Below are 230686 nucleotides of genomic sequence, written 5' to 3'. Positions count from 1 at the left end.
GCGCTGCGGAAGACGCTTCTCGGCTGACCGAGCGGCGGGCCGGCATGGTGTCGCTGTGCCCGCCTATGCGCGACAAAATCGCTGTAATCGTCACTCCCGACCCATCAACAGCGCCAGCCTCAAAAGTCCCCGTCGCAAGCGGCCCATCGGTCGCTCCATGCTCACGACATAGCAACTTTCACACGCCCGCCTGGCAGCGACGATGTCGCTGATAATCGGGCGCGGCGAAATTCGTTGCAGGTGGGGCCGGCGATGCCGGAGTTGTCGATGTGGTTGCACAGCGGCGCGTGCGTGCTCCCAGAGTGGTCAATGTGTCCAACGAGGCGACTTCCGCGACTTTGTCGCGCATAGGCGGGCGCGACGGCAACGCGCCGGGGCGCCGCCAAAACGATGCCCGGTCACGCATCTTCGAGCGCCTCACCCACCTCTTGCGCGATGCGACTGTGTTCGTTCTGCATGAGTACGTGCCCGGCCCCGAGCACCAGCGCGACGGGCCATTCGATGATCTCCGTCGCAGCGAGCAAACCCAATGCGCCGTAGTAGGCGAGCTGTTCGGGGCGTGGAACTCGGACTTTGCCCACCACGGGCAGCGTCACCGCGAAGCCCCGAGCGTCACGCACCCGCTGCACCGCAGCGCGGTGCCCGGTTGCATTCTGTGAGTCTTCGGCCATTCGTTGCCTTTCCGTCATGTCGTCTTCGACTTTTCGACGTTTGACCTTCGCACCGTGTGAAGCGTGAGTGCGGATCCATTGACCGACGTCGTGACGCGCGCATTGGCCATCCCGTTGCGGGAGCTGTATGCGGTGTTGTGGCGTTGCGGCGTCGTCGAAATCGACGACTGAAATCTTGAGACCAACCGCGGCGCCACGGCGGCCGCCGCGGTGGCCACGCCTGCTGCCGCGAGCGCGTTCGTCCACCCGACCGGACCGAGCGGTGTGCAGCCGAGCAATTGGCTGACACCCGGTGTGCTGATCAACGCACCCAACAAAACCAACGAGCCCGCCGCGGTGGTGATCACCAACGGGCTGTGGGAGTCGATCAGCGTCTGGGCGAGCTGGGTGGAGACCAGCGCGACGAGCGCCACGGTCGACGCGCGACGCGGCGCAAGCGTGAATCCGGCCATCAGCCAGGCGCCCGTCGCCGCACCCGCCGTCGTCGCACCGCGAATCGCGACCGTCCGCCACAACGCGGCCTGGTCGGGACCGTGCCCCCCACCGTCGACTGAGCGGGTGGCCGGGCTCACCGCAAGTGCCGCGGCAGGCAGCGCGTCCGTCATCATGTTGACCAGCAGGAGCTGGCGGGTGTTCAACGGCGACCGCCCGGTCAGAGCGCTGCCGATGATCGAGAACACCACCTCGCCGGCATTACCGCCGAGCAACACCGACACCGCGGCCTGGACCCGCCGCCACAGGTGGCGGCCCTCGTCGAGCGCATCGATCAGCGCGCCGATCCGGCCGTCGAGCAGCAGGACATCGGCCGAACTGCGCGCCGGATCGCTGCCGCGCGAGGCGACGCCAATGCCGACGGTGGCCGCTCTGATGGCCGCGGCGTCGTTGGCGCCGTCGCCGACCATCGCGCACACCTGTCCCGTGCGTTCCAGGGTTTGGACGATCTGCACTTTGTGCTCCGGCGACATCCGGGCGAACACGCGCTTCTCGGCGACCGCACGCTCTTGGCTGCGCCGCGGCATCGCGACCCATTCCTCGCCGCTCATGACCTGGTCGGCGGTGACGGGCATGCCCAGCTCCGCGGCGATCGCTTTGGCGGTCACCGGGTGGTCACCCGTGATGAGTCGGATGCCGATGCGCTGACGCTGCAACGACTTCAGCAATGCGGCCGACTCGGCGCGTGGCGTATCGGACAACCCCAACAGTCCCACGAGTTCCAGTTCCGCACCGCACATTTCGGCGAACTCGTCGGCATCGGCCCGTGCGCGCTCGGCTTGCGTGGGTGTCAGTACGCGCCGGGCGACCGCGATCACCCGCAGCCCACTGCGCGCCATCTTGTCGACCTTGCCGGAAACGTCGTCGGCGCCGCACGCGGCGAGCACGACCTCGGGCGCGCCCTTGATCGACAGCACCTCACCGATCACCGACGCAGAGAATTTGCGGCCCGATCGGAACGGCAGGTACCCGGTATCACCGTTGATCGTGCCGAAGTCGAAGTTGCCCGCCTCCGCCACCGCGGCGTCCGTCGCATGCTCATGGTGGTCGCCGTTCTTAGGCGGGGTGGCGCGGGCAGCGCAGTCGAGCACCTGCTCACGCGACAGCTTGCCCGCCGGCTGCACCTCTGACACGCGCAGGCGGTTCTCGCTGAGAGTGCCGGTCTTGTCGAAGCACACGACGTCGACGCGGCCGAGCGCCTCTACCGATCGGGGACTTCGTACGAGCGCGCCTGCGCCGGTCAGCCGTCGGGCCGACGCTTGCTGCGCCAGGGTGGCCACGAGCGGCAGGCCCTCGGGAACGGCAGCGACGGCGACGGCCACGCCGCTGGCCACCGCGCTGCGCAACGGCAGCTTCCGCAGCAAGCCCAGGCCGCTCACCAGGCCGCCGCCCGCCAGGCTGTACGGCAGTGCACGGTTGGTCAGCTCCCGTAGCTGAGTTTGGAGTCCGACCGCCTGTCCTTCGCGGCGACCGATGTCGGCCGCACGACGGGCCTGGGTCTGCGCGCCGACCTCGGTCACCACGGCTACCGCGGTGCCAGTCACGAGCGTCGTGCCGGCGTGAATCATGCAGTGCCGCTCGGCAAGAACGGCACCGGGTGTGGCGGCGACCTGTTTGGCCACCGGCAGTGACTCGCCGGTGAGCGCCGCCTCGTCGGCTTCGACGTCGACCGCGTCGATGATCCGCGCGTCGGCGGGTACCACTTCACCGGGCCGCACTTCGATCACGTCACCGGGCCGTAGCTGCGCTGCCGGGACGTTCTGATACTCCTCGCCGACCACCCGGCGGGCCGGCGGATCCTGGACCGCCAGTAGCCGCCGCAGCAGCCGCTCGGCCCGAACCTGCTGGGTGGCAGCGAGTACGGCGTTTCCGGTCAGCACCGACCCGACCAGAACCGCGTCGACCGGCGAGCCCAGCAATGCGCTCGCGGCAGAGCCGACCGCCAGCACCGGGGTCAACGGATCCGAGAGTTCACCGCGCAGCGCGGTGGCGAGTTCGGCGGCCTGCTGCCGGACGGAACTCCCGATTCGCCACACAACGGACGCACCCTTCGGTGAATCAGACTGGGGTTCAACCGGTTCCGACACTTCGAGATGCCGCCGGACCTGGTCGGGCGTCATGGCGTGCCAGTCCTCGACCGGGGCAGGCGCAGGAGCCGGATCCAGCAGAACCCCGCGGGCAAGCAGGAACCCGGTCGCCAGACCGGCAGCGGCGCCGGCCGTGACCGGACCGGGACCCATGCCGCGAACACCCGGAATCATCAAGAGCGCGCCGAGCAACGAGCCGCTTGTGGCGAGTTCCACGCCACGTTCACTGGCCCGGCGCGCCGCGGGCATCGCGTGCAGGATCCGCCACACCGCTTCCAGATCGCCCGCGAGAAGATCGGCGTGCCACGGTATTCCGCCGTGCGGGCTGAGCAGCCCGACCGCGAGATCGGCGGCGCGGAGCGCACGCGCTGAATCCACCGACAGCACTGCCACCGTTCGGTCGTTGCGCTGCAGTGCGTCGACGGCCGCGGCGAGCGCGGCATCGATACCGCCGTCCGCCGGGTACAGATCGTCGAACGACGAACGCAGATCGCCGAGCTGGTCGAGATCCAGCGAGACGGCAAGCGCACCGGCTCGGCGGATCTCTCCGAGCAGGCCCTGGGCGAGGGGATGATGCGCATGACGCACGAGCACTTTGCCGCGAGCCCGGCCGTTACGCGCCGCCCCGCCCAGATCCGCGGTGTGCCAGCCGGCAGAAAGCACGCCCTCGTCGAGCTTGTCCTGCGCCCACTGCCAGACCGCTGCGCGGTCCCGCTCCGCGACGTCACGGAATTGACCGACACGCAGTTCATCCGTCACGAGCACCCGCGGATCGACGACCACGGCATCGATGCGGTCGAGCATCCGCAATGCGCGCGGCCGCATCGGCACGACGTCGAAGCGCTCGGCCAGTCCGCGGCCCAGCGAACTGGCGAACGCCTCCCGTGCGTTGCGGCCGGCTTTCGGCGCGGTGACGACGGCTGCGGTGGCCGCGGAGTTGGGATCGCGAGCGAGCACGCCGGCCGACGCGGCGGCGAGAGCTTGTGCCCGCGCGAACTTCTCGGCGTGCCGTTCCACCGCACCTGTCGGCAGCGGATGCGGGCGGGACGGTGCCGGGGTCGAATCGGCACACTCCGCTTCGGCGGCCAAAACCGGTTCGTGAATCTGCCAGGCATTCGACGCCGCGACGGCTTCGGCGACTTGCGAGAGGTGGCGGACGAACTCGACGGCGACCGCGGCCGGAGCCTGCGTCAGGGCATAGACGGTGGCGGCGGCGACGGCCAGCGTCGCGTCGGCCGCTTGCGGCCCCAGCCGTGATTCGAGCAGCGACCGCACCCGCGGCTGATAGTCGACAAGCGTCACGGCAGCGGTCAGACCGGCAGGCAGCCGCGGCAGCATCAGTATCCGGGCGAAAGTCGCCGCACAGACACCGGCACCGTTCGCCGCGGCGGCGATTGCCTTTCCGGCCAACGCGATGCCGTCGCCGGGAAGTTCGGTGGCCGAAGCCGCATGCCTGTCCGCGCCGTCCGTTTCGGCGGCCGCGATGACCTCACTGAGTTGTCGCACATCCGGCGCTTCGGAGGAGTCGTCGAATTCGACCACGATGCGCGACAGCGGGTAGTTGACTTTCGCCGAGCGGATCCCTGGTTGTGCGGCGACCGCGCGGGTTACCGCAGTACCGATCTCGCCATCCCGGTCCGATTGCAGCCCACGAACTTCGATCCAGCAGCGCTCGTCGCCACGCCAGTAGCGGCGCCCGGGGGTGCCGCCGATGAGCTCGGTCGCAGCCGTGAGCGCTGACTGGAACGTCTCAGGTGAGGTGAGCCGGGTAGCCAATCCCACGGAACCGGACGCGACGCGCATGCCGGTTCCGACTGTCAGCACGACGGGTGTCGCGGCCACCGTCGTTGCCACGGTGGCCGCCCGCTGGACTACCCGTCCTATGCCGGCGATCACTTAGCGGTGCGCCGGGGGGCTGCCCGGCGGGCCGATGCCTTCGAAGCCTTGGCAGGCGACGAACGCTTGGACGGCGATCGCGACGACGTCGACCTCGATGTCGACCTCGATGTGGACCTAGACGTTGATCCGGTCGACGACGCTGACGACGCACGCGGCGTACTCGACTCGTCGGTGCGCCCGTCACGCGCACGCTCGTTGAGTTGGTGCACCAGAAGCGCCGTACCGCCCACCGTGAGCAACACCGGCCATTCGATGAGGCCCGCGGTGCCGACCGCGGCCATCGTGACGGCCGCTGCCGCCGTCGAGCGACTGCCTCGGCTCAACCCGTCGCGGATTCCCGCTCCGGTACCTTTGATCCCACCTACGACGCCGTTGATGGCCGCGCCGCCGACTGCTCCCGCTGCGGCGGTGGCGACGTCCGCGGTCCGGCCGACGGTTTGAACGACACCTGAGACGATGTTCATGATCGGACTCCTCACGTTCATCCTGTGGTCGATACCCGTTAACGCCGCGTTCTACACGTACGTAAACGAGATTCTCAGATGTCGTAAGGATCCGTTGTGGCGCAACGTTATTCGATCATTTGGCGTGACTTGCCGCGCACGTAACGCGCACCTCGTCGGCCACTTTCATCGCGCCCATCATCATCGAGTACTGCTTGACGCCGTAGTCGGTGTGCGCGACGACCGTCGCACCGGATATTCGCCATGAATCCCCGGCATCCTCGACCCGGACGTCCACGGTCTGTTCGCCGACGCGGCCGTTGAGCTCGAGGGTGCCGATCAGGCGGATGACGTCGGTATCGCGTTCGATAGTCGTCGACTGGAAACGAGCCTGCGGGAACCGGCCGGCCCGCAGCGACTTCGTCGCGTTGGCACGCACCAGTTTCTTCTCGGCACCGGACAACGGCGTCACTCCACCTTCGCCGCGGATGACGTCCAGCGATTCGAGGTCGACCGTCACCGTGATCTCGGCGGGATCATCACCCATCCACTGCACCGTCGCCCGCCACGACGTCAACGCGATCGTGAGCCGATGTCCCATGCGTGCCGCGGTCCCGGTGACGCCGGTGTGCAGCAACAACTCGCCGTCCGACGCGTTCAGCGTCCACTGCCCGTTGGCGGTCAATTTGTCGCGAACACCCCCGCAACCCAGGCCATCGTCGCCAACAACGCTCCGACCAGCTCGACCCCGACCGACAGCGCAACGCCCTTGAGTGCGTGCACGGTCGATGCCCATGCGCGCCGATAGTCGCGGCGCGCGGCCAACTCGGCAAGGTAAACGCCGGCCACGAAACCGATCACCAATCCGATCACCGGAATCACGAAGAAGCCGACGATGCCGAGTACGGCGCCCGCGACGAGACTGAGTGTTCGGACTTCGGCTGCGCGCATACGGCGCACGGGCCACAGATATTTGATGACCTCCGCGGCGACGAACAGCACGGTCGCCACGCCGAGCGTGATCCACGACGCGGTGTTGTGCTCGACGACGGCCCACACCGCGATCGCGGCGAAGACGAGGAGCCCGCCGGGCAGGATGGGCACCACGATGCCGATCAAGCCGATCGCGATCGCCAGTGCGACGAGAACGATCCCGAGCGTGCTCACGGCTTGGCTCCGCGGACCGACTGGATGAACCCATGGGTCTTGGTTCGCACGCCGACGAGGCCGAGATCCTCGAACACATCCCCGAGCTCGTCCTCGGCGAACAGGCGTGCGCCGCCCCTCGACAGGAACCGCAACGCCGCGCCATGGCCGGCCGTGGGCACCATGACGGCCATGCGCCGGCCGGGTCGCAGCACACGCACCATTTCCGACAGCGCCGCGACTGGGTCGGGTATCAGCTGCAGCACCGCGAGTGAGACCACGGCGTCGAAGCTCTCGTCACGAAACGGCAGCCGCTGGGCGTCGGCCCGCAGGAAGCCGACCTGGCGTCCCGCCTCAGCCTCGACGGCCCGCGCCAACATCGGCTCGGAGATGTCCACGCCGAGCGCCACGCCGTCCAGACCGGCCGCCTTTGCCAACGCCGCGGTGATGTTGCCGGGCCCGCTGCCGACATCGAGCGCGGTGCCGCCGCTGGGGATGTTCAGCCAGTCGATGGGCGGGCGCGATGCCGCGACCAGCCGGCGGTTCAGTAGCTGAGCCTGGTCGTAAAGCATCGAACCGAGGGGTGATGCCCAGGCTTTCTGGATGAAGCCCGTGTTCTTCGGGGCGTCACTGCCCGCGCCGAGAAGGTCGAGATAACCGCGGCTGAGGTCGGGTTCGGACGGCGGATCGATCAGCAGATCGAGCGCCTTACGCAAGGCTTGGCTCGAAGCGGTGTCCATGGTTCTACGCTACGCACCGAGCTGGTCGGCGAGGTCGACAAAATCCGTCGCGACCACATCGAACTCACCCGGCTCGACCGCAGGCGTCGGATGAGCGGGTCCGAATTCGAGTGGCCGCGCCACATAGGCGGTGCCGAGGCCCGACGCGCGTGCCGCACGGAGATCGGTTGGGTGCGCCGCGACCAACGTCAGTTCGTGCGGGGCGACGTCGAGCAGCTCGGCACAACCCAGATATGCCTCGGGATCGGGCTTGTAGTGCCGGAACAATTCCGCCGAGATCACGCAATCCCAGGGCAGCCCAGCATGTTTGGCCATGTTGGTCAGCAGCGACACGTTGCCGTTGGACAGCGTGGTGATGACGAAGCGAGCTTTGAGCCGGGCCAGCCCCGCCACCGAGTCCGGCCATGGGTTGAGCCGGTGCCACGCCCGGTTGAGGTGGTCGATCTCGTCGTCGGCAACTCGGATGCCTGCACCGTCGAGCAGGTCGACCAGGATCGCGCGGTGCAGATCGTCGATCCTGGTCCACGGCAGCTCACCACGGCGCACCCGGTCCATCGCCGGGGCGTAGCCGGCGCGCCAGTTTTCGGCGAACGCGGGCCAATCCCGTTGCAGCCCTTGAATTTTACCGAAAGCTTCGAGTTCGGCGATGATCGATGACCGCCAGTCGACAACGGTCCCGAACACGTCGAACGCGAGCGCTTTCACCATCAGGGCACGAGCACCAACTTGCCACGCACCTGCCCGCCGGCCAGGGCGTCGAGCGCGGCCACCCCGTCGGACAGTGGGTAACGCACCGGGGGCGGGGGCCGCAGGCCGTCGGCCACCAACTTGCCGAGCTGGGCTCCGACCGCGGCCTGTGCGCCCGGTGTGCGGTTGACGAACTCGCCCCAGCCGACGCCGACCACGCTGACGTTGCGCAGCAACAGCCGGTTCACCTTGACCGTCGGAATACCTCCGGCGGCGAACCCGATGACCAGCAACCGGCCTTCGGTGGCCAAGACTCGAATCGCGTCGTCGAACGCCTCGCCGCCGATCGGGTCGACCACCATGTCCACACCGCGGCCGTCGGTGGCGTCGAGCACCGCCTGGCGCCAGCCGTCGGTCAGCGGGAGCACCACGTCGGCACCGAGCTCCGATACGAATTCCTCGGCACCCGGTCGGTGCACCATCGCGATCACGCGCGCCCCCAGCGCCTTGGCGAGCTGGATCGAGGCCGTGCCGATGCCGCCTGCCGAGCCGAGCACAAGCACGGTTTCACCGGGCTGCAGCGCGCCGCGGCGAGCCAGCGCGAACTGCATCGTGTAGTAGTTGCCGAGCAGTGCGGCCGCGGCCCCGTCGTCGAGGCCGTCGGGCGTGGGGATCACACTGGCGGGGTTGACCGCGACCTGCTCGGCGTAGCCGCCGAGCATCGTGAACGCCGACACCCGCTGACCCGGCGCGAAGCCGGACCCCTCGGGCGCCGACCGCACCGTCCCGGCTACTTCCATGCCCGGGATGAACGGCGGCTCGAGCCGAAGCTGATACTCACCGCGCAACAACAGCAGGTCGGGGAAGCAGACACCGGCGGCGCCGACGTCCACGATCACTGCGTCGCGCGACTCGGGATCGGGAACGTCGGCGTACGCCAACCCGGACGTGCCGGTAAGCGCCTGCGCTACAAGCGCTTTCATCCCAGCTTGAAGCTTGCCTGCTGAGCCGCGGACAGGTCGGTGATCTCGCCCCACTTCCCGGCGACATCTTCGACCGACGGCACGCCGTCGGAGAAGGTGACGCCCTCGTTCTGGAACAGTGCCGTGCGCTGAACCTTGCCGCCGCCGACGATGAAGACCGAATCGGTGTCCTGCAGTTCCTCGGTCATCAGGTACGCGACGACCGGCGCGACGTACTCGGGCGTGAGCTTCTCGAACACCTCGGGCGGCAGGATGTCCTGCGTCATGCGCGTGGCCGCGATCGGCGCGACCGCGTTGGTCTTGATGTTGTACTTGGCGCCTTCCTGGGCCAGCGTGTTGATCAGGCCGACCAGGCCGAGCTTGGCTGCGCCGTAGTTGGCCTGACCGAAGTTGCCGAACAGACCGCTGGTCGAGGTGGCGACGACGACGCGGCCGAAGCTCTGCTCCCGGAAGTGCGGCCAGGCCGCGCGGATGACGTTGTAGCCGCCGTACAGATGCACCTTGAGCACGGCGTCCCAATTCTCGAACGTCATCTTGTGGAAGGTGCCGTCGCGCAGGATGCCCGCGTTGCTCACGACGCCGTCGACCTTGCCGAACTCGTCGATCGCGGTCTTGATGATGTTCTCGGCGCCCTCGGGCTCGGCCACGCTGTCGTAGTTGGCGACCGCCCGGCCGCCGGCCTCCTTGATCTCGTCGACCACCTGGTCGGCCATGTTGTGCCCGGCACCGGTGCCGTCGCGGGCGCCGCCGAGATCGTTGACGACGACGCTCGCGCCCTCACGGGCCAACGTCAGCGCGTATTCGCGTCCGAGACCACCACCGGCTCCGGTGACGACGACGACGCGGTCCTGCACTCCTGGCATGGGATTCCTCTCCTCCGACGGGCCGTAATGGCTGTCACAGCTGCGTGGCTTTCCTTCTCTGTATACGGCGGGCCCATCAGCGGCGTTGCACCGGGTCGGCTCCGTAAGCGACATCACACGTCACGTGGAATTAACACGATGCTTCTTAAGTTGAATGAGTCAAGAAAAGCTCATAGGAAGGGTCACTGAAATGAAGAAGGTCGGATTCACCGCAATGATCGCCAGCGGACTGGCAGCCGCCGTGTTGGGCCTGGCCGGTCCTGCGTCGGCCGACGTCGGCCATCACGACTGGGTGAAGGACATCCAGCAGCGCGCCACCGTCAGCCATACCGCCCCGGTTTTCGGCAACGGCCGCTGACACGCCATACCGTCAAAAAGGGCGCCCCATCAATCCGGGGCGCCCTTTTTGTTGTGGTTCAGCGCTTTTCGGCTGTGACGAACGTGGAGAACGCGTCGCGGTCGTGCTCGTGAGTCATCTCGACGACGCGGTCGAGCCTGCTCATCTCGTCAAGCGAGTGCAGACCCTGCGCCTGCCAGCCATGTGCGTTCAGCCAGTCCGCGACATCGGCGCGGTCGGGGTCTTCGTAGATGAGTTCCTGGATGTCGAGCGCCGAACCCAGGTTGAACTGATCGGCGAACTTCTGGAAGCGTTCCCGCATCTCCTCGCGTCGCTCACTCGAGGTGACGCCTGCGGTCTCCGCGGCAATGCGGCTGCCCGGCGCCGACAACTCGGTCACGAGCTCGAACAGCCGGTCCTGCGCGTCGGCAGGCAGGTACATCAGCAGGCCCTCGGCCAGCCACGCGGTGGGCTTGCTGTCGTCAAAACCCGCCTCGCGCAGTGCCTTCGGCCAATCGAACCGCAGATCGACCGGGACCTCCCTGCGCTGTGCGGCCGGCTGCACGCCATGCTCGGCAAGCGTGGCCGCCTTGTACTCCAGCACCTTCGGTTGGTCGATCTCGTACACCGTGGTGCCGGCCGGCCAGTCCAGCCGGTAGGCGCGCGAATCCAGACCCGAGGCGAGGATCACGATCTGGCGGATCCCGGCGTCGGCCGCCTTGGCGAAAAAGTCGTCGAAGAAGTGGGTGCGCACTGCCTGGTAGTTGCCCATGTGCTCGAAGATCGCCGCAGCCTCCGGGTCGGCGTTCTCGATCTTGCTGGCAAATTCGGTGTCCAGCAACGACTCCCACACACCGGTCCCGGCACCGGCGACCAGGATCTTCGCGTACGGGTCGTTGATCAGTGCGTCTTCGCGCTCGGTTTCGCCGGCCCGCGCGGCCGCGACCATGACGGCCGTCGCGCCAACGCTGGTGGCGATGTCCCAGGTGTCGTCATGCGTCCGCAGTGAGCTCATTCGGTTTCTCCGTCCAGTCGGGCGCGCAGCAGCACGCTGTCCATGCCGAGTTCGGCCAAATCGGTGTCTCGGGCGGGGCGGCCCAGCCGGGCCATCTCCTCACTGCTCGCAACCGCGTCGACGTCCCAGCCGTGCGCGGCCAGCCACTCGCCTGCGTCGGCGCGGTCGGCATCGGCGTACATCAGGGAGTCGACGTCGATATCCAGATCGAGTTGGGTGCGCATGTGGGCGGCGCGGGCCCGGCGCTCGGCGCGCCGCTCCTCGGTGTAGCGCTCGGGATCGATGTTGAACGCTTCGACGGCGATGCGGCTTCCGGGCGCGCTGTTCGCGCCAACCAACTCGAACAGCCGGTCCTGGGCGTCGGCCGGCAGGTACGGCAGCAGTCCTTCCGCCAGCCATGCGGTCGGCTGTGCCGGGTCGAATCCGTTGCCGATCAGGGCCGCGGGCCAGTCGTCACGCAGATCGACCGGAACCGGAACGTAACGCGACCGGGCAACGGCGCCGTGCGCATCGAGCGTCGCGGTCTTGTACTGCAACACCTTGGGCTGGTCGATCTCGAACACCGTCGTGCCCGCGGGCCAGTCGAGTCGGTAGGCGCGCGAATCAAGACCGGCGGCCAGGATCACGACCTGCCGGATACCCGCGTGCGCGACCTCGGCGAAGTAGTCGTCGAAATAGTGTGTCCGCACGGCCTGGTAATCGCGTGCCATCTCATGGATGCGACGGGCATCCTCATCGTCGCCGATCCAGTACGGGTCACTGCTCGCGAGCTGGGCCCAGGCCGGGCCTGCCGCCGACACCAGTAGGAATGCGAACTCGTCGCGGATCAGTGGATCGGGCTGCGCGGTCTCAGCGGCCCGCGATGCCGCCACGCCCAGCGCGGTTGCTCCAACACTCTCGGTGATGTCCCAGCTGTCCCCTGCAGTCCGAACGGACTGCGCTTCGCTCAGATCAGTCATTTAGTAGCAATGCTACTAAAACTTAGCCAGGCTATTGGGTGGCGTGCGTCACGCCACCGGTCAATCGCGAAGTTGCCAGAGCTTGTTGGCCATGAGCATCTCGAACTTGTCGACGATGACGCCGAGTTCGCCCTGCCTGCCGACATACCCAGCGTAGAAGCCCATGCCCCACATCACCGCGACGAGCATTTCCACGATCGCCGGGATGTCGGTGTCGGTGTTGAGCTCGCCGCGCTCGATCGCGTCGTTGACGGCCCACTCCACGAACTCACGCGAATTCTTGAGCGCATCGTGCTCTTCGGAGACCAGCTCGGGATGACGCTGTGACTCCAGCACCGAGGTGACCAGGAACGCGGCCGCCGACCGATCCGCCGATTCGGCATCCATCGCGGCAGCGAAGAATGCCGAGAGCCGGCCGAGAAGTGTGGTGGCTTCGCGCGCTCGGGCGATGCCCGCGGCAATCACGGTCGCATTCGTCTGTTCGACCACCTCGCGGTACAACACGCGTTTGCTACCGAAATAGTGATTGATGGCCGGCCTGGTGAGATCGGCTCTGACCGCTATCGCCTGAAAGGTGGCTGCGTCATAGCCGAGTTCGCTGAACACCTCGCGTGCGGCATGCAAGATGCGCTCGCGTGTCTCCGCTGCCTTAGCTGCCGGAGGACGACCCGGTCCTCGGCTCGCAATGTGCGCCACGGTCAAATTGTGCCACACGTCACCTCGGCACTCGCACGGAGTATCTATTCCGACTTTCGCGGACGCATTTGCCAGCAAATACCCCTGGAAATCGGGCCTTGACCGACGAACTAGGGTGACCCGAATGGCGGGCGTCGTTTCACGGGAGTCGTACTTCGACACCGGTCTGGACGTGTTGTCCGACCTTGGCTACGGCGGTCTGAAACTCGCCGAGGTGTGCAACCGGCTCGGCGTCACCACGGGGTCCTTCTACCACTACTTCCCCAACTGGTCCGCGTATACCAAAGAACTCATCGCACACTGGCGGCAGGCACGGACCCTTCGCGTCATCGAGGCCGTGCGCACCGACCCGGACCCGCATCGCCGCATCGAAACCCTCATCGAAGAAGCGCTCGCACTGCCACACGGCGCCGAGGCTGCCATCCGGGTGTGGAGTTCGCTCGACCCCGAGGTGTACACCGTTCAGGCCGTCGTCGACCAACTGCGGTTCGACATCATCTATGAGTCGGCGCGCGAGATCATCGGCGACGACCTCAACGCACGCTATTTCGCGGCGTGGGGTGTCTATCTGATCGTCGGATACGAACAGAGCACACTGCCGCGCGACACCGAGGCACTGAAGTGGATCTCGTTTCAGATGCGCGACGCGCTGGAGTCGGGCCGGTTCACACCGACACCTGAAACCAGCTAGAGACGCCTACGATCGGGACTCATGCTGACCCCGGCCGATCTGTGGCACCGGGCAGCAGACCGGCTGCGTGATCGCGACCCCGAGTACGACGCGCTGCGGCGTGCGACCCGCGCGGGAATCGTGTTGCCCATCGCCGCCGCGATCGGCTTCGCCGTCGGCGCCGGCTCCCAAACACCACTGTTCAGCATCTTCGGCGCGGTTTCCCTCCTCATCACCGCGGACTTCCCGGGTAACCGCCCGGCTCGTGCGCTTGCCTACTGCGGCTTGGCGTTCAACGGGGCAGTGCTGATCGTGTTGGGCACGCTGATCGCCCCGCATGTCTGGTTGAGCGTGCTGGCGATGTTCGTGATCGGCGTGGTCGTGGCGTTCTCCGGGGTGCTCAGCGAGATCGTCGCCGCCGGTCAGCGCGCAACGCTCCTCTTGTTCGTGCTGCCGCTGTGCACACCCGTCGGGCCGATTCCCGAACGGCTGCTCGGCTGGCTCATAGCGCTCGTGGTCTGCGTGCCCGCGGCGCTGTTCCTCTTTCCTCCGCGTCACCACGACGAACTACGCCGGTACGCGGCACGCGTGTGCCGCAAGCTGGCCGACCGGCTCGAAGGCAAGGCGTCCGCGCGCGACGTCACCCGCGCGATGAACGAGTTGTACGCGAGCTTCCTCGGCGCCGACTACCGGCCCGTCGCATTGACCGCAGGAAGCCGGGCACTGGTCCGGGTCGTCGACGACCTCGGCTGGATATCCGACCGGATCACCGACGAGACGGGCGAATTGCTCGGGGCCATGCGCGATCCCGCGGTGCGTGTCCTGCGCGACAGTGCCGCGGTGCTGCGCATTCATGACGCCGCTGAACGTGCGGCACGCGGCGCGGACCTGCGGGCCGCACTCGATGAGCAACGCACCGTCGCGCAAGGCACCTACCGCGACGACATCGCCGCGATCCTCGGCAGCGCCGACGACGCGGCCGCCGTCGAGGTCGGCCGCAAACTGCTCATCCGCCGCACCATCTCGGCGACCGTCGCGGTGACCGGGCGCATCATCGGCAATGCGGCGCTCGCCGACGCCAGGCCCGTCTGGGCCCGCGTGCTGGGCCGGCGCCTGCCCGAGACCGGAGCCGCCGAATGGGTCATGCCCGAGACCGTGGCGGTCGCCGCGATCGCCAAGGGGTTCCTGGCGACCCGGGCGGTCGTGTTGCGCAACAGTCTGCGCACCGGCCTGGGGCTTGCCCTGGCCGTCGCGGTCACCCATGTCTTTCCGGTCGAGCACGGGTTCTGGGTGGTGCTCGGTGCGATGTCGGTGTTGCGCAGCAGCGCGCTGACGACGGGGACGCGGGTGTTGCGTGCCGTGGCCGGGACGGCGCTGGGTTTCGTGCTGGGCGCGGTGCTCATCGAACTGGTCGGGGTGGATCCGATGGTGCTGTGGATCCTGTTGCCGATCGTCGCATTCGGTTCGGCCTACGTGCCTGAAGTGGCATCGTTCATCGCCGGGCAGGCCGCATTCACGATGATGGTGCTCATCAACTTCAACCTGATCGTCCCGACCGGCTGGCGGGTGGGATTGATCCGCGTGGAGGACGTCGTGGTCGGTGCGCTCGTCGGCATCGTGGTGTCGGTGCTGCTGTGGCCGCGTGGGGCCAAGGCGTCGGTGTCCAAGGCGATCGACCAGGCCCGCGCGGTCGGGGCGGAGTTCCTCAAGGCCGCCGTGCTGCGCGTCACCCGGGGCGCCTCGGAGGAGGCCACCGACCGCGTGATCGCGCTCAGCCACGCCGGCCTGGAGGCCTCACGGACCTTGGATGACGCAGTGCGTCAGTATCTTTCGGAGAACGGCGGACCCACCGATCAGCGCGCTCCGGTGGTCCGGGCAGCCAACCGGGCCACCCGGGTGCGGGCGGCCGCCGAGCTCATCGCCGACGTCGTACCGCCCCCGCTCGGCGTCTATCAGACCACGCGCGAGTCGATCGAGACCCACGCGAAAGCGATCTGCGACCGGCTCACCGGCGCGGACACGACCTCACCGCTCGTGCCCATCGGCGACACGTTCGTGCTGGCGTTGCGCGCCGAGGCCAATGACGGTGACGGCCTTGCGGTGTCGGCGGCACTGCCGCTCGTGACCGTGGCCGCCAACCTCGGCGAGCTGGAGTTGCTCTACCCACAGCCCGCCGAATCGGTGAGTTAGCTCGGTATCAGCGCAAGGGGCGGTGCGGCATCAACGCGTTCGGCGGGATCTGGCCGAACTTGCCTGCGTTGTAGTCCTCCAGCGCCTGGATCAACTCCAACTTCGAGTTCATCACGAACGGGCCGTAGTGGAAGACGGGCTCGCGAATCGGCTTGCCGCCCAGGATCAGAACCTCCAGCGCGGGCCGGTTCGAATCCTGTGTCTCCTCGGCGGCCACGGTGATCCGGTCGCCGGGGCCGAATACCGCGAGCTGGCCCTGGTGGATGGGGTGTGCGACCGGCCCGACGCTGCCGCGCCCGGACAGTACGTACACCAGCGCGTTGAAGTCGCGGTTCCACGGCAGGTTGAGCTGCGCACCCGGTTCGATCGTGGCATGCGCCATGTTGATCGGCGTGTGCGTGCTCCCCGGCCCCTGGTTCCCGTCGACCTCGCCCGCGATGATGCGGACCAGCGCGCCACCGTCGTCCGACGACAGCAGCTTGACCTCGTTGCCCTCGATCGCCTGGTAGCGCGGGCTGGCGAACTTGTCCTTGCGGGGCAGGTTGACCCACAACTGGATGCCGTGGAACGTCCCGCCGCTCTCGACGAGCTCGGCCGGCGGCGTCTCGATGTGCAGGATGCCCGAACCCGCGGTCATCCATTGCGTGGCGCCGTCGGTGATCAAGCCGCCGCCACCATGCGAATCCTGGTGCGCGAAGCGGCCGTCGATCATGTAGGTGACGGTCTCGAATCCGCGGTGGGGGTGCCAGTCGGTGCCCCGGGGTTCGCCGGGCTCGTATTCGACCTCACCCATCTGGTCCATGTGGACGAACGGATCGAGGTCGGCCGCACTCACTCCGGCGAATGCACGCACGACGGGGAAACCCTCGCCCTCATAACCGCGCGGGCCGGTCGTGATGGACCGCACCAGACGTTCGGTGTCGGCCGCCTGAGCTGCCGCGATGCGGGGCAAGGTCAAGGTGTCCGCAGTGATGGCTGGCATCGGTACCTCCTGGGGTATCTGAGCTGATACTCCTATAACCGGACCACGGTCCGATTATTCCGCGGCCAGGCTCCGCTGCGCTGCGGTGCGCGCGCCGGCCGCCGTGGCCGTGGCCAGCACCGCGTCGGCAGCGTCGCGACACTGCTGCGCTGTCACCTGCGCGAGCTTGGCCCCGACGCCGGGGATCGCGGCCGAGGCAGCCGACAACGACGTCACCCCGAGTCCGACGAGCACGCACGCCAGCAGCGGGTCGGCGGCGGCCTCACCACACACCCCGACCGGCTTGCCCACCGCCGCACCGGCCCGCACGGCCATGGCCACCAGCGCGAGCACCGCGGGCTGCCACGGATCGGTGAGGCCGGCGAGCTCGGCCGACATACGATCGGCGGCCATCGTGTACTGCGCGAGGTCGTTGGTGCCGATCGACAGGAAGTCCACATGCTCGAGGATCTTGTCGGCGAGCAGCGCCGCGGCCGGCACCTCGATCATCACGCCCGGTGTGAGGCCGTGGGAACGCACCTGCGCGGCAAAGGATTTCGCCTCTTCGGCGGTGGCGATCATCGGGGCCATCACCCACGGCCGGTTGCCCGTCGCTTCTGCTGCCGCCGCGATCGCCTCGAGTTGGCGGTCAAGCAGACCGGGGTTGCCCTCGGCGATGCGGATACCGCGCACACCCAGCGCCGGATTGGCCTCGTCGGGATGGCCCACGAATTTCAAAGGCTTGTCCGAACCCGCATCCAGGGTGCGGATCACTACTTTGTGGTCGGCGAACGCCTGCAGCACCTCACCGTAGATCTGCGCCTGCTCGTCGACGGTCGGTTCCTTGTCGCGGTTGAGGAAGCACAGCTCCGTGCGGAAGAGTCCAATGCCTTCGGCCGGGGTCTCGCGGGCCGCCCTGGCCGCCGCGCCGTCCTGCACGTTGGCCAGGATCGCGACCACATGACCGTCGGACGTGGCGCCAGGGCCGGCCCACTGCCGGGCCGCGGCCGCCGCGCGCTGTGCGGTGGCGAGTGCTGCGGCCGCTTCGGACGGGTCGGGATCGGCGGTCACCGTGCCAGAGGTTCCGTCGAGCAACACCATGGTGCCCGCGGCGATCGCGTCGAGACCGGTGACCGCGACCACGCACGGGATTCCCAGCTGCCGCGCGATGATCGCGGTATGGCTCGTCGGCCCCCCGAGAGTTGTGGCCAGACCGACGACGAGCTGTGGATCCAGACCGGCGGTGTCGGCGGGCGCCAGATCCTCGGCACACAGGATCGACGGAACGTCGGGCAGCGGCACACCCGGCTCCGGCAGGCCGGACAGCTCGGCGATGACCCGGTCCCGGATGTCGCGCAGGTCGGTGACGCGTTCTGCCATCAGACCGCCGAGCTGGGTGAACAACTCCACGAATTGATCGACGGCCTCCGACACCGCACGCACTGCCGGAGCCCCGGCGGCGATGCGTTTCTCGGCGGCGCCCAGCCACGCCCGGTCCTGGGCAAGCGTGGCGGTCGCGGCAAGCACTTCCGACGCGGCGCCCGTCGCGTGGGCCGCGCGGTCCCGCAGCCGGGTTGCGACGGCCGTCGTGGCGGCGTTGAAGCGGCCGGCTTCAGCAGCCCGGTCCGCCTCCTCGATGTCGGCGCCGGGAGCCTCGACCTCCGGAAGACGTCCCGGCCGGATCACCGGTGCGTACTGAACGCCCGACACCACCGGGACCCCTCGGAGAAGCTTCAGTGACGCAGCCGGAGAGGAAGTGCTCATGTGAGACAGATTACAAGAAACCATTGACAAGTCAACACAGCCAAGCGTAAAACAACACATATCAACATTCATACGCGGTACGAGCCACACAAACGGAGACCCATGTACGCCGAAGAGCGCCAGCAGGCCATCGCCGAACTGGTGATGAGCCGGGGCCGCGCCTCGGTTGCGGAGCTGGCGCAAACCTACGACGTGACCACCGAGACCGTCCGCCGCGATCTCGCGGTCCTCGACAAAGCCGGGGTGCTGCGGCGTGTGCACGGCGGCGCGGTGCCCGTTCGCAGCCTGCATCTCGTGGAGCCCGGCGTCGGGGAACGCGATACCACCCGCGCTGAGCAGAAGGATGCCATCGCCGCCGCGGCCGTCGACTTCTTTCCCTTGAGCGGCGCCACGGTGCTGATGGATGCCGGAACGACGACCGCGCGCGTCGCCGCCGAGATCCCGGTGGACCGTGAGCTGACCGTCGTCACCAACTCCGTGCCGATCGCCGGTCGCCTGGCCGCCATGCCGACGGTCACGCTGCAGCTGCTCGGCGGACGGGTTCGCGGCCTCACCCAAGCGGCGGTGGGCGAGCAGGCGCTGCGGGCACTCGACACCATGCGCGTGGACATCGCGTTCATCGGCACCAACGCGATCAGTGTGCGCCACGGTCTGTCGACCCCCGACACCGAGGAGGCCGCCGTCAAGCGGGCGATGGTGCGCGCCGCGAATTACGTAGTGGTGGTGGCCGATTCGTCGAAGGTGGGTCAGGAGGACTTCGTCAGCTTCGCCCCACTCGACAGCGTCGACACGCTCATCACCGATGCGGAGATCGACGAAACCGACCGCGAGCAGCTCGTCGGGCAAGGCGTCGAGGTCGTGATCGCATGATCGTCACCGTCACGCCCAATCCGAGCCTGGACCGCACGGTCACGCTCGCTACGGCACTCACCCGCGGTGCGGTGCAACGAGTCGACTCGGTCACTATCGAACCCGGCGGCAAGGGCATCAACGTTGCGCGTGCCCTCACCCTGGCCGGGGTCGACGCCCGGGCCGTGTTGCCCGCGGCCGACGACGATCCACTGCTCGCCGCGCTGCGCACACATGCCGTTCCGTTCACCGGAGTTCCGATCACCGAACCCGTGCGCACGAACCTTGCGATCACCGAATCAGACGGCACCACAACAAAACTCAACGAGCGCGGCGCCCGTCTGGACCCGGCAGCACTCGATGCGCTGACCCGCTGCGTGGTCACCGAGGCGCAGCAGGCCTCGTGGGTCGTGTTGTCCGGTTCACTGCCGCCGGGGGTTCCGCACGACTGGTACGCACACGTGGTGCGACTGCTCGCGCCCATGCCGTGCCGCGTAGCCGTCGACACGTCCGAGAAGCCGCTCGCGGAACTGGCGGCTGCCTTCGATGTCGCCGCACCCGACCTCATCAAGCCGAACGCCGAGGAGCTGGCCAGCATTGTCGGCGCGTCGTCCACCGCCCTGGAAACCGCTGCCGCACAGGGTGATCTGTCTCCCGTCGTGAGCGCTGCCGAACGCCTGGTGTCCCGCGGCGTCGGCGCGGTGCTCGCCACGCTCGGCGCCGCGGGCGCAGTGCTGGTGAACGCCACCGGAGCCTGGCTGGCCACCCCACCGCCGATCGTGCCGCGCAGTACGGTCGGCGCAGGCGATGCGTCCCTGGCCGGCTACCTGCGTGCCGCGGTCGGCGGCGCGGAACCGCCTCGGCGGCTCAAGATGGCCGTCGCCTACGGTAGTGCCGCTGCCGCGCTCCCCGGCTCCGCATTGCCCGCCCCCGCGCAACTCGATCTGGACGCCGTTCGTGTCACCCCGCTCGTCACCACCAACCCGGAAGTACTGCAATGACTCAATCGATCATCACCACCGATCTGGTCCTGCTCGACGTCGACGCGGGCGGTGACAAGGAGGCGGTCATCACGCACCTGGTCGGTGCGCTCGCCGAGGCCGGGCGAACCAGCGACACCGACGGCCTGGTCGGTGCTGCGATGGCGCGCGAGGCGCAGTCGGCCACGGGCCTGCCGGGTGGCATCGCGATTCCACACTGCCGCTCGCCCTACGTCGACACTCCGACCATCGGCTTCGCTCGCCTGTCCCCCAAGGTGGACTTCGGCGCGCCCGACGGTCCGGCCGATCTGGCCTTCTTGATCGCCGCCCCGGAATCCGGTGGAGCCGAACACATGAAGCTGTTGTCGAGCCTGGCCCGCGCCTTGGTCCGCAAGGATTTCGTCGAGTCGCTGCGTGCCGCGTCGAGCACCGATGAGGTGGTGACGCTCGTCGACGGTGTCGTGAACCCGACCCCGGCGCCCGCTGCTGCTCCTGCTCCTGCAGCTCAGCCGGAACCGGCCAAGCCCGTGTCGATCGTCGCAATCACCGCATGCCCCACCGGAATCGCCCATACCTACATGGCCGCCGATTCCCTCAAGCAGGCGGCCGAGAAGGCCGGGGTCGACTTCACCGTCGAAACCCAGGGGTCGTCGGGCAGCACCCCACTCTCGGCGGCAACCATCGCCGCGGCCGACGCGGTCATCTTCGCCACCGATGTCGGTGTCAAGGACCGCCAGCGCTTCGCAGGCAAGCCCGTCATCGCATCCGGCGTCAAACGCGCCATCAACGAACCCGACGTGATGATGGCCGAAGCCATAAGCGCCGCAGGCGATCCCGATGCGCCACGGGTCGCCGGCTCGGCGGAACCCGCCGGGTCATCGGGGCCTGCGGGCGACGTCGGCTGGGGCACCCGCACCCGGCAGATACTGCTCACCGGTGTCAGCTACATGATCCCGTTCGTGGCCGCCGGTGGTCTGCTGATCGCACTCGGATTCCTGTTCGCCGGCTACGAGATCGGCAATCCGCCGGACGGCGCGCAACCGCTCGCCTACGGGATGAACTCACTCGGCCACCACATCGCCGTCACCAATACCCTTGCCGACCTCCCACCGGGCGGCCTGGTGCAATATCTCGGGGCGGTGCTCTTCACGCTCGGCGGGCTGGCCTTCATGTTCCTCGTTCCCGCGTTGGCCGGCTACATCTCATTCGCGATCGCCGACCGTCCAGGTATCGCACCGGGTTTCACCGCCGGAGCCGTCGCAGTCTTCGTCGGCGGCGGGTTCATCGGCGGCATCGTGGGCGGTCTCATCGCCGGCTTCGCGGCGCTGTGGATCAGCCGGATCAGCGTCCCGCAGTGGTTCCGCGGCCTCATGCCCGTGGTGATCATCCCGCTGTTCGCATCGTTGATCGTCGGCCTGTTGATGTTCATGCTCCTCGGCCGCCCGCTGGCCTGGTTGACCACCAGCCTGACCGACTGGCTCAGCGGAATGACCGGAACCTCGGTGATCATTCTCGGGGTCATCCTCGGCCTGATGATGTGCTTCGACCTTGGCGGCCCGGTCAACAAGGCCGCCTACGCATTCGCCACGGCCGGTCTCAACATCGCCGACCCGGCCACGCTGCGGATCATGGCCGCGGTGATGGCCGCCGGGATGGTGCCGCCGCTGGCGATGGCGCTCGCATCGACCATCCGGCCGGGGCTGTTCACCGAGCCGGAGCGGGAGAACGGCCGCGCCGCGTGGCTTCTCGGGGCGTCATTCATCACCGAGGGCGCCATCCCGTTCGCTGCTGCCGACCCGCTACGGGTGATCCCGTCGATGATGTTCGGCGGAGCCGTCACCGGCGCACTGGTCATGACGTTCAACGTGACGCTCAAAGCACCACACGGCGGCATTTTCGTGTTCTTCGCAATCGGCAACCTGCTGTGGTTCCTGGTCGCGCTCGCAGTCGGCACCGTCGTCAGCGCCCTGGCCGTCGTCACGGCCAAACAATTCGCCAAACCATCCGTCACCACGCCGGAAGCACCGGCGCTGGCCACCACCTAAGGAGAACTCATGCCCACCAAGACCGTTACTGTAGGCTCCGCGATCGGACTCCACGCCCGCCCGGCAGCCATCATCGCCGAAGCCGTGGTCAACGCCGGGGTTCCCGTGACGTTGTCCGTCGACGGCGGTGAACCCGTCGACGCCGGCTCGGCCCTCATGATCATGACGCTCGGTGCGGGCAACGGCGCCCAGGTGACCGTTGAGTCCGACGATGCCGAGGCGCTGAAGAAGATCGCCGGACTCGTCGAGCAGGATCTCGACGCTTAACTGGTCTTCGGCTGCGCGCAATCAGGGAGCGGCCTTTCCGTCGCCCTCGTTGGGAATGCAAGACGGACGCGAGCCCATGCTCAGGAATCTGATCGCTTGGAAGCCCATAGTCGACGCCGGATCAGATTCTGAGCGACCATTTCTAAGAATTCGCGAACATCCTCTTCGGAGTGCCGGAGGTCTTCGCGGCCGTAAGGAGGGTCGTCCCACTCCTCTGTCATGATGACTGCGTCAGTGGCTAGTGCAGATTGGATTGCGTTCAAGAAGAATTGAGGCCCCTGCTCGAAGCTACGGTACTCAATTATGGCGTCGGCTGTGATAGCCGCTTCGTTGTCGCCAAGTTTCGGGGTGAATTGCAGGCCGTACAGAATCATATTGACCCCACCGCGCCACGCTTCTGGCGGCAATTTTTGCTCCTTCCAGTGATCGTCTAATGCCGTTCTTAAACATGATGGTCATCATGTTGCATCAAGAGGGGGCGTTTTCATTAGGCTCGCTTGCGGGAGAGCCTATGGTGAGTCGAGCGGTCGATGGCTGCAGATGTTCAGGCATTCCTGTCGCGACTCGAGCGCCTCGCCGGTTATCCATTCGATGTGCCGAATGAAGGTTTCGTCCGTACTACCGCCTCATAACCCGCAGCCGCAATTCCTTCGACCAACTCCGCACGCAGTCGCGAGAGCTCTTCAGGGCCGATATCGGCTGCGCTGGTAGAGGCATCAAGGACCCAAGATCCGTCGAACTGTCGGAACAAACCAACGTTGATGCGTTGTCCCACGCTGGTTTCGATTACTCGATATCCAAACTCTTGATCATAATCGTCGCTCAAGCGCCCTTGTTTCTTGAGGCGAAGATGACTTCGTAAGCGTTCGAGTCCAGATTGGTCAACGGTGCCGTGTATATCAATCACTAGGACCAGGTTCGTCGCCATCGTCCACTGCCCTTCAACAATGTATACGCTCCACAATGTTTAACGCTCAACTTTCGTGCGATCGGTCGGGGTATCGCTCTGGTTCATCTGAACAAATGATGCCGCAGTGCTGCCGGAAGGCGACCATCCAGGAAGGCGCACTTAGATTTCGTCGCGACCGAGGAGTATCCAGTCATCGGCGTCATTGACCACTCGGACTCCAGGCATATCCTCACTATTCTTGATCATCTTCACCAATTCCTCCCACATAATTCCTCCATACCGAATTCCAGGCCGTCTGCGTGTTGTGTAAGTGAGAATCCAGCCGTGACGGCCGGCAGCTGATGAAGTTGAGATGGACGGTTGTCCATCAGGAGACACATCGTCTGTCAGATGGAGATAGAGCTCCCGTCCGTGCAGCCGAAGCAGCGCAGGCTCGTACCAATCCTCTGACGGGGTATGCGCCGCATCAGAAATCACCTTCTCGAGGTCGTCAGCCATGGACTGCACCTTCATATGCTTAAGTTTCGGATCCTTTAGATACGCGGCGATGCTAAGTAATTGATCTTGTGGGATCCCGACCGTGTCGTTGTTGCGATTTACTATCACTAGCCAGTCTGGGCGCACCGCTTCGTGCGCGACCCTGAGCAGTTCGCCCCACTCAGCGCCGGCGAATCGTTCGGGTAGATCAGGATGCCGCCTGGATGTGTAGGCCACCATCGCGGACGCCCCGTTGTCGAGTCTCCGTAGCGGAGTTGACAGCATCCGCCGACCGTTGATTTCACGTTCGGTGGCCACATAGAACAGGGTGAAGCCGTCTAGTGCACGAAACAGCTCGACTCGCGGGCCCCAGCTCGGATTTTGAGCAGCGACTGTCACCAGATGTTCTATCTCTTTAAGAGTGGTCATTTTGAGATTCCTCGATGTTCGGAATTACGGTCAATCATACGATCCGCGCTCCACAGCAAATCGTAGTCCGTGGACAGCATTTCTCACCAATCATCGTCCTCGTCGTACACTGTCTCTGGCTTCTTGTATTCGCGAAGAATCGCAAACGTCGTCCCGTCGTATATGACGTCAACGTCGAACACCTTGTTTGATGTATATCCGAGGCATGCGGCAAAGTCGACGTTTCCCATATTCGGACGGAGGAGGTCACTTAATAGCGTCGGCCTATCGACGGTGTGAGGTGATCCCTTTATATCGAGGCCATCCGGTGGCTCAAGTGTGTAGTTCGGAATTTCTTCGCCTGGATAGTACGTCCGGGAATAAACCCGCGACGTATCTCCACCGGTTTCGATCAGATTGCCGAGGGATCCCGTGATCGGGGAACCATGTTCCGCGTACACCGTGAAGGTCGTACCTGGCGGAACTCGTGTGGTTCCGTCGATCGAATAGTAGTTGCCATGGCCACTCAGTTTGTACCGTCCGTCCGGACCAATGGCCTGCTCCGACGGGTCGTCCGGGATTCTCGTGCTATGTCCGGGTTCCGGAGGAGGCTGGCGACCGTCACTGGGCGCTTGACGCTCGTCTACCCAATGACCACCCGGGTCAGACCAATCATGGCGGCCATCGGCCCGAGAGCGCGTCTCCGGAGGCTCAACCCCATAATCGGAGTCAGACCGCATTTCATCAGAAGGAGTTGGCTGACCGGCCACTCCTGCCTTTGGTTCAGGCGAGGTTCCGTCATGGCGAATATGCCAATCCGACTCTCGGAAGTGAGAGGTTACCCCCACCGACGAAGTGTCTGGAGGACCCGAGCCAGGGAACAGGGCTGGCACCACTGGTCGACCGGTTCGCTCGGTCCAGTCGGTCGCCCACTCCCAGAGAGCCGGGAAGAGAGCCTTAAACACTTGTTTGTCAACAAACCCATATTTAGGGTGAACCAGACTGCCCGTCGGCCCATCTGCCTCCCATCGTTGACGGCACGCGTCGACCATAGAGTCGGAAGAGATCTGGATGTCGTAGTCGCTGGGTTCTTCGTCAAGGCCGAGGCGGTGCATGGAGTCGAAAGGCCTTCGCAACGGCCGGTTTTCATTTTCACCGAACCATGCATTCATTCGCCACTGCGCGTCAGGGTTGTCATGAATGTCGGCATCGAGCGGCAGTGCTTTGTGCTCGCCGGAGAAGAACCGCGCTGACGACCCCTGCAGCCGGATGTCCAGATCGTCCGCGGTGAAGCCCTCCCGCGCCAGCGCGTCGTAAAGCTCGCTCCTGAACTCCCTGAATTCGGCCGGCGTCATACCGAGTGGCGCCTCACGGTTGGCCCAAGCTTCTACTTGCTCGGGGGAGATTCCCAAAAACTCGCAGTCTCTGGGTCGAATGCGGTATCCGGAGTCATCGGCCGGCAGCAACGAAGCTGCGTGCAGCCCAGTCGGTCCATCCCACGGCGATGCTGCATGCTGATCGGTTGCGGCTGCATCCACTGAATCGTGGTCGCGACCGGATTCATCTCGCGTTGTCCAATCCGCCTCCGGGACTGCTGGGTGGTGCTCGTCCCCACTGCCGATCTGGTTGGCGCCCTCCGGCTCTTGGTTGCACGTGCTCTCCACAGACGAAGGAGGCGAGGCGTCATGAGAATGGTCGTGAGTTACACCTGGGTGGTGTCCGTCTCCGGCCACACGCCCTGGTTCTGACGGCTCACCCACCTCGCGTGGACTGCCGCCGTCGCCGACAGTGGATCCCGCGGATCCCAAGTGTGCGTGTGCTTCTCTATCGTCAACGGATGTTCTTGGGTCGGTTGCGGCGGGCCGGTCAGCGACTCCGCCCTCAGCTGATACACGATCGTCTGGTCGTTCTCCCGCAGCCGCCGGACCGTGACCCTCCATTGATACGGATAGATCTGGCGCCCCGCTCGGTTCACGCCCGTCTGCTTGAACGTCGTGTGTGCGTCCGCCACCATGGTCTCCGACCAACTCGGGTATAGATACACGATCCCCGTCTCCGAATCGATCACCAGGCGAGCCAATCCCACCGCCGCTCCGGAATTCATCTGCTCCGGCGTCAGGACTTTCGTCGCCACCCACCCGTGATCGAACGGAGCCACGTGGTAATTCTCGGTCGGCGACATCTGCGCCAGGTATGCCAGGGCTTCTTTCGTCGTTTCCAGTTGTGCCATCACGCGCTCCTTGACCAGGTTCGATCGGTGTGGATTGCCGCAACGTCGACTTGTCGACGATTGGAGACGGCGGCCGCTCCGAAGTCGACCCGTCCCGGGGGGCCCGCCATGCCGGTCCACCAGCAGAGCGGATCGACCGGTCCACCGTCGCCGGAGCATGCTGTGCTGCAACGGTTTTTGCCTCTGGCGAATGCACCGCAGCAGCCCCGGTCGTGGCAGATGGTTGGGTGCGTGTGTTCTCCGGTGAACTACCTTGCGGCGCTTTGGATTCAGCGGGACGTGCGGTGGTCTCCGGGGTCTGTGCTCTACCGGCCGCAGTCTGTCCGTCGCCCGGACTGTGCACGGGGCCCGGACCGTGCGGCCCCATCGGTCCACCGACCATTGGCATCATGCCCGGGGCAACACCCCCAGAATCCTGACGGAAGCCGTTCCCATCACCGAGTGTCTGTGACTGTTCTCGGTTAGTACCGTTGTCCGGGTTCGCGCGCTCGTCGCTGCCATGTGAAGCTGGCTCCGCCACATGGGCAGCGTGCTGATCAGCCAGGGGTTGCTCATCGGGACGCTCGCTGTACTCACTGGAGTCCGTGCTGTGACTGTCGCCGAGCGTGTCGTTGTCGGTGCCTCGGTGCCCCGCATTGTCGACAGCTCCATCCCCGGCGGCGCCGCCGCGCTGCTCAGGCGTGCTCGGGCTGTGGCTGGCCGACCGATCACCGTCGGGCCGTGACCCGGCATCGTATTCGTTGGTGGGACTGGGAGTATCGGGTACCTCGTGCGAACCGGATGGTGTCTGACCGCTGGAGGACGCGGGCTCACCCATTGATGGCGCAGGCGGCCCGGCCGAAGGCGACGAGTCACTGGGTTGACCCGGACCAGAGGTAGCCGGTGGCTGCGCAGACGGTTCCTCCGCACGGCCCGGTCCACCCTCCGAAGGACCGACTGGCCGGCCTGGCGGATCAGGCGGTGGACCGTCGCCGCCGTAGTCCCGGCCTGGCGTACCTGCCGGGCCCGGCGGGTCAGGTGGCCCGACCGAACCCTCGAAGCCACGAGGCGCTGTCGGCCCATCAAAACCGTTCGGACGGTTCGGATTTATGACCGACTCGGGAATTGCCGGAGCGAACTCCTGGACATCGGGCACCCTGGAACCTCGGCCAGCCAGATCGTCCAGTCCATCCAAATCGTGGTTACGGGACTTCAATCCCGGCAGATCCGAAAGACTGGGGAGCTTCCCGCCTTTCAATGCACCATGGGCGGCCTTGACTCCCTTGACCACGGTGCCCGACTTCGAGAACGGGCCGCCCGGGGTGAACAGCATCGTGACGTTGAACACCGCCTCCCCTGCCCCTCTGCCCGGGTGGTCGCCGGTCCACTGGTCGTAGGCAATGAACTCCTTGCCCATGGTCACCAGTACGTCGTCCAACGTTGATGGATCCTTCGCCACCGACATCGCCAACTCCGCCATGCCCTTCCAGGTGTCGATGTCGGCCATCGCCACTGTTCCGGACACCATGTTGATCAGGCCAGACCACACGCCGACCGAGAAGTCGGTGTAGGTAGTCACCAGGGCAGCGAGGTGGCCGCCCACTTCCTCACCGAAGGTGGCGACCAGGATGGGTGTGATCCATTTCTGGAAAGCCGTTGCGGCGTCACCAATTGCGGTTTTGAGCGCCTCCAAGAGGCCCACGACGCCTTTGACCTGGCTCTGGAAGTTGTCCAGGATTTCACCGACGTCGCGGGCGATCTCTCGCAGGATGTCGTCGGCTTCGCCAGTGAAGATGCCCTTCAATGTGTCTGCGACACCGTCGATGGACGTCAGTCTGTCCAACAGACGGCGGATGGCGTCCTGCGCCTGCTGCACGTTGCCGGCGAATGTGTCGGCCTTCTCCGCGATGTCCGCAGCCGTATCCGCCAGCGCAGAGATGCCCTCGCCGAGGTCGAAAAGAGCCGTGTTGATCTGGCCGATCTCCGGAATGTTCTGAACGGACACAGCGGTTTTCACTGCGGCCAACTCGCCCTCGAAGACCGCCATGCCTTGGGCGAGATTGCGCCATTGCGCGGCCGTCAACCTCATCATCGCCGGATCACCCGATGGCCACATCGCCGCCCCGGGACCAATGGCAACTACGAGGAAAGGCAGTATCAAAGGCCACCGGAGCGGCGGGAGCACCACACTCGTGCTCGGACCTAATGCCGCGTCAGCTGCCGTTGTCGTGCTCGGCACCTCGCCGAGGCCACCCGTGGGGCCGGTCCCACCGATCGTCGACGCCGCATCAGCGCTCTTGTAGTTGTGACCCGTTGCTTCCAACTTGTAGCCCACGGATTTGAACGAATTTGCGCCATTCGCCAAGCCATCGGCGAACTCCTGGGCCCGTCGGCCGTACTCCAACGCGAAACTGAGCCCCGCCGGGTCCAGACCAGAGGCAATCCCGCTCGATACGACCGCACCCAGTGCGTCCGACAGCATGCCCAGCTGCGCCCCTAGCGATCCCATGTGCTGACCCGCTCGGATCAGCACCTCCGGATCAACCTCGATGCGGTCGCCGGAAGTGCCCGATCCGGCGCCGCTGGCGCCGGCTACGACGCCGACATCTCGCCGTTCTTCTTCTTTGCCTCGGTGTAGTTCTTATGCGCCGCCTCAGCGGCCTTCTGTAACTGCGACAACGCCGCTCGCATCTGTTCGGCGCCGTCCTCCCATTGCTGCTGCGCCTGCTCTTGCGCATCCGACCCTGAACCATGCCAATGCTGACGCAACGCAGCCATCGCCTGATCGATGTCCTCCAGGCAGGCTCCGACCTCGCGCTGGAACGCCAGCATGTGGGTGATGGCTGACTGCAGCTGAGGAAAATCCACAATCAACATCAACGGTTCCTAACCGTCCGACCGGCCCACGGCACGCGTCGTGGGGCGAGGTTCGACCGGCGGAGCATGTACCGGAGCCGTGGATGCGGAGTCATCCGAGGCCGCAGCGCCGCCGTGGCCGTCGGCGTCGTAATCTCGTTCGTCGGACTCATCGACGCGTTCCTGGCCGTCGTGGTCTCGTTTCTCGGCGTCAGGCTGCTCGCCTGTCTCATCACGGTCTGATTGAGTCTGTGCAGCTTGCTGCGCCAAACCGACGACGCCCTGCGCGACCCCGGTGGCGACCTGAGCAAGACCCACAGCAGCCTGCGCCAGCCCACCGGCCATCTGGCCGGCCGTTTGCGCAAGCCCTTGCGCTACCTGGCCTCCCGTCTCCGCCACAGGTTGTGCCAGGTTCATCGACGCAGCTGTATCGGCGACACCGCGATCACTCATGGCGTCAACTGCGGTCTGGCCAGTCGGACTCGGACCAGCCGGGCTGCTGCCCGGCCCGGCCGCATTGCCGGGCTGGAAAGACGACCTGACCGCATCAGCGGCCTGGTGATCGGTCCGGGCGTACTCGTCGGCCGCTCTTCTCAACAACTCCGACATCGTCTGCAAGCCGCGGACGACCTGCCCCGCGCCCGTATGCCATTTGTCCCATTCGGTCTGGTAGGCCGACGCCGCGCCGCCCTGCCAACCCGAGCCCAACAGCTGCCCGACTTCCAAGTCGACACTCGATAACCCGTCTTGAAGACGCTGCCCAGCGTCTGCCAGACGCGCCGCAGCCGAATGCAGCTCCGACGTAACAACTTCGACCGGTTGCCCCACCCGACCCCCTCCGCTAGCAGCGTGGCCCATCCAGTACCGCTCGGGCTGTCGACCCGCCTGATGGCCGACGGTTGCATCGACGTCAGCCAATCCCGTCGGGCGTCGGCAACTTCGCCGACACAGTACGCACCGCTTCCTTCTTTGCTGAGTGAATGCTAACCCGCACGAACTGCCCTTCAGCACGCAAAATCGACAGGCGATCGGTGGTGAAGTACTCCCGCTTTCGGTGACGCATGTTCGCGTGTTGATGTCCGCGAGGACCGGTCAAAGACAAGAAGCGTCATCGCAGTTCTCTACCTCCCCTTATGATTGCCCCCGTGCAATTAGCCAGTCGGCTTGACGTGAGAAGATTCATTTCAGAGCGGACATTGGTTTGTTTGCCAGATGTGCGTCAGCACACTGCAGGCGGGTCGAATTTCATCGGGGGAGTGTGAGGGCGTGCGCCGCATAGCCGTAATGCTGCTGGCTTTGTTGCTGGCTTTCTTCAGTGCTCCTCCGGCATGGGCGATCGACCCGCCCACGATCGATGCCGCAGCCGTTCCGCCTGATGAAACGGGCCCGGACCAGCCGATGGAGCAGCGCAAAATCTGCGCAGCGCCGACGGTTCTGCCCAACTCGAATTTCGCCGACAAACCGTGGGCCAATGACTACCTCCGTATTGCCGAGGCGCAGAAGTTCGCAACCGGCGCGGGAGTAACTGTTGCCGTGATCGACACGGGCGTGCAAGGGTCACCGCGGGTCCCTGCCGAGCCGGGCGGCGACTTTGTCGACGCAGCGGGCAACGGTATGTCCGACTGTGACGCCCACGGGACGATGACGGCCGCGATCATTGCCGGGCGGCCCGCGCCAACAGACGGGTTCGTCGGTGTCGCGCCCGATGCCCGCCTACTTTCGCTGCGGCAGACCTCCGTCGCGTTTCAGCCCAAGGGTTCGCGGCAGGATCCCAACGACCCGAATACCACCCAGACGGCGGGCTCGATCCGCAGCCTGGCCCGCGCCGTCGTGCACGCGGCCAACCTCGGCGCGCAGGTCATCAACATCAGTGAGGCGGCCTGCTACAAAGTGACCCGCCGGATCGACGAGGCCAGCCTTGGCGCGGCGATCAACTATGCCGTGAACGTCAAGAACGCGGTCATCGTCGTCGCGGCCGGTAACACCGGCCAGGACTGCACACAGAACCCGCCGCCGGATCCGTCCATCCCTGCCGATCCGCGGGGCTGGAAGCAGGTGCAGACGATCGTCAGCCCCGCCTGGTACGACCCGCTGGTGTTGACCGTCGGCAGCATCGGGCAGAACGGGCAGCCCAGCAACTTCTCGATGTCCGGACCGTGGGTGGGCGCGGCCGCACCGGGCGAGAACCTCATCTCGCTCGGCTACGACGGTCAGCCCGTCAACGCCACACCCGGTGAGGACGGGCCGGTTCCGCTCAACGGCACGTCGTTCTCGGCGGCCTACGTCTCCGGCCTGGCCGCGCTGCTCAAGCAGCGCTTCCCGGATCTGAGTCCGGCGCAGATCATCAACCGCATCACCGCGACCGCGCGCCATCCTGGCGGCGGCGTCGACAACTATGTCGGTGCCGGCGTGGTGGATCCCGTCGCCGCGCTCACGTGGGAAGTGCCCGACGGGCCGGAGAAGGCTCCGTTCCGCGTGAAGGAAGTTCCGCCGCCGGTGTACATCCCGCCGCCAGACCGCGGCCCGATCACCGCTGTTGTGATCGCCGGGGTATCACTTGCACTCATTCTGGGAATCGGTGCCATGGCCCGCCGAGCGTTGAGGCGTCGGCGATGAATTTCCTGCGGCAGTTCGGCTTTCGGTTCACCACCGGCCACGCCATCTGGACGGCGGCGCTCATCCCCGCGTGCATCGCCGTGTGCATGCACTTCAATCTGATGTGGCTGGGGATCACGCTGTCGGTGCTCATCGCGATCTTCTCGGTGCTCACCATCCGTGGCCGCCGGCTGACCGGCTGGGTGGTTGCGATCTTCTCGTGGCGGCGCCGCCACCGCAGCACCCCCGATGTGGCGTCCGAGCCGGCGGTCGGCTCCACGGTCATGCCCGGCGATCACGTCGCTGTCCGTTGGCAGGGCGACTACCTGATCGCCGTGATCGAGCTTGTGCCAAGGCCGTTCACTCCCACCGTCATCGTCAACGGCAACGCCGTCTCCGATGACATCGTGAGCACCAAGCTCGTCGAAGAACTGCTCGAAGCTCATTGCCCTGACCTGGAAGCCGACGTCGTGTCGGCGGGATACCGCGTCGGTAAGACCGCCCCGGCCAGCCTCGTGGCGCTCTACGAACAGGTGGTCGGGCCCTATCCCGCGCCGGCGAACCGCCGCACGTGGATTGTGCTTCGGGCCGACCCGGAGAAGACCCGCCGGTCGGCGCTGCGCCGCGATTCCGGGGTCTCGGGTCTGGCGCGCTATCTCGTAGCGTCGACGACACGTATCGCAGACCAGTTGGCCAGCAATGGTATCGACGCTCGGTGCTCACGTAGCTTCGACGACTACGATAAGGCCACCGAGATCAGCTTCGAGCGTGAAACGTGGTCGGCCATCAAGGGCCGCAGCACGTTCACCGCGGCCTACAACGCTCCGGGAGGTCCCGATGTGTGGTGGTCGGCGCGGGCCGATCACACCACGACTCGGGTGCGGGTGCGGCCCGGTGCGGCACCGACCAGCACCGTGTTGCTGACGACGTTGGCGAATCCCACGACACCGCGCGGCTTTTCATGCCTCTTCGGCGGTCAGCGCGCGGCACTGCAGGGCCTCACCCCGGTGACCGACAAGCATTACGATCTGCCGATCGGATCGGCGGGCGTCCTTGTCGGCGAGACATCCGACCGCTACCCGGTGTACATGCCATTCGACAACGTTGATGTCAGCATCAACCTCGGCGACGCAAGACTGTTCACGCAGTTCGTCATTCGAGCAGCCGCGTCCGGCGCGGTGATCACCCTTGGGCCGCAGTTCCGCGAGTTCGCCACGATGATCAACGGACGCGTCGGCCGGACGCCACGAGTCGCGTGGCCGAATGCGACGACCTATCTCGGGCCCCATCAGGGTGTGGGCCGCGTGATCTTGCGGCCCAACTTCATCGATACGCCACGGCACCGGCAATTGCCGATCCGGCTGATCAATCCGCGTGAAGAGAGCCGCTATCAGATGGCGTTGGAGCAGTAGGGGGACTGAAGTGACCGACGACGTGCATCCACAGGTCGCTGCCGTATTGCGCCAGGCGCAGCGGCTGCAATCGCTCATGGACGACCAGCTCCACAAGATGAACAACGAGGCGTTCATCGGCACCGACGAAACCGATACGGTCGAGGTGACGTTGAACGGTCACCATCACCTGACATCGGTCTTCATCGAGGACGGGCTGCTGCGGCTCGGCGCGGCAACAGTGGAGCAGCGGCTGAACGAAGCCTTGCAGAAGGCGGCGGCAGCGGCGACCGCATCGATTGAAGCCGACCGGGAACGGCTCGACGCGATCGTCGCGGACATCACCGCTGAGGACGGCTGAGCCGTACCTCAATCGTCGCGTGGCGCGAGAGCAGGCGGCGGGTCCGGTTTGCGGTGGACTGGTTGAAACGCATAGATCGTTCCGCCGATCTTGATCATCGGGCTATAGGCGAACGCGATGACGACCAAGATGGCAGTCATTCCGCCGGCGACGAAGAGCCCACTCTGCCAATTTGGTAGTGCGGCAGAGAAAATCAGTACCGCGGCAACGGCGCAGCTGGTCCAATAGACACGTCGCTGCACGGACGCCGGAGAGAGGGTTCGCGATTTCCAGAATGGAAACCAGCTCGCCGCAATGGCGATGAAGATTGCAGCAATCGCGGCCTTGCCGAGCCAGCTACCGGTAAGCATCGATCTTCACATTATCTGCTGGGGGTCGCCGGTGGTGGATCGAACTGCCTACCTACTTCAGCACCAAAGTCACCACCCCAGATTCCGCCCACGAACCCTCCGATTATGGCTGCGCCCGCTGCCGTGAACGGCCCACCGACCGATCCAACTGCCGCACCGGTGGCCATGCCACCGAGAACGCTACCCAATAGGGATCCCGCGCTCCGCCCGAACTCCTCGTTAGATCCACCGTCCATCCACTTGTCAAACGCCATCACAGCCTGAACGGCATTGGCAGCCATCGAAACTCGGCCACCTGCCTTCGCTAGTTGGTCCAGGTCGCTTCGTGACAAACCGGCGAACATATCCCCTGCCGCCGACTTTCCATACTGACCAGCGCCGGTACCCGCCGCGTCGGCGGCTGTTGCAAGATTTGATATCACCTGTGACACACCGGCATCGGATACTCCGGCGGTCCCAAGTTGTTGTTCGAGCGTTTTCAAGACGATGTCCCGCGCCATTGCCTCGGACGTATCTAGCATCTGTGTCGCAACATCCGGACTCTGCGGAGGCATCCCGTGCAGGCCAGCCTCAAGTTGACGTTGCAGCTCCAACCGAGCGCGAGCGCGTGCGCGTGCATCATTGCCGAGGACCGGGTCGATAGGCAGCGGTCCAACGTACTGTGCCATGAAGTAATCATCGAGCCGACGACTGGCACATTTGATTGCCGTCTCATCGGCGTTCGGGTTGTTCAGCGTGTCGTAATCACGCAGTCGACCTGCCGCATCCTGCTTCTCCTGTGTCCACGGGCCAGGTGAATCAAAGAGCTCCTTATCGGCTGCACGTTGACCGTCGGCATACTTCTCTGCGGACTCGGACTTCTTTGGATCGGTGTCGCCGAATGCCAATTGCACATCCTCGCCCGACTTGGTCCCATCAGAACGGGAGCCAACCGACTCCCTAACCGCGTCGTAGTCGCCCTTGAGTTTGTCGACGTCGCCTTTGATGGTCGTCATGTCGTCGGTCGCCGACGTGACGATGTTGTTGACCTTGGTGATGCCCTCTCTGGCAATAGGAATCAGCTTGTTCTCGCGGTCGGCGGCGGACAGATCGGAGGGAAGTGAGTTGACCATGCTCTCGACCCATCCCTTGGCGGTGTCGAGATTCGTGCGCCCATTCTTTACAACATCAGCAGCCTTCTTGACCTCGCCCGCCATCTTCCTGTCTAGCTCGGCGAGCTTCTCGTACACCGCGGCGTGCTCTTTGTTGACTGCCGCATACGCCTGTGATCCGGACCCTTGCCAGCGGTCATCGGGTGCAGCGGCTTCGACGCCAGCCTTCATCTGCATTAACCGGGAGCTACCGTCGAACTGAGAGCCGTCGTCAGGAGTACCTTGCCCGAAGGTTTTGCGTGCCTTGTTCCACGTCGAGTAGAACCCATCAAGCGCACTCACCCCGAAGCCTCTCGCCAGGACGTTTACCTAATTATGGCCGACGGCAAACGAACTCAACGACAGTAATGTGCTCGGTTGAAGCGGTTAGCTGGGATCCTTGCGCGCCTGCATCTCTCGCTTGCGACGTTCTTGGAGACCAATGATGGCCTCGGTGTACGCACGGTCCTCGGTATAGAGGTCTTCGTCCGGGGTCAGGTTTGGGTCCCGCCGCTTGTCCTTGCCCTGGTTGCCGCCGCCGGCGCCGTGGCCCATTCCGCCCATACCGCCCATTCCGGCGCCCGCCATGCCGCCGCCTGCCGGCCCAGCGCCCGCTGGCAAACCGGCCCCGCCTCGAGCGGCCGCGCCGCCGGGCGGAGCGACTGTCTCGGCACCGACCGCGGGACCGAGCGGCGCCGCGGGCATGCCGCCACCGCCCCCGCCGGCTCCACCGCCCGACCCGCCGCCGCCACCCGCACTTGCCGGTTTGAGACTTGGCTCGGCCAGGCCTGGGATTTCTCCAGAGCCAGAAGGTAGTTCAGCACCTGTGGGCGATCCCGCACCGGAGGGCGCACCACCGCCACTGCCTTGGCCTTGCCCGCCGCCGGACGGCGAGCCACCCCCTGACGGCGAGCCGCCTGCGCCCGCCGATTCAGGTTTGCCGGCACCAGCGTTCGCGCTCGCCGGGGACATCGCGGGTTGCCCGGGCGGCATACCTCCCGGTGGCTGGCCGCCGGGTGTGCCGCCGCCTCCGCCACCACCGCCTCCGGAACCGGTGGGCTGGCCGACATTGTTTGTCGGGCCTGTTCCAGCGGCCGTTCCGAACGGCGGGGTAGGCACCTTGGCCATCTCGGGATCCGAACTACTGGCGTAAGTCTCGCGTACCATTCGGGACTTCTCCTGCTCAGCCTCCATCTTTGCAACCAGTGCGTCGATGTCAGCCTGGTTCGGATTTGTCCCTTCCAGCGCGTCGTCCAAGGTGTCCTGCAGTGCTTTATACGCCTTGGCGATCGGCGTGTGGTCGGCGACGGCCTTGTCGTGAGCGTTCTTGATCGCTACGGCGGCGCCGGCGTAACTCTCCCACGCGTCCGACAGGTCTTGAAGCCAGTCCCGGAACTTGTTGAATTTCGCGAAGGCTGCGTCGGCGGCATCGCCTTCCCAGTCGGCGAAGCTTGGTTCTGGCGCGAGGCTGGTGACGGCGATCATGCCCTTGAAGCCCGCCTCGATGGCGTCGTTTAGGGAGCCAGCGTCGCCGGAGTTGAGGCGTTCTTCGGTGTCTTCAACGCTGAGATACCCGTCGGCACTGACCATTGCAGGTTTCGGTGGCTCCGGGGGCAAGGGGAGTTCTGGCTCCGGCGCAGGTACTGGAATCGCCTCTGCCATGGTACCGCGCTCTATCGGATCTACCCAGTTCGCGTCGACATCGGAGTACGCTTTGGCAACTTTCTCCAATGTCCTTGCTAGGCGGAGGCTTTCCTCTTTCGAGACGTCGGTGAACTTCTGCAGCGATTCTCCGTACGCGTTGAGGTTGTCGACCGCGGTCTTGGTCGAGCTCAACCCGTCCGGTGGAGACGCCTTCGGCGCCTCTGTCGGCCAGCGCCCAGCCTGTTCGCTGATCCATGTCGCCCGCTTGCTCAATTCCTCAGCAGCGACCTTAATCTGATCTGCCATAGGTCCCCCTACGCCTCGGTCCCGAGCTCAAAGCGTGTCGGCACGACCAACGATCGGCCGACGTGCACAGCGCGGTTATGCCTGTTCATCACTGATTGCGTCGGTAGTGAGCACACTCAGGTGCTGCCAATAGATTCCGTCGGCGATCGCAGCCCGCTGGGCGTCGGGCCCGACAGCGGTGTGCGCGCGGTGTAACGCCAACTCCTGCATATGGTTTGCGTAGGCGATCATCGCGTTCAAGTGCACGACCACCCGGCCGGGGTCCTTGCTCAGCAGGGGCTGGAAGACCTCCCTGAGCAATTTCGCCCGACGGTCTGCTGGTCCATCCGGATCAGCTGGTGCGGGTGGCAGAAGTTCACCAAGCGCAGGGTCACTGACCTTCGCCAACTTCGCCATCGCATCGGGTGCGATCACTTCGAGTCGGGAGCGACCTTGCATCTGACCGTTCGTCGGAAGGTCATCCGGTTGCAGCACCACCTGTGCGACGCCGGAATCGAACCCCTTGAATTGCTCTTCGGTGGCGATCACCGCGCGCAGCGACGTGTCGTGAGCCTGCGCCCACCCGTGTAGAGCCACGATCGGGTACGTCGCCCACTTCCCGCGTTCCACCGGCGGTATGGATTCGTCGGCGCTGACGAACTTCACCCGCTCGGGCAGGTTCACGCCGTCCGGGATAAACCCGATCCCGTAGTTATTGGCCACCACGATTGACCCATCGGTGGTCAGCCCGGTCAGCCAGAAGAGCCGCGGCTGCTTCACATCGACGTTCAACGCGGCGCCTATGCGACGAGCCAAATCCACCAAGTCCGAACCCAACGCCCGGCGGGATAGCCCAGCGGCCGCGTCGCGTTGAGCGCGCGCAGCCGATACGGGCACTGGCGCCGCACCAATGGCCGCCGCACTCGCCGCGCTGGGCGCAGCCGGCGGAGGCGGTGGCGCACTCGCGGGTGCGACGGGAGCTGCCGGCGGGGCCGTCGGAGGCGGACCTAATGGCATCGGTGGCGGCATTCCACCACCGCCTGAGCCCATTCCCATGCCCGTGCCCCCGCCGGTTGCGGGCGGAGGCGGCGGGGCGACAGGCGCCTGTGCACTGCTTTGGGCCGTCGGGGCTGGAGCAGTGTTCGTCGGCGCAGTTGAATCGAGCGGTTCCAGCGGGGGCGGAGCCATGCCTGCCGAAGCCGGTTGCATCTGCGGTCCCGCCGCATTCGCAAACGATTGCGCGAACTGCTGCATCGGATTGGGGGGCGGCTGAGCTCCAGCCTGTGCCGCCGATGCTGCCTGCGACGCGTCTGCCGCCGGTTCGAAACTGCTTGCCGCTGACGACGGTCCGCCACCACCGCTCAGCGGGCTCACTGGTGCGGTGGGTGCGGAAGGTGCGGTGCCCCCGCCGCCACTGAGGCTTGGTACGCCAGGTGGCCCTGTGAGTCCTTCTGGGGCGGGCGCTGGAGCTACTCGAGGCGTTCTATTACCAGGAGCGGACGGCTGTTGCTTAGGGCCACCAGCAGGGGGCTGCGCCGAAGCTCCCGGGGTCGTGCCAGCTTGCCCTGACTTTTCAACATCTGCTTTATTGGGCGCGTTGACTTGCGGAGGCGCCTGTTCAGCCACTTCCGCTCCCGCGCCGGCTTTCACCGCGTTCGGAGGCGCCGGATCGGCGCCTGCAGCTCCGGGTAACTTCGCCCCAATCCCACCCTTACCATTTTGAGACCATAAAGCGGCCAGATCGTTAGATACGGGTGCATTCGTCTCGTCAGTTCCTTCGTGCGGCACCGCAGAATCATCATCGTCAGTAGATTGAGGCGATTCCGGAATTTCATTCCCGCTGAAGAAACCAGCCAATAGTTGGATCGTGTCCCTATTTTTACCGAACCCGCGATTGACTATATCCTGTACAGCTTGCGTCGGATCTATCTTTTCATCCTTCGCGGCTTCTTGAAGGACGGCGTATATATTCCGCAGTTCCGTGTCTACATTTCGTACTATTGCCTCCTTTGCCATTCCAATACCAAGTGAGGCTTTATCGCAAGCATTTATAGCGTCGTCCAGAGAATTCTCGATCTCTGCCATCGCTTTACTACGTTTTTCGGCTATTCCTGCAGCCGCTGTAGCGCCTTCTCCGGTCCAGACGTAGAGACCATTGAAAATATTAGCGCGGAGGTTATCCCAGGTAAGGCGGGCGTTGTTAACTTTGGCTTTAACCCCAGCCAGTAACTCTTTGCGCTTCTCAAACTCTGCCTCATCCGATTCCGGCCATGCTCCTGCAGCTGTCATCGCATCCACGTACTCACCGGCTGGTTTCTCCCGGCTTGGCACGCCTCGCAGCGTCCCGGCCGCAACGCTCGCAATTGCCCCACCAATCGCACCACCGCTACCAAGCGGTCCTGCCGAGGAGGCGGGCGCTGACCCACCCGTCGCGCCGCCAGCCTTACCTTTTGCAACCAAGTCTAGGACACCGCCTTACACGCCCAGTGAACGGTGCCGACGAGGTATCGCGCAGAATCGGACAAAAAGTTGTCGTTCGACGTGTACTTCGGAATGGTGAGCACATAAGCGCGGAGGTACTGCGCCGCAAGAACTGCAAAATCCTCAAACACTGTGTTGTTACTCTCGCGGCCCATTCTCTCGATAGCGTCCGCGCGTGTAGTCATTATCGACGCAACCGAGTTGTATACGGCTTTCTGCTCAGGCGTCCACTCGGATGCTGGAATATTTGCGTCGATTGCCAACCAGGCTTGGGTGTCTTTATCGTATTGGTCGGTTGACGAGATCCATTCCTCGCATACCGTACTCGAGTTATCAATAAACTGCTTCGGCTCAGCTGAAGGAGAAGATATCTGGGTGGGAGAAGCCGGTGCGTCGATCTGAAGGGCCACAGGTTGTGCAGATTTGTAATCGATGGCAGAGCAGATTGCTGACAACGCCGACAACGCCCCGCCTGGCACATTTGCCAAACTGTCGCCATTTTCGAATGTGTATGTAGGGATTGCATCAGCAAAAGCTTCCGCGTATGCCGTGAACTGCCCATACAATTCCCTCATTACACGATGAGGCGTCTGTTTCCGCAGGTTGACCGCGAAGCCCGCAGCATCTGTCATTGCTCTACCGACAGTTTCGTACATGGTGCGTTGTTCTTCTGTCCAGTCGGATGCTGGGATTTGGGGATCGCGGTCGGCCCAGTTCACTGACTGCACTTCGGATACGTAATCTCGCGCTATTCCTCCCCACGCATCACAAGTCGGATCCTCAGTGATGATGTTCGCGGGTCCCGTATCGTTCGCGCTCGCGAATTCTGAGTCCCCGTTGGCGGTCGGAGTTCCGTTGCCATCGCCACCCGAATCAGGCCGCAGGACAAGGACAGTCGCAACGACGCTGACCGCAATAACCGCGACCAGGGCGAGGCCGACAAGAATCCACTTGCCCTTGCCACCCTTGTTCGGTGGAGGCGGCGGGCCACCGGCCCACTGTTGCTGTGGTCCCCACTGTTGCGGCCCGCCGGGCTGTCCTTGATAGGGCTGGCCGTATGGCTGGCCTTGCGGTGCACCGGGATATGGCGGTTGGCCGCCCGGCCCCTGCGGAGGCTGCCCACCCCACGGCGGTACCCCACCGCCATTCGGCGGCTGGGAACCATATGAATCCGGCGGGGGAGGCATTGTCATCGGCGCACCTTCACATCAAACACACGTGGTCACAAGGCAATTGACGGATCGGATGGAACCCGGTTCGGGTTGGGTTGTACGGGTGCGGTTTCAGGCGCGGCGCTGGTGTCGGAACTCTCTGGCGCTCCACCGGAAGTAGGTGGTCCCACCGGCGCATTCTGCGTGTTGGCACCCGTGTCGTCCGCACCCGCGGGCACTGGTGGAGCGGTTTCGTCGCGCTTCTCGGCTTCCGCCGGCTCTGGTTGGCCAGGCTCGGCCTTCTCGTCCGGATCCTTCTTGCCCGCCTCGCCAGCCAACTTGTTGATCTGCTCGATGCCGCCCTGGACTCCCTGCACGATGCCCTGGGGGAGTTGGCCGGCCTGCTGCATCATCTGCATTGGCACCTGCATCATTTGCATTGGAATCTGGCCCAGTTGCTGGGCGATCTGGCTTGCCGATTGGGCCCCCTGTTGACCAGCTTCGACCGGCCCCTGCCCTCCGACCGCAGCGGCGGGCGCCTCACCCTGGCCGCCGGGCATGTCACCGTGGACCAACTGCCCGAACTGACCGCCGCTGGAGGCGGGCGCCCCTCCCCCGCCGACGGTGTCGGGCGGGCCGAAGATCGCGTCGAATTCGGCCACCCGCTTCATGATGGCGTCGTGTATTTCTTGGTCCGTTTTCTCGTACCAATCGGCAGCCACGCCCATATCGCTGGCCGTCTTCACCGAATCCGACTTGGTACCGGGCAGCGCTTCGATGAATGACGCTTCTTTGTCCTGCGTCAACTTGGTGAGCGCCTGCGACAACGGATCAGTCCCCGCCGACGTGAACTGCTGAGGCGGCTCCGGAAGACTGTTTGCCGCATCTTCTAACCCAGAGCTCTTCGCTCGGAGTTCGGGCACGTTGACCCTCAGCTCACTCATCGCAATCCCCAATCCCCGCGCAGGCCAACCAGATACTCAGCCCGCCCGGCTCGTGCGGACGTCGGCCCCGGCGCTCATCGGCAGTCCCCTCTACCAGTAGTTCAGCAAAATGCTACCCGAGCTAAATGCACCTCGATCGCACAACTTTGACCAGCACCAGCCGCCTCCGACTAGTGCAGCCGCAGGTTGCGAAGCAGGTCGTACACACCGGCGATCCACAGCAGCAGTGGAATCACCGCAGCGATGGACGCGCCGTCGAGCAGTTCCAGAATGCGCTTGGTGACGGGCGAGACGCGTCGGACGCTGTCGGTGGCACCGACGACGATCAACGCGACCAAGCCCAGCCCCATGTAGATCGCCATGATCAGCCATGCGCTGTCCGGCCACCACAGGCACAGCCGGATCATCACTCCGGTCGGCACGGTGATCGCCGCTGCGAGTAGCGCCCAGGCGCACCATCTTTCGGCGTAGAGCCGCGACCGGAAACCGCAGATTACGGCGACGAGCGCAGCGACGATCATGCTGTGCACGAAGAAGTGTCCTTGCACCACAACCGCGATCGCGCCAACTGCCAGGATCACCGCACCGGCGGACAGGAAGCCGATCAACAACTGGCGGGTCAATTGGCTGCGCTCCTGCAGCCGCGCCGCGGATTCGGGCACCGACGCGATGATCGCCTGCCAGGTGGGCGATTCCTCGTCGACCATGTCCGGTGTGACCACCGGGTCGAGCAGTTCGTCGTTGGACACCGTCTCGCCAGGCGCCGGGATGGGCGGAAGGGCGATACGGGCAACGGCCACAGTCAGTTTGGCGGCGTTGGTGACCACGATGAGGCCGAACGCGATGGCGCCGGCCGGCACCCAGGCATTCCAGCCGTAGCCGTAGGCCACGCCGGCAGCGGTCACCGCGATCGCGAGGATCGCCATGAACGACGACACTTCGGCGCGCCCGCGCGGCCCGCCGCGGGTGGCAAGCGTCAGGAGCAGCAACACGGCCGCGGCACCGGCGACCTGCGGTGCGCCAGGCCCGTCGAAGCCGCGGGGCAACGGCACCGCAAGCGCTGCCGCACCGGCCAACACCGGTGCGGATGCGATCAGCAGGCTCTCCGACATGTCGACGTTGTCGTAACGGCTCTTGGCGAGCATGCTGCCGCCGAGCAGAGCAAGACCGAACACCGCCAGCGCTACCGGCCACCACCAGCCGTGGCCGGTGCGGTTCCAGTTGATCACCGCCATGACGGTGACAAACGTCGCCACCACTGGAATAGCCAGCCCGACAAAGCGATTCAGTGCACTGCGATCGAATATCGGCGACTCGTCGAGTACCGCGATCGCGTCGATCACGTCCTCGACCAACGGCCGGTAGCGTTCGGTGCGGCTGACCGACACCAGCGTCAGCAGTGACCCGTCGACAACACCTGCGTCGTCAAGTGATTCGCTGGCCTTCAACGGCGGCGCGCCCGGGCGCGCGAACGCCCACACCCCCTGCTGCGAGAAATCGAACCCCGCCAGAACATCCTTGGGAGTGTCTTCGAGCAGCTCGCCGAGAACGTTCACCGTCTCGTCGATGTAGGACTCGATCGGGGCCGCTGCCGGCAGGACCAGATCCGTCAACCGCTTACCGGTGAGAACAGTGACCCTCGTCGTCGACGGCCTGCCGGGCGTCGCGCTCGACGCATCGGCAGCTGCAGTGGCGGTGGAGGTCAACGCCGTTCAAGCCTGTCGAAATCGTCGGACAGCGCCGCCGCCAACTCGGTGATCCGACGCTCGAACGTGTCGCTGAGCAGGTCCAGCTGGATTTCGGTACCTGCGGCAATGTGCTTGTCCCACGGCAGGACGATGACGCGACCGGGCGGCACATGGCGCTCGAACTGCTGCACCAGATCCTCGACGTCGACGTTCGGCTTGCCCGGGGTCACGTGGTTGATCACCACGCAGGACCGGCCGAGCAGGTCCTGGTATCCGTTCTGCCGCAACCAGTCCATCGTGATCGCGGCCTGCCGGGCTCCGTCGATCGAGGCGCTTGCCACGATCACCATGCCCGAAATGCTCGACAGCACACCGCGGGACGCCTTCTGGAACAACCCGGCACCGCAGTCGGCCAGCACGAGGTTGTAGTAGCGCGACACCACGGCGGTCGCGCCCTTCCAGTCGTCGTCGTTGAATTCTCGCTGCGCACCGCTGTAATCCTCCGAGGACAGCACCTCGAGGTTCGACGAGTTCATGCTCGTGTAGGCGCGAATGTCGTTGTAGCGCGACAATTCTTGGTCGGCGAGCAGATCCGAGATGGTCGCGGCGGACTGCCGTCCGGCGCGGTCGGCAAGGTTGCCGCCGTCGGGGTCGGCGTCGATCGCCAGAATCCGGTCGCCGCGGATCTTGGCCATCGCCGATCCGAGTGCCACCGTGACCGCCGTCTTACCGACGCCGCCCTTCAGACCGAATACGCCGATCTGGTAGGAATCACGGGCATTGCGACGGATGCGGTTGTGCAGATCGAGTTCATAGACCTCATCCGGCGACAGCCCCAGGTTGATGCGCGTCATCATGTAAAGCCAATGGCGCCAACCGCGTTGCGACGGCATCTTGACGGCCGTCTTCACACCGACATGCGACAGCGCGTCGATCGCGCGGTGGTTGCCCATCGACGCGGCCGACGTCGGACCGGGCTGGGCGGGCGCTGGAATCGCCTGACCGGCGCGCCATGCCCCGCTGATCTCGGGATCGATGTCGGTGAATTGCGATGGGGCAGGCCCCGGCGCGACGCGCTGCGGGGGACCGGGCAAGGTACGGGGCTGCTCGTGGCGCGCACCAGTCCCGAACTGCTGCTGCGGCGCACGCAGCATCGAATTCTGCGGCCACTGCGGTGCGATCGCCGGCGGCGGCGGCATCGGTGGCGGCACCTGCGGCGCGGTCTCGGCGTGACGCGACGGCGCGGCAGCAGACTGCGACTGGGTCGGCGCGACCGGCATCGAGCCGGACGGTGCGTCGGCGGTGGGTTTCTCCCCCGTCGGCATCGGCGGCGGTGCCGCGGCGGTGGCCTTCAGAATGGCATCTCTGTCCACGGTGATCGTGGCGTCATCAACCGGCTTACCCGGTTCGGACGAATGAAAGAGCCGGTCATAGTCGGCCGACATGGGGACCCCTCAATACTCAAAGCAGATAAACAGATCTTTACACCCATGCGCACGTGATGGGCGGGTTCGGCCACGTAGCTTGTCGGCCGACCCGCCCATCATCGTGCACGCGTCGATCAGGCAAACATCCCCGTGACGCCGTTCTCGGTCTGCAGCATGTTGGCGCCCGACTGGCTGATGGTCTGGGCGAGGTTCTGCAGCGCCAGGTTCAGCTCGTTGGAGGTCTGGTCCCAACGCATCTGAACGGACTGGTAGGCCTCCGAACCCTGGCCGCCCCATGCCGCGGCGAGCGCAGCCAGCGAACCCTTGCCCTCGTCGAGCAGACCGTTGGTGGTGCCAACGGCGCCGACGACATCGCTCGAGCCGGCCTCGATACCGGCGAAATTCCATACCTGTTCAGTCATGTCTGTTCTCCGTTTTCTCGCGGTCTGGTGGTCAGAGGTTCATCGCCGAGGACAGCGTGCCGGCCTCGTCGTCGTCGGTCGAGGTGTACTGCGTGCCCGAGGTGTGGATGTTCGCCGAGATCTCGTCGAGCATCTGAACCTGCTTGGTGGCGGCCTCCTGGTAACGGAGGAACGCAGCCTGGGCGGCGGTGCCGGCCTGGCCCTGCCACTGCGAGACGAGGCCGCCCGCGGTGGACTCGATCTGACCGATGACGCTCTTCAGCTCGCCCGAGATGCGCTCGAAATTAGCAGCCTCCTTGGCGAGGACGGCGGCATCTGTATTCATTGCCATGTTGGATTCCCCTTATTTTCCTTTGTCCTCACCAACATTGATGGCGAGTCCTCCGGCCGGGTGGCCGGAAAGTCTTTGTGTTGTGACGACTTACCAGTCGTCGTCTTCATCTTCTGAAAGGTCGTACGTCAGCGGTGTCGGAGCGACGAGCCCGTCCTTGGACCCGCCCTCCTTCTTTCTCTGGCCGGCCTGAGTCATCGGTCCACCGCCGCCCGCACCGCTGCCCACCGGTGCCAACGGACCGCCCGCACCTGACCCGGCTCCGGCCAGTCCAGGCGTCTTGATCTCGCCGCTGATGCCGAGCAGGTTGGAAAGGATCGGCGTGCGCGGTGCCGTCCCGCCTGCCCCCGGCAGCGACGCCGCGCGCACCAGGCCGGCACCCGTACTCGGACCGGACCCCCCGAGCATCGGATGGTTCGAGAACGGACTGGCGCCCATCAAACCGACCTGCATACTGCGCTCGGCGCCCATGCTGCTGAACTGGCTGACCATCTGGGTGGCGACCTGCTGCAGCGGCTGCGTGAACTGCTGCACCTGGCTCTGGAACAGCTGCCCGAGCTGCGCCGGGATCTGCGCGGCCTGCCCACCCATCTGCATGGCCATCTGCATGCCCTGCTGCAGGAGCTGTTGGCCGGGCTGCTGCTCCTGCTGCTGCCCTTGCTGAGCGGCGTTGTCACCCTTGTTCGCCGCGCCAACGGCCCGCTGCTCGGCGTGGTTGACCTGCGCCGCGGCGTTGCCCATCAGCAAGGCCGAGTTTTCGATCATCGCCTGGGCGCCGACCTTCTGGATGACCAGGTTGCGGGCCGCGCCCTGGGCGGCGCGTGGCGCGGCCTCGGCGAGAGCGGATGCCGCAGTCGCCGCGCCAACGCCGGGCAGCACGATCGGCTTCAGCGGCATGATGGGCTCGAACAGCAGATTGACGGTGGTTTCGGCGTGATAGGCATCCATCGCACCGGCCGCCTGGTTCCACATCCGGACGAAGTAGTCCATCTCGTTCAGCCCGATCGGCACTGTGTTGATGCCGAGGAAATTGGTCGCGTTCAGGACTGCGTTCGTGATGTGGTTCTGTTCGATCTCCGGCAATGGAGGCGTGGTTGCCATGGCGAGGCTGTACGAGCTCGCCTGTGCCGTGGCCTGCAGCGCCCGCTTCTGCGCCTGGGCCGCCGTTGTCTGCAGCCACATGATCATCGGCATCGTGGCGGCAATGGCACGTTCACTGGCCGTGCCGCTCCACAGCCCCGTCAGATTGCTGAGCGCCCCGGCCAATTCCGCAGCCTGGGTTTCCAGCAGAACCACGAGGCCCTCCCACCCCGCGGCGGCCTGGAGCATCGGTGCCGGGCCGGCACCGCACATCAAACGTGCGGTGTTGATCTCCGGAGGAAATGCGATCCAAACCGGCGGAATGGGCGGCGCCGCGACCATCGGTGGGTGACCCTATCTGCTCGAAAATTGACTGCGATCTGCTACAGCGTGCTGGCGTTGGCCGCGTCGACGGCGTTGTAGATGCCCGCGATCTCGGCGAACGCGGCGCCCGCCCGGGTGAGCTCTTCCTGGGCGAACGCGTTCGCCGCAAGTGCCTCAACGCCCTCGCTGGCGAACGCGACGGCCGCCATGGCCGACACCTCGTCAGCGCCGGCCGGGACCAGTGCGGAGACGGCGGCGGATGCGGTGGTGCCACCGGCCAGACCACGGGCGGCATTTGCGATCACCTGTGCCGCAATACCTTCGGCACCCGGATTGTGCATCATCGGTTGCATTTGCGAAATCCCCTTTCCGATTCGAATTAGTCAAGGACAAGCACTCATGGGCGGCATGGCAGCAATTTGCCAAGTCGTCAAGGAATCTGTCCCCCGATCCCTTTGCTGGCGGGCCGCCGCCAGCGTTGCTGAGTGCGTTGGAATAAATACTAACTGCCCTGTAGTGGTGGTGCTAACACTTCTTCTTCGGGCGGATCGACGTACGCGGCCTGGATGACTTCCTTGCCATCCGGCGCAACCAGAAACGCCTGGCCAGGGGGCCTCTTCTTAACTGTGATCTCACGTGACGGGAAATCGTTCTTCTCGCCGGACAGGAACAAAGTCGGCGAACCGGCCCCGTATGCGGCCCCGACGAACTTGTCCATCGTCGCGCGATGCGCCTGGCTCATCTGGCAGGTAACCACCAGATGCAGTCCGATGTCGGCGGCGGCAGGCAACAGCGGAGCCAGCGGGGCCATCGGCGACATCATGCCGGAGGCGGCCACGATCATGTGCCAGTCGTCGACCAGCAGTACCACGTCCGGACCACTCCACCAGGACCGCGCCCGCAGCTGTGCCGTGGTCAGGTCGGGCGGCGGCAGCCGCTTCTTGAGGTTGACCGCGAGCGCCTTGATCGCCTCTTCCAGAGTCGCGCTGTTGCGGTTGATCGCGCCGGCGTCGAGCAGATGGCTCTGAGGTACCGCGTCGAGCAGGCCCGACCGGTAGTCGGCGAGCATGAACCGAACCTGCTGCGGGCTGTTGCGCTTGCAGATGGCTTGCGCGATCGCATGCGCGATGCGCGTCTTGCCCGACTTCGGGGCGCCGAAGATCAGCAGGTGCGGTGTCATGTGCATCTGGTTGTAGGCGACCGTGAGGTCCGACTCGCGCACGCCCATCGGCACCGTCCACCGCGTGCGGTAATCGGCATCGGGTCCCGGCGGGTTCGGATCCAGCTGATGCAGGTAGATCCGGTCCGGCAGCACGCGCACCTGCGGCGCCTCGTCGGTATGCCGTGCGGAAATCTGCGCCACGGCCGACGAGATGGCCTCCACGATGTCGTCGGCGCTGTGCACGCCGTCGAGCCGCGGGACACCCATCATCAGGTGATGCTTCTCCAGCGAGATCGCCCGCCCCGGGCGGTTCGACGGGATCTCCCTGGTGATGCGGTCGATCTGGGTCTCGTTGACATCGCCCAGCCGGAATTCGACCTTGGTGCCGAGATAGTCACGCACGCGTGACTTCAGCTCGGTCCACCGCGGGGTGGAGATGATGACGTGCACGCCGAACGCCAGACCCTGTCCGGCCAGATCCTGTACGGCCGGCTCGAGGTCGGGGAACTCCGCGACGAACGCCGGCCAGCCGTCGATCACCAGGAACACGTCACCGAACGGGTCTTGTGCGGCAGGGTTGTTGGGATCCTGGCGCATCTGACGATAGGCCGCGATCGAGCCGACGCGGTACTGCTTGAACACCTGCTCGCGTGCTCGCAGCACGGCCTTGACCTCGGCCACGACTCGGTTGACCCGATCCGGCTCGGCGCGGGTGGCCACGCCGCCGACGTGCGGCAGGTCTTCCATGTACATCAGGCCGCCGCCGCCGAGGTCGACGCAGTAGAACTGCACGTCGCGCGGCGTGTGCGTGGCAGCGGCCGAAAGTATCAGCGTCTGCAGGAACATCGACTTGCCGGTCTGCGGCGCTCCGCCGACCGCGATGTTGCCGCCGGCCGCCGAAACGTCGACACCCCAAACCTCCTGGCGGTGCCTGCGCGGTTCGTCCATGATGCCGAGACCGAAGCGCAGCGGCTGCCGTTGGTAGTCGCGCTCGACGAGCTCGTTGACGGGCGTCGGGTCGGTCAGCGGCGGCAGCCACATCTTGTAGGCGCGCGATTCACCGGTGCCCAGTTGCTCGAGCACCACCTCACGCAGGACCCTGGGTTCAGCTTCTGTGCTCATCAGTTCACCGCCGTATCGAAGATCGGGGCCGTGGTGAACTGATGAATCCGCACCCGGGCCTGCCGTTGCGCCCGCGGCTTGGCCTCACCGTCCACCTCGTCGTCCTCGGCAGGCACGTAGTTGTTGCCGGTGTAGACGCTGCGGAACTTCACCGGATCCTCCATGCCGACCCGCAGGAACCCGACGCCGCTTTCCTTGTTGGTGATGTACTGCGCCTCTGGCGTACCGATGACGGCCTTGGATTCCGCGGAACTGGTGGTGCGCAACGCGATTCGATAGGTCAGGTTCGGCTCGAGCTTGTCGATGCGGACGCCGCCGGTGTTCAGTGACTGCGTGGCCAGCAGCAGGTGCACGCGCAGTGAGCGGCCGACGCGGCAGATGCGGTCGAACAGGTTGATGAAGTCCGGATGGTTCTGCAACAGCTCGGCGAACTCGTCGACGACGACGAAAAGCGTTGGCAGCGGCGGTAAGTCAGCTCCGCGTTCACGGTGCTTCTCGTATTCGGCCACACCGGACAGCGCGCCGGCCGCACCGACCTGCATACCGGCCTGACGCAGGATCGACTGCCGCCGGTCGAGCTCGCCGGTGAGCACCTCGCCCATGCGGCTGACGAGCTCGGCTTCCTCTTCCATGTTGGTGACGACGGCCGCGGTGTGCGGCAGCTTCTCCATCCCGAGGAACGTCGAACCGCCCTTGAAGTCGGTGAGCAGCAGGTTGATCTGATCGGGATGGTGCGTCGCGACCAGCGACAGGATCAATGTCCGCAGGAACTCGGACTTACCCGAACCGGTGGTGCCGATCAGCATGCCGTGCGGACCGGCGCCGAACTCGGCGCCTTCCTTGATGTCGAGATACATGATCTCGCCGGTTTTGAGTTCGTGGCCGAACGGGATCTTGAGCCGGTCCCGGTCGGTGTCGGTGTACATCCGCCACCGCGCCGGAGTGACTTCCGCGACCGACTGTGCGCCGACGAGGTGGTGCCACTCGTTGGACACCTTCTTCTGTACGCGCACGTTCTTGTCGATGATGGTGCCGGTGATCGACCATCCGGCCAGCTTGCGGGCGACGCGGTTCGCCTGTCCGGGCGTCATCCGGTCCGAGACCCGGGTGACCTCACGCCAATTCTGGTTCGGCAGCCGGTCGTCGGCGGAGCCGTCGCGGTCGACGCGCAGCCGGTAGGCCGAACCGCGGTGGTTTCCGAGGGTGAGAACGGTGACGCCGGCGCGCCCGTCGACCGGGAATCCGGCCTTGCCACCGGTCAGATCGACGACGACGACATACGGGCCGCCCGGCGCGGCGTCGGCGGTGTGCGGACCGCGTGCGGTCAGATCGCTGAGCCCGTCGGGCCGCGTGTAGACGAGGCGGGTGGCGCCCGCGGCGTCGGTGTCGGTCTGGTGCTGGGTGTGCGGCAGCCACTTCAGCCACGACCAGTTCGGGTCTTCGGGATTGTCGGTCAGCACCCGGATCTGCAGCAGGTCCGGCGGATGGAACACCGCGAGATGGCACACCATCGCGGTCAGCAACCCTGCCGCACCGTCCGGGTCGCCGCCGACCGCGATGGTCGGGAACGTGCGCAGCTGAACAAGTTTCGGGCAGTCGTGGATCAGGCCGTGCGTCCGCAGGAACTTCGTCACCCACATGTGGCTGACCGGCTCCAGATGCGGCGCAGGCGCACCCTGCGGGCCGGCAAGTTCACCGCTCGTGTTCGGCTTGAGCAACCGGTCGACGGCGATTTCGGCACCGATCCCGATGCGGGCCGCGGCGAAGAACTCGGAGCTGCCCTGGCGGGCCCACTGACGGTGGGTGCCGATGATCGACAGCAGATCCTCGGGATGCGGTGCGTGATAACTGAAGAACGACACCTGCGCCGACGCCGAGGATGTCACGCGGGTGCGCAGTCCCGCGAGGTACCGCAGGTACTCCTTGCGGTCGGCGTTGATCTCGGGAACCTTCTTGCCGCCAGGGCCGCCGCCTGCCATGAAACCGACCGTCGCCATGACCATCATCAGCGGCATCATCAGCATGTACGGCGACAGCTGCCGGATACCGGTGAAGATCATGATCGCGATCATGCCGAGCATGCCGCCGCCCATGACCCACGGCAGCGCTTTCTGGATGCCCGACGGCGGGATCTCGACCCCGAGGTCGTCGGGCGGGGTCACGTTGATCTCGCCCGGGGTCAGCCGTGGGCCGCGCTTGACGGTCGGCGTGAACTTCTTCGTCGTCATGAGCCTTGCCCGCCTTCGACTTTGCGCGGATTCGGATCGGCAGGCAGCGTATCGTGCTCGAGCAGCGCGGCCTCCTTCGACAGCACGGGCCCCTCGACGAGCAGGCCCACCACCTGCCACGGCGCGTTCACCGCACCCGACAGTCCGAGCGTCTTGGCGGCATCGTCGTTGGCGATGCCGTACCGCACGCCCTGCGGATCGATGTAGTAGAGGCTCTCGCCCACCCGCGGATCGGGCGACTGCAGCCGGACGAACTGGCCGCCTTCGATGTAAACGATTGCGTCACCGTCGATCTGATCGATGCCCGAGCCGATCGCCGTGGACGGGATGGGCAACCGGCGGCCGGCGATGACGGTGGTCTTGGGTGCCTGGTCGCCGGGTTCGCGCTGCCAGGACCAGCACAGCACCGGTGAATCCTGGCGCAACATCACCTCGAGCGGCTTGTCCGGCAACGGCGAGACGTACACCTGCTCGGCGATCTTGGCGACCACGCTGGCCTCCACCGAAGGCGGCTCGAGCAGACCGTAGGAGTTGGTGGCCCGCAGTGCGGCCGCCGTGGTGTCGTTGACCCGTGCGACCCCGTCAGGCAGCACCACATAGTGCTGCGGATCGGATTCCGTTGCCGTCTGGAACACCGATCCGATGACCAGATTCGCGGGCAGCCCAACGGTATTCGGCGCACCAGCCGCGGGGATCTGCGGCAGCTGCCACGGACCCATGTTCGGCAGCGCGTTGAACAAGCCCTCGGAGATGGGTGTCGCCTTGGCCGTCACCGGGATACCGACGGCCGACGTCACCGCGCGGTCGGCCAGGTTGATGGAGTGCCTGCCGCCCTCGGTGACCAGCCAGTTGGCCCCTTCGAACGCGACCAGCATGCCCTGATCGGCGCGCATCGGGCCCACCGACATGTCGGTGGCCAGCGACCGGATGAGGATCGACGGTTCGACTTCCGGTGCGGCACTGTCGGGTTTGGCGACGGTGTCGCACAGCGACCAGCGCGACGCGAGCGGCCCCGTCGGCGTCGCGTACGGCGCACCGGGTATACCGATCGACTGACCCTTGGGAAGCCGGTTGAGCTCCTCGGACTTCACCGCGACGGGTTCGGTGGCGTTGCCCAGCGCCAGCCGCGCCGAGGTCAGGTTGTACACCGGGCGCAATTGCGAGCTGCCCGGCAGCATGACGTAGAGCTGGTTGGTGTTGCGATCCACCAGCAGCGTGTCAGTGCCCTGCTTACCGAGCGGCTTGAAGTAGGCCATGAGCGCCGCCCCGAGGCAGATCAGCACCGAGATGACGATTCCGGCGAACACCGCACGGCTGTAGAACTGCAGCGGATCGTCGAACATCCGGGTGTCCCGGCGCACGATCGCATGCTCGACGCGGCGCAGCAGGAAACGCCAGCCGCTGACCTGGACCTTGGTGGTGAGCCGGAAGCCTGCCATCGCTTATTCGCCGATGTTCAGGCGGTTGTGCACCGCCGCGATCGCCGCCGCCATGTCTTCGCCGTTGACCTCACTGAGCTGCTCGACGCCAAGGCTGTCGAAGTCCAGCGAGCGGGCCAGCCGCATATCGCGGTTCTGCTCACCGGCTTCGACCAGCTGCCGCGCGTAGCGCCCGTTGCCTGCGATGTCGAGGGCGGGCTTGCCGTTGAGCCTGCGCTGGCTGAGCAGGGTCGCCGCCTCGTGCACGCGTTTGGCCGCCGTGTCGTCGAGCTGTGAGTCATTGGCTTTCGCAATGACTTTCGCGATCTCGACGATGTCGTCGGGCGCATACGAGTCGAACTCGATGCGGGTCGCGAAGCGCGAGCGCAGGCCGTCGTTGGCCTCAAGCAACCGGTCGATGTCGTTGCTGTAGCCCGCGATGATCACCACGAGCCGGTCGCGGTCGTTCTCCATTCGCGCAAGCAGCGTGTCCAGCGCCTCGGTGCCGAACGGATCGGCACGGCCGTCACGCTCCTGCACCAGGGTGTATGCCTCGTCGATGAACAACACGCCGCCGAGCGCGCGGTCGATCGTCTTGGCCGTCTTCACCGCGGACTGGCCTTCGTACTCGGCGACGAAGTCTTTACGCGAGGTCTCGATGAGCTTGGGTTCGCCGATGACGCCGAGGCCGGCCAGGATGTTGGCCACAACGCGCGCGATCGTGGTCTTACCCGTGCCGGGAGGCCCGGCGAAGATCATGTGCTTGGACGCCTGGGCCACCTTCATGCCGCGCGCCGCGCGGATCCTGGCCATCTGTGTGGCCGCGCGGTATGCCTCGATCTGTTCCTTGACCCGGCTCAGCCCGATCTGCCGGTCAAGTTCAGCCTGGGCTTCCGACAGCAGCTTGTCGCGCGCTGAGGTGTCGGCGACGACGCTGTTCGGATCCCACGGATCCTTGCGGGCCGCGATCTTCTCGGCCGTGGTGGTCTCCAGCCGGTAAGCCGGATCACGAAGGGCCGCAGTGACTTTCGGCTCCGGGAAATTCGCCTGCAGCCACTCCAACAGGACCTGCGCCGATTCCTCGTTGCCCTGGCTGCGCCGTGCCATCGCCAGGAACCACGCGATCGCGGGCGCACACGCCTGACCGGCCGGAGTGTCGTTGGCCTCGGTGAGACGCCGGTCGGCCTCGGTGAACAACCCGAGATTGGCCGCTGCGACGCCGTGGGCGACGCCTGCTGCCGCGGCGAGGAACTTGTCCGGCCAGCGGTCGGCACCGCGCACCTCGTCGATGACGTCCGTCCAGCGTTGCGCCGCACCGTAGATCACGGCCTTGACCCACGACACCAGATGGTCGGCTCCGCCAGATGGGGCGTCTTCCAATGCCTCCATCGCATCGGCGTAATTGCCTTCGGCGGCTTCGTGCACCGCGAAGCCCATGGTGATGGCCAACGGCGAGTTGATGGGATAGGTGATGTCCTTGCCGTAGATGCCGCCGATCGGGATACGGGCGTTGAGCCCGTTCATCGAGATCTCCGCGGCACCGGCCAACTGGCCGAAATTCGACCGGGAGTACCAGGCCCGGAAGAGCGTCACCCGGTCGGTGTCGCCGCACCGGATGCGGCCGACCCACGCGTCACACGCCGACTCGTCGTAATTTGTTATCTCGGTGAAGATCTCGAGCGAACGGGCCGGCGAGCTGGGAAGCATGCCGACCGCGCTGCCGAACATCCCGGCGAGGTGGTCAACCATGGTCACCTCCATATCGGGTCGAGAAGACCTGGGCCCGGGCCGTATCGGCCTGTTCGGGTGTCGGCAGGTTCAGGTCACGGGTCAGGAAATCGCGCGTCGCGACGTCGTCATGGCCGTGCTCGCGCATGCCTTCGAGCATGAACGAGTACTGAGCGGACCTGGCCTGCTGGCCGGCCAGGTCCGCGATGACGAGGATCTCGTCCGCGAGATCGGATTCGGTCATATTGGTGACTTTCGGCGATAGATCGATCTGATGAACTCGGCCGTCCAGGTACGCACTGACCGTCACGGTCCCCGGCGGATTGGTGACGGTGAAAAGCGGCACCGGAAGATCGGTGTCGTCATCCCGAGCCTCGACCGGTGCTTCGTCGCCGTCCCAGTAATCGCCGTCGCCGGCCCGACCACCGGCGTCGTACGTGTCCAACGCGGCAAGGCCCAGATCGTCCGAATCGTCGTCAGGGTAGGAGAAATCCAGAGCCGCGAGGCTGTCGTAATCACCGTCGTCATCCGGATCGTGTGGCGGAAAGTCACCCACCGTGGCGGCCTCTCTCAGTGCAGATTGGAGCTGTCCGAGTCGGTCTTGTCGAACCATGCCTTCGATGGCAGGAACTCCACCAGACCGTCCAGAGCACGCTGCAGGTTGTCTTTCGTGCCGGACAGGAAGCTGCCGTACAGCTCACCGTTGACGCGACGCGGTATCGAGACGATGCGGCCCTGCTTGGAATCCAGCACGCCGGCCGCGACATCGACCTGGGAAGTGGTGCCGCCCGGATGCCGCTCGGTGGCCACGATCTCCACCCAGCTGTCGGGCTCGGAGATGATTCCGGCATAGGCCCGTGCCGAGGTCGGCGGTATCCCGTACCCGGTCAGTTCCTCGGCGGTGCGGCAATTCGCGAGCGTTTCGGCGACGCCGGTCAGCGGTTCCACGTTGGCGGGCGTTCCCTCGCCGAGCACCGTCATCACCATGCCTGCCGTGCCGATCTGCGGGGCGACCCGCTGCAGGACAAGCATGTCGTTGTCACGTGCGGCAACGACATGCCGAGCCCCCTTACGACACACCACGAACCGGATCATCTTCCCACCGACATCACGGCGCCACCACCGGCCCTCAAGCGTGCGGTCGGGCCGGCTCAGGGTGTCGAGCATCGCGGCGACCTCGGGGTGCGGCGTGCCGAAGACGTCGAGCACACCCTGCGCGGTGAGATCGCGCTCCACCTGCTCCCACACGATCTTGCGAAGATCGGGCTGCGGGATGTTCAGCCGGATCCCCATCGACGGCGGAAAGTCGGTGAGTTCGAGTTTGTCGGCGATCACCAGCATCCCGTCGATGGTGACTTCGACGCCGACGACGTCATCGATGTGCGTTGCGCCCGCATCGGCGCCGTAGGGGGAAGTCATGGCCTACCTCGCTCCGACGGTTCCGTCGAGGGCTTCGCCCATGCTGGTGTCGGTGTTGTCATACCGGCCGGCTGCGCTCGTCAACTTGTCGCCGAGATCCTGCGAGACGTCGGCCATCCCGGTACCGGCGATGCGTCGCGCGTTCTGGGCCGCCTCGACGGCCGCAGCCGTCGACCACGAAATCGGTCCGTGCGTCCAGCGCACCGCGGAGTCGACGCCGTCGACCGCGGCAATTGCCGACGTCAGAACCGCAGCGGCCTCCCCTTGTTTGGCCGATAGCTCGCGCAAATGTGCGGTGGTAACCCGCAAATCACCCGACATGAATCCCCTCGATCCCTGATATTTCCTGAATGATTACGTGTTGATCGCGGACGCAGATCCAGGAATACCGCGCTCTAATGTAGCTGCCGCCGGCATACGTAGCTGGCTCTGCTCGAAATCCGCACCGATATGCACAGGCGCGGGCCCGGCGCCGGTCGATTCGGCCGAGGCTTCTGCGAGGTCAGGCGGCAACGTCTTGGCGGCGCCTTCCTCGCTTTCTCCAGCGGTGTTGCCGCCCTGGCCGGCTTCATCGGGCTTTTCGGCTTCGGCCTCAGCGTCGGTCCGAACAGGCTCGCGGCGCTGATCCTCGCCGTCGGACGTCTCCTCTTTGCCCTCGCGGTCACCCTCGGACTTCTTGTCGCGTTTGTCGTCCGTTTCGGCGAGGGCGGCAGGATCCTGCGCTTGTCCAGCCGCCTGGCTCGCGACCTGAGCTGCCTGGGTCGCCGCCTGAGTGGCGACCTGTGCGGCCTGACCCGCCGCCTGCATGACGCCACCGAGCAACCCGCCGAGGGGACCCATCACCGAGCCGAGCACTGCGCCGAACAGCCCTGCGACGTCACCGCCCGTGGCGCCCGGTGCCGGGACCGCTCCCGCACCGGCCGGCATGCCCGCCGGCATCGACGGCGTCGCCCGCATGGACGCCTGCTGCGGCGCGGGGCCGCCCCCGCCACCCGCGGACGTGCCACCACCGCCGCCGGTGGGCGACCCGGCGCGTGGCACGCCCGACCACTCGGCAGCCTCCACTTCGGTGTCAGCCTCTGGTCTCGTCTCGTCCTCGGTGGGTTCGAACTCTCCATCGCCACCGGTCGGCTTGGCCGCATCGGCAATCGCCTCGTACTGGCTCACCGCGCTGCGGACCTCCGCGGCGTTCGCGCTCGCGTTGTCCTGCATCGACATGAGCTGGTTCGTCGACTCCCCCACGGCCTTGCTCACCATCGCGACCTCGGCCGCGATCTGCGCCGCTTTACCGACATACGGGATGCAGCCGGTGGCCATCGTGATCAGGCTCATGTCGCCCAGCCAGTCGGACTGGCTGTCGAGATTGTCACGCGTGATGGCGATCTGCTGGGCCTCCCGCGACAGCACCGCGGCCACCAACTGGTCGGCGCCGATCATCGTCTGGGTTCGGCTCACCTGTTCGTTGTTCCTTCCGGTGTAGGTGTCCGAACCGCTGCTGTCCCAGTCGGCGCTGGGAAAGGCCGCGGTGAGCTTTTGGCCGGCATCGCCCAGCCGTTCGGCCCCCTGGCCGAACCGGCCGCCGTTTTCCGGGTCACCCAAACCGGTGGTCAACTTCATGCCGTCGATGACGTGCTGGCCCGCCGCCAGGATCGGTGACTTCGCGGCCTTGACCAGCCGCTTTCCCAGGCGGGATTCGAAGAAATCGGTGAACTTCCTGCTGAAGTCGGCGAGCTTTCGGCCGGCCGTCGCCACCCGTTCGAGCTTGTCGCCCTTTGCGTTGCGTTCGATGAAGTCGCCGACCTTCTTGAATCGGTCTGCCCACTTTTCCCGGTCATCGACGACATCTTTGCCGAAATCCGCCACATCGCTCAGCAATCCCATGCCTGCCATCCCCTCCGCCGGATCAGAGATTACCAGCGCACCGGCTACCTCCCCCGCACCAATTTCGGCCCGCAGACGACCCCTGGATGGGTGGCCGGGCGAGGGTCGTACGGCTCGATACACACAGTTCAACGCGCCTATCCACCCCACCTCGGATGGCTCGCGCCCCGCCGGGCGTGCCGCGACCCCCGGTGGCCCGCCTGCCGCACGCCCCGGTTCCCCGCTGACCCGGATCAGCCTTGATCCCGAGGCCGTGAAATGTCCGCGGCAGCGTCAAAATCTGTTTGCTGGCAGCTAATCCAGCATGGCTAACGCAGCCAAAAGGAGTTGTAGTCGATACTTGAGAGCGGTCGAGCTTCTCGTCGTCTACTTCCGGAGGAGATTTTTTCGTGACCGACCCCGACGACACCCTGCGTAGAGAGCTTGGCTGGACGGGGCCGGAGGAAACCGATTTCGAACCGGATACGAGCCCGACAAAACGGCCGCGTAAAGCCCCCGAGCCGCCGTCCATACCGGGGCGCCCCCCGGTCGATCCGCAAGCGCCGAAGTCGCCGAACAACGCCGAACCGGACGATCCGCGGGGAGTGCCCACCGATCCCGATGCCGAACGCGCCCGCACGTCGTTCCGTGACTCGGCGCAGCCGGCCCAACCACCGCAAACCCCGCCGCCCCCGCCACCGCAGCCGCCTTCACCCCAACCACCGCAGCAGCCTCCTCAACCGCCGCATGACACTCGCCAGGCCGCGCCCCGGCCCGACCCGTGGGACCAGCATCCGCCCGGGTGGAAGGTGCCGCCCCAGCGGCCACCCGGCCCGCCCGGAGCTCCGCCACAGCAGCCATACGGCCCGCCACCGGGCCAACCTTGGCCGGCCGAAGGCGGTTTCGCACCGGACGCAAATGCGCCGGGCCAGCCGCCTCCCCTCCCGCCGGGGTCCTACGCCGACCGGATCAGGGTCAACGACTTGGTGCCGCAGCGCCGGCAACCGCCCGGCAGTGGCTGGCGTCTGCTGGTGTACCGGGCCAGTTTCGGCTTGATCAACCCGGGACCGTCCCCCGAGGACATCCGCCAGGCCGAACTCGAGGCCAAGATCAAAGGCGTCCTACGCGGCCACTACAAGGTCGGCGTGATGGGCAAGGGCGGCGTCGGCAAGACCACGGTCTCCGCGAGCATCGGGTCGATGTTCGCGCACCTGCGCCAGGACGACCGCGTGGTCGCGATCGACGCCGACACCTCGTTCGGAAAACTCGGCAGCCGAGTCGATCCCCGCGCGCACAGCTCCTATTGGGAGCTGGCTTCCGACAAGCACCTGGAAACCTTCGCCGACGTGCGCAGCCGGGTCGGCAACAACTCGGCGGGCCTGTTCGTCCTGGCCGGTGAAGGCAGCCCGGCTCGCCGGCGCGTCCTGGACGCGGCGATCTACCGCGAGGCCACGACCCGGCTGGACCGGCATTTCTCGATATCGGTGGTCGACTGCAGTTCGACGATGGATTCGCCGGTCACACAAGAGGTTCTGCGTGATCTCGACGCGCTGGTCGTGGTGTCGTCGCCGTGGGTCGACGGCGCGGCGACGGCGGGCCAGACGCTGGACTGGCTGGCCGCCCGGGGAATGACAAGCCTGCTGCAGCGCACCGTCGTAGTGCTCAACGACTCCGACGGCCACGCCGACAAACGCACCCGCTCGATCCTGGCCAACCAGTTCTCCGGCCAGGGTCAGGCGGTGGTCGAGGTGCCGTTCGACGGACACCTGCGGCCCGGCGGTGTCGTCGACATCCATGAGATGTCACCGGCGGTGCGCAAGAAGTTCCTCGAGATCGCCGCGGCCCTTGCGGAGCATTTCCCGACGCACGACGACCGGTCGCGCGAGCGGTCCTGAACCTGCTCAGCGCAAGGTGGTGATGACGGCTTCGATCGCGTGCACCGCTGCCGCATCCACCGGATACTCGGCTTCGGCACGGGCGATGGCGTCCTCGGAAACCCCTGCGGCTTGGGCGGTTTCGCCGACAGTGAGGTTGGCGTGGCGCCGCGCGGCGTATAACCGCTGCCCCAGGGTGGCACCGGGGGCCGCGGCCGCGCGCGTCGTCAACTCGTCGATCTGGCGGCGCACCGCGCTCAGCGCCTTGATCAACGCGGGCGTCACCATGCTGATCCTTGCCGCACGCGAGGCGACTGCCTCGAGCTGACGCAGATCGGCGAGCATCGCCGTCACCCGCGGCGTGAAGTCGGGATCGTCCTCGGCAGGCAACGTGGGCACGGTCGACTCCAGCGTGTTGACGGCGGTGAGCACCGCCTGCGCGATCAGCGGCACCTCGTCGGTTCCGGGCACTGAGATCGCGGGCTCGGTTGCCGCCGCGGGCGGCGGCGATGGCGGGGCGACCGGTGCCGTCGGGGCAGGCACCGACCCGCCCTGCCGAAGGCGTGCGATGGTTCCGGGCGGCCAGCGCAACACTTCTTCGAGCTTCAGCCGAGTGCGCTCGCGCGGCCAGCTGCGGCCTTTCTCGAAGGCGATCAGCGCGCCGGCGTTGATGATTCCATCCGCGGCCAGACTGCGCTGGCTGATGTCGAGTTCACGACGCCGCGCGGCCGCCGCAGCACCCGCGCGAACCAATCCGATGTCGAATTCACCGGTAGCGAGATCGAACTCCGCATCGGTCATCTCGGGACGGTTCCTCGCTGGTGTTTCTGCAGAGCCGGGCGGCTGAAAGTGGGATCGGGACGAATCAATCCTAACCCCCTACCGCAGCACCGCTACGCCTCGGATTACGTGCGGTTTCAGCAAATTACATAGGTGCTACACCTTTGTCACACCACAAACCGCACCGATGCTACGGATTGGATCCAGTGGCCCAAACCGCCCGCTGACGTGCAGTTTTGGATGCAACCCGTCTTTACCCTGGTGGCCTACGGTCGTTACCGATGCAAACTTCCGTAGCGGCCGCCTGATTCAGTTTCAATCAAACTGTTGCATCGCTACGGTTGTTGCTATAGCGTTCTGCTCAACGCGGTGACCACCGCAACAGAGTCCCTAACAGGAGCAGCAGCATGAACGCACTCATGGCCAACGGAATCCCGCTCGGCGTGTGCACCAGCGACCCCGAACGGTGGACCTCCACTCCCGACGACGAGGCCAAGGTCATCTGCCGCGAGTGCCCGCGGCGCTGGCTGTGCGCCCGCGAAGCCTGCGAACTGCCCCGGGCCGAAGGCCTGTGGGCCGGCATCATGGTCCCCGAGGGCGGCCGCGGCCGGACGTTCGCGCTCAAGCAACTCCGCTCACTGGCGGAGCGCCACGGTTATCCGGTGCGCAAGACCCGGCTGATCTTCCCGGACGCGGCCTGACACCGACCTGACTCATTGCCCTCTCGCCGCCGCATTCGAGGGGACGGCGGCGGGAGGGCGACATTTCGATCGGGGGGAATAGGGGCCCGGGGTGTGCCGTTACATCATTCGACGGTGCCGGGCATGCCCCGGGCCCCATCCAAAACCGTCGCTGCGAGCGACCACTCGCCGTGAGGCGCACTGACGGCACCGTCCCCCAAACTTCTTGCGGCTACTGCTCGAGCGTCGCGACCACCGCGTCGAGCAGCGCGTCTACCTCGTCCTCGTCATAACCCCGCTGAAACATCGGCGGCTTCGGGAACGCAATGTTCCGAACATCGTCGGCGCCGAGGTGTCCCAGCCCGTCAAGACGGCGTGCGACGAGTTGCAGGAAGTCGTCGACCGACTTCTTGTCATACCCCCGCTTACCGAGTGGCGGCTTCGAAAATTCAGCGCTGCGAACATCGTCGGCGGTCATCACCCGGCTCATGGCGCTCATGCTAACCGCGCCGAGCCGAGCAGCCGGTCGCATTACCGTGGGCTCCATGAGCAATACCGACACCGCGCCGGCCGAGGTCACATGTGCCACATCGGCGTTCACCGGCGTCCTGCACGCGCGCCAGGTACCGCTTGGCGGTCCGCGGGCGCTGCTCGTCCGGCGCACCCTTCCGCAGCGGGAGCGATCGCTCATCGGCGCGTGGTGTTTCGCCGACCACTACGGTCCCCACGACGTACGGGCCAGTGGCCGCGGCATGGATGTGCCACCTCATCCGCACACCGGACTGCAGACCGTGAGTTGGCTTTTCGCGGGCGAGATCGAACACCGCGACAGCGCGGGCGTCCACACCATGGTGCGGCCCGGTGAGCTCAACCTGATGACAGCGGGCGCCGGGATCTGTCACTCCGAGGTCTCCACCGCCAACACGGCGGTTCTGCACGGCGTGCAACTGTGGGTCGCGCTGCCCGATTCGGACCGCGACACCGCCCGCGACTTCGCGCACTACGCACCGCCGCCGCGGGCGGTCGACGGCGCCACCCTGCGGGTGTTCCTCGGCGAGCTGGCCGATTCCCGGTCGCCGGTGCACACTTTCACGCCCCTGCTGGGCGCGCAGATCGACCTCGAAGCGGGCGCGGTGTTGAATCTCGATGTCGACCCGGCGTTCGAACACGGCGTGCTGCTGGACCAAGGCGTGGTTCACGTCGGCGGAACCCCGCTCGACGTGGCCGACCTGGCCTACCAGGCGCCCGGTCACCCGGTGTTGCACATCGCCAATCCCGCGGACAGCCCGGCGCGCGTGGTCCTGCTCGGCGGCCCGCCGTTTCCCGAGGAACTCGTGATGTGGTGGAACTTCGTCGGCCGCAACCACGACGACATCGCGGCCTATCGCGAACTCTGGCAGGACAACGACGCACGCTTCGGCGACGTCGCCGGCTACCGCGGCAACATCGCGCGGTTGCCCGCCCCGCCGCTGCCGAACGGCAGACTCAAGCCGCGCCCGGCGGGCTAAGTGTTGAGGTACTGCGCCGTGCTGCCGCCAACGGGCATCTCTGGCAAGCCCAATTTGCGGTGATCCCAGCTGCGCAGCCGGCCGGGCACGACACGGACCGCGATGCGGTTGTTCATCATCTGGTCGACGAACGGACGCATCTCATCGGTGTAAGGCCCGGTGTAGCGCTCCCACACGCTGATGCCAACGCGCAGAATGGTTTCCGGGTCGTCGACGATCTCGGCCCGCCCGTCGATGGACACCCCGCGCAGGGTGTTGTAGGTCAAGCCGTCCTCGATCATCACGGTGACCGTCGGGTCCCGGCGCAGGTTCACGGCCTTCTGCGACTTGGCCTTGGTCTCGAACCAGACCTCGCCGTCGAGCACCGCGTACCACATCGCCACCAGATGTGGCCGGCCATTCGGCAGCACGGTGGCCATGGTTGCGGTCCTGCTGCGTTCGACGAATTCGGCGATCTCGTCGTCGGTCATGACGATCTTTGCCCGCTCGTTCCTGCCCACGCATCGCCCTCTCTGCTCGGTGTGCTCACCATAGGCGGCGGCTCGGCGGCGTCACACGGGGGTGCGGCGGGGTACCTATAATCCGGTCAACGAACACTGCAGAGGAGAGCGCGGCTTTGACCGATCCCTCGAGGTATCCACCCCAGTGGAATCCGCCGCCCCACGGCCCCTACAGCGGTCAGCCACCGGCCAACCCCTATTACGGCGGCTATCCACCGGGCTACACCTGGCCGGGTTACGGCGAGGCCCCACCAATCCACGGGCGGCCACCCAAACGCAGCAAGACACCGTGGATCGTCGCCGCGGTCGCGGCAGTTCTCGTCATCGCGATCGTCGCCGGAGGGCTGTTGTGGAGGTTCAACTCGGCTGGCGAGGACACCGATGCAGCCACCACGACCACGTCGGCGACCACGTCGACCACCGCGGCCCCGGAATGTGAAGGACGGGTCGCAAGCCCCACCCCGCAGACACCCCCCGACTGGATCGCCGTCGAGAGCCCCCGCAGACTCGGCTACGACGTGCCGCCGGACTGGACCGTCAACAGCTGCACGGCCATGATCGGCTGGGAAGTTCCCTGCCCGGACGGCCCGTTCGGCTTCTGCCCCGTCCGGACGATGACAGGCTCGGCGGTGTTACCCAACAAGCAGTGCCCGGACCTGCACCGCGCCGCTACCGGCGTTCCCGGGGCGAACAGCACTGACGACATCGACGAGGCCCTGCAGCGGGAGACCCAACTGGTCGAAGACATCTATACGTCGAAAAGCGGTGTGGTGCCCAGGGTTTCACTGGGCGAGCGACGCGAGCTGACCGTAAGCGGAGAACCGGCCGTCCAGATCATCGCGACCGTCACCGGCATCGAAGCCGACGAATGCACCGGCCCGTCGGCGCTGCATTCGATGGTGGCCACCAAGGTGGACGGCCAGCCGGGTTCGGTGATGTTCATCGTTTCGCTCGAACAGGGCTATCCCGGCGCGCCTGACCCGAAGCTGATCGACGAGATCGTCGCGACCCTGCGCCGAGACGACTAGAGCACCCCGAAGCTCGACGTGACCCACCGGACCGGATCGACACACCGGAACGGTGCGATACCCCTGGCATGCAACCGGTTTCCGTTCGGTGGATGACCGAGCGCCGACACGACGAAGTTGCGGCTCGGCAGCCGGATGCCCGTGGCCGGGTTCTCCACCGCTGCGACGATCGAACCGCCGTGCAGCCGGATCAGCAGGCTGCGCACCTCCTCATGCAGCAGCTGACCGTCGACGTCGTCGTACTGGCGGCCGTCGGAGGTGTCGCGCAGGTATGCCGCGCCACCGTTGGACATGATGAGGCCCCACTCGGAGCCCTCGACCTCACGCAACGCGCGCAGCACGTCGAACTTCGACAGGATCACGGCCAGTTTGGGCTGCCCCGGGCGTACCGCCGTCAACAGGTTGGTGAGCACCGTGCGCGGATCACCGCCGCTGACCACCTGCGCCGGCAACAGATCGTGCAGTTGATCGCGGATCGTCTTGACCCGCAACGGGTCGAACATGAAGAACACCGCATCGGCGTGGGCGAAGAACTGGAACGGCGGCGCATGCAGATCGCCGGATTCCATGTCTTCACCGGCGACGTCGCGCAGCACGAGGTAGCGGCGAACGCCGTGCCATGTCCCGATCGAAAACATCAAGGGCTCACGGTGATCAGAGGTCTGGGTGTGCACGGTCGGCGTCGGCGGGATCAGCCCCCGCTGCACATAGAGTGGTGCCTCGTAGTTCGTGGCGTAGGCGTGCGCCGTGCCGCGTGTGACGGGCTGCATCGAGAAACCGAACCGCTCACACAACAGCTCGAGCTGCTTGACGAGCACCGCGATGTAGAGGCTCTTGCCGGTCGCGCGCGCACCGGCGAGTGCGATGCAGATGGCATGCCCGTCTCGCCACCCGTCGGGCAGCGTGAAATGGCAGACGGGGCAGATCTCGACCGCGGGGCCCTGCAGGGCACGGCTGGCCTCCGACGTCGGGGGCGGCGGTCCGTTGTAGCCGGGGCTGCGCGACCAGGTGTAGAGCGGGCCGCAGTCCGCGGGTGCCCCCGTATACGCCGAGGCGACCTCGTCGCGGTAACGCATGCCACCTGCTTGCGCAGGCAGTGTCCACAGATGCTGGTTGGGACTCAGCGTCGCGAAGCACCGCGGGCATTTACTCATGCCGGCCACTCCCCCGTAGTCGCGCCGAAAGCGACGTGTGCGCGTCGCCGCGCTGTGCAAACAACCTGCTCACCATCTTGCGGTACCCCCGGACCGCGGCCTCCGACGAGTCGCCCGACAACTGCGCCAGCAGCGTGGTCACGGCGTCGGCATCGTTGTCGTCACCGGGCAGGGTCGCGGCCACCCGCTCGGCGAGCTGGTTGACGAGTTCGTCGACCGAGTCGAGCGGCACTTCGACAGCTTCGGCGGCCGCTGACCGCAGCAGACTGATCGCGAGCAGCGAATGCGGTGCGATCAGGCGGTCGTCGACCAGTGGCAGCACGCGGTCCACCGCGTCGGGGCCATGGGCTGCGACGAGCCCGTTGCACGCCTGCGGATATGGTTGCCCCGCAAGCACTCCCAGCAGGGCAAAACCCAATAGGCGCACGGCGAAATCGGCATGCACACCGCTCGGTTCGACGCGGGCGAGCACCTCATCCCACAACTGCGCATACGCGTGCTGATGCGTTTCGACGTACCGCTGCTGCAGCCACTCCCGCGGACCGATATGGCGGACCGCGGCACAAGCCACCGCGAAGCTGTCGCCGTTCGCGTCGATCACCTTGCCGGCCAGTTCGTCGAGCGCCGCGGAATCGGGCGCGCCGACCAGCGTCCGAAGGGTGGCCGCTCCGGGCAGCGGCTCGGTCCCGGCGGCCAGCAGCAGGTCGGCCGGGTCCCACACCTGCGCGGCTGCCGTCTGCTCGAACTGGCCCGATCCGCTCACCCGCAGCCACCACAGGTGGGCACCCGGGTCGCCCGCCTCGGCGGGGCCCCGGCGGCGCGTGCGCAGCCCGCGCAACGCGGCCCTGGTCCACACCGAATCCCACGGGGCAGCCTGGGCGAGACTCTCGCGCTGAGGCAGCCGGGCACTTTCGGCCAGCCAGTCCAGCAGCTCGCCGCTGATTCCGCTGCCTTCCACGTCGCCCTCGCGCAGCAGCGCAGCGCTCAGCGCGAGCTTGCTGTCGGTGCTGATGCGCTGACGCAACTGGGCATCGCCGAGGCGCGGCACGACGTCGTCGACCAGCGCCGTCTGAATCCGCTCGTCCTCCACCCCGGCGCGCAGCAGCAGATCGACCACGCGCAGCAACCGTTCGGGCCCCCGGCCGCCGGTCAGCGCCGTGCCGATCGCCGCGCGCAGCGGCCGAGGCACTGGTTTCCCGTGAAACAATCTCGGCCCCAATGGAATTGGGCCGATTTGCGACAACCAGGTGTCATCGTCGATGGCCCGGCACAGGTACGTGGTGTCGGCGAACACCGCGCCGGGCCCCTCCGGCAGCTCTTGCACCGCGCGCCAGGCATCGGCCGTCGTGGTGCCGACCGCCGCCGACAACACGCCCGCGATGGTGCGGGCTGCGACGGATCCGACCGCGATCCCGGGCGGCGAATGCGCGGCGATCACCTCGTGCGCCTCCACTTCGGCGTCGGCGAACTCGGGCCTGCCCGTGACCGCCATCGCCATCGGCCACGCCGGGTGCAGGCCGTCGTCGCGGACCTGTTCTGCGACGCTGTCGATGTCGTCGAGCACCCGTCGCGCCGAACTGGGATCGAGGAGCACCACCTGGGCCATCGCCGACCAGGGCGTGACGGCCACGCTGTGCCCGCCGGCGGTGCGGTGCGGTTCGCCGCCGAGCTCGCCCAGCGACATGGTTTCGGCCTCGCTGATCGCGACCAGCCCGGACGGGATGGCCCCGAGGTCGGCAATCGGCACAGCAGTCAGTACCTGACCGCCGTGCGGACCGAGTTGATCGGCGCGGTCGAACGTGGAGAAACTCAGCTGTGCTGCGGTGCCCGGCGACATCAGGAAGCTGATGAGCCCGATCCACTGGGCGGCCGAATCGGCCGACTCGACACCGAGCACCACGGGCGCGCCACCGTCGAGTGCGGCGGCCACCGCGTCGAGAAGTCCGAACAGTGTCGCCAGCCGCCAGGTGGCGGTGTCCAGTGCGAATTCGACGACGCTGTCTTTGGTCACCACTCCGCCGGGCGTGGGGTCGACGTCGGCCAGCGCTGCGCGGGCGACCGCGGCCGCACCGTACGGGTGCAGCCACTGCGGGGAACGCCACCATTCGATGGCTCGCCTGCGCGGATCGGGCGTGCGATCCAGCAAGGCGTGCGCGAACACGTTGCCCGGCCGGCCGATGCTGTCCGACCCCGCAGGCATGGTGTGCCAGTAGGCGTCGCCGGACTGCTCGGTGCGGCAGTAGGCAAGCCGGCGCGGCACCTGCTCGAGCTGCTCGGGCGTCGGGTAGGCCGGGGTGGGCTCGACCGGACGGAACACCGTGCGCACCCCGGCGAGCAACAGTTGAGTTTCGTCGGGCGTCAGCTCGCCACTGGTCTCCTTGACCTGCCAGCCCCCGACCGAACCTGCTGCGTCGAACGACGTGTAGGCCAATTGGCCGTACCGGGGCGTCACAGGGCCGCCGCGGTGAGTTGCAGCGTGTCCACCGGTGGATCCAGCAATGCGATGACCCGCAGTTGCGCGGGCGAGCCGATGTTGACGAACAACCGGATCCAACCCTGCAAGCCACTGACGTTCGCGGCCCACAACTCTCCGTTGCCGGACGTGGTGAGCGCCGACCAGCGCAGTTCCTTGGTCGGGTGATCGGCCAGCTGCCCCTGCGCGTCCAGCGGCGCCACGTCGACGGGCTGCCCGTCGTGCACGCTCAGCGGCAGCCGCTGCGGATTGTTGACCAGAACGAAGCCCGGTGAACCGGGCACATTGTGTTCGGCCCGTATCGCCACCGTGGCCGTGGTGGGAAAGCCGTTGGGATCCCTGCCGATTCGCACCGCGTACTGCAACCGGAGCAGGCCGCGGTACTCGATGCTGGAGAACGCCCCCGTGACTCGCCTGCCGCCCGCGAACGCCACCGGCGCCAGGTGCAACGAGCAGCCGCCGACCGGCAGTTGACCGGTCAGGTGCATGCCGCCGTACTTCTCGTACTCCTCCAGCGAAATCTCGAACGATCGCCCCGTCAGACCCGTGCGCGGATCGTGGCCCTTGGGCGCGAGGTACACCACCACGCCTGCCGCGCCGTCCGGCCAGTCGAACGTGAGCACCTGCTTGTTGCAGTACTCGGCCAACTCGATGTCGCGGATCGTGCCGGTGCGCACCGAGGACACGGTGCGGCCGAGCATCGCGCGCTCGCCGAGGATGGTGACCGGCGTGAAGTAGGCGCGGCTCCACTCCGACGGCCAGGACACACCGGCCATGGTCGAGCGACGGCGACCGTCAGGACCGGGCTGTTCGGCGACCGGCTGCGTGAGGCGCAGCTCCGGTGTGAGCCCTACCTGTTCGAGCGCACCCTCGGGCAATTCGATGGCCTCGGCGCCCGCACTCGGGCCGCTCTGCGTGCGGTAGATCGCGACCTGGCCTCCGGCGGGCGGGGTCCACGACAGATCGCACGAGACCCCGTCGGCCCCGGATTCGACCGCCATGTCGGTGACCGGTGCGAGTGCCGCCGCGAGTTCGACGTCGGCCTCGGCAGCGTCCGACAACCGCACGACGCCGTCGACGTTGGCGGCGCAGCGGGCCCGGTACCGGTAGCGCTGACCGCGTACGGGTTCGGTGTCCACGAAGCCGGCCAGGTTTTCGCTGCCTGCCAGGATCCGGTATTGGGCCTCGTCGCGGTCGACCTCGTCGATCGGGATCCGGAAGACATGCACCGCGCTCACCCCGGGTGGCGCCGTCCACTGCCCGACGACCCAGCCGGCGTCCTCCCGGATCTCGAATCCGGTGACGGGCCTGACCAGCACCGCGGTGGCATACAGCACGGGTTGGGCGGCTCGCGCCTGAGCGTGCGAGGCACCGGCGTTCACCCACACCTGGTAGTGCCGAACCGGCGTCAGCTGCGGCCGGTCGTCACTTGCGGCGGGCTGCTCGGTGACCGCCACCTGGTGGGCCAGGTCGGGCGAGTAGGGCGCTTGGTCGTCGGTGCTAACGACCCGGTACAGCGCGACGCCGGGCGACTCGTAGGCGGGCCAGGTCAGCTCCACGGCGCCGCTTGCCCCATCCGGGCGGCGTACGCTGATGTCGTGCAGGGCCACCTGTTGGCTGCTGAACAGAAACGGTGCGAATTCGCCTGTCGGGACGGCATTTTCGACGGTCGGCGGTTCCGGCTCCTCGACCCGTGGCGCCGCCGCGGGCGGGTCATCGGGGCTGCGGTGTTTGCCCGGACTCGAGGGCTCATCGGCAGGCGGGCTGGCGAGCTCGGCCAGTAGCCGGGCCATCTCGTCGGCGTGCTCGGCCACCGATCCGGGCAGCATCGCCCGGATCTGCTCGACCTCGGTGCGGCCCGATCTCAACACCAGGCGCAGATGCGCCTCCTTGAAGCTGCGCGGTGCGACCGCCCCGGAGTCGACGAGCCGTTGGCGCCAGGCCAGCAGCGGCGCCAACCTGGGGTCGGCGTCGTCGTGATCGTCAGTGGGGTGCAGATCGGGCATCAAAACACCAAGTCCTCGCCGGGCAGGGTCACCGGATCAACAGGCTCGAACAGCGGGCGGCGCCGCGTGCAGTGCTGCGCCAACGCTCCTCCAGTGATCCCGACGTCCAACCGGCAGCCTCGAGATTAGTACCGGGCCGCCTGCCGAGCGCCGCCAGCGCATAAGTTCTGTGAAGCGAACCGAAGGGAGTGCGATGTCTGACCCGATGTCCTCGGCCAGCGATGACGTCTGGGAGGTCATGTCGACGTCCCGGACGATCCGGCGATTCACCGACGAACCCGTCGACGATGCCGTCCTCGGTCGGTGCCTGCAGGCCGCGGCATGGGCGCCCTCGGGGGCCAACGCGCAGGCCTGGCGATTCGTCGTGCTGCGCTCGCCCGAGCAGCGGGCCGTGGTGGCCAAGGCGGCGGCGCAGGCTCTAGCCGTGATCGAACCGGTCTACGGCATGAGCCGGCCCGCCGACGACGACACCAGCAGGCGCGCCCGGACGAACCGGGCCACCTACGAATTGCACGATCGCGCAGGAGAATTCACCTCGGTGCTGTTCACGCAGCAGAAGTTCCCGACCGCTTCGGAGCTGCTGCTCGGCGGTTCGATCTTCCCGGCCATGCAGAACTTCCTGCTGGCCGCGCGGGCGCAGGGCCTCGGTGCGTGCCTGACGAGCTGGGCGTCCTACGGCGGCGAGCAGCTCATACGCGACGCCGTCGGCGTGCCGCCGGACTGGATGCTGGCCGGCCATGTCGTGGTGGGTTGGCCCCGCGGCAGGCACGGACCTGTGCGTCGACGCCCCCTCTCGGAGTTGGTGGCCACCGATTATTGGGACGGCGCCGCGCGCTAGGCCAGGTAGGCGACGACGGCGTCAGGGTTCGACAGTGCGACCAGATGCCCGCCGGGGATGACGTCCGCGACGACCCCGGTCCGCGCCAGGGCCACGCGGCGCTGGAACTCGGCCGGGAAGAACCGGTCGTCGGCACCGACGAGAACCTTCACCGCGATGTCATCCCAACCGCCGAAGACACACGGGTCGGCGAAAACCGCGTCGGTCTGCTCCCGCTCCTCTGATGCACCCTCGGCCGCGACCTCCGGCGGCACGTCGTGCAGAAAATAGGTGAACTCGTCGAACTCCTCGGGATAGCCATCCACCGCCGCCACGCGGGCCTCCTCGGCACCGACGTCGCTCCACCACTCCCCCGCCGTCTCGCCGGGCACCGGGATCATCGCGTTGACGAATATCACTGCGGCGGGCCGGGTTACCCCGCAGACCGCACCGGCGGTGAAGCCACCGAGTGATTGGGCCACGACGACGTCGCTCCCTTCGAGCTCAGCCAGCACGATCTCGCGATAGTCCGGCAGCCGGCCGTCGCCCGGCAGATTCACCGGCACGGCCGTATGTCCCCGCGCGCGAAGCCCCTCGGCCACCCGATGCCAGTACCACGCGGCTCCCCCGGCGCCCGGGATCAGGACGTATCGCGTCATAACGCCACGGTACTGAGATCACTACGCTGGCAACATGCCCACGGTTATGCCTGCGGCGTTCATCGGACACGGCAGCCCGATGAACGCCATCGAGTCCAATCGCTACACCGAGGCGTGGCGGCTCTTCGGGCAATCCGTCCCTCGACCCCGGGCCATCCTCGTGGTCAGCGCGCACTGGTACATCAACGCCACCGCCGTGACGGCGATGCCGCGACCCCGCACGATCCACAATTTCTACGGGTTCCCCCGCGAACTGTTCGAGGTCGAATATCCGGCGCCGGGCCTGCCGGAGTTGGCCGAGGAGATCAGCGACACCGTCCATCCGACGTGGGTGGGCGCCGACGTCGACAGCTGGGGCATCGACCACGGCACGTGGTCGGTGTTGGTGCACGCGTTCCCCGATGCCTCCATACCCGTTGTCCAACTGGCGATCAACGCCAATGAGCCCGCGGAGTACCACCTCGAGCTTGGGGCGAAACTCGCCCCGCTGCGCGAGCGCGGCGTGCTCGTGTTGGCCAGCGGCAACATCGTGCACAACCTGCGCGGCATGAACGCCGAGCTGGCCGACGACGGCTACGACTGGGCGCGGCGCTTCGACGACGCCGCGCGGGCGGTGCTCGTCGACTCCCCCGCCGACGTCGCGACCCTCGACTCCCAACCGGACTACGCCCTCGCGGTCCCGACCCCCGACCACTTCATCCCGTTTCTCTACTTCGCCGGACTGGCCTCTGCCGGAAGGGATTCGGTGAACACCCTGGTTCAGGGATACACCTACGGGTCACTGTCGATGACGGCATACACGCTCGGTCGGTGAGATATGGAAGGCTGCTGACATGGCCACTGAGAAACCTGCGACCGAGGTCGAACGGAAATTCCTGGTCGATCCCCGTGGCCTTCCGGCCGACGTCGACCAGCAGGCCGAGCGCAGGCTCGTCCTCAAACAGGGTTATCTCGCGGTGGCCGCGGACGGCTCCGAGACGCGGGTGCGCAGCACCGACGATGCATCGTTCGAACTGACCGTGAAGTCCGCAGGCGATCTGGTGCGGGGAGAATCGACGGTCCCGATCACCCGCGAGATGTTCGAGGCGCTGTGGCCGAAGTCTGAGGGCGCGCGAATCGAGAAGACGCGGTTGAGGATTCCGCACGGGCCGCACACGATCGAGCTTGATGTCTATGCCGGCACGCTCGACGGTTTGGTGGTCGCCGAAGTCGAGTTCACCGACGAGGACGACGCCGCGGCGTTCGCGGTCCCGGAGTGGTTCGCGCTCGACGTCACGAGCGACAAGGCATACAAGAACAAGAACCTCGCCACCGAGGGCCGCCCTTGATCACTCGCGGGACGCGTTCGTACTCGCGATGATCCGGTCGATGACCGTGAGAAGCCCGTCGTCGGCGTCTGTTCCGGCCGGATGGCCGCCCAGCGCGGTGGACAGCGCGTTGTAATACAGCCCGTCGCCGATCAGCTTGACGGCCCGCGCCGCGTCGAGATCGCCGAGCGCTTCATGCAGCACGTTCAACCACTCGCCCGACGCCGATTCGATGACCGCCCGCGCGCGCGTGTCCCCGGCCTGTTGTAGGCGGGCGACCGCCAGCAGGGCACGATCCAGCGGCGTACCCGCGTAATGCGATGTGCGGATGTAGTGGCGCGCCGGCCCCTCGGCCGCCGTCCGCATCTGCTGCACGTCCTCGGCGGCGAGATGCAGCAGCCGTTCGTAGAGAGCCTCGGCCAGGCGGTCTTTGGACGGAAAGTGGTACAGCAGCCCGCCCTTCGAGACGCCCGCGCGGGCCGCGACGGCATCCAGCGTTGCGAAGCGTTCGCCCTCGACGGCCAGCAGGTCCTCGTAAGCATCGAGGATGCGGTCGCGTGACGAAGCCATCGTGAGAGCTTACGACAGCACTGTTTACTGTACCGTCTGGACGGTATAGTGAGGCTCTCGGCGTCCAACCGGCCCGACGGAACTGTGGGGAGGGTTTGAGTGCGGGCCTATCTCGATCTCGTTCGAGTGCCCGGCGTGGTGAACGTGACCGCGTCGCAGTTGTTCGCACGGCTGCCGTTGGGCATGCTCTCGCTGGCGATTCTGTTGCACGTGCAGGCGCTTTCGGATTCGTATGCGCAGGCAGGCGCCGTGGTGGCGGCGGTCAGCGTCGGCGAGGCGGTGGCCATGCCGATCACCGCACGGCTCGCGGGCCGATTGGGTGTGGTGCCGACGTTGTCGGTTGCCGCGTTGGCCAGCGGGGCAAGCATGCTCGCGCTCGCGTTCGCCGGCTCCTCACCCGTTCTGCTGATGACGCTCGGCGTGCTCATCGGGGCGTCGGTGCCGCCGCTGATGCCGGTGGTCCGCGCGCTGTACCCGAAAATGGTTGCGCGCGAGGGTGTTCGAGTGCTCTTCGCGCTCGACACGACGGCTCAGGAACTCATCTGGGTCATCGGTCCGGTTGCCGCCACATTTCTGGCGTCTGCCGTCTCGACGGCCGCCCCGCTGATCTTGTCGGCGGCCATCACGGTCCTCGGAACGGCCTGGTTCCTGCTGAGTGCCCGTCGGCTGCACCCGGGTGTCGCCGCAGGCAGATCGAGTTTCGGGCGTGTGCTCGCAAACCGAACCGTCATCCTGGCCATGGTGACGAGCCTGCTGCTGGTCGCCTCGTTCATGGCGCTGGAGGTCGGCATCGTGGCCGAACTCGGGCGCGACGGAGTCACGGCCGGTGCGGCGATCGCCGTCGCCAGCGTCGGCTCTCTGGTCGGCGGACTCCTGCTCGGCCACCGCCGGCTCGGCATTGCCTGGGTCGTGGCCGCATTGGCGGCCGTGGCGATCGGCACGGCAGTGTTCGGCGTCGTCGACAGCCTGGCGCTGCAGTTCGTGGCGCTGTTCTGCTCGGGACTCGGATTCGCCCCGGCCATGTCGGCCCTCTACCTGTTCGTGTCACGGGAAGTCGCCGAGCATTCGGCGACCGAAGCGTTCGGCTGGCTCAACAGCGGCGCCCTGGTCGGCGGCGCCGTCGGCACCGCGTCTGCCGGCGTGGCGACCGAGGCTCACGGCTCGATCGGGGCTGTCACCGTGGCGGCCCTCCTGGCGACGCTCGCTGCGTGCTGCCCGCTCGTCGCTCGAGCGGCAGGCCCGATCGGCGGCCTCACCGACCCGCCGGCCGCACCGGCCGATATCGTCAGCCCCGCTGCACCGCCAACGCGGTGACCTCGACCTTCATGTCCGGCCTGGCGAGCGCTGCCACTCCCACCGCACACCGGACCGGATACGGGTGCGAGAACATCTCCCGGTACACGTCGTTGAAGGCTGCGCGCTCACCGATGTCGGTCAGATAGATCGTCAGATGGGCGACGTCGGCCAGCGACGACCCGACGGATTCCAGCGCGACGCGTAGATTCTCCAGCGTCTGACGCGACTGCGACACGATGTCGCCGGTATCGATGGAACCGTCGGGCAGACTGGGTATTTGAGTGGTGGTCACCACACCGGTCGGCAGGATCGTCAGCTCCGACGAGAGGTCGGTGCCGTCGTCACCGTCACTCAGAATGTGCTGCAAACCAGTTGATGGCGCGGTCATGTCTGCTCCTTGCGAGATACGACGGGCGCTCAGCCCGGTCGGCCGATCAGTTCGGGGACCGCGCCGAGGAGTTTCCTGGTGTACTCGTGCCGCGGGGTGGTCCAGATCTGTTGGGTTGGGCCGACTTCGACGAATTCACCCTGCCGCATGACCGCGGTGACGTCGGCGATCGATGCGATCACCGCGAGGTCGTGCGAGATGATCGCCATCCCGAGGCCGAGCGTGTCGACCAAATCCCGGAGAAGCGCCGCGATGCGCTTCTGCGACGATGCGTCCAGCGAGGCGATCGGCTCGTCGGCCACGATCACCTTGGTGTCAACGGCAAGGACTTTGGCGATCGCGACGCGCTGACGCTGCCCACCCGACAGCGCGTGCGGGTAACGGTTGCGCAGCGCGGGGTCGAGGCCAACCTGATCGAGCACCGTCGCTATGACATCGGTGACGCCGGCCTTCGACGGCGCGGGTTGTCCCATGGCCCGGCGGCTGCCGCGGATCACCTCCGCCAACTGGTCCTCGATGCGCCTGCGCGGGTTGAGCGATGCGTAGGGGTCCTGGAACACCATCTGCAACGGGATCATCGCCGCGGCTCGCCGCCGGATCGGCAGGGGGACGACCACGGTGCCGTCGAACTCGATCGTGCCGGAGTCGACGGGCTGCAACCCCACCATGGCGCGGGCCAGAGATGATTTCCCGCAACCGCTTTCACCCACGATGCCGATGATCTGACCGGGGTGGATGTCGATGCTGACCTCGCGGACGGCAATGTTGGACGCTTGCCCGCGGGCCTTGTACTTCACGACAGCGTCGCGAACGGACAGCAGGGGAGTGGACGTGGTCATCGGCCGTCCTCCAAGTCAGCTCCGTTCGCGGCGCCCATCTTCCACGGGACGTGGGGGACCGCGTCGAGGAGTTCGCGGGTATACGGGTGCTGCGGGTCATGGAAGACGGCTGCGGCATCGGCCGATTCGACGATGCGGCCGTCGCGGAAAACGTTGACGCGGTTCGCGAACGACGACAGCATGGCGAGGTCGTGGGTGATGAACACGATGCCCATGCCGGTCGCCTCGCGTAGTTCGTCGAGCAAACGCAGGATCTCCACCCGGATGTTGGCGTCGAGCGCGGTCGTCACCTCGTCGGCGATGAGCAACACCGGATCACAGGCCAGCGCCATCGCGATGGATACGCGCTGTTTCATACCGCCGGACAGTTGGTGCGGATATCGCTTGAGCAATGCCCCAGCATCAGGCAGGTGCACCTGCTCGAGGAGGGTGACGGCTCTGCGCTTGGCCGCGGCGCGGTCCAGCCCGAGATGGATGCGTACGTGATCGGTGAGCTGTTCGCCGATCTTGAGCATCGGATGCAGGCTCGACGACGGATCCTGCAGCACCATGGCCACCTCGCGGCCCCGCGTCTGCTGCCACTGCCGAGGTGTCTGGTCGAGCAGTTCGCGGCCGTTCAACCGGGCCGAGCCGGTGACCCGCAGCGGCTCGGGGACCAGGCCGATCAGGCTCATGCCGGTCATCGTCTTGCCGGACCCGGATTCTCCGACCACGCCGACGACCTGGCGCGCGTCGACGGTGAACGACACATCGCTCACCACGGTGCCGCCGGTCGGGCGGGCTATGGACAGGTTCTCGACCTCGAGGAGCGTCATGCGCTTTCTCCCGAGATCTCTTGCAGGCGCGGCTCGAGCTGGTCGCGCAGCGCATCACCGATCAGGTTGAACGCGAGCACCACCGAGATGATCGCGACGCCGGGTGCCACCGCGAGCCACCATTCGTCGAAGTACTGGACGGCGTCGGAGATCATGGCGCCCCACTCCGGGTCGGGCGGCACCGCGCCGAGGCCGAGGAATGACAAGCCTGCCAGAAACAGAATGGCGCCGCCGATGTCGAGCATGGCCAGCACCAGGACCGAACCCGACACCGCCGGAAGCAGATCCGTCACGATCGAGCGGATCGTCCCGACGCCGGCGAGCCGGTTGGACAGTACGAATTCGGATTCTCGCAGTGAGAGCACGATAGACCGGACAGCCCGCGCGTATCCGGGCCACCAGCTGATCGCGGCGGCGATGACCGCGTTCTGCACACTGGGCCCCAACGCGGCCGCGATCGCCATGGCCAGGATGATGCCGGGGAATGCGAACACCAGATCGGCCACGCGCATGAGTATTTCGTCAACCCAGCCGCCGAAGAACCCGGCGACCAGGCCGATGACGGTTCCGATAACCGCGGCCGCGACCACGATCAGCACGCCGTTGACGATCGAGACCGAGGCCCCGGCGAGAGTACGACTCAGCGTGTCGCGGCCCAGTGCGTCGGTGCCGAGCAGGAAATCCGACGACGGTGGTGAAAGGGCCGGGCCCGCAGCGACTGTCGGGTCATACGGCCGCAACATCGGAAGAGCCATGACCACCACCCAGGCGAGCAGCACAATGAACGCGAGGACGACACTCGGGCGGCGCATCCACGTGGGGATCCGACGACGTCGGTTTGTGGTGCGCGGTCCGGTGTGGTGCTGGACGGGCTCTCGGGTGTCGAGTGAATCGGTGGTGGTCACTGCAGACGAATCCTCGGATCGAAGACGGCGGCGAGCATATCGGCGGTGAAGTTGACGGCCAGGAAGATCACGGCGACCACGACGGCGATGCCGGTGATCGCGCTCAGATCCAGGTTGGTCGACGCGCGGTAGGCGTACTGCCCCATGCCGCCCCAGGAGAAGATCTGCTCGACGTAGACGGTTGCGGCCAGCAGGAAGCCGAACGACAGGGCGGCCACGGTGATGATCGGGCTGGATGCCATCCGAACCGCGTATCGGATGAGAACCCGGTGCGGCGGAAGCCCTTTGGCGCGAGCGGCTTTCACCGCATCGGTATTCAGCCCGTCGATGACCGAACTGCGGGTGAACCGCAGGATCATCCCCAGGGTCGACACCGCGAGCACTGAGGCGGGCAAAATGAGATGGCTGACCGCCGACGCGAATGCCGGCCAGTCTCCGGCCAGCAGCGAGTCGACCGTATAGAACCCCGTGGTGCGCGGGGGCGGGATCATGATGGCATCGAGCCGGCCACTGCCGGGCAGCCAGCCGAGTTGGCGGAACAGCACGGTCGATCCGACCAGCGCGAGCCAGTACGTCGGCAGGCTCACGCCGATCAGCGAAACCACCCGGGCGACGTGATCCGGCCACCGGTTGCGGCACGCCGAGGCGATGATCCCGAAACCCACCCCGGCGATCAGTGACATCGCCGTGGCGAAGATGACGAGTTCGAGGGTGGCAGGCGCATAGTTGGCCAAGTCCCGGCCGACCGGATTGCCGGTCTGCTGAGAGATGCCGAGGTCGCCACGCAGCAGCCCACCGAGGTAGCGCAGATATTGCTCCCAGATCGGCAGCTGCAGGCCGAACTTCTCGCGAAACGCCTCTACGACTTCGGGATTGGCCTGCGCCTGTTGGCTGAGGTTCACGGTCTCGGCACGGACCGGCACCAGAACACTGATGCCGAAGGACACCAAGGTGATCCCGACGAGCGTGACAAGCGACGTCGCAACCCGGCGGACGACGAACCGGGTGAAACCGTTGGCGGCACCCGGCCCGCTATCTACCGATACACCGACGGAGTCGACCGATGTCGTGGTCATTGGCTGTTCGTCTCGCTGGACGTGATGTCTGCGAGGTTGAGGCCGGCCATGATGTCGCGTTGGGCGGTCACACTCTTGGCGGTCACCAGCGTGAACGACGGCTCAAGCAGATAGGCATAGGGCCCCTTGGCGGCGACAGCCTTGTTCCAGTCGAGATAGGCCTGCTCGCGCTGATCGCCGACGGCCGTACGGGCCGCGTCAGTGAGTTTCACGACGTCCGGTGCGGCTTGAGCCGCCCAGTGCACGCGCTCGCCGATGAGTTCACCGGGCGAGAAGACGAGCAGGTTGTCCGGATCCGGGTAGTCCGGCGGCCAGGACCACAGAGCCAGCTGGGTCTGTCCGTCGCTATAGCGTTGCAACGACGTCGATGTCGGTGTCGGGTTGAGTTCGACATTGAGGCCGATGGCCTTGAGCTGCGCCTGGATCGCCTGGGCGATGACGTTGTAATCGACGCCCGCGAGCCTGCTGTAGTCGTTGGCGTAGTCGAAGGAGATCGTGGCGCCCGATGCACCGGCTTTCTCGATGAGTGCCTTGGCCGCGGTGACATCGGTGCTGACGGCCTGGTCGACCGGAATGGCGCCGGCGAGGTGGCCAGGGATGATGCCCGCCGCCCGTTTGGTGCCGGGCCCGGCCAGGTCGACGAGCGCCTTGTAGTCCAGACCGCGTTGAATGGCTTCGCGGACAAGCGGATTGGATGTCGGCGAACCGGGATCCATGGACATCGCGAGATAGAGGACTTCGGGTGACGGCGACGGCGTGACCGTGAGCCTGGCTTGATCGATGTCGTCGGCGATGCGTCCGGGGATATCCATCGCAATGCGGCTCTCGCCGGATTCGATGCTGGATCGCTGCTGTTGGGCACTCTTGACGTTACGGATGATGATCCGCTCGAACGGGGCCTTACCGAGCCACCAGTTGTCGTTTCTGACCAGCGTGATCTGTGCGTTCGAGTCGTACTGCTGCAGTTTGTACGGACCGCTGCCGACGTTGTTGTCGGCCGAGGTGAACAACGATCCCGCCTTGTCCGCGGTGGCGGCATCGGCGCCATCGGTACCGCCGGCCGCACGGACCTTGTCCGCATCGACGATGGCGGCCGCCGTCGAGCTGACGAGGCTCGGAATGTAGGGCGCGGGCTTGTCGGAACTGACAACCACGGTCTTGTTGTCCGGGGCGGTCACGGTGAGGCCGTCCATGAGATAGGACGGACTCGCCTTGAGGTTGCGCAACCGCTCGAACGAGAACAGAACGTCATCGGTGGTCACCGGGCTGCCGTCGGCGAACTTCGCGCGGTCATCGAGGACGAACGTCGTCGACCGGCCGTCCGGGCTGACGGTCCAGGACTTGGCCAACTCTGGGGATGGCTCGGTGTTCGCGCCCTCGTAGCTGACCAGCGTTTGGTAGATCCCGGTGGCGACCATGGAGTCGGTGACTTGGAAGATCGTCGCCGGGTCGATCGACTGCGCAGTGAACGAATGGTCGATCACCAGTACCGCGGCGTTCGAGTTCGCACTGCCGGCGGTGTTGGCGCCCGAACATGAGGTGAGGACCAGCGCTGCGGCGGCGAAGACGGCGCCTGCCGCGCTCGCTTTCCTCAAAAGGGTGGATTTCATCGTTTCCCTTCGCGATGAGCTTTCGACTGCTTGCAGTCCGGCTGTGCAAGGACGCCCGTACGAAAGCTGCCACTCGCGTCGCCGTATAGGTGACATATGCCATCAAATTGCGCTGACAGCGCTAGTGATCTTACACACAAGTGCTGGCAATGGAAGAGTGCGCGAAGATTCCTCTTTTCTGCCATTGAACTGCGATAATTCTGAGCATTGACACAAATTGCCCAAGCGGGCTACCTTCCAAGTGTCTTTCATACAGCAACATTGTCACCGGATAGATGACGGAGTCTGATGACCTCCACCGAACGGCCCGAGGCGCGCACCGCCCCACTGGCGTCCAATCTCAAGCTGCTGCAGCTGCTCGACGAGCTCGCCGACACCAACGGTCCGGTGGGGGCGTCTCAGCTCGCTCGAAAGCTCGGCTCATCACGGTCGATCGTGCACCGCCAACTGGTGACGCTCGTCGACGCGGGCTGGCTGGACAATCTCGCCAACGGCACCTATCGCCTCAGCCTGCGCGCGGTGCGTCTCGGCCAGGCGGCGTTGCGGCATTCGGGACTCAATGCCCGTATCGCGGACCGGATCTCGGCGGCAGCCGAGGAACTCGGCGAGGTGGTCTCACTCGGCGCGATCGACAGTGACGCCGTCACCGTCATCGAACGTGGCCTGCCGTCTCGGGGTGTCCGGGTCAGCGTCGCCCACGGGCATCGGTTCCCGATCATGGACAGTGCGCTGGGGCTCGTGCTGACGGCTTACGCATCCCCGCAGGAGTTCCAGCATCTGGTCGAATCCGGGGTCGAACTCGCCTCGACCGAGCAGCTGGATCAGGTCCGCGCCGACGGCTATGCGACCGTGCTCGACGCCGAGTACGACCCCATCGAGGTCGTGGCAGTTCCCGTCGGCCGCGTCGTCGGTTCGGTGCGCTACTCGCTGTGCGCGCACTGGCCACAGTCGCGCACACGCACCCGCGCGGCGTTGGCGGTCTTGGAGCCTGCCGCTCGCGACATCGAAGAAATTCTCTCCGCCACAACAGGTTTCAACTCAGATTAAGCAAAAAGGAGCTCATCGAATGACAACGGTCTTGTCCGGTCGCAATCACCTACCGGGAGATCGAACAGCCACCGAGCACCTACTCGACCCGAATCTGCTGATGCTGCCACAGCGGCTGCAGGCGCTCGCCCCCAGCCGGATGTCGGTGGCCAGGGCCGTGCTCGAGCGAATGGTGCGCGAACAGTGGACCTTCGAGCGGGTGTACTTCGACATCGACGAGAAGTCTTGCGGTGAAGCGCTCTATCGCGTGCGCGCGGGCAGCCACGTATTCGACTTCGTGGTGTTCGGCTTCGAGCCCGACCCCGAGGGCCGCACCGGGCGCATCACCCAGAAGAACTGGGACATGATGGCCGCGCTCGTCGACGGCGAGACCACCCCCGAGGATCGAGCCCGGACGCGAGAGGAATTGCCCAAGCTCTATGTGGGGCGGGCCATCCCCGGGACCCTGACGTGGGCCCGCTCTAACCGCAGCTTCCGCGCATTCGACCACGTCGTCGACGCCCTGGCGTCGGGCCACCAGCCCGACACCCGATTCCTATGGGAAATCGGATATTTGATGCGCAATACCGGCCTGGACGGCAACGGCACGTTCAACACGCGCTCTTTCCTCGCACTGGAAGACGACCACCCGTTGCGGGACCCGCTGCACGCACAACTCTTCTCGGCGTATCTGATGCGCGAGTACGCGGCCGATCTCGTCGATGCCCTCGCCGCGCATCGCAGCGCCGACGCGGTGACGCTGGCGCCCGAGCTGCGGAGGATGGTCGGGATCGGCAACGGCTCGGCCCTCGGGTTGCTCTTTTTCGTCAACACGCATCCTCATCTCATCGGTGCCTGGCTCGGTGAGCGTCAGCGGCTCATCGCCGAGGCGGCCGCGATCGAACTCACGCCGAATTCCGCCGAGGCCCGACAAATGGTGCAGCTGATCGAAGACGCGGCCGCGTACTACTCGGCGGACCCGTACGTGTATCAGGTGTTCGAGGACCCCCACGACGTGGGCATCGATCTGCGGCGTGCCGCCGGAGTCCTGCGCGGACTGCTCGAGGGCGGGCCCACGACCGGATCCCGATTGCTTGAGGTGCTGACCGACGCCTGCGGCGTCGAAGCGTGGGAGGTCGTGGCGGCCAATCTCCTGGAATTGTTGCCCGCCAGCGCGATCGAGGATGCGCTCGTCAACGGCATCCGGTCGGAGCTCACGCATTCCGAACCGAGGATGACCGTGGCGGAGCTCGCGGCGTTGGTGGCCGACGAGTATCAATGGGCACTCGACATCGACATGGACGCCGACGGCGCTCGCGACTACGTCTGGTACAAGTCCGCCGATGCCGAGGAACCCCGGCGCGGTCCCGCCGACGAGGTGACCGGAGGGCGTAACTGGGCGCTGGATCTGCCGACCGACATCCAGTCGCTAACGGCCGAACTTCGCCACCGGCATGCCGGACAACCGGTGGGGGAGGTGCTGGCCGAGCGGCCCGACCTGCGGGCCGTCATCGAGCGGGTGCAGTCACTGGCCGGCCAGCCGTACCACTCACCGCACATGAACATGCTGGACCGGGATTTCGTCCCGGTCTCCATCGTGCGATTCGTCAACGCCGCCATTCACGGTCTGCATCGCACGGTCGACAGCGAGGATCAGCGAAACGTGCTCGGCCTCATCTTCATCGGAGCACCGACCGCGGCAGAAATCACCGCCGGTGTGGCCGTGATCGATCCGTACCCGGCGATTCCCGCCACTCCCGGAAAGGACAAGTGATGACTGCACTCATGAACTACTCGGTGCGGGAGTTCCGCCACATCACCAACCGGTTTCTCCATGCGCGCGGCGCCCAGCGCCACATGGTCAATCCGGTCCGCGACGTCCTGACGTTCGCGCAGGCCCGCGGCTTCGACGCGCTGACCGAACTCGAGCGCACGCAGTATCAGATCGACCGTTTCGAGGGGCGAATCGAGTTTCGCAACCCGTCGACCTGGTCGGCCGACGGGCAGGCCGCCTACTACGTCGCACCAACCGTCGTCGACCTGCTGGTCCTGCGGTCCGGCGCGGAGATCGCGTCGGTCACGATGGAAAACATCAACGGCGCAGCGATCTTCCGCGGTCTCGATGAGTACGCCCGGGTCCGTGGTCTCCACCTCCAGGTCACCGCCGTCGACGACGATTCGGTGACGCTGGCCTACCGGGCCGTGCCCCGGCCCGCGGCCGCGGCGCCGCTCGAGGCAGAGGGCCCCGCAATTCGTGATGCGTTGAGACGGGGATTCGACGCCGACACCGAACAGTTCTGGCGGATGTTCTACGCGTCGGATCAGGCACTCACGCCTGATTCCGAGGTATCGAGAAACCACGCCGGCTCCCAGATCTACGACGAGCACGGCAACGTAATCGGCGAATTCGACGAAGAGTCCTACACCTATATCAGGTCCTACGCCGACGAGGTGGCCGGCTGATGGTCATGATCATCGACGGCCTGCAATGCGGCCGCTACGACGCCGACATCCTCCGCGACCTGGCGGCCAAAGGCGTTGCCGGAGTGACGATCACCGCGTCGTTCTGGGAGGACGCGCTGGAGACGATGGATGCCATCGCCAAGTGGAACGATCTGATCCGGGACAACAGCGACACCGCACTTCTCGTGCGCAGCGCCGCCGACCTCGAGGACGCAGCCGACACCGGACGTGTCGGCATCGTGCTCGGAACCCAGAACTCGTCGTTGTTCAACGACCGGCTGGGATTCGTCGAGCACTTCTGGCACATGGGTGTGCGCATCGTTCAGCTCACGTACAACAACCAGAACGCCATCGGCGGCTCGTGCTATGAGCCGACGGATTCCGGGCTCTCGCGCTTCGGCCGCGAGATCGTCAGCGAGATGAACCGGGTCGGCATGATGGTCGACCTGTCGCATGTGGGGGACAAGACCTCCGAGGACGCCATCGAGCACTCGGCGCGCCCGGTACTGATCAACCACGCGAATTCCCGTGCCATCTACGACCATCCGCGCAACAAGAGCGAACGTGTCCTGGACGCCCTCGTCGCCCACGGTGGCGTCCTCGGCGTGTGCACCTACAACAACATCGCCGGGCGGTATGCCGGTAGCGCGGAAGGCGCGGCCGAGCTCGTCGCGCGTCACGTCGATCGGCTCGGCATCGACCACGTCGCGTTCGGCTCCGACATGGCGCCCGGATCTCCCGACGACGATGTCGAGTGGATGCGTAAGGGACGGTGGACCCGGTCCGAGCAACCGGGAGCGTCGCAACCCGATGCGCCCGCACCGCCCGAGGAATGGATGGACGACTTCGCCAAGATCGGTCAGGTGGCTCAGGTACTCATCGAGTCCGGCCTGCTCACCGAGAAGGAGACCGCCGCGGTCATGGGCGAGAACTTCCTGCGGGTCTACCGGGCCGGTTTCGAGCCGATGAGCTAGCCCGGTATTCGTTCGCTCCTGACGCGACGTCTTCTTTCTTAGCAACTTCACGGCCTCGTCGACTGCTGCGCTCAGCTTTGCCGAGCACGCTTGAGCGTACGGATCAAGTAGTGGCCCAAGGGAGGTCGCCATGCAGAAGAAGAACGTCGGCGCGACGGTCATATCGCTCGAGACCCATCCTGTCTGGCTCGCGGCCCATCCCGATGCCGACGCGCTCGAGGCGGCGAAGCGGCGGCACCCGTCCTATCAAGCGGTAGCGCCACGGCCGCCGCGTCCGCTGTGGCCGGCCGATGCGGGCTGATAGCGACTGCGACAGACAACACACTGCGAGAGACACAACACAGAAAAGGCCCCGGCGTTGAGCCGGGGCCTTTTCGTTGTGGGCGAAGGGGGACTTGAACCCCCACGTCCCGAAGGACACTGGCACCTGAAGCCAGCGCGTCTGCCATTCCGCCACTCGCCCGAATGACCGAGGCAGCGTATCACTGCGCGCGCTCGGTTCCCAAACCGCGCCGATCACGGCACAGAAACCGTGAATGAATCCTTAAGGTCATCAAGATCAGGTCACTGACCAGCCGCGATCCGATTCTCAGAGTTCTGTTGGTCCCGCAGAAGCAGCCCAGGCCGATACCATGCTTGTGAGCAGTGTGGCCAGAGCGACACGCGGTAGCACCGGCTGCCGATCTGGGCCATCAACGACGACGAGTGAAGGCGGGCGGTGACATGGGTTTTGTCGACCGCATCGAACGCAAGCTCGAGTCCACCGTGGGCGATGCCTTCGCCCGCGTCTTCGGCGGCTCCATCGTCCCGCAGGAAGTCGAGGCGGCGTTGCGCCGGGAAGCGGAATCGCGGGCCCGCACGGTCGCGGGCGGACAAGTTTTGGCACCGAACGAGTACGTAATTACCCTCAGTGGGACTGACTATCAGAAGGTAAGCGCCGATACTGACCTGACCTCGACCGCGTTCGCCAAGCATCTGGGGGGATTTATCCGTGATCAGGGATGGCAAACGTATGGTGATGTGGTCGTTAGATTTGAGCAATCACCGAACTTGCACACCGGACAGTTCCGCGCGCATGGCGCGGTCAACCCCGATTCGACCGCTAGCGAATCCGCGCGAGCCCAACGCGACCATGCGTTCACCGCAGAATCAGGAGAACCACCTATGACCGATAACCCGAATTACCGCGGCGGCCAGGGACAGGGGCGGCCCGGCGACGACTATTACGACGACCGCTACGGGCGTCAGCAGGATGATCCGCGTGGCGGCCAGTACCCGCCCGAGCAAGGCGGTTACCCCCCGCAGGACCAGGGCGGCTACCCGCCGCGCGGCGGTTACCCCGATCAAGGCGGCTATCCCGATCAGGGTGGTTACCCGGACCAAGGCGGCTATCCCGATCAGGGTGGCTACCCGGACCAAGGCGGTTACCCCGATCAGGGCGGCTACCCGCCGCAGTCCTACGAGCAGCGTCCGCCTGCCGGCGGCTACGGCCAGCCCGGTGGCGGCTATGACCAGCCGGCGGGCCGGGGATACGGCCAGCAGCCCGGTGGGTACGGGCCTCCTCCCGGCGGACAGCCGGGTTACGGCGGTCCTGCCGGTGACTACGACTACGGTCGCCAGCCCGCACCGGGGCGCCACGACGACTACGGCAGGCAGGATCCCCGCCAGGGCGGCGGTTACCCCGAGCAGGGTGGCTACGGCGGTCAGTCGTACGGACGGCCCGAATACGGTCAGCAGACCGACTATGGCCGCGGCTACGGCGAACCGGCACCCGGCGGCTACCCCGAGCAGGGTTACGGCGAGCCGGCCGGCCGGGATTACGACTACGGTGCTCCGGGCGGCGGGCAGGCCGGTTACGGCGGCGGCTACGGCGCGGGTGACTACCAGGCCGGTGGCGCGACCGTCACGCTGCAGCTCGACGACGGCAGTGGCCGGACCTATCAGCTCCGCGAGGGCGCAAACGTGATCGGCCGCGGCCAGGACGCTCAGTTCCGGCTGCCGGACACGGGCGTTTCTCGTCGGCATCTGGAGATCCGGTGGGACGGTCAGGTGGCGTTGCTGTCAGACCTCAACTCCACCAACGGCACCACAGTGAACAACGCACCGGTGCAGGAGTGGCAACTGGCGGACGGCGACGTCATCCGGCTGGGGCACTCCGAGATCATCGTGCGCGTGCACTGAGCGTCGCGGACCGGACACAACGGGGTGACAAGCAGCCCGCTTCACCCTCATGCCTATCGCTGTCCAAGTATCGTGACGATGCCGAAGGTCGCTGAAAGACACCAACGGGACTGCCACGGAAAGGACGTCGGATGCAGGGGTTAGTGCTGCAGCTGACGCGCGTCGGCTTCCTGTTGCTGCTGTGGCTGTTCATCTGGTCGGTGCTGCGCATCCTGCGCACCGATATATACGCCCCGACGGGTGCGGTGATGGTGCGCCGTGGGCTTGCGCTGCGCGGTTCGTTGCTGCCGAACCGGCAACGCCGGCATGTGGCGCGCCAGCTCGTGGTGACCGACGGCGCCTTGGCCGGTACCCGCATCACGCTGGGCAACCAACCGGTTCTGATCGGCCGGGCAGATGACTCGACACTGGTCCTCACCGACGACTACGCCTCGACGCGCCACGCCAGACTCTCGCCACGAGGTTCGGAGTGGTACGTCGAGGACCTAGGATCGACCAACGGCACATACCTCGACAGGGCGAAGGTGACAACAGCAGTACGGGTTCCCATAGGCACGCCGGTCCGGATCGGCAAGACGGTAATCGAGCTGCGCCCGTGACCCCGCGCACGCGAGGAGCGCTATGACCCCGCGCACGCGAGGAGCAATATGACGCTCGTTCTCCGATATGCCGCCCGCAGCGATCGCGGCCTGGTCCGCGCCAACAACGAAGACTCCGTCTATGCCGGCGCACGGCTGCTCGCGCTCGCCGACGGTATGGGTGGGCATGCCGCGGGCGAGGTGGCCTCACAGCTCGTCATCGCGGCGCTGGCACACCTCGACGACGATGAGCCCGGCGGCGACCTGCTGAGTAAGTTGCACTCCGCGGTCGCCGAGGGCAACTCCGCGATCGCCGCGCACGTCGAGGCCGATCCCGAGCTCGACGGCATGGGCACGACGCTGACGGCGATCCTGTTCGCGGGTAACCGGCTCGGCCTGGTGCACATCGGTGACTCGCGGGGTTATCTGCTGCGCGACGGGGAACTGACGCAGATCACCAAAGACGACACGTTCGTCCAGACCCTCGTCGACGAGGGCCGCATCACGGCCGAAGAGGCCCACAGCCATCCGCAGCGCTCGCTCATCATGCGGGCACTCACGGGCCATGAGGTCGAGCCGACGCTCATCATGCGCGAGGCCAAAGCCGGCGACCGCTATCTGCTGTGCTCGGACGGGTTATCCGATCCGGTCAGCCAGGAGACCATCCACGAGGCCCTGCAGATCGAGGATGTCGCCGAAAGTGCTGACCGGCTCATCGAATTGGCGCTGCGCGGCGGTGGCCCCGACAACGTCACGGTCGTCGTCGCCGACGTCGTCGATTACGACTACGGGCAGACGCAACCGATTCTGGCCGGCGCGGTGTCCGGTGACGACGACCAGAGCGCACCGCCCAACACCGCCGCCGGTCGAGCCTCGGCGTTCAACCCGCGCCGCAACGAGCCCAAGCGGGTGGTACCCCAACCCGCCGAGCCGTCGCGCAAACCCAAATCGCGGCGCCGAATCATCATCGCCGCGATCCTGCTGGTGCTGGTCGTGGTGGGCGGGCTGGCGATCGGCCGCGAAATCATCCGCAACAACTATTACGTCGCCGAACACGACGGCACGGTCTCGATCATGCGCGGTATCCAGGGCTCGTTTCTGGGTTACTCACTGCAGGAGCCCTACCGACTTGGCTGCCTCAATGACCGCAACGAGCTGTCGCTGATCGGCGCCGACGAGAACCAGGACAACCTAGCGTGCCGGCTGATGGCCGTCGACGACATGCGCCCGTCCGAGCGCGCCCAGGTGGTGGCCGGGCTGCCCGGCGGCACCCTCGACGAGGCGTTCGCGCAGATCACCGAACTCGCCCGAAGTTCGGTATTGCCGGTGTGCGCCCCCCGCAAGGCGACGCCCACAACGACGACGCCTCCGCCCCCACCGACTCCGACCTCCGAACCCGCGCCGGAGCCCAGCGCACGCGGACCAGGCGGCACCCCCGCGCCGGAGACGCCGACGACCGTCACCGCGCCCGCGCCGACCCCGCCGCCCCCGGGTGGGCCGACTCCGCCACCGTCGCCAACGCCGTCGCCCACCGTCACCGCACTGCCTCCCCCGCCACCGGAACCGGGGACGAACTGCCGGGCGGTGTCATGACGACGCAACCCCAGTCGCCGGTTACCGTCATGCCGCCGTTACCCAATCGGCGCAACGCGGAACTGCTGCTGCTGGGGTTCGCGGCGCTCATCACCACGGTCGCGCTGCTGATCGTCGAGACCAACCAGGAACAGGGGTTGAGCTGGGATCTGGCCCGGTACACGGTCGGATACCTCGCGCTGTTCGGCGGCGCCCACCTGGCCGTGCGCCGGTTCGCGCCATACGCCGATCCGCTGCTGCTGCCCGTGGTCGCCCTGCTCAACGGGCTTGGCCTGGTGATGATCCACCGGCTGGATCTGGCCAAGGGGGACATGACCTCCGATGGCCTCGGCGGAACCGCCAACCAGCAGATGCTGTGGACCCTCGTCGGCGTCATCGCGTTCGTGCTAGTGGTGATCTTTCTTAAAGATCACCGCATGCTGGCCCGGTATGGATACATCTGCGGCCTGACGGGCCTTGTGCTGCTTGTGATTCCGGCGCTGCTGCCCGCCCGGTACTCCGAGCAGTACGGCGCGAAGATCTGGATTCAGTTCCCGGGCTTCTCGATTCAGCCGGCCGAGTTCTCCAAGATCCTGCTGCTCATTTTCTTCTCGTCGGTGTTGGTGGCCAAGCGCAGCCTGTTCACCAGTGCCGGCAAGCACTTCCTCGGGGTCGACCTGCCCCGCCCACGCGATCTGGCACCGTTGCTGCTGGCGTGGGCCGCATCGGTGGGCGTGATGATCTTCGAAAAGGACTTGGGCACTTCACTTCTGCTGTACGCATCGTTTCTCGTGCTGCTCTATGTCGCTACCGAACGGCTCAGTTGGGTGGTCATCGGGCTCGCGTTGTTCGCGGTGGGAAGCGTTGTGGCATACCACATTTTCGGCCATGTGCAGGTCCGGGTGCAGACCTGGCTCGACCCGTTCGCCGATCCTGAGGGCGCCGGCTATCAGATGGTGCAGTCGCTGTTCAGCTTCGCCACCGGTGGCATCTTCGGCACCGGTCTCGGCAATGGGCAGCCCGGCACCGTGCCTGCCGCTGCCACCGATTTCATCGTCGCCGCCATCGGCGAGGAACTCGGATTGGTCGGTCTCGCAGGCGTTCTCATGCTCTACACGATCGTCATCATCCGCGGCCTGCGCACCGCCATCGCGGTACGGGACAGCTTCGGCAAGCTCCTTGCCGCGGGCCTGGCCTCGACGCTGGCCATCCAGTTGTTCATCGTCGTGGGCGGCGTCACCCGGCTGATCCCGCTGACCGGTCTCACCACGCCGTGGATGTCCTACGGCGGGTCCTCGCTCGTAGCCAACTATGTGCTGCTGGCCATCCTTGTGCGCATCTCGTACGCCGCACGTCGCCCGATCACCACCGAGCGGCCGCCGAACGCGACGCCCATCGCGGCCGCAAGTACCGAGGTGATCGAAAAGGTATGAACACCTCACTGCGCCGGGTAGCCGTCGCGATCATGGTGCTGATCGTGCTGTTGCTGGCCAACGCCACGATGACTCAGGTCTTCACCGCCGACGGGTTGCGCGCCGACCCACGCAACCAGCGGGTGCTCCTCGACGAGTACTCCCGCCAGCGCGGGCAGATCAGCGCGGGCGGCCAGCTCCTGGCGTACTCGGTCGCCACCGACGGGCGGTTCCGGTACCTACGGGTCTATCCGAACCCACAGGCCTACGCACCCGTCACCGGGTTCTATTCGCTGGCGTATTCGAGCACGGGCCTCGAGCGCGCCGAGGACACGATCCTCAACGGGTCCGACGAGCGCCTGTTCGGCCGTCGGCTCGCCGATTTCTTCACCGGCCGCGACCCCCGCGGCGGCAACGTCGACACGACCATCAAGCCACAGGTGCAGCAGGCCGCCTGGGACGCGATGCAGACCGGCTGCGACGGGCCGTGCCGGGGCTCGGTCGTCGCGCTCGAACCGTCGACCGGCAAGATCCTGGCCATGGTCTCGGCACCGTCCTACGACCCCAATCTGCTGGCCACGCATGATCTCAACGCGCAGAGCACGGCGTGGGAGCAGTTGCGTGACGACGCACAGTCACCGCTGCTCAACCGGGCGATCTCGGAGACGTACCCGCCGGGTTCGACCTTCAAGGTCATCACCACCGCGGCCGCGCTGCAGGCCGGCGCCACCCAGGACACTCAGCTGACCTCCGCGGCGCGGACCTCGTTGCCGGACAGCACCGCGACGCTCGAGAACTTCGGCGGCGCGACGTGCGGGTCCGGACCGACCACATCGCTGCGCGAGGCGTTCGCGAAATCCTGCAACACCGCGTTCGTGGAATTGGGTCTCGACACCGGCGCCGACAAGCTGAAGGCGACGGCCCAGGCGTTCGGCTTGGACGCGCCGCCTCCGGCGATCCCGCTGCAGGTTGCGGAGTCCACAACCGGACCGATACTCGACGGAGCCGCGCTCGGAATGTCGAGCATCGGGCAGCGGGATGTTGCGCTCACACCGTTGCAGAACGCACAGGTGGCCGCCACAATCGCCAATGACGGCATAGCCATGCGCCCCTATCTTGTGGATAACCTCAAGGGGCCGGACTTGGCCACCATCAGCACCACCGCGCCCGTCCAAGAGCGCCGAGCGGTGTCACCCCAGGTCGCGGCTACACTTACGGATTTGATGGTCGCCGCCGAGCAGGTGACTCAGCAGAAGGGAGCTATCGCCGGCGTGCAGATCGCTTCGAAGACTGGTACGGCGGAGCACGGGACTGACCCCCGCAACACTCCGCCGCATGCCTGGTACATCGCCTTTGCACCGGCCTCCGACCCCAAGGTCGCGGTCGCGGTGCTGGTTGAGGACGGCGGCGACCGGTTGTCAGCCACCGGCGGCGCATTGGCCGCCCCTATCGGACGCGCCACGATCGCGGCGGCGCTGCGGGAGGGTTCATGAGTCCCCGGGTCGGAGTCACGCTGTCCGGTCGCTACCGGCTGCAGCGGCTGATCGCCACCGGCGGTATGGGCCAGGTGTGGGAAGCTGTCGACTCCCGGCTGGGCCGCCGCGTCGCGGTCAAGGTGCTCAAGGCCGAGTTCTCCACCGATGCCGAGTTCGTCGAGCGGTTCCGCGCGGAGGCCCGCACGGTTGCGATGCTCAACCACCCCGGTATCGCGAGCGTGTACGACTACGGCGAGACCGAGCTCGACGGCGAAGGCCGCACGGCGTATCTGGTCATGGAGCTCATCAATGGTGAGCCGTTGAACTCGGTGCTCAAGCGCACCGGACGGCTGTCGCTGCGCCATGCGCTCGACATGCTCGAGCAGACCGGGCGCGCGCTGCAGGTCGCCCACACCGCGGGGCTGGTGCACCGCGACGTCAAGCCGGGCAACATCCTGATCACCCCGACGGGGCAGGTGAAGCTCACCGACTTCGGTATCGCCAAGGCCGTCGACGCCGCACCGGTCACCCAGACCGGCATGGTGATGGGCACCGCCCAGTACATCGCGCCGGAGCAGGCGCTGGGCCATGACGCGACCGCGGCCAGCGATGTGTATTCGCTGGGAGTCGTTGGCTACGAATCGGTTTCGGGTAAACGGCCGTTCACCGGTGACGGCGCGCTCACGGTGGCGATGAAGCACATCAAGGAGACACCGCCGCCGCTGCCCGCCGATCTACCGCCCAATGTGCGTGAGCTCATCGAGATCACGCTCGTCAAGAACCCGGGCATGCGCTACAAGTCGGGTGGGCCGTTCGCCGATGCGGTGGCCGCGGTGCGCTCCGGCCGCCGCCCGCCCCGGCCCAACCAGGCCCCGACACTGGGCCGTGCTGCGCCTGCCGCGGTGCCGTCCGCTGCGCAGGCTCGTGCGGCCGCCGACCTGACCGGACGCGCGCCGGTCACCGCCGCGCGCGCGAGGCCAACGACCACGAGCGCCCATCGACCGGTGCCGCCGCCGCGGCGTACGTTCTCGTCCGGCCAGCGGGCGCTATTGTGGGCGGCCGGCGTCCTCGGCGCGCTGGCGATCGTCATCGCAATCCTGATCGTGCTCAACGCGCAGGACCGCAAGGAACGCGAGCAGACGCCACCACCCACAGTCACCGACACGGTGACCGAGACAACGCCTTACCAGTCGCCGGCAGCGTTGCCTGAGCTGGGATTCCACGTGATCATGCCGCGGGCCCCCGTAGCACCGGAACAGATACTGCAATGACTACGCCTCAGCACCTCTCCGACCGATACGAACTCGGCGAAATCCTCGGCTTCGGCGGCATGTCCGAAGTTCATCTGGCACGTGATACGCGGCTGCACCGTGATGTCGCGGTAAAGGTGCTGCGCGCCGATCTGGCCCGCGACCCCAGCTTCTATCTGCGGTTCCGCCGCGAGGCCCAGAACGCCGCCGCGCTGAACCATCCCGCGATCGTCGCGGTGTATGACACCGGTGAGGCCGAGACGCCGAACGGGCCGCTGCCCTACATCGTGATGGAGTACGTCGACGGCGTGACGCTGCGCGACATCGTCCACACGGACGGCCCGATCCCGCCGAAGCGTGCGATCGAGATCATCGCCGACGCGTGCCAGGCGCTGAACTTCAGCCACCAGCACGGCATCATCCACCGCGACGTCAAGCCGGCCAACATCATGATCAGCAAGAACAACGCTGTGAAGGTGATGGACTTCGGCATCGCGCGGGCACTCGCCGACACCGGTAACAGCGTCACGCAAACCGCCGCCGTGATCGGTACTGCGCAATACCTGTCACCGGAACAGGCCCGCGGCGAGACGGTCGATGCCCGCTCCGACGTCTACTCGCTCGGCTGCGTGCTGTACGAAATCCTCACGGGCGAACCACCTTTCATCGGCGACTCGCCGGTGGCGGTGGCCTATCAGCATGTGCGCGAGGACCCGATTCCGCCGTCGCACCGCCATCAGGGCATCTCGCCCGAGCTCGACGCCGTCGTGCTCAAGGCGCTGGCCAAGAATCCCGACAACCGTTACCAGTCCGCCGCGGAGATGCGTTCCGACCTGATCCGCGTGCACAGCGGGCAGGCTCCCGACGCGCCAAAGGTGTTCACCGACGCCGAGCGCACGTCGATGCTCACCGCACCGATGGACCGCGGGGCCGCGACGCAGGACATGCCCGTCCCACGGCCCGCCGGTTATTCGCGTGACCGCGGCAACTCGGTTGCCCGCTGGCTCATCGCGGTGGCGGTGCTCGCGATACTCACCGTGGTCGTGACGGTGGCGATCAACATGGTCGGCGACAAACCGCGCGACGTGCAGGTACCCGACGTGAGCGGTCAGCAGTTCGATGAGGCGGTCGCCGCACTGCAGAACCGTGGCTTCAAGACCGTCATCGAGCGCCAGCCCGACAACACCGTGCTGCCCGAGCTTGTGATCAGCACCGATCCGGCGGCCAATACCGAGGTTTCCGCGGGGGACGAGATCACCATCAACGTCTCCACCGGTCCGCAACAGGTCCAGGTGCCCGATGTGAAGGACCTTTCGCCGCAGCAGGCCCGGCAGAAGCTCAAAGAGGCCGGGTTCGAGAAGACCAGGGAGTCGCCGAGTCCCTCCACACCCGAACAGAAGGGCAGGGTACTCGCGACGAATCCGCCGGCCAATCAGCTCGCGGCGGTCACCAACGAGATCACGATCGTGGTCGGATCGGGTCCGGAGAATGCCCAGATTCCTGACTGCGTCGGGCAGACCGCCGACAGCTGCAAGGCGATCCTGGGTGCATCTGGCTTTCCCAACACCGTCGTTGTCGAGGTGGACAACACCGCGCCTGCCGGCCAGGTGGTCGGCACCGAGCCGCCCGCAGGGCAGTCGGTGCCGAAGGACACGGTGATTCAGATCCACGTGTCGAAGGGCAACCAGTTCATCATGCCCGACGTGGTCGGCCAGTTCTGGGATCAGGTCTATCCGAGGTTGACGGCCCTCGGTTGGACTGGGCAACTCGATAAGGGTCCCGATATCCGCGACAGCGGTCAGCGCACGAACGCGGTGGTGACGCAGACTCCCGCAGCGGGCACCCCGGTGAACCGCGACGCGAAGGTCACGCTGAGTTTCGCGTCGTAGCGGCCGCGACGGCGCGGGCGACCTCGTCCTCGAGCTGACGGACGAGGTTCTCGGCGGGCGCGGCGCCGCAGTAGCCGAGCCAGTTGGCCAGCATGCGGTGCCCGCCCTCGGTCAGGATCGACTCGGGGTGGAATTGCACGCCATGAATGGGCAGCTCGACGTGACGCACGCCCATGATCACGCCGCCTTCGGTGCGTGCGATGACCTCGAGCTCGGCAGGCACGGTGTCGGGCAGGATTGTCAGCGAGTGGTAGCGCGTGGCGGTGAACGGGTCTGGAAGTCCTTTCAGCACACCGTCATCGGTGTGGTGTACCACGCTCGTCTTGCCGTGTAGCAGTTCGGGTGCGCGGTCCACGGTTCCGCCGAACGCGACGCCGATGGCCTGATGCCCCAGACAGACCCCGAGCAGGGGCGTGCCCGTCGCCGCACTTGCGCGCACCAGCGGGATCGACGCGCCTGCGCGTTCGGGGGTGCCCGGGCCGGGGCTCAGCAGCACGCCGTCAAAGTCGGCGGTCACCTTGGCGAGGGCGTCATCGCCGATCAGTCGTTCGTCGTCGTTGCGCCAGACCTGTGCGTCCACACCGAGCTGGCCCAGGTACTGGACCAGGTTGAACACGAAGCTGTCGTAATTGTCGACGACGAGAACCTGCATCGGCCCAGGTTACCGGCTCAGTAGCCGATAGGGCCCGCGGGTTTCGCGTAGCGCATCCGGACGGGCTCGGTGTGCCCGACGAGTTCGACCTGAGCCCGCGGTTCTTCGACGTAGCCCAAGCCGAACCGGACGACGTACTGCTTGTAGAGCGTGACGAGCGGGGCGGCGGCGAGGGCGGCCTGCATGGCGGCCGTGTCGCCGATCGCGGTGATGACGTAGGGCGGACTATAGGTGCGGCCGTTGAGGAGAAGGGTGTTACCGACACAGAGCGGTGCCGAGGTCGCGATGATGCGTTGGTCTTGCATCTGGATGCCCTCCGCGCCTGCGCTCCACAAGGCGTTCAGGACGGCCTGGATGTCCTGCTGATGTACGACGAGGTCATCGGGTGCCGCATCGCGGGGAAATCGGCCCTCAGCGTCACGCTGGGCGTCGGTAAGGGTCACCACAAGTCCGGGCCCCCGGATGGGCTCCATCCCGGCAGCTGCGGCCAGTTCGGCGCTTCGTGCGGTGATCGCGTCGAGCGCGGCATGCGAGCTGGGGGAGCCGCCGTGATGGCTGTCGATCTCGGTCGACAGCGCATCCCGCCGTGCGGTCAGCCGGTCCACCGACTGCTGGGCCTCCCGCACCAGGTCCACCAGGCGGGGCGCATCGCTGCGGCGAATCTCGTCTCCGCCCGATACCCCGTGCGTTGCGGCCAGGAGCAGGCCCGCGAGCAGGCACACGGCCGGGACGCCGAAGCGCCATGTGGAACGACGGGGCTGGTCCATCGGCTCCTCTTCCGGACGTGCAGCTACGTTAGGCTCGTGAAGCATCCTGCTTCATCGTCGCACCGTGTGACGCCGACTGTCCGCGAAGGTACCCATGCCCAAGTCCAAAGTCCGCAAAAAGAACGACTTCACCATCAAGCCGGTGAGCCGGACACCGGTCAAGGTTAAAGCCGGACCGTCCAGCGTCTGGTTCGTCGCGCTGTTCATCGGCCTCATGCTGTTCGGCCTCATCTGGCTGCTGGTGTTCCAGCTCGCCGCAACCAACCCGATCGACACGCCGTCTTTCCTTCAGTGGATGGCCGATCTCGGTCCGTGGAACTACGCGATCGCCTTTGCTTTCATGATCACCGGTTTGTTGCTCACGATGCGCTGGCGCTGAGTCCGGACGACACCATAATGAATTCATCTTACGTTCCGGGCGTTACCGGTTTAGCAACGTCCTCGACGCTCAATCACATCGTTGTGATTCATCCCCATTGGGGATAGCACCTGTGGATAACTTCATTAGTAACGGTAAAAGGGTGTGCACAGCCCGTGCAGCAAACTAGTTGGGGGCCTCCGAGCGCCGGAATCGCTGGTTGCGGCATAGCCGGAGTTATGATGGCTATCGCAGCTGTGACCCTGATCACAGATCCGCCAGGACGTGTTCTTGCCGGCATTGCCGCCGTGGGATTGCTCACGTTTGCAACGTTCTCCTGGCGGGCACGGCCAAAACTGGCAATCAGCGAAGACGGGCTCACTGTTCGGGGTTGGTGGCGCACCCGAATACTTCGCCGCAATGACGTCCGCTCGATCCGCATCACCGAGTTCCGGCGCATCGCCCGTAAGGTCCGCCTGCTCGAGATCGACACAGCAGACGACCGGCTGCTGGTTCTGACTCGATGGGACCTGGGCACCGACCCGCTCGACGTTCTCGACGCCCTCAAAGCGGCCGGCTACTGAAGAGTCCCGCACACAGACGCGACGTCCCCGCGGACGGGGACGTCGCGTTGTTGCGTATGCGGGTCAGGCCGTGGCTATGACACCGTGACCGACTCGATCACCACCGGCTCGGTGGGCCGGTCACCCCGGTCGGTTGCAGTGGACGCGATCGCATCGACGACCTTCTGCGACTCCGGGTCGACAACCTCGCCGAAGATGGTGTGGCGACGGTTGAGATGGGGGGTCTTGCCGACCGTGATGAAGAACTGCGAGCCATTGGTGCCCGGTCCGGCGTTGGCCATCGCCAGCAGGTAAGGCTTGTCGAACTGCAGTTCCGGGTGGAACTCGTCGGCGAACTGGTATCCCGGGCCGCCGCGACCGGTGCCGGTCGGGTCGCCGCCCTGGATCATGAAGCCATCGATCACGCGGTGGAAGATCGCCCCGTCGTAGAAGGGACCGGATGTGCTGCCCGACGCGTTCTCGGTGCTGTAGTCCTTGGTGCCCTGTGCCAAACCGACAAAGTTGGCCACGGTCTTGGGAGCGTGGTTTCCGAACAGCGCGATCTTGATGTCGCCGCGGTTGGTGTGCAGGGTCGCGGTCGCGGTCTGAATGGGGCTCGTCACGGAATGCCAGTGTGCCATCCCGCTCGCGCGGGCCTACCGGCACCCGTCAGTTACACCCCTACCGACCGCCGGGATGGCAGGCTGGACTGACAGTCGGAATCCGATGGCCCAGAAAGGTGCGAGATGACCGCGAACGCCGAAGCCAGGTTGGCCCCCCATCAACGACTTTCGCGCGGTTTGAAATACACCGCGGTCGGCCCCGTCGACATCACCCGGGGCGTCGTGGGTCTTGGCCTCAACTCGGCGCAGGCCACCGCGTCGGAACTGCGCCGTCGCTATGAGTCCGGCAAGCTGCGCCGCCAGTTGGCCGCAGCCGCCGAAGCCGTCGCCGCCCTGCCAGAAGTCCTTCAGGAGGCCGCGGCACCGCCCAAGAAGCGGCGCAGGCCACTCGTCATCGCCGGGGTCGCGGCCGCCGTCCTCGCGGGCGGCGCGGTCGTGTTCTCAATCGTGCGGCGCTCCACGCGGCCCGAACCGGCATCACCCCTCCCGCCAAGCGTCGAGGTCACGCCCAAGCCGTAGGGCGGTCTGCTACTTGGACGGGTCCTCGCAGTCCAGCCACTGACCGTTCTCCTTGAGGTAGCGGTTGGACTGCGTGTCCGTGGCCGGCGGCGCGTCGCCGGCTTTCCACGTCGAGGTGAGGTCGGCGGTCGCCGTGTCGCCCGTGACTGCGACGTTCTCGACCTTGTCGATCGTCACTGTCGTCGTCTGGCGAAGAATCTCAAGGTTCGCCGCCTTGTACGCCGGCTCGTCGTACCGGATGAGCGCATCGACCAGCTCGCCGATGGTGGCGTCCGATGCGGTGGGGTTCTGCTGTTTGAGTGCCTCGGCCAGGACGTCGGGTGGCGTTGCAGCGAGCTCCTCAGGAGTTCCGGCGTCGCTGATCGGCGGGAACATCGTGTCGGGCAACTTCAGAACATCAGCGCGGTACTGCTCACACGTCAGCTCGGCCATGCGGTCGAAGTCGAAGCCCGCCATCGCCGCTTCCTGCTCATCGATCAGATCGCGGATCTGTTGCTCGTCGGGCACCGCCGCAACGGAGGTGGATGGTGATGCCGAAGACGCAGCAGGAGTGCTCTCCGAACCACATCCGACCGCCCCAAACGCCGCCATGCCGGCCAGACCGATCAAGACCGCTCGCTTCACGACGAGACCTTCCTGTGTAGGTGCTGCCAGCTGTCTGGGAGCAGCCGAAGCGTACCGCTCGACAGGCCCGGTGACAGCGTTCTCGGCCAGAACTTCGGTGGCCGGCCCGCACCCCGGCGACGCGGATTTTCGGTAGTGCCTCAACCCCGCTGCGACGGCATCGGCCGATTCGACAGGGTGCGCGGCCCTGCGTCTCGCGGCTGTTGTGGGTGGGGTGCCTCTTGGTTCGGCGGCGTGAGCGGTCGATCGAACGGTGACGGCGGCGGCGTGGTAGGAGCCGCCGCGGGCTGGGGTACCCGCGCCTGCGGAGATGGCGGGGAGGCAGCCGGGGTCGGATCATCCGAGGGACGCGGCCCTTCACCGGGCGCGGGCCGCAGCGACGGCCACGACGGCGGTGGTCCACCATTCTGAGGAGCCGGCGCCGAGGACACCGGGGTCACCTCGGTCGGGGGCGGAACGCCTGGTGTTCCCCCTGGTAGCGGTGGTGGCGCGGGCGACATGGGCACCGGGCCGCCGCTCACCTGAGGTGGAGGTTGTCCGGGTCCCCTCTCGGAACTCGGTTTCGGCGCAGCCTTTTTCGCTTTCGCCGCCGCGTCATGGAGCTTTTCGCCCTTCTCGAGTCCCTTCTCCACCGATCGTCCCGGACCGGACGGTAAGAACGCGGTGATCCTTTGCAGCCCTGACCCCAGTCCGGGAGCTCGATGCCCCACCTTTTCGCCGGCCAGGTGCAGGCCATAGGAGATGGCTGCGCCGGTGGCAAAGCTCGGCGGCGGCAAGTTGTAGGCGAAATTGGTGAAGGCACCGGAATCCGGAGTGGTGGTGTTCGGCATCGCCCGAATTTTCGGGATTCCCGATGGGGTGCCACCTAGCCCAGTACCGGGTGTTGGGGCCGGACTGAGGCCGTCGAGAATGCTCTCGGCGATCGACGCACTTGCTCTGCGCCTGCTGCGACCGAGTCGCAGCAGCATGGCGAGGGCCACGATCATCAGGATCACCGAGGACACCGTGGACCCCATGATGTTTCCCTGTTTTCGGAAGATGACCGTGAACATCTGGCCGACGAATACCGTGATCGCGACATAGCCGAACATCGCCATCGCGGAGTACCCGAGCTCCACCGCCGAGGTATAGATGCTGCGCTGGGCCGGTCCGGGTATGAACCCAACGGCCAAGCCCCACAACAATTTGCAAGCGCTGACGACTGCGCGAAAGAACTCCGCGACAATCCGGTATGCGGTGACGATCGCGTACAAGAGAAAGATGGCGACGAAGAAAAGCAGGAGAACTCCAGCACCGATCTGCCCGGCATCGGGATTGTCCGCGCTGTCCTTCATCGCATGCGAGTTCGGGGCTCCGCAATCTTCGACGCCGTCTTTGATCCGATCGGCGTCACCGGAATTGACGCCGGCGCTCCACGCGGCGGCGCAGGACGGTGTGTCATCGACAACGGCGCCGAAGTTCCACGCCTGCAATGGCCTTCGAACCAGATTGGTCGCGAGCGTTGCCTCCAGTTGGGCCAAGGTGTCTCCGGCATGACCCGAACTTGCGGTGGAGTTCGTGACCGCGGCGATCGCGAGGTCGCGCCCCTGTACGAGTGGACCGTCGTCAGAGATCGTCCAGGTGATCGGCGTGTAGGCGATTGCCCCGGCCAGCAGCGCCACCACCATCGCCGCAGCACCTTGACCGACCGCCTTGGGTGCGTTGCCCCGAATGATGTTGAGGGCGATGACAACTGCTGCGACGATCGCCGCGAGCACCGCGATGCCGGGAAGGACCTGTTCGGCATAGGCCTGGATGCCTTCTGCCACCGGCAGAACCAGATCCTGCAGAAACCCGAAACTCAGGACGTACATCAGAAGCCAGATCGCGAATCCTCCGATCACGACGAACAACGATGCGAGGATGCGCAGCTGGCCACCGAACATGGTGTTGTCGAATTCGAACAGATTCCCCATGTCAGTCGACATCCGGTACTTCCACAGCGAGACACCGTAGGAATCGGTCACCGACAGCATCCCGAGAATCCCGGAGCCTGACGTCTCCCATACCGCGGGCACCGCGTGTGCGTTGGCGGGAAATGCGATCGCCAGAGCGGTCAGCGCGAGGTTGACCATCACCGGCAGGACCGTGACCCGGCGCAGCAGACTGGCGTTGGCGAACATCCAGAGCCGTGACGCCAATTGGCCCGTCGCGGGCAACGTCGGGTCCCATTGCTTCGCGAGGCTGAGATCCGCTGTGGCACATAACCGGTCCGCGACGGACACAGCAAACGGATTCCCCCGAAAGGGAAACTTACCCAGCATGGTGACCACGGTTCCATACCCGGCGCGATGTGTATCCAACGTTCAGGTGAACGCCTAATGGCGGGATTTGCAAGCGCCGACGGCCAGCCTCCACTACATCGCGCCCGATCTCAGTCCGGCTCCGCCAAACGCATACTCGTTGGATGCGCCTCGGCGAGATTCTGTTGTGTGTTGCCAACATCGTTGGACTGGTTGCCGTCGCGATTCCGTGGCCCAACCGGGCTCAGCGCGTTCGACACCTGGCTGCGGTCGCGCCGTTGGCGGCGATCGGCCAATTGATCGTCGAGGGGTACCGCTGGCAGATGGTTGCGGCATATGTGCTGACCGCGGCGATCGCTGTGGGCTGGGCACTGCAGATGAAGGCCTGCACGCCTCGACACACCTGGCCTCGGTTCGCCGGATTAGGACTCGGCGTCGTCGTTTTCGTTGTTTCGGTGACCGTGCCGGTTCTGCTGCCCGTGTTCCGGCTTCCGGCACCCGGCGGGCCGTTCGCGATCGGTACGGTCACCTACCACTGGCGCGACGACAGTCGGCGCGAGATCTTCGCGGACGATCCGCACGCCCGCCGCGAGTTGATGGCGCAGATCTGGTATCCGGCCGAGAAATCCCCGTCGCCGCGGCGTGCACCCTACGTCGACGACGCGTCATCGCTGTCACCGGCGATCGCGCGGCTACTCTCCGTGCCGGAATTCATCTTCGGCCATTTCGGTGTCGTGCCCACCCATGGCACGGAACTGGCACCGGTGGCTTCGGCACGCGAGCGGTATCCCGTGCTCGTCTATCTGTCTGGGCTCAACGCATTTCGTCAGTCCAACATGTTCCAGATCGAACAGCTCGTGTCGCACGGTTTCGTGGTGGTCGGGCTCGACCAGCCGTACACCTCGGCCATGACCGTGCTGCCTGACGGCCGTGCCGTCGAGGGATGGTCCAAGGACCGACTGGTCGACGCCATCCAGCAAAGCATCACGCCAACGCCCGAGACACCCGAGATAAACGGCGTGGCATTGCCGGCAGGGCTGTTCCCGTATCTGGCCGAGGATGTCGGCTTTGTCCTCGATCAGCTTCGCCGCCTCGACAGCGCGGACCCGCACGGGCTGCTCACCGGCCGGCTGGACTACGAGCGGGCCGGTGCCTTCGGTGTGTCGTTGGGCGCCATCACCGTCGGTTCGGCGTGCCATTCAGATCCGCGGCTGCACGCATGCCTGATGATGGACGCCGCAATGCCCGCCGACGTCGTCCGTGACGGCCTTTCGCAACCGACCATGTGGCTGACCCGCGACGCCGACTCCATCCTGTTGGAACGAAGCCGCAGCGGCGGCTGGCCGGATCACGAGATCGACGAAACCCTGCGCACACAGCGTGAGACCTTCGACAAGGCGCCCGCGGGAGCGGGTTACTACGTCGAGATCCCCGGCATGTTCCACATGAACTACACCGACGCACCGAGCTGGACGCCACTGGCGGAGCGGCTCGCCCTTTCCGGACCGATCGGCTCACAGCGGGGACACGAGATCGTCGCGGCCTACACCGTGGCGTTCTTCAACCGGTTCCTGAACGGAGGCGAGCCGGGACTGCTCAACCGGCCGCCGCCGTGGCCGGATGTCCGGATCGACAGACGCTAGCCCTCGGCGACGGCCTTGATGGCCGCCAAGGTCGCCGGGATGCCGGTGAGCGCGGCCTCGCTGCGCTTCGCGATTTCGGCGTCGGCTTGCGGCCCGAAGCGCTCGCGAAAACCCGCGATCCCGGGTTCGAGAAAAGCCCAGGACTCGGTCAACCGGGTGCCGGCGCCCGCAGGCTCGAGCGTGTAGCCCCAACGCACCCAGCCGCCGTTGACCTCCCAGGTGAATTCCCGCCCGGGCTCGGCTACCACGACCTGGCTGCGGGTCTCCCATTCGCGTTCGGGCGTCACGTTGCGTCCGGTGAACCAGGCGCCTACGTGCGGCCCGTCGTCCTCGTCCCACCAGCACTCCTGGCAGACAGGGCTCCACTCACCGGTGCGCGTGACGTCGGAGACGATCGCGTACAGCTCGTCGGGTGGCAATGCGACATGAATCGAGTCGGAGTACTCAAGCTGAGTCACAGAGCCGACGCTACCAAGCGGATCAAACGAAAAACTTGTGGAGCCTAGGAGATTCGAACTCCTGACATCTGCCTTGCAAAGGCGAATCAGGTTCCTTTTCAACGAGTTACGGTCTAGACGAAGCGTGGAAACACATCACTGTTGTTCACAGGATCTATCTGTAACTGTGGGCAGATTGTGGGCATCGTGTGGGCGGGTTCCTACCAGTCGGCTGGCTTATAAAATTTGCCGACAGGGTTAGGCATCTGGTGCAGGTAATAATCCTGGTCGGACATAGTTCGCCACCAATGGCCACCGGGACCCTCATGTCGGTCACCTTTCAGAGCGCCCGCTAGAGGGTTCGTCCCAGGGTTCACCGTTCCAACTGGCACCAGCATGCGAGCCACCGACAGAGGCAGGGCGAGGTCTGAATCGTTTGACACGACGATGGCAGCATCGACTTCTCGCCGAAATACGTCAGCGAGCAGATGTGTCGCGACGTTAACGTCTGAGCCTTTCTCTTCGCGATTCCGCACCGTCGCCATGAACATGTCTCCATACGGATTGGGACTCGAGACACCGTCGTAGTAGGTGGCAATAGGAAGCCCCTGCCACGACTCCGTACCATCCGGCACGATCACCTCCGCCTTGCCCGAGGGGAGTTCATTTGCAAGCGGCAGCTTTTTCGGCCAGGCGACGAAGTAGCCCAACTGGAGCACGTCAATCGCTCCGTGCTCCTTCAGGGCCTTTACGTACAGCGATTGGTCGGCATGGGCCGCCTGGCTCTCAGACGCGTCGACGTACGCGGTGCAGTAAACGATCCGTTCGACGCTCGCCCCATGCCATTTTGCAAGACTTACTGCCAGTGCTCGGATATCAAGCCAGCGCCAACCAGGCGTGCCTCGGCCGCAAACTTCACGCATGCCGTAGTACAGGTTGAACGCGTCGACGTAGACGCCCACTTTCACCTGCTCGACCCTAGTGGTGAGGTCGGCTAATCCCGGGCAAATCTAACCGTTAAGCGGCAAAAAAAGACCCAGCCCTACAGTGAGGGCTGGGTGGGTAAGACCGAATGTAGGTACTAACACCTACCGCTGTCAACTACCAGCTTTCACCCAGCCTACTCCTTCCACCTGCGGTTATGCGACCACAACGCCTATACAACACTGCATTGTCGTTGTGGGCGGGGTTATCCCTATGAGGGTCCCGACAGTCGCTTGGCGTGGCGTTCAAGTGCCAAAAAAAGCCCTCTGAGAACTCTCGCCGCCCTGCCGATGCCTCCGATATCAATTTGTGACCTAAACTACAAAAAAGAGCACGATCAAACCGTCTGAGATTACTCGGCAGACCCGGTACCAAGCACGTTCGTCACGTGACGGTGGCTCGGGGGCCGCTTCCACCGAACTATCACTTAGCCGCCGGAGGCGCTTCTTGGTCTGGTCACTTGGCTTAGAGGCTGCCAGCGGCCGACCGGTTCCTGCAATCGCTCGATATGCAAAACCGGAGGGCACGGGCCTAGCCCATGGAAGAATTGAACGATGCGCGCCGGCGGAGTCAACATCGAGGCTGGCACCCTGTACCTTGCCGCGGTCGACCCCGACGAGCTAGTACTCGGGAGACCTGTCGCGATCAACCAGCCGAAACTGGTACCCCACGAGTACCTCGTCGGAGCAGAGGCTCTACACGATCTGACCGAACGGGTGCGCGAAGAGATTTCGTCCGCCCAATTGGCCGCCGTTGGATTGGTCGAGACACGAGCTTTCAAGGCGCTTCAGTACAAGCACGTTTATCCCCGCGTTGTGGGAATGTGCGCGGTGATGGCAGCCTGCACAGCCCTAGGCGTTAGATACAAGACGCTCAAGACTGAAACAATCGGCACCGCCGTGGGAGCTCCAGCCAAGGCGCTCAATACCGTGAGCCCGGAGGCCTTCCTACTTGCGAAACCGCCTAAGTACTGGACGGCTGGCCTTGCGGAGGCATACGCAGCGGCTGCGACCATGCTGACTCGGGAGGGTGGATGACGGCGACAGCACCAGCACTCGTCGGCGACGGCGACGGCGACGAATCTGACAAGCCGAACCCCGAGCGGACAAGATTGCTTCGGTTGGATTTTGAGTGCCTGCAAACCCTTCCTGAAGGGTCAAATCCGGTAAGGGTCTGGTGGGACGAGAACCTTGATTGCTATCGCGTGGGCAAGCGTGTCGATCGAGCCAGCTTGGACGGCGAGTTACCGGAGCCAGCTCTTCTGGAAAAAATCCGACACGACAACGTAGTTCGTGTGCTGGCTGCTCCTGAAGTAGGAGGTTTCAAGGCGCCCCTACGCGTCATCGAGATCATCACCCCTTACTACCCTCGGGGCAGTGTCACAGATGCGTTCCTCCGCGGGGATCGGTTTACTCCAACGGAGTCTGTACAGATCGTCCAGGCCGGCCTTCGGGGGTTGGGACACCTCCATGAAGTGCAGCGAATTCTCCATCGCGACATCAAAAGTCCGAACATCCTGTTAGATGACCTTCATGTTGCCAAGGTCGCCGACCTAGGCTGTGCAGGAGCCATCGCTGACGATGGAACTGTGCCCGCTCTGGACATTCCCACCCTCTACAGCCCACCCGAGCTCGTTAGGACAGGAATCCTGACTAGGGCCAGCGACCTGTACCCAATGGGCCTGGTTCTACTCGAACTGCTCAAAGGCGGTTTTGATTACGAGGCGTATCCCAAGTCTGTCGTCGCCGCCCGACTCATGCGAGGCATGTCGCCATTGACCATGGAGGAGCGCCGATACCCAATCTGGACATCACGTTCACTAAACCGTGTGCTCAACCAGGCTCTACATTCCTTGCCTAGTAAGCGTTTCCAAACGGCTAGCGCGATGGACAATGCCCTCTCCCAAGCTCGGGTTGTCGATTGGGGTGAAACCGACGTCCATCGCTGGGAAGCCCCTTTCCGGCACCACAGCGAACGCCGGATCCGTGTCGAAGCTAGCGCCCTTCGTCGTGGCGGTTTTCGACTGTCAACACAGGTGAACCGTGGTAGTGGTTGGCGGCGTTACGGTGCCGCTGATTTGGATGTGGACGTGCTGGAATCAACTCCGGCCCGTCGCTTCTTCGACCAAGCAACCGATATCGCCATCGTCCGCTGAGCGGCGACTCGAACAGCGCGAGCTTCGGTCTCGGACAGTGTCTGCCACAGTTGATCGACCTGTTCCGATCGGCTTACGTCTAGTCTCCATGCTGCTTGAGCCGCAGTTCCCTCCGCCACGAGCCAGCCAGTATGAACCAGGTCAAAGAAAGCAGACTCGGCCGCAGATTCGCTCACGCCATAACCCTCTACGAACATGCGCCGTAGTGCCCGTAGAGCGTTCCCAGCCGGCAGTTCGCTTAGCAGCTCTTCCACGAGCATCTGCGCTACCCAAGGACGACGACTAAAGGTGGAGTGCGTCACCTGTCCGTAGGCGATGGCAGCGTCCGCAGCGAGGACCAGAACCGCGCCGGGGGTAAACAGAGCTGCTCCACTCATTGACCAATCCTATCCTATTACGCGTAACGCGTTACGCAGATCGCGTATCTTTATCGGGTGGCCATCGCCGAAAACTCTGAAGTCCAGAGGCTTTCGCGCGTCCTGTTCGGGCAAAGCCACCGACTAAGCGTGATGATAGGCATCGCGCGAGGCCCGAGGGAGTTTCTACTCTCTGGATTGGCGAGTGACCTGGGGTTTCAAAACTTGAGCAGTATCCAAGATCCCATCCGCGACCTCGAAGCTGTCGGCCTCATAGAACGTCTGCCGAGGGTCTCAAATAGAGTTCGCTTCCGACGCAACCCAAGCGCCGCCTGGCGGTGGGTGAAGGAACTAGCCGCGGTAGCTTCCGTCTGACTCATCCACTTGCACAGTGCGCGATCATCCCGCACCTGGTTCGCAGAGCCAGGGCGCGCCAGGTTTAGCTACTCGACGCGGCCGCATGGTCGCCACCCATGCCGTCGAACCTATGTGAGAATCGGCCCCATGACGGGCCGCCCGCGAAAAAGACTGACCGACGACGAGCTTCGAGCGCTCGCCCAAGAGTGGTCAACCGAGTACGTCGAGTTCAAGCTGTGGCGGAATCCCGAACCGACCGAATTGAGACGCCGTTTTGTGCTTGACGCCCGTCAAGACACCCCCGCCGGCCAAGCCGTATGGTTCCCTTCGCCGCCTGGCTTTAGGACCATAAAGAAAGCGCGAGACCTTGCGGCAAATCTGGCGCAGAAGAAGGAGCGCCGCCGGCCGAGGCTAATGGAGTGGCGCGGGCGCTGAATCGATGCCGTCCACCGAACTCCGCATCTTCGACGTCGTCGACCGGACCGACTCATCACCCGCGTACGACACCGAGGACTCCTTTCACTTCTTGAATCGCGTCGCGGGGGCACCGTGGCAGCGGGTGCGCGAGCTCGTTGACTCGTGGTTCGCCGAATATCCTCCCGACGCAAAGCCGGACCTCCGAAGCCGGTTCCGTGAAGCAGACGCACCCCAGCATTACGGGGCCTGGTGGGAGCTGTACGTCTACACACTGCACCAACGCCTCGGATACGAGGTGGAAATACATCCGACACTGCCAGGCACTACCCGGCAACCAGACTTCCTGGTCACCCGAGGAGATACGGCCACCTACGTCGAATGCGCCGTGTACCTCTCCCGCGCAGGTTCGACCTCAGACGGAGGTGGCGAGCGAGGCTGGATTTACGAAGCCACCAACCAGGCCAGCGACCCGAACTTCCTCGTAGACATAGAGATCCGGCGATCGGGCACAGAGCGACCCAAAGCGCCAGAGGTCGTCAAACCGCTGGAGCAATGGCTGTCCTCGCTTGATCCTGATGTCGTCGCCGGCCAGATCGCCTGCGGCGGCGGAGCGCCCGAACTCGTCCTCACTGTCCGCAGCTGGGAGATCGAATACTCCGCCTGGCCGGTCCTGCCGGAACGTCGCGGCGAGGGCGGGCGGCTGATCGGTGTCTACCCGACAGTGACTGCTTTCATAAGCAATGACATGCTGCGCATCAGGGATCTCGTGAAATACAAAGGCGGACGATATGGCTCGCCCGACAAGCCGCTCCAGATCGCGATCCTCAACACCTCGGGATTCGCCGAAGCGCAGGAGATCAAAGAAGCGCTATTTGGTACTGAAGCATTAAGTTACTTTGTCGGGCAGCCTGATTCGACTCATCTAGTTCGCAAGCGGGATGGTTACTGGCGCCAAGGCCCACCGGTGAGAGGGTCTAGGGTGTCGGCGGTGCTCGTCGGTCAGAACATCTACCCGTGGCGGATCTGCGCTGAAACACCGAAGCTATGGATCAACCCTTGGGCTGACAAGCACATGATTGACCCACCATTGCTGGAGACGTACACAGCTCGTGATACTGGCGAGGTCCATCAGGTTCGGGCGGCCGGATCTGCACCCGACGCCATCTTTGGCCTTGACCGGGAATGGCCCGGATTTCGGAGAAGGCACTGACTTGCCCGCCACCCGCCACTCCCGGTCACCCGGAGGAATGGAAGCTCAAATCGATGTCGACCCCCCGACTGCGGTACGCCTTCGCAATTACTCAGGGCCCGAATGCCGGGCTCGGTTGCGCCGGATGGCGAATCTGGACTCACCGCGAGGACACCTACATCGCAGCAAAAGGCAACCCCTGGAAAGCCTCGCTACATTCCGACGCTTCCTGGCGCGTTGCCGTCACGAGTGAACACGTCACATCTGGGAAGTTGCCTATCGTGCCCGGAGGGCGCGCCACATCCTGGGAATTCGAACCGACCCGATTCGAACACGGGGGACGAATGGCATTCGCCATCGCAGTGCCACGGAATAGCTTGATTCCAATAACGCTCAGCCCGGCCGAAACAGTCATCGAAATAGCTGACAGCTGGGACCGCCTAACGGTCCTCTACGTCTGGATGACCGAACCAGGAATCGACCTGCAGACACAGGGTGGCATCGTCGGCGGTCCGCTGTACCTCAAAAGCGGCCGCCAGGTGTGGGTGACGGCATGCGAGCAGTTTGTCGACCCATACCCACCCGAGCCGATGCCATCAGGCCAGCTAGTCGAGCCAAGATGGCCCGCCGAACATGACGTCAGGGCACCCGGATTCATGGTGCGCGGTGTCAATGTCGCGGGCGACCTACGCACCTGACTTGCGGAAGCGGTCGGCATCGAACGCCACTACCTTGCCGCTGTCGTCCGCCACACCCGGTGTCTTCTGGACCGCTCGCAGCCGGACGATCTCAGCCTTCGCGCGTTCCAGGGCAGGGTTGAGGTTCGCCCGCAGCTGGGGCTTGTCCTCGAAAGTCTCAGCAAGCAACTTGTACCGAATTTCAGCCTCCGCCAACTCATCCTTAGCGTCCATCGCCTCAACCAGCGTCTTGTACTTCGCCATCAGAAAATCTCCCGAACCGCCGATTTTCCCCAGGGGGGTAGGGGGGTGCCACACACACACTCGCCTATGCGGCCAGGGGCGAAGCCAGGGCGGGGCTTGGGGGCACTACCCCCTGGGTGCTGCTGGTGTGCGGCGACGGGCGGAGGTGCTTCTGGGCATGTCCGACCGTTATGGAAGCCGTTGCCTACGAGCGAAAGGAAGACCTCGTGGGTTTGACGCCGGCCGCCGCAAGTCATTAGGACAGTCCGAGGCGTTGGGCCATCACATCGCCGAGCGAGGGGGCGCCTTGTGGCGCGCCGCGCTTGTGCTGCTGTGTGTTCGGAAAGCCTGCTGAGAAGGGAAGGTTGAGCGATGGCGGCATGTATTGCGCCGTGATGGCCAGTCCGTTGTTGGAGTAGCGGGCGAGTGCGGCGAGGTCGTCGAGGTCGCCGCGTGTGGTTGTGTTGCGCTCTAGGTAGTCCTCTTTGATTGAGGACCATCCTCGGATCAGCGCCTTCTCTAGGACTGCGGCCGCGAGGATGTTGTCTCCGGAACGCTTCGCCGATTCGTACAGTTCTGCGGCGTCGTCGCTGTCTTCGAGTTCGCGGGCGCGGGCTTGTGCGTCGCGGAACGATACGACTTTCGCTGGGTCGCTGCTGGCGGAGGGTGAGAGCCCGAATATGCGTCGTTCGAGCTTTTCCTTTTCGGCTTTGACGGCGGCTTTTTCGCGGGCCTGCAGCGCACTCATCTGCTCGGTGACTTGATGGTGGAGCGGTTCGAGGCGTTCACGCTTGCCGACGGGCGTGAGGTTCGGGTCGTCGGCAACCTCGGCGTGCACCCGCGAAAATTCTTCGGCGAGTTGCCCGGCTTCGTTGCGATACCCTTCAACTTCGGCGTGTAGAGCTTCGAGGCTCATTGTCCGTTCTCCTTCATGCGATGTCTTTTAGGGCGATGCTGTTGGGGTTGATGAGCCAGCGGGCTCCTACTAGTTCCGCGTCGAGTCGGCCGTTGGTGCACCACTTGCGGACGCACCGGTCGGTGACGTTCAGCGCTTGTGCTGCCGCTTTGGTGCTCAACCACATCTCTGATTGTGTCGTGTTCTGTTGTCCTGCAACTTGTTCTGTTCCGCATTCGGAACGGCGTGCTGCGAGGTAACGGCGTGCTGAGTGGTGGAGCGCGGTGAGCGCGATATAGGCTTCCGGGTCGGTGAAGTACAGCCTGAAGCGGCGGTCGGCGGTCATCCCTGAGTTCTGTTCGAGCCAGTGAGCTATGGGGGGCGGGATGACGACGGATCCGTCGCTGGTGATGCGCTCGGCGATGCGCACCTCCAGCGACCGCAGGGGACTTGCCAAGCCGGCAATTTTCTTTGTCATCCGAGAAGCCCCTGATATGCGCTCACCGCTGGCTGCTCTCATGAGCGTGCTGCCACCCGTGGTGCGGGCAGCCGCTATGGCAGAACGGGTTCTCGGCGCTGACGGTGCACAACGGCTGCGTGATGTTCACGCGGTTACCTCCTGCTGGTGTTTGAGGATTCGGGTGACGGTGGAATATCCGACGCCGAGGCGGCGGGCGATCATGCTCGGTGCGGTGCCGGCGGACTGTTCGGCGAGGACTTCAGCGACACGTTCGGGTGCGATGCGCACCACGCCTAGCGTGACGAGGCGCTGGGCGATGGCCAGGTGCGCACCGTTGCGCACGGAGACGTTGGGAGTTTCCACACGTGCCACGGGCAGGTCGTCTGCTGGCTTGATCTCCGCGTCGAGAATGTCCACAGCGACGGTGTCCCGCACGTGTAGCTGCGCAGCGCGTTGAGCGCTGGTGAGTGCCAACAGTGCTGCCGGTCATGCCCAGGTCGATGATCAGCGGAACGATCCACGCGATGACGGGGGCGATTCCGGCCCAGGTGATCACGAGGTCTTGCAGTGCGACGAAATTGAGCACGAACGCGCCCAGGGCGAGCGCAATCGCGATGACCAGCGCGCATCGGTACGCGGCGCCGACGATGCGTGCTTGCACCAGGGCGTGCACACCGTAGGTGGCGCACAGTTGGATGAGCACGATGACGAACGCGAGCACTGAGGCGATCACCGGGGGAACGCGCGCTGCCGAGCACGGCGTGCGTGACCACACCGAGGATGGACACCGCGGCAGAGCCTAGGAGCCAAGTCCAGAAGAATCGTCGGGCGGCGCTCATGCGCTTGCCTCATCTTCGGAGCCGGCGGCGGGCTTGAGAATCCAGGTCCGCTTGACGGCGCTGTCACCTTCGGCGGGGACGGACTCAACACGTTCGTGGTCGAGTGCAGCGTGGCGCACTGCGGTCCAGGTGTAGCCGGCCTGTTCTGCTGCGGCCCGGAAGTCGTCGCGGTCCATGACGGTGCTGCCCTCGGGCAGGTGGCGGATGTAGCTGTCAACCCACTCGGTCGCGGGCCGGAAGGCCGTGGGCCGGTTCCCGGTGATGTCCCAGACCGAGGTGCGGGGTGTGCGCTTGATGACCTTCACGCCGGGGTGCTTGCTGGCGGCCGAGCGCAGTGAGTCCACCGAGTACCCCGCCGCTTGCCCTGCCGCGAACACAGCAAACGACTCGGCGGTGTCATGGCCGGCTTCTCGGAGGGCTGTAATGTGGTTGTCGAACCACTTCGGCGCGGACAGCGTCGGCTGATGCACTTCCGGCGACCTGCGGGAATCAAGGTCGGTCACGGTAGCCTCGGGTACACCGTGTACTTCAGGTACACGGCCACTGACCTGAGGTTTTGGCGGGTGTACCTCCGGTACACGTGTACCTTCCGAGCCGAGGCCGTACCGCTCTTGGCTGCCATCCCTGGTGGCGACAATCTGGCCGACAGCAGCTAACTCAGCTACGGCTGGGTCGAAGTGGTCGCGTAGGTCCGCTTTCAGCTTCCGGCGCAGGTCGTGGCGGGCAAGTTGACCATCCCGCTCAAGCCATCGCAGGATCGCCTTCTTGGCCCGTTCGAGTTTGTGGTCGGAGATGAACTGCTCCCCGGCCGCCCGACTCATTGCCCGGTCTCTGATCTTTGCCCTGGCAGCTTGTCGGTCGTACTCGAGCACGGCTGTGCGGGTGGCGTCGGACTTGGCCATGATGCACTCGGCCAGCTCCCAATCGAGCGCCGATACGACCATCCGGTGATCGAGGATCGCCAGGGTCGCGGCGACCTTGAGCCGTGTCAGGGTCCGGTGGCCGTCGATGGCGTCGAGTTCTCCGCGCTGGTTGGCCAGAAGCCCAGCGGCGACATACTCGCCGATTTCCGGCGTGCCGTATTGGATGAGAACCTGGCGGTCCGCCGTCGCCCAATCGGGCAGCTTCGTGTCAAGCACGTGGTCCGGTTCTGGGCCGGGGGTATCCGGGATGGATGGGTCGGTGACCGATCCCCACACCACGCGTTGTGGTGTTCCGCCGGTCACGTCATCGAGGATGACCGCGGTGTGGCCGTACTGCGCGCTGATGGACAGACCCAAGCGGTAGGAGTCGGCTGGGACCGACCTGGTGGTTGCTGTGGATGCGCCCTTGCTGCCCAGTCGATCACCCGTCAGTCCGGCCTTGAGGGCTGCGAGTGTGTTGTTGCCTTGCCCTGCATTGAGGGCTGTCAGGTGGTCGATCTCGGGCACGGTGAACAGTGCGCGGGTGATCCGGTCGGCCGGATCCTTTGTTTCCTTGAACAGCTCGTGGATGCCTTGACCGGAACCGAGTCCTTCTTCGTGAATGTCGGTGGGCCACAGGACGCGGGCCAGCTTGTCGGTGACTCCCTTGCCGGATCCTGATCGGCCGATGAGGATGATCGCCATATTCAGGGATGCTGGTGCTGGCGGCCCGGGGAGCATCACGCGGTGGCTGGTGGACACGACGACCCGCAGCAGGACCGCGAGCAGTAGTGCCCACGGCGCTACGTAGCGGGCTCGTGCCCACTGGTGAATCAGCTTGAGTTGGTCGGTGGCCGACCAGAATTCGTCGTCGGTCAAGATGCTCTCCTGGGTATGTAGGCGCCGCTGCGGGTGGCGTCTTGCCGGCGGCGGATGCCGTTTGCGATCGCCGTCCAGTCCGCGGCCGCTGAGATCGCCTGCGAGGCTTCGGCCATCACCATCTGGTGAGTGTCGTTGGCCAGGGCTTCGCGTACGCCGCCGAGAATCAGGGCGAGCAGTTTTCTGGCGTCGTCGTCGGGCATCCCGCACCACTGAGGGGTGCCGGGGATGGGCAGATTGTTGAGGTTGACATCGTGGCTGGTGGCCAGGCGTGCGGCGTAGGAGTAAGTCTCAAACCAGGCGACCTGTCGAGATGCGGGAGAACCCGCCCCTGTTTCGGGGCGGGCCTCCTTTGGGCAATCGGTCACTATGCGCCGCTTTCCAACTCTTGGAATTGGCTGAGCAGCGAAATGACGGTCCTGGCGTCCAACGTGGATACCTTCTCCACGATCGCCTGGAGTTTCTCTGCCAGCTCTTCCCGTTGCCATTGCAGGGCAATGGCATTAGCCCGAGACAGGCAGTCAACGCAGTCGACATCGAACCAATACAGGCCGGTGTCCGGGTCTTCACGGTCGACGTCGTGGAACCATGTCGGCGCCACCATATCGTTTTCGTCGCAAATGGTGCCCCGGACTTTCGGGAGCTGTTCTGGAACACGAATCATCGCTTTGCAGATGGCTTGGAAATGCGTCCGGCCGGCCGCCCGGGCCTTCTCTTCGTCGGAGATCCACCACAGGTGGTGGAGGTAGGGGTTCTCCGTTCGATGCTGGCGCCACCGCTCCTGGATCCGTTTGCGCGCTTCGGATGAGAGTCCGTCGCGTGTCCGGCCGGTCGCGAACTCGCGGAGTTTTTCGGCGTGGTCGCGGAACGTGTCGTTGGCCGGTCGCACGATTGCGTGCGTGGTGACAGTGCCGCACTCCGAGCACTTCAGGTCGCCGGTTTCGCGGTGCCAGTCCTGGTGGATTGGGCCTGAGAGCCAGTAGTTTTCGTGTCGGTAGTTACGGGGCCGGCGGCATGTACGCAGATTCCCGCATGTGCAGCACAGTGCCTGGAGTATCGGATCGCTCACCGTGCCACCGCCCCTGCGTCGAGTTGGTCGGCGATCTTGTCCACGAGAACCGCTGCGGCCCGCAGGTGGCCGATGGCCCTCACGAGGTCGACATGCAACCAGAGCGATGAATCGGTGGGCAGCGAATTCATCACCCGCGCCAGATCGCCCCGCGCAAGATCGGCAAGGTTTGTTGCTCGGTCGAGTTGTAGCGCGAGATCGGTGCATGGGGTTACCGGTGCTGTCTCGGCCCGGCAAGCCTGGCAACTATCTAACGCGTTAGACAGTTGGGGTACCGGCGTCGGGCCGGTATTCGGTACAATCACGGTTGAGCCTTTCGTCTACTTGCTGGTGGATGGGTTCGGATCGGTCCCCGCCCGGTGCTCCAACACCGGGATATCGGGGGCCGTTCTGTTTTCTGCCGGGTCGTCCCCGGCAGGGTTGTGGTCGACCACGTTGTGGTCGTCAATCTGGTCGCGATCCTCCTGCGCGATGTGCGGCCCGGTCATCGGCTCACCTTGGCCTTGCACTTGCGGACGACGTTCGCTCGGGACAGATCGCCTTCCGCTTCAGCTTCGGCGAGCGCTTCCTCGAATAGTTCGTCGGAGACGCTGGCCATCACGGTGATGTCCTGCAGCTCAACAGGATCGGGAACGAGTTCCTCGACAGTGATGGCCGGTCGGTCAACGTGAGACGGACGCCTACGTGTGCCCCTGTCAACGTTGTTGGCCGCCGTCTCCCCAGTGGGATCGCTGTACGAGATCACTCGGGCGATATCCGGGTTGGCAAGCATCTGGCGGCGCTGCTCTGCCGTGAGCTGCACCGTGTTGACCAAGAACGCTTCGAACGGGAAGCCGTTCTTCTCAACACGGCGCTTGTACTCACGGACCATGCGGCTGACCTTGGACGGCGATATGGATACACCGCAGTTGGCGAGCAGCTTGTGCGCATGAGTTACCAGGGCTTCGGCGCTCGTGGATCCGCCGATCGGGGATTGCATCTGGAGGGCTGGTGGTGACATTTAGGCCGCACCCTCGACACGGTTGGCGGCCAGGAACTCGATCACATCCGACCGCAGGTACCGAACGCGGCGACCGATCTTGGTGTACGGAATTCCCTTGTGCTGGTAGCGCTCTTGGCTCAGAGCTGCCTCGCTGGTCCCGATCACGGCCGCTACCTGTCGGCTGGTCGCGACTGGGGGTAGAACGTCGACCGACAGTTGGCGATTCAGTTCCTCGCAGAGTTTTTGGATCAAGGGTGACGGGCTCGGTGGGCTCATATGAGGGTTGCTCCTCAGGTCAGGTCATCGTAAATCTTACGACTTCACGATTCGACCACACAGTCTGTCGTCCGTCAAGTCATCGCATATGAGATAAGCTGACGTGTCGTGGAGCCTGAGCAGATCGCCGTCGTCGCGGGACGAAACGCGCAGTCGATTCGTAAGTCGGCTGGCGTGACGCTCGCCGAGGTCGCGAAGGCTGCGACGGCTTACGGGCTGGCATGGAATACCGGTCGCGTCGGAGCATTTGAGTCCGGTCGCGTAAGCCCCACACTGCCAACACTTTTGGCCGTCGCCGACATACTCGGCGGCCTCATTGGAACGCGCCTAACCCTCGCCGATCTATTCCAGGGATCAGGCCGAGTAATCATCACAGACAACGTGACGTTCGAGCTCTCCAAGGTGCGCGCTGTTCTCGCGGGCCACGCCGTGCAATCAACGGCGTCGGACCGAGTACAGGGACAGCGAGAACTGACTGACCTGCTCGATGCGGCCGCCATAACTCTGAGCGAAGAACTGACTGGACTCAGGCGATCGGCCACCGGTGACGACGTACGTGCAGCGAGCCGTCTTGCGGCGGACTTCGCCGATGCCGATTTCAAGATTGTGAAGTCCGTCGGCTTAAGCCGGCTCGTCGGAGCGCTCGCTATGTCTCAGCTATGGGGCCAAACTTTCGTCGCTGAACGCGACAGCAGATCCGGCCCGGATGCCAATCCCCAACGAAAAGGCCGAGAGGCTCGGGAACTAAAAGCTGAACTCCAGAGGTGGCGTGATGGCGACGATCAGTAAGTACCAGACATCAAGCGGAACTATCCGTTACCGCGTTCGGTACCGGACGCCGGACCGCCGCCAGACCGACAAACGTGGGTTCAAGACGAAGCGGGACGCTGAGGCGTTCGCCAATCAGCTGGAGGTCGACAAGCGCCGTGGGGCGTATGTTGCGCCGGCCGCTGGTCGGGTGAAGCTCGGGGAGTACGCGGGGGAGTGGCTGGGGTCGAAGCACAACCTGAAGCCTTCGACTCACGCCCGATATCGGGTCGTCGTGGATACGTTCATCGCCAGTCATGCCGATGTCGCCCTAGGGGACATCTCACGTCAGCTGGTCCGGGATTGGGTGGCCGAGTTGAGTGCCGACCATGCGCCGGCTTCGGTGCACAAGACGATCGGCGTTCTGCGCCAGGTGCTCGCGATGGCGGTTGCCGATAACCGGTTGGTGCTCAATCCGGTCGATGGGGTGGAGCTGCCTGCGGTCGGCACGGTTGAGCAGAGGTTCCTGACCCTGGACCAGCTGCACGCGCTCGCTGACGCCGCTGGTAAGAATCGGGCGTTGGTGTACGTGCTGGGGACGTGCGGGCTGCGGTTTGGTGAGGTGGCCGAGCTTCGATGGCGAGATGTAGATCTCGACAAGAAGTCCGTCTCGGTGCGGCGGTCGGTGACGCTCGTGGACAGCAAGTTCGTCGTCGGTACACCGAAGGGTGGCAAGGGCCGCACGGTCAGCCTGTCGGAGTTCGTGGGGGACCTGCTGACGCCGGGGCCGGCGGATGCGCTGGTGTTCCCGGACACGACCGGTGGGCACATGCGGGGGACGAACGTGCGGCGCCGATGGTGGTCCGATGCCGTGACCGAGGCTCAGCTGTTCCCGAGGATCGTGATGAACGCGGGCGGTGAGAAGGTCACGGTCTACGAGTTCAAGATCCATGAGTTGCGCCACACGGCAGCATCGTTGGCGATCCAGGCCGGGGCGAACATCAAGAGCCTGCAGAACATGCTTGGCCACGAGTCGGCGGCCCTGACGCTGGACCGTTACGGGCATCTGTACGGGTCGGATGTCGAGGCTGTTGGTATCGCTATCAATCAGCTGTTAACTCGTGATTGTGGGCAAAGTGTGGGCACGGACGCCGCCTAACGCAAAAGCAGGCCAGACCGTATAGGGCCTGACCTGCAACTTTCCTTGTGGAGCCTAGGAGATTCGAACTCCTGACATCTGCCTTGCAAAGGCAGCGCTCTACCAACTGAGCTAAGGCCCCTCGACCGGCCTGAGGCGGGCTACGCCGCCTCGTGCCAAACTTCGTCGCCGTGCCGTGATCGCCACACGATCACCGCTGCGGCCACGACTACAGCCAGAACCACGAACCGCATGGCGCACCCTCTCGGTGATCGCCGGCATTGCCGGCTTCGTGGGCCTAGGAGGACTCGAACCTCCGACCTCTTCGTTATCAGCGAAGCGCTCTAACCGCCTGAGCTATAGGCCCGAAATTGGGAACGACCGAGCGACGAGATTACCTCACTGGTGGTCGGCTACCCAAATCGGTTACGTCGGATGCGCCGGCATCAATCCCGATCGGCCAGCGTCACTTCGACACCGCCCACGAGATCGGTGGTGAGGTTGTAGATGAACGCACCGATCGTGGCCATCGCACTGAGCACGACGATGTTCACCAGACCGATCAGCGCCGCGCCGCCGAAGATCGTCCCGCTGGAGACGAGTTCGCCGCCGGTGCTGCCGCTCGCGCTGGTCAGCAGGTCGCCGACGTTGCTGTTGAGCTTGCTCCACACGCCCATCCCGCCGAGCACGAGATAGAGGAACGCCACCGCGATCATCCACACGAAGAACAGCACCACCGACAAGACGAGCGACACCTTCAGCACGGTCCACGGGTCGACTCGGCGGATCTGCATGCTGGCCCGCACCGGGCCGGTCGGCTGCGGACGGTTGGCGACCTGGATACGCGTGGTGGGCGTGCCCGACGACCGCGCGTTGTCGTTGCCGGTCTTGCGCTGTGGCGGCCGGGGAACGGGACCGGAGAGGTCCGGCAACTCACTGGCGTACGCCTCGGGCCGCACATGCTCGTTGCGCGGCTCGTTTCGTGGCTCGGGGCGCGGTGCCGGGCGCGACTGCTGCTCGGTTTCGGTCTCCGATCCCGAGACGAATCGCTGCGCCCTGGCGTCACCGCCGGGGGAGTGGCCGCCCGCGCCGCGGGGCCCGTCGCCCCGCGTCTCCGCAGGCGGCTGCTGAGCGGTGCGAGAGGTCCCGCGCTGCCATGGCGGCACATCCCCCGAATCGGTGATGTGCCCGCCCGCACGCGATGCGGCGTTACCCGCAGCGCCGACCTCGCCCCCTGGCGCCGAGCCGTTGGTGCTGCTGCCCGGCCGGTCGCCCGCACGCGGGTAGCCCGGCTCGCTCGGTGAACTCACCTAACAGCTCCTTAGCTCAGGCCGAGAGTCCGGTCGGACCCCAGCGACTTTCCTCACGACTCGTCGGACTCGGCGCCTTCCGCATCCGGGCCCTCCTCGGCGTTGCGCGCAACCGCAATCAGTGTGTCGCCCTCACCCAGGTTCATCAAGCGGACCCCCTTGGTTTGGCGTCCTGCCTTGCGCACCTGACGTGCAGCGGTCCGGATGACACCGCCTCCCGACGTGATGGCGTACAGCTCAGTGTCATCGTCGACGATCAGCGCTCCGACCAGACTGCCACGTTTGCGGTCGTACTGAATCGTCAGGATGCCTTTGCCGCCACGCCCCTGCACCGTGTACTCCTCGATCGCGGTGCGCTTGGCGTAGCCACCCGACGTCGCGACCAGCAGGTACGTGTCGGGGCGGACCACGTTGAGCGACAGCAACCGGTCCTCTTCGTTGAACCGCATGCCCTGGACACCGGATGTTGCGCGCCCCATCGGCCGCAACGCCTCGTCGGTCGCCGAGAAGCGGATCGACTGCCCCTTGGCCGACACGAGCAGCAGGTCGTCCTCGGCCGAGCACAGCACCGCGCCGACCAGTTCGTCGCCGTCCCGCAGATTGACCGCGACGATGCCGCCCGAGCGGTTGGAGTCGAAGTCGACCAGCTTGGATTTCTTCACCAGGCCGTTGCGGGTCGCGAGCACCAGATACGGCGCATCCTCATAGGACTGGAGCTGGATGACCTGGGCGATGCGCTCCTCCGGCTGGAAGGCTAGCAGGTTGGCGACGTGCTGGCCACGCGCGGTGCGCGAGGCCTCCGGCAGGTCGTAGGCCTTCGCCCGGTAGACGCGACCCTGCGTGGTGAAGAACAGGATCCAGTCGTGGGTCGAGCAGACGAAGAAGTGGTTGACGATGTCGTCGGCCTTGAGCCCGGCACCCTGCACGCCCTTACCGCCCCGCTTCTGGCTGCGGTACAGATCGGTCTTGGTGCGTTTGGCGTAGCCGGTCTCGGTGATCGTGACGACCACGTCCTCGCGCGCGATCAGGTCCTCGTCGGACACCTCGCCGTCGGCAGGCACGATCCGGGTACGACGGTCGTCCCCGTGCTTCTCGACGATCTCGGCGAGCTCGTCGCGCACGATGGCCCGTTGCCGTTCCGGCTTGGCCAGGATGTCCTCGAGGTCGGCGATCTCGGCCTCGATCTTGGCCAGATCGTCGACGATCTTCTGCCGCTCGAGGGCTGCCAACCGGCGCAGCTGCATATCGAGGATGGCCTGGGCCTGGATGTCGTCGATGTCGAGCAGCTCGATCAGGCCGGCCCTGGCGATGTCGACGGTCTGTGACGCCCGGATCAACGCGATCACCTCGTCGAGCGCGTCGAGCGCCTTGACCAGACCACGCAGGATGTGGGCCCGCTCATTGGCCTTGCGCAACCGGTAGCGGGTGCGGCGCACGATGACATCGAGTTGATGGTCGACATACAGCCGGATCAACTGGTCCAGACGCAGTGTGCGCGGCACCCCGTCGACGATCGACAACATGTTGGCACCGAAACTGGTCTGCAGCTGGGTGTGCTTGTAGAGGTTGTTCAGTACCACCTTCGCGACGGCATCTCGCTTGAGCTCCACCACAATTCGCAGACCGACCCGGTCACTGGACTGGTCTTCGATGTTGGAGATGCCTGCCAGTTTGCCGTCGCGGACCTGCTCGGCGATCGACGTGATGAAGTTGTCGTGGTTGACCTGGTAGGGCAGCTCGGTGATGACGATGCCCGTGCGGCCACGGCTGTCCTCTTCGATCTCGACGACACCGCGCATCTTGATCGAGCCCCGCCCGGTCTTGTAAGTGTCCTCGATGCCCTGCGAGCCCACGATCAAGCCGTGGGTGGGGAAGTCGGGTCCCTTGACGCGTTCGGTGACCGCGGCCAACGTCGCTTCTTCGTCGGCCTCGTAGTTGTCCAGGCACCAGTACACCGCCTCGGCCAGCTCACGCAGGTTGTGCGGCGGGATGTTGGTGGCCATACCGACGGCGATGCCGCCCGAACCGTTGGCGAGCAGGTTCGGGAACCGGCTCGGCAGAACCGTGGGCTCCTGCACCCGGCCGTCATAGTTCGGAATGAAATCGACTGTCTCCTCGTCGATTTCCCGCAACATCTCCATCGCCAACGGAGTGAGGCGCGCTTCGGTGTAGCGCATCGCCGCCGGCGGGTCGTTACCCGGCGAGCCGAAGTTGCCCTGGCCATCGACCAGCGGGTAGCGCAGTGACCACGGCTGGGCCATGCGGACCAGCGTGCCGTAGATCGACGCATCGCCGTGCGGGTGGTAGTTGCCCATCGTCTCGGCAACGGACCGTGCGGATTTCGCGTGGCTGCGGTCCGGGCGGAACCCGGAGTCGTACATCGCATAGAGCACCCGGCGGTGCACCGGCTTCAGACCGTCGCGCACCTCGGGCAGCGCGCGGCCGACGATCACGCTCATGGCGTAGTCGATGTAGCTGCGCTGCATCTCCTGCTGGATGTCGACCGGTTCGATCCGGTCCGAGGCGCCGTCGCCTGGAGGCAACGTGGTGTCAGTCATGTGTTCCTCGTGTCAGTTAAACGTCAAGAAAGCGAACGTCTTTGGCGTTACGGGTGATGAAGCTCCGGCGCGCTTCGACGTCTTCGCCCATCAGAATGGAGAACAGTTCGTCTGCCGCGGCGGCGTCGTCGAGAGTGACCATCCGCAGTACCCGCACGGTCGGATCCATTGTGGTTTCCCAGAGTTCCTTGGCGTCCATCTCGCCGAGACCCTTGTAGCGCTGAATACCGTCGTCCACGTTGATGCGCTTGCCGGCAGCTTTTCCGGCTTCCAGCAGGGCATCCCGCTCACGGTCGGAGTAGGCGAACTCGGGCTCCTGCCGCTGCCACTTCAGCTTGTACAGCGGCGGCTGTGCCAGGAAGACGTGGCCGTTCTCGATCAGCGGCTTCATGAACCGGAACAGCAGGGTCAGCAGCAGCGTCGAGATGTGCTGGCCGTCCACGTCGGCGTCGGCCATCAGCACGATCTTGTGGTAGCGCAGCTTCGAGATGTCGAACTCGTCGTGGATACCGGTGCCCAGCGCCGTGATGATGGACTGGACTTCGGTGTTCTTCAACACGCGGTCGATGCGGGCCTTCTCGACGTTGATGATCTTGCCGCGCAGCGGCAGGATCGCCTGGAACATCGAGTCGCGGCCGCTCTTGGCCGAGCCACCCGCCGAATCGCCCTCCACGACATACAGTTCGGACTTGCTTGGATCGGTCGACCGGCAGTCGGCGAGCTTGCCGGGCAGGCCGCCGATGTCGGTCGCGCTCTTGCGGCGCACCAATTCCCGGGCCTTACGGGCCGCGATGCGCGCTTGTGCCGACGAAACCGCTTTGTTGACAACGGTTTTCGCCTCGGCGGGATTCGCCTCGAACCAGTGCTGCAGCTGCTCGTTGCAGATTCGCTGGACGAACGACTTCACCTCGGTGTTGCCGAGCTTGGTCTTCGTCTGGCCCTCGAACTGCGGCTCGGCGACCTTCACCGAGATCACGGCGGCCAGGCCTTCGCGGATGTCGTCACCGGTGAGGTTGGGGTCTTTGTCCTTGAGGAGCTTCTTGTCCTTGGCGTACTTGTTGACCACGCTCGTCAACGCCGTCCGGAAGCCCTCTTCGTGGGTGCCACCTTCATGGGTGTTGATCGTGTTGGCGAATGTGTGAACCGACTCCGAGTACCCGGCGTTCCACTGCATCGCGATCTCGACCTCGTGACCGGTGCCCTTGCCGCCGAAGTCGATGATGCTCTGCTGGATCGGGGTTTTAGTCCGATTGATGTGCTTGACGTAATCGACCAGCCCGCCGGGATAGTGGAAGACGCGGTGCTTGACCTTGTGCGGGCCTGCCGCCTCGGCTGCCTTCTCATCCGCGGACTTCGGCGCGTCGGCCGTGTCGCTCACGACCTCGTCGACAACCTCTTCGGCGGCGACCCGTTCGTCGGTGAACTCGATGGTCAGGCCCTTGTTGAGGAACGCCATCTCCTGTAGGCGGCGCGCGACCGTCTCGAAGTTGTAGTCCGTGGTCTCGAAGATCTCGGGATCGGCCCAGAACCGGACCGTCGTACCCGTCTTCTTCGTCTCACCGCCCTGCTTGAGGGTGCCGGGCACCGATTTGTCGTAGTACTGGAACCACTCGTAGCCGTCGCGCAGGATCTTGACCTCGAGGCGCGTGGACAGGGCGTTGACCACCGACACACCCACACCGTGCAGACCACCAGAAACGGCATACGTCTCACCGTCGAACTTGCCGCCCGCGTGCAGCTGGGTCATCACGACATCGACGGTGGGCACACCGGTGGCGTGCATCGCGACGGGGATGCCGCGGCCATCGTCGGTGACCTCGACACTGCCGTCGCCGAGGATTTTGACGTCGACACGGGACGCGTACCCGGCCATGGCCTCGTCGACCGCGTTGTCGACAACCTCCCAGATAAGATGATGTAGGCCACGTTCACCGGTGGAGCCGATGTACATACCCGGACGTTTGCGGACCGCTTCCAACCCCTCGAGGATGGTGATGGAGTCGGCGCCGTATTCCTTGGGCGCATTGTTCTTCTGGGCAGCCACGTCGGACGCGTCTCCTTGGGGTTCACGGGAGGCGGTACACATACCGCCTGAGATCCGTCGAACAGTCTACCGTCACATTCGGACAGGACCGATTCTGTAGCGGCGTTTCTGACCATCTGATTGCGCCGTGCACGGAATTTCTCGGAGTCCGGTGCGTGAGGACGCTTCAGGGAGTCCCTGCTGACGGCCTCGGCCCTCTCAGCGGAACCTCAGGCGCGGCTAGCCGTACGTGTCACGCGGGCCACGGCCGGCGATGTGGTACGGACCTTTGCGCCACGACGGACCCACCGGACCGATGATCTTGAGCGACGTGACCACGCCGTCACCAACGGCCGCCGCGATCTTGGCCAGCAGTTGCGCCTGCACCATCCGCAGTTGCGTCGCCCACGCCGTCGATTCGGCCGATACCGTCAGCACCCCCTCGTGCAGCGCCGTGGGATTGGCGTGTTCGGCGATCTGGTCTCCGACCACCGAACGCCACCGGCCGAAAACCGATCCCTCGGCGACGCGTGACGACCAGCCGCGCGACTTCGCGAGGTCCTGTGTTGCGGCACCGAGCAGCTGCGGGTCGCGCACATCCGGACCCGGACCCGACCACGCGCGCCGACGGCCCGCGCCTGCCACGCGCCGTACCGGCGCGCTGCGGCCGCGGCCGACATCCTTACCCTGACTCCGCGCGGCGCCACGAGCTTCCTCGAGGGTCCGGCGCACCAGATCCATACCGCGCAGCCCGGCGAGATGGTCAGGGGGAAACGTCTGTGCGGTGTCGTCGCCGTCGTCGATCACGAACTCACCTCCGAAACCCGTCCGCCGTCTTCTTCTGTCATCCGGATCGCGATCCGGCGGGCATCCCAATCCTCCGGAATGTCTTCAGCCACCGCGGCGGTCACCAACACCTGCTCGGCCGCCCCGGCCACCGTGGCGAGCGCACGCCGCCGCGCGGTGTCGAGTTCGGCGAACACGTCATCGAGCAGGAGCACCGGATCAGCGCCATCGCTGCGCAACAACTCATACGCGCCCAGCCGCAACGCGAGCGCCATCGACCACGATTCTCCGTGACTCGCAAAGCCTTTCGCCGGCTGATCGCCGAGCCTGAGCTCGAGATCATCGCGGTGTGGGCCGACCAGGCACACGCCCCGCTCCAATTCGGCGTCGCGCCGTCTGGCCAACGCGTCGAGCAGCGCGGCCTCGTAGAACTCCACACCTTCCCCCGCGGGCGCATTCTCGATCGCCTCGACGCTGCTGCGGTAGCGAATCGCCGCGGGCCGCGACGCCGGAGCCAACAGTTGATAGGCCTTTTCCACCTCGGGATGGAGCTGCTCGACCAGGCCAACCCGGGCCGCGATCAGTGCGGCCCCGTGCGCGGCGAGATGCCCATCCCACACGTCGAGTGTGTCGAGCACGCTGCGATCGCCCCGATAGCGTGCCCCCGCAGCGGTTTTCAACAGGGCCGTCCGCTGGCGCACCACTTTCTCGTAGTCGGCGCGCACCCCGGCGATCGACGGGCGCCGCGTCGTCGCGAGTTCGTCGAGATAGCGGCGGCGGTCACCGGGGTCCCCGCGCACCAACGCCAGATCCTCCGGACTGAACAACACCGCGCGCAGCACACCGAGGATCTCGCGGGCACTGCGCACCGGGGAACGGTTCAAACGCGCCTTGTTGGCCCGCCCGCTCGTGATCTCGAGATCCACCGCGAGCTCACGACCCTCGTTCACGACGATGGTCGACACGATCGCACGCTCGGCGCCCGCGCGGACCAGCGGCGCGTCAGACGCCACCCGATGCGACCCGAGCGTGGCCGAATACCACAGTGCTTCAACGAGATTAGTTTTGCCGAACCCGTTCGGCCCGACGAACACCGTCCGGCCGGGCTCGAGGTCCAGTTCGACGTGTGCCCAGGAACGGAAGTCGGTCAGTCCCAGGTGACGTACATGCACGGTTAACCCGACTCGCTGATCCTCTTGACGGCATGCCCGCCGAACTGGTTGCGCAGCGCCGAGACCGCCTTCATCGTGGGCGAGTCCTCCTGCCTCGAGGCAAATCGCGCGAACAACGACGCCGCGATCACCGGCATCGGGACCCGATGGGCGATGGCCTCTTCCACGGTCCACCGGCCTTCACCCGAATCCTCGGTGTAGCCACTGATCTCGGCGAAACCCGGGTCTTCCTTGAGCGCCTTGGCCAGCAGCTCCTGCAGCCACGACCGCACCACGGTGCCGTTGGACCAGGCCTGGATGACCGCCTGGGGATCGGCGATGAGGTCTTCTGCGGCCAACAACTCATAGCCCTCGGCGTAGGCGTGCATCAGCCCGTACTCGATGCCGTTGTGCACCATCTTGGCGTAATGGCCGGCACCCACCGGCCCGGCGTGCACGAATCCGTCCGCTAGGTCCCCGGGCGGGCGCAGCGTGTCGAAGATCGGCATGGCACGCGCCACGTCGGCATCGCTGCCGCCCACCATCAAGCCATAGCCTTCGGTCAGACCCCACACGCCGCCCGACACACCCGCGTCGACGAACGAAATACCCTTGTCGCCCAACAGTTTTGCGTGCGGCCCATCCTCGGTATAACGCGAGTTGCCGCCGTCGATAACCAGATCACCCGCACTGAGCACGCCGGAAAGCTCGACGATCGTGCTGTGGGTGATGGTCCCCGACGGCACCATGACCCACACCACGCGCGGCGCGGTCAGCGCTGCGGCCAGCTCAGCCAGATTCGCGACATCGGTGACCTCGGGGCGGGGGTCGTAGCCGATGACCTCATGACCACCCTCACGCAGGCGCTCGCGCATGTTGAAGCCCATCTTGCCCAGGCCGACTAACCCCAGTTGCATGTGCGCCCCTCTTCTCGGCAGGCCGGTCAGCCAGGTAGGCGCACCGGCATCAACAGATAGACGTAATCGGTTTGGGCAGCCGGGAACGGACCCGAACCACCGCCCGTGCCATCATCCTCGCCCGCGGGCCGCAACACCGCGGGACGGCTCGGTGTCGTGAAACCGAATGTCACGCGTTCGGAATGCAACGAACCCAGACCGTCGGTGAGGTAAGTGGGGTTGAACGCGATGGTGAGCGGTTCACCGGCGAACGAGACCGGCAGATCCTCTTCGGCACGGCCCACGTCGTCTGCGCCGGCAGACAGCCGCAGCACGTCGTCGCTGAATTCCATGCGGATCTGGGCACCGCGATCGGCGACCAGCGCGACACGCTTGATCGCTTCGGTGAGCTCTGCGACTCCGATCGTGGCGACCGCGGTGTGCTCGGTCGGCAACAGCTGGCGGAACTTCGGGAATTCGGCGTCGAGGAGTCGGGTGGTGCTGCGCTTGCCGTCACTGCGGATACCGAGCAGCCCATCCTTGCCGACCGCGGCGCCCGAACCGAGTGCGAGGTGAACCTGCGTACCGTCCGTGCCGGCTTTGGCCGCTTCGGCCAGTGTTTTCGCCGGGACAAGCACTGCCGCTTCGACGTCGCCGGCCGTCGTCGCCCAGGTGAGCTCGCGCACCGCGAGGCGGAACCGGTCGGTGGCCGCCAAAACGACGGACTCGCCCGAGATCTCCACCCGGATGCCGGTCAACATCGGCAGGGTGTCGTCGCGGCCTGCCGCCACGGCGACCTGGCCGATGGCCTCGGCGAACAGGTCGGCCGACACGACGCCGGTCTCGTCGGGAAGGGCAGGCAGCGCGGGGTAATCCTCGACCGCCAGGGTCGGCAGCGAGAACCGCGCACTGCCGCAGGTCAGGGCAACCCTGGTGCCCTCGACGCTGACCTCCACCGGCTTGGCCGGCAACGCCTTGGTGATGTCGGACAGCAGCCGACCGGAAACCAAAACGCTTCCGGCAGAAGCGATTTCAGCAGCGACCTGCACCTCGGCCGATACTTCGTAGTCGAATCCCGAGATGGTCAACCCGTCCTCGGTACCGGTCAGCAACACCCCGGCGAGCACCGGAATGGTCGGCCGGGTCGGGAGGTTACGGGCCACCCAGGCCACCGCGTCCGCGAAGTCTTCGCGCACGACGCGAAACTTCAAGTCGGTCAGCCCAGCCGTCGTCGTCGCCACGTCCTATGCGCCCCTTCGATAATCCCCGCAATGAGCTCTACCAGCGCGTTCCCAAGACCCCATCAAGCAGCGAATCGCTGAATGACACGGTCGGGAAGCGCCGTCGATGAACCACCGTAGAGCTTTCCGCACCAACTTGAAAGCTAATCGATCGGGCTGACATCGGCGTGCGCTGAGCCGGCCGCGCACCCGGCGGGCCGGATCTCCCCAAGGTGCTTCTTCTAAAGAGAATCCTAGGAAGATATTTGAGTAACAGTATTAGGTGCTGTGGATTCTGGGGATCAAGTGTGGTTTGCCCAGTATGGCCGGTGTGTCGCGATGTGAGTCGGCTGTGGAGTGCCGGGCGTCGTTGTGAGTCGGTCTGTGTACAGCCGGGCCCGTGTGGATCGATTCGACGTTCATCCTGTGGTTTGCCCGCAGGTTGTACACAGCGCCATCCACAGTGCTCGAGTGTGACAACTGACGCCGTTGGGGCGGAAGTTGTTCGCAGAATTTTCGCCGGACAGGTTCTGGTAACCACAATGTGAGACGCCGGACGGGCGCCGAAGCTCAACGCTTGGCGCGTTGGCGGATACGGGTGGTGAGTTCCTTGACGTGGTCGAAGACCTCACGGCGCTCGGCCATCTCGCCGCGGATCTTCTTCTCGGCGTACATCACCGTGGTGTGATCGCGGCCGAACGCCTGCCCGATCTTGGGCAGCGACAGATCGGTGAGCTCACGGCACAGGTACATGGCGATCTGGCGGGACTGAGCCAGCGCACGGGTCTTACCCGGGCCGCGCAGTTCCTCGACAGTGGTCTCGAAATACTCGGCCGTGGCAGCCATGATCGCCGCGGTGCTGATCTGCATCGTGGTCGCGTCGGCGATGAGGTCGCGCAACACGACTTCGGCGAGCGACTTGTCGATGCGCGTCTTGTTGAGGGACGCGAACGCCGTCACGCGGATCAGCGCACCCTCGAGCTCGCGGATGTTGCGCTCGATGCTGCTGGCGATGAGCTCGAGCACGTCGTCGGGGACGTCGAGCCGGTCCATCTGGGCTTTCTTGCGCAGGATCGCGATGCGGGTCTCCAGCTCGGGCGGCTGAACGTCGGTGATCAGACCCCATTCGAAGCGGGTGCGCAGCCGGTCCTCGAGCGTCGCGAGCTGTTTGGGTGGGCGGTCCGAGGAGATGACGATCTGCTTGTTGGCGTTGTGCAGCGTGTTGAAGGTGTGGAAGAACTCTTCCTGGATACCTTCTTTGCCCTCGATGAACTGGATGTCGTCGACGAGCAGGATGTCGATGTCACGGTAACTGCGTTTGAACGACGCCTTGCGGTCGTCGCGAAGCGAGTTGATGAAGTCGTTGGTGAACTCTTCGGTGGAGACGTACTTCACCCGCATCCCGGGAAAGAGACGTTGCGCATAGTTTCCGGCGGCGTGCAGCAGATGCGTCTTGCCGAGGCCCGATTCACCCCAGATGAACAACGGGTTGTAGGCACGGGCGGGCGCTTCGGCGATGGCCAGCGTCGCGGCATGCGCGAAACGGTTGGATGCGCCGATGACGAATGTGTCGAACGTATAGCGACGGTTGAGGTTGACCGCGTTGGCGTCGGCGGTAGCCGGGTCCTGCTGCGGGCTGCTGAAGTAGGTCGGCCAGCTCTCCTCGGCGTTGACCTTGGCTTCGCGGTCGTCATCGATCTCGTCGGTGTCGGCCGGTGGGGGAGTCGCGTCGTGCGAGCCGTCGGCGCCGGCGTCGTCGGGCTCCTCGGGCGGTGTCGCGATCCGGACGCCGAGTTCGACTCGCTGGCCGAGCTTGCGGCTCAGTGCCGTGACGATGGGTTCGCGAAGGTGACGTTCGATCTCGTTCTGGACGAATGGCGTGGGAACCGACAGCAGAGCAAACCCCTCGGCAATGACGAGCGGTTTGACGAGTTTGAGCCAGGCCCTTTGCTGCGGGGTGAGGGCCGGTAGTGACGGATCGCCTTGACGGCCGCCTTCGTGATCGCCGTTGAGTTCGGCGACGACGCTGTTCCATACGGCGACGAAAGGTGGGTCGGGGTCAGCAGTCACTGACGGTTACCCCCTTTGAGGTGCTGGAGGTCGACCCAGGGACGACCAAAAGAACGATGACGAACTGTCCACATATTTATCCACAGCTTGTGGAGAAAGGACAGTCGTCGTCGCTCTGTTGTCTGTAGCGAGGGCGTCGGGGCCGGGCTCGTCACGTGCTGAGCGGTCAGCGGCGAGACGACGTCCTCAATTCATTGTCCGGGGCCGGTCCTGGCGCGGAACGGCATTGCCAGAAGCTAACAGTTTTCTGTCGAAGTGCCAACAGTTCTGCAACATCCGCCGGTGTAACTTCGTGCGGGTTGAAGCAGTTTGACCCAGCGAATTCTCGTCAGTAACCTTGACCAGTCGCCCGCACGTGGCGATACGGCTGCGCCCGGGGAATCCCTGCGACCGCGCCGGTAAGTAAAGCACGACGTACGAGCTTATTAAGGGCAGCCGGGCCTTTCCGACACGAAAGTGTGGGTGAGTCGCGGATGCCATACGGAACAAGGAGATACTGCCGTGGCCAAGGGCAAGCGGACCTTCCAGCCCAACAACCGCCGCCGTGCGCGGGTGCATGGGTTCCGGCTGCGGATGCGCACTCGCGCCGGCCGCGCCATCGTCTCCAACCGGCGTAGCAAGGGCCGTCGCGCGCTCACTGCGTGATTCTCCGGCTTTCCGGCAGAATTTGACGCTGGTGCTTCCGGCTCGACACCGGATGAGGCGGTCCGCGGAGTTTAGTGCCACCGTCAGTCGTGGCGTGCGTGCTGTGCAACCTGATGTTGTGGTGCACGCGTTGCGCAACGACATGGACGAGAGTGGTCCGCGGATCGGCTTGATCGTGTCCAAGTCAGTAGGTAACGCCGTGGAACGCCACCGGGTGTCGCGTCGCTTGCGGCATGCGGCCCTCACTGTGTTGTCCGACCTCCATCCCGGCGATCTGATGGTCATCCGTGCGCGACCGGGTAGCCGGGACGTGCTGTCGCCACGCTTGGAGCACCAGCTGCGTCGGGCCGTCGAAAAGGTCAATGAGCGCGCGGGCACCCGGCGCGGGACGTCGTCATGATTCGCCGCGCGGGTACCGGGGTGGCCCGCGGCCTGATCTTCCTGATCCAGCTCTACCGCCACACGATCTCGCCTTTGCGGCTACCCACTTGCCGATTCATGCCGACGTGTAGCCAGTACGCGGTCGACGCTCTCACCGAGTACGGGTTGATCCGCGGCGGTTGGCTTGCCACAGTCCGGCTGCTGAAGTGCGGCCCGTGGCATCGGGGAGGATGGGACCCCATACCGGAGCGTTGCACCCACACCCATGAGTCCGGCATCTCCGGTGAGACAGCTGCCGCCGACCCTGTCAGGAGCAAGTCGCGTGTTTAATTGGTTCAGCCTCGACATCATCTATTACCCGGTGTCGGCGATCATGTGGGTTTGGTACAAGGCGTTCGCCTTCCTACTCGGCCCGTCCAACTTCTTCGCCTGGGCGCTGTCGGTGATGTTCCTGGTGTTCACGCTGCGCGCGATCCTCTACAAGCCGTTCGTCAAGCAGATCCGCACGACGCGTCAGATGCAGGAGTTGCAGCCCCAGATCAAGGCGCTGCAGAAGAAGTACGGCAAGGACCGCCAGCGGATGGCGCTCGAGATGCAGAAATTGCAGCGCGAGCACGGATTCAATCCGATCCTGGGCTGTCTGCCGATGCTCGCTCAGGTGCCGGTGTTCCTCGGCCTCTATCACGTGCTGATGTCGTTCAACCGCACGCAGACGGGCATCGGAAGACTGGGACTGTCGGTCGAGGAGAACCGCAGCCTGCCCAACTACGTCTTCAGTGCGACCGACGTCGGGCACTTCCTGGACGCGAATCTGTTCGGTGCCCCGCTGGGCGCCACGATGATCCAGCAGCACGGTCTGGAGGCCTTCACCGAGTTCCATCGCGTCGCGGTGATCGCGGTCGGATTGCCGATCATGATCCTGGCCGGCATCGCGACGCACTTCAACAGCCGGGCCTCGGTCGCGCGGCAGAGCGCCGAAGCCGCGTCCAATCCGCAGACCGCGATGATGAACAAGCTCGCGCTGTACGTGTTCCCGCTCGGCGTCGTCGTCGGCGGTCCGTTCCTTCCGCTCGCCGTCATCATGTACTGGCTTGCCAACAACATCTGGACCTACGGCCAGCAGCACTACGTGTTCGGCAAGATCGAGAAGGAAGAGGAAGCGAAGAAGGCCGAAGCGCTCGAACGCCGTGCTGCAAATGCGCCGGCGCCGGGTGCGAAGCCGAACCGGCCTCGGAAGCAGACACCCGGCACACCGTCGGCCCCCGACGTCGAGAGCACAGCAGCTGACGTCGAGAGCTCAGTCGACGATGCCAAGACCGATGAGGCGAAGACAGAGACCACGGGCACGACGGCGGTGAGCCGAACGCCGAAGCCAGGCGCGCGCCCCAAGAAGCGGAAACGTTGACCAGTTCCGGCTGGCACAAGTAGGGAGAAGACGGATATGACGGACGCACAGACGACTGAACCGGACGCCGACGTAAATGAGGGCGCCGAGTCCGTGGCGAAGGTCGAGGACGATCTTGAGGAGCGATTGGTCGCCGAGGGCGAGATCGCGGGCGACTACCTCGAGGAGCTCCTCGACCTTCTGGACTTCGACGGGGATATCGACCTCGATGTCGAAGGCGACCGCGCTGTCGTGAGCATCGACGGCGGTGGAGACCTGAACAAGTTGGTCGGCCGTAAGGGCGAGGTGCTCGACGCACTGCAGGAGCTGACTCGGCTGGCCGTCCATCAGAAGACCGGGGAGCGGAGCCGGCTCATGCTCGACATCGCCCGGTGGCGTCGCCGCCGCAGGGACGAGCTCGCCGCGCTCGGCGAGAAGGTCGCGCGCCGGGTGCTTGAGTCAGGTGAGCGTGAAGAGCTCGCGCCGATGACTCCCTTCGAGAGGAAGATCGTCCACGACGCGGTAGCCGCGATTGACGGCGTCCGTAGTGAGAGCGAGGGCGTTGAGCCGTCGCGTCGCGTCGTGGTTCTTCTTGGCTAGTTACATCGTTGTAGTTCGTTGGCGGCCTCCGTGGCCGCGGAAGTGCGGAGGATGTTTCACGTGAAACATGGACCGGCACCCGCGGCACCGGAGGCCGCTGGCGTTGTGTTCGGCGACCGTCTCCCAAGAGCCGAACGGTACGCCGCGATCCTCGCCGGCGCCGGCGTCGAGCGCGGACTGATCGGGCCACGTGAAGTGGACCGGCTCTGGGAGCGCCACATCCTCAACAGCTCAGCTCTGGGCGAGTTGGTGACCGCCGACGAGCGCATCGCCGACATCGGTAGTGGCGCGGGGTTACCCGGGATACCGTTGGCGTTGGCCCGCCCAGATCTTCGGGTCACCTTGGTTGAACCGCTCCTGCGCCGCAGTGAATTTCTAATCGAAGTGATTGCCGAACTTGATCTCAGCGTCACCGTGGTCCGGGGCAGGGCCGAGGATCGTGCCGTGCAAGAGCAAGCGGGGGAGATGGACGTCGTGACCTCTCGCGCGGTGGCTTCGTTGGACAAGCTCGCGCGATGGAGCATGCCGCTGCTGCGTGACGGGGGACGCATGTTGGCGATCAAGGGCGAACGTGCCGAGGTCGAGATCGAAGAGTTCCGGCGTGTGATGACATCGCTTGGCGCAGTGGATGCCAGGGTAGTGAGATGTGGCGCGAACTATTTGAACCCACCCGTAACCGTCGTCGACGCGCGGCGCAGGGCGAGCAATCGTGGGCGGCAAGGACCGGCGGGCAAAGCCGGACCGCGGGGGAGAGCGGGCAGGAGATGAAGATGGGTTCGAATCAGAACGAGGTGCCAGGCGCAGTGGGTAAGCCCAATGTTTCACGTGAAACATGGAACGGTCCGGTCAACACAACTCCGGTCAACACAACGTGGTCGGCGGATGCCAGCATGGACACGCCCATCGCGGCGGAGGCCGAACAGGCGACCCGTGTCCTCCACACATCGCACGGTCAGCTTCCCCGCCCCGAGCGCCAGCGCGTGTTCACCATCGCCAATCAGAAGGGCGGAGTCGGCAAGACGACGACGGCCGTGAACGTGGCTGCCGCGCTCGCGTTGCAAGGGCTGCGCACCCTGGTGATCGACCTCGACCCGCAGGGCAACGCCAGTACGGCGCTGAGCATCGAGCACCGGCCGGGGACTCCCTCGTCGTACGAAGTTCTCATCGGTGAGATCCCGGTGCAGGAGGCGCTGCAGCAGAGCCCGCACAGTGAGCGCCTGTACTGCATTCCGGCCACGATCGATCTTGCGGGAGCCGAGATCGAATTGGTCAGCATGGTCGCCCGCGAAGGCCGACTACGGTCCGCGCTCGCCGAGCTCAAGAACTACAACTTCGACTACGTGTTCATCGATTGCCCACCGTCCCTCGGACTGCTGACCATCAACGCACTTGTCGCGGCACCGGAGGTACTGATCCCCATCCAGTGCGAGTACTACGCACTGGAAGGCGTGGGACAGCTGCTGCGCAACATCGAGATGGTGAAGGCGCATCTGAATCCGGACCTGTCGGTATCCACCGTCATACTCACGATGTACGACGGCCGGACCAAACTTGCCGACCAGGTTGCAGAGGATGTCCGCGAGCACTTCGGCGACAAGGTGTTGCGGACGGTCATTCCGCGGAGCGTGAAGGTTTCGGAGGCACCGGGATACGGCATGACGATCCTCGACTACGACCCGGGCTCGCGCGGCGCGCTGAGTTATCTCGATGCCAGTCGTGAGATCGCGGAGCGCGGTGCGCCGCCCCGCGTGCAGTAGTTGAAGAAGAAGTTGGCGTGGTAGCGGACGGCAGAGGGCAGGAGACGATCATGAATCAGCCGGCACGGAAGCGGAGCGGTCTCGGTAGAGGGCTGGCGTCCCTGATTCCGACGGGGCCAGCCGATGGCGGTCCGGACGCGCTGAGCCCGCGGATGGGGGACACCGCCGCCGACGTTCTACTTGGTGCGCCGCCGGCGCCGCCCGGTGAGCCCGCCGCGGCCCCGGTCGAGCAGATCGACGGGGTTGGCGCGACGTACCGCGAGATCGATCCTGCCGCGATCGAGCCGAACCCGCGCCAGCCCCGGCAGGTGTTCGATGATGAGGCGTTGAGCGAGCTGGTCCACTCCATTCGGGAGTTCGGCCTGATGCAGCCGATCGTCGTCCGTGCGGTGGCGCGTGAGGGCGACATCCGCTACCAGATCGTCATGGGCGAGCGCCGCTGGCGCGCTGCCCAACAGGCGGGCCTGACCGCGATCCCCGCGATCGTGCGTGAGACTGCCGACGACAGCATGCTTCGTGACGCGCTCTTGGAGAACATCCACCGAGTGCAGCTCAATCCTCTGGAAGAGGCCGCGGCGTACCAACAGCTCCTCGACGAGTTCGAGGTCACCCACGATGAACTGGCCGCCCGCATCGGACGGTCGCGTCCGCTGATCTCGAACATGATCCGCTTGCTGCGCCTGCCGATCGCGGTCCAGCGCCGGGTCGCCGCCGGTGTACTGTCGGCCGGGCACGCGCGCGCACTCCTTTCGCTCGAGGGCAGCCCAGAACAGCAGGAGGAACTCGCGGCCCGCATCGTCGCCGAAGGTCTCTCCGTTCGGGCGACGGAGGAGGCCGTGACCCTTGCCAACCGCGACGGCAAGACCGCCCCGCCGCCCCGCCGTAAGCCGATCCAGATGCCGGGTCTTCAGGACGTTGCCGAAAAGCTCTCAACGGCGTTCGACACTCGGGTGACGGTGAGCCTCGGCAAACGCAAGGGCAAGATCGTGGTGGAGTTCGGATCGGTCGACGATCTTCAGCGCATTGTCGAACTGATGAGCGCCCAAGAGCAGTGAAAACTCGGTGACAACCGACGATCAACTACACGCGGTCGTTCCGTCACTGTGACACATCAGGTGAAGGCGCACTCGGTAGCGGGCGGACGCGGAGGCAAAGCACTTGTGCGCCACTATAATTCGGAAGAAAGGCGGTGTTCGATGAGAGTTTCACCGCCGACTGGGCCGTTGAGGGCCTGCTCTCCTATCCTTGAGGTGCAGCCGCGCACGTCAACTTCGTGTGAAAGCCGGGGAGTCTAGTGTCAGCACATATCACGCCGCTTCGGCTCGAGGGATTCGAGCAGCTGCCGAAGCATGCGCGGCGGTGTGTGTTCTGGGAAGTCGATCCGTCGACCGTCCCCGGTGAGGACCACCTCACCGATCCCGAGTTCGAGAAGGAAGCGTGGCTGTCGATGGTCATGCTCGAGTGGGGATCGTGCGGGCAGCTGGCGGTGCATTCGTCACCGCCCGCCACGGGCGAGTTCGAGACGCTTCTGACCGGTGACGAGCCGTGTGTCGGATACGCGTTCTACGCGCCGCCCGGTGCGGTACCACGGGCCCGGCTGTTCCCGACCGCACCGGTCAGTGCCGATGCGGTGTTGTTGACGACTGTCACCGTCGAGTCACCGGAGGAGAGCGAAGGGCTGTCGGCGAGTCTGCTCGCCGCGGTTGTGAGCGATCTGGTCCGGCGCGGTGTTCGCGCGCTTGAGGCGTTCGGTTACACGACCGCCGTGACGGAGGTCGACTGCGGATCACTGCCCGACGAACTTGCGCCGGTGGTCGAGGTGCTGGGGGACTGCGCGGTCGACCAGTGCATGATCTCCGCGGATTTCCTGCTGGATGTGGGGTTCACGGTCGTGGCGCCCCACCCATACTTCCCGCGGCTGCGCCTCGAGCTCGACAAGGGCCTCGGGTGGAAGGCCGAAGTGGAAGCGGCGCTGGAGCGGCTGCTCGAGAATGCTCGCATCGAACTTCCCGTCGGCGCAGGCTCGGTGTCGTTGCCGTAACACTGCTACGGCCAAATCGTTTGTGCGCAAAGAAAACCGGTGATCGATGCCGCCGCGCTTGCGTGAAATCTTCTCTGCACCAATGGATCCCGGCGTGCTCGCGCGAATATCAGCCGTGGTCGAGGGTTGGTCGACATGACCCCGCGATTACCGGCACATCGATCAGGGACTCACCGCGAGAGCGGGGGAGTCAGGCGCCGCGGCCGGCCTGTTCGACCGACAGTTCGTGAGCCAGGAGCTCGGCGAACGTGAAAGTCCCAGTGGGCCGGTCGTTCTTGCCGAGCAGATAGAGCCTCTTCACCGCGGCGAGTATGCCCTCGGCGATCGCATCCCGGGTCTGGGTCGACACCAGCAGACTGCGGTCGCGCGGGTTGGTGATGTAGCCGATGTCGACCTGAACCGTAGGCATGCGGGTGAGCCGCAGCAGATCCCAGGTGCGGCCGTGGGTGCGGCAATCCCGTAATCCGGTGCGCGCCACGACTTCACGTTGAATGAAGTCGGCGAGATTGCGGCCGATGGTCGATACCGAGCCGTGGGAGTTGCCGAAGTGGAATGATGCGACGCCGTTGGCCGCCGGGCTGGGCTGGGTGGCGCAGCGCAGGCTGATCATCAGATCGGCACCCACGGTGTTGGCGGTGCCTGCGCGCTCGGCGTCGGATGGGCTGCGGTTGGCCGGCCGCGACGTGAAGGTGTCCATGCCGATCGCCGTCATGCGGCCTTCGAGCCGACTTGCCAAGTCCCACAGGATGTCTGCTTCGCTGATGGGACCTTCTGGCCCGTGCATGATCAGCCCGTGGTCGGCGCCGCCGCGGCCCGGATCGATGATCACGCGCTTGCCCGAGAGACGTGGGCCGGAGCTGCGAACGAGCTCCTCCTCGCGGATGGCGTGCGGTGAGCCACCGGTCACGCGGGAGCCCAGGAAGTACAGCGAGCGCAGCGTTTCCGGGCCGCAGATACCGTCCGGATAGAGGCCGTATTCACGCTGGTAGGACGACAACGCGTTGTGTGTCTGCAGGCCGAAATAGCCGTCGACCAGACCGGTGTAGAAACCGAGATCCTGCAGTCTGGCCTGCAAGGTCGCGACGTCGTCGCCGTACATGGGCGCACCGAACTGGTGGGTGAGGGTACGTGCGCCGAGGCGGTAGGACGCTTCGCGCAGCGCGCGATACGTGGCCTCCCCGACGATGCCGTCCACGAGCAGGCCGCGATGCTGCTGAAACGCGCGGACGGCTTGGTCGAGTTCGTCGTCGAACGCGTCGAGCGCGACGTGCCGGCCCGTGCTCAGATCCGCGTCGGGATTCTCGATGAGACCAAGCGCCGCCAGCGCCGCCCGGATCTCGGTGACCGCACCGCCACGATCACCGCGACGCAGACTCGACATACGGGGCCCTCCAGGCTGGTTTTCGGCAATCTGCCGGACTAGCTAGGCAGCATTGTCTCAGATTTCGACCCGATTCCGGAAAACGCCAGGCGGTTCGGGCGCCGGTCTAACCGTGCTCTAACGGAGTTGTCAGAGGGCGTCGGCAAGCTCGCGCAGCAGCGCTGCCTTGCCTTTTGCGCCGACGATGCGCTTGATCGGGGCGCCGTCCTTGAACAGGATCATGGTCGGAATCGAGACGACCTGGAAGTCACGCGCCGTGGCGGGGTTGGCGTCCACGTCGATTTTGGCGACGGTCAGCTCATCGGCCTTCTCGGTGGCGATTTCCTCGAGCACGGGGGCGACCATCTTGCACGGTCCGCACCAGGTGGCCCAGAAGTCCACCAGTACCGGCTTGCTGCTGGTCAGCACGTCGTCGGAGAACGAATCGTCGGTGACCGCCACGGTTGCGCTGTCCTGGCTCATAGTGCCTCTCCTTGTTGGGAACTGTTGGGAATCAAGCGGTTTCGGCGAGCCAGCGCTCGGCGTCGATCGATGCCGCACAACCGCTGCCCGCTGCGGTGATGGCCTGCCGGTAGGTGTGGTCCACGAGATCGCCTGCCGCGAACACGCCTTCAACCGAGGTGTATGTGCTGCGCCCGGCGACCTTCACGTAACCCTCGTCGTCGAGTTCGACCTGGTCCCGCACCAGCTCTGAACGCGGATCGTGGCCGATCGCCACGAACACCCCGGTCACGGCCAGCTTGGACTCCTCGCCGGTGACGGTGTCGCGCAGGCGTACGCCGGTGACCTTCGGGTCGCCCTCGATCTCGGTGATCTCGGTGTTGGTCAGGAACGTGATCTTCTCGTTGGCGCGGGCGCGTTCGAGCATGATCTTGGACGCGCGGAACTCGTCGCGGCGGTGGATCAGCGTGACGCTGCGCGCGAACCGGGTCAGGAACGTCGCCTCCTCCATCGCGGAGTCACCGCCGCCGACCACCACGATGTCCTGGTCGCGGAAGAAGAAGCCGTCGCAGGTGGCGCACGTGCTCACGCCCATGCCGAGCAGGGCCTCCTCGCCCGGTACGCCCAGATGGCGCGCCGCCGCGCCCATCGCGAGGATCACGGCGCGGGCCTGGTGGGTCTCGTCGCCGACGGTCACCGTCTTGACCGGCCCGTCGAGCTGTACGGCGTCGACGTCCTCCATGCGGAGATCGGCTCCGAAGCGCAGCGCCTGCTCCCGCATTTCATCCATGAGTTCCGGCCCGGTGATGCCCTCGCGGAAGCCGGGGTAGTTCTCCACCTCGGTCGTCGTCATCAACGCGCCGCCGAACTGAGTGCCCTCGAACACCAGCGGCTTGAGCTGCGCGCGGGCCGCATAGACCGCGGCGGTGTAACCGGCCGGACCGGACCCGATGATGATGACGTCGTGAACCGTCGGAGTGGTGGACATGAGGGCCTTTCTGCCGGAGCGTTCTTCCGCCGTACGTGCGGAGCACTGTCAGCGCCGCCGTACGTGAGGAGCACAATCAGCACGGGTAGCAACACCAGCCTATGCCGAGGTGTTCCCGGCGGGCTCCATGGGACGGCCGGGCAACCGGTCAGGGCTGTTTGACCACGGTATCGGCCAGCAACTCGGTGTGTGCAGCGTCGCAGTCGGGCGCCACGACGAGCCCCACGATCGCGTTCGGCGTGTCGGCCGGCAGCAGGATCAAGATGCCGGGGTGGCCGTTCACCGAGTGCGGACGGGCGCCGAGGATTCGGACCCCCGACGGGTAACCAAGCGCCGACAGGCACTGCGCCCGTCGTCGGGGATCGGCCAGCGCCCCGAAATCGGGCCGGCCCGACAGCAGCCCGACGATCTCCGGTTCGGACAATCCGACGTCGGCCGGGGGCGGTGCGACAGTCATCCGGTTGAGGCTCGCGGGGGGCGAGCCGGCGGTATCGGGCGTCCGCGTGAGCGTGGCTGCGCCGAGCCCGACGGCAAGCAATGCCGCGCAGCAGCCCGCGATCGCGCCGAACCGTCGCAAGCGGCTCGGCGCGGGCGCCGATGTGTCGTTCCCGTCGGCCGCCCGTAGCGCGGCGACGACGCGAGCGCTCACCTCGGGCGGAACGGGCGGGGCTGAGGCGTCGTCGTGGCCGAGGGCGGCGACGTCGCGCCGGACCCGGTCGAGTGCGGCCAGCATCGCCGCGGCTTCGGGGTCGGTGCGCACGCGCTGGCGCACCTGGGCTGCGGTCGCATCGTCGAGCAGCCCGGCTTGCAGCTCCGCCAACAGGTCAGGGGTGAGCCCGCCGGACGGCACTGGGTGCGTGCTGCCGTTCATCGCCCTCAAAATACTGCAGCGACCGGGCCAGTTTGGCGCGTGCACGGGCGCAGCGGCTCTTGACCGTCCCCTCGGCGACGCCGAGCAGCCGAGCCGTCTCGGCCACCGAATAGCCCTGCATGTCGACGGCGACCACTGCGGCACGCTGTTCGACCGGCAGCTGAAGCAGCGCCCGTTCGACGACGATCGCAGTGTCGACCCGGTGAGCGGGGTCGCCGGCCGGGTCGCGCACGTGGTCGAGTTCGCCGAGCTCGTCGCGATGCGCGGCACCGGGTTGAGTCTTCGCCCGCCGCAACCGGTCGAGGCACGCGTTGACCACGATGCGGTACAGCCAGCTGCTCACCGACGAGTCGAACCGGAACGACGCCGCCGTGCGGTGCGCCGACAGCAGCGCGTCCTGCACGGCGTCATCGGCATCGTCGTGGTGGCGGCTTGTCAGATATGCGAGCCGGCGCAGCTGGCGATGATGGCGCAGCACCAGCTCCTCGAACGCATAGCGATCCCCGGCCACGTGGGCGGCGAGCAACTCGGCATCGGAGCGGTGACTCACCGGCCCCGCAAACTCGCTGGCTCCCCCGAACCTTCCCACATGCCGAACCTAAACGGTGCGGGCACCCACTCCGGACACTTGTTTGGCCCGACTGCCGTCACGCCTGCTCAGGGCCGCCCGCGGGCTGGGGATGAACCGGTCAGGACGCGGCCTTGATGGTGATCTCGGAGATGTCGCTGCGGCTCTTGCCGTCGACAGTGCCCAGCGTCGAGATCCACACCAGCACGTACGACGTCGGGTCGGCTTTCTCCACCGAGATCGTGTTGGAGCCGGGCTTGAGCGGGGTCGGCGGCGTCAGCTCGGTGGTGTCGGACAGCGACGACGGCGATGCGCTGTCCGCCGAGCGGATCTGCACGGACGTGCCGGTGCTCGTGATGTCGAGGGTGACCTCGCCGATCACGGTGGGTTGCGGCAACTGCAGCATCAGGCCGACACCGTCTTTGAAACCGGGGAACGGCGCCGGGTCGGAATACGTGTCGGTCGCCCACATGGTGCTGCTGTTGCCGTCGATCGCGAGCCCGGCCTGGTTCGGCGAGTCGGCCTCACCCTCCGGGGAAAAGACCGTTGCCCGAACCGGTTTCACGGTGCTGCCGGTCGCGGCCCCACCGTTCTCGGATTCGGTGGCCGAGGTGGGCGCGTTGAGCCCGAGCTCGTCCTTGTCCAGTCCGCCGCCGACGTCGCCGAAGATGCGGCTGAGGATCGAGGCCATCACGACGAGCGCGACGATGATGATCGCGGCGCCGGCCGCGAGGCCGACCATGAGGCCCTTCTTGCGCCGGGCCTGCGCGTCGGCATCGTCGGTGTGCGGGCTGCGCACCGGTGGCGGCGGCTGCTGTTCGTCGACGGAGTCGATCAACTCGGTCCGGTCGGCGATCGCGGTGGCCTGCTGCAGCAGGTTCAGCAGCGTGGGCGCGCTGCGAATGCCACCGCCGGGCTGCACCGCGCGGGCAGCCGCGGCCGAGATCTGGAACGGGATGTCGCGGTCGATCGCGCGCGGCTCGACGGGCTGGCCGGCCGAGTCGAGTGCGGCGGGCTCGAGGCCACTGCGCACCCCGGTCTCCGGCAGCGGCCAGCGGTTGACCAGCAGCGCGTACAGGGCGGCTCCGATACCGCGGATGTCGTCGTCGGGCGTCGCGTCGGGCAGCGTGGCCGGGAAGGCGAGCGCGACGTCGCCCTCGATGCTGACCCGCACCCGGCTGGGATGGTCGATCGAAAGCGCGACGCCGGCGCGGTGCGCGGCCTCGGCGGCCGCGGCGAGCGACTGGATGGCCCGCGCCCCGCCGATCGGCGACGGGGATGTGTCGGCGACCTCGGCCAGCGACCCGCCGCGAATCCACTCCGAGACGATCAGGCCGCCGGACCCGCTGTGGGCCACGTCGAGCACGCGGGCGATACCGGGCACGTCGATACGACTCAGCTTGAGCGTGCGCGACAGGATGTCGGACACCTCGGAGTCGGGCATCGTGGCCTCGGGGTCGACGAAGGTCAGTGCGACCTGACGGTCGAGCGCGGTGTCGAGCGCCTGCCAGAACTGCAGATTGGGCGGCCCGCCGTGGAACACCAGCAGCCGGTAGCGACCGTCGGCGATGGTGGCACCCGGAATCAGGTGCATGTCCTCTCCGGCGGTGGCCGATTCGACGGCGGGCTCACGCGGCGGCGCGAACGAGATCGGTTCCCGGGTCGGGTCGCCGCCGTAGTCGGCGGGCGGCCGGCCCGAGGTCGAGCCGTTCGAGATGGTCACGGTGTCGTCGGACGGCGCGTTGTCCCCGGCCGGCACGTCCGGCTGGAAGTCATCGGGGGCGGGACGGGGCAGTTTGGTCGTCGCGGTCCCCTCGAGTGCCGGGCCGCCCGCAGATTCGTCGGTCACCGGTGGTCCTTTCCGAGTCCCCGCTCCGGCAACGGAGGCCGGAGCCCCACCCCAACCGGCTGCCGGCGCTGGCGGGAACCGGTGGGGAGAAGAATTCCTCTGATCAGGGTACGTGACCGGGCTGGGCGGCCGTGGCTGGACGGGCCGTCGAATAGTTTGCACGGCTACCCTTTCCGGGTGGCCGGCCGGCGCGCCGCCCCGGTTGCCCAAGCGGCGGCGGACCACGGCGAGCGCCGATTGCGCCTCGGGTACCTTCGCCGCGATCAGCACACCCGCGATGATCGGGACCATGATCAGGCCCAGGGCCACGAGCCGCAGGAGAGAGCCCGCCGCGCCCCAGTGAGTGGTGAGCGATTCGAGGCCGAGCAGCTGGTCGGCCACCTGCGCCACCAGACCGGCGATCAGCGACGCCGTGATCGTCACCAGGATCGTCCGGATCACCGCGAGGCTGAGCAGCCGCCCGTCCGGCGGGTCCAGGTTGGCCCGCAGCAGCACATGGCCGACGATTGCCCCGGCGACCCAGCCCAGCCCGTTCGCGAGGCCCAGGTAGCCCGCGACCATTTCCGGATTGTCGGCGAGCGCGGGCGCGGCGATCGATGCCGCGATCTTCACGACGGTGATGACGACGATGATGATGATCGGCGTCCACGGTTGTTCGCGCGCGTAGAACACCCGCAGCTGCAAGAGCACGAGCGCGTAGGGGATCAGCGTGAAGGCCGACAGCGTGATCGCCATGCCGAGGTACCCGGCGTCGGCCTCCCCGAAGTTCCCGTAGGCGAACAACGCGCTGCCGATCGCGGGCCCGCCGACGGTCATCATCGCGACGATCGGAATCAGCGTGACCATCGTGAGCCGGGTGGCCAGCGACAGGTCGGCGAGCACCGCCGGGGTGTTGTTGGCGGCGGCGTTGCGGCTCAGCCGGGGCATCACGACCGTGAGGACGGTGACGCCGATCATCCCGAACGGCAGCTGCAACACGAGCCAGGTGTAGTTGTAGATCGCGGGACCCGACGCCGCCGCCGAGCTCGCGATCTGGTTACCGACGATCAGCCCGATCTGGCTGATGACGACGTAGAGCACCATCGCGGCGGCCATGCCGCCGAACTTCTTGAGCCGGTCGTCGAAGCCCCACAGCGGCCGTAGGCTGACCCGTTCGGCGCGGATCGCGACCAGCAGCACCGCGGTCTGGGCGACCACGCCCAACGTGGTGCCGATCCCGAGTACCAGAAGTTTGGCGTTACCCATCTCGACCGGGTCGAGCGAGAGTTCGCCGGGGACGAGCACATACAGGCCGAGCGTGACGATGGCGACGACGTTGTTGAGTACCGGGGCCCACGCCGGCGGCCCGAACACGTTGCGCGTGTTGAGGATTGCGCCGAACACCGACGTCAGCCCGTAGAACAACACCTGCGGCAGCAGCAGGTAGGCGAATGCCACGGTCAGCGGATTGTTGACCTGAGGGTCGCTGCCCAGCATCACGCGCACGAGAAGGGGTGCGCACGCCACCGACAGCACCGTGGCGGCCAGCAGCAGCGCGGTGGCAAGCGTGACCAACCGCCGGATGAACGCGGTTCCGCCGTCGGCGTCGTCGCGTTCGGCCCTGGCAAGCACCGGCACGAAGATCGCGGTGAACGTGGCCTCAAGAACCAGCGCGGCGACCATGTTGGGCAGCTGATTGGCCACCGAGAACGCGCTCGACAGCGCCGCACCGAGAATCGCCGCGAGCAGCACGATGCGGAAGAACCCGGTGATCCGCGAGATCAGGGTCGCGAACGCCATGCCCCACGACCGTGACACCACGGCCGCGTCGGACAGTTCGGGCCGTCCGGCCCGGCGACGCGGACCCGGGCCCCGCGGTATGCGCGGTGGGCCGACCGGCCGGACGGCAGGGGGGCGGGCCGGGGGAGGTCCCATCGGGGTGACGGGCCGCCCGGCGCGTGGGTGGGGCGCTGTCATCGCCGACCGTCCGGCGTGTCCTCGCGGCTGAACGCCATCGCGACCTCGATGGGATCGGGATGTTCACCCGGAGGCGTGAGGTCAGCGGGATCGGGCTGGCCGCGGAACCGGTGCCACAACCGCCGCCCGGCCAGCAGGACCAGCACCGCGCCTGCCGACAAGGTGATGAAGAACAGCAGCTTGCCGTACGCGTTGGAATGCACCGACAACCGCACGGGCTCGCCGAGCGGCATGCCGTCCGCGGTTTGCAGTGCCACGTCGACCGCGACGCGCTGCGTGAAATGCACCTCGATCGGCACCCGCAACGGCAGATAGCCGGGCGGCAGCACGATCTCGCCCATGTCGGTCACCGTCATGCCGGGCGGCGCATCGACCTGCAGCCGTACCCGGACCGGTACCGGGAGGTTGTTGCGCAGTGCCAGCGGCAGGGGACTGCGTTCGGTGGCCAGGGTGTAGGCGCCGCCCGGGTTGACGATCGTGACCGCGCCGAACATGTCGTCGACGCTTCCCGACACGGTGGCCAGGCGCTGCTGCGCCAAACCGTTGCGGGCCTCGGGCGGCACCGACTGGCTCAACGCCCGCAGCATGTCCTCGCGCAGCGGCGCGGTGTACTGCACGCCGGTCAGCCCGGTGCGCTCGTCGGTCGTCAACGCCGCGGTCAGACCCCACAGCCGTCCGATGACCGCGGCGATCCCGCCGGTGATCGCGTCGTCGATATGGCTGCGCGGGTTGCCGAGTGACTCGGCGGGAAGCGGCTGCACGGGTGCGCCGGGCACCGCGTCGCCGTCGGCGATGACGGCCGTGAGTGGCCGCGGTACGGCGAGCCCGGCGTGAATCGTGGTGGCGACGGCGGTGAGGATGGCCTGCGCGTCGTCGGGATGCAGGGTCCACACCAGTGGAGGCATCAGGATCTGGGTTCGCGGTTGGATGTCGGGCGTCAGGCCGCGCCACATGAGGGCACCGAGCGCGTCCTGGCGCCGCGCGGTCTGGGAGTCGTGGCGGACCGGGATGTCGAGCGACGGGTCCAGGTACGACGGCGCAATGGGATCGGTGCCCGCACCGGCCAGCGCGGCGCCGACCGCGGGGTCGAAGCCGGCGGCGACGAGGCTGGGGGAGTAGCGCACCGGGGTCACGTCTGCGGTCTCGGGTGTGCCGGTCGCGGCGTCTTGCGCGGTGATGTGGGCGGCCGCGATGGCCACGGTCTGGCCCTGTGCGGTGAGCAGGTCCACGGCCGGGCCGGTGAGCGGTCCGTCGGCGACCAGGCTCGCGCCGCGCGTCGAGGTGACACCAAGGATCTGGTCGACGATGTCGCCTGCCCCATTGGTCGCGGTGCCGCTCAGGCCCGCATCGCCCACCCGGTGCAGGGCGGCGAGATCGGCTTGGGCATAGGTGGTCGGCGCGACGCACATGCGCTGCACCAGGGTTCGTAGCCGATTCAGCCAGCCCACCGCCGCTTCCTGGCCGGTTCCCGGCCGGGTCGGGGTGCCCGGCCCGGCGTCCGGCCCATCGTTGACGACGTAGCCGCCGGTCATCGCGTTGACCGTGACGAGCAGGTCGGGATCGACGGCCAGGCACAGCGCGCTGCGAACCTGGCCGGACGGGTCGACGGTCGGGCCGGTCGCGAAGTCGATCGCCGACAGCAGCGTGTCGAGCCGTCCACCGGGTGCCAGCGATGTCGCGAGGTCGTCGTCGATCAGCCGCACCGGGGTGGTGCCGCCCGGCGCGCCCGCCGCCAACCGTGGCCGGTCGGCGAGCGGCCAGAGCATGGTCAGCCGGACCGGGTTCGACGTGTCCGGCGGGACCACCGAGTTGAGTGTGTCGGCGGCCGACGCCGTCGCGGCCGAGTCGGCGGGTGGTACGCCGAGGACCGGCAGCAGGAAGCGGGCGTCGTCGAGGCGCGCGGGTGCCCCGTAGTCGGGTGTGCCGTTGACGTTGACCAGCACGGGATACACCCCGGGCCGGTCGATGTGCAGCGATTGTCCGGCCGCCCGCAGCGGATAGGACAGCGTGAAGGGAACGGTCTGGCCGCGCTGCATCTCGGGCGCCACGGTGATGAAATCGGCGACCGGCTCGAACTGGTCGAGGTCACCGGTGAGATCGGTGCGCAGCTCGGTCGACGACGTGACGGCGCGCGCGTGCTCCATCCGGATGACCACGTCGCGAACCGGCCGGTCGCCGACGTTGAGTATGACGCCGCTGACCGTGACGACGGATTCGCTTGTGGTCGTCACGACTTCTGGGGTGACCCGGTCGATGCGGATCTGCAAGAACGGCGTAGCGCCGGGTTCGCCCGCGGTGGCGCGCGGCAGCTGGGCCGGTGAGAGCATGACGAACAGCGACAACAACGCCATGACCAGCACTATGCGCGCCACGGTCGAGGGCCACCGGTGCATCGCCGCGGTGGCGGTCACGGGCCTTGTCCGCATCCGTTCGTGCGCCGGCGGGGCTGGGGTTGAGCAGTGTCATCGCGGCGGCGGGTGTGCGAGTGCGTCTGGGCGCGTCGCCGCGGCGCGCTGCGTGGCAATGGCGGCAGGGCTCCCGGCCCGTCCGTGTGCAGTTTGTCGATCAGCTCACCGGCCACCTCGGCCAGCCTGCGCTCGTCGGCGTAGGCCAGCCGGGACGGCAGCTCGCGCAGCGGAACCCAGGCGACTTCGGTCACTTCGACATCGTCGTCGGACAGTTCTCCGCCGAGAAATCGCATCAGGTAGTGATGCACTGTCTTGTGCACCCGGCGGCCCTCGGTGACGAACCAGTAGTCGATGCTGCCCAGCGCGGCCAGGACGCTGCCCTGGATGCCGGTCTCCTCGGCGACCTCGCGGATCGCGGTCTGCTCGGCCGTCTCGCCGAGTTCGATATGGCCCTTGGGCAGGGACCAGAGCATGCGGCCGCGGCGGTCGACCCGGCCGATCAGTGCCGCCACCTGAGTGTCCTTGGGACCGTCGATCCCGTCGATGACCAGCCCGCCTGCCGATGTCTCGTGCACGGTCCGCAACCGGTCCGGTGGGCGCCGGGGGCGCGACTTACGTTGCTTGGATTGATCCCGCGGTGTCGGCGCCGCCGCAGGCTTCTGGGTTTGGTCGGTGACGTGTTCGCTGGGCTGCGCGGTGTGATGCTCGGCACTCGCGGCCGGTGGCCCGGCGGCCCGTTGTGCGCGGCGTTGGCCACGGCGCCGACCCCGGCGCCGTCGTGGTTTGGCCTGTTCGCCGTCCGACACCCAAGCGATAGTAGCTGCCACGCGGGTCGGCTCCTGCCACACTCGCCGGTAGCGGGCGCACCGCGCGCATTAGGCTCATCGAACGTGCCCGATGCTGCTCCTGCTGATGCCGAACTGCTGGCCGGCGCGCTCGTCGCGCTGAACCGCCGCGCCGACGTGCTGCGCGGCCTCGGTGCGGTGTTCGCTGCCGCGGGCCACGAGCTCTACCTCGTCGGCGGCAGCGTGCGCGACGCGCTGCTCGGCCGGCTGACCGACACGAGCGACCTGGACTTCACGACCGACGCCCGGCCCGAGCAGATGCAGAAGTTCCTGCGGCCCTGGGCCGACGCGCTGTGGGACACCGGCATCCAGTTCGGCACGATCGGCGCCGGCTTGGGCGATGACCGCCTGGAGATCACGACCTTCCGGGCCGACAGCTACGACCAGGTATCGCGCAACCCGACGGTCGAGTTCGGGGACAACCTCCACGACGATCTGGTGCGCCGGGACTTCACCGTCAACGCCATGGCGGTGCGCATCACGCCCGACGGACCCGGCGAATTCCACGATCCCCTAGGGGGTTTGGCGGCGGCCCGCGACAAGATCCTCGACACCCCGTCGGCGCCCGAGGTCTCCTTCGGCGACGATCCGCTACGCATGCTGCGGGCCGCCCGGTTCGTCTCGCAGCTGGGTTTCAGCGTGGCGCCGCGAGTGCTCGAGGCGCTGCTGGAGATGGCTCCGCAGCTCGAACGCATCACGGTCGAACGCGTCGCGGCCGAGCTCGACAAGCTGCTGTTGGGCACCGACCCGGTGGCTGGCATCGACCTGATGGTGCAGACCGGCATGGGCGCGGTGGTGCTGCCGGAGGTCGGCGACATGCGCATGGCCATCGACGAACATCACCAGCACAAGGATGTGTACTGGCATTCGCTGACGGTGCTGCAGCAGGCCATGGATCTCGAGGAGCCGGCGGAGCCCGATCTGGTGCTGCGCTGGGCGGCGTTGCTGCACGACATCGGCAAGCCCGCGACCCGCAAGCACGAATCCGACGGCGGAGTGAGCTTTCACCATCACGAGGTGGTCGGCGCGAAGATGGCCCGCAAGCGCATGCGGGCGCTCAAGTACTCCAAGCAGATGGTCGACGATGTGTCGCAGCTCGTGTATCTGCATCTGCGGTTCCACGGGTACGGGGACGGCAAGTGGACCGACTCGGCCGTGCGTCGCTATGTGACCGATGCCGGCCCGCTGCTCGGTCGTCTGCACAAGCTGGTCCGCGCCGACTGCACGACTCGCAACAAGCGCCGCGCCGCGCGGCTGCAGGCCAACTACGACGACCTGGAGACCCGCATCTCCGAGCTCGCGGCGAAGGAGGATCTGCAGCGGGTTCGGCCCGACCTCGACGGCAACGAGATCATGGAGATCCTCGGCATTCCCGCGGGACCGCAGATCGGTGAGGCGTGGCGCCACCTCAAGGAGCTGCGCCTCGAACGCGGCCCGCTGACCCGCGACGAGGCCGTCGACGAATTGTTGAAGTGGTGGAACGCCAGGGGCTGATCGTGCGTCTGATCAGACATGGAGTACTGCCTGGGTGACGCCGACGGCTCGGCGACCATGTGGACCAAAGCGCCCGATGTCGACCTCGACGGTAACGGTACGTTCGACGGGATCGGGCTGGATCTCGACGGCGACGGCCGTGTCGACGACGTGATGGCCGATCTCGACGGCGACGGGCTGGCCGAGCACGCGGTGCGCGACATCGACGACGACGGCACCGCCGAGAGCTATTTCACCGACGACGGATCCGGCGTCTGGGCGGTGAGCGTCGATCGTTCCGGTCAGGTGCGGTGGTTCGGGCTCGACGGGGGCGAGCAGACCGGCGGCCCGACAGTCGATTTCGACGGGGACGGCGCGGCCGACGACCGGCTGCTCGATGCCGACGGCGACGGTCTGGCCGACCGCGTGCTTGCCGGCGAGTTCGCACACGTCGACACCGACGGCGATGGCCGATGGGATCTCAAGCTCGCCGACACCGATGGCGACGGCCGCGCCGACTCGGTGTCGTGACTCGGCGGGCGCGTGCGGTCAGCCCCGGCCGGCTCCCGGCGGCCCCGCGAACGCCTGCGCGATCGTCAGCCACTTCGCGGCGTCGGCGCCGTCAGCCGTGACGTCCAACTCCGACGGCGCCCGGCGCTGCGTGACCAGCATGCAGAAGTCCTCGGCCGAACCCGTCACTCGTTGCGCGGCATCGTCTGGACCCCATGACCACATCGAGCCGTCGGGCGCACGCAGCTCGACCAGGAACGGCTCGGCCGGTGGCGTCAGTCCATTGACGGTGAACGCGAAATCGCGTGTGCGAACGCCGATGTGGGCGATCGAGCGCAGCCGGGCGGTGGCGGGCCGCCGCACACCGAGCGCGTCGGCGACATCGAGCCCGTGTGCCCAGGTCTCCATCATCCGGGCGGTCGCCATCGATGCCGCACTCATCGGCGGGCCGAACCATGGCAGCTTGCGGCCGTCGGTGACGTCGAGCAGCGCGTCGTGCAGCCGCCCGCGGGTCTCGCGCCAATCGGCCAGCAGCCGTCCCGGCGGTGTGAGCGCCAGCTCCTCGGCACCGGCGTCGACGAAGCCGGTCGGATTCTTCATCGCCGCGGCGAGCACATCGTTGAAGCCGGGCTCGTCGGTGATCGCGATGAGCGACACCCGGTCGGTCCAGAGCAGATGCGCGATCTGATGGGCGATGGTCCAACCGGGCGCCGGGGTCACGGTCGCCCAGCCGGTTTCAGGCAGGTCGGCCACGAGCGTGTCGAGCTCGTCGCTCTCGGCCCGCAGATCGGCGACGATGTCCTGGGCTGTCGACATGCCGGTCACCTTAGACCGGGGCTAGGTCCGCTTCGGCGAGGCCACCATCGCATGCACGACGAGGCCCGCCAGATAGATCACCGATCCCGCCGCCACCAGCCAAGGGGCCTGGCCGTCGGACGGGATGAACACCGCCGACCCGGCGATCGCTGCGATGAACGACATCCAGAACAGCGCGTCCTGCACGGTGAACACGTGCCCGCGCAACGCGTCGTCGACGTCGAGTTGCATGGCCGAATCGGCGCACAGCTTCACGAGCTGCCCGGCCGCGCCGAGCAGGAACCCGCACACCAGCATCACCGGCAGGTCGAGTCCGATGGCGACGATCTGGATCACCGCGGCGAATGCCAAAGCCCAGTTGGCCGTTGCGTAGCGGCCCAGGCGGGCGATCACCGCGGGTGCGGCCAGGGTCGCCAGGAAGGAGCCGGTGCCGGTGGCCGCCACGAACACGACCGCGGTGCCGAGCCCCACTCCGGCGACCTCGGTCGGTGCGTCGGCATGGCGGACGATCACGAGCACCAGCAGCGTGTTGATGCCGAACGCCATGCGGTGGGCGGCGAGCCCGGCCAGCGTTCCGGCGACCGTGCGCACCGCGAGCACGGTGCGGGCGCCGTGTACCCATCCGGTGGCCACGGCGTAGGCGGCCGACCCATGGATGGCGCGTTTGCTCTCGTGCGGACCGAGCACGTGCGGGCCGAACCGCACAGACAGCCACAGCGCCAGCGCGACCGGAGCCAGGACGATGAAGATGATCACCGACGCCCCGGCATCGCCTGCCCCGAAAACCCAGCGCGGCAGCAACATGAAGTTGGCCCCGACGAACGCCGCGAGCGCACCCGTCGCGCTGGCGACCGCGTTCATCGCCACGACCTGGTCGGCGGGCACCACGTCGGGTAGGGCAGCCGACAGTCCCGACGACACGAACCGGGTGAACCCGTTGGCGATCAGCGCGCCGAACAGGATCGGCAAATCCGCGACGCCGAACGCGAGCAGCACGCCGACGAGCAGCACCATCAGCAACCGGCCCAGGTTGGCGCCGATCATGACCAGCCGCCGGTCCCAGCGGTCCAGCAGGGCGCCGGCAAACGGTCCGAGCACCGAGTACGGCAGAAACAGCACTGCGAATGATCCGGCGATCGCAAACGGTGTGGCGGCGCGTTCCGTACTGAACAGCAGCGCCCCGGCCAGCGCGGCCTGGAACAAGCCGTCGCCGAACTGGCTGACCGCACGCAGTTCCAGCAGCCGCCGGAACTCCGTCATGCCCTGCAGCGACCGCCATAGGGCGATGGGCGCGCGAGCGTCAACCACGGAAATCACGTCCTGTTCGGGAAGCTGTGCACAGAGCAATCGGCAACCCGCTCCACAGTACAAAGTTCGCCGAACCCGCGAGGAGCGAGATCAACCGCCGAATTCCGGCCACGCCTGCGGTTGTTAGCCACGTCGCGGCGGCGCTGGTGCCATGATGTACGAGTGGCGCAGTCAGAGGACCCGGAGGATTTCGTCGCTCCTGCGGCGCACCGCGTTCGACCGGGAACCCTGCTGCTCGCGAACACCGATCTCCTCGAGCCGACGTTTCGCCGCACTGTCATCTACATCGTCGAGCACAACGCCGGTGGCACTCTCGGGGTGATCCTCAACCGGCCGTCCGAGACCGCGGTCTACAACGTGCTGCCCCAGTGGGCCAAGCTCACGTCGAAACCGAAGACGATGTTCATCGGCGGCCCGGTCAAACGGGATTCGGCGCTGTGCCTTGCGACGTTGCGGGTCGGGATGCAAGCCGACGGTGTGGCCGGCCTGCGGCATGTACAGGGCCGGGTCGTCATGGTGGATCTCGACGCCGAGCCCGACGTGCTGGCGCCCATGCTGGAAGGCGTCCGGATATTCGCGGGTTACTCGGGTTGGACCATCGGTCAGCTGGACGGTGAGATCGAGCGTGACGACTGGATCGTCTTGTCGGCGTTGCCGTCTGACGTGCTGATCGAGCCTCGCGTCGACCTGTGGGGCCGAGTGCTGCGGCGTCAGCCGTTGCCCACGTCGCTGCTCGCGACGCACCCGATCGACGTCAGCCGGAACTGATCTATTTGCACGACAGCGTGCAGCTCGCGCACGAGCCCGCGCAACCTGCTGCCGAGCCCGTGCTCGCCTCGGTGCGCGCGACGGCTTTGGCGCTCTGCCAGCAGCCCGCGGCCACGGTCGCGATCGCACCGATGATGCACACCACGACGACCATCAGGCCGGTTTGCGGGGCCGCTGCGAGGGCGGCCGCGCCGCCCGCGGCGAGCATCACCGCGGCGGCGAGTTGAGTGGGGGCCACCGCTCGCAACACGTTGCGCACGGGGTCCCCGGTGCGCGGCCTGGACAACAACCACAGCCCGAGGACTCCGACGACGACGGCGGCGCTCAGACACAGCAGCGCGGCGATCAGCATGCGCCACACAATACGAGGCGCACGCCGATTCCGTGGGGTCGGGCCGCAACCTTTTCCTGGGCGCTCCGGCTCAGCTCGGCGCCCCGAGAAGCTGCGGCAAACCCGGCAGGGCGGGAAGTGCGGGCGGCGCCGCGGGGGCAGCCGGCGGGGGTGCCGCGGGTGTCGGTGCGCTCACCCGGAACCCGGACACGATCGCGTCGGCTGCCTCGGCCGAAGCCGATATGCCCTGGTTGGCGGCCGACGAGTTGACCGAGAGAGACACCAGGTACCGATCGGGGCCCGAGGTCGCGATGACGTGCCTGCGCGACGTGTTGAGCATCTGGCTGCCGGAGTTGTAGCTACCCTCGATGAACGCCGACGGGAAACCGTTGAAATCGGCGAGAGACATGTCGGTGGATCGCCAACCCAGCTGCTGCTGGCTGTCGATGTAGCCGTGGCTGATGGCTTCCTTCGGATCGAAGTCGCCGACCAGCTTGTAGACGACCACCTGGGCGTTGGGCGTGTACAGATCGGTGCTCGTGCGGTCGGCGATGACCGCGAACGCGTCTGGCACGTTCGGGTCGGGCACCTTCGACCAGCCCGCTGGCAGCGGCAGCACGATGTTGAGCGCCTTGAAATCGTGGCTGACCTGTGGCTCCATCTTGACGCCCTTGGCCTTGAAGAACTCGGCGAGAGTGCCGGACGAGGCAGGCGTGATGGTCTGCGCTGCCACCGCTGGCACCGCGACCGGAGCGGGCACCGCGGGTACGGCGCCTGCGGCGGCGGGCGCGGCCGGTGCGGCGGCCGGGGCGACGGTCACGGTCTGCGTCACCGTCGCCGGGCTCGGTGCAGAGGGGCCGGGTGGAAGAGGAAACAAGGGTTCGGCGGACGCGGTGTTCCCCGCGAGGCCGACGACCCCTGCCAGGCCGACGGCCGCTCCTGCTGCCAGAACCCGCCAGCGGCGGGCACTCTCGATCATCGTTCGGTCCTTCCCAACGGTCAGGGGCGATTTGCTGCCCCTCGTCAGGCGCCGACTGTATCCACGCCACAGGCCCGGTCACCAGATGCGCAACCGACCTGGAATCAAGCCATGACATGGTTGCGACGCAACCGATACCAAGCCGTGCCGTTCAGCCCGGCAGATGGGTGGTGAGCTGGCTAAACCGGCAAAATCGTGGCCTTATACCCTGTTGGGCGTGACCGAACCCGCAACCACGCAGTCAGGGCCCGACGGGGATACCCCGCAGCACCGCTATACCGCGGAGCTTGCCGGGCAGATCGAACGTGACTGGCAGCAACGGTGGCACCTGCTGGGTACGTTCAACGTTGCCAACCCGGTGGGCTCGCTCGCCCCCGCCGACGGCTCCGGTGTGCCTGCCGACAAGATGTTCGTGCAGGACATGTTCCCGTACCCGTCGGGCGAGGGCCTGCACGTCGGCCATCCGCTCGGCTACATCGCGACCGACGTGTACGCGCGCTACTACCGCATGACGGGCCGCAACGTGCTGCATGCGCTGGGCTTCGACGCGTTCGGCCTGCCCGCCGAGCAGTACGCGGTGCAGACCGGGACGCATCCGCGCACCCGCACCGAAGCCAACATCGTCAACTTCCGCAGGCAGCTTGGCCGGCTCGGGCTCGGCCACGACGCCAGGCGCAGCTTCTCCACCACCGACGTCGACTTCTACAAGTGGACGCAGTGGATCTTCCTGCAGATCTACAACGCCTGGTTCGATCCCGATCTGAACCGGGCCCGGCCCATCAGCGAACTGGTCGCCGAATTCGACTCGGGGACAAGGACGCTCGATGACGGCCAGAACTGGCGTGATCTCGACGCGGCGGGCCGCGCCGATGTGATCGACGGTTACCGGCTCGTCTACCGCGCGGATTCGATGGTCAACTGGTGCCCGGGGCTCGGCACCGTGCTGGCCAATGAAGAGGTCACCTCCGACGGCCGCAGCGACCGCGGCAACTTCCCGGTGTTCCGCAAGCGGTTGCGGCAGTGGATGATGCGGATCACCGCGTACTCCGACCGGCTGCTCGACGATCTCGAATTACTGGACTGGCCGGACAAGGTCAAGACCATGCAGCGCAACTGGATCGGCCGCTCGACGGGCGCCAATGTGCTGTTCGCGACCGGCGCAGGCAACATCGAGGTGTTCACGACCCGTCCGGACACGCTGTTCGGCGCGACGTATGTGGTGCTGGCGCCCGAGCACGACCTGGTCGATGCGCTGGCCGCCGACGCGTGGCCGGATGGCACCGACGAACGCTGGACCTACTCGGCGGCGTCGCCGCGCGAGGCCGTCGCCGCGTACCGCGCCGACATCGCGGCGAAGTCGGATCTGGAGCGTCAGGAGAACAAGACCAAGACGGGCGTGTTCCTCGGCGCCTATGCCACCAACCCGGCTGACGGACAGCAGATTCCGGTCTTCATCGCCGACTATGTGCTGGCCGGCTACGGAACCGGCGCCATCATGGCGGTGCCCGGCGGCGATCAGCGTGACTGGGACTTCGCCAAGCAGTTCGGCCTTCCCATCATCGAAGTCGTTGCGGGCGGCGACATCTCGGAGGCCGCGTACAGCGGCGACGGAACGATGGTCAACTCCGGCTATCTGAACGGTCTCGACGTCGATGCGGCCAAGGCCACCATCATCGACCGGCTGGAGGCCGAGGGGCACGGCCAGCGCCGCATCGAGTACAAGTTGCGCGACTGGCTGTTCGCGCGTCAGCGGTACTGGGGCGAGCCGTTCCCGATCGTCTACGACGCCGAGGGCCGCGCTCACTCGCTGCCGGAATCGGCTCTGCCCGTCGAACTTCCGGACGTCCCGGACTATTCGCCGGTCCTGTTCGATCCCGACGACGCCGACAGCGAGCCGTCGCCGCCCCTCAACAAGGCGACCGAATGGGTGCACGTCGAGCTCGATCTGGGCGACGGCCTGCAGACATACACCCGCGACACCAACGTGATGCCGCAGTGGGCGGGCAGCTCGTGGTACGAGCTCCGTTACACCGACCCACACAACTCAGAGGAGTTGTGCGCCAAGGAAAATGAGGCCTATTGGATGGGCCCGCGCCCGGCCGAGCACGGGCCGGACGATCCGGGCGGTGTCGACCTGTACGTCGGCGGCGTCGAACACGCGGTGCTGCACCTGCTGTATTCGCGGTTCTGGCACAAGGTGCTCTACGACCTCGGTCACGTGTCGTCGCGGGAACCCTATCGGCGTCTGGTGAACCAGGGCTACATTCAGGCCTTCGCCTACACCGATGCGCGCGGAACCTATGTTCCGGCAGCCGAAGTCGTCGAGCGGGACGGCAAGTTCTACTGGCCGGGCCCGGATGGCGAAATCGAGGTCAACCAGGAGTTCGGCAAGATCGGCAAGAGCCTGAAGAACTCGGTGTCGCCCGACGAGATCTGCGACACCTATGGCGCTGACACGCTTCGGGTCTACGAGATGTCGATGGGTCCGCTCGAGGCGTCGCGCCCGTGGGCGACGAAGGACGTCGTCGGTGCGCACCGGTTCCTGCAGCGGGTGTGGCGAGTCGTGATCGACGAGACGACCGGAGCCGTGCGGGTCGCCGCACACGAGGCACTCGACGAGCAGACGTTGCGGATCCTGCACCGCACGATCGCCGGGGTCACCGAAGACTATGCCGCGCTTCGCAACAACACGGCCGCGGCGAAGCTGATCGAGTACACCAACCACCTCACCAAAGAAGGTGTTTCGGCGCGGGCCGCGATCGAACCGCTGGTGCTGATGGTGGCACCGCTGGCGCCGCATCTGGCCGAGGAGTTGTGGAAGCGGCTGGGCCACGACACGTCGCTCGCGCACGGACCGTTCCCGGTGGCCGACCCGCAGTACCTGGTGGACGACACCATCGAGTTCCCGGTTCAGGTCAATGGCAAGGTGCGCAGCAAGATCACCGTCGCAGCCGATGCTGACAAGGCGACGCTTGAGGCCGCGGCTCTGGCCGACGAGAAGGTGCAGGCCTTCGTGGCAGGCGCGACGCCGAAGAAGGTCATCGTCGTACCCGGCCGGCTGGTCAACATCGTCGTCTGATCAGCCGGGGCGGACCACGATCTCGTGTACGTGGCCGTCCGGCGGGGTTGTGACGGCGTTGGCGACCAAGCCGGCGACGGTCTCCGGGCGCAGGAAGCGCCCGGGGTCGTACTCCTTGCCCTCGTACGCGACGAGCTCGCGCTGCATCTCGGAGTCGGTACGGCCGGGAAAGATCGAGGTGACGCGCAGGGCCGGCTCGTCGGCACGCAGCGAGTCGGCGAAGGCACGGAGGGCGAACTTGCTCGCCGAGTAGGACGCCATGCCGGCCGAGACCGTCCGGCCCGCACCGGAATTGATGAACACGACGTGGCCGCGGGCCGCGCGCAACGCCGGCAGCAGCGCCAGTGTCAACGCGACCGCCCCGGTGACGTTGACCTCGAACGAGGCCCGCCATTCCTCGGCGCTCGATTCGCCGACGCGGCCCGGGTAGAGCACGCCGGCGTTGTGGACGAGGACGTCGAGCTCGGCGAGCACTTCGGAACTGGCCTCGATCGAGTCGGCGTCGGTGAGATCGAGCGGCCAGGTCGGTGCGCCCAGCCGCTCGGCGAGTTCATCGAGGTGAGCGGACGGACGCCCGGCCAGCAGCACGGTATGGGTGGGGGCGAGCGCGGCGGCAATGGCCGAACCGATGCCGCCGCCGGCCCCGGTGATGAGCGCGGTCGGCACTCCTGAAACGTTACTAGGCCCCTCCGCCGGCCCCACCGGCCTGCGCGACTTGCCCAGGAGTCGCATCATGGTACGGATGCCTCCCGATCCCACCTTCGCCCCGACCCAGCTCGCCGCGCGCGCCGCCTATCTGCTGCGCGGTAACGACCTGGGCGTGATGACCACAGCGGCGCCGCTGCTCTACCCGCACATGTGGAGTTGGGACGCCGCGTTCGTGGCGATCGGGCTGGCTCCGCTGAGCGTCGAGCGCGCCGTGGTGGAACTCGACACCCTGCTGTCGGCGCAGTGGCGCAACGGGATGATCCCGCACATCGTGTTCGCCAACGGTGTCGACGGCTATTTTCCCGGTCCGGCGCGGTGGGCCACGTCGGCGCTCGCGGCCAACGCGCCGCGGATCCGGCACACGTCCGGCATCACTCAACCGCCGGTGCACGCGATCGCCGTGCAACGCATCCTCGACCACGCGCGCAGCCGCGGCCGCTCCACCCGGGCGGTCGCCGCGACGTTCCTGGACCGGCGGTGGGGCGATCTGGTGCGCTGGCACCGCTGGCTGGCCGAATGCCGCGATCAGGACAGCCGGGGCCGGATCACGCTGTATCACGGCTGGGAATCCGGTATGGACAACTCGCCGCGCTGGGACAGCGCCTACGCCAACGTGATTCCCGGCAATGTTCCGGAGTATCAGCGTGAGGACAACACGATCGTCACCGACGCGACCCAGCGGCCGTCCGATCTCGAGTACGACCGGTACCTGTGGTTGCTGGAGGAGATGAAGTCAGTTCGCTACGACGACGATCTACTGCCCAAGGTCATGAGCTTCGCGGTCGAGGATGTCTTCGTCTCGGCGATCTTCTCGGTGGCCTGCCAGGTGCTTGCCGAGATCGGTGAGGATTACAAGCGCCCGCACGCCGATGTGCGCGATCTCTACTCGTGGGCGGAGCGGTTCCGCGGCGGCGTCGTCGAAACGAGCGACGAGCGCACCGGTGCGGCAAGAGATTACGATGTACGGGCGAAGAAGTGGGTGGCCACCGAGACCGTGGCGCAATTCGCTCCGCTGCTGTGCGGGGGGCTTCCGCACGACAAGGAGCGGGCGTTGGTGAAACTCCTTGAGGGGCCCCGATTCTGCGGTCATCCCGACCTGAAGTACGCGTGTATCCCGTCGACTTCGCCTGTGTCACGCGACTTCCGGGCTCGCGAGTACTGGCGTGGGCCGGTGTGGCCGGTGATGACGTGGCTGTTCTCGTGGTGCTTCGCCCGAAGGGGCTGGGCCGAGCGCGCGCGGCTGCTGCGTCAGGAAGGACTTCGCCAGGCCAGCGACGGTACGTTTGCTGAGTATTACGAACCGTTCACCGGCGAGCCGCTGGGCAGCATGCAGCAGTCGTGGACCGCGGCCGCGGTGCTCGACTGGCTCGGCTAGCCCGTACTACTCCTCGGCCTTGGCCTGCGACGCCGCGCTTTCCTCTTCCTGGCCGGCCAGCCGCTCGAGCGGAGCCAGGGCCTTGGCGAGGGTTTCGAGATCTTCCGCGCTGAGTTTCGCCAACCGGGCGGCCAGGTCGGCGCGGCGCGCCGCCAATGACTCGCGATGCTGAACGAGACCGCGCGGGGTGACGTCGACGAGCACGGCGCGCAGGTCCGAGGGATCGCGCGAGCGCTTGACCAGGCCCAGCTTCTCGAGCCGGCGGATCGCGACGGTCGTGGTGGGCGTGCGCACGCGTTCGCGCGCGGCTAGCTCGGTCATCCGGATCGGACCCTGGTCCAGCAGGGTCAGCAGAATCGACAGCTGAGCCAGCGTCAGATCGCCCGCGGTGCCCTTATGGGTATCTCCGCGGCGGAGCACAGAGAACACCTTGGAGAGGACACGTTGAAGCTCCCCAGCAAGCTCCGTGACCTGCGATTCGGTCTCCACCATAATTCGCTAGTCTAACCTGTCTGATCCTGTCACGATGTCAGGTTGCGGATTTGGCGCGACGAATCAAAGTATCTGGGACAAGAAGCGGCGCAGTCGATCTGTTTCGGCAGCTTCGAAGATCTGCGTCGGGGTACCGGACTCGACGACCTTCCCGTGATCCATGAACACCACGCTGTCGGCGGTGGATCTGGCGAACCCCATCTCGTGGGTCACGGCGATGATCGTCATGCCGTCGGCGGCCAGTTCGGTCATCAACTCGAGCACGCCCTTGACCAGTTCGGGATCGAGCGCGGAGGTGGCCTCGTCGAAGAACATCACCTGCGGTGCCATCGCGAGTGCCCTGGCGATCGCGACTCGCTGCTGTTGACCGCCCGACAGCGTGGCCGGCCGCACATCGGCCTTGTGCCGCAGGCCAACCCGGTCCAGCTGAGCCAGGCCGAGCTCACGGGCGTCCTCGGCGTCGAGGCCCTTCAGCTTGCGCGGCCCGAGGGTGACGTTGTCGAGCACGGTGCGGTGCGGGAACAGATTGAACTGCTGGAACACCATCCCGATGCGCTGCCGCAACTGGTCGGGATTGTCGCCGAGCACCGAACGGCCGTCGAGCAGGATGTCGCCGCGGTCGGGTTCGTAGAGCCGGTTCAGCGTCCGCAGCAGCGTGGACTTGCCGGAGCCCGACGGCCCGATGACGGCGGTGGTCGTGCCTGCGGGCACGTCGAGGTCGACCCCGCGCAGCACCGGGTTCGGGCCGAACGACAGATGAATGTCGCTGGCAGCCAACGAGACTGCTGCCGGAGTGGTTTCGGCGGCCGGCATCAGATCATCTCCTGGTGGGCGGCGGGCAGCGGTTCTTCCTCGGTCGGGGGCCTGCCGCGGCGCAGCCGGTTGTCGATGAAGTTCACCAGATGCGTCAACGGAATCGTCAACATCAGGTAGAACAGGCCGGCCGCCACGAGCGGCGACAGGTTCCCGGTCTGCGCGTTGAGGTCACGCCCCACCTGGAACAGCTCGCGCTGGTTGGCGATGAGGCCGAGGAAATACACCAGCGACGAGGCTTTCAGCAGCGAGATGAACTGATTCATCAAGGCGGGCAGCACGCGACGAACGCCCTGGGGCACCACGACAAGACGCATCGACGACGCATAGCTGAAGCCAAGGGCGCGCGAAGCTTCCAGCTGACCGGCTTCCACACTCTGGATGCCGGACCGGAAGATTTCGCCGATGTAGGCCGCGGCCATCAAGCCGAGCGCGGCGATGCCGAGCGGGTAGGGATTGTTACCCGTCAAGGAGCCGACCACGGGGCCGATGCCAAGCCCGATCAGCAGGATGATCACCACTTCCGGCAGGCCGCGGAAGATGTCGGTGTAGACCCGGGCCGGCCAACGCAGCCAAGCCGATCGGGAGATTCCGGCCACGGCCAGCACCATGCCGAGAACGAGGCCGATGATGCTGGCGCTGACGGTCAGGATCAGGGTGTTGGGCAAGCCGGTCTTGAACAGATCGGGGATGGCCTGTTTGTAGAGTTCCCAGTCCAGGAACGAGTCGGCCAGTTGCGACAACGTGGATTTGGGCGCCACCGCTTCGCCTGCAGCCGGTTGTTCGCGGCTCGCGGCGATCGCGTCGAAGTCGGGCAGCTGGGGCTGCGGCGCAGCTCTGGATCCGGGTTTCCAGCCGGGCGGCAGCGCGCGCGGCACCCAGTCCGAATACAACCGGGCCCACGTGCCGTCGGCGATCACCGCATCGAGGCCCGAGTTGAGCGCATCGATCAGCGGCTGGTTCTCCTTGGCCACCGCCCACGCCACGAAATTGTCCAAGCTGAAGGTGTTTTCGATGATCTCGGCGGGGTCGCCGGGCTGTACGGTGCCCGACGCCTGCTGCGAGGGCGCCACCCACGCGTCGATCTGGCGGGTCTTGAGGCTCGCGTAGACGGTGTTGTAGTCGGGGAACTTCACCGGTTGAAGGCGCAGGGTGTCGATGACGTAGGACTCCTGCACGGTGCCCTGCACGACGCCGATGCGTTGACCCGGTCCTAGCTTGTCAAAACCGGTTATGGCTGAGCCGGTCGGCACGACGAGGGAGAAGTAGCCGAAGTCGTAGCCGTTGGTGAATCCGACTGTGCGGCGGCGCGCGTCGGTTGTCGTGATCGACGACGACGCGACGTCGAAGCGCCGCGACGCGGTCTGGGCCAGCAGCCCGGAGAACTCGGTGCCCACGAAGTTGATCCGCAGGCCCAACTTGTCGGCGATGGCCCGCAACACCTCGTTGTCGAATCCGGTGAACTGGCCTGCCGAATTGATGCAGATGCTCGGCGGTGCGTCCGAAAGGGTGCCCACGGTCAGCACGCCGGGAGTCGACAGCCCGAGCGCATCCGTCCGGACCGTATCCAACGGCTGCACGGTCGGCGTCGTGTACTTGTCGGCACCCGGCCCGGTCGCCGCCGCGGCGAGATTCGTCGGCAGCGCGCTCGCGCTCTGCACGCCGGGCGGAGCGCACTGATCGACATCGGCGTTGGCCGGGCCCGCCAGCACCAACCCCATGACCATCAGGGTCGATGCCAGCAGCGCAGCGAGTTGTCTGACGCTCATCTGTTGCAACCTAGTGGGCGCACGGGCAGCGGTGAGGGATTCGGCTCAAGGCGACCGCAAGTCTCCGAACACCCCGCGCCGGGTGAGCTCGGCGATCATGATCTTGGCCATGAGGTCGGCGCGTTCCACGCAGGCCCGGCGGGCACCCTCGGGGTCGCGGGCATGGATCGCCGCGGTTTCTGCCTCATAGCCTTCGAGGAAGTCGGCCTTGGCCTTCGGGTAGGACAGCCAGAATTCGGACGGCGCGAAGCTCTTCCCGGCGCGGATGGTGGCATGTAGCCGTGGCCCGGCGTACTCCTCGTTGATCGCGTCGCGGTACACCCAACAGGCTTCCTGGAACGAGCGGGTGTCCTTGGTCGCGCGCAGGATGCGCAACGTGTCGTCGAGATGCGCGAGGATGCGCGGGGTGGGATTGGTGGCGCAGCGGGCCGACGCGATGCCGTTGAGGATGCCGTAGAGCTCATGATGTTCCGCGACGGTGGCCTCGTCGAATCTGGAGACGAACGCGCCGCGGTGGTAACGGGTGGACAGGATGCCGTCGTGCTCCAGTTGCACGACGGCTTCCTGGATGGGGACGCGGCTCAGCCCGAGATCGCGGACGATCTCGTTGCGGTCGATGCGGTCACCGGTACGCAGCTTGCCCGTCATCACCTGGTTGATGATGTAGGTGACAACCTGGTCCTTTTCCTTGACCCCGTACTTCTTCGGCACCCTGCCTCGGACCCCCTGCGGTGTATGCGTTGCGCCAGTTTCTCACGCGCTTGCCCCGGTGGTGGCCTAAGTCAATGCCGGTTCGGGCGTTGTGGGAAGTCAGGCGCCGGATCGGCCGTCACGCCAGCGGCACAGGGCCTCGGCCGCGGTGAGGTCGTAGTCGGGCCCGTTGGCGCCGACCGTGAGGATCGTGACGCCGAGGTCGGCGAGGGCGTCGGCTTCGGCGAGCATCGCGTCGATGCCGCCGGACTCCTGGACTCCGGCCGACCGCTCGACCGTCGCGGGATCGCGGCCGACCGACTGGCAGTGTCCGGCGAGTACCTGCGCCTTGCCCGGGTAGGTGGTGCGGTCGACGAACGCGTGCCAGATTCCGGCGTGCTCGGCGACGAGCCGCAGGGTCTTACGTTCCCCCTGCCCGCCGATCAGGATCGGGATGTCGCGCGTGGGTGCCGGGTTGAGCTTGGCGAGGCGAGCGCGAATCCGCGGCAGCGCAGTCGCGAGATCGTCGAGCCGGCTGCCCGCGGTGCCGAATTCGTAGCCGTACTCGTCGTAATCCTTTTGTTTCCAACCGGATCCGATTCCGAGGATCAGCCGGCCATCGGAGATGTGGTCGACCGTGCGGGCCATGTCGGCCAGGAGCTCTGGGTTGCGGTAGGAGTTACAGCTCACCAGGGCGCCGATCTCGATGCGCGACGTCTGCTCGGCCCAGGCGCCGAGCATCGTCCAGCATTCGTAGTGCGCGCCCTCGGGATCACCGTAGAGCGGGAAGAAGTGATCCCAGTTGAAGGCGATGTCGACGCCGATGTCCTCGCAGCGGCGTACCGCGTCGCGGATATGGCTGTATTTGGGAGAGTGCTGGGGCTGCAGCTGCACACCGATGCGAATGGGAAAGGTCACCTTCGCGAGCGTACTCAGACGCCCCAGCACTCGAAACCGACGTCACATGCCGATCTGGCTGTCCGGCTTCCACACCGCGACGACCGCGGGCCGCGCCGGCGTGTCACCGCCACCCGGCCAGTGCGACAGCGGCTTCTCCAGGCTGTAGTCGTCGCCCTCGCCCGGGTGCTGTACGCACACCGTCACGAGGTTGTCGGTCACCACGGGCCCACACGTCTCCGCACCGACCGGCACCGACAGGAATTGTTTGGTCTCACCGCGATTCGGCCCGTCGAGCGCCACGGCGAACAAGCCGTCGTTGGCGTCGAGCGCATTGCCGTCGGTGGATATCCACAGATTGCCGTGGCTGTCGAATGCGAGGTTGTCCGGGCACGAGATCGGGCTGACCTTCTCCTTGTCGAAGCCCGCGTAGTACGTGTCGGCGGCCTTGGGGTCGCCACACACCAGCAGCAGGTCCCACGTGAAGTCGGTGCCCGCGTGGTTGTCGGTGATCTCGAGGATCTGACCGTTCTTGTTCTCGTTGCGGGGATTGGCCGCGTCGACGGGTGCCTTGCCCTCGGTGCCGCGCTTGTCGTTGTTGGTCAGCGCGACATAGACCTTGCCGGTGTGCGGGTTGGCCTCGAAGTCCTCGGGCCGGTCCATCTTGGTGGCGCCGGCCTTGTCGGCGGCCATGCGGGTGAACACCGCGACCTCCTGGGCGGTGAACCCGTCGACCAGCGATTCGCCTGCCCCGTTCGGGCCGGACTTGAGCAGCGGGACCCAGGTGCCGGAACCGGCGAACGAACCCTTCGACGGAAGCTTGCCGGTGCCGTCGATCTCACTGGCCGGGATGTCGCTGCTCAACTTCGCGACGTAGAGCGTCCCCTCGTCGAGCAGAGTCATGTTGTGGGCCATGGCAGCTGGATCGGTCCCGGGTTGGACCTTCTTGGCCGACACGAACTTGTACATGTAGTCGAAGCGCTCGTCGTCGCCGGTGTAGACGACGACGGTGCCGTCATCGGTCACGTAGACGTTGGCACCCTCGTGCTTGAGCCGTCCGAGCGCCGAGTGCTTGACCGGGGTCGACGCCGGGTCCCACGGGTTGACCTCGACCACGTAGCCGAACCGGTTGACCTCGTTGGGCGACTTCGCCAGGTCGAACCGGGGATCGAAGTTCTCCCACTTGAGTTCCGAAGGCTCAAGGGCGATGCCGTAGCGGTCGAAGCGATCGGCGTCGACGGGCCCCGGCGCCGGGCTGCCCTCGGCCGCACCGAAGTAGCTGTTGAAGTTCTCCTCACCGGAAAGCACAGTGCCCCAGGGTGTTACGCCGCCCGCGCAGTTCGCGAAGGTGCCTGCGACGGTGCGGCCGGTCGGGTCGGCGGCAGTCTTGACGAAGTCCGTTCCCGCGGCGGGCCCGGTCAGCGTGAACGGGGCGTCGGCGGTGATCCGGCGGTTGTAGCGGCCCATGACCGGCTTGAGCGCCCCGTCGGCGCCACGCTCGACCTCCACGACGCCCATGCCCATCGCGGCGATCTCGATGTCGAACTGTTCGCGGGTGGGAGCATCGGCGTTGTAGCCGGGGAACATGAACTGCGGTGTGACGTATTCGAAGTTGGTCACAAGCAGGAAGCGATTGTTCTGTCCGGGGATCGGCATGAGCGCCGCGAAGTCGTTGTTGAAGCCGAACTGCTTGCGCTGCGCGTCGGCGGTCTGCTTGTTCAGATCGAACGCCGGCGCGTCGGGGAGGATCGGATCGCCCCACGAGATCACCACGTGCTGCCGGTACCCCTCGGGGATGACGACGGCGTCCTCGGTGTTCGGGGCCACCGCGGCGAATTTCATGCCCGGCGGGGTTTCGACGGGGGCGGCCGCGGGGGAGGGGGTCGGAGCGGGCTGATCGCCCGTGCCGCACGCGGCCAGCACCGATCCGGCGCCGACGGCCAGGACGGTCACACCCGCGGCCTGCAGCACCGAGCGCCGCGACATCTGCTGCACGATGTCGCCGAAATACTCGTTGTCACTGGTGTTGGGAACGGGCTTCGAACACGCGTCACCGCACCGGTAGCGGCAGGTCACGTGCTGACGCGACGAGATTCCGCGGTGGGTGACAAAGAGATTCAACGGTACAAGCGCCATCGCGCGCAGATCCTTCCGCTCGATACCGGCCGAGGGCTGGGCGGCCGGGTCCGGCGGAAACCTACGGGAGCCGAACTAGCAGCGGGTTAACAGCAGGCAACCAGCTAGCTATCAAGAAGATTCCGCAGGATCTGCACGAGCGCCGCGGGCTGGTCACCCTGCACCGAATGCCCGGAGTCGGCCACCACATGGGTTTGCCGAAAGCCGGGCGCCGTGGTGGCGAACAACTCGGCGTCCTCGTCGTTGACGAAGAACGATTTCGCGCCGCGGATCAGTGTGGTTGGCATGGTGATCGACGGCACGTCGTCCCACAGTCCCTCAAAGCCGTCGCCCTTGCGGAACGAGTCGTAGCGCCATGTCCAGGTGCCGTCATCGAGCCGCTTGGAGTTGTGGAAGACGCCGCGGCGCAACGATTTCCGGTCCCGGTGCGGTGCGGCGGCGATCGTCACGTCCAGCATCGCCTGAAAAGTGGGGAACGTCCGGTTGTCCTGAACCAGCGCCACGGTGCCCATCTGGGCCTTCGTCATCTCGGTGTGGCGCTCGGGAGCCGACGGCGTGACGTCGACGAGCGCAAGTTCGGGCACGAGGCCCGGTTCGGTCGCGGCGATGCGCAGCGCGGTCAACCCGCCCAGCGACATCCCGACCACGAGGCGCGGGTTAGGTGCGTGCTCGCGCAAAACCGGCTTGAGCGTCTCGGCGTTGAGCTTGGGTCCATAGTCGCCGTCGTCGCGCCACTGCGAGCGGCCATGCCCCGGCAGATCCACGGCGAGCGCGGGCTCGCCAAGGCCGAGGATCACGGTGTCCCAGGTGTGGGCGTTCTGCCCGCCGCCGTGCAGGAACACCACACGTGGCGGCTCGGCGCCGAACTTCAGCGCGCTGATCGGCCCGTGCTCGATGCGCTCTACGCGCGGCAGCGGCCCGCTCGCGCCGATCTGCTCGGCGTTCTCATGCAGGAGCCCGAACTCATCGAGCCCGGGCAGTTCGTCATCGGAGATTCCCGGGTTGACCACGCACCGACCCTACAAAACCGTCAGCTCGCCCACGAGACCGTGCGCAGTTGCCTTCTTGACGTGATGCCGAGCTTGACGAACACCTTGCGCAGATGCCACTCGACGGTGTGCACGCTGATGAACAACTGCGCGCCGATCTCTTGGTTCGTCAGACCTTCGCCGGCCAGTTTGGCGATCTGGGCTTCCTGGGCGGTGAGTTCGTCACCGGAACCGATCGCCTGCTTGCGCGCCTTCTCCCCGGTGGCGACGAGCTCACGCCGCGCCCGTTCGGCGAAGCCCTGCACGCCCATTCGGTTGAACATCTCGTAGGCGTCGTTGAGTTGCTTGCGGGCGTCGAGCTTGCGGTGGACACGTCGCAGCCACTCGCCGTAGGCCAACCGGGCACGTGCACCGTGAAGTGCGATCTGCCCGCGCTCGAGCCGCTCGATCGCCTCGCGGAACAGATCCTCGGCCGAGTCGTCGGTGGCCAGCATCGCCCGCGCGGTCGCGACCACACCCAGGCCCCAGTCCGTGCCGCTTGCCCCGGCCCGCTGCTCGAACAGTGCCAGGGCCCGAGCACCGGTCTCGTGGTCGCCCAGATGTGCTGCGGCCTCGATCATCTCGAACAGACACCAGCTGAAGAACCCGAGATCCTCGTATTCGCAACACCTGCGGGCAGCCGCGAGCGCCTCCGCGTAGCGGCCGAGCCCGTTGAACAGCACAGCCGACAGGAACTCGGTGAGGCCCACGAGGCGGCCTTCGCCCTGTGCGGTGGCGGCCGCGGCCGCGTTCGCGATCAGATCAGTGGCCTCGCCATGGACACCTCGCCATGCCGCGAGGTTCAGCGTGTGGTATTTCCTCGGCGCACCACCCGTCGCGGCGGCGATGGCCTCGGCTTCCTCCAGAAGGCGGGTGGCCGAGGTGAATTCGCCCATGTACACGTGAATTCCGGCCCGGTATACGAGTGCGGGTGACAGCGCCGCGAGTGCGCCGGTGGCGCGGGCATGCCGGACCGTGTCGGTCGCGATGTCGGCCAGCACCTTGTCGTCCCACAGCTCGTGGGCGGCCGATTCCTGTGCGATCGGAAACGGCCAGTGTCTGCCGGTGCGCGGCAACTCCGCGGTGCTCCACAACTGCAGCGCCGTACGGAGATGGTCGGCGCCTGCGCCGGGACCGTCGAGGATGCGACTTGCCATGCCGCTCAGCAGAAAATCGACCGGACGGCGCAGTTCGGTGAGGTGATCGACGGCTGCGCGCGCGGTTCGAGCCACCTCTGCCAAGGTGCCGGCCGAGCCGAGCCGACCCGCGTACATGGCGGCGGCGAGCGCCTCGAGATGGGTCTCGCGCGCCAAGTCGTCGTCGAGCCCTTCGAGTCCCTTTGCGGCGCTGAGCAATTGCTCGGCGGCCTGGCCCGTCCTGATCGCACCCGCGGCGCCGCTGCGGCTGCGCGCGAACTCCATCTGGGCCCGCATCCGCACCACATGGGCATGCTGAAGCTTGGTGAGCGGAGCCAGTTCGGCCATCGCGAGTAGCTCGTAGGCGGCCTCGGGTGCTGCCGCGTCGCGTTTCGCTTGGGCGGCGGCGATCGCTCTGGCCCCGCGAAGGCCCGGGTCCGACGTGAGAGTGGTGGCTCGCTCCAAGAAGGCGGCCGCGGCCGCGACCCCGCCTCTGCTCTGCGCCCGGTCTGCGGAGGCCTCCAACATCTGGGCCACGGATTCGTCGGGGCCGGATGCGGCGTTCGCGGCGTGCCAGGCGCGGCGGTCGGGATCGAGCTCGGCATCGGTCGCGTCGGCAAGGGCTCGGTGGATCTCGCGGCGATCGGTGAGGTCGGCGGCCCGGTAGGCGGCCGACCGCATCAGCGGGTGGGCGAAGTGGACCCGCGCGCCGAACTCCACCAGGCCCGCGGCTTCCGCCGGCGCGAGTGCGTCGACCGGGATCGCGAGCTCGGCCGCGGCGCGCACGAACAGGGCTGCGTCGCCTACCGGTTCGGCCGCCGCGAGGAGCAACAGCCGCTGAGTCGCCTCGGGCAGCGACTTGATGCGGCGGAGAAACTCCTCCTCGATCGCTGCCGTCGACGAGCGCTTGCCGGAGATCCAGAACCCGCCGGCAAGAGCGGTCGCGGACACACTCCGCGGCACCTCGAGTATCGCCAGGGGTATGCCACGCGTCTCCGCCACGATGCGGTCGCGCACCCGAGGGTCGATGCCGGTCAACAGCACGGAGTCCAAGAGATCGCGGGCGTCGGCGTCGGACAGTCCCTCGACCACCATCTCCGGGAGGCCGGCCAGATCGCGGTTCCCGGCGCCGCCGCGCGTCGCGAAGACCAGGGCGACCGGCTCGGCCAGGAGTCGCCGGGCAACGAAGGCCAGCGTCTGCAACGACACCTGGTCGAGCCATTGCGCGTCGTCGACGATGCACAGCAGCGGTTTGTCACCGGCCGCGGCGGCGATCAGGCTCAGCACGGCCAGCCCGACCAGAAACCGGTCCGGTGTGGTCCCGCCCGTGCGGCCGAATGCGACGTTGAGCGCTTCACGTTGCGGCTCGGGGAGTTCATCGAGGTAGGTCAGCAGCGGCGCACACAGCTGTTGCAAGCCCGCGAACGCGAGTTCCATGTCGGATTCGACGCCTGCGATCTGCACGCGCTGGAACCCCGACGCCTGTTCCGAAAGATGTTCGAGGAGTGCGGTTTTGCCCACACCTGCTTCGCCGCGCAGTGCCAGCACCTGGCAACTGCCCGATCGCACTGTCGATATCAGATTACGAAGCGTCTCGCATTCGCTCCCGCGACCACGCAGACCCATCCTCTGACCCTATAAAACGCGACTTGTGGAGCCCTAACCGCGCTGCGCGGTCAAGGCTCCACAAGTCGCTGAAAACTAGCTTTCGATGAAGGTTTCGAGCTGCGCACGCGCGACATCGTCCGGCAGCTGCTTCGGCGGGCTCTTCATGAGGTAGGCCGAGGCCGCCTCGACGGGGCCGCCGATGCCGCGGTCCTTGGCGATCTTGGCGGCGCGCACCGCGTCGATGATGACGCCTGCCGAGTTGGGGGAGTCCCACACCTCGAGCTTGTACTCCAGGTTCAGCGGCACGTCGCCGAAGGCACGGCCTTCCAGGCGCACGTAGGCCCACTTGCGGTCGTCGAGCCAGCCGACGTGATCGGACGGGCCGATGTGGACGTCCTTGGTCTTGAACTCGCGCTGCAGGTTGCTGGTGACGGCCTGCGTCTTGGAGATCTTCTTCGACTCGAGGCGCTCACGCTCGAGCATGTTGAGGAAGTCCATGTTGCCGCCGACGTTGAGCTGCATCGTGCGGTCGAGCTGCACGCCGCGGTCCTCGAACAGCTTGGCCATCACGCGGTGGGTGATGGTCGCGCCGACCTGGCTCTTGATGTCGTCGCCGACGATCGGAACGCCCGCGTCTTCGAACTTCTTGGCCCACACCGGGTCCGAGGCGATGAACACCGGCAGCGCGTTGACGAACGCGACGTTGGCGTCGATCGCGCACTGGGCGTAGAACTTGTCGGCTTCTTCGGAACCCACCGGCAGGTAGGAGACGAGGACGTCGACCTTGGCGTCCTTGAGCGCCTTGACGACGTCGACCGGATCGGTGTCGGACACCTCGATCGTGTCGGCGTAGTACTTGCCGATGCCGTCGAGGGTCGGGCCGCGCTGCACCGTCACGTTGGTCGGCGGCACGTCGGCGATCTTGATGGTGTTGTTCTCCGAGGCGAAGATGGCCTCGGACAGATCGAAGCCGACTTTCTTGGCGTCCACGTCGAACGCGGCCACGAACTTCACGTCCCGGACGTGATAGGGCCCGAACTTGACGTGCATCAGGCCGGGCACGGTCGTGTTCTCGTCGGCGTTCTGGTAGTACTGCACGCCCTGCACAAGGGAGGATGCGCAGTTACCGACGCCGACAATGGCGACCCGGATTTCTCCTGCGTGCTCAGACATGGACGGTCTCCTTACTCGTTCCGTACTGCTCGGCCAGCGGCCTATGTTGTGGTGTCAGGGCTTTGCTCAGGTGTTTTCTGGGCGTCCCTGCGCTGTGCGTTCCGCCGCGATCAACTCGTTGAGCCATTTGACTTCTCGTTCGCTGGACTCCAGCCCCAGCTGGTGGAGCTGGCGGGTGTACCGGTCGAACGAACTGCTTGCCCGCGCGACTGCTTCACGCAGACCTTCCCGGCGTTCCTCCACCTGACGGCGGCGCCCCTCCAGAATTCGCATCCTGGCCTCGGCCGGGGTGCGGTTGAAGAAGGCGAGGTGGACACCGAATCCGTCGTCGGAGTAGTTCTGCGGTCCGGTGTCGGCGACGAGCTCGGTGAACCGCTGCTTGCCGGCGTCGGTCAGTTGGTAGACCCGGCGCGCGCGGCGCACTTTCGTCGCCCCCTGCGGTGCGGCGTCCTCGACGATCAGTCCATCGGCCTGCATGCGGCGCAGTGCCGGATAGAGCGAGCCGTACGAGAAGGCCCGAAAGGCCCCCAACAAACCCGTCAGTCGTTTGCGCAGCTCGTAGCCGTGCATGGGCGATTCGAGCAGAAGACCCAGAATCGCGAGCTCCAGCACGTAAACCACCCCCTCAACCGAACTATGGATTGTCGCTACGACGAATCAACACCTCGGGCAACTGTATCGCGCCGATATATTGAGCGCCAAGCGAGGATGACAAAGTAATTGCTTTGTCACATTGCCGGTGGTGGGTCGGCATACGCTCCGTGGGTGATCGTTCCGGAGCGGCTGGCTGGGGAATTTTCGGAGCTGACGGCCGCTCACCTCGGTCCGGAGCTTGCCCGACGGCTCGCAGCCCTAGGCCGACCAGCGGTTCATCTGGCGCTCGGCGGCGCGAGCGCGAGTTCTGCGGTCGGCTGCCGGATCGGTGGAAGCCCCATCCTGCCGCGCGGGCAGACGTGGCCGTCGTGCATCGACGAGGTCACCGGAGACGAGCGGCCCTTGGTGTGCCTGGCGGTCCTGGACTTGGCGCAGTTGACTCCGTATGCGGCCGTGACCGGGTTTCCGACTGACGGTTATCTGACGTTCTTTTACGCCGATGACGCGGAGATGCCGCCGTGGGGCGAGGCGCACCAAGCCGCCGGCTGGCGAGTGATCCACACCGCGTCGGATGCGGCGACCGAGCCAGAGCCGACCGCCGGCGTGACGGTGTGGGCGCCGCGCACGTTGGATCCAGAGCCGGCGATGAGCCATCCAAGGGTCAGCGACGCCGAGGTGCGCGCACGGGTCTTCGCCGATGAAGAGCCTGCGGCGGAAGCAACCGTGGATGCCTACCGGGGGTTGGAGATGGCGTTCGGCCACCTGGGCGAATCGTCCGGACAACCGTTGTTCACCGATACCCGCCGCGGGCACCAGGTCGGTGGATGTCCGCAACCGGCGAACCATGAGCCATTTGTCTGGGCGGACCACGAAACCGGCGCACCAGAGCCGTCAGAGTGGCGGTTGTTGCTCCAGCTCGATGCCGACGCCCGCATCACCGAGAAGCACCGCACAAGTCCCGTTCGGTATTTCGATGACTGGCTCGGGGATTTCACCATCTATTACCTGGCGAAGCACGCCGACTTGCGGCGCACCGACTTTTCGCATGCCTGGCTGATCGGACAACGCTGAACGCACCCGCTCAGCGACTGCTGCGGTAGATCTCTTTGACGGTGCCGTCGGGATAGAGGTCGATGGTTCCGCCCCCGAAATCGCTGCTCACGATCACTTCGACGTTGACGAGTTCGGGCGTCGACGGGTCCTCCGACGGCGTGATGCGCAGCCACGAGCTGCTCACGTCCTCCGGCTTGGTGTTGAGCGTCTCGGCAGCACCCCGCAGGATGGCCAGCGCCTTCTCGACGTCGAACTTCGCGAGGTCGACCATCCGGTCGTCTTCGTCGACCGCGTCGGGCGATTGCGGATCACCCCACCCGCCCACATAGCGGTAGTAGACCTCCCTGCGGTTGTCCTGCGGATCGGGCCGGTACAACATCGCCGAATCGGGGTCGATGTGCAGCTCGTAGCCCATCGTGTTGCCGAACTTGTTCCGCATCTGCTGGAACAGGCCGTTGACGCCGTTGAGGCTCTGCAACTGTCGCGGCGGCGTGAGAACCTCGGCGGCGATGCCGTCGGGTTCGGCGCCCGGATCGGTCTGGAAGCTCAGCGGCGAGGACGTGTTGCCGTACACGCCCCAGCCGATGCCCATGCCCAGCAGCACCAGCACGGCGGCCGTCGCCAGCTTGAATCCCCAGCCACCCGAGCCGGGCTGCCGGGGCGGGCGCGGTGGCTTGAGCGTCGGGAGCTGCACGGGCGCGTTGGAGTTCTGCAGATCGTCGACGAGGGCGGCCAGATCGCCGAGCGTCGTGGCGTTGGTGGCGGCGCCCACGCGCTGTCGGTGCTCTTCCATCGACAGCTGGCCCTCGCTCAGTGCGCTGTCGAGCACTTTGCAGGTGTCGTTGCGATCACTGTCTTTGGCGCGTGTATTCGAGGTCTGCCGCGTTGCCACGCGGATGATCGTAGGAGCTGTGACGCGGTCGCGCCTCGGTCTCTGGGGTGCCGACGTACTCTGGTCATCGTGCGATTGCAGAGACAGGTGGTGGACTACGCGCTTCGGCGCCGGTCCCTGCTGGCCGAGGTCTACTCGGGCCGCACGGGTGTGTCGGAGGTCTGCGATGCCAATCCGTATTTGCTGCGTGCCGCGAAATTCCACGGCAAGCAGAGCTCGGTGATGTGCCCGATCTGTCGCAAAGAACAGCTCACGTTGGTTTCCTGGGTGTTCGGGGAACACCTGGGTCCAGTGTCGGGATCGGCACGCACGGCAGAGGAGCTGGTGATGTTGGCCAGCCGCTATGACGAGTTCGCGGTACACGTGGTGGAGGTATGTCGGACCTGCAGTTGGAATCACTTGGTGAAGTCGTACGTGCTCGGCGCCCCTCGGCCTCCGAAGGCGCGCGGCACCCGATCTGCGCGCAAGTCCGCGCGCACGGCCAGTGAATAGCGAAGGGCGCCACAGCCGGTCAGCCAACGACGTCCGTAACGCGGCTGACCGCCTTGGTGCACGCCAGAAGCCACCGGCCCGGCCGGCTCGTTCCGGTCCCGCGGTTCCGCCCGACGACCGGTTGACGGCCGTGCTGCCGCCCGTCCGTGACGGCGGCCCCGCGCCGATCGACGTCGTCAAGGCCGCGCTCGACGGCACGCCTCCTCCGAAACCACCGCCGCCCCCACCGGGCGGCGGCGGACCGTCGGGGCCATCGGGTCCGAAGCCCCCGAAGCCGGGCAAGCAGTTCCGCATCAACTGGAAGTGGGTGCGTCGCGGGTCGATCGCCGCGGTCGCGGTCATGGTGCTGTTGCCGTTGGTGACCTTCGGTATGGCGTACATGATCGTCGACGTCCCGCAGCCCGGTGACATCCGCACCGCCCAGGTGTCGACCATCCTGGCCAGCGACGGCAGCGAGATCGCGCGCATCGTGCCGCCGGAAGGCAACCGGGTCGACGTCAAGATCGACCAGATCCCGGTGCACGTGCGCGATGCGGTGATGGCCGCCGAGGACCGGGACTTCTACTCCAATCCGGGGTTCTCGTTCACGGGCTTCTTGCGGGCCATCAAGAACAACCTGTTCGGCGGCGGCGGCCTGCAGGGCGGGTCCACGATCACGCAGCAGTACGTCAAGAACGCACTCGTCGGAGACGAGCGTTCGGGTGTCGGCGGTCTGGTCCGCAAAGCCAAGGAACTGGTCATCTCGACCAAGATGGCCGGTGAATGGTCCAAAGACTCTGTGCTGCAGGCCTACCTGAACATCATCTACTTCGGCCGCGGCTCGTACGGCATCGCGGCGGCCTCGCAGGCGTACTTCGGGAAACCCGTCGAACAGCTGACGGTCGCCGACGGCGCGCTGCTTGCCGCGCTGATCCAGCGGCCATCGACGCTGGATCCCGCGGTGGATCCCGAGGGTGCCGCCGACCGGTGGAACTGGGTGCTCGACGGCATGGTCGACATCGGCGCGCTGTCGGAAAGTGACCGCAAGGCACAGGTTTTCCCGCCGACGATCCCGCCCGATCAGGCCACCCAGCAGAACCAGACCACCGGGCCCAACGGGCTCATCGAACGCCAGGTCACCAAGGAACTCCTCGACCTGTTCGACATCAGCGAGCAGGCGCTGAACACCGAGGGCTTGCAGATCACCACGACGATCGACCCCAAGGCGCAAAAGGCCGCCGAGGAAGCCGTGGCCGAGTACATGGACGGCCAGGATCCCGACATGCGGACGGCGGTCGTGTCGATCGATCCACGCGACGGCGCGGTCAAGGCCTACTACGGCGGATCGGACGCCAACGGGTTCGACTTCGCCCAGGCCGGCCTGCCGACGGGTTCGTCGTTCAAGGTGTTCGCGCTCGTGGCCGCGCTGCAGCAAGGCATCGGGCTGGGGTACCAGGTCGACAGCTCACCGCTCACGGTCAATGGGATCAAGATCGGAAACGTGGAAGGTGAGGGCTGCGGCACCTGTTCGATCGCCGAGGCGCTCAAGCGCTCCCTCAACACGAGCTACTACCGGTTGATGCTCAAGCTCCAGAACGGGCCAGAGGACGTCGCCAAGGCCGCGCACGAGGCCGGCGTCGCCGAGAGCTTCCCCGGCGTCGAGCACACGCTGTCCGAGGACGGCAAGGGCGGCCCGCCGAACAACGGTGTGGTGCTCGGGCAGTACCAGTCCCGCGTAATCGACATGGCTTCCGCCTACGCGACGCTCGCGGCGTCGGGCGTGTACCACAAGCCGCACTTCGTGCAGAAGGTCGTGAACTCCTCCGGTCAGGTCCTGTTCGACGCGTCCGAACAGGACAACGGCGAACAGCGCATCGACAAGGCGGTGGCCGACAACGTCACCGCGGCGATGCAGCCGATCGCCGGGTACTCGCGCGGTCACAACCTCGCGGGCGGGCGTCCGTCGGCGGCCAAGACCGGAACCAACCAGCTCGGTGACACGGGCGCCAACCGCGACGCCTGGATGGTCGGTTACACGCCGTCGCTGTCGACCGCGGTGTGGGTTGGTACCACCGGTGGCGACAAACCGCTCGAGAACCAATGGGGTTCACCGGTCTACGGATCCGGGCTGCCGTCCGACATCTGGAAGGCCACGATGGACGGCGCGCTGGAGGACACCGAGAACGAGTCCTTCCCGAAGCCCACCGAGATCGGCGGCTACGCGGGTGTGCCGCAGGCTCCTGCCACGCCCGCCGGACCGCCGACGTCCGGTCCGCCGACCAACCCCGCGCTGCCGTCACAGACCGTCATCCAGCCGACCATCGAGGTGGCTCCGGGCATCACGATCCCGATCGGGCCTCCGACGACCGTGCCGATCGGACCGCCGCCAGGCGCGCCGGGTGTGCCAGTGGCGCCGGGAGCGCCCGGCGTCCCGGTTGTACCGGGTGGTCCGGCACAGCCGCCGCCTCCGTGACGGACCGCGTATCGCCGGCGCCCCTCGCGGGAGACCTTCGGAGCGATGACGACCGCGACCTGCCCAGCCGCACCGACGGTCTGAGTTCGGCGCTCTCACAAGTGGTCGGCGGTCCGGTGGGCCGGCATGCGCTGATCGGCCGGTCGTGGTTCATGACGCCGCTGCGCGCGATGCTCGTGATCGCGGTGGTGTTCCTGGCGCTCGGCTACACGACGAAAGCGGCCTGCCTACAGAGCACCGGGACCGGCACCGCCGGGCAGCGGGTGGCCAACTGGGAGAACAACCGCGCCTACTATGAGCTCTGCTACTCCGACACCGTCCCGCTCTACACCGCGGAGTTGTTGAACCAGGGGAAGTTTCCCTACAAGTCGAGTTGGATCGAGAAGGACGGCACCGGCAAGCCCCGGGTCCAGTACGACGGCAGCCCCGCGATCCGCTACATGGAATATCCGGTGATCACCGGTGTCTACCAATACGTCTCGATGACGTTGGCGAAGACTTACACCGCGCTCACCAAGCTCGTCGCGATCCCGATCATCGCCGAGGTCGTGATGTTCTTCAACATCGCCGCGTTCGGCTTGGCGCTGGCCTGGCTGGCGACGATCTGGGCGACGTCGCGAATGGCAGGCCGACGCGTGTGGGACGCCGCGCTCGTGGCCGGATCGCCCATCGTGATCTTCCAGATCTTCACCAACTTCGACGCATTGGCCACCGCCGCCGCGGCAGGCGCGATGCTCGCGTGGGCGCGGCGAAAACCCGTACTGGCCGGCGCGTTGATCGGGCTCGGAGTCGCGGCCAAGCTCTATCCACTGCTGCTCCTCGTCCCGCTCGTGATGCTCGCGGTTCGGGCGGGCCGGCTGCGTGAGGTCGGCAAGACCGCGCTGACCGCGGTGCTGACCTGGTTGGCGGTGAACCTTCCGATCATGGTGTTGTTCCCGCGGGGCTGGTCGGAGTTCTTCCGGCTCAACACCCGCCGCGGTGACGACATGGATTCCCTCTACAACGTGGTGAAGTCGTTCACCAACTGGCGCGGATTCGATCCTGAGCTCGGCTTCTGGGAACCGCCGACAGTACTCAACACCGTAACGGCGATGCTGTTCGCGGCCTGCTGCATTGCGATCGGCTACATCGCTCTGACCGCGCCCAAGCGGCCGCGCGTCGCGCAACTCGCGTTCTTGGTGGTCGCGGCATTCCTGTTGACCAACAAGGTGTGGAGCCCGCAGTTCTCCCTGTGGCTCGTGCCGCTGGCCGTGCTGGCGCTACCGCATCGACGAATCCTGCTGGCGTGGATGACGATTGACGCGCTCGTATGGATTCCGCGCATGCTCTACCTGTACGGCGAGGCCAACAAGGGTCTGCCCGAACAGTGGTTCACGACGACGGTGCTGCTGCGCGATATCGCAGTTATTGCGTTGTGCGCATTGGTCATTCGTCAGATCTACCGTCCGCAGCTCGATCTCGTCCGGTGGGGCGGGCGCGTCGACGACCCGACCGGCGGCGTGTTCGACGGAGCTCGCGACAACCCGCCGCGCTGGCTGCCCGACTGGCTTCGGCCGTCGACGGGCCGCGTGCGGGTCGAACCAAAGCCCGACCCCGAGCCTGAGCCCGCTTCGGTCGGTGCTCAGCCCTGATACGGCGGATAGTACTGGGGTGGAACCGGATTCCGGTTCGCCTGAATCCACGCGGTAGTGGACGGCAGCAACACAAGCACGAGCGTCGCAATCGCAAACAGCAGACCCACAAGGTCAGACCCTGCTCCGCGGCTGTACTCGTAGTCTCCTATTGTCGAGGCCACCAACGTCAGACTGATCAGGACGCTCAGACCGGATACGGTGCATCCTGCGACTACAAGCCAGCGACCAACCATCTTGCGGAGCATCAACATCACTGTCCCGACCAGGAGCAGCAGCCCGCAGACGATGTTCAGCATCACGATGGCGATCAGCGCCGTCCACGCACCGTCGGTGACCGCGGAGGTGTTTTGAAAGGTCGCGTCTTCCATGATCGTGGCAAGACCGAAGGCCATGAGGAGGCCGCCAAAGAAGTTCGCCACGCCACCGAGCCCGGCCAGCACGATCGCGGTGATCGCGGTGCCGCCGCTCGGTGAGGAGCGTGGCACTGGTTGGTACTGGTACTGGTATCCGCCCGGGTATCCGGCCTGCGGTGGATATCCCTGCTGCGGGTAGCCGGGCTGCTGCTGGGGGTAACCGGGTTGCTGCGGATGTCCTGGCTGCTGGCCAGGGAAGCCCTGACCGTAAGGACCGTACGGATAGTTCACACAACCACCTCGGCTACATGGATAAGGAATTCAGCCTATCGCCAGGCGGCGGCCCCGCACAGCACCGATTTCGCAGTTCAGGAGGTGTTCAGGTAGCCTGGGCCGGTTGCCGACGCAGGCGACCCTCCTGCCACGGAACACGCCGTGGCCGCGACGACCATAGGAGGTGATGAGGTTCTAATGCGTCCATACGAAATCATGGTCATTCTCGACCCCACACTTGACGAGCGCACCGTAGCTCCCTCGCTGGAGACGTTCCTGAACGTCGTCCGCAAGGACGGCGGCAGTGTCGACAAGGTCGACATCTGGGGCCGTCGCCGGCTGGCGTACGAGATCGCCAAGCACGCCGAGGGCATCTACGCCGTCGTCGACGTCAAGGCTGAGCCGGCCACCGTGTCCGAGCTCGACCGTCAGCTCAACCTGAACGAGTCGGTGCTGCGGACCAAGGTGCTGCGGACCGACAAGCACTAGGCGAAGCGCTGCAACCTGTCATGCAGGTTGCGTAGGCTCGCGCCCAACTGTCCGTCCACTCAGGAGGATCTCGTGGCTGGTGACACCACCATCACCGTTGTCGGAAACCTGACCGCCGACCCGGAACTGCGTTTCACGCCGTCCGGCGCTGCCGTCGCCAACTTCACCGTTGCGTCGACGCCGCGCATCTACGACCGCCAGAGCGGTGAGTGGAAGGACGGCGAGGCTTTGTTCCTGCGGTGCAACATCTGGCGTGAGGCCGCCGAGAACGTGGCCGAAAGCCTGACTCGCGGTTCGCGGGTGATCGTCACCGGGCGGCTCAAGCAGCGGTCCTTCGAAACCCGTGAGGGTGAGAAGCGCACCGTCGTGGAGGTCGAGGTCGACGAGATCGGTCCGTCCCTGCGCTACGCCACGGCCAAGGTCAACAAGGCCAGCCGCAGTGGTGGCGGCGGCTTCGGTGGTGGCGGCGGTGGTGGATCCCGCCAGTCCGAGCCCAAGGACGATCCGTGGGGCAGCGCCCCGGCGTCGGGTTCCTTCAGCGGGGCCGACGACGAGCCGCCCTTCTGATCAACAACGAATTTTTTGCAAGGAAGAGATAACCAATGGCCAAGACCAACAAGCGTCGGCCGGCACCGGAAAAGCCGGTCAAGACCCGTAAGTGCGTGTTCTGCTCCAAGAAGGGCAAGGGGCAGATCATCGACTACAAGGACACCGCACTGCTGCGCACCTACATCAGCGAGCGCGGCAAGATCCGTGCCCGCCGGGTGACCGGCAACTGTGTCCAGCATCAGCGCGACGTCGCCGTCGCGGTCAAGAATGCCCGTGAGGTGGCTCTGCTGCCGTTCGGCTCGTCGACGCGCTAGAGCCAGGAACGGAGAGAGATATGAAGCTGATTCTCACCGCTGAGGTGGAGCACCTGGGTGTCGCAGGCGACACCGTTGAGGTCAAGGACGGCTACGGCCGTAACTACCTCCTGCCCCGTGGGCTGGCGATCGTGGCGTCGCGTGGCGCCGAGCGCCAGGCCGACGAGATCCGCCGGGCCCGCGAGACCAAGGCCATCCGTGGCCTCGAGCACGCCAACGAGCTCAAGACCGCGCTCGAGAACCTCGGCGAGGTGTCGCTGCCTGTGAACGCCGCCGCCGACACCGGCAAGCTGTTCGGCTCGGTGACCGCGGCTGATGTCGTGTCGGTCATCAAGAAGGCCGGCGGGCCGAATCTCGACAAGCGGACCGTGCAGCTGCCCAAGGCGCACATCAAGTCCGTCGGTACGCATCCGGTGACCGTGAAGCTGCACACTGGCGTCGAAGCCAAGGTGTCGCTGAACGTCGTGGCCGAGTAAGTAGCCGAGTGCGCGGCGGCGTAGTCGCCGCTTAGTACCGCCAGCGCTGATACGCCCGGGTGAGGACCTTAGCCGGTCCTCACCCGGGCGTTGCTGTCCGTGCTGGCGAACACGTTGCGCGAAAACCTCGACAGCGAAGCTAACCGGCTGTTAACCCAGGTGGCCCCTCCGTGAAACACAACACGCCCGAGACGGCAACCAGCAGCGACACGCCGAAGAATTTCCCATCCACAGTGATCCACCGGGCACCTGGCATCCTGACCTGGGAAAACAGTGGATCACAACGCGGTAATCCACAGGTTCTCCCCAACGACTCAACACACCTGCCCACAGATTTCCCCATGCCATCCACAGCTCCATCAACAGGCTGGCTTTCGGGGGTCGCCAGCAACGCCTAACGTGTTGCGTCGCGGCGCGTTGCAACGATCTGTCGGCGCCCTGTTTTACAGTTGCAGTACCTATTCGAATAGACGTTCGAGCTTGTCGTCGGCAGGTCTCGTGAGGGGGTGGGGTAGTCCGTGGCTGTCGTGGACGACCTGGGACATCCGGATGGGCATGCCGGTATGGACGGGCCGCCGCCAAGTGAGGAGTTCGGTCGCCAACCTCCGCAGGACATGGCTGCCGAACAAGCGGTCCTGGGCGGCATGCTCCTTTCCAAAGACGCCATCGCCGACGTGCTCGAGCGGCTGCGTCCCGGCGACTTCTACCGTCCCGCGCATCAGAACGTCTACGACGCGATCCTCGACCTCTACGGGCGCGGTGAGCCCGCCGACGCTGTCACCGTGGCCGCCGAACTCGACCGCCGCGGGCTGCTGCGCCGCATCGGTGGAGCGCCCTACCTGCACACTCTGATTTCCACGGTGCCCACCGCTGCCAACGCCGGGTTCTACGCGGGCATCGTGGCCGAGAAGTCACTGCTGCGCCGGCTCGTGGAGGCCGGCACGCGCGTCGTCCAGTACGGCTACGCCGGGGCCGACGGCGCCGATGTCACCGAGGTGGTGGACCGGGCGCAGGCCGAGATCTACGACGTCACCGAGCGCCGCGCCTCCGAGGACTTCGTGCCCCTCGAAGACCTCCTGCAGCCGACGATGGACGAGATCGACGCCATCGCATCCCAGGGCGGTATCGCCCGCGGTGTGCCGACCGGCTTCACCGAACTCGACGAGATCACCAACGGGCTCCACGCCGGGCAGATGATCATCATCGCCGCGCGTCCTGGTGTGGGTAAGGCGCTCGCGCTCGACACCCCGCTACCCACGCCTGGCGGTTGGACCACCATGGGCGACGTCGCGGTGGGGGACTGGCTGCTCGCGTCCGACGGTGAGCCGACGCGGGTGCTGGCCGCGACCGACGTAATGCTTGACCGGCCGTGCTTCACGGTCGAGTTCTCCGACGGCACAACGATCGTCGCCGACGCACAACACCAGTGGCCCACCGCGCACGGCATCCGTACGACGAGCGCGTTGCGGCCCGGCCGCGACTCCGTTGTGGCGCCCTCCGGCGGTGGCAACCTGCTGACCGCGGTGGCACAGATCGCCGCGGTACGCCGTCTGCCCAGCGTGCCGGTGCGCTGCGTCGAGGTCGACAATTCGGCGCATCTGTACCTGGCCGGTCGCGGCATGGTGCCCACCCACAACTCCACGCTCGGGCTCGACTTCATGCGGTCCTGCTCGATCAAGAACCGGATGGCCAGCGTCATCTTCTCGCTGGAAATGAGCAAGTCCGAGATCGTCATGCGGCTGCTGTCGGCCGAGGCGAAGATCAAGCTGGGCGATATGCGTTCGGGCCGTATGAGCGATGACGATTGGACCCGTCTCGCCCGCCGTATGAGTGAGATCAGCGAGGCGCCGCTCTACATCGACGACTCACCGAACCTGACCATGATGGAGATCCGGGCCAAAGGCCGGCGGCTCGCCCAGAAGGCCGACCTGCGACTCGTCGTCGTCGACTACATGCAGCTGATGAGCTCGGGCAAGAAGTACGAGTCGCGTCAGCAAGAGGTCTCGGACTTCTCGCGAAGCCTCAAGCTGATGGCCAAGGAACTCGACGTTCCCGTGGTGGCGATCAGTCAGCTGAACCGTGGTCCCGAGCAGCGCACCGACAAGCGGCCGCAGGTGTCCGACCTCCGTGAGTCGGGCTGCCTGACCGCGAACACGCGAATTCTCCGGGCGGACACCGGCGCCGAGGTCACCTTCGGCGAACTGATGGCCACCGGCGAACGGCCCTTGGTCTGGACACTGGACGAGCGCAAGCGCATGGTGGCCCGGTCCATGACCAACGTGTTCTACAGCGGGCACAAAGAGGTGTTCAAGCTCCGGCTCGCGTCCGGACGCGAAGTCGAGGCCACCGCCAATCATCCGTTCCTCACCGTGGACGGCTGGGTTCCGTTGGGAGAGCTGAAACCTGGCGACCGTTTGGCCACGCCACGACGGGTGCCCGAGCCCGTGCAGACGCAGCGGATGCACGACTCCGAGGTCGTGATGCTCGCGCACATGATCGGCGACGGCTCGTGCGTGAAACGTCAGCCGATCCGCTACGCGTCCATCGACGAGGCCAATCTGGACGCCGTCGAGATCTCTGCCGCGTACTTCGGCATCACGCCGATCCGCGACGACTACCCGGCCGCGCGGGTCACCACCATGCGGCTGCCCGCGCCCTACCGGCTGACTCACGGCAAGCGGAATCCGATCGCCGAATGGTTGGACAACCTCGGGCTGTTTGGTAAGCGCAGCTACGAAAAGTTCGTTCCCAAAGAGGTTTTCGCGCTGCCCAATGATCAGGTGGCCTTGTTCCTCAAGCACCTGTGGGCGACCGACGGGTCGGTGCGGTGGGACGCCAAGGCCGGCCAGGGCCGCGTCTACTACGCGACCACAAGCCGGCAGTTGGCTGACGACGTCACGCAGCTGCTGCTGCGAGTTGGTGTGTATGCGCGCATCAAGCGCGCCAAGAAGACGGGCTACCGCGACTCCTGGCATGTGCTGATCTATGGCGCGGAGAACCAGAAACGGTTCCTCGCGCACGTCGGTGTGCACGGCGCGCGCGGCGAGTCGGCGCGCGAGGTCCTGACCAACCTGGAAGGCGTTACCCGCAACACCAATCTCGATACGGTGCCCAAACAGGTTTGGCAGCAAGTGAAGTCGGCGCTGGCCCGCGAAAAGATGTCGCATCGCAGCTTCGCCGTCGCTATGGGCACGCAGTTCTGCGGCTCGGCGATGTGGAAGCATGCACCCAGCAGGTCACGGTTACATCGTGCGGCAGCACTCCTCAACGACGTCGAGTTGCACGACCTCGCGATCAACGACGTGTTCTGGGACGAAATCGTCGAGATCACCAGCATCGGCGAACAAGACGTCTACGATGGAACTGTTCCGGGCACGCATAACTTTGTGGCACAAGGCATTTCGGCTCATAATAGTTTGGAACAGGATGCCGACATGGTCATGCTGCTCCACCGGCCCGACGCGATCGACCGTGATGACCCGCGCGGCGGTGAAGCCGACATTATTTTGGGCAAGCACCGTAACGGCCCGACGGCGAACATCACCGTCGCCCACCAGCTGCATTTTTCGCGGTTCACGAATATGGCGCGATAGTTTTGCGCTGTTGTAGGTTCTCAAGTTTGACTGCACCTTCTCAAGTCGGCTGCACTCGGACTGCACTTGTGCAATGAATGTGAGACGCACCGGGGACGGATTCGGAGGATTCCGCCCGTGAGATTGAGATGGTCGAGGCGGGTCCGGCGGTGGACGGACCGCCGATGTGACGGTTTCCGTTCAAAGCAAGGCTGGAAGCACTGACACTGTGCCACTATTCGGACTGCGCCGTGCTCATCAAACCCGAAGTCAGAATGCTCAGCCTGGCATTTTCGTGGAGACGTGCACGCGGATCGCAGTTCTGCCCAGCATGATCTGATCGGCCGGCCCGTGGGGGCCATACACCGGGCGTATGTCCACCTTCAGCTGATGTGGGCCAAAGTCCCTGCTCCGGTGTATCTTTCGGGTGTGCACCGCGTGACGGCTCGGTCACGCAAAGCTTGCGAGGGTATCGAGGTCTTCTGCCGCCTCCGCGAAGCGGCGGCCCATCGCTACGGCGAACCGGTCGGGTTGCATTTCGACGGGCGTGAGAATGCTGAGGTATCCATGCATTATGTGCCGGCGGTGTGCCGTGAATGCAGTCTCCAGAGTGGGCGCGTCAGTGACGCCGTGACTCCGTAGTTCCTCCAGGTAGAGCGCCAGCAGATCCCGCTCGGCAGCTTGCCGATCGGCAGGGGTCAAAGAACCGGTGACGAAATAGGTGACATCCCAGATGTAGGGGCCCAGTCCGATTCCCTGGAAGTCGCAGAACCCCAGCCGCCCCGACTTCTCCCGAAACGTGTTGCCCAGGTGTGCGTCTCCGTGAACGAACGCCTTCGGTAGGTGGCTGTCGGACTCGAACATCGCCCGCAGCGCTCGTTCGATCTTGCTTCGGTCACGCAGCGGTGCAGACAGGAAGTCGGCGCGGTCGCGGTTGATGTAGTCGTCGAAGTGTTCCGGCTGAACCAAGAACAACATCAGATCCGACACCGTCGAAATGTCCACGATGTCGCTGTGCTGGTCAAGTCCCTCTCCGCTCCAGTAACGACCCTGTATGGCCGCCAACTGGCGTACGCCGTCGGCGACAGTGTCGGTGTCGAGCGGGGACTCGCAGTCTCCGAACACGACGCCGCGTCGGGAGAGATCCTCCAACAGGACAATCGCCTGACCGCCGGCATCAATTCCGGCGAAGTAGGCGTGCGGCTGCACGACGGCATCGTCCAAGCTGTGGGCTAGGTGCTCGTAGTAGCGCGCCTCTCCAGCGAAGGCCGCGGCCGAGCTGAAGTCATGATCGATGAAGTCACCCTTCATGAACATCGACGAGGGCAGATCGTGTGGGTTCGACCGGTACTCGAGCCGCACCCGCAAACTACTTGCCGAGCCCTGGCGCAGGTCAGCGATGACAGCGGAGGACACCTCGGTGCCCGGATGACGACGAGACAATGCACGGGTCAGAAATGTGGCGTCGATACCCTGCAGCTTGGTGGGCAGCACAATGGCTTCTGCATCGTGGGTCACATCACCACGTTAACGCGGCGTGCAACGGATCGGATTGATCGAAGGGGGCCCAGCGAGGAAGGAACGGATTACGCCGAGATGCTAGATAGATTGGCGAAGTGGGCATCGGCGACAGATCACGTCCGAGCGTGCTGCTCACGGGCTCAGACCGCGACATCGAAATCGATAGCCACAACGTCGACCAGTTGCTCAACGACGATTCGTGGTGAAACACACTTGACGAGGTACTGGTGAGGTACTGGTGTTGAGTGAGTACTGTGCGTCTCATTTGAGATCGCCAATCTCAATCCGAATGGCCAACGAGTGGCCGATTGGCACCGACTGAGATTTCTCGGCTTCGTGCGTGGCTGCGAATACTCTGGACCGACTACACGCAACCTCGGTCGACAGCTCATCAAGAATGTTCTTGAGAGACCCGGCCGTAACTGCCGTGGGGAAACGCGGTGGCCGCCGAGGTGTGGGGCTTTCAACCGCGACCGAGCCATGGGATGACCATCAATCCGCGCCGGGTACCCGTGATGAATACGCCCTGGAACACAGCAGCTGTGTCTGCCAGGCGCGGTTCATTTGATCGGGCGTCGGCATTCAGCATGAACGCAGTTGTCGTATCCGGTGGCAAGACGAGCTTCCTACGTCGGGTCACCTTGCCCACATAGAGCTCCAATGTGGCCTCGATGGTGGGAAGTAAGGCGTTTGGAGGTGTAACAACAGTGATGTTGGCGCCGATCTTTTGTTCGGTATCGAATGCGTCAGCAGCAGCCGACCACCCGCGGCCCCAGTTGATCGATTGACTCGTGCCCATGCCCAGACCAGGACTAGCGAAGCTTGCGGGCGAGAACTCGGTCGTCTTGCCCTCCATCTTTGGATCGCTCAAGTTCTCGGTCGACCCTTTCGGGTACCACGTCAGCAGACATTCAGCGGTTAGGCCGTATTCCATGAATGCGGTCACGTGCTCACCCCTTTTCAAGCTCAATGCGAGCATTCGACATGGCGCCCCCCATGTCGCGAGTACTGCGCTACCTGACTTCGACGCTAACGCTCACCCGGCCTCTTACGTGGTGTAATGGCGCTGCCCACCCAGCGATCATCACAACCCTTCTGGCCCGGCCCCAGGACACCACCGCCAGCCAAAGGGGCACGCCAGCGGCGGTCATCCGGCAGTTGTCTACTCGCGAGATAAGGGCACTCGAACCCAACCCCGGTATCCAGCGAGATCCCCACGGAGCGCTGCAGCTCCTTGCCGCTGCCGTTGCCCAGATTGAAGAGGATGAATCTAATAACGACTCTCCGCCAGCCATCGCCATGTGAAGGCCGCCGAAGAAGAAGCTACGCCCGTAATTTGATAGATGCCAGGGGTGCTGGCCTGGGCTGGGGCGTTGGCGGGTTCCATCGAGGCCAGTGCGCTGCGTATCTCGTTTCGAGGCAACAGATCTCCGCGGGTGGGCAATGTGAAGGCCTACGGATGGCTGGGTATTTACCGCGAAAAGGAGGGGCCGTTTCGCCGGTACTCCCTAGTGCCGGCAGTGGCTCCCAAATCTAGTTGCGTTGCACGCAAATAAACTGTTGCGCAGACGGTTCCGAGCCGAGCTCGAGGCGGCCTGTGATGTCACGGTGACGGCATCTATCGTGAATGTATTCACACACGACGCTGTCGCGGACAGCGAGCCGAGCCACCAACATGTGCGCTCATGAGAAATAACACGAATATGAGACAACTCGGGGATGACATCAGGTGAGGCACGGTGAGCTGCCGCAGGTCACAGCACTGCGGCATGACACGAAGCTCGAGAAGCTATGTGCGTTCGTAGGAATCGTTGCACCGCCGGAAGTCCAAGTATTCCTTGCAGCACTGGACCTTTCGTCAACGCACATACCGTTTCACAAGGCAACCCGTAAATAATCCAGACCAGCTCAGATCGGCGTCCCATAGGACGTCGTCTTTCCGGTGTGCCAGGGCCCAACGCCGGAGACGCGTGTGACGTCAACAGTGACGAGGAGATGCCCGCCTTCGTTCAGCTCGAAGCTGGGCGCGCCGGTGTACTTGTGAAACAGCTGATCCATGAACCTCTGGCCGCGTTCGAGATCATTGTCGATCGACGCGATGCCTTCGATGAGGAGATGTCGGGTCAAACCGCTTTCAAGTTTCCGATCATCCTGGATCGAGAGAGTGCATTTCGGATCGTGTGCGAGGTTCTTTCCCTTGACCCGCCACGGAGGTGTTCCGAACTGGATCTGCCCGTCGTTCGTTATGTCGATCCAGATGAAGGACACATGGGGGCGGCCGTTGGGCCGCATTGTCACCAGATGTGCGCACGGCCGTGACTCGATGAGCGCGCGGGCCTCCGGATGAAAGTCATAAGCCATTGTTCTCTACCTCTCGACGTACGTACCTCACGTGAAATCTCAATACCCTCAACCGCTTCGAGCAACCGAGAGGCTGTCGTCGCGACGACTTCAGAGTATTTCGGCCACCGTGAACGGGGCCCAGGTGATGTCACCGTAGAGAACGCTGGCCACGTCCGGGTCCGAACTCGGAGCTAGCGCCGCAGCGGGATGATCGGCATCGAAGAGCCATTCGATCGACTTGACTTGAGCCTCCTTCACGTCGGCGACGAACGGTACCGCGACCCGCGCGATCTGCTCACCATCATCCGGGCCGGCGAAGGTCGTGAAGTAGTTCAAGTGCCCGCCGATCGTTGCCAACCTTTCGGTACTGACCGACGACGTCGTTCTCACGACCACCTTGCCGTCGACGTAGAGCTCCTGGACCAGTTCGCCTGGATGCGGCTCGGTCTGCTGCACATATCCGATGTCGGCACGGTTTCCGCATGACGCCTCGGCGAAGGACCGCATGCCCGCGGACTCCAACCAGTGATGCGCGAAGAAGCGGCCGTGCCCAGTCGCATTGCCATCACTTGTCTGGGTGTCGTATCCGCTGACTTCTGGAGCGATGTAGCCGCACGAGAGGCGACCGTAGGTCCCCATGCCCGACGAGCGTCCGGGATCCTCTGCGGCCCAGAGGTTGAGCAGCACGACTCCGTCGGGGTGGGGCTCCAACCGGCTCGGGAGGGCCCGTCGCGCCGCGGCCGGATCCGCGGGCCGGTACCCGATAATCATCATTCGAGCGTCCTTGATGATCTCCCGTGGAAGCGGAACGACATCCGGGCCGGCAACACTGTCAACACTCATGACGTTTCCTTGTTCGTAGGTGCAGATGGTCCGTTGCTCCACTCTTGCGTCGGCGCGAGCAGGCGAGCATCGGTGGCGGACTCGTAGGGGAGCTCATGCGCGGGACGGGACACCAGTTCCAGCAGCAACCCGATGGGCGTTCGGACGTAGAGAATGGTCACGCCGGCATGGGGCACACCTTCGAGGAGGACCGGGCCGCCGCACGCACTACATCCGTGCTCTTTCAGGTATCGCATCGCTTGGTCGATGTCGCCCACGTGAATCGCCAGATGTGACGCCCCGACATCACTGTTCAGCGGCCACTCTTCTTCTCGATTCGTGGTGCTCCATTGGATGAACTCCACTACTTGAGTCGCCCCGAGCCTGACGTAGGCAAGTGTGGCCGAGGCGCGGGCGTCAACGTCGAAATGCGTAGACATCCAGTCGCCGGAGGGATCGGAGAAAGGTCCGGCCCGGAGAATTTCCTGACCTCCGAGAACCTCGACGCAAAAGGACACGGCAGCATCGAGGTCATGGACCGACCAACTGACATGGTCGACATTGGTTGCGGTAGGGATAGATTGAGTCGTCACGTGTACCTCCAGTTCTAGTTCTGTCACCAGCGAGATCGCGCGTCCGGCAGTAGGAAGTTTCATCTCAAACGGTCGGAATGCTGCCACCGTTCACCGTGTATTCGGCACCCGTGACGAATGATGCGAGCGGACTCGCGAGGAAGACGTTGACCGCCGCCACCTCCGCTACCGTGCCGAGTCGGGCAAGGGGGAGCTTGCGAACGTTGACGGCGAAGTGTTCAATCGCGGCTTCCTTTTCCATCCCGAAAGACTCAGCGACGGAATCGCCGAATCCACCCGGCCGGTCCCACATCGGTGTGCGCACAGGGCCCGGACTGACGGTGTTGGCACGAATTCCCGCGCCACCGAACTCAATCGACAGTGCCTTCATGAACATGAGGATCGCCGCCTTGGACACGTTGTACTCAGCGAAGAAGGGGTCAGGCATTCGGCCGGCATCGGAGGCAACGCTGACGATCGATCCCCCGCCGGCGGCTTTCATGTGAGGCACCACTTCGCGGCACATTCGCACGATGCTCAGAAAGTTGACATCGAGTGTGCGCCGCCAATCAGCGTCGGTTCCCTCGAGTGAGCTGCTTCGGACTGGCGCGATCCCGGCACACGAGATCAGGATGTCGATGGAGCCGAACGCCTCCAGCGCTGCAGCGGTCGCGGCCGACGCCGAGTCTGGATCCGTGAGATCACACTGGAACGACCCGAGCTGCGGGTCCTGCCGACCAGCAAGGGGGTCGACGTCGATGTCCACCGCCAGGACGTTGGCGCCTTCGGCAAGCAACTGGTTCGCCGTCTCGAGTCCGATGCCCGACGCCCCGCCGGTGACGATCGCCGTCTTTCCTGAAAGCAGGTAGTCCATGTGCCATCTCCATTGATAGTCCCGTCATTCGATGACGTCCTGATGAAAGTGAACTTCGAATCTCGCATGTGATACACGAGTGATGTTGAACGCTAAGTGATTTGGAACTCCTTGGCAAGTACGGGAAAACCGTCATAACCCGGAGGTGGCGATCCAAAAGATTGGCGAATGGCTGCCATTCAAAGATCGAAGGGCACGTGAAACCGGTCTCGGATACGGTTGAGCGATTGGCGGTACCGCGTTATTCGCATCGAAACCGATTGCATTACAAAGTGTTTTGAAGAGGAGAGTTGATGACCGACCGAAGGTACGCCGGATCTGTCGATGTCAGGTTTGACTGGGTGACGATTCACGATCCGCTCCCGCCGACCGACACCACGACCATTCAGCGTTTCCTCGCCCTTGATGACCTGTCCAGCACTGTGTCCGATGTGCTGGACGAGTTGGGCGTGCGCGGTGCGATTCCCACCTCACGCCTGAGTCCGTCGATGCCGAAGGAACGAATCGTCGGAAACGCCACGACGGTGCGTAACGTGGGTCAGTCGCGGTCTGCGTATGCCGCGGTGTCCGACAAGGATTGGCGCATGGCCGAAATCCTCGCCCTCAGGACTGCGAGCCCAGGGGACGTCTTGGTCATCGAGGGCCTTGCTGAGGTATCGAACATGGGTGGCTTGATGGCTTCGGTGGCAAAGCGGCAGGGCGTGGCGGGTGCGATAGTCGACGGCGGCGTCCGCGATCTGGGGAGATCGCGCTCCTTGGACTTCCCGGTGTGGTCGCGTGACCACACTCCGGTCACCGGCAAGTGGCGCAGCATCACCACCGAGGTGAACGGAAAGATCCGGCTGTCCGACATCCAGGTCACGGCCGGCGATCTCATCGTCGCCGACGAGACCGGGATTTGTTGCATTCCACGCGATCTAATCCCCACAGTTCTTGAGCGAGCAGAGCAGATCGCGGCGTCCGAGATCGGTTTCGATGCCCTGCTGAAGGCCGACGAACCGGTCGACGGCCTTATCGACTATCTGTACGGCGGGACAGACTGAAACCATATATTCGGCAATGACTTTCGACACGTTCACCGTCCGGCCGCCCCGCACTCCCGCCGAGATCGGCGCGCTCGACGCGACACGACCTCTCGCGATCGAGCTGGCCGCCAAAGTTGCGGCATGGCTTGAGAGTTTGTCCAGCGAGCAGCTCGCACGAGCCACCTTCGGACCTCCCGGCAACTCGGAGGAGGAGCGGTTGCTCTGGTTCTATACTCCGACCGATCACGGCGGACTTCCGTTGGTCGACCAGCGCCCGGCCCAGCATCGCCTGGCGATGCAGATTCTTGCGGCCGGACTCTCAGAGGCCGGGTACGTCACCCTGGTCACGGTCATGGGCATGGAGAACGTGCTCGACCGCCTGGAGGGGTGGTCGATGACCTTCGAACGAGATCGCGGCAGAGACCCCGGCATGTACTACGTAAGCGTGTTCGGGTCGCCGGGTGACCGGCTGTGGGGCTGGCGATTCGGCGGTCATCATGTCTCCGTCAATCAACTGATCGTCGACGGACGCGTCGTATCCACAACCCCGCTGTTTCTGGGGGCGGACCCGGCCGCTGCGCCGTTGATCGGCGGTGTGCTGCAACCGCTGGTCAGCGTGCAGGACGTCGCCCTTGACCTGATGAGATCCTTCGATACCGACCAGCGGACGCGTGCGCTGATTCATCCCCGGGCGGTGTCGGATCTCGTCGGAGCAAACCGCTCCCTGGTATCCGAGGGCAATCAGCGGCTCCCTTTGCCGGATGTGTTCCGCGGTCGGTTCACCGACAGTCAGGTGGCGACCAAGCTCGACCAGGTCAACGAAGCGATGCAGGCCGGCTCCGGTTACTCGGCCGAAGACGACGCCCAAGTCGCGTTGACCGGGATTCCGAAAGGACTGCCTGCCGGCGCCATGACGACGACACAGCGGGACGTACTCCGGATTCTGCTCGACTTGTACTTCACCCGGGCGGCCGAACCGATCGCCGAGTCGTACCGCGTTCGATACCGGGGTGATGACCAGTTGGACGCGCTGCACGTCGCGTGGGCCGGGGCGATGAACGCCGGCGAACCGCACTATTACCGCATCCAAGGTCCAGGAATTCTGATCGAGTACGACAACACCCAACGCCGCGCCAACCACATTCACGCGGTGTGGAGGGATCCAACGGGTGACTTCGGAGTCGACACCCTTGCCCATCACCACCACACGGCGCATGGCGCGCTCAGGGCACACCGTCCCGACGAGGTTTAAACAGGTAACCTGCGGTGATGGTGTCATTGCGGGCACTTGAGTCCCTGGTGGCAGTAGCTGACCACGGATCGATCACCCGCGCCGCGGAAGCGCTGCATTCGTCGCAGCCCGCGGTGTCTCAACAGCTCGCCGCACTCGAACGTGAGACACGCACGCAGTTGTTCCATCGCGAAGGACGCGGAGTGCGGCTGACGCCCGCCGGTCGTGCGGCCCTGTCCGACGCGCGGCGGGCCCTCGCCGCCGCCGCGGCGGCGGTGCGCTCAGCGCGCGTCGTCGGGGAAGGCGCCAGCGGGTCGTTGCGGCTCGCGTGCGCGCAGAGCCTCACGGTCGCGTTCCTCGCCCCGGTGATCCAACGATGGCTCCACAGCGATAGCGCAGTGATGTTCACGCTGCGGGAATCGACCTCGATGGACGTGCTATTGCAAGTCCTCGACGACGATGAGGTGGATGTGACGTTCGTAGCCGCGCCCACTTCCATTCCTGACCGGTTCACCGTCACTCCGGTCGCTGAGGAAGAGGTCGTCCTGACAACAACATTGGATCATTTCCTGTCCAAACAATCCGCAGTGCGACTCGATCAACTCGACGGCGTTCCAATCGTTCACTTCGCACCTGAGAATGGTCTCGTCTCCTGGCTTGACTATTCGCTCGCCGAGGCCGGCGTTCGTCCGGATCCCGTGATGAGAACCGCGGTGACAGCATCCGCACCCCAGCTCGCCGCAACGGGGATCGGCGTTGCCATCACACCGATCAGTGCGGTCGGCGAAGGCTTTCCCGGAGCCGTACGGTCCTTCTCACCCCGCTGGTTTCGCCAGCTCGTGGCCATCACTCCCGCAGCGCCTGACCCACTCGCCGCCCGCTTCATCGGCGAACTTCGGGCGCGGGGCGTGCGCGTGCCGGGGGAGATCCGGCAGCAACTTGCAACCGACCTCGCGACAGGAGACGATCTCGTTCGCTCCGACGACATGTAGACCAGAGTCCGGACCCCCGACGCGACAGCGACTCCGAATTCGCTACGAGGTGAAGAGTTCATCGAGATGCCGATCGATTGCGGCGAGAGCCTCCGCAGGATTGATGACGTCCAGGTCGAGAAGCGGCGTCAGGCCGGTCAACGCAAGGATGCGGTCGGTTTCGATGTTCGCGTCGCGACCGCCAGCGATCTTTCCATCACTGATCGCTTGCGCGATAAGGTCTTTGACCTGTTCTCGTCCCTGACGTAAGCCTTCCCGCGCACGATCGCGAATTAGGTTGTCGTGCAGTGCTTCGAGAACATAAGCGGCGTTCATTCGGCTCGTCGCGCGCGCATCGTCGTGCAGCGGCAGCATTTCGATGAGTGTCAACCGCAGGACGTCTCGAGGGTGCGGTGCCGCGCCAAGCGCCTGCAGACCACGCGCCACTCGCTGAGCAGTCTGCTCGGCAGCGAAGTCCATCGCGAACGAAAGCAACTCCTGGCGACTCGCGAAGTAGTGCTGGAGCTGGCCATGTGACATCTCGGCCTCTGCCGCCACCTCACGCAGACTCAAGCGCTGAACCCCGCGTTGATCCACCACACGCCATAGAGCGCGAGCGATCGTCTCGCGACGCTCGCGGTGATCGACCTGTTTCGGCATTTGGCCTCCTACGGTCCAATACACTTGAAATAATACAGGTGGATGATTACCGTCGGCGCATCGAACAGTTGGGAGCAGGCATGCACGGACATCCGCGCGTCCGAACAGAGCAAGGGCTCGTTGAGGGTCGACTACGGCGAGGGAACGCCGACTTCCGCGGCATCTCCTACGCCCAGCCCCCGGTCGGTGCGCTGCGATTCGCTGCTCCCGCACCTGTCGCCTCGTGGGACGGCGTTCGGCGCGCGGTCGAATTCGGTCCAGCTCCACCGCAATCCGGCCCAGGCCCGCAGGCGGACCCGTCCCCAGATCCAGACTGGCTGACACTCAACGTGTGCACCCCGGACGCCGGCACGACGGGATTGCCCGTGCTGGTGTGGCTGTGCTGCGGCGGCTACATGGCCGGCACCGCGGCCGACCCGATGACCGATCCCACCGCCCTGGCCGACGCAGGCATCGTCGTAGTCAGCGTCCAATGCCGAATGGGCGCGGAAGGTTTCGCCCTGATCGACGGCGCTCCGCCGAACCGCGGCCTCCTCGATCAAATCGCGGCGTTGGAATGGATTCAGCACAACATCGCCGGTTTCGGCGGAGACCCGACCCGCGTCACCGTCGCCGGGACATCCGGCGGAGCCGGGTCAGTCGCCGCACTTCTCGCAATCCCCCGCGCCCGCTCACTGTTTCACCGGGCCATCACCCACTCGGTTCCCGGACTGCACTGCACGCCTGCACTGGCCAAGGAAGTGACCGCTACGCTCGCCCATCGCCTAGGTGTCGCGGCCACAGCACAAGGGCTCTGCACCGTCGCCCCACAGCGCCTGGCCGACGAGGTCACCGCACTGTGCGTCGACATGCCCTCCTATCGCGAACGCTGGGGCCGCCTGGCTCACCTGGGCATCACCGTCTGCCCGGTGGTCGACGGAGAACTCCTTGTCCACACGCCGTGGGCCGCCCTCACTGAGGGTCGTGCTGAAGGGATCGATCTCCTCGTCGGCCATACTCGCGACGAATTCCGGCTCTTCAGCATCATGATGGGCGTCCGGGGCACCTTCACCGACAACGATGCGATCACAGCGATGGAAGTGTTCGCTCCGCGTCCCGACGGTCCAGGCGCATACCGCTCGGCCTTTCCCGACGCCGGTCCGGAGGAACTCGTGGAAATCGTGTACTCGGATGCCACCTTCCGCATGCCGTCGCTTTTGCTGGCAGAAGCAAACACCGAAGCCGGAGGCAACACGTTTGTCTTCGAACTCTCCTATGCCACAAAGCATTACGGAGCGTGTCACAGCATCGACGTCCCACTGGCCTTCGCGACCCTCGACAGTCCCACCGGCCGACTTTTCTTCGGAGACCACCCCACGGCGGATGCCTTCGCGGTGTCGCACGAACTCCACCAGGCATGGGTCGGATTCATCACCGCAGGCCAACCCGGATGGCCCCGCTACAGCACAGACCAGCGAGCGACCCGAGTCCTAACGACACCCTCCTGTACCACCCCCTATCCCGAGGAAAAGTCGCGGCGGATGTGGCTCGGCCATCCGCCGACCCCGTTCACACTTCTCGGGACCGCCCCCGGGGGCACGCGCTCGTGACCTACTCGGTTGGCACCGTGCCGTCGTTGGTCGGCGTTGGCCCGGGACCGAGCTTTGGTTTGTCGAGGGCCTCGAAGCGGCGGCTGGCGAGCTCTCCGAGTTCGATGATGCCTTCAGTGATCTGGCGTGCCAGTTGAGTCGGGTCGTCGGTGATCCGGCCGCGCAAGTTGCCGGTGCGCCAGAGGGCAGCTAAGCCGTGTGACATCGACCATCCGGCGATGACGACGCCGGTGATGTCGTGGTCGGGCGATGCGTCCAGGCTGGTCCGCGCGCTGTCGTAGAGGATCGAGAAGGCCGCGTTCCGCGCTTCGATGAGGTTGGGATCATCGTTGCTGTAGAGGTCGGGGCGAAACATGACCTCGTAGTGGCCCGGGTGGGTGAGGGCGAACATGACGTAGGCCATCCCGCCGTTCAGGAAGGCGTCGGGACCCGTCGCTGCTGACCCGATGGCGACGGCGGCTAGGCGGAAACCCTCGGTGGCGACCGCGGTGAACAAGCCTGCCTTGTCGCCGAACTGGTAGGCCAGCGCAGCATGTGTCACGCCGGCGTGGCGCGCGACCTCGCGCATGCTTACCGCGGCGGCGCCGACGCGTTCAACCTCTTCGATTGCTGCCGTGATCGCGGCTTCTCGCAGGTTGCCGTGGTGGTAGGACCGAGGGTTGGCCGACACGGCGCGATCCTAACCTACGATCTAACCATTGATAAGATGTGGCGGTTGCGCCAGACTAACCATTGGTAAGTTCACGAGGTTGGGGCGGCCGATGGAGACCTTCGATGTGGTGATAGTCGGCGCGAGGTGTGCGGGCTCCCCGTTGGCAGTCATGCTCGCGCGCCAGGGGTTGAGCGTGTGTGTGGTGGATAAGGCTCGGTTCCCGTCCGAAACGCCATCCACGCACGTCATCCAGCCGTGTGGGTTGGAAGTGCTCGAACGCATCGGTGCACTGGACGCGGTGTTGGGGACCGGCGCAGTGCCGCTCGATCGCTTCACGCTGGTCAACGAGGATGTGCGTATTGACGGCAAGCTCGATCCCGCCATCTTCTCGCGGTCGGGACTGTGCGTGCGGAGATTAACCCTCGACGAGGTGCTGGTCGACACGGCGGCGACAGCGGGAGCGGACGTGCGCACCGGGGTGAAGACGACCGGTCTGCTCACCGCCGGCAAACGGGTCGTCGGCGTCGAGACCGAGCGGGGACCGATCCGTGCGCGTCTGGTCGTCGGTGCCGACGGTCGGCAGTCCACCGTCGCCGCGGCTATCGGAGTGCCGGAGTACCTGACTACCACTGGGGGCCGTGTGCCGGCCTGGGCGTACTTCGAGGGAGTCGCCGAGCGGGAAGGAAGGCTGCGACTCGCTCGCATCGGTGAGCATGCATACCTCGCCAGCCCCGCTGATTCCGGGCTCTATATGGCGTGCATCGCTGATGGCGCGGGTCTAGGCGTGGACCGCGACGCGGGATTCGACGCCCGCATTGCCGGCTGGCCCGAACTCGCTGACCTGCTCGTCGGCAGCCGACGAGTAGGCCCCATTCGGGTAATGACCAAGTGGCACGGCTACTTCCGTCAGGCCGCAGGGCCCGGCTGGGTCTTGCTCGGCGATGCCGGGCACTTCAAAGACTTCACGCCTGCACAGGGCATCGCCGATGCGCTGCGGCAAGCCGAACGTCTCGCCGAGACCCTGCCTGCTGACCTCGCCGACCACCGCGCCGTCGACGCCGCGACACAGCGGTGGTGGCGCTGGCGCGACCACGACGCCCTTCCCATGTACTGGTTGGCCACAGACATGGGCAAGCCCGGGCCGCCGACCCCGCTGGTCACCCAGGTCTTGCGTGACATCGCGGCGGACTCGGACGCGACGATGACGCTGCTTCGGGTGCTCAACCACGAGCTCAAACCGGCGCAGCTGCTGACCAGAAGGCGGCTCGCCGTCGCCGCCGGGCGAACGCTCCGCGACCACCCAGACCAAATCGGCGCCACGAGCAAGGAAATCGCGGCCGCGATCCGCGACGAAATCCGCCGCGCGCGCTGGACCCGCACAACGCCGCCACCTGCCGGCGGCCGACGCGCGCGTCGCGCCGTCGTCTCCAAGCCCGTACGGAACAATTCGGTCAGCCCGGATGCGAGCAAGTGAATCATTAGGTGGGCCATAGCAACCGTCGTGGCCGGCACGGTGGCATGTTCGCAGGAGACCGCGACGTCGCCGTCTGTAGATGTGCCGTTGCAGGCGGCGAACACGGCGTCCCGGTTTGCCGGACGAGTGGACTTGACCGTGCCCAGCTACCATTCAGCGCCATCAAGAGCCCAACCGGAATTGCCGTCGACGGTGATGGCAACGTCTACGTCATCGCCGCGATCAGAGACCGAGGACGTCAGATCATCAGGCTCGGTGCCGAGTAGCGCCGCAAAGCACCGCACACGCACAGCATGTTGCGGCTCGTCAACCAGTTGTAAAGGACGGGTGGACATCCTCTGAGCGAGTTCGTAGCCTGTCCGAGTCACACACCGCCGGGCCAAGTTAGGTCCTTGCACATGAAGGATCGAGACAGACCGAATGACCCGGGTGCGCCAGTTACTGCGGCGAACGGTGTTGGGTTCGGCTGCCGCGGTCCTGGTGCTGGCGACGTCGTTTGGTGACGTCAAAGCTGACCCTGCGGCTGACGCGCTGGCGAAGCTCGACGAGTTGTCCCGTCAGGCAGTCCAGACGCGTGAGGCAGTCACGAATGCCCAACGCGATGCCGATGCCAGACTGGCCGAGCAGACAGCGGCCGTGGACCGCCATCGTGCCGACCTCGCGGGCCTCGAGGCCGCGAACGCTCAGCTCGCGCCCCATCAGGCCGCGGCCGACCGGGTGGCAGCGATGACCTACATGAGTGGAAGTACCGGTGAGATGGTGGCGGTGCTGACCGCAGCCTCCCCGCAACAGCTGATCGACCAGCTGTCGCTTCACCAGACGGTAGCCGCCCAGACCGCCGAGCAGTTGAAGGCCTTTCACGCAGCACGTGAGCGCGCGGCCACCGCCGCCAAGGCCTCGGAAAGATCGGCCGCCGACGCTCGCGCCGCGGCGGAGCGGGCCTCTGCGGTGCACGCAGACCTCGAGGCCAAGTGGCGTGACCTGATGCGGCAGATCGCCGCCGCGGAGGCGCAGTACGCGGCGTTGACACCGCAACAACAAGCGGTGGTCGACAATGCGAGCCCGCCGCCGAGTGCGCCGGCTCCGGCAGACCCGGCGATCGTCGCGATGCCCGGCCAGCCTCCCGTCGAACCCGGACAGTCTCTCGCGGCTGCTCGCGTCGATATCCCGGAGGCGTTGCCCGTCGGCGTCGCGAACGAGGCAGGGTTACAACCCAACACCGTCCTGGCCGCCCGGGCTGTCAGCGCACGGTTTCCGCAGATCGCCGACATCGACGGTGTGCGGCCGGACTCGAAGCCGTGGCATCCGAACGGTCTGGCGATCGACATCATGATTCCCAACCCCGAAAGCCCCGAGGGCATCGCGCTCGGCGACGAGATCCTCGCGTTCGCAATGAGCAATGCAGCCCGATTCGGACTACAGGATGTGATCTGGCGTGGCACGTACTACACGCCGGCGGGTCCGCAGGCATCGGGTTACGGTCACTACGACCACGTGCACATCACCACGACACCGCGCCGCTGACCGACGAGCTACCGGTCGGCGAGTTCGGCCAGATCGTGCGGGCCGGAGGCTGGGTAGCCCTTGGCGGTGCGGATCGCCGCACCCCAATCCGTCAGAATCCCAAGCAGGCGTTCGTAATCGGCGCCGATCGCCTCCACCAGCGGCCGACACTGCACGTCGGTAGCCAGCTCGATCTCCTCGCGAAACGCGCGGCCGTTGTCCGTGAGCCGATGGTCGGCAAGCAGGCCGCGAGCCTCGAGCGCGGCCTCGGCGGCGTCGTACTGCTGTTCGCTCCACATCCGGGTGCGCGAGTACGAGCGGGCCGGCAAGCCCCAATACAGTTCGGTGAGTAGACCGATCTGGCAGGCGTCGACACCGGTTGTCGTCCACGCGGCCACATGGGCGTCGCCCCGGAACTCGCGAAGCCGGTCGGCCAGCCGCCAGGCGTCGGCAAGCGGATCGTCGAAGCGTCGGCAGGCGGTCAGTCCGGCGTACAGCGGCTTGCCGTACGGCTCCAGGACATCCGCGGCTCTGGCAAGAACGTCGCGCACATACTCGACGTTGTCCGGTCGGTCGCCGAGTATGCGGCGCAACTGCGCGATGGCCCCGTCATCGCGGGCCTGGCAGATGGTGCGTGCGTCGACCTTCTGCCACGCGCGCTCGACCAACTTCTCGACGATTACGGGATTGAACACTCCAAATGCGGCGGCGATCACCGCGCCCGGAACCTGGCCCATCACCGAACCCCGGCTGCTGAAGTAAGACTCCATCTCGGGACCGGCGACACCGCCGAATTCACCTGGACTGGGCCCGAATCCGAGCGCCTCGTAATTGGCGTGGCATTCCGGGGAGAAGTACACCTGCCCGGCAACGGGTTCCAGCGCAGATGCTATGCGCCGCGCCCGCATGGAGAATTCGCTGTCGTTCACGGGTTCCTTCCTCAGCGACGTCTAGATGCGCCCCTGCGGGAACATCGTCTTGACGGCCTGCGTGATGTTCTCACGGGCAGCGCCGGCACTGGTGGGATCCAGTGAGCTGATCGCCATGACATAGCGACGTTCGGGACCGATTGCGCCGGTGGACACATGCAACTGGTTGCCGCCGTTCCAGCAGCAGAACCAGCCCTGCTTGACCGCAACCGGCTCCGCATAGAGCCCGTCGGGGATGCCGAACCGCTGCGGGTACCCGTCGGTTCCCGACGGTGTGGACTGCGCGAGGTTGCCGATGATCACGTTGGCCTGTTCGGGTGGCAATCCGCCCGCGCCGTTCAGCAGCATGTCGTAGTAGCGAACGAGATCGCTTGCGGTGCTTTGCGTGACGTCCCAATGCCCGTTGTACGGCGCCGTCGTGCCCGTCAATCCGTACCGCGCCACGATGCGGGAGATCACGGCGTTTCCTCCACTGCGATCCCAGAAGTTCTGGGCCGCGCTGTCGTCGGAGGAGCGCAGCATGATGTCGAGTGACTTGCGGTCGGCAGGAGTCAGTTTCGTCTCGCCCTTGGATTCCTGCAGCAGCAGGTCGTCGGCGATGAACAGCTTCACCACGGAGGCGATCGGGAAGGGTTGATTGGCGCCGGTGGAGATGATCTGGCCGGTGTTGCGGTCCAGGACGGCGACTGTGATGTCGGCTCCAGACTCCGCCGCAGCGGCAGCGGCTTGCTGGGTGCGGGCGTCGAGTCCGTCGAAGGGCGCGGCGGGCGGACTTTGGGGCAGCGCGGGCATCGGCGCTTGCGGGGTGGCCGGCGTGGCCGTCGCTTGTGCCTCGCAGCCGGCTACGAGCGCCGCCACCCCGACAACTGCCATGGTCGTCATCGCCCACTTCGACAGCTGCGGCCGCATAAGTCCTCCGAAGATTCTGAGCCAGGTGACTTGGGATGGACGCGTGCCCACCGGTAACCCAGCCTAACCGGCCCACCCCCACCGATTCCCGGTGAGCGGTGATCTGGCGTTCGAAACGCTGCCCGCTGGTGTGCCCCGCAGAACACGCTCGCAAACACTTGAGTGCCGCGAAACACGCAGCCGACAACAAGGTCCGCGCAGAGGTTGGGCGATCCCCCGGCATGTCGTGAACGCCAGTCCACGAGCCCGCCGACTGTCGCCCGATGCATCAATGACGGAAGATAATCGAGAACCGCGTCCTGAGTAGCAGCCCGCCGATTCGACGGAAGTGGTGACCGTGGACAACGATGAATCGAGGCGTGACATCGTGGGCCATGACCACGCGCAGGTAGTCGTGCGGGGTAGGACGTGCTGGCGGACCGCTCAGGCCGATCGCTACGCGCACATTGTCGACGGCGCCGACTATCTGTATCACGTCAAGGCCGCGATGTTGAACGCATACAGCCGAATCGTCCTGATCGGCTGGGACCTGGACTACCGCACGGCCTTTGAGCGGGGCGAACACACGTTGGCCGGACCCAATCAGCTCGGCCCTTTCCTCCATTGGCTGTTGTGGCGCCGTCGCGAACTCAATGTCTACCTCCTGAAGTCAAACCTGCGGCTCCTGCCCGCGTTCGACGGCTTCTGGTTCGGTGTCGCACCTGTTGGGCTGTTGAACCAATTCACCTCGGCACGAATGCATTTCGCAGTCGACGGGGCACACCCTACCGGCGCGGTGCATCACCAGAAGATTGTGGCGATCGATGATGCAATGGCATTCTGCGGCGGTATCGACCTGACGATTGGCCGCTGGGACATTCGTGCACACCTTCCCGATGACCGCCGTCGGCACGGCCCCGGCGGTGTCTACGGTCCGCGTCACGAGGTTGCCGTAGCGGTCGACGGAGACGCCGCGCATCTACTCGCGCAGCAGGCTCGCGACCGGTGGAATGGTGCGACCGGAGAATCACTGGATTCGGTGCGTCGGTCGGAATCAGCTTGGCCCGCCGGGCTCAATGCCGCACTGCGCAACGTCACGGTCGGCATCGCGCGGACGCTTCCCGCGCTCGCGCAGCGCACCGAGGTACGCGAAGTCGAAGCCCTCAACCTGGCTGGTATAGCCGCCGCTCGAGATGTCATCTACCTGGAAAACCAGTACTTTGCCGCGCGTGGCATCGCGGAGGCGATCGCCGCGCGGTTGCGTGAACCGGACGGACCCGAAGTCGTGATGGTTCTTCCGCGTAGCTCCGAGAGTCGTCTGGAACAACAGTCGATGGACAGCGCCCGTGAGCGACTCATGGATGTGCTCCGGTCGGCAGATCTGCATGGGCGGCTGGGAGTCTATTGGCCCGTTGCCGGTAACGGGGTCACGGTGTATGTGCACTCGAAGGTGATGGTGGTCGACGGTCGAGTGCTTCGGATCGGCTCGTCCAACTTCAACAACAGGTCACTCGGATTCGACAGCGAGTGCGACATCGCACTGGAAGCAGACCCCGCTTGCGTGACCTCTGCGGAGATCGAACGCCAAATCCTTTTCACCCGAGACAGTCTCGTGGCCGAGCATCTCGGAGTTTCCGTTGTCGACTTCCGTGACTCGATGCAGCGCCACGGGTCGTTCCTCCAGGGTGTCGAAGCGTTGCGGGGGACCGGGCGGTCACTCCGAAAGCTGACCGACACCATGGTGTCGGCGGATGCCAGTCCGTTCGCCGAGAACGATCTGATGGACCCGTCGCAGGTTCCACCATCCCTCGCGCAGAGCACGTTCCGCCTGGCCGAACGACTGGTGACCGCGCCGTTGCGGCGCTCCGGCGTGGTGTCATTTGTCGAAGGTTGGTTGGCAGGATCGTCGCGAACCACCGACGCCCGGCCGGGACACGGCTCAGATCACACCGTCACGGATGCTTGTTCCACTGACCGCAATCCTGAGCCAGGACGTCGTTGACGTCGACGCGGATGCCGCCGACCACCGGGCCGGGATTCGACGCGGTGTCGATGATGCGCTGGTAGAGAACTGCGGCGGGGTGGACCTGGCCCCCAGACCAGGACCGCGTCTGCCATGCCCACGCGCGGCCGGGCGTGCTCGATTTCCCGATGACACCGTCGGCGATAGCCCACTGGCACGGTCGGATGCCAGCGTAGATACCGGTGCGCTGCACTCCGATCACCGAGTTGATGCCGCGAAACCACGGCAGCGCAACGTTGTTCCAGGTGTTCTGGTCGATATCGTCATCAACGCTGAAGAAGATCGGTGCACTCCGGCCGCCGCCCGCCGCGGTATGCAGTTGCCAGGCGGTGCGAGCGTCGGCGACGCCGCCGGCGTACCCGCGGGTGAAGTCCGACGGCGCTGTACCGCCCGGCTTGCCGTATTGGTAGTTGCTGACGATGATCAGCCCGGCGGCGGTCAGCTCCCGGGCGTAGGGCAGGGTGATCGGCTTGGCTCCGAAGGACGAGCCCGGACGCGATGTCGAGACGTAGTTGATCACCCCGGCGTGGCCGGCGGCCCGGATATCTTGCGCCGGAATCTGGCGCATGGCGAAGTCGATCAGTGTGGGGGCGGCGGCCGACGCCGTGGGCGCGCCGATGCCTGCTGCCACACCTAAGCCCGCCAGCGCCGTGGCATAGCGCAGCGCGTCACGCCGGGAAACCTGCACGTCGCGATGTTAACAAAGTGATTGATGTTAACAATGTGACGCACCGGTCGATGTCGGCTCGTGTCCTAATTGAGAGCCGGGGCGGCCGGCGTGACGTCCGTCCCCGACCCCTTGACCGAAGCCTTCGCCCGGTTCTCGGCACGCACCGCTCTCTTGCCGCGCACGAAGCCGGTCACTGAGATGGACGCCGACAGCAGCGCATTCTCGCCGTTGACGAAGGGATGGAATCCGACGCCGGCGCCGCCGCGTCCCTTCACCGGGATGTCGGCGACTTCGGTGACTTTCCAGCCCTTTTCGGAGATCGACAGGATCGCCTCGCCGTTCTCACACGAGATGGGCAGCGCCGCGATGACCTCATCGCCATCGCCCGCCAGTTTCACCCCGGCCACGCCGTTGCCCGCCACGCCTTGCGGATTGACGGCCGCGGGGTCGATCCGCAGGATCTTGCCCCGCCGGGTCACGAGCGCCATGTGGTAGCCGTCGGGCAGCACACCAGAGCGCAGCAGACCCGTGATGTCCGGGGCCACCGGGATGTCGCGGATCTTGTAGGGCAGACCGCCACCAGTGGTGAATTTGATTCGCCCGTCGGTCCAGACGGCCCAACCCAAGCCGGAGGTGAGCAGCTCACCGTGACTGTCGGAGAACACGCCGCGGTCGTCGAGGCGCCAGGAGGCATTGACCTTGCGCTCACGCGCGCCATCGTCGGCGGCGGACGACGCGACCGGTGTGGCATCGAAGTCGAGCACGGTACGACGGTCGAATTCGGGTCCCTTGAACAGTTTTGCGGTCTCGACCAGTTCCTGGTCGATCACCTTCCGACGTGCATCGGGGTTGGACACCAGCTCGGTGAGTTCGGCGAACTCGGCGTCCAGCTTCTCGGCTTCGGCCTGCAGCTCGATCACATCGAGCTTGGTCAGCCGCCGAAGCTGCAGTGCAAGAACATAATCGGCTTGCTCAACGTCGATCTTGAACCGCTCCTGCAGACCCTGACGGGCCTCGTCGACGGTGTCGGATCCGCGAATGACCGCGACGGCGGCGTCAATGTCGAGGTGGATGAGCATCAGGCCCGCCACCAGGTGGCGGCGTGCGGTGACCTTCTCCAACCGATACTCGCTGCGCCGCAGCACCACCGAATCACGCAGGTGCAGGAATGCCGAGATCAGTTCGCGCACGGACCACCAGCGCGGCACCCGGTCCTCGTCGAGCGCGACCAGGCTCGCCGCGAACGTGGACTCCAGCGGCGTCAGCGCGAGCAGCTGCTCGCGGATCTGCTCGGCGCTGTGGCCGCGTTTGGCGGTCACGACGATCCGCAGGCCGTTGCGGCGGTCGGTCAGATCGGACATGTCGGCCACTCCGGACAGTTCGCCGGAGTCGACGAGGGCCCGGATCCGGTCCTGCACAGTGTTACTCGCGACACCGGGCGGCAGCTCGGTGATGATGCAGTTCTTCCCGTCGACGGACACCGTGCCGCGCACGGTGAACGCGCCGCGGCCCGTGGTGATGTACTCCCGCAGCCCGGCGGTGCCCACCACGGTCGCCCCGCACCCCCAGTCGGGGCCGGGGATGAGTTTCACGAGCCTGTCGTCGGTCATGTTCGGGGTTTTCAGCAGTGCCCGGCAGGCGGCCATCACCTCGCGGGGATTGTGCGCGGGCACCTTGGTGGCCCAGCCCTCGGCGATGCCGACGGCACCGTTGCAAAGAAGTACCGGCCATTGGGCGGGCAGCACCGTCGGCTCGATCCACTCGCCGTCGAACGTCGAGACCATCGGCACGGCATGGTCGTTGAGTTCGGCGGTCAGCGCCGCACCGGGGGCGGACAACCGCATCTCGGTGTAGCGGTCGGCCGCCGGGATGTCGCCCTGGATGCGGGGGAATGCGCCTTGTCCGTCAATGACTTTCACGCGCTGGAACTCGGCGGCCATCAAGGCGGCCGCCCCGTACATCGACGCGCCGCCGTGCGGGTGCAGGTTGCCGGTGACGGCCGAGCACACCTTCGAGGACTTTTGCGGTTTGTTGCCGGGCAGCAGTTTCGACTCGTGCATCTGGTACAGCAGCCGTCGCTGGCCCGGCTTGAGCCCGTCGAACGCCGAGGGGATGGCCCGGTCGCTGACGCTGTAGAGCGCAAAGGTCAGCTGGTAGTGGTTCCAGTAGTCATCGGCGCTCTGGTCGAGCACCAGGTCGGCGTTCTGCTCGGGAATGTCCAGGGTGGCGGTCACAGTGTTTTCCTAGGTCCTACGTCAGATCCAGCGCTGAGGTGTCGACACGGGAGGCGACATCGGCCATCCACGTGCGCCGGCCCTCCGGTGGCCCACCGAACAATGTGTGGTGCAACTTCTTCTCAGCGTCGTCGGCGTGCACGCGAATGACGGTGCGCCGCTGCGGATCCAGCACGGTATTCCAGAAGTCGTCGGCATCCATCTCGCCGAGACCCTTGTTGCGCTGCACCTCGACCTTGCGCTTGGACTTCGCTTTCAACTGGGCCACGGCCGCATCACGCTCGGACTCGTCCTGGCAGTAGATCCGCTCGTTGCCGTCCTTGACCACGAACAGCGGCGGCAGCGTCACGTACACCATGCCTGCTTCGACGAGCGGGCGGTAGAAGTCCAGGAACATCGAGATCAGGCTGGAGTTGATGTTGCCGCCGTCCGGATCGGCGTCGGAGGCGAACAAGATCCGGTCATAGCGGCACTGCTCGGGGTCGCAGTTGTCACGCACTCCGCAGCCCAGAATGCGCTCGATCGAATCGAACTCATCTTTGACGCGCGCCTTGCTCACGGTAAACCCATAGACGTTGGGCGGCTTGCCTTTCAACGGGAAGGCTGCCTGGAACGTGGCGTCGCGCGCGGCTTTGATGGTGCCCAGCGCCGAGTCGCCCTCGCACAAGAACAGCTCCGCTCCCGAACCCCGCCCGGTCTCGCGGCTGGGCAGCAGCTTCGGCGGCAGCGACAGATTCGTACCCAGTTTGGCCTTCGACGCCGCTCGCGACCGGGCCTTGGCGCCCTCGGCGCTGCGCCGTGCCCGAGCCGACTCCAGGGCCAGTTTCGTCCACAGCGACACGGTGTCGCCGTTGGCGGGGTTGGCCGCCCAGATCGTGACGCTGCGTGCCACATCCGGCGCCATCGCCACATTCAGCGACCGCGACGACACCGCCGTCTTCGCCTGGGAATCCCATGCCACATCGGGTGCTCGGGTGTCGACGGCAAGCGCGGTCACGGCGGCGAAATCCTGTGCTTCCGGACCGTCCTCACCCTTGGCGAGGCCCAAGTCGCGGATGCGGGACGCACGGTCGGCAAGCGCTTCGGACAGTCCCTTCACCGCGGCGGTCAGGTGCGACCCGCCGTTCGGGGTGCGCACGGTGTTGCAGAACGCGGCCACCGTCGCCGGTTCGGCCGGGCCGGCGGTCAACGACCAGCGGAACGGGGTGGGGCCGCGTCCCGTGGTGTACTCGCCACGGCCCTCGACGACCGCGCGCACCTCGGGCAGCGGTGTGCCTGCCGCGGCGCACATGAGGTCAAGCAGCGTCTCGGTGCCCCACGGCCCGCTGAACGGTTCCATCAACGCCGGCGGAATCTCCTCGCCGGGCCAGCCCTCGTCGACCACCACGAGGTGCACGCCGGGCGACATCCGTGCGGCCGCGTGGGCCCGTAACAGCACCTCGCCGATATCGATACTGGAATCCGGCACGACGGCGGCGTCGAACAGGATGCGCACCGTGGTGCCGTGCGCATCGGGTTTGCGGTTGCCGGCACCGCGCAATTTCTGGTTGTCGGCGCGGGTGAACGGGGCGTCGGCGTCGAATTCCTTACCCTCGAACACGCCCGGATAGCCGCCGCCGAAGCTCTGCAGATAGGTCTTTCCGCCGCGGCGCACCGTGACGTCGGTACGGGCGGAGATGAACACCGCTGCCGCGGCCCCGATTCCGTTGAGTCCCGCGCCGGTGCTGGTGGCGTCGGCGTGTGCGGAGAACTTGCCGCCGGCCCGCGCGGTGCCCAGCGTCTTGACGATGCCGTTCTTGCCCGTGACCGGATCGGAGTCGACGGGCAGCCCGCGTCCGTCGTCGGCGACGCTGACCGATCCGTCGGCGTGCAGGGTGATCGTCACGGTGGAGCCGCCGTGGCTGGGATCGGCGACCTCCTCGATGGCGTTGTCCACGAGCTCGCGCAGCGCGGTGTTGAGTACGTCGAGTCCCAGGTTGACCGCCGGCCGCAGCCGCGTGTGCTGGACATCATCGAGCTCGGTGATGTCGGCGGCGCTGTAACTCACTGCTATCCCTCTCCATCAGGGCCGGGTGTGGGCAGAACCGAAACGCCGCGATGTCCGCGGGTTCCTGTGGTCCTCTCATCGACAAGGTGTGCCGGAGGAATGGTAGGCGCCCGAACCGACATCTTCGCGCAAGCGCTGTCGGAGTTCTCGTATCGAAAAGGCGTCGAAAATTTCGCGAAAGCGCATGCGCAAGCGCTTGCCTAGATTTTAGGCTCCTGCAGACGCGGGGCGATCGGCGTCCCAGCGGGGACAGGGGAGTTCCACATGTTGGGAAAGCGCACAGGGACGATCACAGTCGGGACTGTTCTCTTGGCAGGCTCACTGGTATTGGGCCTGACCGCGTGTAGCGGATCTGATTCGGGCAGCGTCAAGGTTGGCCTGATCACCAAGACGGATTCGAATCCCTATTTCGTGAAGTTGCGTGAGTCCGCACAGGCGCAGGCCGACAAGGACGGTGCCGAGTTGATCGCCGTGGCGGGTGCGTTCGACGGTGACAACGAGGGCCAGGTCTCAGCCATTGAGAACATGATCGGGCAAGGTGTGAAGGGCATCCTGATCACCCCGAACTCCTCGACCGGCGTACTCGACGCGATCAAGAAGGCCCGCGACGCCGGCATCGTCGTCATCGCTCTGGACACCGCGACCGACCCGGAAGATGCAGTCGACGCGACCTTCGCGACCGACAACAAGGCCGCGGGCGTCAGCCAGGGCAAATGGGTGAAAGCCGCGCTCGGCAACACCGCGCCACAGATCGTGATGCTCGACGGCACCCCGGGCGGAACCGTCGACACCTTCCGTCACGACGGGTTTCTCGAGGGCTTCGGCATCACGAACGAGTCGCCCGAGATCGTCGGTCGGGAGAACACCAACGGCGACCAGACCAAGGCACAGACGGCGATGGAGAACCTCCTGCAGCGGGCTCCGGGTGTCAACGCGCTCTACACGATCAACGAGCCGGCAGCCGCCGGCGCCTACCAGGCGATACAGTCCGCCAACCGTACGGGCCTGATCACCATCGGGTCGATCGACGGGAGCTGCACGGGCGTCGCCGACGTGAAGTCCGGAAAGATCGGGGCAACCGTCATGCAGTTCCCCGCGAAGATGGCCGAGCAGGGCGTGCAGGCGGTCGTCAAGTTCGCCAAGGACGGCACCAAGCCCAGCGGATTCAACGACACCGGTTCACAGCTCATCACGGATAGGCCCGTTCCCGGGCTCGAGTCGAAGGACACCGCCTGGGGCGAACAGAACTGCTGGGGCTGAGCGCCATCATGACCACCGGTGCTCCCGCGCGAGCGAAACCACCGGCAGCGAGCCGATTCAACGTAGGGACGATCCTGCGTGAACCGTTGGTCGGCCCGCTGGTGGCGCTCGTCATCGCCATCGTCATCTTCAGCTCGGTCTCGGATTCGTTCCTCAATCCGCAGAACGTGTCGCTGATCCTTCAACAGTCAGTCGTGGTCGGCATTCTCGCCGTCGGCCAGACGCTGATCATCCTCACCTCGGGGATCGATCTCTCGATCGGCGCGGTGGCCGTCTTCGGGACAATCGTGATGGCCCAGAGCGCAGGCGCCTACGGGCCGGTCGTGGCACTGGGCTCGACGCTGCTCGTGTGTGTGGTGTTCGGTGCGATCAACGGCGGGCTCGTCACGATGCTGAGACTGCCTCCGTTCATCGTCACACTGGGAACGTTCACCGCGATACTGGCGGGCACGCGTCTGCTCGCCGGCTCCGAAACCTACCGCGTGGAGCCGGGACCGCTCACGTTCTTGGGTACGTCCTTTCGCATCGGATCGTTCTCGACGACGTACGGCGTGGTCGCGATGCTGCTGGTCTATGCCGTCATGTGGTACGCGTTGTCCCAAACCGCCTGGGGTAAGCACATTTACGCCGTCGGCGGTAATCCGGGCGCGTCGAATCTGTTGGGCGTCAAATCCGGTCGGGTGCTGTTCTCGGTCTACCTCACGACGGGTGTGATCGCAGCGATCGCCGCGTGGGCTGCCCTCGGCCGCATCCCGAACGCCGACCCCAACGCGTACCAGAACGCCAACCTCGAGACGATCACCGCGGTTGTCATCGGCGGAACCAGCTTGTTCGGTGGGCGTGGCGGCGTCGTGGGCACGTTGGTCGGCACGTTGATCGTCGCGGTTCTCCGCAACGGTCTCACCCAGGCCGGTGTCGACAGTCTCTACCAGAACATCGCGACCGGAATACTCGTGATCGTCGCGGTGGCGGTGGATCAATTCGCCCGCAGGAGATCACAATGAGTGCACCCGTTCTCGAAGCACGCGGACTCGTCAAGAAGTACGGCAACGTGACGGCGATCAACGGGGCGGATTTCGAGCTCCGCGAGGGGGAGGTCCTCGCGGTCGTCGGTGACAACGGCGCCGGAAAGTCCAGTCTGATCAAGGCGTTGGCGGGCGCGGTGGTTCCGGACTCCGGCGAGATCCTGATGAACGGCGTGCGCGTCTCGTTCAGGAACACCCGCGACGCGCGAGCCGCAGGCATCGAGACGGTGTACCAGGATCTCGCCGTGGTGGCGGCTCTCGACATCGCCTCGAACCTGTACCTCGGACGCGAGGTCCGGCGGAAAGGCCTCGCCGGCAGTCTGTTCCGCCGGCTCGACATGCCGAGGATGCGCCAGGAGGCGTCGCAGCATCTCGCGGACCTGAAGATCGGCATCAAGTCCGCGACCCAGTCCGTGGAGACGTTGTCCGGTGGACAGCGCCAGGGTGTCGCGGTGGCACGGGCCGCCGCGTTCGGCCGCGGGGTGATCATCATGGACGAGCCGACTGCCGCGCTCGGCGTTCGGGAGTCGGGACAGGTCATCGATCTGATCAAGTCGATCCGCGACCGCGGCATCCCGGTGGTGCTCATCAGCCACGACATGCCGCACGTGTTCGAGGTGTCCGACCGGATCCACATCCACCGGCTCGGGCAGCGCGCCGGTGTCGTCGACCCGAAGAAGCGCTCGATGTCCGAGGTCGTCGCGCTCATGACTGGCGCAGAGGAGCCCACGGATGAGGAACGCGCCGGTCTCTGAGGCGGCTCCCGTCGGGGTGTTCGTCGGGTTGGCGACGCTCGACGTCATCCACCGCATCACGAAACGGCCTGCGGTCAACGAGAAAGTCACGTCGACCGCTCAGTTCGTCGCAGCGGGCGGGCCGGCTGCGAATGCGGCCGTCACCTTCGCGGCGCTGGGCGGCGAGGCGATCCTCGTGACGGCGCTCGGTGACAATCCGGTCGCTGACCTGGTCCGAGCCGACCTCGCGGCGTACGGCGTCAGCGTCGTCGACGCGGCGGCGGGTAGCACTCGGGCGGTACCTGTCTCCGCGGTGTCGGTGATCGAATCCACGGGTGACCGATCGGTCGTCTCGCTCGACGCCGTGAACTCCGAAGCGTTGCCACCGGACGACCTCGGAAAAATCATGGCAGCTGCCGATGTGGTGCTTGTCGACGGGCACCATCCACTGATCGCCCGTGCTGCCGTTGCGCATGCGACGGCGCTGGCCACCACACTCGTCGTCGACGCCGGTCGATGGAAACCGGTGATGAGCGACATTGCCTCCTATGCGACAGACATGGTGTGCTCCAATGACTTCCGCGTACCGGGCGCCGACGACCCTGAGTCCACCGCCGCTGCGCTCGTCGGCAGCGGTGTGCGCACCGTCGTCTGTACGCACGGCGGCGATCCCGTCGAGTGGTGGTCGGATGGCAAGTCCGGGTCCGTGCCGGTGGAACCGGTGGTGGTTGTCGACACACTGGGCGCAGGCGATGTCTTCCACGGCGCATACTCGTACTTCTCAACCCAGATCGGAAGCAGTGTTGCCGAGCGCATCGATCGCTCCGCTCGGGTGGCGGCACTACGGTGTTCGGTGGTCGGCCCACGGGCATGGCTGACCGAACTCCACAAAGATCAGACTCGAAAGCGGGAACGGTGACCCTCGAGCAGGACGCGCTGGACGCCACACTTGACCAGTTGGTCGAGTGGGCAAAGGCACTCGTCATTCCCGGCGAACGCCGCATTCTCGGTCTCACCGGAGCGCCGGGAGCCGGGAAGTCCACCGTCGCAGAGATGCTCGTCACCGCGCTGGGTCCGGACACCGCCGTGCTCGTGCCCATGGACGGTTTCCACCTGGCCAATGAGGTGTTGACCGACCTGGGGATCCTGGACCGCAAGGGCGCGCATGACACATTCGACGACGGCGGGTACGCACGGCTGATCGCGACCCTGCGGGCACAGCGCATCGACGACCCAGTCGTGTACGCGCCCCGGTTTCGGCGCGAGATCGAAGAGCCGATCGGGTCGTCCATACCCGTTCGGCCCGACGTCCCGCTGGTCGTCACCGAGGGAAATTACCTGCTGCTGGAATCCGATGCGTGGTCTGCGGCACGGTCCTACATCGATGAGGTGTGGTTCTTGGCCCCTCACACCGAGATTCGGCACGCGCGGCTGCTGAGCCGACATGAGGCCTACGGAAAGTCTCCCGAGGAAGCAGCGTTCTGGGCCTTCGGGTCTGACGAGCGCAATGCCAGATTGATCGAGTCGACCGCCGGTCGCGCGGACCGCATCGTGCGGCTCCCATGACCACGATGGGTGACGTCGCGCGCATCGCCGGCGTGTCCGCATCCACGGTCTCGCACGTACTCAACGGCACGCGCAAGGTCAACACCGCGACGCGCCTGCGCGTCGAAGCGGCGATCGAGGAGACCGGCTATCGGCGCAATGTCGTCGCGCGGTCGCTCGCTGCCGGGCGCACGCACACAGTCGGGCTGTCGATCTCCGCCTTGACCAATCCATACTTCGCGAGCCTGGTTCATGCGGTCGAACGGGCGCTGTCGGAGGCCGGCTATGTGCTGATCGTCGGGGATTCTCACGACGACGTGGGGTCAGAAATGCGGGTCACCGACTCGCTGCTGGACCGGAAGGTCGACGGGATGATCGTGGCGCCCGCAGCTGGGTCCGAGCGGGTGACCATACCCGAAATCACCCGCACCGGAACTCCTTTGGTCCTCATCGACCGTGGTGTTGACATCGGTTGCGACCAGGTCGGACCGGAGAACTTCTCAGCGGCACGGTCGCTGACCGAGCACCTGCTCGAGCTCGGGCATCGCCGGATCGCAGTCGTACGGGGCCTTGCCGGGATCTCCTCCACCACCGAGCGTTTCGATGGCTACCGCGCCGCGCTCGCAGAATACGGAATAGCGGTCGACGCAGCCCTGGTCCTCGACGGTGAATCCAACACGGATGTGGCGGAGCGTGAAGTCAGCTCGCTGATGTCGAGTGCCAACCGACCGACCGCACTGGTGTCCTTGAACAACGCCATGACAATCGGATCGCTGAAGGCCGTTCGCGCACTTGGCTTATCGATTCCGTCGGACCTGGCATTCGTCTGCTACGACGACTTCGAATGGTCGAATCTGTTCGAGCCGAGGCTGAGTGCCGCGGCGCAAGACGTCGAAACCATCGGGGCCATGGCGGTCGAACTGCTGCTACGCCGCATTCGGGGTGAGGAATTCGCGCCGGAGCACATTCGCGTACCGACGACGTTCCACCACCGCAATTCGTGCGGATGCACGTGATGGCTTCCGACAGTCCACCCGTACATATCGGCCAAGTGACGTCCCTGACCGGCTCGAATTACATGGGCCTTGAGAACAGGGACGGGGCCGAGCTCGCGGTTGAGCAGATCAACGACGGCGGCGGCGTGCTCGATGGCCGTCGAGTGGAACTCACCGTGGTGGATGACCAGAGTTCGCCGCAAGGCGCGGTCGAGGCCTACCACCGGCTCGCCGGCCAAGGCGTGAGCGCCGTGATCGGCACGTCCTTCTCCAACGCGAGCCTCGCCGTACTGCCGCACACCGACGAGCGACGAATCGTCTATGTGTCGACCGGCGCCGCGCATACCCAGGTCGATCCCGTCCGGCCCTACGTGTTCATGACGCCGCCGACCGGGCACTTGGTCGCCGAACAGTCACTCAGGTATCTCCGCGACCACGGTCTCACGATGATCGCGGTGGCGTTCGACGCCGACAGTGTCTTCAACCGTGAGGCGTGGGCAGTGCAGGCGACAATGTTGGCCCAGTACGGAATTGAGACCATCGCGGTCGAGTCCGTGAAGGTCGACACGGAGGACTTCGATCCGACCGTCACCGCCGTCGCCGAAAGCGGTGCGCAGGCGTTGATGGCGTGGGTGACCGGTCCGCCCGCGACGGGCTTGGCGCGGGCGTTCGGGGCTGCCCGGCTCGACATCCCGTTCGTTGCCGGGATCGGCGCCGCGAGTCCGGCGTTCGTGGAGGCGGTGGGATCGGGCGCCGACGGCCTGATTGTCGCAACGTCACTGGTAGGGGTGGAAACTGACTTGCCACCGTCTGAGACGCGCACGGCGATCTCCGCGCTCACCGAACCGTTCGGGCGCCGGCACGGGTCACCGCCTTCACAGTTCGCGGTGGACGGGTACACCGCCGCGAAGCTGATCGCGGCCGCCATCGACTCAGCCGGCGATGATGAGCCACACGCAGTCCAGCGGGCGATGGAGTCGCTGTCGTGTCTCACGCCCGAAGGCGAATACAACTTCTCCCACGCCGACCATTCCGGACTCGACACAGACGACGTTGCCATCGCGGTCATCCGAGACGGCCGGTTCCGTCTCACGCCGTGGTCCCATGCCAGACTCCGCCATCATCTGAAATAGCCATGCTGGCTAACACCGCCCCGGTGGGCGCCGATTACCTGGGCATGACTCGGTTCCGTGTTGCCGGTGCGCTCGCCGTCGCGCTGACGGCGCCGTGGTTGTCGCTCGCGACAGCTCACGCCGCGGGATCCGCGCAGTTGGATCGTGTTCCTGTGGTGGCGTCGGCGACGTGCGCCGGCAGCGTCAGCGCCGAGGCACAGGTGACACCGGTGCAGATCGGCGATCGGGTCGAGGACGGTGTCCGCGTGGCGATCCACTACGACGCCGGCATCTACGACGGTTCCTGCGCGCTCACCGTGACGGCCACGTGGAAGAACCTCGACACCGGTGCCTCGGGAACCAGTGACATCACCGCGGTGTCGACGATCGACGGGCACTACGGCTTCATCGGATACGCGAACACCACGTTCAGGACGGGTCGCGGCACGATCGTCGTCACACTCAGCTCTCACCCGGGTGAGGAGCTACGGATCGGTCAGCAGTAGTCCGGTAGGCCCGGCGCCCCGAAAATTGCTACCCCGCGTGAAGATCTCCTCAGGCCTGCGCAGGCGGCGCCTGCTGGTCGTTGACAAGTTCGGCGGAGGCCTCGCGCACGGCTTCGCAGACCCGGCCGAGGTAGTCCAGGATGATCGCGGCCGCGTCGGGATCGAGTTCTGCGGCGATGGTTTCCAGACGTTCGTTGGCCCCGCGGTAGATCTCGGTGAGTCGGTCGAACCCGCTTGGCTCGACTTGTAGGGCACGCCGGTCAGTTTCGTCGCGCCGGCGCACTATCCACTCCGCTTTTTCCAAACGGGTCAGCACGCCGGTCATCGTTGCGGGGTGGATGCCCATCCGTCGGGCCAACGCGGTGGGCGATTGCGCACCGTGGCGGGCCAGGACGTCGAGGACATCGAGATCGGACTCCTTGAGCCCGGTCACCGCCGCGACACGACGGGTGCCGATCGCCAGCTCGATCCGCAACGCGCGCAGAGCGTTTCGGAGCTCACCGGCGTCAGTCATCGGTCGCTTCCAACGATGCGGGCCGGAAGAACACCGGTAGCGGAGTCAGCCGGTGCTGCTTGAGCAGACGCCGGACGTAGCGGTAAAAGCTCGGGCGCGCCACCTGTTGCAACATGAACGGCACCACCTTGCCGGGGATGCGCACGTAGTTGACGACGACGTAGGGCGCGCCCTCCTCAGTGCGCAGCAGTGTGGAGTTGTCGACCCCCGCCTTGGCGACGTACCACCGTGAGATCTGGCGCCATGCCTCGGCTGCCGCCGGTCGATCCGGTGGTCCGGTGAAGTGGTTCAGCAATATGTTGACGCCGGAGGCCGGGTGTTCGGTGTCGCCGAATCGCGCTGCGTTGGTCGCAACGAATGTCACCGCGGGCTCAGTGTCGTCAAGCAAAGAGCTACGGCAAATTGCTTGGGCCGCTGACACGCTCGACGTTCGGACCAGCATGACGACGTCGCGTTTCGGGACGCCTGACAGCGGGGGAATGAACGACGCCTCCAAGACTCGCACGCTCTCGACATCGTCCCGCTGCTCGACCTCATGGGCGAGGGCGCCGAGCATGTCCATGCGCATGCGCCGAATGGAACTAGGGCGTACGAACGGGCCAATGCGTACCGGATCGATACTCCATGCTGCGTACATGAACGCCGAGGTGAGAGTGTCGCGAAACGGTGGGGCCGGATAGTCGTGCATGTTCTCTCCTGCCGATGTCCATGGACTGGGGCCGGGCGGTAAAAACTATGGTAACCATATTATATGAAAACCATATCATCGGCGGATCGCTTCGTCGCGGCCTGCCCTCCCGCGAGCGCCGAGTACCAGATGGCTGGGTGGCAGACCAGGGGCGCAACCTCCGAAGTTGCTGTGAACAGCCAACATACGTGGGCCGCGGTGTTGTGGAGTACCGTCCCGTGTCGTACCGTCAACCTAGTTGATTAGACCTCCTAGAAGAATTACGACTGGTCGCGACTGTCGCCGCTCATGAAAGGGTCACGGATGCAGCGGGTTTCGGTCAGCCGTCGACTCGGTCGGCACTGGATGATCGTGGTGGCAGTGGTTGTCGTCGCGCTGGCGGGATTCGCGGTGAATCGGCTGCACGGCATCTTCGCCTCAGAGGACGTCGTATCAACACCGAGCGGTTCGGCCAACGAGATCGTCCCGTTCAACCCGAAGCATGTGGTCTTGGAGGTTTTCGGCCCGCCGGGAACGGTCGCCACCATCACGTACCTGGACGTCGACGCCCAGCCGCAGCGTGCCGACGGCGTCGACCTGCCGTGGGCCTACGACGCGACCACGACCCAACCGGCCGTCGCCGTGAACATCTCCGCGCAGGGCGACGCCGATTGGATCGGCTGCCGCATCAAGATCGACGACGTGGTCAAGGACCAGAGAACGGTAGAAACCTTGAACGCTTTCACCTACTGCCTGGACAAGTCCGGATGAGCAGCCACCGTATTCCGGATTTCATCCGGCGATTCTCGGTGCTCATCGCGCTGTTCTGGCTGACCCTTGCGGTGCTGACGAACGTGTTCGTGCCGCAGCTGGAGACCGTCGCCGAAGCGCACAACGTATCGCTCAGCCCGCAGGATGCGCCGTCGCTGCAGGCCGCCAAGCGCATCGGCAAGGTTTTCGACGAATTCGACTCCGACAGTTCGGCAATGATCGTCCTGGAGGGCGACGAGCCGCTCGGCGACGAAGCCCATCGCTACTACAACGATCTCATCAAGAAGCTCGAGCAGGACACCAAGCACGTTCAGCACATCCAGGACTTCTGGGGTGACCCGCTGACAGCGGCCGGCTCGCAGAGTGCCGATGGCAAGGCTGCCTTGGTACAGCTGTACCTGGCTGGCAACCAGGGCGAGTCGCTGGCGAATGAGTCCGTCGACGCGGTGCGCGACATCGTCAATCAGAACCCGCCGCCGTCCGGTCTCAAGGTCTACGTCACCGGCGCCGCGCCGCTGGTCACCGACCAGTTCGAGGTCGGCCGGCAGGGGACCCTGAAAACCACGCTGATCACCCTCGGCGTGATCGCCGTGATGCTGTTCTGGCTTTACCGCCGGCTCACCACGGTTTTCCTGGTGATCTTCACGGTGATGATCGAGTTGACCGCGTCCCGCGGCGTCGTGGCAGTGCTTGCGAACGCGGGCATCATCGAATTGTCCACGTATTCAACGAATCTGCTGACGCTGCTGGTCATCGCGGCCGGCACCGACTATGCGATCTTCATTCTCGGCAGATTCCATGAAGCGCGGTATGCCGGGCAGGATCGCGTCTCGGCGTTCAACACGATGTATCACGGCACCGCGCACATCATCTTGGGGTCCGGATTGACAATTGCCGGCGCGGTGTTCTGTCTGACCTTCACCCGGCTGCCGTACTTCAACAGCCTGGGCATTCCCGCCGGTATCGGCGTGCTGGTCGCCGTGGTGGCGGCACTGACGCTGGCGCCGGCCCTGCTCATCATCGGCCGCCATTTCGGGCTCTTCGAACCCGCGCGGCCCATGCGCACGCAGGGCTGGCGGCGCATAGGCACCGCCGTCGTCCGCTGGCCCGGTCCCATCCTGGTGGTGACGATCGCTGTCGCGCTGATCGGTCTGCTCGCCCTGCCGAGATACCAGACCAGTTACGACGCACGGGGATACATGCCTGCCAGTGCTCCGGCGAATGTGGGTTACACGGCCGCAGAACGGCACTTCTCGCAAGCGCGCCTCAATCCCGAGCTGTTGATGGTTGAAGCCGACCACGATCTACGGAACCCGACCGACATGATCCTGTTGGAGCGCGTCGCCAAGGCCGTCTTCCACACCGACGGCATCGCGCAGGTGCAGTCGATCACGAGGCCGCTCGGCACGCCCCTCGACCACACGTCGATTCCGTTCCAGATCAGTGCGAGCAGCGCCTCTCAGATCAACAACCTGCCGTTTCAGCAAGCCCGCGGTGCCGACCTGCTCAAACAGGTGGACGTGATCAACAGCTCGATCGCGATCCTGCGGCAACAGTATGAGCTGCAGCAGCAGTCGGCTGCGATCACCGACGAGCAGAGCAAGGCGTTCCAGCAGACTGTCGCCACGGCCAAGAGCCTGCGTGACAAGATCGCCGACTTCGACGACCAGTTCCGGCCGCTGCGCAACTACTTCTATTGGGAGCCACACTGTTTCGACATCCCGATGTGTGCGGCGCTGAGATCGGTGTTCGACGCTCTCGACGGTATCGATGAGCTGACCGAGCAGCTGGGTAACGTCTCGGGCAGCATCGCCAAGCTCGATGAGCTGCAGCCGAAGCTGTTGGCGCTGTTTCCACCGCAGATCGAGAGCCAGCAGACCAATCGCGATCTGACGCTGACGAACTACGCCACGACATCGGGCATCAATGACCAGACCGAGGCGGCACTGAAGAACGCAACCGCGCTGGGCCAGGCGTACGACGCCTCGAAAACCGACGACTCGTTCTACCTGCCGCCGGAGGCGTTCACCAACCCGGAGTTCGTACGCGGGCTCAAGCTGTTCCTCTCGCCGGACGGTAAAGCGGCCAGAATGATCATCACCCACGATGGAGATCCCGCGACGCCCGAGGGCATTTCGCATATCGACGCGATCAGGCATGCGGCTCAGGAAGCCGTCAAGGGCACGCCCCTGGCCGGGTCCAACCTCTACATCGCCGGCACGGCGGCCACCTACAAGGACATCCAGGACGGCGCCAAATACGACCTGATGATCGCTGCGATCGCAGCGCTGTGTCTCATCCTTCTCGTCATGATGTTCATCACCCGCAGCATCGTCGCCGCGTTCGTCATCGTGGGCACGGTCGCGTTGTCGCTCGGCGCCTCGTTCGGGCTTTCGGTCCTGATCTGGCAGGACATCTTCGGCATCGACCTGTTCTGGATCGTGTTGGCTTTGGCCGTCATCCTGCTGTTGGCGGTGGGCTCGGACTACAACCTGCTGTTGATCTCCCGGTTCAAGGAGGAGATCGGCGCCGGATTGAACACCGGAATCATCCGGGCGATGGCCGGATCCGGTGCGGTTGTGACGGCGGCCGGTCTGGTGTTCGCCGCGACGATGGCCTCATTCTTGTTCGCCGACTTGCGAATTCTCGGTCAGATCGGGACGACGATCGCACTGGGTCTGCTGTTCGATACGCTCATCGTGCGGTCCTTCATGACGCCGGCTTTCGCGGCGCTGATCGGGCGTTGGTTCTGGTGGCCGCTGAAAGTACGGACCCGCCCGGCCAGCCAGATGCTGCAGCCGTACGGATCGCGTCAATCGGTTCGACAGCTACTGCTGTGGGAGGACGGCGACCCCGTCGCGGGCGGACCGAGCCACGCGGAATCCCGAGGGCTGAAGTAGGTTTCGTCAGCTTGCGACGCGCACGGGCTCACCGGCGGCTTCGGCCTCGACAACCGGAACCTGCTGCAGTTTCCCTTTCAGCCGCGCGACGCGGCGCAGTTGACCGGCCATGTTCATGGAAGTCAACATCGGGATTCCACCGATGAATGTCCGGAAGGACGGATGACCGCCGTAGAGATGGAGCATGAACAGGCAGCCCACCACGTAGAAGAATCCCATGGTGAACAGCGCCGCGGGAATCGCGTAAGCGAGCGGTGACCGTGCATCGGCGATCAGTTCGTTCGCATAGTCCACTTCGTCTTGCGTCATCGGCTGGCGCTTGCGGATCTTGGCCAGTACCGCTTTGTGCGCGCCCACCTGGTCGCCCAGCGGGTGCGATGTCCGCCTTTCCAGCCGACTGATGTAGATGAAAACGCAAGTGGCGAAGACGATTTCCATCACGGCAGCAAGGATTGTCAGATCACCCCACGGACCAAGATTCACCGTGTCGCTCCTTCACTTCGGCTCGGCGTCAGCACTGTGCGCGCACCTCTTAAAACGCTACATGACCTAAGTAATCGTGCAGACTCTCACAGGAACGACACAGGAAGGCCCCGAAGTGATCCGTCGATGTGACTCAGTCCCGCCCGCCGGCCAACAGTCCCGATGACGCGAACTTGAGTCCGGCGCGGAGTTCCTCCAGTCGGATCGGGTCATCGGCCTCGACGTAGCGCAGGGTGGTCGCCACCGCCATGTTGAAGAACAACCACGCCAACGCTTTTGGGCTCAGCTCGTTGCGATACTGGTCGTGGTAGTGGTTCATGTGCAAGGTCGACATCGCGACGAGGGTCGCGTTGAGGCCGGAGATGTTCTCGAAGGTCCGCACGTGATCGGGTCGTTCCGCGAGGTAGCGGAGCAGGCCGCGGTTGGCGATCGTCAAATCGATGAGAATGTCGATGGAGGCTGCCATTGCCTCGGCGGGTTGGGCCAGCGTGACGGTCCGCAGGCGCTCTTCGAGCGCGGGAGCCTCCCGCGCGGCGAGGTGTTCGATGGCCGCTCCGATGATCTCGTCCTTGTCGTTGAAGTACTGGTAGATCGATCCCTTGCTGACGCCTGCCCGGTCGGCGATCAGGTTGGTGGTCACCTGGTTGGGATCGGTGGTGAGGAGCAACGCCGCGGTGGTGTCGACGATTTTTGCGACCATCTCGCGAGAGCGTTGCTGCTGTGGCAGCTTCCGCCCGCTTGACCTGCTTTTATTAGTGCTCACAAACGTCCCTTACGCGACTTGAATGCGACCTGTCGGTCATATTAGCGTCCGGTTCATCACCTGGACAGGAGGTGGGCGCAGCCCATGACCGCGACTTCGGACCTTGAGATTTCTTCAGCCGCCGACGACGAGCCCGTGGAGCTCGTGCCGCTGGATTCGCTGACCGCCGAGCACACCGGGCGGTGGACCTTCCTGATATTCGAAGGTGCGGCGTTCATGATGCAGGCGATGCACCCGGTCATCGCCGAGGTCACCGGCCGCTACTCGGCGGCATTCCACGGTGATCCGGGCGGCCGCGCCATCCGGTCCATCGACTCGGTGTTGCGTTGGACGTACGGCGGCACCGAAGCTGTTGCCGAAGGCAACCGGGTCAGGGCCATGCACCGACCGATGACGATGAAGAGCGAGGCGAGCGGCAAGCAGATCAGCGCGCTGAACCCGGAGGCCTACCAGTGGGTGATCTGCACGGGATACATCGTCAATGTGCACGGCGCCCGCCTGCTGATCGGGCGGGATTTCACCGACACGGAGAAGGCGGAACTGCTGCGCGACAACCGCAGGCTTGCGCGCCTGCTTCACGTGCCGATGCGCGACTACCCGAACACTCATCAAGAGATGACCGACTACTTCGAGTCGATGATCGACAAGTTGGAGGGCACGCCGCAGGCCAGGAAACTGATCGACGACTTGATCAACGGCGAGGTCGGGTTACCTCCATCGGTGCCGAAGCTGTTCTACCCCTTGATCAAAGCGGCGTTGCGGCCCGCGCTCCGCTTCAACTACCTGTCGGTCGTCGGCCTGCTCGACCCGCGGCTTCGCGTCAAGCTCGGTGTGGAATGGTCGCCCGAAGAACAGCGCCAGCTCAACCGTGCTTACCGGGCGATTCGCGTCGCGTACCGCGTGTTGCCGGACCGGTTGACGTATTTTCCGCTGGCCTATCACGCACGCAAGCACCACGAGTGCCTGGAGAAAATGAAGGAACGCCAGAAGAAGTCGTACGCGTACCGCGTGCCGGGCGCCGTGACTCCCTAGCCGAGCGCTATCGCCGCGATGCGCGCGGCGACGTCACGCACCACTGCGTGCGTCGCCGGATCGTCGGCCGGCTCGTACCGCTCGGCCGCCGGTTCATAACGTGCACCGGCTATCGATCCGTGGTCGGCGGCCAGTTCGACGACGTCGACGGGCCAGTCGCGCGCCCGCAGTGCTTCCGCGAAATCGGTGGCCGCAGAACCGGGCACGACGTCATCGGCATCTCCGACCAGCAGCGTGAACGGTGTGCGGGAAGCGTCTTCGGGCACACCGTCAAGGACGGGTCCACCGGAGATCGGGTCCGGTGCCATGAAGGCGCCACCCAGGCAAATGGTATGCAGCACAGGAATGTTGAACTCCTGAGCGCGTAGCGTCAGGCCTGCCGCGGCGACACCGCCCAGCGACCAGCCGATGAGAATGAGATCGGCAGTCTGCTTGCGCGCGAACGTCACCGAGCTCATCAGGTCCGCACGCCCGCCGTCGGGGCTGTGCGAATCCCAATCCGGCGCGATTACGCCGACGCCGCGGTCGGCAAGGGCTCGGGCCAGGACACGCACGGCCGCGCGTGAGTCGCTCTGCATGCCGTGCCATAACAGCGCCGTCGGCTGGGACGACGGCGCACCGAATATGTCGGCGAGGCGTCCTGGGGCGTATTCGACCGTGTCCATCGCAGTGGTGTTCCCACCTCGCGGGAGCGTCACACCAGGGTCGGTTGTGGCTACTCGGAATGCGGAGTCGGGCTCTGGGCCGACTCCCACTTGGATTCCAACGACCGCTTGACGGGTGTGCCTGCGGCCAGCTCGTGCTGGAACGTCTCACCGTCATCGCCTTCGAGGGTGATCAGGAAGCCGGATTCGATCGGCTCTTTGTGGACCACCTTGCAAGCCTGTTCACCGGTTCCGCGGTCGAGGGCGACGATGTCACCGGGGGCTACGTCGTCGATGCGGCCTTCAGCGGGGGACTGGGACATACTTCGACGGTAGCCGATGCTCAGCGACCGCATCCGGGCCGAAAGGTCAGCGGAAGCGGACGTCCAGTGTCGCGAGGCCGAAGATCTTCTTGCCGCCCGATTTCGCGGCGACAATGACGACGCCGGTGCGGGTTTCTGGATCCAAGGACTTGATTCGGCCGCTGAACTCGATGTCCGCGCCCTCTGCGGCCGACACGATCGCGGGTGCCGAAAGTCGCACGGCGTAGCGGGTGACCGCGCCCGGGTCGCCTGACCAGGCGGAGACGAATCCGGCGCCCAGACCCATGGTCAGCATGCCGTGGGCGATCACGTCGGGCAGCCCGGCGAGTTTGGCGATGTCCTCGTCCCAGTGGATCGGGTTGGCGTCGCCGGCCACGCCGGCGTAGTTCACCAGGTCGCCGCGCGACAGCCGGGTGTGGTGCACGGCAAGCTCGTCGCCGACTCTCACGTCGTCGAACGACGGGGTCCCCAGCGTGCGGTCACCCGCCTCGGCGATGCGGATCTCGCCATCGGGACGCACCGTCTTCTCGTAGGCGGCGTCGGATTCGCCGACGTCGAGAATGTTGACGTCGTGCATCATCGCCTTCTGCACGGCCGTCTTGATGGTCGGGTCGACATCTTCGGCGGTGACGCCGACGACCGTGGTGTGCAGCGTGTGCACGCGCTCGCCCGCGGGATCGGTGAACGTGTTGGTCACGGTGATCAGGTCCCGGCCGGCGATCCGCCGCACCGACGTGAGTTCGACGTCGATGCGCAGTTCGTCACCGGCCACGATCGGGCGGTGCTGTTCGAAGACTTCCTCAGTCTGCACGTAGGTGTCGTAGCCGACGACGATCGATTCGAACATGCGACGGTTGCAGGCCATGGCCGGAGTCGACGTGAACGTCAGAGGCGCCACCAGCCCGGAGTAACCCAGTTCCGCGGCCGCGTCGACATCCCAGTGCGCCGGGTGATAGTCCTGCACGGCCCGGGCGTACTCGCGGACCTTTTCCCGGCCGACCAGGTACGGATCGTCCATTTGGTACCAGTGGCCGACTCGCGATTCGATCGCTGACGCTTCCGGTGCTGCAGTCATGAAGTGCTCAACTTTTCTATCGGCTGTTCGCTGAGGCCGACCAAAGCACACTAACGTGCGAGCGCTACGGCATGAACAACGTCCCGGCGTCCGATGCCGCTTTCTGCAGTTCCGGAATCGTCATGTCGGCATAGTCGGCGTTGACCGGCCCCGATGCGTATCCCAGCCACGGCACGACGCCGGGGTCCGGGGTGACGCCCAAATGGTAGGCCTGGATGCCGGGCAGGTGGTACTGGAGGAAGTTGCCCAGAATGTCGGCGAGGAATATCGCGTTCCCGATCGGACCGGTGCCCCACAGCGCCGACGCGTTGATCAACGGTGTTGCGGCGTCGGGATTGCCGATCATCACGATCGAGCCGTAATGCGGCTTGCTGCCGCCGCCGGGCACATACTCCGGCATGAATGGCTGCAGGCCCGGCAGATCGGTGGAGAAGTAGGCCGCGGTGTCGCCGTAGGTGAGTACGTTGACGAATCCGGAGTTGGCGCCGTTGCCCGGCACGGTCGTGTTGAGACCGGGGCTCTCGAACGCGACGCCGCCAAGGCCGGTTCGTTGTGCGACGTATGAGGCCTCCCAACCGCCGAGTGAGTGTCCAGTGAGGAAGATGTCTTCTCTCCGGTAACCCTGCGCGATGGCTGCGGCCTCCACTTCCTGCTGGATCTCCAGCGCATCGATGAACGCCTGCGGTGTGGTGTCGGTAAAGATCACCTGCACGTCGGTGATCACCTGCGAGACCGCGATCAGGGGGTTGAACAGCAGGTTCGTACCGCCTGTCGTGCCCTGGTAGGCGATGATGACCTGGCCATCGGGCGTCACCCACGCCTTGCCCGACATGCCCGTCAGCACATTGGTGGACGACATCTGTTTGCCGTCGACCGTGAACGGTTTCAGCCCGCCCGGAGTGCCGCCGAGGACATACGCGGTCGTCGCGGCATTGAGGAACTGGGCCACCGTCGGCGTCGTGCCGGTGGTCGGTCCGGTGTAGGTCAGGGCCGGCGGCATCGGCTGCGCGTCCGGCGGCTTTGTCAGCCCCAGCTTTTCCTCGACGTCTCGGAACGCCGCGAACAACGCGTCGTTGATCGGCGCGAAGTTCAGCGGGCTCGTCGGGCCGTTGGCCGACGACGTGATGTCCAGCGCCTGCAGCACTGTGTTGACGACGCGACCGGGCAGCGCGGCGATCTCGGCGATCGGCGACAGCGGCTCGGGCTCAGGCGGAGCCGTCGTGGTCGCCGACGACGTCGGTGCCGGCGCGGCCGCCGAGGCCGCTGCCTCGGCAAGCTTCGCGGAGAGGGGAAGTGCCTTTGCGACGGTCTTGGGAGTGGCTCGTGTGACGGTTGTCGTGTCGAGCGCCGCCGGGAGCTTCTGCTCCGTTGGCGTGTTCGTGGTCTTCGTGAAGCTCCGTACCGATGGCAGGTCTAGCGTGACCGGTCTGGTCGGTTCGGTGATCCGTATGCGATCTCGCACCGCCGTCTTGACGGGGCGTAGCCTTTCATGCGACTTCTTCGTCGCCGAGTCTTGTTGTGCGGCATGCGAATCCGGCCGCTCCGACACCGGGTCGCGACGTTTTGTCTCGGTCTCGGTGTCGCGAGGCTTCGGTGCCGTCGACGATCGATCGTGGCGCATACCCGGCCGGTTGGCGGGCTTGCTGGGGCCGCCTGCGGACTCCGCACTCGATTGGCTTGTCGAGTTGCCTGACGAATCGGGCTCGGCCCACGCCACGGCCTGGCCGTTCGCGAGGCCGATGCCGATGCCGACGCCGATCGCCGCGGTGGCCAGGCCGTACCGGATGTGCCGACGTCTAACGTTCTTTGTGCAGCGCGAAGCATCCACCATTTCCGATGTCCCCCTTGACATTCCACGGTGCTGTTCGCCTCTGCCGATGGCGGGAGTGCCGGCCGTCGCGAACCCACGCCGGCTCAATGTATGACAGCGCGCGATGTCATCCGGGGCGTTTCGAGATATTGCGCGAACGCCTGGGATTGGCACTCACAGCTTTGACCCACTAATTTTCCTGAGGTGATGTCCTCAGCTGCTGGTGCAGTCGCGCGGTGGATTCTCCCGTTCCTGGCGGTCGCGATGGTGTTCGCCGCTGCCCCGACGCAGGTCGGTTCGGCCCCGGCGGTCCGCCTGACCAGTGACGGAAACCCGCTGGTCGGGATGCCGTTCTACGTCAATCCCAATTCCAAGGCCATGCGGGCGTCGAAGAGCGACCCGAGCCCCGAGCTGGCCGCAATCGCCAACACGCCGACGGCGTACTGGATGGACCACATCTCGACGCCTTCCGTGGATGCGAAGTACATCGCCGACGCCCAGGCCGCAGGCACCATGCCGATCCTGGCTCTCTACGGAATCCCGCATCGTGACTGCGGCAGCTACGCCGCGGGCGGGTTCGGGTCGGCCGACGCGTACCGCGGCTGGATCGACGGCGTCGCAGGCGCGATCGGCGGCGGACGTGCGGCGGTCATTCTCGAACCTGACGCATTGGCCATGGCCGATTGTCTGTCGGCCGATCAGCGTCAGGAACGATTCGACCTGATGCGCTATGCGGTAGACACGCTCACCCGCAATCCGGGCACGGCCGTCTATGTCGATGCCGGCCATCCGCGGTGGGTGCCTGCCCCGGACATGGCCGCCAGACTCAACGAGGTCGGTGTGGCCAAGGCCCGTGGGTTCAGCCTCAATACCGCGAACTTCTTCACCACGGAGGAGTCGACCGGTTACGGCGAGGCTATTTCCGGCATGACCAACGGTGCGCACTACGTGATCGACACGTCGCGCAACGGCCTCGGGCCCGTCGACAGCGACTCCTGGTGCAACCCGCCGGGCCGCGCGCTCGGTGTGCCGCCCACCACCGCGACCGCAAGCCCGCATGCCGACGCCTACCTGTGGGTCAAGCGCCCGGGCGAGTCCGACGGATCGTGCGGCAGTGGGGAAGCCTCGGCCGGCACGTTCGTCAACCAGTACGCGATCGACCTGGCCCGTAACGCGGGCCAGTAGGGGTCACCCCGCCGCTAAGGTTTCAGGCATGCCGGGCACAGAGACCTCCGAGATCGTGTCTGCCTATGCGGCCCAGTTCAACCGGTCACTGCTCGACCGGCACGCGGTGACCTCGCCGTTGGGCGCATGGCTCCTGCTGGCCTTGGTCGGTCCGGCGGCCGGGGGAGCGAGCCGCCGTGATCTCGAGGCTGTCCTCGGCACGACGGTCGACGACGCCGCAGAGCGGGCGCGCAACCTGTTGAGCCAACCGCACCCCGCGGTGTCTGCGATCGCGGCGGTGTGGGACCGCGAATTAGGTCCGGCTTTCGACGCATGGGCACAGACGCTGCCCGACGTGGTGGAGCGGGGGCCCGTGCCGGATCAGGTGCGCGCCAACGCCTGGGCGCAGGGTCGCACGAATGGCTTGATCGACGAATTCCCGCTCAACCTCGACAGTTTGGTTCGGCTCGTGCTCGCCTCCGCGCTGGCGACGGATATCCACTGGGGCACCCCACTCGGAACGGTTGAGGATCTCGGCGGCGAATTCGGTAACGCGGTCAACCGGTCCCTGTCGCTTCAGCACGGGCTGCAGCTGGTTGCCGATACCGACGCGGCGGGGCCGGTGGCGGTGGCAGCGCCGTATTCGTCATCGGCGCTCGAGGTGTTGAGCGTCATTGCAGCACCGGATGTTCCACCCCACGAGGTCGACAGGGCTGCTCATCAAATCGCCGCGATGCTCCGCGGCGACGAGCGCGGTGCGCGCCGGCTGCCTGCAGAAGAACTCACCGACGGACACGCGTGGACCGTGACCGAGCGCCGCGAACAACGGTCCGGCGGTCCGCAGGTGCAGGCGGAGTTTCGCAGTTTACTGCCGGCGTGGTCGGCGACGAGCAACCACGACCTCGCGGACGCCCCGGGCGTGCCCATGGTGTTCGACACGTTGACCGGTTTCGCCCGGCCGGAGGATCTACCGGTGAGCTTCACCGCGAAGCAGACGGCCATCGCGTCATACTCGCGCACCGGATTCAAGGCCGCGGCGGTGACCGCGATGGGCATGCGCGCAGCGGGCATGCCGTCATTTCACGAGGTGCTGATCCGGCGCATCGAGTTGCGCTTCAATCGGCCCTACGCTGTATTGGCTTGCGCCGCAAGCGAAGACGGGCCCGCTGCCTGGCGCGGGGTGCCAGTGTTCAGCGCCTGGGTCACCGAGCCGCAGGACATCGAGCCCGACGACACCGGCCCGCCGCGTCCCGTCCCGGTTCGATGACCGCTTAGCGCAGAAGGCCCGGATGAGGCACCACGGGCCTGCTCGCCGAGACTGACTCTTGACAACATACAACCGACTGGTTGTATGTTTATGGTGTGACCGAGCATGATGAGGACCGGGCGGACGCCTTGTTCCACGCGCTCGCCGACCGCACCAGGCGCGACATCATGCGCCGGGTGCTCGCCGGGGAGCACTCGGTTTCCGCGCTCGCGACGAAGTACGACATGAGCTTCGCCGCAGTGCAAAAGCATGTCGCCGTGCTCGAAAAGGCTGGTCTGATCACCAAGCGACGGAGTGGTCGCGAGCAACTGGCGAGCGGTGACGTGGATGCGGTGCGGTCAGTGGGTTCCATGCTCACTGAGCTGGAACAGGTTTGGCGTGGTCGCATCGCACGCATCGACGAACTCATCTCATATGACCCGATCAAGGAGGACTGAACCATGCCCGTGACAGACGTCAAGCACGACATCGACAACCTGACGCTGACCATCACCGCCGATTTCGCGGCGCCCGTCGAACGAATCTGGCAGGTCTACGCCGACCCGCGCCAGCTCGAAAAGGTCTGGGGGCCACCGACGTATCCGGCGACCGTGGTCGATCACAACCTCACGGCCGGCGGTCGCATGACCTACTACATGACCGGTCCCGAAGGCGACAAGCACGCCGGTTACTGGGAGGTCACCGCGGTCGATGAGCCGACGAGCTTCTCGTTCGTCGACGGCTTCGCCGATCTGGATTTCAACCCGAATCCCGACATGCCGGTGTCGACCAACGTCTTTACCTTCGTGGCGCACGACGGTGGCACCCGCGCGACATACGTGAGCACCTACACTTCCGCCGAGGCACTTCAGCAGGTGTTGGACATGGGCGTGGTTGAGGGCGCCTCGTTGGCGATCAACCAGATCGACGACCTGATCGCGTCCTGAACGCTCGGTTCAGCGATGACGCCCAGATGTCGAAGCGACGGGGCGGGACTCCGATTCGCCGTCTTTGGCATTGCGATCCGACGCCAGCATCACCGCGGTGATCGGGACGACGAGGGCAAGCAGGCCGATCACGAAGACCGGGAACAGGAACGAGAACGCTTCGGGCCCACCCGGAACCGGCACGGTGCGATCGACGGTCACCCGGACCGCCGCCATACCGGTGTAGTGCATGCCGACGACGGCGACACCCATCACGAGCCCGGCTGCGAACCGCAGGACCGATGATTTGAGGACCAGGGTGAACCACAGCGCTGCCGTCGCGGCGACCACGGCGATCAAGAAGGAAAGGGCGACAAGGAATTTGTCATAGGCGATGGAGCCCTGGATCTGCATCGCCCACATGCCGGTGTAGTGCATGAGGGCAACGGCCAGGCCGGTGATGACGCCTCCGGCGAGGAGTCGGCGCAGATCGAAGGTGCGGCCGATCGTGACCAACCC

Annotated in this window: 216 protein-coding genes, 3 tRNA genes and 1 pseudogene (2 of these 220 cut by a window edge); 90 read left to right on the top strand and 130 right to left on the bottom strand. The window is 65.8% G+C overall.

Annotated features, from left to right (window positions below; all coding sequences use genetic code 11):
* Positions 1–27: the end of a tyrosine-protein phosphatase gene (locus ACRCUN_RS09040; protein WP_462141282.1), read on the top strand. The gene continues 783 nt to the left of window position 1, outside the view; the window shows 27 of its 810 coding nt (coding positions 784–810); its start codon lies beyond the left edge, outside the window; it ends in the stop codon at positions 25–27.
* 371 nt (positions 28–398) lie between these two features.
* Here the strand turns inward: ACRCUN_RS09040 and ACRCUN_RS09035 are convergent, their stop codons facing one another.
* Both ACRCUN_RS09035 and ACRCUN_RS09030 read right to left on the bottom strand, forming a co-directional pair.
* Entirely contained in the window at positions 399–671 is a 273-nt protein-coding gene (locus tag ACRCUN_RS09035; RefSeq protein ID WP_462141281.1) for a hypothetical protein, read from the bottom strand.
* Between the two features lie 14 nt (positions 672–685).
* Complete coding sequence (locus ACRCUN_RS09030) at positions 686–5053, bottom strand: HAD-IC family P-type ATPase (protein ID WP_462141355.1); 4368 nt, start codon at positions 5051–5053, stop codon at positions 686–688.
* Between the two features lie 99 nt (positions 5054–5152).
* On the opposite strand from ACRCUN_RS09030, the gene ACRCUN_RS09025 reads away from it, so the two are divergent.
* Positions 5153–5590, top strand: coding sequence for a hypothetical protein (locus tag ACRCUN_RS09025; RefSeq protein ID WP_462141280.1), 438 nt, complete (start codon positions 5153–5155; stop codon positions 5588–5590).
* 138 nt (positions 5591–5728) lie between these two features.
* Here ACRCUN_RS09025 and ACRCUN_RS09020 read toward each other — a convergent pair whose 3' ends face one another.
* The 6 genes from ACRCUN_RS09020 to ACRCUN_RS08995 are packed head-to-tail and all read right to left on the bottom strand — an operon-like array spanning position 5729 to position 10011.
* Entirely contained in the window at positions 5729–6277 is a 549-nt protein-coding gene (locus tag ACRCUN_RS09020; protein ID WP_462141279.1) for a YceI family protein, read from the bottom strand.
* Positions 6274–6759, bottom strand: a complete 486-nt coding sequence (locus ACRCUN_RS09015; protein WP_462141278.1) for a DUF456 domain-containing protein — start codon at positions 6757–6759, stop codon at positions 6274–6276. The genes ACRCUN_RS09020 and ACRCUN_RS09015 overlap by 4 nt, the downstream gene beginning before the upstream one ends.
* Positions 6756–7478 carry a methyltransferase domain-containing protein gene (locus tag ACRCUN_RS09010; RefSeq protein ID WP_462141277.1) on the bottom strand — a complete coding sequence of 241 codons (723 nt, stop codon included), beginning with the start codon at positions 7476–7478 and terminating at the stop codon, positions 6756–6758. The genes ACRCUN_RS09015 and ACRCUN_RS09010 overlap by 4 nt, the downstream gene beginning before the upstream one ends.
* Before the next feature lie 9 nt (positions 7479–7487).
* Positions 7488–8186, bottom strand: a complete 699-nt coding sequence (locus ACRCUN_RS09005; RefSeq protein ID WP_462141276.1) for a haloacid dehalogenase type II — start codon at positions 8184–8186, stop codon at positions 7488–7490.
* On the bottom strand, positions 8186–9148 hold the full coding sequence (locus ACRCUN_RS09000; RefSeq protein WP_462141275.1) for an NADPH:quinone oxidoreductase family protein: 963 nt from the start codon (positions 9146–9148) through the stop codon (positions 8186–8188). The genes ACRCUN_RS09005 and ACRCUN_RS09000 overlap by 1 nt, the downstream gene beginning before the upstream one ends.
* Complete coding sequence (locus tag ACRCUN_RS08995) at positions 9145–10011, bottom strand: SDR family oxidoreductase (RefSeq protein ID WP_462141274.1); 867 nt, start codon at positions 10009–10011, stop codon at positions 9145–9147. The genes ACRCUN_RS09000 and ACRCUN_RS08995 overlap by 4 nt, the downstream gene beginning before the upstream one ends.
* A gap of 190 nt (positions 10012–10201) precedes the next feature.
* Between ACRCUN_RS08995 and ACRCUN_RS08990 the strand changes: the two genes are divergently transcribed.
* Positions 10202–10369, top strand: a complete 168-nt coding sequence (locus ACRCUN_RS08990) for a hypothetical protein (protein WP_462141273.1) — start codon at positions 10202–10204, stop codon at positions 10367–10369.
* A gap of 58 nt (positions 10370–10427) precedes the next feature.
* On the opposite strand, the gene ACRCUN_RS08985 is transcribed toward ACRCUN_RS08990, so the two are convergent.
* From ACRCUN_RS08985 to ACRCUN_RS08975, 3 genes are read right to left on the bottom strand one after another with little or no spacing between them, the layout of a single operon-like run.
* On the bottom strand, positions 10428–11363 hold the full coding sequence (locus ACRCUN_RS08985) for a class I SAM-dependent methyltransferase (RefSeq protein WP_462141272.1): 936 nt from the start codon (positions 11361–11363) through the stop codon (positions 10428–10430).
* Positions 11360–12322, bottom strand: a complete 963-nt coding sequence (locus ACRCUN_RS08980; RefSeq protein ID WP_462141271.1) for a class I SAM-dependent methyltransferase — start codon at positions 12320–12322, stop codon at positions 11360–11362. The genes ACRCUN_RS08985 and ACRCUN_RS08980 overlap by 4 nt, the downstream gene beginning before the upstream one ends.
* A 60-nt stretch (positions 12323–12382) precedes the next feature.
* Entirely contained in the window at positions 12383–13018 is a 636-nt protein-coding gene (locus ACRCUN_RS08975) for a TetR/AcrR family transcriptional regulator (protein WP_462141270.1), read from the bottom strand.
* A gap of 124 nt (positions 13019–13142) precedes the next feature.
* On the opposite strand from ACRCUN_RS08975, the gene ACRCUN_RS08970 reads away from it, so the two are divergent.
* Together ACRCUN_RS08970 and ACRCUN_RS08965 are read left to right on the top strand one after the other, a co-directional pair.
* Positions 13143–13709 carry a TetR/AcrR family transcriptional regulator gene (locus tag ACRCUN_RS08970; protein WP_462141269.1) on the top strand — a complete coding sequence of 189 codons (567 nt, stop codon included), beginning with the start codon at positions 13143–13145 and terminating at the stop codon, positions 13707–13709.
* 21 nt (positions 13710–13730) lie between these two features.
* On the top strand, positions 13731–15878 hold the full coding sequence (locus ACRCUN_RS08965; protein ID WP_462141268.1) for an FUSC family protein: 2148 nt from the start codon (positions 13731–13733) through the stop codon (positions 15876–15878).
* A 7-nt stretch (positions 15879–15885) separates the two neighbouring features.
* Here ACRCUN_RS08965 and ACRCUN_RS08960 read toward each other — a convergent pair whose 3' ends face one another.
* A complete protein-coding gene (locus ACRCUN_RS08960) occupies positions 15886–16860 on the bottom strand; it encodes a pirin family protein (RefSeq protein ID WP_462141267.1) in 975 nt (324 codons plus the stop codon).
* A gap of 54 nt (positions 16861–16914) precedes the next feature.
* Entirely contained in the window at positions 16915–18603 is a 1689-nt protein-coding gene (ptsP, locus tag ACRCUN_RS08955) for a phosphoenolpyruvate--protein phosphotransferase (RefSeq protein WP_462141266.1), read from the bottom strand.
* Positions 18604–18705: 102 nt separating this feature from the next.
* Here ptsP and ACRCUN_RS08950 point away from each other — a divergent pair, with 102 nt between their 5' ends.
* From ACRCUN_RS08950 to ACRCUN_RS08935, 4 genes are read left to right on the top strand one after another with little or no spacing between them, the layout of a single operon-like run.
* Positions 18706–19473: a DeoR/GlpR family DNA-binding transcription regulator gene (locus ACRCUN_RS08950; RefSeq protein WP_462141265.1), complete on the top strand. Its 768-nt coding sequence runs from the start codon at positions 18706–18708 to the stop codon at positions 19471–19473.
* On the top strand, positions 19470–20453 hold the full coding sequence (locus ACRCUN_RS08945) for a 1-phosphofructokinase family hexose kinase (RefSeq protein WP_462141264.1): 984 nt from the start codon (positions 19470–19472) through the stop codon (positions 20451–20453). Before ACRCUN_RS08950 ends, ACRCUN_RS08945 begins: the two co-directional genes overlap by 4 nt.
* Positions 20450–22477 (top strand): PTS fructose transporter subunit IIABC, encoded by a 2028-nt coding sequence (locus tag ACRCUN_RS08940; RefSeq protein ID WP_462141263.1) that lies wholly within the window; start codon positions 20450–20452, stop codon positions 22475–22477. The genes ACRCUN_RS08945 and ACRCUN_RS08940 overlap by 4 nt, the downstream gene beginning before the upstream one ends.
* A gap of 9 nt (positions 22478–22486) precedes the next feature.
* Positions 22487–22744 carry an HPr family phosphocarrier protein gene (locus ACRCUN_RS08935; protein WP_462141262.1) on the top strand — a complete coding sequence of 86 codons (258 nt, stop codon included), beginning with the start codon at positions 22487–22489 and terminating at the stop codon, positions 22742–22744.
* Positions 22745–23324: 580 nt separating this feature from the next.
* Here ACRCUN_RS08935 and ACRCUN_RS08930 read toward each other — a convergent pair.
* From ACRCUN_RS08930 to ACRCUN_RS08915, 4 genes are all read right to left on the bottom strand, one after another.
* A complete protein-coding gene (locus ACRCUN_RS08930; protein WP_462141261.1) occupies positions 23325–23672 on the bottom strand; it encodes a hypothetical protein in 348 nt (115 codons plus the stop codon).
* A 141-nt stretch (positions 23673–23813) separates the two neighbouring features.
* A complete protein-coding gene (locus tag ACRCUN_RS08925; RefSeq protein WP_462141260.1) occupies positions 23814–24560 on the bottom strand; it encodes a hypothetical protein in 747 nt (248 codons plus the stop codon).
* Between the two features lie 83 nt (positions 24561–24643).
* A complete protein-coding gene (locus ACRCUN_RS08920) occupies positions 24644–25894 on the bottom strand; it encodes a putative adhesin (RefSeq protein WP_462141354.1) in 1251 nt (416 codons plus the stop codon).
* A gap of 347 nt (positions 25895–26241) precedes the next feature.
* On the bottom strand, positions 26242–26769 hold the full coding sequence (locus ACRCUN_RS08915) for an SUKH-4 family immunity protein (protein ID WP_462141361.1): 528 nt from the start codon (positions 26767–26769) through the stop codon (positions 26242–26244).
* Between the two features lie 1394 nt (positions 26770–28163).
* On the opposite strand from ACRCUN_RS08915, the gene ACRCUN_RS08910 reads away from it, so the two are divergent.
* Positions 28164–28319 (top strand): hypothetical protein, encoded by a 156-nt coding sequence (locus tag ACRCUN_RS08910; RefSeq protein ID WP_462141360.1) that lies wholly within the window; start codon positions 28164–28166, stop codon positions 28317–28319.
* A 335-nt stretch (positions 28320–28654) separates the two neighbouring features.
* On the opposite strand, the pseudogene ACRCUN_RS08905 reads toward ACRCUN_RS08910, so the two are convergent.
* The 3 genes and pseudogenes from ACRCUN_RS08905 to ACRCUN_RS08895 form a co-directional block, all read right to left on the bottom strand.
* Positions 28655–28837 (bottom strand): annotated as a pseudogene (locus ACRCUN_RS08905) (hypothetical protein); the annotation flags it as partial.
* A 503-nt stretch (positions 28838–29340) separates the two neighbouring features.
* Complete coding sequence (locus ACRCUN_RS08900) at positions 29341–29625, bottom strand: WXG100 family type VII secretion target (RefSeq protein ID WP_462141259.1); 285 nt, start codon at positions 29623–29625, stop codon at positions 29341–29343.
* A gap of 9 nt (positions 29626–29634) precedes the next feature.
* Positions 29635–30462: a WXG100 family type VII secretion target gene (locus tag ACRCUN_RS08895; RefSeq protein ID WP_462141258.1), complete on the bottom strand. Its 828-nt coding sequence runs from the start codon at positions 30460–30462 to the stop codon at positions 29635–29637.
* A 408-nt stretch (positions 30463–30870) separates the two neighbouring features.
* Between ACRCUN_RS08895 and mycP the strand changes: the two genes are divergently transcribed.
* The 3 genes from mycP to ACRCUN_RS08880 are packed head-to-tail and all read left to right on the top strand — an operon-like array spanning position 30871 to position 33951.
* Positions 30871–32220 (top strand): type VII secretion-associated serine protease mycosin, encoded by a 1350-nt coding sequence (gene mycP, locus ACRCUN_RS08890; protein WP_462141257.1) that lies wholly within the window; start codon positions 30871–30873, stop codon positions 32218–32220.
* On the top strand, positions 32217–33611 hold the full coding sequence (gene eccE / locus ACRCUN_RS08885) for a type VII secretion protein EccE (RefSeq protein WP_462141256.1): 1395 nt from the start codon (positions 32217–32219) through the stop codon (positions 33609–33611). Before mycP ends, eccE begins: the two co-directional genes overlap by 4 nt.
* A 10-nt stretch (positions 33612–33621) precedes the next feature.
* Positions 33622–33951 carry a YbaB/EbfC family nucleoid-associated protein gene (locus ACRCUN_RS08880; RefSeq protein WP_067849758.1) on the top strand — a complete coding sequence of 110 codons (330 nt, stop codon included), beginning with the start codon at positions 33622–33624 and terminating at the stop codon, positions 33949–33951.
* A gap of 8 nt (positions 33952–33959) precedes the next feature.
* On the opposite strand, the gene ACRCUN_RS08875 is transcribed toward ACRCUN_RS08880, so the two are convergent.
* The 20 genes from ACRCUN_RS08875 to ACRCUN_RS08780 form a co-directional block, all read right to left on the bottom strand.
* Positions 33960–34301 carry a hypothetical protein gene (locus ACRCUN_RS08875; protein ID WP_462141255.1) on the bottom strand — a complete coding sequence of 114 codons (342 nt, stop codon included), beginning with the start codon at positions 34299–34301 and terminating at the stop codon, positions 33960–33962.
* 11 nt (positions 34302–34312) lie between these two features.
* Entirely contained in the window at positions 34313–35734 is a 1422-nt protein-coding gene (locus tag ACRCUN_RS08870; protein WP_462141254.1) for an EspA/EspE family type VII secretion system effector, read from the bottom strand.
* 84 nt (positions 35735–35818) lie between these two features.
* The gene (locus ACRCUN_RS08865; RefSeq protein ID WP_462141253.1) at positions 35819–37381 is read right to left on the bottom strand and encodes a PPE domain-containing protein; all 1563 of its coding nucleotides are present in this window, start codon (positions 37379–37381) and stop codon (positions 35819–35821) included.
* Positions 37382–37456: 75 nt separating this feature from the next.
* On the bottom strand, positions 37457–38152 hold the full coding sequence (locus ACRCUN_RS08860) for an EspK C-terminal domain-containing protein (RefSeq protein ID WP_462141252.1): 696 nt from the start codon (positions 38150–38152) through the stop codon (positions 37457–37459).
* A gap of 1670 nt (positions 38153–39822) precedes the next feature.
* The gene (locus tag ACRCUN_RS08855; protein WP_462141251.1) at positions 39823–40560 is read right to left on the bottom strand and encodes an ESX-1 system-associated protein; all 738 of its coding nucleotides are present in this window, start codon (positions 40558–40560) and stop codon (positions 39823–39825) included.
* 503 nt (positions 40561–41063) lie between these two features.
* On the bottom strand, positions 41064–41936 hold the full coding sequence (locus ACRCUN_RS08850; RefSeq protein ID WP_462141250.1) for a hypothetical protein: 873 nt from the start codon (positions 41934–41936) through the stop codon (positions 41064–41066).
* Between the two features lie 170 nt (positions 41937–42106).
* Positions 42107–43642, bottom strand: a complete 1536-nt coding sequence (gene eccD, locus ACRCUN_RS08845) for a type VII secretion integral membrane protein EccD (RefSeq protein ID WP_462141249.1) — start codon at positions 43640–43642, stop codon at positions 42107–42109.
* Positions 43639–45069 carry a MinD/ParA family ATP-binding protein gene (locus ACRCUN_RS08840; protein ID WP_462141248.1) on the bottom strand — a complete coding sequence of 477 codons (1431 nt, stop codon included), beginning with the start codon at positions 45067–45069 and terminating at the stop codon, positions 43639–43641. Before ACRCUN_RS08840 ends, eccD begins: the two co-directional genes overlap by 4 nt.
* A gap of 116 nt (positions 45070–45185) precedes the next feature.
* Positions 45186–45473, bottom strand: a complete 288-nt coding sequence (locus ACRCUN_RS08835; protein ID WP_462141247.1) for a WXG100 family type VII secretion target — start codon at positions 45471–45473, stop codon at positions 45186–45188.
* Between the two features lie 31 nt (positions 45474–45504).
* Positions 45505–45804 carry a WXG100 family type VII secretion target gene (locus ACRCUN_RS08830; protein WP_462141246.1) on the bottom strand — a complete coding sequence of 100 codons (300 nt, stop codon included), beginning with the start codon at positions 45802–45804 and terminating at the stop codon, positions 45505–45507.
* A 90-nt stretch (positions 45805–45894) separates the two neighbouring features.
* Positions 45895–47226, bottom strand: a complete 1332-nt coding sequence (locus tag ACRCUN_RS08825; RefSeq protein ID WP_462141245.1) for a PPE family protein — start codon at positions 47224–47226, stop codon at positions 45895–45897.
* A 41-nt stretch (positions 47227–47267) separates the two neighbouring features.
* Entirely contained in the window at positions 47268–47561 is a 294-nt protein-coding gene (locus ACRCUN_RS08820; RefSeq protein ID WP_462141244.1) for a PE family protein, read from the bottom strand.
* A 149-nt stretch (positions 47562–47710) separates the two neighbouring features.
* Positions 47711–49492 (bottom strand): type VII secretion protein EccCb, encoded by a 1782-nt coding sequence (eccCb, locus tag ACRCUN_RS08815; protein ID WP_462141243.1) that lies wholly within the window; start codon positions 49490–49492, stop codon positions 47711–47713.
* Positions 49492–51720 (bottom strand): type VII secretion protein EccCa, encoded by a 2229-nt coding sequence (gene eccCa / locus ACRCUN_RS08810; RefSeq protein ID WP_462141242.1) that lies wholly within the window; start codon positions 51718–51720, stop codon positions 49492–49494. Before eccCa ends, eccCb begins: the two co-directional genes overlap by 1 nt.
* Positions 51717–53159 carry a type VII secretion protein EccB gene (eccB, locus tag ACRCUN_RS08805; RefSeq protein ID WP_462141241.1) on the bottom strand — a complete coding sequence of 481 codons (1443 nt, stop codon included), beginning with the start codon at positions 53157–53159 and terminating at the stop codon, positions 51717–51719. Before eccB ends, eccCa begins: the two co-directional genes overlap by 4 nt.
* Before the next feature lie 3 nt (positions 53160–53162).
* Positions 53163–54887, bottom strand: coding sequence for a type VII secretion AAA-ATPase EccA (eccA, locus tag ACRCUN_RS08800; RefSeq protein WP_462141240.1), 1725 nt, complete (start codon positions 54885–54887; stop codon positions 53163–53165).
* Complete coding sequence (locus tag ACRCUN_RS08795) at positions 54880–55422, bottom strand: YbaB/EbfC family DNA-binding protein (RefSeq protein ID WP_462141239.1); 543 nt, start codon at positions 55420–55422, stop codon at positions 54880–54882. The genes eccA and ACRCUN_RS08795 overlap by 8 nt, the downstream gene beginning before the upstream one ends.
* A 14-nt stretch (positions 55423–55436) precedes the next feature.
* Entirely contained in the window at positions 55437–56285 is an 849-nt protein-coding gene (locus tag ACRCUN_RS08790) for an ESX secretion-associated protein EspG (protein ID WP_462141238.1), read from the bottom strand.
* Positions 56286–56288: 3 nt separating this feature from the next.
* Positions 56289–56606 (bottom strand): ESX-1 secretion-associated protein, encoded by a 318-nt coding sequence (locus ACRCUN_RS08785; protein ID WP_462141237.1) that lies wholly within the window; start codon positions 56604–56606, stop codon positions 56289–56291.
* A 33-nt stretch (positions 56607–56639) separates the two neighbouring features.
* A complete protein-coding gene (locus ACRCUN_RS08780; protein ID WP_462141236.1) occupies positions 56640–58166 on the bottom strand; it encodes an EspA/EspE family type VII secretion system effector in 1527 nt (508 codons plus the stop codon).
* A 389-nt stretch (positions 58167–58555) separates the two neighbouring features.
* Here ACRCUN_RS08780 and ACRCUN_RS08775 point away from each other — a divergent pair, with 389 nt between their 5' ends.
* Positions 58556–60040 (top strand): MinD/ParA family ATP-binding protein, encoded by a 1485-nt coding sequence (locus tag ACRCUN_RS08775; protein ID WP_462141235.1) that lies wholly within the window; start codon positions 58556–58558, stop codon positions 60038–60040.
* 6 nt (positions 60041–60046) lie between these two features.
* Here ACRCUN_RS08775 and ACRCUN_RS08770 read toward each other — a convergent pair whose 3' ends face one another.
* Positions 60047–60820, bottom strand: a complete 774-nt coding sequence (locus tag ACRCUN_RS08770; protein WP_462141234.1) for a transcriptional regulator — start codon at positions 60818–60820, stop codon at positions 60047–60049.
* A 386-nt stretch (positions 60821–61206) separates the two neighbouring features.
* Here ACRCUN_RS08770 and ACRCUN_RS08765 point away from each other — a divergent pair, with 386 nt between their 5' ends.
* Positions 61207–61500 (top strand): WhiB family transcriptional regulator, encoded by a 294-nt coding sequence (locus ACRCUN_RS08765; RefSeq protein WP_067849798.1) that lies wholly within the window; start codon positions 61207–61209, stop codon positions 61498–61500.
* 211 nt (positions 61501–61711) lie between these two features.
* Here ACRCUN_RS08765 and ACRCUN_RS08760 read toward each other — a convergent pair whose 3' ends face one another.
* Entirely contained in the window at positions 61712–61969 is a 258-nt protein-coding gene (locus tag ACRCUN_RS08760; RefSeq protein WP_462141233.1) for a DivIVA domain-containing protein, read from the bottom strand.
* 55 nt (positions 61970–62024) lie between these two features.
* On the opposite strand from ACRCUN_RS08760, the gene ACRCUN_RS08755 reads away from it, so the two are divergent.
* Positions 62025–62987, top strand: coding sequence for a pirin family protein (locus ACRCUN_RS08755; protein WP_462141232.1), 963 nt, complete (start codon positions 62025–62027; stop codon positions 62985–62987).
* On the opposite strand, the gene ACRCUN_RS08750 is transcribed toward ACRCUN_RS08755, so the two are convergent.
* Positions 62984–63487 (bottom strand): pyridoxamine 5'-phosphate oxidase family protein, encoded by a 504-nt coding sequence (locus tag ACRCUN_RS08750; RefSeq protein WP_462141231.1) that lies wholly within the window; start codon positions 63485–63487, stop codon positions 62984–62986. The genes ACRCUN_RS08755 and ACRCUN_RS08750 overlap by 4 nt on opposite strands.
* A gap of 116 nt (positions 63488–63603) precedes the next feature.
* Here ACRCUN_RS08750 and ACRCUN_RS08745 point away from each other — a divergent pair, with 116 nt between their 5' ends.
* Positions 63604–64515 (top strand): DUF8017 domain-containing protein, encoded by a 912-nt coding sequence (locus tag ACRCUN_RS08745; protein ID WP_462141230.1) that lies wholly within the window; start codon positions 63604–63606, stop codon positions 64513–64515.
* On the opposite strand, the gene ACRCUN_RS08740 is transcribed toward ACRCUN_RS08745, so the two are convergent.
* The 3 genes from ACRCUN_RS08740 to ACRCUN_RS08730 are packed head-to-tail and all read right to left on the bottom strand — an operon-like array spanning position 64512 to position 70148.
* The gene (locus ACRCUN_RS08740; RefSeq protein ID WP_462141229.1) at positions 64512–65669 is read right to left on the bottom strand and encodes a hypothetical protein; all 1158 of its coding nucleotides are present in this window, start codon (positions 65667–65669) and stop codon (positions 64512–64514) included. The two genes, ACRCUN_RS08745 and ACRCUN_RS08740, sit on opposite strands and share 4 nt — an antisense overlap.
* Positions 65662–68121 carry a GAP1-N2 domain-containing protein gene (locus ACRCUN_RS08735; protein WP_462141228.1) on the bottom strand — a complete coding sequence of 820 codons (2460 nt, stop codon included), beginning with the start codon at positions 68119–68121 and terminating at the stop codon, positions 65662–65664. The genes ACRCUN_RS08740 and ACRCUN_RS08735 overlap by 8 nt, the downstream gene beginning before the upstream one ends.
* Entirely contained in the window at positions 68118–70148 is a 2031-nt protein-coding gene (locus tag ACRCUN_RS08730) for a SaeA-related protein (RefSeq protein ID WP_462141227.1), read from the bottom strand. The genes ACRCUN_RS08735 and ACRCUN_RS08730 overlap by 4 nt, the downstream gene beginning before the upstream one ends.
* 205 nt (positions 70149–70353) lie before the next feature.
* Between ACRCUN_RS08730 and ACRCUN_RS08725 the strand changes: the two genes are divergently transcribed.
* On the top strand, positions 70354–70986 hold the full coding sequence (locus ACRCUN_RS08725) for a nitroreductase family protein (protein ID WP_462141353.1): 633 nt from the start codon (positions 70354–70356) through the stop codon (positions 70984–70986).
* Here ACRCUN_RS08725 and ACRCUN_RS08720 read toward each other — a convergent pair.
* Positions 70983–71624, bottom strand: coding sequence for an alpha/beta fold hydrolase (locus tag ACRCUN_RS08720; protein WP_462141226.1), 642 nt, complete (start codon positions 71622–71624; stop codon positions 70983–70985). The two genes, ACRCUN_RS08725 and ACRCUN_RS08720, sit on opposite strands and share 4 nt — an antisense overlap.
* 46 nt (positions 71625–71670) lie before the next feature.
* On the opposite strand from ACRCUN_RS08720, the gene ygiD reads away from it, so the two are divergent.
* Together ygiD and ACRCUN_RS08710 are read left to right on the top strand one after the other, a co-directional pair.
* Positions 71671–72438 (top strand): 4,5-DOPA-extradiol-dioxygenase, encoded by a 768-nt coding sequence (gene ygiD, locus ACRCUN_RS08715; RefSeq protein ID WP_462141352.1) that lies wholly within the window; start codon positions 71671–71673, stop codon positions 72436–72438.
* Between the two features lie 19 nt (positions 72439–72457).
* The gene (locus tag ACRCUN_RS08710) at positions 72458–72952 is read left to right on the top strand and encodes a CYTH domain-containing protein (RefSeq protein ID WP_462141225.1); all 495 of its coding nucleotides are present in this window, start codon (positions 72458–72460) and stop codon (positions 72950–72952) included.
* Here ACRCUN_RS08710 and ACRCUN_RS08705 read toward each other — a convergent pair whose 3' ends face one another.
* Positions 72953–73501, bottom strand: a complete 549-nt coding sequence (locus ACRCUN_RS08705) for a TetR/AcrR family transcriptional regulator (protein ID WP_462141224.1) — start codon at positions 73499–73501, stop codon at positions 72953–72955.
* A gap of 99 nt (positions 73502–73600) precedes the next feature.
* On the opposite strand from ACRCUN_RS08705, the gene ACRCUN_RS08700 reads away from it, so the two are divergent.
* Positions 73601–74815, top strand: a complete 1215-nt coding sequence (locus tag ACRCUN_RS08700; protein WP_462141223.1) for an MFS transporter — start codon at positions 73601–73603, stop codon at positions 74813–74815.
* On the opposite strand, the gene ACRCUN_RS08695 is transcribed toward ACRCUN_RS08700, so the two are convergent.
* Genes ACRCUN_RS08695 through ACRCUN_RS08670 form a run of 6 tightly spaced genes read right to left on the bottom strand, consistent with a single transcriptional unit; the run spans position 74787 to position 80430 of the window.
* Positions 74787–75185 (bottom strand): RidA family protein, encoded by a 399-nt coding sequence (locus tag ACRCUN_RS08695; protein ID WP_462141222.1) that lies wholly within the window; start codon positions 75183–75185, stop codon positions 74787–74789. The two genes, ACRCUN_RS08700 and ACRCUN_RS08695, sit on opposite strands and share 29 nt — an antisense overlap.
* Before the next feature lie 29 nt (positions 75186–75214).
* Complete coding sequence (locus tag ACRCUN_RS08690) at positions 75215–76024, bottom strand: ABC transporter ATP-binding protein (RefSeq protein WP_462141221.1); 810 nt, start codon at positions 76022–76024, stop codon at positions 75215–75217.
* The gene (locus ACRCUN_RS08685) at positions 76021–76839 is read right to left on the bottom strand and encodes an ABC transporter ATP-binding protein (protein WP_462141220.1); all 819 of its coding nucleotides are present in this window, start codon (positions 76837–76839) and stop codon (positions 76021–76023) included. Before ACRCUN_RS08685 ends, ACRCUN_RS08690 begins: the two co-directional genes overlap by 4 nt.
* Positions 76836–77744 carry an ABC transporter permease gene (locus ACRCUN_RS08680; RefSeq protein WP_462141219.1) on the bottom strand — a complete coding sequence of 303 codons (909 nt, stop codon included), beginning with the start codon at positions 77742–77744 and terminating at the stop codon, positions 76836–76838. The genes ACRCUN_RS08685 and ACRCUN_RS08680 overlap by 4 nt, the downstream gene beginning before the upstream one ends.
* Positions 77741–78820 carry an ABC transporter permease gene (locus tag ACRCUN_RS08675; RefSeq protein ID WP_462141218.1) on the bottom strand — a complete coding sequence of 360 codons (1080 nt, stop codon included), beginning with the start codon at positions 78818–78820 and terminating at the stop codon, positions 77741–77743. Before ACRCUN_RS08675 ends, ACRCUN_RS08680 begins: the two co-directional genes overlap by 4 nt.
* Complete coding sequence (locus tag ACRCUN_RS08670; protein ID WP_462141217.1) at positions 78817–80430, bottom strand: ABC transporter substrate-binding protein; 1614 nt, start codon at positions 80428–80430, stop codon at positions 78817–78819. Before ACRCUN_RS08670 ends, ACRCUN_RS08675 begins: the two co-directional genes overlap by 4 nt.
* Before the next feature lie 288 nt (positions 80431–80718).
* Here ACRCUN_RS08670 and ACRCUN_RS08665 point away from each other — a divergent pair, with 288 nt between their 5' ends.
* The 5 genes from ACRCUN_RS08665 (at position 80719) to ACRCUN_RS08645 (ending at position 85194) form a co-directional block, all read left to right on the top strand.
* A complete protein-coding gene (locus ACRCUN_RS08665; RefSeq protein ID WP_462141216.1) occupies positions 80719–81477 on the top strand; it encodes an IclR family transcriptional regulator in 759 nt (252 codons plus the stop codon).
* A 19-nt stretch (positions 81478–81496) separates the two neighbouring features.
* Positions 81497–83230: a hypothetical protein gene (locus tag ACRCUN_RS08660; RefSeq protein WP_462141215.1), complete on the top strand. Its 1734-nt coding sequence runs from the start codon at positions 81497–81499 to the stop codon at positions 83228–83230.
* Complete coding sequence (locus tag ACRCUN_RS08655) at positions 83230–83919, top strand: hypothetical protein (protein WP_462141214.1); 690 nt, start codon at positions 83230–83232, stop codon at positions 83917–83919. The genes ACRCUN_RS08660 and ACRCUN_RS08655 overlap by 1 nt, the downstream gene beginning before the upstream one ends.
* Positions 83919–84893, top strand: a complete 975-nt coding sequence (locus ACRCUN_RS08650) for a dipeptidase (RefSeq protein WP_462141213.1) — start codon at positions 83919–83921, stop codon at positions 84891–84893. The genes ACRCUN_RS08655 and ACRCUN_RS08650 overlap by 1 nt, the downstream gene beginning before the upstream one ends.
* Before the next feature lie 130 nt (positions 84894–85023).
* Positions 85024–85194, top strand: coding sequence for a hypothetical protein (locus ACRCUN_RS08645; RefSeq protein ID WP_462141212.1), 171 nt, complete (start codon positions 85024–85026; stop codon positions 85192–85194).
* A 79-nt stretch (positions 85195–85273) separates the two neighbouring features.
* On the opposite strand, the gene ACRCUN_RS08640 is transcribed toward ACRCUN_RS08645, so the two are convergent.
* Positions 85274–85356, bottom strand: a tRNA-Leu gene (locus ACRCUN_RS08640).
* Between the two features lie 260 nt (positions 85357–85616).
* On the opposite strand from ACRCUN_RS08640, the gene ACRCUN_RS08635 reads away from it, so the two are divergent.
* From ACRCUN_RS08635 to pknB, 7 genes are all read left to right on the top strand, one after another.
* Entirely contained in the window at positions 85617–87074 is a 1458-nt protein-coding gene (locus ACRCUN_RS08635) for an FHA domain-containing protein (RefSeq protein ID WP_462141211.1), read from the top strand.
* Positions 87075–87205: 131 nt separating this feature from the next.
* Positions 87206–87673: an FHA domain-containing protein FhaB/FipA gene (locus ACRCUN_RS08630; protein WP_067849830.1), complete on the top strand. Its 468-nt coding sequence runs from the start codon at positions 87206–87208 to the stop codon at positions 87671–87673.
* A 48-nt stretch (positions 87674–87721) separates the two neighbouring features.
* Complete coding sequence (locus ACRCUN_RS08625; protein ID WP_462141210.1) at positions 87722–89245, top strand: PP2C family protein-serine/threonine phosphatase; 1524 nt, start codon at positions 87722–87724, stop codon at positions 89243–89245.
* Positions 89242–90657, top strand: a complete 1416-nt coding sequence (locus tag ACRCUN_RS08620) for a peptidoglycan glycosyltransferase RodA (protein ID WP_462141209.1) — start codon at positions 89242–89244, stop codon at positions 90655–90657. The genes ACRCUN_RS08625 and ACRCUN_RS08620 overlap by 4 nt, the downstream gene beginning before the upstream one ends.
* Positions 90654–92129, top strand: coding sequence for a D,D-transpeptidase PbpA (gene pbpA, locus ACRCUN_RS08615; protein ID WP_462141208.1), 1476 nt, complete (start codon positions 90654–90656; stop codon positions 92127–92129). The genes ACRCUN_RS08620 and pbpA overlap by 4 nt, the downstream gene beginning before the upstream one ends.
* Positions 92126–93382: a protein kinase domain-containing protein gene (locus ACRCUN_RS08610; RefSeq protein ID WP_462141207.1), complete on the top strand. Its 1257-nt coding sequence runs from the start codon at positions 92126–92128 to the stop codon at positions 93380–93382. Before pbpA ends, ACRCUN_RS08610 begins: the two co-directional genes overlap by 4 nt.
* Positions 93379–95250 (top strand): Stk1 family PASTA domain-containing Ser/Thr kinase, encoded by a 1872-nt coding sequence (gene pknB / locus ACRCUN_RS08605; RefSeq protein ID WP_462141206.1) that lies wholly within the window; start codon positions 93379–93381, stop codon positions 95248–95250. Before ACRCUN_RS08610 ends, pknB begins: the two co-directional genes overlap by 4 nt.
* Here the strand turns inward: pknB and ACRCUN_RS08600 are convergent.
* Positions 95228–95902 carry an aminodeoxychorismate/anthranilate synthase component II gene (locus tag ACRCUN_RS08600; RefSeq protein WP_462141205.1) on the bottom strand — a complete coding sequence of 225 codons (675 nt, stop codon included), beginning with the start codon at positions 95900–95902 and terminating at the stop codon, positions 95228–95230. The two genes, pknB and ACRCUN_RS08600, sit on opposite strands and share 23 nt — an antisense overlap.
* Positions 95903–95919: 17 nt before the next feature.
* Positions 95920–96669 (bottom strand): DUF881 domain-containing protein, encoded by a 750-nt coding sequence (locus tag ACRCUN_RS08595; protein ID WP_462141204.1) that lies wholly within the window; start codon positions 96667–96669, stop codon positions 95920–95922.
* Between the two features lie 94 nt (positions 96670–96763).
* On the opposite strand from ACRCUN_RS08595, the gene crgA reads away from it, so the two are divergent.
* Positions 96764–97048 (top strand): cell division protein CrgA, encoded by a 285-nt coding sequence (gene crgA, locus ACRCUN_RS08590; protein ID WP_067849843.1) that lies wholly within the window; start codon positions 96764–96766, stop codon positions 97046–97048.
* 155 nt (positions 97049–97203) lie between these two features.
* A complete protein-coding gene (locus tag ACRCUN_RS08585) occupies positions 97204–97611 on the top strand; it encodes a PH domain-containing protein (RefSeq protein WP_462141203.1) in 408 nt (135 codons plus the stop codon).
* A gap of 74 nt (positions 97612–97685) precedes the next feature.
* Here ACRCUN_RS08585 and ACRCUN_RS08580 read toward each other — a convergent pair whose 3' ends face one another.
* Complete coding sequence (locus ACRCUN_RS08580; RefSeq protein WP_462141202.1) at positions 97686–98231, bottom strand: peptidylprolyl isomerase; 546 nt, start codon at positions 98229–98231, stop codon at positions 97686–97688.
* A 105-nt stretch (positions 98232–98336) separates the two neighbouring features.
* On the opposite strand from ACRCUN_RS08580, the gene cwsA reads away from it, so the two are divergent.
* On the top strand, positions 98337–98732 hold the full coding sequence (gene cwsA / locus ACRCUN_RS08575) for a cell wall synthesis protein CwsA (protein ID WP_462141201.1): 396 nt from the start codon (positions 98337–98339) through the stop codon (positions 98730–98732).
* 9 nt (positions 98733–98741) lie between these two features.
* On the opposite strand, the gene ACRCUN_RS08570 is transcribed toward cwsA, so the two are convergent.
* Entirely contained in the window at positions 98742–99356 is a 615-nt protein-coding gene (locus ACRCUN_RS08570) for a hypothetical protein (RefSeq protein WP_462141200.1), read from the bottom strand.
* Positions 99357–99496: 140 nt separating this feature from the next.
* A complete protein-coding gene (locus ACRCUN_RS08565; RefSeq protein ID WP_462141199.1) occupies positions 99497–101620 on the bottom strand; it encodes a hypothetical protein in 2124 nt (707 codons plus the stop codon).
* A gap of 182 nt (positions 101621–101802) precedes the next feature.
* Between ACRCUN_RS08565 and ACRCUN_RS08560 the strand changes: the two genes are divergently transcribed.
* Positions 101803–103281, top strand: coding sequence for an alpha/beta hydrolase family protein (locus ACRCUN_RS08560; protein WP_462141198.1), 1479 nt, complete (start codon positions 101803–101805; stop codon positions 103279–103281).
* Here ACRCUN_RS08560 and ACRCUN_RS08555 read toward each other — a convergent pair.
* Both ACRCUN_RS08555 and ACRCUN_RS08550 read right to left on the bottom strand, forming a co-directional pair.
* Positions 103278–103739, bottom strand: a complete 462-nt coding sequence (locus tag ACRCUN_RS08555) for an SRPBCC family protein (protein ID WP_462141197.1) — start codon at positions 103737–103739, stop codon at positions 103278–103280. The two genes, ACRCUN_RS08560 and ACRCUN_RS08555, sit on opposite strands and share 4 nt — an antisense overlap.
* Before the next feature lie 200 nt (positions 103740–103939).
* Complete coding sequence (locus tag ACRCUN_RS08550) at positions 103940–104686, bottom strand: NYN domain-containing protein (protein WP_462141196.1); 747 nt, start codon at positions 104684–104686, stop codon at positions 103940–103942.
* Positions 104687–105256: 570 nt separating this feature from the next.
* Here ACRCUN_RS08550 and ACRCUN_RS08545 point away from each other — a divergent pair.
* The 4 genes from ACRCUN_RS08545 to ACRCUN_RS08530 all read left to right on the top strand — a co-directional run bounded on the left by ACRCUN_RS08545 (position 105257) and on the right by ACRCUN_RS08530 (position 109874).
* Positions 105257–105739 carry a hypothetical protein gene (locus ACRCUN_RS08545; protein ID WP_462141195.1) on the top strand — a complete coding sequence of 161 codons (483 nt, stop codon included), beginning with the start codon at positions 105257–105259 and terminating at the stop codon, positions 105737–105739.
* Positions 105736–106857, top strand: a complete 1122-nt coding sequence (locus ACRCUN_RS08540; RefSeq protein WP_462141194.1) for a protein kinase domain-containing protein — start codon at positions 105736–105738, stop codon at positions 106855–106857. The genes ACRCUN_RS08545 and ACRCUN_RS08540 overlap by 4 nt, the downstream gene beginning before the upstream one ends.
* 1152 nt (positions 106858–108009) lie before the next feature.
* Positions 108010–109197: a hypothetical protein gene (locus ACRCUN_RS08535; protein WP_462141193.1), complete on the top strand. Its 1188-nt coding sequence runs from the start codon at positions 108010–108012 to the stop codon at positions 109195–109197.
* Between the two features lie 440 nt (positions 109198–109637).
* Positions 109638–109874: a hypothetical protein gene (locus ACRCUN_RS08530; protein ID WP_462141192.1), complete on the top strand. Its 237-nt coding sequence runs from the start codon at positions 109638–109640 to the stop codon at positions 109872–109874.
* Here the strand turns inward: ACRCUN_RS08530 and ACRCUN_RS08525 are convergent.
* From ACRCUN_RS08525 to ACRCUN_RS08510, 4 genes are all read right to left on the bottom strand, one after another.
* A complete protein-coding gene (locus ACRCUN_RS08525) occupies positions 109863–110117 on the bottom strand; it encodes a hypothetical protein (protein WP_462141191.1) in 255 nt (84 codons plus the stop codon). The two genes, ACRCUN_RS08530 and ACRCUN_RS08525, sit on opposite strands and share 12 nt — an antisense overlap.
* Positions 110118–110352: 235 nt before the next feature.
* Entirely contained in the window at positions 110353–111012 is a 660-nt protein-coding gene (locus tag ACRCUN_RS08520; protein WP_462141190.1) for a hypothetical protein, read from the bottom strand.
* A gap of 13 nt (positions 111013–111025) precedes the next feature.
* Positions 111026–111469, bottom strand: coding sequence for a helix-turn-helix domain-containing protein (locus ACRCUN_RS08515; RefSeq protein WP_462141189.1), 444 nt, complete (start codon positions 111467–111469; stop codon positions 111026–111028).
* A 126-nt stretch (positions 111470–111595) separates the two neighbouring features.
* On the bottom strand, positions 111596–111886 hold the full coding sequence (locus ACRCUN_RS08510; protein ID WP_462141188.1) for a hypothetical protein: 291 nt from the start codon (positions 111884–111886) through the stop codon (positions 111596–111598).
* A gap of 28 nt (positions 111887–111914) precedes the next feature.
* On the opposite strand from ACRCUN_RS08510, the gene ACRCUN_RS08505 reads away from it, so the two are divergent.
* Positions 111915–112175: a hypothetical protein gene (locus tag ACRCUN_RS08505; protein WP_462141187.1), complete on the top strand. Its 261-nt coding sequence runs from the start codon at positions 111915–111917 to the stop codon at positions 112173–112175.
* A gap of 111 nt (positions 112176–112286) precedes the next feature.
* On the opposite strand, the gene ACRCUN_RS08500 is transcribed toward ACRCUN_RS08505, so the two are convergent.
* The 7 genes from ACRCUN_RS08500 to ACRCUN_RS08470 all read right to left on the bottom strand — a co-directional run bounded on the left by ACRCUN_RS08500 (position 112287) and on the right by ACRCUN_RS08470 (position 116398).
* On the bottom strand, positions 112287–114071 hold the full coding sequence (locus ACRCUN_RS08500; protein WP_462141186.1) for a hypothetical protein: 1785 nt from the start codon (positions 114069–114071) through the stop codon (positions 112287–112289).
* Positions 114068–114439, bottom strand: a complete 372-nt coding sequence (locus tag ACRCUN_RS08495; RefSeq protein ID WP_462141185.1) for a DUF2742 domain-containing protein — start codon at positions 114437–114439, stop codon at positions 114068–114070. The genes ACRCUN_RS08500 and ACRCUN_RS08495 overlap by 4 nt, the downstream gene beginning before the upstream one ends.
* A complete protein-coding gene (locus tag ACRCUN_RS08490) occupies positions 114439–114960 on the bottom strand; it encodes a hypothetical protein (RefSeq protein ID WP_462141184.1) in 522 nt (173 codons plus the stop codon). Before ACRCUN_RS08490 ends, ACRCUN_RS08495 begins: the two co-directional genes overlap by 1 nt.
* A gap of 176 nt (positions 114961–115136) precedes the next feature.
* Positions 115137–115271 carry a hypothetical protein gene (locus ACRCUN_RS08485; RefSeq protein WP_462141183.1) on the bottom strand — a complete coding sequence of 45 codons (135 nt, stop codon included), beginning with the start codon at positions 115269–115271 and terminating at the stop codon, positions 115137–115139.
* A gap of 189 nt (positions 115272–115460) precedes the next feature.
* Entirely contained in the window at positions 115461–115628 is a 168-nt protein-coding gene (locus tag ACRCUN_RS08480; protein WP_462141182.1) for a hypothetical protein, read from the bottom strand.
* A complete protein-coding gene (locus ACRCUN_RS08475; RefSeq protein ID WP_462141181.1) occupies positions 115625–116119 on the bottom strand; it encodes a hypothetical protein in 495 nt (164 codons plus the stop codon). Before ACRCUN_RS08475 ends, ACRCUN_RS08480 begins: the two co-directional genes overlap by 4 nt.
* Positions 116120–116140: 21 nt before the next feature.
* On the bottom strand, positions 116141–116398 hold the full coding sequence (locus tag ACRCUN_RS08470) for a helix-turn-helix domain-containing protein (protein WP_462141180.1): 258 nt from the start codon (positions 116396–116398) through the stop codon (positions 116141–116143).
* Between the two features lie 108 nt (positions 116399–116506).
* Here ACRCUN_RS08470 and ACRCUN_RS08465 point away from each other — a divergent pair, with 108 nt between their 5' ends.
* Both ACRCUN_RS08465 and ACRCUN_RS08460 read left to right on the top strand, forming a co-directional pair.
* Positions 116507–117187, top strand: a complete 681-nt coding sequence (locus ACRCUN_RS08465) for a helix-turn-helix domain-containing protein (protein WP_462141179.1) — start codon at positions 116507–116509, stop codon at positions 117185–117187.
* Positions 117171–118304, top strand: a complete 1134-nt coding sequence (locus ACRCUN_RS08460; protein ID WP_462141178.1) for a site-specific integrase — start codon at positions 117171–117173, stop codon at positions 118302–118304. The genes ACRCUN_RS08465 and ACRCUN_RS08460 overlap by 17 nt, the downstream gene beginning before the upstream one ends.
* Positions 118305–118352: 48 nt before the next feature.
* Here ACRCUN_RS08460 and ACRCUN_RS08455 read toward each other — a convergent pair.
* From ACRCUN_RS08455 to dnaA, 10 genes are all read right to left on the bottom strand, one after another.
* Positions 118353–118425: transfer RNA gene (locus tag ACRCUN_RS08455), tRNA-Ala, on the bottom strand.
* Positions 118426–118576: 151 nt separating this feature from the next.
* Positions 118577–118650: transfer RNA gene (locus ACRCUN_RS08450), tRNA-Ile, on the bottom strand.
* Between the two features lie 79 nt (positions 118651–118729).
* Positions 118730–119593 carry a DUF3566 domain-containing protein gene (locus tag ACRCUN_RS08445; RefSeq protein WP_462141177.1) on the bottom strand — a complete coding sequence of 288 codons (864 nt, stop codon included), beginning with the start codon at positions 119591–119593 and terminating at the stop codon, positions 118730–118732.
* A gap of 53 nt (positions 119594–119646) precedes the next feature.
* A complete protein-coding gene (gyrA, locus tag ACRCUN_RS08440; RefSeq protein WP_462141176.1) occupies positions 119647–122151 on the bottom strand; it encodes a DNA gyrase subunit A in 2505 nt (834 codons plus the stop codon).
* A 16-nt stretch (positions 122152–122167) separates the two neighbouring features.
* Positions 122168–124195 carry a DNA topoisomerase (ATP-hydrolyzing) subunit B gene (gene gyrB / locus ACRCUN_RS08435; RefSeq protein WP_462141175.1) on the bottom strand — a complete coding sequence of 676 codons (2028 nt, stop codon included), beginning with the start codon at positions 124193–124195 and terminating at the stop codon, positions 122168–122170.
* A gap of 219 nt (positions 124196–124414) precedes the next feature.
* Entirely contained in the window at positions 124415–124978 is a 564-nt protein-coding gene (locus ACRCUN_RS08430) for a DUF721 family protein (protein WP_462141351.1), read from the bottom strand.
* The gene (gene recF, locus ACRCUN_RS08425; protein ID WP_462141174.1) at positions 124978–126132 is read right to left on the bottom strand and encodes a DNA replication/repair protein RecF; all 1155 of its coding nucleotides are present in this window, start codon (positions 126130–126132) and stop codon (positions 124978–124980) included. Before recF ends, ACRCUN_RS08430 begins: the two co-directional genes overlap by 1 nt.
* A 2-nt stretch (positions 126133–126134) precedes the next feature.
* Entirely contained in the window at positions 126135–127028 is an 894-nt protein-coding gene (gene gnd / locus ACRCUN_RS08420; protein ID WP_462141173.1) for a phosphogluconate dehydrogenase (NAD(+)-dependent, decarboxylating), read from the bottom strand.
* Between the two features lie 26 nt (positions 127029–127054).
* Positions 127055–128248 (bottom strand): DNA polymerase III subunit beta, encoded by a 1194-nt coding sequence (dnaN, locus tag ACRCUN_RS08415; RefSeq protein ID WP_462141172.1) that lies wholly within the window; start codon positions 128246–128248, stop codon positions 127055–127057.
* 549 nt (positions 128249–128797) lie between these two features.
* Positions 128798–130297 carry a chromosomal replication initiator protein DnaA gene (gene dnaA, locus ACRCUN_RS08410; RefSeq protein WP_462141171.1) on the bottom strand — a complete coding sequence of 500 codons (1500 nt, stop codon included), beginning with the start codon at positions 130295–130297 and terminating at the stop codon, positions 128798–128800.
* 501 nt (positions 130298–130798) lie between these two features.
* On the opposite strand from dnaA, the gene rpmH reads away from it, so the two are divergent.
* From rpmH to ACRCUN_RS08365, 9 genes are all read left to right on the top strand, one after another.
* The gene (gene rpmH / locus ACRCUN_RS08405) at positions 130799–130942 is read left to right on the top strand and encodes a 50S ribosomal protein L34 (protein WP_084356629.1); all 144 of its coding nucleotides are present in this window, start codon (positions 130799–130801) and stop codon (positions 130940–130942) included.
* Positions 130943–130973: 31 nt separating this feature from the next.
* Positions 130974–131342, top strand: coding sequence for a ribonuclease P protein component (gene rnpA, locus ACRCUN_RS08400; RefSeq protein ID WP_462141170.1), 369 nt, complete (start codon positions 130974–130976; stop codon positions 131340–131342).
* Positions 131339–131653: a membrane protein insertion efficiency factor YidD gene (gene yidD, locus ACRCUN_RS08395; protein WP_462141169.1), complete on the top strand. Its 315-nt coding sequence runs from the start codon at positions 131339–131341 to the stop codon at positions 131651–131653. Before rnpA ends, yidD begins: the two co-directional genes overlap by 4 nt.
* Entirely contained in the window at positions 131589–132728 is a 1140-nt protein-coding gene (gene yidC / locus ACRCUN_RS08390; protein ID WP_462141168.1) for a membrane protein insertase YidC, read from the top strand. The genes yidD and yidC overlap by 65 nt, the downstream gene beginning before the upstream one ends.
* Before the next feature lie 36 nt (positions 132729–132764).
* A complete protein-coding gene (locus tag ACRCUN_RS08385) occupies positions 132765–133307 on the top strand; it encodes a Jag family protein (RefSeq protein WP_462141167.1) in 543 nt (180 codons plus the stop codon).
* 60 nt (positions 133308–133367) lie between these two features.
* Positions 133368–134075, top strand: coding sequence for a 16S rRNA (guanine(527)-N(7))-methyltransferase RsmG (rsmG, locus tag ACRCUN_RS08380; protein WP_462141166.1), 708 nt, complete (start codon positions 133368–133370; stop codon positions 134073–134075).
* 122 nt (positions 134076–134197) lie between these two features.
* Positions 134198–135064 carry a ParA family protein gene (locus ACRCUN_RS08375; RefSeq protein ID WP_462141165.1) on the top strand — a complete coding sequence of 289 codons (867 nt, stop codon included), beginning with the start codon at positions 134198–134200 and terminating at the stop codon, positions 135062–135064.
* 50 nt (positions 135065–135114) lie between these two features.
* Positions 135115–136119, top strand: a complete 1005-nt coding sequence (locus ACRCUN_RS08370; protein WP_462141164.1) for a ParB/RepB/Spo0J family partition protein — start codon at positions 135115–135117, stop codon at positions 136117–136119.
* A 239-nt stretch (positions 136120–136358) separates the two neighbouring features.
* Positions 136359–137105, top strand: a complete 747-nt coding sequence (locus tag ACRCUN_RS08365; protein ID WP_462141163.1) for an acetyltransferase — start codon at positions 136359–136361, stop codon at positions 137103–137105.
* A gap of 190 nt (positions 137106–137295) precedes the next feature.
* Here ACRCUN_RS08365 and ACRCUN_RS08360 read toward each other — a convergent pair whose 3' ends face one another.
* The 8 genes from ACRCUN_RS08360 to ACRCUN_RS08325 form a co-directional block, all read right to left on the bottom strand.
* Positions 137296–138486: an N-acetylmuramoyl-L-alanine amidase gene (locus tag ACRCUN_RS08360; protein ID WP_462141162.1), complete on the bottom strand. Its 1191-nt coding sequence runs from the start codon at positions 138484–138486 to the stop codon at positions 137296–137298.
* A 129-nt stretch (positions 138487–138615) separates the two neighbouring features.
* Positions 138616–138948 carry a thioredoxin gene (gene trxA, locus ACRCUN_RS08355; protein ID WP_462141161.1) on the bottom strand — a complete coding sequence of 111 codons (333 nt, stop codon included), beginning with the start codon at positions 138946–138948 and terminating at the stop codon, positions 138616–138618.
* 31 nt (positions 138949–138979) lie between these two features.
* Complete coding sequence (gene trxB, locus ACRCUN_RS08350; RefSeq protein WP_462141160.1) at positions 138980–139915, bottom strand: thioredoxin-disulfide reductase; 936 nt, start codon at positions 139913–139915, stop codon at positions 138980–138982.
* 148 nt (positions 139916–140063) lie between these two features.
* The gene (locus ACRCUN_RS08345) at positions 140064–140786 is read right to left on the bottom strand and encodes an RsmA family anti-sigma factor (protein WP_462141159.1); all 723 of its coding nucleotides are present in this window, start codon (positions 140784–140786) and stop codon (positions 140064–140066) included.
* Positions 140740–141375, bottom strand: coding sequence for an RNA polymerase sigma factor SigM (gene sigM / locus ACRCUN_RS08340; RefSeq protein WP_462141158.1), 636 nt, complete (start codon positions 141373–141375; stop codon positions 140740–140742). Before sigM ends, ACRCUN_RS08345 begins: the two co-directional genes overlap by 47 nt.
* Before the next feature lie 100 nt (positions 141376–141475).
* Positions 141476–145117, bottom strand: coding sequence for a murein biosynthesis integral membrane protein MurJ (murJ, locus tag ACRCUN_RS08335; protein WP_462141350.1), 3642 nt, complete (start codon positions 145115–145117; stop codon positions 141476–141478).
* Positions 145118–145155: 38 nt separating this feature from the next.
* Complete coding sequence (locus ACRCUN_RS08330) at positions 145156–147552, bottom strand: DUF6049 family protein (protein WP_462141349.1); 2397 nt, start codon at positions 147550–147552, stop codon at positions 145156–145158.
* A 14-nt stretch (positions 147553–147566) separates the two neighbouring features.
* Entirely contained in the window at positions 147567–148373 is an 807-nt protein-coding gene (locus tag ACRCUN_RS08325) for an NUDIX hydrolase (RefSeq protein ID WP_462141157.1), read from the bottom strand.
* An 84-nt stretch (positions 148374–148457) separates the two neighbouring features.
* On the opposite strand from ACRCUN_RS08325, the gene ACRCUN_RS08320 reads away from it, so the two are divergent.
* Together ACRCUN_RS08320 and ACRCUN_RS08315 are read left to right on the top strand one after the other, a co-directional pair.
* On the top strand, positions 148458–149906 hold the full coding sequence (locus ACRCUN_RS08320; protein WP_462141156.1) for a CCA tRNA nucleotidyltransferase: 1449 nt from the start codon (positions 148458–148460) through the stop codon (positions 149904–149906).
* Positions 149907–149924: 18 nt separating this feature from the next.
* Positions 149925–150416 (top strand): pullulanase, encoded by a 492-nt coding sequence (locus ACRCUN_RS08315; RefSeq protein ID WP_462141155.1) that lies wholly within the window; start codon positions 149925–149927, stop codon positions 150414–150416.
* 18 nt (positions 150417–150434) lie between these two features.
* Here the strand turns inward: ACRCUN_RS08315 and ACRCUN_RS08310 are convergent, their stop codons facing one another.
* Together ACRCUN_RS08310 and ACRCUN_RS08305 are read right to left on the bottom strand one after the other, a co-directional pair.
* Positions 150435–151211 (bottom strand): TIGR03084 family metal-binding protein, encoded by a 777-nt coding sequence (locus tag ACRCUN_RS08310; RefSeq protein ID WP_462141154.1) that lies wholly within the window; start codon positions 151209–151211, stop codon positions 150435–150437.
* A gap of 21 nt (positions 151212–151232) precedes the next feature.
* Positions 151233–152519, bottom strand: coding sequence for an MFS transporter (locus ACRCUN_RS08305; RefSeq protein ID WP_462141153.1), 1287 nt, complete (start codon positions 152517–152519; stop codon positions 151233–151235).
* A 162-nt stretch (positions 152520–152681) separates the two neighbouring features.
* Between ACRCUN_RS08305 and ACRCUN_RS08300 the strand changes: the two genes are divergently transcribed.
* Positions 152682–153287: a YqgE/AlgH family protein gene (locus tag ACRCUN_RS08300; RefSeq protein ID WP_462141152.1), complete on the top strand. Its 606-nt coding sequence runs from the start codon at positions 152682–152684 to the stop codon at positions 153285–153287.
* Between the two features lies 1 nt (position 153288).
* Here ACRCUN_RS08300 and ACRCUN_RS08295 read toward each other — a convergent pair whose 3' ends face one another.
* The gene (locus tag ACRCUN_RS08295) at positions 153289–153639 is read right to left on the bottom strand and encodes a hypothetical protein (protein WP_462141151.1); all 351 of its coding nucleotides are present in this window, start codon (positions 153637–153639) and stop codon (positions 153289–153291) included.
* Positions 153640–153709: 70 nt separating this feature from the next.
* Positions 153710–154597: an LpqN/LpqT family lipoprotein gene (locus tag ACRCUN_RS08290; RefSeq protein WP_462141150.1), complete on the bottom strand. Its 888-nt coding sequence runs from the start codon at positions 154595–154597 to the stop codon at positions 153710–153712.
* 217 nt (positions 154598–154814) lie between these two features.
* On the opposite strand from ACRCUN_RS08290, the gene leuS reads away from it, so the two are divergent.
* Positions 154815–157676 (top strand): leucine--tRNA ligase, encoded by a 2862-nt coding sequence (gene leuS / locus ACRCUN_RS08285; protein WP_462141149.1) that lies wholly within the window; start codon positions 154815–154817, stop codon positions 157674–157676.
* On the opposite strand, the gene ACRCUN_RS08280 is transcribed toward leuS, so the two are convergent.
* Positions 157677–158342 (bottom strand): SDR family oxidoreductase, encoded by a 666-nt coding sequence (locus tag ACRCUN_RS08280; protein WP_462141148.1) that lies wholly within the window; start codon positions 158340–158342, stop codon positions 157677–157679. It abuts the gene before it with no gap.
* A gap of 76 nt (positions 158343–158418) precedes the next feature.
* Here ACRCUN_RS08280 and ggh point away from each other — a divergent pair, with 76 nt between their 5' ends.
* Positions 158419–159759, top strand: coding sequence for a glucosylglycerate hydrolase (gene ggh, locus ACRCUN_RS08275; protein ID WP_462141147.1), 1341 nt, complete (start codon positions 158419–158421; stop codon positions 159757–159759).
* A 6-nt stretch (positions 159760–159765) separates the two neighbouring features.
* On the opposite strand, the gene ACRCUN_RS08270 is transcribed toward ggh, so the two are convergent.
* The 10 genes from ACRCUN_RS08270 to ACRCUN_RS08225 all read right to left on the bottom strand — a co-directional run bounded on the left by ACRCUN_RS08270 (position 159766) and on the right by ACRCUN_RS08225 (position 172113).
* Complete coding sequence (locus tag ACRCUN_RS08270) at positions 159766–160251, bottom strand: MarR family winged helix-turn-helix transcriptional regulator (protein ID WP_462141146.1); 486 nt, start codon at positions 160249–160251, stop codon at positions 159766–159768.
* 63 nt (positions 160252–160314) lie between these two features.
* Positions 160315–161064: an amino acid ABC transporter ATP-binding protein gene (locus ACRCUN_RS08265; protein ID WP_462141145.1), complete on the bottom strand. Its 750-nt coding sequence runs from the start codon at positions 161062–161064 to the stop codon at positions 160315–160317.
* Positions 161064–162833 carry an ABC transporter substrate-binding protein/permease gene (locus ACRCUN_RS08260; RefSeq protein ID WP_462141144.1) on the bottom strand — a complete coding sequence of 590 codons (1770 nt, stop codon included), beginning with the start codon at positions 162831–162833 and terminating at the stop codon, positions 161064–161066. The genes ACRCUN_RS08265 and ACRCUN_RS08260 overlap by 1 nt, the downstream gene beginning before the upstream one ends.
* 45 nt (positions 162834–162878) lie before the next feature.
* Positions 162879–163544 carry a GntR family transcriptional regulator gene (locus ACRCUN_RS08255; RefSeq protein ID WP_462141143.1) on the bottom strand — a complete coding sequence of 222 codons (666 nt, stop codon included), beginning with the start codon at positions 163542–163544 and terminating at the stop codon, positions 162879–162881.
* Between the two features lie 99 nt (positions 163545–163643).
* The gene (locus tag ACRCUN_RS08250) at positions 163644–164459 is read right to left on the bottom strand and encodes an LLM class F420-dependent oxidoreductase (protein WP_462141348.1); all 816 of its coding nucleotides are present in this window, start codon (positions 164457–164459) and stop codon (positions 163644–163646) included.
* A 24-nt stretch (positions 164460–164483) separates the two neighbouring features.
* A complete protein-coding gene (locus tag ACRCUN_RS08245; protein WP_462141142.1) occupies positions 164484–166556 on the bottom strand; it encodes a PhoX family protein in 2073 nt (690 codons plus the stop codon).
* A gap of 104 nt (positions 166557–166660) precedes the next feature.
* A complete protein-coding gene (locus ACRCUN_RS08240) occupies positions 166661–167566 on the bottom strand; it encodes an Rv0045c family esterase (RefSeq protein ID WP_462141141.1) in 906 nt (301 codons plus the stop codon).
* 20 nt (positions 167567–167586) lie between these two features.
* A complete protein-coding gene (locus ACRCUN_RS08235) occupies positions 167587–170346 on the bottom strand; it encodes a helix-turn-helix transcriptional regulator (RefSeq protein WP_462141140.1) in 2760 nt (919 codons plus the stop codon).
* A 75-nt stretch (positions 170347–170421) separates the two neighbouring features.
* Positions 170422–171501, bottom strand: a complete 1080-nt coding sequence (locus ACRCUN_RS08230; protein WP_067849993.1) for an inositol-3-phosphate synthase — start codon at positions 171499–171501, stop codon at positions 170422–170424.
* Positions 171502–171567: 66 nt separating this feature from the next.
* On the bottom strand, positions 171568–172113 hold the full coding sequence (locus tag ACRCUN_RS08225; RefSeq protein WP_067849995.1) for a PadR family transcriptional regulator: 546 nt from the start codon (positions 172111–172113) through the stop codon (positions 171568–171570).
* 153 nt (positions 172114–172266) lie between these two features.
* On the opposite strand from ACRCUN_RS08225, the gene ACRCUN_RS08220 reads away from it, so the two are divergent.
* Positions 172267–173166 (top strand): DUF1963 domain-containing protein, encoded by a 900-nt coding sequence (locus tag ACRCUN_RS08220; protein WP_462141139.1) that lies wholly within the window; start codon positions 172267–172269, stop codon positions 173164–173166.
* 10 nt (positions 173167–173176) lie between these two features.
* Here ACRCUN_RS08220 and ACRCUN_RS08215 read toward each other — a convergent pair whose 3' ends face one another.
* The gene (locus ACRCUN_RS08215; protein ID WP_462141138.1) at positions 173177–174040 is read right to left on the bottom strand and encodes a DUF1707 SHOCT-like domain-containing protein; all 864 of its coding nucleotides are present in this window, start codon (positions 174038–174040) and stop codon (positions 173177–173179) included.
* A gap of 69 nt (positions 174041–174109) precedes the next feature.
* Between ACRCUN_RS08215 and ACRCUN_RS08210 the strand changes: the two genes are divergently transcribed.
* Genes ACRCUN_RS08210 through ACRCUN_RS08200 form a run of 3 tightly spaced genes read left to right on the top strand, consistent with a single transcriptional unit; the run spans position 174110 to position 178615 of the window.
* Positions 174110–174532, top strand: a complete 423-nt coding sequence (locus ACRCUN_RS08210; RefSeq protein ID WP_067850108.1) for a DUF5318 family protein — start codon at positions 174110–174112, stop codon at positions 174530–174532.
* Positions 174525–176984 (top strand): transglycosylase domain-containing protein, encoded by a 2460-nt coding sequence (locus ACRCUN_RS08205; protein ID WP_462141137.1) that lies wholly within the window; start codon positions 174525–174527, stop codon positions 176982–176984. Before ACRCUN_RS08210 ends, ACRCUN_RS08205 begins: the two co-directional genes overlap by 8 nt.
* Positions 176981–178615, top strand: a complete 1635-nt coding sequence (locus ACRCUN_RS08200; RefSeq protein WP_462141136.1) for a glycosyltransferase family 87 protein — start codon at positions 176981–176983, stop codon at positions 178613–178615. Before ACRCUN_RS08205 ends, ACRCUN_RS08200 begins: the two co-directional genes overlap by 4 nt.
* Here ACRCUN_RS08200 and ACRCUN_RS08195 read toward each other — a convergent pair.
* Positions 178606–179262: a hypothetical protein gene (locus tag ACRCUN_RS08195; protein ID WP_462141135.1), complete on the bottom strand. Its 657-nt coding sequence runs from the start codon at positions 179260–179262 to the stop codon at positions 178606–178608. The genes ACRCUN_RS08200 and ACRCUN_RS08195 overlap by 10 nt on opposite strands.
* 180 nt (positions 179263–179442) lie before the next feature.
* On the opposite strand from ACRCUN_RS08195, the gene rpsF reads away from it, so the two are divergent.
* The 5 genes from rpsF to ACRCUN_RS08170 all read left to right on the top strand — a co-directional run bounded on the left by rpsF (position 179443) and on the right by ACRCUN_RS08170 (position 184665).
* Positions 179443–179733, top strand: coding sequence for a 30S ribosomal protein S6 (gene rpsF / locus ACRCUN_RS08190; RefSeq protein ID WP_029371044.1), 291 nt, complete (start codon positions 179443–179445; stop codon positions 179731–179733).
* A gap of 72 nt (positions 179734–179805) precedes the next feature.
* Positions 179806–180300 carry a single-stranded DNA-binding protein gene (locus ACRCUN_RS08185; RefSeq protein WP_462141134.1) on the top strand — a complete coding sequence of 165 codons (495 nt, stop codon included), beginning with the start codon at positions 179806–179808 and terminating at the stop codon, positions 180298–180300.
* A gap of 35 nt (positions 180301–180335) precedes the next feature.
* Positions 180336–180596, top strand: a complete 261-nt coding sequence (gene rpsR, locus ACRCUN_RS08180; protein WP_462141133.1) for a 30S ribosomal protein S18 — start codon at positions 180336–180338, stop codon at positions 180594–180596.
* A 20-nt stretch (positions 180597–180616) separates the two neighbouring features.
* Entirely contained in the window at positions 180617–181072 is a 456-nt protein-coding gene (rplI, locus tag ACRCUN_RS08175; protein ID WP_462141132.1) for a 50S ribosomal protein L9, read from the top strand.
* A 518-nt stretch (positions 181073–181590) separates the two neighbouring features.
* Entirely contained in the window at positions 181591–184665 is a 3075-nt protein-coding gene (locus ACRCUN_RS08170; protein WP_462141131.1) for a replicative DNA helicase, read from the top strand.
* Positions 184666–185094: 429 nt separating this feature from the next.
* Here ACRCUN_RS08170 and ACRCUN_RS08165 read toward each other — a convergent pair whose 3' ends face one another.
* From ACRCUN_RS08165 to ACRCUN_RS08140, 6 genes are all read right to left on the bottom strand, one after another.
* The gene (locus tag ACRCUN_RS08165) at positions 185095–186162 is read right to left on the bottom strand and encodes a phosphotransferase family protein (RefSeq protein ID WP_462141130.1); all 1068 of its coding nucleotides are present in this window, start codon (positions 186160–186162) and stop codon (positions 185095–185097) included.
* Between the two features lie 466 nt (positions 186163–186628).
* Entirely contained in the window at positions 186629–187111 is a 483-nt protein-coding gene (locus ACRCUN_RS08160; RefSeq protein ID WP_462141129.1) for a hypothetical protein, read from the bottom strand.
* 962 nt (positions 187112–188073) lie between these two features.
* Complete coding sequence (locus tag ACRCUN_RS08155) at positions 188074–188526, bottom strand: pyridoxamine 5'-phosphate oxidase family protein (RefSeq protein ID WP_462141128.1); 453 nt, start codon at positions 188524–188526, stop codon at positions 188074–188076.
* A gap of 90 nt (positions 188527–188616) precedes the next feature.
* A complete protein-coding gene (locus tag ACRCUN_RS08150) occupies positions 188617–189351 on the bottom strand; it encodes a hypothetical protein (RefSeq protein ID WP_462141127.1) in 735 nt (244 codons plus the stop codon).
* Positions 189348–190010 (bottom strand): VOC family protein, encoded by a 663-nt coding sequence (locus ACRCUN_RS08145; protein ID WP_462141126.1) that lies wholly within the window; start codon positions 190008–190010, stop codon positions 189348–189350. Before ACRCUN_RS08145 ends, ACRCUN_RS08150 begins: the two co-directional genes overlap by 4 nt.
* Positions 189988–190776, bottom strand: a complete 789-nt coding sequence (locus ACRCUN_RS08140) for an SDR family NAD(P)-dependent oxidoreductase (RefSeq protein WP_462141125.1) — start codon at positions 190774–190776, stop codon at positions 189988–189990. The genes ACRCUN_RS08145 and ACRCUN_RS08140 overlap by 23 nt, the downstream gene beginning before the upstream one ends.
* 293 nt (positions 190777–191069) lie before the next feature.
* Between ACRCUN_RS08140 and ACRCUN_RS08135 the strand changes: the two genes are divergently transcribed.
* From ACRCUN_RS08135 to ACRCUN_RS08125, 3 genes are read left to right on the top strand one after another with little or no spacing between them, the layout of a single operon-like run.
* On the top strand, positions 191070–191819 hold the full coding sequence (locus ACRCUN_RS08135; RefSeq protein WP_462141124.1) for an RraA family protein: 750 nt from the start codon (positions 191070–191072) through the stop codon (positions 191817–191819).
* A gap of 16 nt (positions 191820–191835) precedes the next feature.
* Positions 191836–193053: a DUF3500 domain-containing protein gene (locus ACRCUN_RS08130; RefSeq protein WP_462141123.1), complete on the top strand. Its 1218-nt coding sequence runs from the start codon at positions 191836–191838 to the stop codon at positions 193051–193053.
* Between the two features lie 17 nt (positions 193054–193070).
* Positions 193071–194024, top strand: coding sequence for a LysR family transcriptional regulator (locus tag ACRCUN_RS08125; RefSeq protein WP_462141122.1), 954 nt, complete (start codon positions 193071–193073; stop codon positions 194022–194024).
* A 42-nt stretch (positions 194025–194066) separates the two neighbouring features.
* On the opposite strand, the gene ACRCUN_RS08120 is transcribed toward ACRCUN_RS08125, so the two are convergent.
* Positions 194067–194663, bottom strand: coding sequence for a TetR/AcrR family transcriptional regulator (locus tag ACRCUN_RS08120; RefSeq protein WP_462141121.1), 597 nt, complete (start codon positions 194661–194663; stop codon positions 194067–194069).
* Positions 194664–194701: 38 nt separating this feature from the next.
* Between ACRCUN_RS08120 and ACRCUN_RS08115 the strand changes: the two genes are divergently transcribed.
* Positions 194702–196252, top strand: a complete 1551-nt coding sequence (locus ACRCUN_RS08115; RefSeq protein WP_462141120.1) for a carboxylesterase/lipase family protein — start codon at positions 194702–194704, stop codon at positions 196250–196252.
* 1 nt (position 196253) lies between these two features.
* On the opposite strand, the gene ACRCUN_RS08110 is transcribed toward ACRCUN_RS08115, so the two are convergent.
* Positions 196254–196922, bottom strand: a complete 669-nt coding sequence (locus tag ACRCUN_RS08110; RefSeq protein WP_462141119.1) for a TetR/AcrR family transcriptional regulator — start codon at positions 196920–196922, stop codon at positions 196254–196256.
* 91 nt (positions 196923–197013) lie between these two features.
* Here ACRCUN_RS08110 and ACRCUN_RS08105 point away from each other — a divergent pair, with 91 nt between their 5' ends.
* The 3 genes from ACRCUN_RS08105 to ACRCUN_RS08095 all read left to right on the top strand — a co-directional run bounded on the left by ACRCUN_RS08105 (position 197014) and on the right by ACRCUN_RS08095 (position 199902).
* The gene (locus ACRCUN_RS08105) at positions 197014–198378 is read left to right on the top strand and encodes an NAD(P)/FAD-dependent oxidoreductase (protein ID WP_462141118.1); all 1365 of its coding nucleotides are present in this window, start codon (positions 197014–197016) and stop codon (positions 198376–198378) included.
* Between the two features lie 44 nt (positions 198379–198422).
* Positions 198423–198644 (top strand): SBBP repeat-containing protein, encoded by a 222-nt coding sequence (locus tag ACRCUN_RS08100; protein ID WP_462141117.1) that lies wholly within the window; start codon positions 198423–198425, stop codon positions 198642–198644.
* 154 nt (positions 198645–198798) lie between these two features.
* Complete coding sequence (locus ACRCUN_RS08095) at positions 198799–199902, top strand: coiled-coil domain-containing protein (RefSeq protein WP_462141116.1); 1104 nt, start codon at positions 198799–198801, stop codon at positions 199900–199902.
* An 8-nt stretch (positions 199903–199910) separates the two neighbouring features.
* Here ACRCUN_RS08095 and ACRCUN_RS08090 read toward each other — a convergent pair whose 3' ends face one another.
* Together ACRCUN_RS08090 and ACRCUN_RS08085 are read right to left on the bottom strand one after the other, a co-directional pair.
* Positions 199911–200810 (bottom strand): SCO6745 family protein, encoded by a 900-nt coding sequence (locus tag ACRCUN_RS08090; RefSeq protein ID WP_462141115.1) that lies wholly within the window; start codon positions 200808–200810, stop codon positions 199911–199913.
* Positions 200811–200831: 21 nt separating this feature from the next.
* Positions 200832–201719, bottom strand: coding sequence for a serine hydrolase (locus tag ACRCUN_RS08085; protein WP_462141114.1), 888 nt, complete (start codon positions 201717–201719; stop codon positions 200832–200834).
* Between the two features lie 367 nt (positions 201720–202086).
* Here ACRCUN_RS08085 and ACRCUN_RS08080 point away from each other — a divergent pair, with 367 nt between their 5' ends.
* A complete protein-coding gene (locus tag ACRCUN_RS08080; RefSeq protein ID WP_462141347.1) occupies positions 202087–203700 on the top strand; it encodes a phospholipase D-like domain-containing protein in 1614 nt (537 codons plus the stop codon).
* Here ACRCUN_RS08080 and ACRCUN_RS08075 read toward each other — a convergent pair.
* The 3 genes from ACRCUN_RS08075 to ACRCUN_RS08065 all read right to left on the bottom strand — a co-directional run bounded on the left by ACRCUN_RS08075 (position 203651) and on the right by ACRCUN_RS08065 (position 208672).
* Entirely contained in the window at positions 203651–204409 is a 759-nt protein-coding gene (locus ACRCUN_RS08075; RefSeq protein WP_462141113.1) for a DUF1906 domain-containing protein, read from the bottom strand. The two genes, ACRCUN_RS08080 and ACRCUN_RS08075, sit on opposite strands and share 50 nt — an antisense overlap.
* Positions 204410–204474: 65 nt before the next feature.
* Complete coding sequence (locus ACRCUN_RS08070; RefSeq protein WP_462141112.1) at positions 204475–206625, bottom strand: DNA gyrase subunit A; 2151 nt, start codon at positions 206623–206625, stop codon at positions 204475–204477.
* 16 nt (positions 206626–206641) lie between these two features.
* Positions 206642–208672 (bottom strand): toprim domain-containing protein, encoded by a 2031-nt coding sequence (locus ACRCUN_RS08065; protein ID WP_462141111.1) that lies wholly within the window; start codon positions 208670–208672, stop codon positions 206642–206644.
* A 264-nt stretch (positions 208673–208936) separates the two neighbouring features.
* On the opposite strand from ACRCUN_RS08065, the gene ACRCUN_RS08060 reads away from it, so the two are divergent.
* The 8 genes from ACRCUN_RS08060 to ACRCUN_RS08025 are packed head-to-tail and all read left to right on the top strand — an operon-like array spanning position 208937 to position 215849.
* The gene (locus ACRCUN_RS08060) at positions 208937–209932 is read left to right on the top strand and encodes a substrate-binding domain-containing protein (protein ID WP_462141110.1); all 996 of its coding nucleotides are present in this window, start codon (positions 208937–208939) and stop codon (positions 209930–209932) included.
* Between the two features lie 8 nt (positions 209933–209940).
* A complete protein-coding gene (locus tag ACRCUN_RS08055; RefSeq protein ID WP_462141109.1) occupies positions 209941–210936 on the top strand; it encodes an ABC transporter permease in 996 nt (331 codons plus the stop codon).
* Entirely contained in the window at positions 210933–211712 is a 780-nt protein-coding gene (locus ACRCUN_RS08050) for an ATP-binding cassette domain-containing protein (RefSeq protein WP_462141108.1), read from the top strand. Before ACRCUN_RS08055 ends, ACRCUN_RS08050 begins: the two co-directional genes overlap by 4 nt.
* Positions 211690–212610, top strand: coding sequence for a PfkB family carbohydrate kinase (locus tag ACRCUN_RS08045; RefSeq protein ID WP_462141107.1), 921 nt, complete (start codon positions 211690–211692; stop codon positions 212608–212610). Before ACRCUN_RS08050 ends, ACRCUN_RS08045 begins: the two co-directional genes overlap by 23 nt.
* Positions 212562–213257, top strand: coding sequence for a nucleoside/nucleotide kinase family protein (locus ACRCUN_RS08040; protein WP_462141106.1), 696 nt, complete (start codon positions 212562–212564; stop codon positions 213255–213257). The genes ACRCUN_RS08045 and ACRCUN_RS08040 overlap by 49 nt, the downstream gene beginning before the upstream one ends.
* Positions 213254–214252, top strand: coding sequence for a LacI family DNA-binding transcriptional regulator (locus ACRCUN_RS08035; protein WP_462141105.1), 999 nt, complete (start codon positions 213254–213256; stop codon positions 214250–214252). Before ACRCUN_RS08040 ends, ACRCUN_RS08035 begins: the two co-directional genes overlap by 4 nt.
* Positions 214252–215364 carry an ABC transporter substrate-binding protein gene (locus tag ACRCUN_RS08030; protein ID WP_462141104.1) on the top strand — a complete coding sequence of 371 codons (1113 nt, stop codon included), beginning with the start codon at positions 214252–214254 and terminating at the stop codon, positions 215362–215364. Before ACRCUN_RS08035 ends, ACRCUN_RS08030 begins: the two co-directional genes overlap by 1 nt.
* 44 nt (positions 215365–215408) lie before the next feature.
* Positions 215409–215849 (top strand): hypothetical protein, encoded by a 441-nt coding sequence (locus ACRCUN_RS08025; protein WP_462141346.1) that lies wholly within the window; start codon positions 215409–215411, stop codon positions 215847–215849.
* Between the two features lie 49 nt (positions 215850–215898).
* Here ACRCUN_RS08025 and ACRCUN_RS08020 read toward each other — a convergent pair whose 3' ends face one another.
* Positions 215899–216363 carry a MarR family winged helix-turn-helix transcriptional regulator gene (locus ACRCUN_RS08020; RefSeq protein ID WP_462141103.1) on the bottom strand — a complete coding sequence of 155 codons (465 nt, stop codon included), beginning with the start codon at positions 216361–216363 and terminating at the stop codon, positions 215899–215901.
* Positions 216356–217051 carry a hypothetical protein gene (locus tag ACRCUN_RS08015; protein WP_462141102.1) on the bottom strand — a complete coding sequence of 232 codons (696 nt, stop codon included), beginning with the start codon at positions 217049–217051 and terminating at the stop codon, positions 216356–216358. The genes ACRCUN_RS08020 and ACRCUN_RS08015 overlap by 8 nt, the downstream gene beginning before the upstream one ends.
* Positions 217052–217354: 303 nt before the next feature.
* On the opposite strand from ACRCUN_RS08015, the gene ACRCUN_RS08010 reads away from it, so the two are divergent.
* Both ACRCUN_RS08010 and ACRCUN_RS08005 read left to right on the top strand, forming a co-directional pair.
* On the top strand, positions 217355–217801 hold the full coding sequence (locus ACRCUN_RS08010; protein ID WP_462141345.1) for an MmpS family transport accessory protein: 447 nt from the start codon (positions 217355–217357) through the stop codon (positions 217799–217801).
* The gene (locus ACRCUN_RS08005) at positions 217798–220701 is read left to right on the top strand and encodes an MMPL/RND family transporter (RefSeq protein ID WP_462141101.1); all 2904 of its coding nucleotides are present in this window, start codon (positions 217798–217800) and stop codon (positions 220699–220701) included. Before ACRCUN_RS08010 ends, ACRCUN_RS08005 begins: the two co-directional genes overlap by 4 nt.
* Before the next feature lie 6 nt (positions 220702–220707).
* Here ACRCUN_RS08005 and ACRCUN_RS08000 read toward each other — a convergent pair whose 3' ends face one another.
* Together ACRCUN_RS08000 and ACRCUN_RS07995 are read right to left on the bottom strand one after the other, a co-directional pair.
* Positions 220708–221184, bottom strand: a complete 477-nt coding sequence (locus ACRCUN_RS08000; protein ID WP_462141100.1) for a hypothetical protein — start codon at positions 221182–221184, stop codon at positions 220708–220710.
* 133 nt (positions 221185–221317) lie between these two features.
* Positions 221318–221884, bottom strand: a complete 567-nt coding sequence (locus tag ACRCUN_RS07995) for a TetR/AcrR family transcriptional regulator (protein WP_462141099.1) — start codon at positions 221882–221884, stop codon at positions 221318–221320.
* A 147-nt stretch (positions 221885–222031) separates the two neighbouring features.
* Between ACRCUN_RS07995 and ACRCUN_RS07990 the strand changes: the two genes are divergently transcribed.
* Complete coding sequence (locus ACRCUN_RS07990; RefSeq protein WP_462141098.1) at positions 222032–222979, top strand: oxygenase MpaB family protein; 948 nt, start codon at positions 222032–222034, stop codon at positions 222977–222979.
* On the opposite strand, the gene ACRCUN_RS07985 is transcribed toward ACRCUN_RS07990, so the two are convergent.
* The 4 genes from ACRCUN_RS07985 to ACRCUN_RS07970 form a co-directional block, all read right to left on the bottom strand.
* Positions 222976–223644 carry an alpha/beta hydrolase gene (locus ACRCUN_RS07985; RefSeq protein WP_462141097.1) on the bottom strand — a complete coding sequence of 223 codons (669 nt, stop codon included), beginning with the start codon at positions 223642–223644 and terminating at the stop codon, positions 222976–222978. The genes ACRCUN_RS07990 and ACRCUN_RS07985 overlap by 4 nt on opposite strands.
* 50 nt (positions 223645–223694) lie before the next feature.
* Positions 223695–223946: a hypothetical protein gene (locus ACRCUN_RS07980; RefSeq protein WP_462141096.1), complete on the bottom strand. Its 252-nt coding sequence runs from the start codon at positions 223944–223946 to the stop codon at positions 223695–223697.
* A gap of 46 nt (positions 223947–223992) precedes the next feature.
* Positions 223993–225021 carry a fused (3R)-hydroxyacyl-ACP dehydratase subunits HadA/HadB gene (locus ACRCUN_RS07975; RefSeq protein ID WP_462141095.1) on the bottom strand — a complete coding sequence of 343 codons (1029 nt, stop codon included), beginning with the start codon at positions 225019–225021 and terminating at the stop codon, positions 223993–223995.
* 64 nt (positions 225022–225085) lie between these two features.
* Positions 225086–226852, bottom strand: a complete 1767-nt coding sequence (locus tag ACRCUN_RS07970) for a hypothetical protein (RefSeq protein WP_462141094.1) — start codon at positions 226850–226852, stop codon at positions 225086–225088.
* Positions 226853–227038: 186 nt separating this feature from the next.
* Between ACRCUN_RS07970 and ACRCUN_RS07965 the strand changes: the two genes are divergently transcribed.
* From ACRCUN_RS07965 to ACRCUN_RS07950, 4 genes are all read left to right on the top strand, one after another.
* Entirely contained in the window at positions 227039–228016 is a 978-nt protein-coding gene (locus ACRCUN_RS07965) for a glycoside hydrolase family 6 protein (RefSeq protein WP_462141093.1), read from the top strand.
* Between the two features lie 28 nt (positions 228017–228044).
* On the top strand, positions 228045–229262 hold the full coding sequence (locus tag ACRCUN_RS07960; protein ID WP_462141092.1) for a hypothetical protein: 1218 nt from the start codon (positions 228045–228047) through the stop codon (positions 229260–229262).
* A 95-nt stretch (positions 229263–229357) separates the two neighbouring features.
* Positions 229358–229699 carry an ArsR/SmtB family transcription factor gene (locus ACRCUN_RS07955; RefSeq protein ID WP_462141091.1) on the top strand — a complete coding sequence of 114 codons (342 nt, stop codon included), beginning with the start codon at positions 229358–229360 and terminating at the stop codon, positions 229697–229699.
* 3 nt (positions 229700–229702) lie between these two features.
* Positions 229703–230188 carry an SRPBCC family protein gene (locus tag ACRCUN_RS07950; RefSeq protein ID WP_462141090.1) on the top strand — a complete coding sequence of 162 codons (486 nt, stop codon included), beginning with the start codon at positions 229703–229705 and terminating at the stop codon, positions 230186–230188.
* A 9-nt stretch (positions 230189–230197) separates the two neighbouring features.
* Here the strand turns inward: ACRCUN_RS07950 and ACRCUN_RS07945 are convergent, their stop codons facing one another.
* Positions 230198–230686 carry the 3' portion of an MHYT domain-containing protein gene (locus ACRCUN_RS07945; protein WP_462141089.1) on the bottom strand. It continues 300 nt past the right edge of the window, so 489 of the gene's 789 nt are visible here — the last part of the coding sequence; its start codon lies off the right edge, out of view; the stop codon is at positions 230198–230200.

The sequence above is a fragment of the Mycobacterium venezuelense genome, assembly GCF_054919535.1.
The sequence above is the reverse complement of the archived record's forward strand: the minus strand, read 5'-3'. Positions and strand labels throughout refer to the sequence as shown.

Excerpts from the sequence above, each read along its gene's own strand:
- ACRCUN_RS08035 (WP_462141105.1), top strand. The coding sequence starts at position 213,254 with ATGACCACGATGGGTGACGTCGCGCGCATCGCCGGCGTGTCCGCATCC.
- ACRCUN_RS08125 (WP_462141122.1), top strand. The coding sequence starts at position 193,071 with ATGGTGTCATTGCGGGCACTTGAGTCCCTGGTGGCAGTAGCTGACCAC.
- ACRCUN_RS08245 (WP_462141142.1), bottom strand. The coding sequence starts at position 166,556 with ATGGCGCTTGTACCGTTGAATCTCTTTGTCACCCACCGCGGAATCTCG.
- gyrA (WP_462141176.1), bottom strand. The coding sequence starts at position 122,151 with ATGACTGACACCACGTTGCCTCCAGGCGACGGCGCCTCGGACCGGATC.
- eccA (WP_462141240.1), bottom strand. The coding sequence starts at position 54,887 with ATGGTTGACCACCTCGCCGGGATGTTCGGCAGCGCGGTCGGCATGCTT.
- ACRCUN_RS08985 (WP_462141272.1), bottom strand. The coding sequence starts at position 11,363 with ATGAGCTCACTGCGGACGCATGACGACACCTGGGACATCGCCACCAGC.
- yidD (WP_462141169.1), top strand. The coding sequence starts at position 131,339 with ATGATTCGCCGCGCGGGTACCGGGGTGGCCCGCGGCCTGATCTTCCTG.
- ACRCUN_RS08915 (WP_462141361.1), bottom strand. The coding sequence starts at position 26,769 with ATGGCACAACTGGAAACGACGAAAGAAGCCCTGGCATACCTGGCGCAG.
- ACRCUN_RS07960 (WP_462141092.1), top strand. The coding sequence starts at position 228,045 with ATGCCGGGCACAGAGACCTCCGAGATCGTGTCTGCCTATGCGGCCCAG.
- ACRCUN_RS08900 (WP_462141259.1), bottom strand. The coding sequence starts at position 29,625 with ATGTTGATTGTGGATTTTCCTCAGCTGCAGTCAGCCATCACCCACATG.
- ACRCUN_RS08310 (WP_462141154.1), bottom strand. The coding sequence starts at position 151,211 with ATGTCGACAGCCCAGGACATCGTCGCCGATCTGCGGGCCGAGAGCGAC.
- ACRCUN_RS08725 (WP_462141353.1), top strand. The coding sequence starts at position 70,354 with ATGTCCTCGGCCAGCGATGACGTCTGGGAGGTCATGTCGACGTCCCGG.
- ACRCUN_RS08385 (WP_462141167.1), top strand. The coding sequence starts at position 132,765 with ATGACGGACGCACAGACGACTGAACCGGACGCCGACGTAAATGAGGGC.
- ACRCUN_RS08520 (WP_462141190.1), bottom strand. The coding sequence starts at position 111,012 with ATGAGCCTCGAAGCTCTACACGCCGAAGTTGAAGGGTATCGCAACGAA.
- ACRCUN_RS08965 (WP_462141268.1), top strand. The coding sequence starts at position 13,731 with ATGCTGACCCCGGCCGATCTGTGGCACCGGGCAGCAGACCGGCTGCGT.
- ACRCUN_RS08830 (WP_462141246.1), bottom strand. The coding sequence starts at position 45,804 with ATGGCAATGAATACAGATGCCGCCGTCCTCGCCAAGGAGGCTGCTAAT.
- ACRCUN_RS08530 (WP_462141192.1), top strand. The coding sequence starts at position 109,638 with ATGACCGAACCAGGAATCGACCTGCAGACACAGGGTGGCATCGTCGGC.
- ACRCUN_RS08660 (WP_462141215.1), top strand. The coding sequence starts at position 81,497 with ATGACAACGGTCTTGTCCGGTCGCAATCACCTACCGGGAGATCGAACA.
- ACRCUN_RS08525 (WP_462141191.1), bottom strand. The coding sequence starts at position 110,117 with ATGGCGAAGTACAAGACGCTGGTTGAGGCGATGGACGCTAAGGATGAG.
- ACRCUN_RS08270 (WP_462141146.1), bottom strand. The coding sequence starts at position 160,251 with ATGGTGGAGACCGAATCGCAGGTCACGGAGCTTGCTGGGGAGCTTCAA.
- ACRCUN_RS08850 (WP_462141250.1), bottom strand. The coding sequence starts at position 41,936 with ATGAGTGAGCTGAGGGTCAACGTGCCCGAACTCCGAGCGAAGAGCTCT.
- ACRCUN_RS08925 (WP_462141260.1), bottom strand. The coding sequence starts at position 24,560 with ATGACCACTCTTAAAGAGATAGAACATCTGGTGACAGTCGCTGCTCAA.
- ACRCUN_RS08050 (WP_462141108.1), top strand. The coding sequence starts at position 210,933 with ATGAGTGCACCCGTTCTCGAAGCACGCGGACTCGTCAAGAAGTACGGC.
- ACRCUN_RS08060 (WP_462141110.1), top strand. The coding sequence starts at position 208,937 with ATGTTGGGAAAGCGCACAGGGACGATCACAGTCGGGACTGTTCTCTTG.
- ACRCUN_RS08765 (WP_067849798.1), top strand. The coding sequence starts at position 61,207 with ATGAACGCACTCATGGCCAACGGAATCCCGCTCGGCGTGTGCACCAGC.
- ACRCUN_RS08720 (WP_462141226.1), bottom strand. The coding sequence starts at position 71,624 with ATGACGCGATACGTCCTGATCCCGGGCGCCGGGGGAGCCGCGTGGTAC.
- ACRCUN_RS08820 (WP_462141244.1), bottom strand. The coding sequence starts at position 47,561 with ATGCAACCGATGATGCACAATCCGGGTGCCGAAGGTATTGCGGCACAG.
- ACRCUN_RS08130 (WP_462141123.1), top strand. The coding sequence starts at position 191,836 with ATGACTTTCGACACGTTCACCGTCCGGCCGCCCCGCACTCCCGCCGAG.
- ACRCUN_RS08675 (WP_462141218.1), bottom strand. The coding sequence starts at position 78,820 with ATGACCACGACATCGGTCGACTCCGTCGGTGTATCGGTAGATAGCGGG.
- ACRCUN_RS08345 (WP_462141159.1), bottom strand. The coding sequence starts at position 140,786 with ATGAACGGCAGCACGCACCCAGTGCCGTCCGGCGGGCTCACCCCTGAC.
- ACRCUN_RS08705 (WP_462141224.1), bottom strand. The coding sequence starts at position 73,501 with ATGGCTTCGTCACGCGACCGCATCCTCGATGCTTACGAGGACCTGCTG.
- ACRCUN_RS08040 (WP_462141106.1), top strand. The coding sequence starts at position 212,562 with ATGGCTGACCGAACTCCACAAAGATCAGACTCGAAAGCGGGAACGGTG.
- ACRCUN_RS08945 (WP_462141264.1), top strand. The coding sequence starts at position 19,470 with ATGATCGTCACCGTCACGCCCAATCCGAGCCTGGACCGCACGGTCACG.
- ACRCUN_RS08875 (WP_462141255.1), bottom strand. The coding sequence starts at position 34,301 with ATGCTTACCGGTAGCTGGCTCGGCAAGGCCGCGATTGCTGCAATCTTC.
- ACRCUN_RS08005 (WP_462141101.1), top strand. The coding sequence starts at position 217,798 with ATGAGCAGCCACCGTATTCCGGATTTCATCCGGCGATTCTCGGTGCTC.
- ACRCUN_RS08330 (WP_462141349.1), bottom strand. The coding sequence starts at position 147,552 with ATGCACCGGTGGCCCTCGACCGTGGCGCGCATAGTGCTGGTCATGGCG.
- ACRCUN_RS08140 (WP_462141125.1), bottom strand. The coding sequence starts at position 190,776 with ATGGACTACCTGCTTTCAGGAAAGACGGCGATCGTCACCGGCGGGGCG.
- ACRCUN_RS08785 (WP_462141237.1), bottom strand. The coding sequence starts at position 56,606 with ATGTCGGGTGATTTGCGGGTTACCACCGCACATTTGCGCGAGCTATCG.
- ACRCUN_RS08730 (WP_462141227.1), bottom strand. The coding sequence starts at position 70,148 with ATGCCCGATCTGCACCCCACTGACGATCACGACGACGCCGACCCCAGG.
- ACRCUN_RS08485 (WP_462141183.1), bottom strand. The coding sequence starts at position 115,271 with ATGAATTCGCTGCCCACCGATTCATCGCTCTGGTTGCATGTCGACCTC.
- ACRCUN_RS08935 (WP_462141262.1), top strand. The coding sequence starts at position 22,487 with ATGCCCACCAAGACCGTTACTGTAGGCTCCGCGATCGGACTCCACGCC.
- ACRCUN_RS08685 (WP_462141220.1), bottom strand. The coding sequence starts at position 76,839 with ATGACGCTCCTCGAGGTCGAGAACCTGTCCATAGCCCGCCCGACCGGC.
- trxA (WP_462141161.1), bottom strand. The coding sequence starts at position 138,948 with ATGAGCCAGGACAGCGCAACCGTGGCGGTCACCGACGATTCGTTCTCC.
- crgA (WP_067849843.1), top strand. The coding sequence starts at position 96,764 with ATGCCCAAGTCCAAAGTCCGCAAAAAGAACGACTTCACCATCAAGCCG.
- eccE (WP_462141256.1), top strand. The coding sequence starts at position 32,217 with ATGAATTTCCTGCGGCAGTTCGGCTTTCGGTTCACCACCGGCCACGCC.
- rplI (WP_462141132.1), top strand. The coding sequence starts at position 180,617 with ATGAAGCTGATTCTCACCGCTGAGGTGGAGCACCTGGGTGTCGCAGGC.
- ACRCUN_RS08665 (WP_462141216.1), top strand. The coding sequence starts at position 80,719 with ATGACCTCCACCGAACGGCCCGAGGCGCGCACCGCCCCACTGGCGTCC.
- ACRCUN_RS07965 (WP_462141093.1), top strand. The coding sequence starts at position 227,039 with ATGTCCTCAGCTGCTGGTGCAGTCGCGCGGTGGATTCTCCCGTTCCTG.
- ACRCUN_RS08790 (WP_462141238.1), bottom strand. The coding sequence starts at position 56,285 with ATGACTTCCCCCTACGGCGCCGATGCGGGCGCAACGCACATCGATGAC.
- ACRCUN_RS08515 (WP_462141189.1), bottom strand. The coding sequence starts at position 111,469 with ATGACAAAGAAAATTGCCGGCTTGGCAAGTCCCCTGCGGTCGCTGGAG.
- ACRCUN_RS07975 (WP_462141095.1), bottom strand. The coding sequence starts at position 225,021 with ATGACTGCAGCACCGGAAGCGTCAGCGATCGAATCGCGAGTCGGCCAC.
- ACRCUN_RS08370 (WP_462141164.1), top strand. The coding sequence starts at position 135,115 with ATGAATCAGCCGGCACGGAAGCGGAGCGGTCTCGGTAGAGGGCTGGCG.
- ACRCUN_RS08690 (WP_462141221.1), bottom strand. The coding sequence starts at position 76,024 with ATGACCACGTCCACTCCCCTGCTGTCCGTTCGCGACGCTGTCGTGAAG.
- ggh (WP_462141147.1), top strand. The coding sequence starts at position 158,419 with ATGCCTCCCGATCCCACCTTCGCCCCGACCCAGCTCGCCGCGCGCGCC.
- ACRCUN_RS08120 (WP_462141121.1), bottom strand. The coding sequence starts at position 194,663 with ATGCCGAAACAGGTCGATCACCGCGAGCGTCGCGAGACGATCGCTCGC.
- ACRCUN_RS07980 (WP_462141096.1), bottom strand. The coding sequence starts at position 223,946 with ATGTCCCAGTCCCCCGCTGAAGGCCGCATCGACGACGTAGCCCCCGGT.
- ACRCUN_RS08105 (WP_462141118.1), top strand. The coding sequence starts at position 197,014 with ATGGAGACCTTCGATGTGGTGATAGTCGGCGCGAGGTGTGCGGGCTCC.
- ACRCUN_RS08295 (WP_462141151.1), bottom strand. The coding sequence starts at position 153,639 with ATGCTGATCGCCGCGCTGCTGTGTCTGAGCGCCGCCGTCGTCGTCGGA.
- ACRCUN_RS08475 (WP_462141181.1), bottom strand. The coding sequence starts at position 116,119 with ATGCAATCCCCGATCGGCGGATCCACGAGCGCCGAAGCCCTGGTAACT.
- pbpA (WP_462141208.1), top strand. The coding sequence starts at position 90,654 with ATGAACACCTCACTGCGCCGGGTAGCCGTCGCGATCATGGTGCTGATC.
- ygiD (WP_462141352.1), top strand. The coding sequence starts at position 71,671 with ATGCCTGCGGCGTTCATCGGACACGGCAGCCCGATGAACGCCATCGAG.
- ACRCUN_RS08670 (WP_462141217.1), bottom strand. The coding sequence starts at position 80,430 with ATGAAATCCACCCTTTTGAGGAAAGCGAGCGCGGCAGGCGCCGTCTTC.
- ACRCUN_RS09030 (WP_462141355.1), bottom strand. The coding sequence starts at position 5,053 with ATGCGCGTCGCGTCCGGTTCCGTGGGATTGGCTACCCGGCTCACCTCA.
- ACRCUN_RS08770 (WP_462141234.1), bottom strand. The coding sequence starts at position 60,820 with ATGACCGATGCGGAGTTCGATCTCGCTACCGGTGAATTCGACATCGGA.
- ACRCUN_RS08085 (WP_462141114.1), bottom strand. The coding sequence starts at position 201,719 with ATGCGGCCGCAGCTGTCGAAGTGGGCGATGACGACCATGGCAGTTGTC.
- ACRCUN_RS08150 (WP_462141127.1), bottom strand. The coding sequence starts at position 189,351 with ATGAGTGTTGACAGTGTTGCCGGCCCGGATGTCGTTCCGCTTCCACGG.
- ACRCUN_RS08540 (WP_462141194.1), top strand. The coding sequence starts at position 105,736 with ATGACGGCGACAGCACCAGCACTCGTCGGCGACGGCGACGGCGACGAA.
- trxB (WP_462141160.1), bottom strand. The coding sequence starts at position 139,915 with ATGTCCACCACTCCGACGGTTCACGACGTCATCATCATCGGGTCCGGT.
- ACRCUN_RS08755 (WP_462141232.1), top strand. The coding sequence starts at position 62,025 with ATGAGCAATACCGACACCGCGCCGGCCGAGGTCACATGTGCCACATCG.
- ACRCUN_RS08470 (WP_462141180.1), bottom strand. The coding sequence starts at position 116,398 with ATGAGCCCACCGAGCCCGTCACCCTTGATCCAAAAACTCTGCGAGGAA.
- ACRCUN_RS08835 (WP_462141247.1), bottom strand. The coding sequence starts at position 45,473 with ATGACTGAACAGGTATGGAATTTCGCCGGTATCGAGGCCGGCTCGAGC.
- ACRCUN_RS08910 (WP_462141360.1), top strand. The coding sequence starts at position 28,164 with ATGGTCACCAGTACGTCGTCCAACGTTGATGGATCCTTCGCCACCGAC.
- ACRCUN_RS08265 (WP_462141145.1), bottom strand. The coding sequence starts at position 161,064 with ATGCCGGCCGCCGAAACCACTCCGGCAGCAGTCTCGTTGGCTGCCAGC.
- ACRCUN_RS08045 (WP_462141107.1), top strand. The coding sequence starts at position 211,690 with ATGAGGAACGCGCCGGTCTCTGAGGCGGCTCCCGTCGGGGTGTTCGTC.
- ACRCUN_RS08825 (WP_462141245.1), bottom strand. The coding sequence starts at position 47,226 with ATGGTCGCGGCGCCGCCCATTCCGCCGGTTTGGATCGCATTTCCTCCG.
- ACRCUN_RS08780 (WP_462141236.1), bottom strand. The coding sequence starts at position 58,166 with ATGGGATTGCTGAGCGATGTGGCGGATTTCGGCAAAGATGTCGTCGAT.
- cwsA (WP_462141201.1), top strand. The coding sequence starts at position 98,337 with ATGACCGCGAACGCCGAAGCCAGGTTGGCCCCCCATCAACGACTTTCG.
- ACRCUN_RS08010 (WP_462141345.1), top strand. The coding sequence starts at position 217,355 with ATGCAGCGGGTTTCGGTCAGCCGTCGACTCGGTCGGCACTGGATGATC.
- ACRCUN_RS08940 (WP_462141263.1), top strand. The coding sequence starts at position 20,450 with ATGACTCAATCGATCATCACCACCGATCTGGTCCTGCTCGACGTCGAC.
- ACRCUN_RS08155 (WP_462141128.1), bottom strand. The coding sequence starts at position 188,526 with ATGGCTTATGACTTTCATCCGGAGGCCCGCGCGCTCATCGAGTCACGG.
- ACRCUN_RS08980 (WP_462141271.1), bottom strand. The coding sequence starts at position 12,322 with ATGACTGATCTGAGCGAAGCGCAGTCCGTTCGGACTGCAGGGGACAGC.
- ACRCUN_RS08740 (WP_462141229.1), bottom strand. The coding sequence starts at position 65,669 with ATGAGTAAATGCCCGCGGTGCTTCGCGACGCTGAGTCCCAACCAGCAT.
- ACRCUN_RS08635 (WP_462141211.1), top strand. The coding sequence starts at position 85,617 with ATGGGTTTTGTCGACCGCATCGAACGCAAGCTCGAGTCCACCGTGGGC.
- rpsF (WP_029371044.1), top strand. The coding sequence starts at position 179,443 with ATGCGTCCATACGAAATCATGGTCATTCTCGACCCCACACTTGACGAG.
- ACRCUN_RS08655 (WP_462141214.1), top strand. The coding sequence starts at position 83,230 with ATGACTGCACTCATGAACTACTCGGTGCGGGAGTTCCGCCACATCACC.
- pknB (WP_462141206.1), top strand. The coding sequence starts at position 93,379 with ATGACTACGCCTCAGCACCTCTCCGACCGATACGAACTCGGCGAAATC.
- ACRCUN_RS08645 (WP_462141212.1), top strand. The coding sequence starts at position 85,024 with ATGCAGAAGAAGAACGTCGGCGCGACGGTCATATCGCTCGAGACCCAT.
- ACRCUN_RS08695 (WP_462141222.1), bottom strand. The coding sequence starts at position 75,185 with ATGACCGCGCCATCAACTGGTTTGCAGCACATTCTGAGTGACGGTGAC.
- ACRCUN_RS08990 (WP_462141273.1), top strand. The coding sequence starts at position 10,202 with ATGAAGAAGGTCGGATTCACCGCAATGATCGCCAGCGGACTGGCAGCC.
- ACRCUN_RS08535 (WP_462141193.1), top strand. The coding sequence starts at position 108,010 with ATGCCGTCCACCGAACTCCGCATCTTCGACGTCGTCGACCGGACCGAC.
- ACRCUN_RS08290 (WP_462141150.1), bottom strand. The coding sequence starts at position 154,597 with ATGATCGAGAGTGCCCGCCGCTGGCGGGTTCTGGCAGCAGGAGCGGCC.
- ACRCUN_RS08095 (WP_462141116.1), top strand. The coding sequence starts at position 198,799 with ATGACCCGGGTGCGCCAGTTACTGCGGCGAACGGTGTTGGGTTCGGCT.
- ACRCUN_RS07995 (WP_462141099.1), bottom strand. The coding sequence starts at position 221,884 with ATGGTCGCAAAAATCGTCGACACCACCGCGGCGTTGCTCCTCACCACC.
- ACRCUN_RS08840 (WP_462141248.1), bottom strand. The coding sequence starts at position 45,069 with ATGTCGGCCGACTATGACCGGCTCTTTCATTCGTCCGAACCGGGTAAG.
- ACRCUN_RS08620 (WP_462141209.1), top strand. The coding sequence starts at position 89,242 with ATGACGACGCAACCCCAGTCGCCGGTTACCGTCATGCCGCCGTTACCC.
- ACRCUN_RS07970 (WP_462141094.1), bottom strand. The coding sequence starts at position 226,852 with ATGGTGGATGCTTCGCGCTGCACAAAGAACGTTAGACGTCGGCACATC.
- ACRCUN_RS09035 (WP_462141281.1), bottom strand. The coding sequence starts at position 671 with ATGGCCGAAGACTCACAGAATGCAACCGGGCACCGCGCTGCGGTGCAG.
- ACRCUN_RS08895 (WP_462141258.1), bottom strand. The coding sequence starts at position 30,462 with ATGGGCCACGCTGCTAGCGGAGGGGGTCGGGTGGGGCAACCGGTCGAA.
- ACRCUN_RS09005 (WP_462141276.1), bottom strand. The coding sequence starts at position 8,186 with ATGGTGAAAGCGCTCGCGTTCGACGTGTTCGGGACCGTTGTCGACTGG.
- ptsP (WP_462141266.1), bottom strand. The coding sequence starts at position 18,603 with ATGAGCACTTCCTCTCCGGCTGCGTCACTGAAGCTTCTCCGAGGGGTC.
- ACRCUN_RS08595 (WP_462141204.1), bottom strand. The coding sequence starts at position 96,669 with ATGGACCAGCCCCGTCGTTCCACATGGCGCTTCGGCGTCCCGGCCGTG.
- ACRCUN_RS08545 (WP_462141195.1), top strand. The coding sequence starts at position 105,257 with ATGCGCGCCGGCGGAGTCAACATCGAGGCTGGCACCCTGTACCTTGCC.
- ACRCUN_RS08630 (WP_067849830.1), top strand. The coding sequence starts at position 87,206 with ATGCAGGGGTTAGTGCTGCAGCTGACGCGCGTCGGCTTCCTGTTGCTG.
- ACRCUN_RS08315 (WP_462141155.1), top strand. The coding sequence starts at position 149,925 with ATGGAGTACTGCCTGGGTGACGCCGACGGCTCGGCGACCATGTGGACC.
- ACRCUN_RS08375 (WP_462141165.1), top strand. The coding sequence starts at position 134,198 with ATGGACACGCCCATCGCGGCGGAGGCCGAACAGGCGACCCGTGTCCTC.
- ACRCUN_RS08135 (WP_462141124.1), top strand. The coding sequence starts at position 191,070 with ATGACCGACCGAAGGTACGCCGGATCTGTCGATGTCAGGTTTGACTGG.
- ACRCUN_RS08580 (WP_462141202.1), bottom strand. The coding sequence starts at position 98,231 with ATGGCACACTGGCATTCCGTGACGAGCCCCATTCAGACCGCGACCGCG.
- ACRCUN_RS08865 (WP_462141253.1), bottom strand. The coding sequence starts at position 37,381 with ATGGCAGATCAGATTAAGGTCGCTGCTGAGGAATTGAGCAAGCGGGCG.
- ACRCUN_RS08460 (WP_462141178.1), top strand. The coding sequence starts at position 117,171 with ATGGCGACGATCAGTAAGTACCAGACATCAAGCGGAACTATCCGTTAC.
- ACRCUN_RS07985 (WP_462141097.1), bottom strand. The coding sequence starts at position 223,644 with ATGGACACGGTCGAATACGCCCCAGGACGCCTCGCCGACATATTCGGT.
- eccCb (WP_462141243.1), bottom strand. The coding sequence starts at position 49,492 with ATGAGCACAGAAGCTGAACCCAGGGTCCTGCGTGAGGTGGTGCTCGAG.
- ACRCUN_RS08235 (WP_462141140.1), bottom strand. The coding sequence starts at position 170,346 with ATGGGTCTGCGTGGTCGCGGGAGCGAATGCGAGACGCTTCGTAATCTG.
- rpsR (WP_462141133.1), top strand. The coding sequence starts at position 180,336 with ATGGCCAAGACCAACAAGCGTCGGCCGGCACCGGAAAAGCCGGTCAAG.
- ACRCUN_RS08650 (WP_462141213.1), top strand. The coding sequence starts at position 83,919 with ATGGTCATGATCATCGACGGCCTGCAATGCGGCCGCTACGACGCCGAC.
- ACRCUN_RS08920 (WP_462141354.1), bottom strand. The coding sequence starts at position 25,894 with ATGACGCCGGCCGAATTCAGGGAGTTCAGGAGCGAGCTTTACGACGCG.
- ACRCUN_RS08995 (WP_462141274.1), bottom strand. The coding sequence starts at position 10,011 with ATGCCAGGAGTGCAGGACCGCGTCGTCGTCGTCACCGGAGCCGGTGGT.
- ACRCUN_RS08025 (WP_462141346.1), top strand. The coding sequence starts at position 215,409 with ATGACTCGGTTCCGTGTTGCCGGTGCGCTCGCCGTCGCGCTGACGGCG.
- ACRCUN_RS08360 (WP_462141162.1), bottom strand. The coding sequence starts at position 138,486 with ATGTCGAGTCTGCGTCGCGGTGATCGTGGCGGTGCGGTCACCGAGATC.
- ACRCUN_RS08960 (WP_462141267.1), bottom strand. The coding sequence starts at position 16,860 with ATGCCAGCCATCACTGCGGACACCTTGACCTTGCCCCGCATCGCGGCA.
- ACRCUN_RS08020 (WP_462141103.1), bottom strand. The coding sequence starts at position 216,363 with ATGACTGACGCCGGTGAGCTCCGAAACGCTCTGCGCGCGTTGCGGATC.
- ACRCUN_RS09000 (WP_462141275.1), bottom strand. The coding sequence starts at position 9,148 with ATGAAAGCGCTTGTAGCGCAGGCGCTTACCGGCACGTCCGGGTTGGCG.
- ACRCUN_RS08055 (WP_462141109.1), top strand. The coding sequence starts at position 209,941 with ATGACCACCGGTGCTCCCGCGCGAGCGAAACCACCGGCAGCGAGCCGA.
- ACRCUN_RS08930 (WP_462141261.1), bottom strand. The coding sequence starts at position 23,672 with ATGGCGACGAACCTGGTCCTAGTGATTGATATACACGGCACCGTTGAC.
- ACRCUN_RS08260 (WP_462141144.1), bottom strand. The coding sequence starts at position 162,833 with ATGAGCGTCAGACAACTCGCTGCGCTGCTGGCATCGACCCTGATGGTC.
- ACRCUN_RS07990 (WP_462141098.1), top strand. The coding sequence starts at position 222,032 with ATGACCGCGACTTCGGACCTTGAGATTTCTTCAGCCGCCGACGACGAG.
- eccCa (WP_462141242.1), bottom strand. The coding sequence starts at position 51,720 with ATGACGACGAAGAAGTTCACGCCGACCGTCAAGCGCGGCCCACGGCTG.
- ACRCUN_RS08970 (WP_462141269.1), top strand. The coding sequence starts at position 13,143 with ATGGCGGGCGTCGTTTCACGGGAGTCGTACTTCGACACCGGTCTGGAC.
- ACRCUN_RS08950 (WP_462141265.1), top strand. The coding sequence starts at position 18,706 with ATGTACGCCGAAGAGCGCCAGCAGGCCATCGCCGAACTGGTGATGAGC.
- ACRCUN_RS08480 (WP_462141182.1), bottom strand. The coding sequence starts at position 115,628 with ATGACCGGGCCGCACATCGCGCAGGAGGATCGCGACCAGATTGACGAC.
- ACRCUN_RS08100 (WP_462141117.1), top strand. The coding sequence starts at position 198,423 with ATGTTCGCAGGAGACCGCGACGTCGCCGTCTGTAGATGTGCCGTTGCA.
- ACRCUN_RS08760 (WP_462141233.1), bottom strand. The coding sequence starts at position 61,969 with ATGAGCCGGGTGATGACCGCCGACGATGTTCGCAGCGCTGAATTTTCG.
- murJ (WP_462141350.1), bottom strand. The coding sequence starts at position 145,117 with ATGGGACCTCCCCCGGCCCGCCCCCCTGCCGTCCGGCCGGTCGGCCCA.
- ACRCUN_RS07950 (WP_462141090.1), top strand. The coding sequence starts at position 229,703 with ATGCCCGTGACAGACGTCAAGCACGACATCGACAACCTGACGCTGACC.
- ACRCUN_RS08030 (WP_462141104.1), top strand. The coding sequence starts at position 214,252 with ATGGCTTCCGACAGTCCACCCGTACATATCGGCCAAGTGACGTCCCTG.
- ACRCUN_RS08600 (WP_462141205.1), bottom strand. The coding sequence starts at position 95,902 with ATGCAGGTTCTCGTCGTCGACAATTACGACAGCTTCGTGTTCAACCTG.
- eccB (WP_462141241.1), bottom strand. The coding sequence starts at position 53,159 with ATGGCAGGCTTCCGGCTCACCACCAAGGTCCAGGTCAGCGGCTGGCGT.
- gnd (WP_462141173.1), bottom strand. The coding sequence starts at position 127,028 with ATGCAACTGGGGTTAGTCGGCCTGGGCAAGATGGGCTTCAACATGCGC.
- ACRCUN_RS08015 (WP_462141102.1), bottom strand. The coding sequence starts at position 217,051 with ATGCACGACTATCCGGCCCCACCGTTTCGCGACACTCTCACCTCGGCG.
- ACRCUN_RS08710 (WP_462141225.1), top strand. The coding sequence starts at position 72,458 with ATGGCCACTGAGAAACCTGCGACCGAGGTCGAACGGAAATTCCTGGTC.
- ACRCUN_RS08610 (WP_462141207.1), top strand. The coding sequence starts at position 92,126 with ATGAGTCCCCGGGTCGGAGTCACGCTGTCCGGTCGCTACCGGCTGCAG.
- ACRCUN_RS08230 (WP_067849993.1), bottom strand. The coding sequence starts at position 171,501 with ATGTCTGAGCACGCAGGAGAAATCCGGGTCGCCATTGTCGGCGTCGGT.
- ACRCUN_RS09010 (WP_462141277.1), bottom strand. The coding sequence starts at position 7,478 with ATGGACACCGCTTCGAGCCAAGCCTTGCGTAAGGCGCTCGATCTGCTG.
- ACRCUN_RS08560 (WP_462141198.1), top strand. The coding sequence starts at position 101,803 with ATGCGCCTCGGCGAGATTCTGTTGTGTGTTGCCAACATCGTTGGACTG.
- ACRCUN_RS08625 (WP_462141210.1), top strand. The coding sequence starts at position 87,722 with ATGACGCTCGTTCTCCGATATGCCGCCCGCAGCGATCGCGGCCTGGTC.
- yidC (WP_462141168.1), top strand. The coding sequence starts at position 131,589 with ATGAGTCCGGCATCTCCGGTGAGACAGCTGCCGCCGACCCTGTCAGGA.